This window comes from Pseudomonas sp. WS 5079 (assembly GCF_012985465.1).
Classification (GTDB): domain Bacteria; phylum Pseudomonadota; class Gammaproteobacteria; order Pseudomonadales; family Pseudomonadaceae; genus Aquipseudomonas.
This window is the reverse complement of record NZ_JAAQWN010000012.1, coordinates 1-173,376: the sequence shown is the minus strand read 5'-3', so window position 1 is coordinate 173,376 and position 173,376 is coordinate 1. Positions and strand designations below refer to the sequence as shown.

Here is a 173,376-nt window from a genome sequence, read left to right as displayed (position 1 = left end):
CATGGCCGTGTCGCGGCTACCCCGGCATCCATGCCGGGGTGCCCACTGCGCAATACCTGCCTGCGGCCATCGTGGTTTAACGGGGCGCCTGAGATCAAAAGCCAGATCAAAAACAGAGCAACAGCAAAGCCAGAGCGCGAAGCTGCATTCCCCTGTAGGAGCTGGCTTGCCTGCGATGGCGGTGTATCAGCCAATACATTTATCGACTGATACACCGTCATCGCAGGCAAGCCAGCTCCTACAGAGTCCGCGCACGCTTCGATGATCAGGTCGGCTGTCAGGCCGCCTCGCTTTGCTTTTGATCTTAGGCGCCCCGTTAAACCACGCTGGCCGTCAGGGCGGAACCCCAAGTGGCCATGACCGCAGCAATGGATATGTACACAAACCCAATAAGCTAAAGAGGTGTGTAGATACCTATGCCCCGATGGCGGTATATCAGTCACCGCCTGTATTGCCTGTCCCCCTGCTATCGCGGGCAAGCCCGCTCCCACACACGCTCATCCCACAGTCAGCGGGGGCCTGGGTTCAGGGCTTTTTCCAGGCGCTTGGCCCGGGCGCTGGCGGCGAGGTCCAGCACGGCTTGGTCGCGCTGCCACATGGCGGCCCACGCCCCTTGAGCCATCGCTTGATTGACCTGCGGCTTTAGCGCTTCGAACTGCGCAAACAATCCTCCCAACAACACATGCCCCGCCGCCGATGCGCTGGGCTGGCGAATGACCTCGGCGCAGCCGGCCAGCAGCGCCAATAACTGCAGGCGCAGGGCCTGGGGCCAGTCGCACTCCTGGCCGATGCCATGTAGCCAGGCGGTCATCGCGCTCAGTACATAGCTGTCCTCCAGGGTGCGGAAGGGTTTGACGTAATCGTCCCAACCATCCCCCGGCAAGCGCTCGCAGGCGGCGTGGTCGAGGTGGACGCGGCCGTGGCTGATGTCGGGCATCAAGGCGATCGCGGGCAAGGGTTCTACGCGTACGCCGGGCTCGCCGGCCAGCACCACGGCCAGGGTCAGGCGTGGCTTTTCATCGGCGGCCTCGCAACGGGCGGCGATCAACAGCCAGTCGGCCGCATCGCCGGCGGTGACGAAGTCTTTGCGCCCGCTCAGGCGCAGGTCGTCCAGGCGCGTTTGCATGTCCAGCGGGCGCAGGCTGCGCTGTTCGGTCGCACACAAGGCGCCCAGGCTGTGGGGCGCGCTGGGCCATAACGCGCGCAACGCCGCTTGATAGCCCACCAGGAACGCCAGGCCGGGCGTGGCCATCAGCCGCGCGCCCTGGGTCGCCAACTCAAAGGGCGCTACCTGCCCCAGGCGTTGCAATAAAACGCTGTAGCCCTCGGCCAGGTTGGCGTGGACGGGCAGTCGGTCGGGTCGATCGAGCAAAGCGTGCCAGGGCATGGAGGGCTCCTTGGGGGCTGTCATCTAAGCGTCACCGTAGATTCATGGAGATGACACCGGGGGTACATAGCCTGACTTTGCACAACAAAGTCGACTGGCCGCAACCCTGGCCGGCACCTGGAGACTCGCCATGACTCAGATCGCCCGCATCAGTGACACCGGCAATGAACGCCGTCTGCAAGCCGAACGCCTGATCGGCGCCCAGGCTTTGCAGGAAGCCCAGGCCTTGCGTTTCAGCGTTTTCAGCGGCGAGTTCAATGCCAAGCTCAAAGGCGCAGAACTGGGCTTGGACATGGATGACTATGATGTTCACTGCAGCCACATTGGCGTACGGGACTTGAACACCGGGCGACTGGTTGCCACCACCCGGCTGCTGGATCACCAGGCGGCCAGCACCCTGGGCCGGTTCTACAGCGAAGAAGAATTCAGCCTCCACGGCCTGTTGCATTTGCAGGGGCCGATCCTGGAAATCGGCCGTACCTGTGTCGACCCGGCCTACCGCAACGGCGGCACTATCGCGGTGCTGTGGGGCGAGTTGGCCGAAGTCCTCAACCAGGGCGGCTACAGCTACCTGATGGGCTGCGCGAGCATCCCGATGCATGACGGTGGCATCCAGGCCCACGCAATCATGCAGCGCCTGCGCGAACGCTACCTGTGCAACGAACACCTGCGCGCCGAGCCGAAAAAGCCCCTGCCGAGCCTGGATTTGCCATCCAACGTCATCGCCGAAATGCCGCCGCTGCTCAAGGCCTACATGCGCCTGGGCGCGAAGATCTGCGGCGAGCCGTGCTGGGACGAGGATTTCCAGGTGGCCGACGTGTTCATCCTGCTCAAGCGCGACGAGTTGTGCCCGCGTTATGCCCGTCACTTCAAGGCGGCCATGTGATGGGCCGCCTGCGGGTCTACGGGCGGATCGCCCGCGTGCTGTTGGTGGTGGCGCTGGGCTTGAGCATGGCCGGGGTGTTTGGCCTGTTCGAACGCTTGGGCGTGGCCAATTCCATGGTGCGGCGCCAGCGCTGGTCGCGGTTTTTCATGGCGCGCCTGAGCAATGCCCTGCCCTTTCGCGTGAGCGTGCACGGTGAGTTGCCGCAACAGCCGATGCTGTGGGTCAGCAACCATGTGTCCTGGACCGATATCCCGCTGCTGGGGATGGTGGCGCCGCTGTCGTTCCTGTCCAAGGCCGAAGTGCGCACCTGGCCAGTGGCTGGTTGGTTGGCCGCCAAGGCCGGCAGCCTGTTTATCCGCCGGGGCTCGGGGGACAGCCAATTGATCCGCAAGCAGATGACCCGGCATCTAGAGCAAAAACACCCGCTGCTGATGTTCCCCGAAGGCACCACCACTGATGGCCGCAGCCTGCGCACCTTTCATGGCCGGCTGCTGGCCAGTGCGATTGATGCCGATGTGGCGCTGCAACCAGTGGCGATCCGCTATCTGCGCGATGGGCAGATTGATCCGCTCGCGCCGTTTATTGGTGACGATGATTTGCTCTCGCACCTGATGCGTCTGTTTGGCAACGATCAGGGCGACGTTGAGATTCATCTGCTCAAACCCATTGCCTGCGCCGGGCAGGAGCGTGCGGCGCTGGCGTACCAGGCGCAGCAGGCGGTGCAGAAGGCGTTGTTTGGAGCGGTGCCGCAAAGCGAGCAAGTGCCGGTTCGGCCGGCGTACGCGGCCTGAGGCAAACACGCAAAAAATGTAGGCGCTGGCTTGCCTGCGATAGCAGTGGCGACTGATACACCGCTATCGCAGGCAAGCCAGCTCCCACATTAGATCGGCGTGGATATTTGACTATCTGCATAGGCCTGCAACTGGGGATAGAACACCCGGAAATCCTCGCTCAACGGCTCATACAGCACCCGCAGTTCCTGCATCGCCCGGTCCAGTTCCTGAGGTTGGCTCAGGCGCCGGGCAATCCCCCGCAGTACGTGCTCCATTACCGCGAACTCGCGGTAAGAACCCAGCCAGTCATCGGCCGCCATATACGGTGCAATCTGCGCCAGGCGCCCTGGCAGCTGCGGTTCGGCCGCCAGCACCCGGTACACCTGGGAGGTAAAGCGTTCCAGCGGCTGGTCGGCATACTGTGCCCAATCGCGCGCCAGGCAATGGTCGAAGAACACGTCGAGGACGATCCCCGCATAGCGGCGCCGGGTCAGGGTGAACCGTGACAACGCCTGCCCGACCAACGGGTGGCTGTCGGTGAAACGGTCAATGGAGCGATGCAGCTGGATCGCCGCCTCGATTTGCGGGTGGTACTGGCCCTGCAGGCGGCCTTTGACGAAATCGCCATAGAGGCTGCCCAGCAGTTGTGCAGGAAGTTGGCCGCCGAGGTGTAGATGTGCGAGATAATTCATGACGCGCAGTTTAGCACTGCCGCCAACGTATCGTTATAACCCGATATACCGATTTATCTGGTAACAAGATCAAAATCGTATTGGTATATCGGGATATAGCGATTTAAAGTTCGCCTCATCGCGATATAACGTTTTACCCACACCGAGCCCTGCCATGTCCATTGACCTCGACGAAATAATAAAAGCCCTGGCACACCCAGTACGGCGAGACATTCTCAACTGGCTGAAAGACCCGAAAGTGCAGTTCCCCGAACAAGTGCACAACCACGAGTACGGCATCTGCGCCGGCCAGATCGATCAACGCTGCGGCCTGTCGCAGTCTACCGTCTCGGCGCACCTGGCCACCCTGCAACGGGCGAGCTTGATCAGCAGCCAGAAAGCCGGGCAGTGGCACTTTTTCCGCCGCAATGAAGACGTGATCCAAGCGTTTATCCAAGCCATCACCGAAGAACTCAGCCCACCGCTGTAAAGGACCCCACAATGCCTCTCTCGCTACTCATACTGGCCTTAAGCGCCTTCGCCATCGGTACCACCGAATTCGTCATCATGGGCCTGTTGCCCGATGTGGCGGCCGACCTCGGTGTGTCGATTCCAGGCGCCGGCTGGCTGGTGACCGGCTATGCCCTGGGCGTGGCCATCGGTGCACCTTTCATGGCACTGGCCACCGCCAAGCTGCCGCGCAAGGCTGCCCTGGTAGCGCTGATGGGCATTTTCATCATCGGCAACCTGCTCTGCGCCCTGGCCAGTGACTACAACGTGCTGATGTTTGCCCGTGTAGTGACCGCGCTGTGCCACGGCGCCTTCTTCGGCATCGGCTCGGTGGTGGCCGCCAACCTGGTGCCGGCCAACAAGCGTGCTTCGGCGGTGGCCCTGATGTTTACCGGCCTGACCCTGGCCAATGTGCTCGGCGTGCCCCTGGGCACCGCGCTGGGCCAGGAAGCCGGCTGGCGCTCGACCTTCTGGGCGGTGACGGTGATTGGTGTGATTGCGCTGATCGGCCTGATCCGCTTCCTGCCGGCCAAGCGTGATGAAGAGAAACTCGATATGCGCGCCGAACTGGCGGCCCTCAAGGGTGCCGGGATCTGGTTGTCGCTGAGCATGACCGCGCTGTTTGCCGCGTCGATGTTCACCCTCTTCACCTACGTCGCACCGCTGCTCGGCGATGTCACCGGCATCTCGCCCAAGGGTGTGACCTGGACCCTGCTGCTGATCGGCCTGGGCCTGACCGTGGGCAACATCATCGGTGGCAAGCTGGCGGACAAGCGCCTGGCGGCCACCCTGATCGGCGTGTTCATCAGCATGGCCGTGGTGTCCACCGCACTGACCTGGACCAGCGTCGCCATCATCCCCACCGAAATCACCTTGTTCCTCTGGGCCACCGCGTCGTTTGCCGCCGTGCCGGCATTGCAGATCAACGTGGTGACCTTCGGCAAGGCCGCGCCCAACCTGGTGTCGACCCTCAATATCGGCGCGTTCAACATCGGCAACGCCCTGGGCGCCTGGGTTGGCGGCAGTGTGATTGCCCATGGTTTCGGCCTGACCAGCGTGCCGTTGGCGGCTGCGGCCCTGGCGATCCTGGCGCTGCTGGTCACGCTGATCACGTTCCGCCAGAGCGGCGATGCCGACCTGGCCCCCGCCACTAATTAACCACTTAGAACAGACGAGTGTTTGCGATGACGACTATTTTCGATCCAATCAAACTGGGTGATGTGCAGCTGTCGAACCGCATCATCATGGCGCCGCTGACCCGCTGCCGTGCCGATGCCGGCCGCGTGCCGAATGCGCTGATGGCTGAATACTATGTGCAGCGGGCCTCTGCCGGGCTGATCCTCAGCGAGGCCACCTCGGTGACGCCGATGGGCGTGGGCTACCCGGACACCCCGGGCATCTGGTCCAACGACCAGGTGCGCGGCTGGACCAACATCACCAAGGCCGTGCACGGCGCCGGCGGCAAGATCTTCCTGCAACTGTGGCATGTGGGGCGGATCTCCCACCCGTCGTACCTGAACGGCGAGACCCCGGTAGCACCGAGCGCCATCCAGCCTGCCGGCCACGTCAGCCTGGTGCGCCCGCTGGCCGACTATCCGGCCCCACGCGCCCTGGAAACCGCAGAAATCGCCGATATCGTCGACGCTTACCGCGTGGGTGCCGAGAACGCCAAGGCCGCCGGCTTTGACGGGGTACAAGTGCATGGGGCCAATGGCTACCTGCTCGACCAGTTCCTGCAAAGCAGCACCAACCAGCGCACCGACGAGTACGGCGGCTCTGTGGAAAATCGCGCACGGCTGTTGCTGGAAGTGACCGATGCAGTGATCGAGGTCTGGGGCGCTGGCCGTGTGGGGATGCATTTGTCGCCACGGGCCGACCTCCATGACATGGGCGATGCCAACCTGGCAGAAACCTTTACCTACGTCGCCCGTGAATTGGGCAAGCGTGGCATCGCCTTTATCAGCGCCCGCGAGAAAGACGCCGACGACAGCCTGGGCCCGCACTTGAAAGCTGCGTTCGGTGGCCCGTTTATCGCCAACGAGCGCTTCACCAAGGACAGCGCCAATGCCTGGCTGGCAGCGGGCAAGGCCGATGCGGTAGCCTTCGGCGTTCCGTTTATCGCCAACCCGGACCTGCCGGCGCGCCTCAAAGCCGATACACCGCTGAACGAAGCCATTGCGCAAACCTTCTACACCCCAGGCCCGGTCGGCTATATCGACTACCCGACCCTGGCGCTCTGACCCGCAACAACGCAAAAGCCCCGGCTCACAAGAGCCGGGGCTTTTTATTGGATCTTCAAAACACCGCTGCCCAATGTAGGAGCGGGCTTGCCCGCGATAGCGGTGGGCCAGCCAGCACATCACTTAGAGACAGTTCGCTCCCGCAGGTTCGGTAACATTCCTTCACAGCAATGCAACAATATCGCTACAAAATACTTAGCCGGCTACCTTTCAACCTGGCGCCAGCGCGTATATAAAGTCACCCCACAAATAAGCCGGAAGGACGATTGACCGTCCTTGGGCTTTACTATTGACACAAACAGACGTAATTACGCATTTTGTATCAATTGCGCAGGCTGGGGCTCAAGCGCAGCATGTCCAGCCCAATATCCACCAGGCGCTCGGCCTGCTGATACAGCTCGAAACTGTCAGGCACCAGGAGCCACTGGCCAACAAGCCCGTTGATGTAGGCATGAATGCATACCGCCCCACGAGCGGTGTCGAGGTTTTCCGGAAGTTGCCCGCGGTGGACTGCATTGCGCAACGTCAGGCCGATACGCAGGTTGCACTCAAGGCTATGGGTCTGGCGTTGACGGCGCATGTCGCACATTTCGTCGGTAAATTCGCACTTATGGAACAGGATCTCATTAATGCGCCGAGTCTTCGGGTCCAGGGCCACCTGATGAAAAAGATGGATCAGCAGCTTGCGCATGCAGCCCAGCGGATCTACCTCATCCTCGCTTTCACTGGCCCTGGCCAATTCGTCCAGGGGTTCGTGCAGCGTGTCGAGCAGTGCCTGCAACAGGTCCGACTTGTTGCTGAAGTGCCAATAGATCGCGCCCCGCGTCACACCCGCCCGCGCCGCGATATCCGCCAGCGTAGTGCGCGCAACACCGCGCTCATAAAAGGCTTGCTCGGCGGCTTCAAGTATCTGGCTGCGCGTTTCCTGAGCTTCCTCTTTGGTACGACGAACCATGGCAGTAACACCTCAATCAGGACACGGGCGGTGGTGGATAACCACCTTCTGAATAATTATGGGACGACGCCTTCATGGGCATCGAACGTACTAGAATCGAGGCTTTGGGCATTGCTTTGTAAGGAATCCGCGAAGCCTGTCAAGAGTTTACAAACAACCATGAACGTAAGTATATTGCCTAGCAAGCTACTTATCTACTCACTGTCTGTTTTTTACCCTTCCACACTTCTTGTGCGCATCAAGCGCGCCTGACCCGAGGATCTTCATGCAACTTAAGCCAGCTGTTACCGCTCTGGTCACTGCCGTCGCCCTGGCATCGCTGCTCAGCGGATGTAAAAAGGAAGAAGCGGCGCCGCCCGCTCAAACCCCTCAGGTCGGCGTGGTCACCCTTCAACCTCAAGCCTATACCCTGACCTCCGAATTGCCGGGCCGCACCACTGCGTTCCGCATCGCGGAAGTCCGCCCCCAGGTCAATGGCATCATTCTCAAGCGCCTATTCAAGGAAGGCGGCGACGTCAAGGAAGGCCAGCAGCTCTATCAGATCGATCCGTCGGTGTATGAGGCGACCCTGAAAAGCGCCCAGGCCAACCTGCAACAGACCAAGTCGATTGCCGACCGCTACAAACAACTGGTCAACGAGCAGGCGGTCAGCCGCCAGGAATACGACACCGCCGTATCCAACCGCATGACTTCCGAAGCCAACCTGCAGACGGCTCAGATCAACGTGCGCTACACCAAGGTGTTCGCCCCGATCTCCGGGCGTATCGGGCGTTCCTCGGTCACCGAAGGCGCATTGGTCAGCAATGGCCAGGCAGACGCCATGGCCGTGATCCAGCAACTGGACCCGATCTACGTCGACGTCACGCAATCCTCCGCCGAGATGCTGAAACTGCGTCGCGACCTGGAAAGCGGCCAACTGCAGAAAGCCGGTGAAAACGCGGCCATGGTCAAGCTGACCCTGGAAGACGGCAGCGAATACACCCAGCAAGGCCGCCTGGAATTTTCCGAAGTGTCGGTCGACCAGACCACTGGCTCGGTAACCCTGCGCGCTGTGTTCCCCAACCCTGATCACACCCTGTTGCCGGGCATGTTTGTCCACGCACAATTGCAGGCCGGCGTGAACAGCAAGGCGATCCTCGCCCCACAACAAGGCGTGACCCGCGACATCCGGGGCATCCCGACTGCGCTGGTCGTCACCGCCGACAACAAGGTCGAACAGCGCGTGCTGGTGGCCAACCGTACCGCCGGCGCCTACTGGCTAGTGGAAAAGGGCCTGAATGCCGGTGACCGTGTGATCACCGAAGGCTTGCAGTTCATCAAGCCGGGCATCACGGTTGAAGCGAAGGAAGCCACCAACGCCAAGCCCGCCGGTTCTGCTCCTGCCGCCGCCGCTGGCAAAGGGGAGTAATACATGTCGAAATTTTTTATCGACCGTCCCATTTTCGCCTGGGTAATAGCCCTGGTGATCATGCTGGTCGGGGCACTGTCGATCCTGAAGTTGCCCATCAACCAATACCCGGCCATCGCGCCAACCGCCATTGATATCCAGGTGACCTACCCAGGCGCGTCCGCACAAACCGTGCAGGACACCGTGGTGCAGGTGATCGAGCAGCAGCTCAACGGTATCGACAACCTGCGTTATGTCGCCTCGGACAGTAACTCCGACGGCAGCATGACTATCACCGCGACGTTCAACCAGGGTACCAACCCGGACATCGCCCAGGTTCAGGTACAGAACAAGCTGAACCTGGCGACCCCATTGCTGCCGCAAGAAGTGCAGCAGCAGGGGATCCGCGTAACCAAGTCGGTGAAGAACTTCCTGATGGTGATCGGCCTGGTGTCCGAAGACGGCACCATGAGCAAGGATGACCTGTCCAACTACATCGTTTCCAACATCCAGGACCCGATTTCGCGGACATCTGGGGTGGGTGACTTCCAGGTCTTCGGTTCCCAGTACGCCATGCGTATCTGGCTGGACCCGGCCAAGTTGAACAACTTCCAGATGACCCCGGTGGATGTCAGCAGTGCCATTGCGGCGCAGAACGTCCAGGTGGCCACCGGCCAGTTGGGTGGCCTGCCAGCCCTGCCCGGCACTCAGTTGAACGCCACCATCATCGGCAAGACTCGCCTGCAAAGCGCCGAGCAGTTTGAAAAGATCCTCCTGCGCGTGAACAGCGATGGTTCCCAAGTGCGCCTGGGCGATGTCGCCCGTGTCGAGCTGGGTGGCCAGAACTACAGCATCAGCGCCCAGTTCAACGGCAAGCCGGCTTCCGGCATGGCGATCAAACTGGCATCGGGCGCCAACGCCCTGGACACCGCCAAGGCCATCCGTGCCACGGTCGCGTCCCTGGAGCCGTTCTTCCCGCCAGGCATGAAAGCCGTGGTTCCGTATGACACCACGCCGGTGGTGACCGAATCGATTTCCGGGGTAGTCGATACCCTGGTCGAGGCGATCATCCTGGTGTTCCTGGTGATGTACCTGTTCCTGCAAAACTTCCGCGCCACCATCATCACCACCATGACGGTACCGGTGGTGTTGCTGGGTACGTTCGGCATCCTCGCGGCCTTTGGCTTCACCATCAACACCTTGACCATGTTCGGCATGATCCTGGCCATCGGCTTGCTGGTGGACGATGCGATCGTGGTGGTGGAAAACGTCGAGCGGGTGATGGCCGAGGAGCACCTGTCGCCCAAGGAGGCGACGGTCAAGTCCATGAGCCAGATCCAGGGCGCCCTGGTGGGTATTGCCCTGGTCCTGTCGGCGGTATTGCTGCCGATGGCGTTCTTCGGCGGCTCCACCGGCGTGATCTATAAACAGTTCTCCATCACCATTGTGTCGGCGATGGCCCTGTCGGTACTGGTTGCACTGATCTTCACCCCAGCCTTGTGCGCCACCATGCTCAAGCCGATCGACCCCGAGAAACACGGCCAACCCAAGCGTGGTTTCTTCGGCTGGTTCAACCGCACCTTCGACCGTGGCGTACTGAGCTACGAGCGTGGCGTGGGCAACATGATCAAGCACAAGGCGCCTTCGTTCCTGGTGTACCTGATCATCTTCGCCGGCATGATCTGGCTGTTTACCCGTATTCCAAGCGCGTTCCTGCCCGAGGAAGACCAGGGTGTGATCTTCGCCCAGGTGCAGACACCGGTTGGTTCTTCGGCCGAACGCACCCAGACCGTTATCGACGACATGCGTGCCTTCCTGTTGAACGACAAGGAAGGTGAGCCCGGTGAAGGCAAGGCCGTGCAATCGGTATTTACCGTAAACGGCTTCAACTTTGCCGGTCGTGGCCAAAGCTCGGGCCTGGCATTCGTCATGCTCAAGCCATGGGACCAGCGCGACGCATCGATGTCGGTGTTCGAAGTGGCCAAGCGTGCCCAGGGATACTTCTTCCAGACCTTCAAGGACGCCATGGTGTTTGCCATCGTGCCCCCATCGGTACTGGAGTTGGGTAACGCCACCGGTTTCGACGTGTTCCTGCAGGACCAGGGCGGTGTGGGTCACGATGCCTTGATGAACGCACGTAACCAGTTCCTCGGCATGGCCGCGCAGAGCAAGATCCTGGCCGGCGTACGTCCCAACGGCGTCAACGATGAGCCGCAGTACGAGCTGACCATTGATGACGAGAAGGCCAGTGCCCAGGGCATCAGCCTGTCGAGCATCAACCAGACCCTGGCGATTGCCTTGGGTGGCAGCTACGTCAATGACTTCATCGACCGCGGTCGAGTGAAGAAGGTCTACATCCAGGGTGAGGCCGCTGGCCGGATGTCCCCTGAAGACCTGAACAAATGGTTCGTGCGCGCCAACGACGGGAAGATGGTGCCATTATCAGCAATTGCCTCTGGTAACTGGATCTTCGGCTCGCCGAAACTGTCGCGGTACAACGGCGTAGCGGCGATGGAAGTCCTCGGGACCCCGGCGCCTGGCTACAGCACCGGTGACGCGATGGCGGAAGTCGAGCGCATCGCCAAGCAATTGCCGGCGGGTGTGGGCTATGCCTGGACCGGTCTGTCGTATGAAGAACGCTTGTCCGGCTCCCAGGCGCCTGCGCTGTATGCCCTGTCGTTGCTGGTGGTGTTCCTCTGCCTGGCAGCGCTGTACGAAAGCTGGTCGATCCCGATTGCGGTGGTGTTGGTCGTCCCGCTGGGCGTGATCGGTGCACTGATGGCCACCAGCCTGCGAGGACTGTCCAACGACGTGTTCTTCCAGGTGGGGTTGTTGGTGACCGTGGGCCTGGCCTCGAAGAACGCCATCCTGATCGTGGAATTTGCCAAGGAGCTGCATGAACAGGGCAAGGGCATCGTCGAGGCGGCCATCGAGGCGTCCCGCATGCGTCTGCGTCCGATCATCATGACGTCCATGGCGTTCGTCCTCGGCGTACTGCCGCTGGCGATCTCCTCGGGCGCAGGTTCAGGCAGCCAACACGCAATCGGTACCGGGGTGATTGGCGGTATGATCACTGCCACCGTCCTGGCGATCTTCTGGGTGCCACTGTTCTTCGTGACCGTGTCCGCCATGGGTAGCCGGAAAAAAACTGACAAGTCCGATACACCGAATACTCCTAAAGAGGCTGGCTAATGCGCAAGTCGCTACTCTCCCTGGCAGTCACGGCATTCGTGCTCAGTGGCTGCTCGCTGATCCCTGATTATCAGCAGCCTGAAGCGCCGGTTGCCGCCCAGTTCCCGCAGGGGCCGGCGTACTCGTCGGCCCAGGCGCCGAGCCAGGCCGCTGCCGAGCAAGGCTGGAAGCAGTTTTTCCACGATCCTGCCCTGCAGCAACTGATCCAGGTCGCACTGGTCAACAACCGTGACCTGCGTGTCGCGGCGCTGAACATCGACGCCTTTGCCGCGCAGTACCGCATCCAGCGTGCCGACCTGTTCCCGGCCGTCGGCGCCAATGGCAGCGGCAGCCGCCAGCGCGTTCCGGCACGGGCCTCGCAAACCGGCGAATCGAACATCACCAGTTCCTACTCGGCGACCCTCGGGATCAACGCCTACGAACTGGACCTGTTCGGCCGGGTGCGCAGCCTGAGCGAAGAAGCGTTGCAGAAATACTTCGCCACTGAAGAAGCACGCCGCAGCACGCAGATCAGTCTGGTGGCCAGCGTGGCCAATGCCTACCTGACCTGGCAAGCGGACAAGGAACTGCTCAAGCTGACCCAGGACACCCTGGCCGCCTACGAGCAGAGCTTCAAGCTCACCTCGCGCAGCAACGAAGTCGGCGTGGCCTCGGCCCTGGACTTGAGCCAGGCGCGCACCTCGGTTGAAAGCGCCCGTGTGCAGCTGGCCCGCTACACCCGCCAGGTGGCCCAGGACGAAAACAACCTGACCCTGCTGCTGGGCACCGGCCTGCCGGCGAATCTCGCCACCCAGCCGCTGTCCGACGACCTGTTGAGCGAAGTACCGGCCGGCCTGCCTTCAGACCTGCTGCAACGTCGCCCCGACATCCTGCAGGCCGAGCACAACCTCAAGGCTGCCAACGCCAACATCGGCGCGGCACGGGCTGCGTTCTTCCCGAGCATCAGCCTGACCGCCAATGCCGGGACCTTGAGCCCGGACCTCGGTGGCCTGTTCAAGGGCGGCTCGGGTACCTGGTCGTTCGCGCCGCAGATCAACATCCCGATCTTCAACGCCGGTAGCCTGCGCGCCAGCCTGGACTACTCGAAGATCCAGAAAGAGATCAACGTCGCGACCTACGAGAAGTCGATCCAGACCGCGTTCCAGGAAGTCTCCGACGGCCTGGCGGCACGCGCGACCTACAACCAACAGTTGCAGGCCCAGCGTGATTTCGTCGCGGCCAACCAGGACTACTACCGCCTGGCCGAGCGTCGCTACCGCATTGGGGTTGATAGCAACCTGACCTTCCTCGACGCCCAACGCCAGCTGTTCGCTGCCCAGCAAACGCTGATCACCGACCGCCTGGCCCAACTGACCAGCGAAGTGACCTTGTACAAGGCCCTCGGCGGCGGCTGGAACGAACAGACGGCGAAGAATGAGCCAGTGAAAGAAGAAGCGCCGAAGCTCAAGTTGTTCTGATCGGCGTAGCAACACATGAAGCCCACCCTTTGGTGGGCTTTTTCATGGGCGCACAGTTTCGTGCGATCACCGCCCAAAACCCGCCCTCCCCCAATTGAACCGCCCCACACACGCCCCGCACCATGGCCCGCACCTGAAAACCACCAATAACAACAGGTCCCATGCCATGAGCACCTTGCACCCTCGCCGGCTATTGCTGGCTACCGCTGTCGCCAGCCTTGCCCTCCCAGTTGTTGCCCAGGAACACGGCTTTCTGGAAGATGCCAGCGCCAACCTCAACCTGCGCAATTTCTTCTTCAACCGCAATTTCACCAACCCGACCAAGGCCCAGAGCGGCGCGCAGGAGTGGACGCAGAGTTTCATCCTTGATGCCAAGTCCGGTTTCACCCAGGGCACCGTGGGGTTCGGGGTGGATGTGCTGGGCATGTATTCGCAAAAGCTCGACGGCGGCGGCGGCTCCGGCGGCACCCAATTGCTGCCCCTGGACCACGATGGCAAGCCGGCCGATAACTTCGGGCGCCTGGGGGTGGCGTTCAAGGCACGGGTTTCCCAGACCGAGTTGAAAGTCGGCGAGTGGATGCCGGTACTGCCGATCCTGCGTTCGGACGATGGCCGCTCCCTGCCGCAAACCCTGCGCGGCGGGCAGATCACCTCCAAAGAGATCGCCGGCCTGACCCTGTATGGCGGCCAGTTCCGCGCCAACAGCCCGCGTGACGACAGCAGCATGACGGACATGTCGATGTTCGGGAAAACCGCGTTCACCTCCGATCGCTTCAACTTCCAGGGCGCCGAATACGCGTTCAACGACAAACGTACCCAGGTCGCCGTGTGGAATGCCCAGCTCAAGGACATCTACCGCCAGCAATACCTCAACCTGACCCACAGCCAGCCCCTGGGCGACTGGACCCTGGGGGCCAACCTCGGCTTCTTCTACGGCCAGGACGACGGCAGCGCCCGGGCCGGCAACCTGGACAACAAGACCTGGTCCGGCCTGTTCTCCGCCAGGTACGGTGGCAACACCTTCTACGTCGGCCTGCAAAAACTCAGCGGCAACAGCGCGTGGATGCGAGTCAATGGCACCAGCGGCGGCACCCTGGCCAACGACAGCTTCAATGCCAGCTATGACAACGCCGAGGAAAAATCCTGGCAGGTACGCCATGACTACAACTTCGCCGCCCTGGGCGTGCCCGGCCTGACCTTGATGAACCGCTACATCAGCGGCAGCAACGTGCACACCGCCACTGTCAACGATGGCAAGGAATGGGGCCGGGAAAGCGAAGTGGGCTACACCGTGCAAAGCGGCAGCCTGAAAAATCTTACAATGCGCTGGCGCAATTCCAGCATGCGCCGCGACTACAGCAACAATGAGTTTGATGAGAACCGGTTGATCGTCAGCTATCCAATCAGCTTGTTGTAGTGACAGGGCGAACGGCAAAAAGCCCGCGCCGTCCGACGACTTTTCTGCACCGGGTGCGCCTACTTTATTACGCCCGGTAACAAAGGATCGACGGCGGCGACGGAACACTTTCATTCAATCGCACGACATACCTACCGCCCCTCCCCCCCCCTGGAGGGGCGTTTGCGTTGAACTGAAAGGTACTGACCATGAACACGATCGCGCCACATCACGCCATGCCTGCCCTCCCCCCTCACACGCCGCAGGCCGAGCCCGCCGCCGTGCCAGGCAAAGGCCAACACCAGCCGTTTCCTTCTGCGCGAACCCCTTCACAGGCGCAACCGGAGCTTCCGAATTTCTCCTCGCAGGACAAGCAACTGACGTTGGTCGATGACGGCAACCTCAGAGTCCGCCAGTCCCTGAGCGAAGTACCTCTGGCGCCGGGAAAATCGATCATTGTGAGCGACGCCCTGACATTTGAAACCGGCAACAGCGCCGACACTATTCATCTGAGCAACCACCCTGATGGCCGGCTCAAGGTCGAGGTCAACGGTAAGCCCTACCTGTTTAATGTCAGAGACCCCAAGGACAGTGCGCCCACCAGCCTGCATATCAAAAGCCATGGCGGTGACGACAAGATAAAAATCGACCCCGGCGTCATGCTCCCGGTCAAGGTCGAAGCCGGCGATGGCGACGATGACGTGCAAGCGGGCGGCGGCCCCACCCAGCTGTTTGGCGGCAAGGGCAACGACACCCTGCGCCTGGGCAGCGGCAACGGTTATGTCGAGGGCAACGAAGGTGATGACACGATAGTGGGAGGCACGGGCTCCAACGTCATGTATGGCAATAACGGCAATGACCGGCTGTACGCAGGTGCCGGGGCCGCCCAGAAGCAAAGCTACCTGGATGGCGGCAGCGGTAACGACCAGCTATACGCTGGCGATGGGCATACGGTGATAAACGGCGGCCAAGGTGACGATGTGCTGGTGGGGCACGACCGCACGACCTTCTACAGCGGCAAAGGCCACGACACGATCTGGTCCAACCGGCCGGACAACCGCATCTATGCAAAACCCACTGATCGGCTCTTGGGCGGGTCTGATGCAACGATCACCCCGGTGACGCCAAGCAACGCCGGTAAAGAAGGGTTCCAGGCCCAAGGCACGCAGGCGTTCAAGCAACGGGTCGAAGATGACCTTGAATTGCTGCGCGGCTCGCCCGTGGGCCAGCAAATGCTCGCGGGGATGGACGCCGTGGCTCGACAAAACGGCGCGCCGTTGCCGATTATCGAAGGTTCCAGCAGTCATTTTGACGACCATCTGTCGCCAGAACAGACAAAACAAAGCCATATCAAAGAAGGGGCTGCAGGTCGCCGAATCAACAGCGGCACCCTGCAGTACAATCCGTTCGATATCTACGCCGACCCCAATGTCCCTGCCGCACCCATCGTCACCCTGCAACATGAATCGGCCCATGCCTGGAACGCCGGCACGGGCACCTTTTTCGGCGGCCACACCCAAGAGCAGGTAGGCGCAAACCCTCCAGTGGATACACCCAATGTAGAACGCCAGGCCGTTGGCCTGCCGACTACTGCCGCACCGTTCGACTTTGACAACGACCCACTCACGCCGCCTACTTCAACCAATCCCAAGCCGTTCACCGAGAACGGCTTGCGTGAGGAAATGGGCTATGGCCCGCGTGAGCACTACGCAGACTGACAGTGAACGGGGTACGCGCTTGCTGTATGTTGCCGGCCTCCATACCCCGATCACAAGGATGTGCATCATTGACCCCAGAGCCCCATGAAACTCATTGCCCTCTTGCTTGCCACACTATTGATCAGCCTCAGCGGCTGCATCGGCGCGCCCGTGGCATTGACCCCGCAGACCGCACAACGCCTGCAAAGCCAGGCGCCGATCCGTTTCCTGCTGACGTTCGATGATGGCCCCAGCGCCTCGGGCTACGCCAATCCCAGCCGCTCGGTAATCCAGGACCTGGCTCATAACCCGGTGCTGCCGGGGATCAAGGCAATTTTCTTTTTGCAGACCCAGGCCTGGCGTTCCGGCGGCAGCCCGCGCGGGCGCAAGACCATGGAACGCGAACACGCCGCCGGGCATATCCTGGCCTTCCACACCGCCACCCGCTGGCATAGCAACCATCGCCTGATGAACGACGAAGACCTGGCACAAACCCTGAGCCTGGGCGCCGCAAGCATTGCCTCGATCACTGGCACCGCACCCAGCCTGGTGCGCCCGCCCTTCTGGAACTATGACAAGCGCACCTTCGCCGCCTATCAGCGCCACGGCATGCATATCCTGCTGACCGACTTGAGTGCCAATGACGGCAAGATCTGGGGCTTCAATGCCAGCCCGAGGCGGCGGGCCAACCTGCTGCGGCAACTATCGCTGGTGCGCGAACGCATTGCGCTGGGCGAACTGCCGACCGTGGACGGGGTGATTCCGGTCGTGGTGACCTTTCACGACATCAACCGCTACTCCGCCCGGCACCTGCCGGAATACCTGCAGATCCTGATGGACAGTGCCCAGGCCAATGGCCTGCAGACTGCCGCCGCCCCCTTCTACACCGACCGCGCGACCCTGGAACGCGCAGCCCTGGCGCGCACGGTGAAGGGTACCAACGAGGTGGTGCACTTGCCGGGAGTGTGGAACTGGGTGTGGGACGCCGACGCTCACTGAACGCCACCTTGCTACGGGTCCCGAAAAAACCGGCATTGGTTCCCTTGGGAATCCTTGGCCACCGCTCAGCCACTAGTACTCAACGCACACACTAAAGCGAGAGTACGTAATGGCAATATCAACTGGCTTACAACCGTTAAATCTACCGCCACCAAGCACGCACCCGGTAACACTGGCGGGTAACTCCGTATCGAACCCCATTACGATTCAAAGCCCGCCATTGAAAAAATCACATACGCTCTTTACGCCACATTCAACATTGACAATCGATCAGAACTACGTTGAAAAATATCCCGTCTATACAAACGCATTCGCCCTATTTAGCGACAACACTATAAAAATAACCCATCAAGTCACATGGGAGAAATCCACGGATGATGGATATCTAAACAGAAGCAACGCGCTGCAAGTCGTTACAGGTAATCATTCAGACGTCATAAAGGTTAATCCCGCTTCAGGCGACAACATTCACTTGGAAGTCAATGGCATTCATTACCTATTAAAAATCAACAACCACGAAGATTACCCTGAAGAACTGCACATCAAGTCTAAAGGCGGTGATGATCACATCAGGGTTGATCCTCGCGTCACTATGCCGATTGTCATTGAGGGCGGCAGGGGGCGAGACAGGATTGAAGCCCTTGGCAGTGGTGAAACCCGTGTCTATGGCGGTGCGGGCGATGACGATATCACTCTGGGCAGCGCCAACAGCTACGCCGAAGGCAATAGCGGCAATGACACAATGCGCGGCGGCACAGGCAAGACCGTCATGTATGGCAACAACGGCAATGACCTGATGCTCTCCGGCCCCGGCAGCAAGGGAACGTTCAGTTACATGGATGGTGGCAAGGGCAACGACACCATGATCGGCGCCAGCCCGATTAACCTGATGCATGGCGGCCCCGGTGAAGACGTGATGTACAGCACAAGGCCGACCACCTTCTACACCGGCCGAGGCCGGGACATCGTCCTGGCAAACCATGCAAGCGACCAGATCTACGCCGACGCGGGGGATCGGGTTGCCAGGGTTGCCGGCTCAACCCTAAGACAAGTGCGCATAAGCGACGCCGGGCACAAAGCCTTTAAAGTCGAAGGTTCAGACAAGTTCAAGCAACACACCCAAGACAATCTTGAATTTTTCAGAAACTCGCCGACCGCACAAAATATGCTCTCTGAACTAGACCAGGCAGCCGAACTCAATGGTTCCCCCGTTACTATTCGAGAGACCACCGGCAACACTAGTTATTCATACGGCAACAACTTCACGAGAGAGCATGACACACAACTAAAAGAATATGACGACCTCGCAGAGTCACCCTTGATAGGTTACATCCAAGGTAATACCAAAGGCTCGGTAGCAACTAGCGCAGCAATCAACAGCAACCCTGGTTTTATCTTCCGAGAGCCGCCGGTCGTTGTCCTCTACCATGAAATGGCCCATGCCTATAACGGCGCCCACGGCACCTTCCTCCCAGGCAAAACCGATGGCGAGTCCAATATGGAGCGCCAAGCTGTTGGGTTGCAGACCACTGCTCCCGCCTTTGATTTTGACAACGACCCCACGACGCCCCCCACTCCCACCAACCCCAAGACCTTTACCGAAAATGCGCTGCGTGAAGAAACCGGTTTTCCACGGCGTAACACCTACATTCCAGCGGCTGAAGAGTGACTTGGCATAAGGGCGGGCAAATTGTCGTCAGTCCCGCGACTCCACCCCCAACTCGTCCCACACCGACTCTGCCAGGTGAAACGTCGCATTGGCCGCCGGGATCCCGCAGTAGATCGCACTTTGCATCAGCACTTCCTTGATCTCGGCGCGGGTCACGCCATTGCTGGCGGCGGCGCGCAGGTGCAATTTCAGCTCTTCGCTGCGGTTCATACCGATCAGCATGGCGATGGTGATCAAGCTGCGGGTATGCCTGGGCAAGCCCGGGCGGGTCCAGATATCGCCCCAGGCATGACGGGTGATCATTTCCTGGAACTCGCTGTTGAACTCGGTCAGGGCATTGAGACTGCGATCGACATGGGCATCGCCCAGCACTGCACGCCGCACCTCGAGCCCCTCGGCATAACGTTGTTTCTCGTCCACAAAAACGCCCTCAGCGATCCAGCAGGAAGGTTAGTACCCGGTCGCTGAACGCAGCCCCGGCTTGTACGTTGGACAGATGCGCCGCGTAGAACTCGGCGTATTCGGCGCCCGCTACACGCGCCTGGATAAAGTGCCCGCCCGCCGGGGGTGTGACGGCATCTTCAGTGCCGGCAATCACCAACGTCGGCACCTTGATGGACGCCAGTTGCTCGCGCAGATCCGCATCGCGCACCGCGCCACAGTTGGCGGCATAGCCCTGGGGCGATGTGGCCGCGAGCATGTCGGTGATGCGCTTGGCCTGGTCGGGATGAGCCTGGGCAAAATCGGCAGTGAACCAGCGGGCAATCGATGCATCACGCAAGCCCACCATTGCCGCCTGGCCATCGCGCAGGACCATGTCGATCCGCGGGTTCCAGATTTCAGGGGTGCCGATCCTGGCCGCCGTATTGCACAGCACCAGCTTGAGCAAGCGCTCACCGGCGTTGATGCCCAGCCACTGGCCAATCAACCCGCCCATGGACAGGCCACAGAAATGCGCACGCTGGATATCCAGGGCGTCCAGCAACGCCAGCACGTCACGGCCCAGTTGTTCAATGCTGTAGGGGCCCTCGGTGACCAGGGATTTGCCGTGGCCACGGGTGTCCAGGCGCAGCACCCGAAAATGCTCGGTGAAGGCCGGCATCTGGGTATCCCACATCTGCAGGTCGGTGCCCAATGAGTTGGACAGCACCAGCACCGGTGCGCCTTCAGGGCCTTCCAGTTGGTAGTTCAGTTCGCCATCGGCGAGTCGTACAAATCCCACAGCAGTCTCCTCAGGCAGACAATGCAAAGTGCTCGGCCACGGCGCGGCTGACCCAGGTCTGTGCCAGGCCCAGGTAATGCGCCGGGTCCAGCAGGCGATCCAATTCCAGCGCCGACAGCTCGGCGGTGACTTGCGGCTCATCGGCCAACACTGCGCGCAAATGGCGCTGTTCGGCGACCGCGCGTTTACAGCACTGTTGCAGCAAGTGATGGGCGGTTTCACGGCCCAAACGCTGGGCCAAGACGATGCTTACGGCTTCGGCCAGCACCAGGCCCTGGGTCAGGTCGAGATTGCGCGCCATGCGCTGCGCATCGACTTCCAGGCCTTCGCCCAGCAGCAGCGCCTGATGCAACGCCCCGGACACCAGGCGGCAGATCTCGGGCAGGGTTTCCCATTCGGCATGCCACAGGCCCAGGCTGCGCTCGTGCTCCTGGGGCATGGCGCTGAACATCGTCGCCACCAGGCCCGGCACACGCGTGGCAGCGCTGATCAACACCGCCGCGCCAACCGGGTTGCGCTTGTGCGGCATGGTCGAGGAGCCGCCCTTGCCCGGCGCCGAAGGTTCGAACACTTCCCCCGCTTCGGTCTGCATCAACAGGCTGATATCCCGCCCGAGCTTGCCCAGGCTGCCGGCGATCAGGCCCAGCACGGCGGCAAATTCCACCAAACGGTCACGCTGGGTGTGCCAGGGTTGCTCGGGCAGCGTCAGTTGCAACTCTGCCGCCAGGGCTTGCGCCACCGGCATGGCGTGTTCGCCCAGTGCAGCCAAGGTGCCGGATGCGCCACCAAACTGCAGGACCAGCAAGCGCGGCTTCAACTCCAGCAGCCGTTGGCGATTGCGTGTCACCGCCCCCAGCCAACCGGCGATTTTCATCCCCAGGGTGACCGGCGTTGCGTGCTGCAACCAGGTGCGCCCGGCCAATGGCACATCGGCATAGCGCTGCGCCTGGGCCGCGAGCACCGTGCCCAGGCGGGCCAGGTCCGTATCGAGCAGCTCCAGCGCCCGCCGCAGTTGCAGGACCAGGCCAGTGTCCATCACGTCCTGGCTGGTGGCGCCCAGATGCACATAGCGCTCGGCGCCAGCGTCTTCACTGGCAATCAACTTGCCCAGGGCCTTGACCAGCGGGATCGCCGAATTGCCCGCCGTGGCAATCGCCGCGCCGAGGGCGTCCACGTCGTACAACGAGGCCAGGCACGCCTGGGCAATCGGCGCCACGGCGGCCTGAGGAATCAACCCGACCCCGGCCTGCGCCCGGGCCAATCCGGCTTCGAAATCCAGCATGCCCTGCAAGCGTCCCTGGTCACAGAACACCTCGGCCATGCTGTCGGCGGTGAAGTAAGCGTCGAACAATTGGTTGCTCGTGCGCAGTGTCATAACTCATCCCTTACAGATCGTGGTGCAGGTACTCCGCCTGTTTCGGCAGGCGCAGGCTGAACAGGAACGCGATGGCCATCATGCCGGTCACGTACCAGTAAAAGGTGTTTTCCAGGCCGATGGATTTCAGGCCCAGGGCCACGTATTCCGCCGAACCACCGAAGATCGCGTTGGCCACCGCATAGGCCAGGCCCACACCGAGGGCGCGCACTTGTGGCGGGAACATTTCCGCTTTTACCAGGCCGCTGATGGAGGTGTAGAAACTCACAATCGCCAGCGCCAGGGTAATCAGCACAAAGGCCAGGAACGGGCTGGTCACGGTTTTCAGGGTCAGCAGGATCGGCACCGTGCACAGGGTGCCGAGGGCGCCGAACCAGAGCATCGAGTTACGGCGGCCGATCTTGTCCGAGAGCATGCCGAACAGCGGCTGCATACACATGTAGAGGAACAGCGCGCCGGTCATGATGTAGCTGGCGGTCTTGGCGTGCATGCCAGCGGTGTTCACCAGGTACTTCTGCATGTAGGTGGTAAAGGTGTAGAAAATCAGCGAGCCGCCAGCGGTGTAGCCGAGCACGGTGATAAACGCCGCCTTGTGATCGCGAAACAGCGCGGCAATGCTGCCGGCGTCCTTGTTTTCACGCATTTCCTTGCTGGTGGTTTCTTTCAGGGAGCGGCGCAGCAGCAGCGAAATCACCGCCGCCACGGCCCCGATCACAAACGGAATGCGCCAGCCCCAGGCCCGCAGTTCGTCTTCGGTGAGCAGTTGTTGCAGGATCACCACCACCGACACCGCCAGCAGTTGCCCGCCGATCAAGGTCACGTACTGGAACGAGGCAAAGAAGCCGCGCTGGCCCTTGAGCGCGACTTCGCTCATGTAGGTTGCCGTGGTGCCGTACTCGCCGCCCACCGACAGGCCCTGGAACAGTCGCGCCATCAGCAGCAGGGCCGGGGCCCAGGCGCCGATGTCCTTGTAGGTGGGCAGAAAGGCGATGACCAGGGAGCCGGCACACATCATCAGCACCGAGATCATCATCGAATTCTTGCGCCCATGCTTGTCGGCGACCCGGCCAAACAGCCAGCCGCCGATGGGGCGCATCAAAAAGCCTGCGGCGAACACGCCAGCGGTGTTGAGCAGTTGCACCGTGGGGTCGTCGGAGGGGAAAAACGCCGGGGCGAAGTAGATGGCGCAGAAGGCGTAGACGTAGAAGTCGAACCATTCGACGAGGTTGCCGGAAGAGGCCCCGACAATCGCAAAAATCCGTTTGCTGCGTTCTTCTCCGGTGTAGTGACTGGTATTGGTTGTCATGTTGTTTTCACTCGTGGGGAACGGGTTAGAGTCTAGACATACTTTGCAACAACCTCGTTCCGCAAGCAGACCTTTGGATAGCAGTTGCCTGTGCCGGCCCTATCGCAGGCAAGCCAGCTCCCACAGGTGAACGCATTCCACTGTGGGAGCGGGCTTGCCCGCGATGGCGCCCTTGCAGCCAACTCAGTAATCGAAAAACACCGTTTCTTCATCGGTGCCCTGAAGAATCACATTCCACTGATACACCCCCGACGCATCCGCCTTGGCAACCAAGGTGCGGCGCCGCTCTGCCGGCACACACGCCAGCAACGGGTCATCGCCATTGGCTGCCTCGCCGTCGAAATAGATCCGCGTCAGCAAATGCTTGACCAAACCACGGGCAAACACCAGCACCACCAGATGCGGCGCCTGGGTCGTGCCCTTGAGGCCCGGCACACTGCCCGGCTTGATGGTGCTGAAACGAAAGCGCCCTTGCGCGTCCACCGGCACCCGGCCAAAGCCTTCGAAGTTAGGGTCCAGGGCTTTGTCCTGGTCATCCTCGGGGTGGTCATATTTGCCGGCAGCGTTGGCCTGCCAGACTTCCAGCATCGCATCGTTGACCACCTCGCCATTGCCATCGAGCACTTGCCCGGTGATGGCCACGCGCTCGCCAAGGGTGCCCGCATTCGCCAGGTCTTCGCGGTTCAGCCAGGTCAGGCCGATGTGGTAATACGGTCCGACGGTGTGGGACGTGGTTGCGTTGAGGGTCATGTCATTTCTCCATCGGCGTGGCGTCGCGGCCGCGCAGGACGATGTCCCAGCGGTAGCCGAGGGCGTAATGCGGCACGGTCTTTTCCAGGTCGAAACGGGCGATCAGGCGTTCCTTGGCCGAGGTGTCCGGCACGCAGTTGTAGATCGGGTCGTAGGCCAGCAGCGGGTCGCCGGGAAAGTACATCTGGGTCACCAGGCGCGTCAGCACACTGGGGCCGAACAGCGAAAAGTGGATATGCGCCGGGCGCCACGCGTTGTGGTGGTTGCCCCACGGATAGGCGCCGGGCTTGATGGTCTGGAACTGGTACCAGCCATCGGCATCGGTGACGGTGCGACCGGTGCCGGTGAAGTTCGGGTCCAGGGGCGCGTCGTGCTGGTCGCGCTTGTGGTTGTAGCGCCCGGCGGCGTTGGCCTGCCAGATCTCCACCAGGATGCCCGGCACAGGCAGGCCGTTTTCATCCAGGACCCGACCGTGAATGATGATGCGCTCGCCTTGCGGCTCGCCATCGTGCTGGGCAGTCAGGTCGTTGTCGTGCTCGGCAATGCGCTCGGCGCCGATAGTCGGGCCAGTGATTTCCGACAGCGAATGGGGCAAAAACACCAGCGGCTTGGACGGCGAACGCAGGTTCGTCGACTGGTATGCCGGGTGCAGGTAATCAGGCTGAGTACCCGCTTGCGGGCGCCGGTATCCGGGCTTGTCACTCATGGAGCAATCCTCTTTATTCTTGTAGGTCTCAAACGCGTTCGATCGCCAGCGCCAGGCCTTGGCCGACGCCGACACACATGGTCGCCAGGCCTTTGCTGCCGCCGGTTTTTTCCAGTTGATGCAGTGCGGTCAACACCAGGCGCGCACCGCTCATGCCCAACGGGTGGCCCAAGGCAATGGCGCCACCGTTCGGGTTGACCTGCGGCGCATCGTCCGCCAGGCCCAGTTCACGCAGCACCGCCAAGCCCTGGCTGGCGAAGGCTTCGTTGAGTTCGATCACATCAAAGTCGCTGACCGCCAGGCCCAGGCGCTCCACCAATTTGCGCACCGCAGGCACCGGGCCGATGCCCATCACCCGGGGTTCGACCCCGGCACTGGCCATGCCCAACACCCGGGCGCGGGCGGTCAGGCCGTGTTTTTTCACCGCTTCAGCACTGGCCAAAATCAAGGCGGCCGCACCGTCGTTGACCCCGGAAGCGTTGCCGGCAGTGACGGTCTTGTCCGGGCCGTTGACCGGTTTGAGCTTGGTCAGGGCTTCAAGGGTGGTGTCGGCACGCGGGTGTTCGTCGTGCTCCACCAGGGTCTCGCCTTTTTTATGGGCGACCCGCACCGGTACGATTTCTTCGGCAAAAAAGCCAGCGGCCTGGGCAGCGGCAGTGCGCTGCTGGCTGCGCAAGGCAAAGGCGTCCTGGTCGGCGCGCGAGACGCTGTAGTCATCCGCCACGTTGTCAGCGGTCTGCGGCATGGCATCCACGCCGTACTGCGCCTTCATCAATGGGTTGATAAAGCGCCAGCCGATGGTGGTGTCTTCCAGCTTCATGTTGCGCGAGAACGCCGCATCCGCCTTGCCCATTACGAACGGCGCCCGGGACATCGATTCGACGCCACCGGCAATCGCCAACTCCATTTCGCCACTGGCGATGGCGCGAAAGGCGGTGCCGATGGCGTCCATGCCCGAGGCGCACAAACGGTTGAGCGTGACACCAGGGATGCTCGGCGGCAGGCCGGCCAGCAGCGCGGCCATGCGCGCCACGTTGCGGTTGTCTTCGCCGGCCTGGTTGGCGCAGCCGAGGAACACTTCGTCGACCGCGGTCCAGTCTACCGACGGGTTGCGCGCCATCAGTGCCTTGATCGGCAAGGCCGCCAGGTCGTCGGCGCGCACCGTGGACAGGCCACCGCCAAAGCGGCCGATGGGGGTGCGGATGGCATCACAGATAAACACGTCGCGCATCAGGCTTCTCCTGGGGTTTGGCCATGGGCGGCGGCCGTACGGGCTTCTAGGTCGCGCAAGGCGTTCAGTTCGATGTCGGTGGGTTCGGCGCTGATGCTGAGCTGGTCGGCAAAGCGGATCGCCCAACCAGTGGCCGCGACCACTTGCTCGCGAGTAACGCCGGGATGCAGGGCGGTGACCACGAATTCGTGGGTGCCCTCCTCCGGCTCCATGATGCACAGGTCGGTAATGATTCCTACGGGGCCTGCGCCCGGCAGGCCGAGGCGCTTGCGCGAATCGCCGCCTTCGCCATGACCGACCGAGGTGATGAAGTCCAGTTTGTCGACAAACGAACGGGACGACTGCTTGAGGATGATCAGCACGCTCTTGGCAGAACCGGCGATTTCCGGCGCGCCACCGGCACCCGGCAGGCGCACCTTGGGCTGGTGATAGTCACCGACCACGGTGGTGTTGATATTGCCGAAGCGGTCGACCTGGGCCGCACCGAGAAACCCGACGTCGATGCGCCCGCCTTGCAGCCAGTAGCGAAAAATCTCACCGGTGGGGACTACCGTGTCAGCGGTTTCCGCCAACTCGCCATCACCAATGGACAGCGGCAATACCGAGGGCTTGGCGCCAATCGGACCGGACTCGTAGATCAACACCACATCCGGCGAAGACGTCAGGCGTGCCAGGTTGGCGGCCTTGGACGGCAGGCCAATACCGACGAAGCATACCGAGCCGTTTTTCAGGCGGCGCGCGGCGGCGACGGTCATCATTTCATTGGTCGAGTAAGTCATTACTTGGCCTCCTGCGCGGCCGCCAGCTTGGCCTGGAATTGACTGAAGTCAGCGGTGCCATGGATGTATTCATCGATCCAGGCGGTAAACGTCCCACGGTCCCGAGCGATTGGGTCCCAGGCTTGATAGAAGCGATTGTCACGCTCGGTGTAACCGTGGGCGTAGGACGGATGCGCGCCACCCGGGACATGGCACACCGCGGTCAGGGCCCAGGTCGGCAGCACGCAGGCGTTCATCGGGGCGTTGAGGTCATCGACGATTTCTTCGACGGTGACGATGCAACGCTTGGCCGCCAATGCCGCCTCTTTCTGCACCCCGAGGATCCCCCACAACAGCACGTTGCCCTTGCGGTCGGCCTTTTGCGCATGGATCACGGTGATGTCCGGGCGCACCGACGGCACCGCCGCCAGCACTTCGCCAGTGAAGGGACAGGTCACGGTCTTGATCAGCGGGTTGACCTTGGGCAAGTCGGAACCGGCATACGCCCGCAGCACAGCGAACGGCAGGCCGGATGCGCCGGCCACATAGGCGTTGGCCAGGTCCGCATGGCTGTGCTCTTCGATCTCCAACGGTTGCGGCCATTGCTTCTCGACCGCGTCCCGCAGGCGGTGCAGGGACCCTACGCCAGGGTTGCCGCCCCAGGAGAAAATCAACTTGCGCGCACAGCCGGCCCCGATCAGTTGGTCGTAGATCAGGTCGGGCGTCATGCGTACCAGCGTCAGGTCTTTCTTGCCCTGACGAATGATTTCATGACCTGCCGCTGTAGGGATCAGGTGGGTAAAGCCTTCGAGCGCGACGGTGTCGCCATCATTGACGAACTGCTTTACCGCATCAGCCAGCGAAAGGATTTCAGCCATGGGGTTGGGCTCCCGATGTAGGTCGAAAAAGGCGCTGGAGGCAGCGCCGAAGTGCTTGAAGAGTAAGCCGGGGTCAGGGGCCAAACAATCCGATAATCGACTAACCGTTCGATAATCGAACAGATTGTTGCCTGGCTATCAATCACCTCAAATCCCTGTAGGAGCCGGCTTGCCGGCGATGGCGATCCTGAAATCACTGCAAGGCTCCAAGGCTCCAAGGCCTCATCGCCGGCAAGCCGGCTCCTACATCAGGTGGCGTCGGCGTGGCTGACGAAGCCCTTGATCAGCACCGCCGTGGTGGCCAATGCAGCGGGAATCACCAACGCCGTCAGTACCTGCTCGAAATTCCAACCCAACCCCAACAGCGTGGCGCCCATCCACGCGCCGAGGATCGCGCCAAAACGCCCAATCCCCAGCATCCAGGACACCCCGGTCGCCCGCCCCTGGGTCGGGTAAAACCGCGCAGCCAGCGAAGGCATGGCCGATTGCGCGCCGTTGACACACATCCCGGCGATCAACACCAGGGTGGCCAGGAGAGTGATGTTGCCCAGGCTCTGGCCCACCGCGTAGGCAAACACCCCCGCCAGTAAGTAGAAAGTACCGATGACCTTGTGCGGATTGAACCGATCCATGGCCCAACCCACGCCCACGGCGCTGAGCACGCCACCAAACTGGAACAGCGCTCCGATGAACGCTGCCTGTTCCATGCTGGCGCCGCTGTCGCGCATCAGGGTCGGCAACCAACTGGTCAACAGGTACACAATCACCAGGCCCATGAAGTAAGTCAGCCACAGCAACAGGGTGCCGGCGCTGTAGGTGCCGGAGAAGATCACCGCGAACACATTGCGCGCCTTGACGGTTTTCTGTTCCGGGACACTGAAGCTGGCGGCCTGGGCGACGGTGACCGGATCGATGGGTGCCAGGGCCTTGCGCACCTTGTCCGTGCCACGATTGCGCACCACCAGGTAGCGCGCCGATTCCGGCAACCACAGCACCAGTACGCCTACCAGGATCAATGGCAGGATGCCGCCGAGCAGCAGCAGGCTGTGCCAGCCGAACATCGGGATCAGCTTGGCCGAGATAAACCCGCCACCGGCCATGCCCAGGTTGAAGCCGCAGAACATGCTGGTCACCAGCAACGATTTGTGACGCTCCGGGGTGTATTCGGACAGCAGGGTCGTCGCATTCGGCATACCGGCGCCAAGGCCCAGGCCGGTCAGGAACCGCAACACCAGCAGTTGATCAACGTTGCTGCTGTAGGCCGAAGCCAGGCTGAACGCGCCGAACACCAGCACCGCGCCCACCAGCACCACCTTGCGCCCGAAACGGTCGGCCAAGGGCCCGGAGCCCAGGGCACCAAACACCATGCCGATCAACGCGGCGCTCATCACCGGGCCGAGGCTGGCACGGTCGATGCCCCAATCCTGGGACAGCGCCGGCGCAATAAAGCCCATGGCCGCGGTGTCCAGGCCGTCGAGAAAGACAATCAGGAAACACAGGATCACCACCCGCCATTGATAGCGGGACAGCGGTTGCGCATTGATAAAGGACTGCACGTCCAGACACGTACCAACAGAAGGCGAAGGCTGATTCATTATTTTTATTTCCACACCGATGGCGGGCGGACGACGGTGAGTCGTCATTATTATTGGGGCGAAACCAGAACTGCGGCGGTAGGCGCCGTCGCGGTCAATCACGCTGCCGCGACATTAATAAGCCAGGGCAAACACCGTCAATTCGTCAAACCGGGATCTGTGCGGTCACCGAACAGCTTAAGCAAACAGCTGGGCGCTCAGCTCCTGGCTAGCAGAGAGCATGCTCGGCAGGAAGCGCTGCTCTAGTTCGCTACGGCTGACCCGCCCGGCGTGGGTGCTGACGTTCAGCGCGGCCAGCACCTGGCCAGACGCGTCATACACCGGCACGGCAATGGAACGCAGGCCCTGCTCCAGTTCCTGGTCGACAATGCACCAGCCTTGCTGGCGCACTTGCTGCAGGCATTCAAGCAAGGCTTCGGGGGTGGTCAAGGTGCGGCTGGTCTTGGTTTGCAGGTCGGCATGGTCGAGGTAGTCCTGCAAAGACGCATCATCCAGGGCGGCCAGCAGGATCCGGCCCATGGAGGTGCAATAGGCCGGCAGCCGGCCCCCGACCGACAGATCCACCGAGATCAGGCGCTGGGTCGTGGCGGAACGGGCGATGTAAAGGATGTCGTCACCTTCCAGGGTCGCCATGTTGCAGGCTTCGTGCAGTTGCTCGCTCATGCGGTCCAGGTAAGGCTGGGCCGAAACCGCCAGGGGCGTGGAAGACAGATAGGCATGCCCCAGGGTCAAGACCTTGGGCAATAGGGAATAGGTGCGCCCGTCCGTGGTGGCGTAGCCGAGCTTGATCAAGGTGTGCAGGCAACGTCTGACGGCAGCGCGGGGGATTTCCGTGCGGTGGCTGATCTGCGCGATGGTCAAGTGGCGCTTGCGCTCCTGGAATGCCTGGACCACCGCCAATCCGCGGGCCAGGGAGGTCATGAAGTCCGGATCGCCGGTAAACGCCTGGATGCGCTTGGCCGGAGACGCAACGATCGGCGGCGCCACTGAGGCAAAGGAGTTGCGCAATTGATCGTTCATTTCAGGTCCTTTCTCTTATTTTCGACCGCCATTACAAGCCGGCAGGCAACGGATGTACAAGGCAAGGGCGCCAACATTGGGCGATTATCGGACGGTGATTCGATAATCGCAATTTACAGCCAGGTTGCGCCGGGGATGCCGCTGCACTGAACAATTAATGCCAAGCTTAATTTCAACTGTCACATGCAGGTAATTAAGCAAGTGTGGCGCCAAGTTCTCGACACTATTGGTCTGATGTTTCAAAAGGCAAAGTTGACGATTTTTAACTTGTTGGCGATAGTCTTATCCAAATGCGCCGCTATAATGCACCCTGTGACAATGTAGAGCTGGCCTGACGCGTGATCTTCGATCCCGCCGAACCTGGCCTTTGCCTTGTCCAGGCCTTGGTCGCAAGTACCCAGCCCTGAAAATCAAAACTGTTGCTACGACAGTTGTTCTTCCCCCGGTGCCGTGGCCGCGTGTAATACAGAAGTGGTAGATCGTTGCCCTTTACTGATATCGCGCTTCACCGGAATCAAACTCAACTCAATTAGGTAACAATGTGACGAAAGACGAACTGCGCGCGGAACTTGAGCGCCAGGAACAACGTTACAAGGATGTTTACGGCGGGGAAGTCACCACCTACGCCGCCCAACCAGAGCCGGAGCGCAAACCATGGCGCAAACGAGCCAGCCTGCTCGACCAGGCGTTTGCCCAGGAAATCCAAAAGATCGAAAAGGACCTCAAGACCGAAGAGCCATAAGCCTGTCGGACTGAGCCTTCCTGGCAAGTCATTGCCCTGCCAGCACCTCCTGGCAGGGGCGCCTTGGGCATGCCCTCCAATCGTCAGTTTCGGCGACCTTGCGAAATTTCATACAAGCGTTTCAGACACTTTACCCAAAGTGTCGCACCCCGCTCTGCCCCCTGTATTCTTTACAAATCAATGAGTTGCCAAACCCCCGAAATATCTGGTAGCCGCACCCCGCTGCCAAACTAATTCGTTGAAGAATGTTACCGGCGAGCAGCTAGTGCATAGATTACTGAGGTTTTCTGGCATAATCGCGCCCCCTTACGACCGGGTCATAAAACCTTCATGATCGATTTATTCAGCGGACTGGATGCCTGGGTTCTTGTGAGCCTATTGCTCGCCCTCGCCTTTGTCCTCGCCTTCGAGTTCATCAATGGCTTTCATGACACCGCTAACGCGGTGGCCACAGTCATCTATACCAAAGCGATGCCGCCGCACCTGGCCGTATTCTTTTCCGGGGTGTTCAACTTCCTTGGCGTGTTGCTCGGCGGGGTAGGCGTTGCCTATGCCATCGTGCATCTGCTGCCGGTGGAGTTGCTGATCAATGTCAACACCGGCCATGGCCTGGCCATGGTGTTTTCATTATTAGCCGCGGCCATCACCTGGAATCTCGGCACCTGGTACTTCGGGATCCCGGCATCCAGTTCCCACACCCTGATCGGTTCGATCCTCGGTGTTGGCCTGGCCAATGCCCTGATCAACGACATTCCGCTGGCAGACGGGGTCAACTGGCAGAAAGCCATTGATATCGGTGCCTCGCTGGTGTTCTCGCCCATGGCCGGCTTCCTGGTCGCAGCCCTGGTGTTGATTGGCCTTAAATGGTGGCGTCCGCTGTCCAAGATGCACAAGACTCCGGACCAGCGCCGCAAGCTCGACGACAAGAAACACCCGCCGTTCTGGAACCGCCTGGTACTGGTGATTTCCGCGATGGCCGTGAGTTTCGTGCATGGTTCCAACGACGGTCAGAAAGGTATCGGCCTGATCATGCTGGTGCTGATTGGTATCGTGCCCGCGCAGTTCGTACTCGATCTGGGCAGCACCACTTACCAGATCGAGCGAACCCGCGACGCCACCCTGCACCTCAACCAGTTCTACCAGCGCAACCACGAAACCCTCGGCGAATTCCTTGCCCTGGGCAAAAGTGTCAGAGACGACCTGCCCGGCAAGTTCCGTTGCAACCCGCAACAGACCGAACCGACCATCAACGCCCTTCTTGGCACATTGAAGGGTGTATCCGACTACCACTCCTTGACCTCCGAGCAGCGCATTGAAGTCCGTCGCTACCTGCTGTGCCTGGACGATACCGCGAAGAAAGTCGGCAAGCTGCCAGGCCTTGATTCCCGCGAGAAGTCGGACCTGGAAAAACTGCGTAAAGACCTGACTGCCACCACCGAATACGCCCCGTTCTGGGTGATCCTTGCCGTGGCCCTGGCCCTTGGCCTGGGCACCATGGTGGGCTGGAAGCGGGTGGTACTGACCATCGGCGAGAAAATCGGCAAGCAGGGCATGACCTATGCCCAGGGCATGTCGGCGCAAATCACCACCGCCACCATGATTGGTTTTGCCAATATCTTCGCCCTGCCGGTGTCCACCACCCACGTGCTGTCTTCGGGTGTGGCCGGGACCATGGTCGCGAACAAGAGCGGCCTGCAAGGCGGCACCGTGAAGACCATCCTGATGGCCTGGATCCTGACTCTGCCGGCCACGGTGAGCCTGTCGGCCGGGTTGTTCTGGCTGGCGTCCAAGGCGTTGGGCAGTTAACCGACAACGCAATTAAAAAAGGCGTGACCTGCGAGGGTCGCGCCTTTTTTTGTGCTTCTGTGGGACAGGGAACTAAACACCGGGCAAAAAAAGGGCGACCGAAGTCGCCCAAAATGCCTTGCGTGCTCATGTAACCCGGAAAAACCTATGGTTTTTTACGCTTGTTCGCGTCTTTCCAGATAAAAAATCCAAACCCTACAAAAAACAGCACCATGAGGCCGACAGTCAGCACCCCGGCAAAAACCACATTATCGAAAAACATGACCGGCCTCCTGCTCTTGCCCTGTTGCGATGGGGCTAAGTTAACCAAGAAGTCGGGGGGAGAAATTGACGGGGATCAATGTCGCCCGCAACGGGGCGTAAAGAAGGGAAATAACTGACCTGAATCAACAGATTCAGGGCATTTCAGCGCTTTTTGCCTTTGTTTTTCGACTTTTTCTTCGCCTTGCCCAACGGCATGGCCTGCTCGAACGCCTGGCGCACGTCATTAAGGCGCTTGTCATTGAGGTCATGGACCCGTTTGGCCCGCTCGGCATTCAGGTCGATCAGCTTGTCGTCACTCATGGCATGGCTTACGTGGTGGCTGGAGTGCCTCAATAATGCGGCCTGGCCCGCCCGGGGGTCAAACCTCGACGTCCACCCACAACCCCTGGCGGGGCGCGTCCTCGATCAGCGGCGCGACCGGTACCGTATTGTCGGCGTTGAGTTCATCACCCGGGATGGCCAGGTGCTGCTCGGGATCTTCGTCGGCCTCGCGCCGGCGTTTCTGCTGTTCCTGCTGGCGTCGTTGTTCCTCGCGCAGCATCAGGGTCGATTGCTCGGCGTCGCGGTGCTTGAGGTCGATGGTGCTTTCGTTGGAGCTCGGCTGCGCAGGCACCACCGGCGGGATATCGGGCTTTTGGCGCACGGGGTCGAGTTGTGACGTGACCGGCACAACACTCAAGGGCAAGATCGGTGGCAGCATAATTATTAGTCTCCTGTCAGCAGGCTGTCGGCTGGTGCACTGGCGACTTGAGCCTGGGGCCGCCAACTTGTGACCCAGTCGTCAGTTACCCGTGCCCTGCCACCCGTCGAATCGCCCTCTTTGATCCCTGCAAGCGGGGTAGTTTTTGTCAGAGTCCTTTGGCTGGGGGCCTTGTTCCGTTAGAATAGTCGGCTTTTTCACGGCGGGAGTCAGGCAGCATGGCGCAGCAGTATCAACCGGGGCAACGCTGGATTAGTGACAGCGAAGCAGAGCTGGGGTTAGGCACCGTTCTCGCACAGGACGGCCGCTTGTTGACCGTGCTCTATCCGGCCACTGGCGACACCCGCCAGTATGCGCTACGGAATGCGCCCCTCACTCGCGTGAGGTTTTCGCCGGGTGACACCATCACCCACTTCGAAGGCTGGAAAATGACCGTGCGCGAGGTCGACGATGTCGACGGCCTGCTGGTCTACCACGGCCTCAATGGGCAGAACGAGCAGGTCACCCTGCCGGAAACCCAACTGTCGAATTTCATCCAGTTCCGCCTCGCCAGCGACCGTCTGTTCGCCGGCCAGATCGACCCGCTGGCCTGGTTCTCCCTGCGCTACCACACCCTGGAACACACCAGCCGCCAATTGCAGTCCGCGCTCTGGGGCCTGGGCGGCGTACGTGCGCAGCCGATTGCACACCAATTGCACATTGCCCGCGAAGTCGCTGACCGTATCGCGCCACGGGTGCTGCTGGCCGACGAAGTGGGCCTGGGCAAGACCATCGAAGCCGGCCTGGTGATCCATCGCCAACTGCTGTCCGGGCGCGCCAATCGCGTGCTGATCCTGGTCCCGGAAAACCTGCAGCACCAATGGCTGGTAGAGATGCGCCGGCGTTTCAACCTGCAGGTCGCGCTGTTCGACGAAGAACGTTTTATCGAAAGCGATGCCAGCAACCCGTTCGAAGACACCCAGCTTGCGCTGGTGGCCCTGGAATGGCTGGTGGACGACGAAAAAGCCCAGGACGCGCTGTTCGCCGCCGGCTGGGACTTGATGGTGGTCGACGAAGCGCACCACCTGGTCTGGCACGAAGAAAAAGCCAGCGCTGAATACCAACTGGTCGAGCAACTGGCCGAGACCATTCCCGGCGTGCTGCTGCTGACCGCAACCCCGGAACAACTGGGCCAGGACAGCCACTTCGCCCGTCTGCGCCTGCTGGACCCGAACCGTTTCCACGACGTCAAAGCCTTCCGCGCCGAGAGCGAGAACTATCGCCCGGTGGCCGAAGCGGTCCAGGAATTGATGGACAAGGGCCGCCTCTCGCCGGCCGCGCACAAGACTATCCAGGGCTTCCTCGGCAACGAAGGCGAAGCGCTGCTGGCTGCCGTCAACGATGGCGACACCGAAGCCAGTGCGCGCCTGGTGCGTGAGCTGCTGGATCGTCACGGCACCGGCCGCGTGCTGTTCCGTAACACCCGCGCCGCGGTGCAAGGCTTCCCTGAGCGCAAGCTGCACGCCTACCCGTTGCCGTGCCCGGACGAGTACCTGGAACTGCCGTTGGGCGAGCATGCCGAGCTGTACCCGGAAGTCAGCTTCCAGTCGCAGCCCGATATCGAAGAAGAAAACCGCTGGTGGCGCTTCGATCCGCGCGTCGAGTGGTTGATCGACCAGTTGAAGATGCTCAAGCGCACCAAGGTCCTGGTGATCTGCGCCCACGCCGAAACCGCCATGGACCTGGAAGACGCCCTGCGCGTGCGTTCCGGCATCCCGGCCACGGTGTTCCACGAGGGCATGAACATCCTCGAGCGGGACCGCGCCGCCGCCTACTTCGCCGATGAAGAGTTCGGCGCCCAGGTGCTGATCTGTTCGGAAATCGGCAGTGAAGGCCGCAACTTCCAGTTCGCCCACCACCTGGTGCTGTTCGACCTGCCATCGCACCCGGACTTGCTGGAGCAACGCATCGGGCGTCTGGACCGGATCGGCCAGAAGCATGTGATCGAACTGCACGTGCCGTACCTGGAAACCAGCCCGCAAGAGCGGCTGTTCCAGTGGTACCACGAAGCCCTGAACGCCTTCCTCAATACCTGCCCGACCGGCAACGCCTTGCAGCACCAGTTCGGCCCGCGCCTGCTGCCGCTGCTGGAAAATGCCGACGACGGCGAATGGCAAGCGCTGATCGACGAAGCCCGCGCCGAGCGCGAGCGCCTGGAAGCCGAGCTGCACACTGGTCGCGACCGTTTGCTGGAGCTCAACTCCGGTGGCGCTGGCGAAGGTGACGCACTGGTCGAGGACATCCTGGAGCAAGACGACCAGTTCACCCTGCCGATCTATATGGAAACCCTGTTCGATGCGTTTGGCATCGACAGCGAAGACCATTCGGAAAACGCACTGATCCTCAAGCCCAGCGAAAAAATGCTCGACGCCAGCTTCCCCCTCGGCGACGACGAAGGCGTGACCATCACCTACGACCGCAACCAGGCGCTGTCGCGCGAAGACATGCAGTTCATTACCTGGGAGCACCCGATGGTCCAGGGCGGCATGGATCTGGTGCTGTCCGGCTCCATGGGCAACACCGCCGTGGCGCTGATCAAGAACAAGGCGCTCAAGCCGGGCACCGTGTTGCTGGAGCTGCTCTACGTCAGCGAAGTAGTGGCGCCGCGTTCGCTGCAACTGGGTCGCTACCTGCCGCCGGCAGCATTGCGCTGCCTGCTGGATGCCAATGGCAATGACCTGTCGGGCCGGGTGTCCTTCACCACTCTGAACGACCAGCTGGAAAGCGTGCCCCGGGCCAGCGCCAACAAGTTCGTACAGGCCCAGCGCGACCAACTGACGCCACGGATCAACGCCGGCGAAGAGAAAATCGCCCCGCGCCACGCCGAACGTGTGGCCGAGGCGCAACGCCGCCTGGCAGCGGACACCGACGAAGAGCTGGCGCGCCTGACCGCCCTGCAAGCCGTCAACCCGACCGTGCGCGACAGCGAACTGGTTGCCCTGCGCCAACAGCGCGAGCAAGGCCTGGCCATGCTCGACAAGGCGGCGCTGCGGTTGGAGGCGATTCGGGTGTTGGTCGCCGGTTGATCCGCGCCCTGCCCTGATGAACAAAAAGGCCCGCGCAATGCGGGCCTTTTTTATGGGGTTTTGCGGGCCTCATCGCAGGCAAGCCAGCTCTCACAGTGATCGGTGCGCTAACTGACAACTCGGTTAACTGTGGGAGCTGGCTTGCCTGCGATGGCATCACCTCGGTTTCAAGCTGTAGCCGCCGCTGCCGGCACCTCAACCCTCCCCAACCCATCCTTCATCCGCTTGGCATCGCGCACAAAACACCGTGAAGCCTGGAACAGAAACAGCATGGTCAGGAACAACGCTACCGGAATCAGGTACATAGCGTCATGCAGGCCCACGGCCTTGAACGCCTCGGTCATTTGCTCGGCACCCGCTGCGTACATCGCCGCATGGGCAAAGTGATCAGACAGAGCGCCCACCACCACCGGCCCCATGCCACCGCCCAGCAGATACAGGCCGGCGAAGAACAACGCCATGGCCGTCGCCCGCAGGCGTGGCTCCACCACGTCCTGGATCGCCGTGTACACACAGGTGTAGAAGTTATAGGCGAACAGCCAGCCCACACTGAACACCGCGACAAACACCCCTATCTCGATGCGCCCCGCATGCAGGGCCCAGGCCGTGCATACCGTGGAGATAATCAGGCTGAAGGCGGCAAACAGCAGCCGACCGTTGGCAATGCGCTGGTGAATCTTGTCCGCCACCAGGCCGCCCAGGGTCAGGCCGAACAGGCCCGTCACGCCGACAATCACCCCGGTCGCCACGGCCGCTTCTTGCAGCGGCATCAAAAAGTACCGTTGCAGCATCGGCACCAGGAACGAGTTGCAGGCATAGGTCGCAAAGTTGAAACACAGCCCCGCCAGCACCAGCCACAGGAAGGTGGGTACCGCCAACACGCGGCGGATCGGCCGGTCGACTTTCTCCTGGGAAACCTGCACGGTTTCGGCCGCACCGCGCTTGGGTTCCTTGATGTAAAACATGAACACCGCGAGGATCAGCCCCGGGATGGCCGCAATAAAGAACGGCGCTCGCCAGCTGTCGAACGCCTTGACCATCGCGCCGATGGTGAAGAACGCCAGCAACAGCCCCAGGGGCAGGCCCAGCATGAAAATCCCCATGGCCCGGGCGCGACGGTGGGCCGGGAACAGGTCGCCGATCAGCGAGTTGGCGGCCGGCGCATAACTGGCTTCGCCAATGCCGATGCCCATGCGCACCAGCAGGAAGGTCCAGAAGCTGCCGACCATGCCGTTGACTGCCGTCAACGCGCTCCAACTCGCCAGGCCCCAGCCCATCAGCTTGCTGCGCGAACCGGTATCGGCCAGGCGCCCCAGGGGCAAGCCGGCAATGGCGTAGACGATGGTGAACGCGGTGCCGATGATGCCGAGCTGGAAGTCACTGAGGTGCCATTCCATGCGGATCGGCTCGATGATGATCGCCGGGATCGTGCGATCAAAGAAGTTGAACAGGTTGGCCAGGAACAGCAGGAACAGAATGCGCCAGGCATTCGCCGCTTGGGTCGAGTTCTGCATGGGTCCGTCTCTTTTATTGTTATAGAGGCTCGATGCCGACGCATCCTGCCCGGAACCTGCAATCTAGTCAGGCACGGCGCGGTTGTCTGTAATGATTCGTAAAGCTGATAGGGCGTAATTTCATCCAGGACAGCGGGGTTTTGCCCGGCAAAAAAATAAGCACCCGCCCCCCTTCCCAAGCGCCTTGGCAGGAATAGAATAGCGAGCCTTCCGCAGTTCCCCCCTTACCTCTTATTGATGACGTGCCATGTCCGATGCCAGTCCGTGTCTGAATTGCGGTGCCTGCTGTTCACACTTTCGCGTGTCTTTCTTTTGGGGCGAATGCGCCTCATCAGGCGGCACCGTGCCCGATGAACTGGTGGTACAGATCAACCCCAGCCGGGTGGCGATGATCGGCACCGACCAGAAACCGGCACGCTGTTGCAGCCTGGAGGGCGAAGTGGGTAGCGGCACCCGCTGTTCAATCTATGAGCAGCGTTCCAGCGTGTGCCGGGAGTTCGAGGCGTCGTGGAGCCAGGGTGAAGTCAACGTCGATTGCGACGCCGCACGCGCGGCATTTGGCCTGGCGCCGCTGGAACAGCCGCCTTACGAGTTTGAGCTGCCCATCAGCGCTTAGCACCATTGGCTATGGCCAGCATGCCAAAATCGAAGAAATCAAAATGCCATTACGGCTTGCGATTCCGTTGAGCCTTCTATACTCGATTCCATAGGTCATCGCCGCGCGCAGTGACACGAGATGACTCTGTAACGGGACATGCTATGGAATGGCTGGGTCTGCATTTTTTTACCCCCCTTCCCGAGAGCGGGCATTTATTAATCGATTGCACCCATAACCCCTTCCTGGTGCTACTGGCGTACCTGGTTGCCTGCGCAGCGGGCTTCGGCACCCTGGACATGGCCGAACGGGTCGGCCACGTCGACAACCTGACGGCAAGACGCCGCTGGCGCTGGATCGGCGCCGGTTGCCTGGCTGGCGGGATCTGGTCGACGCACTTCATCAGCATGCTGGCGTTCCAGGCGCCCATCGCCATCCATTACGAACTGTTCATGACCTTTGCTTCGTTGCTGATCGCCATGATCGCGGCGATGTTCGCCATGCAAACCCTCAGTCATGCACAACTGCGCTTTCATCAGTACCTGGTGGCGTCCATCTGGATGGGCCTGGGCATCGCCCTGATGCATTACGTGGGCATGTCCGCCATGCGCTCCGAGGCCCAGGTGTATTTCTCCAGCGGGCTGTTCGGGTTATCGATAGCAATCGCCATTGGCGCCAGCCTCGCGGCCTTGCTGCTGTCCCGTTACCTGCGCAATGGCAGCGGGATGTTCCACCAATTGCTCAAGTACGGTGCCAGCCTGGTGCTGGGCGCCGGCATTATCAGCATGCACTTCACCGGCATGGCCGCCATGCAATTGCTGGTGCCCACCGGGGCCGCGCCGTCGTTGCCGATCGATAACAACCCCATGCAGCTGGGGCTGTCGGTGGCTGTCATTACGTTGCTGGTGATCGGCAGCAGCATCAGCGCGGCCCTCGCCGACAAGAAACTGCAGCACAAGGAGCGCGACCTGCGGCGAGTCAATGCCTTGCTGAGCGAGCTGGACCAGGCGCGGGCGTCCCTGCAGCAAGTGGCCCATTACGACGCCTTGACCAGCCTGCTCAATCGCCGGGGCTTCAACCAGATCTTCGCTGAAAAACTCGCGCAGAAAACCCAGGCTGGGGGCATGCTGGCGGTGATCTTCCTCGACATCGACCACTTCAAGCGGATCAACGACAGCCTGGGCCACGACGCCGGCGACGAACTGCTGACGGTGCTGGCTGGCCATATCAAGAGTTCGGTGCGCAGCCACAATGATGTGGTGGCGCGGTTCGGCGGCGATGAGTTCTGCATCCTGATCAACATCCATCATCGCGATGAAGCGCGGCACATGGCCCAGCGCATCATGCAAAAAATGAAAGAGCCCATCGAACTGGCCGGTCGACGCATGGTGATGACCACCAGCATCGGCATCAGTGTATTTCCCGAGGACGGGACCACCAGCGAGGAACTGCTGAAAACCGCCGACCTGGCGCTGTACCAGTCCAAGGATGGCGGGCGCAACAGCCTCAACTTCTTCAGTTCCAACCTCAAAACCCGGGCCTCTCTTGAACTGCAGTTGGAAGAGGAGCTGCGTAACGCGTTACGCAGCCAAAAAGAACTGGTCCTGCACTACCAACCCATCCTGGACCTGCGTAAAGGCAAGGTCACCCGGCTCGAAGCCCTGGTGCGCTGGCAACATCCCCTGCATGGCTTGCTGGCGCCAGACCGGTTTATCGGCATTGCCGAAAACAACGGCCTGATCGCCGAGCTGGACAACTGGGTACTGCGCCAGGCCTGTGCCGACCTGGGCTGGCTGACGGACCAGGGCCACCCGGACCTGACCATGGCCGTCAACTGTTCGGCCCTGAACCTGGCCCGTGACGAGTTGGCCGATGAGATCGAATACGCCTTGCGCAGCAGTGGCATCGCCGCCAGCCGCCTGGAGCTGGAAGTCACGGAAAATGCCTTGATGGGCAACATCAGCAGCACCCTGGTCCTGCTGCGGCAAATCCGCGCGCTGGGTGTCGCGCTGTCCATCGATGACTTCGGCACCGGCTATTCCTCGCTCTCCTACCTCAAGCGCCTGCCCCTCAATACACTGAAGATCGATCGCTCCTTTATCCAGGACATCCCCAAGTCCACCACCGATATGGAGATTGTCCAGGCGATCATCGGCATGGCCCACACCCTACATTTGCAGGTGATCACCGAAGGCGTGGAAACCCCGCAGCAACTGGAGCTGCTGGTCAAGCATGGCTGCGATTACGTGCAGGGCTACCTGCTCAGCGCGGCGGTGCCGGCCAGTGAAGTCAGCGCGGTGATCACCGCGCTTGACCAGCACAACCCGCTCACACCGCTAAGCCTGGCGGGCGGCAAGGACGCCTCTTCGGTTGTACGTCCCATCCGCTGAAGCGCAGCAGCCTTGGCATTTCGCCATCATTTTGATTAAAGAACGCCGACGAACGGCCGATTCATGAGAGTCCGGCGTCGCTTTTCCCTAGAAACAATAGGGTTAAGACTGATCGCCGAGACCTAAAACGCACTGTAAAAGTCGCGAACTCTCACTCGGTGATGGCTCTTTAATGCTTTCCAGCCATCCGTCCAGGCACATGGCGCACAATGACTTCTAAAAATAACCCTGTTACTGCGGTATCCGACGTGTTGCTCACAGCTCCTGCGGAAAAACCCTCAGGCTCAAAGTCATTGCACAGTCAACGTGCGCTGGGCACCCAGCAATACCTGTACTTCACCGAGACCAACACCGACCGCATCCTCGACAACCTCGACGGCCTGCGCGACATGGTCTTCCCGCGCCCGCCGCACCTTGAGGGTGACAGCGAGTTGCGCAGCGAGCAGGAGTTTCCCTCGGTCTGCCTGATCGGCCTGGGGCGCTGCGGTTCCAACATCGCCCTGGATGTGGCGGAGTTGGTGTACAACGCCCGCAAGTTCTACCTGAACGAGTTCAGCACCGAAGACAAATCCTACGTTGAAAAGGGCTACAGCCCAGCCCAATGGATCCGCAACAACCTGCGCCTGGGCGCCAGCAAGGCCAGCAAGCCGGTGTTCCTGGTAGAACCATTGGTGATGCTCGGCGACCTGGATAAGGACATTGCCGGGCGCATCCGCTTCTCGCGCAAGGGCGAGAAAAGCGGCTTTTTGCGCGACTACAGCAAGATGAAGATCATGGACCTGTCGGAAGTGCATGCCGGCGGCGCCGGTAACGCCCCGATCCTGGGCCAGTACCTGGCCAAGATCATCCTCAATAAGGATACCCAGCGGTTTTCCAGCCCCGACTGGAAGATGATCCACTCGTACCTGATCGACTCCTGCGGGATCAAGGCCAACCAGTCGCGCCTGTATTTCTCGATTTTCAGCGCCGGCGGTGGCACCGGCTCGGGCATGGCCTCGGAGTTTGGCCTGGCCCAGCAACACTCGTACATGAACAAGACCTTCGACACCAAGCCCGCCGACGAGCACGACAGCAAGAGCGGCCATGCCTTCGTGTTCGAGCCGATCTTCACCAGCGGCATCTGTGTGCTGCCGAACATCTCCGATCACCGCAGCGAAATGTCCGAGGCGCTGCATATCAACGCCGGTCGGCTGCTGTGCAAGTACCTGTCGGAGGAATGGGACTTCTCGTACAACTTCGACAATGAAGACAGCAGCGAGGCCAGCGTCAAAGGCCGTATCCGCCCGTGGAACGCGATGATGCTGATCTCCAACGACATCATGCGTTACGCCGAAGAAAGCGACGACGGCAACATCCAGAACATTGACGTCAATGCCATGGAAAAACACGCCAACCAGTACATCTCACAGCAGATCTTCAACATTCTGACGGCCCAGGCGGTGACGACCGACTACGACCAGAACTATTTCCGCCGTGCCGGCATCGATATCGGTGAAACCATTCGCCTGGACGCCAACGACCTGTTCATGAGCCTGGCCGGGCCGGTGGCAATTGCCTATGCCGAGTCGGTCGTGCCGGAAACCCCGGCGCCGAGCAACGACAAGTTCAAGGTGTTTGAAAAAGAACCCCAGCGCCTGAACATCGATGACTTGTTCTTCCGCTCCATCGACCTGCCTCACTTCAATAAGGTCACCCAGGCCATTGAAGGCATCAGCCTGTTGCCGATCGAATCCAAGCGCTACAAGGCGTCCCTGGAGCAATACAAGAATTCCGGCTATGACGCGGCGGCCCTGCATGACCTGCACTTCTTCAAGAACTGCTCGTCGGTGGTGTCTATCGTCTCCCTGCCCAAGGACTACAAGCTGTCCTATATGGACCTGAACCGGCTCAAGACCCACCTCAACAGCCTGTTCCCCAACACCACGCTCAAGCGCTACGCCCTGGTGATCGGCGCTTCGGCCAACCTGTCACTGACCACCCTGATCGCCAAGAGCCCGTGCCTGTCGGATGATTTCCTGACGTTGATCGTGGCCTTTATCAAACGCTGCTTTGCCCGCAACCCGTACCGTTTCGACGAGACGCTGGACAATTCGATCCTGGATTTCATCATCCACGAAGACTTCGACGAGGACCGTATCGACGAGTTGCTCAACGAATTCGAGAACCCGGCGAAAATCCTCGATACCAACTGGTACGCGATCAAGCCGATGTATGAGAAGAAGTACCGCGAGCTGATCAACGACAAGGAGAAGTTTGTCTCGATCAACGACATACGTCTGTCGCGCGATTGCGTGAAGAAGGCGATCAAGTACCTGCGTGAGATTTATCGTCACCGGATTGGCAAGACCAAGGTTATTTCCTTGAATAACCATACGGGCAAGACCGCCTAGACCGCGGCGCGGCCTTCGCGAGCAAGCCCGCTCCCACAGTTGACCGAGGTCTACCCTTGGAATGCGGTCGACTGTGGGAGCGGGCTTGCTCGCGAAAGCGGTCTGCCAGGCGACAATATCCATAACCTTGCCACACCAAGAAACAATTCCCCCGGCCATTCGCGGCCCGCAAAACTGTTCCCATGACGTTTACGTCACCCTCCCTTGTGACCTTTCTTCACGGCCAGTTGCCATCATGGGCAAAGCGGTTACTCCGCTACACACTTTTAAAGGCGCGAAACTCGCACCATTTCGGTGCCTGCGTTTAGTTGGATGCCCTTTCCTGGATCAGAATCCACGGCGAAACCACCACCGCCCACAGGCTCGGATTACGCTCCACCAGGTCCAATGCCCGCGTCGCAGACACTTCGCCAAGGCTCCCCGAGGCCAGCCAGGCAGCCACTTTGTCCCGACTGTCCTCGGCCATCCCCTCGGCCGCTTCGATCAAATCCAGACCGGCGTCGACCCACAATAGGGCACCCTTGGCGAAGAACGGTTCAAGCTCCTTCCAGGAAATTTCCGCGGTTTCGCCGAGCAGCTTGGCATAGAGGGTGCTAGGTTCTTGCGTCATGGGAACTCACCTGAGGAAAAAATCGGCGCAATCATACCGTCGAGGCTTCCCCAGAAAAACCCAGTTGCAATTGAGGCACCGATTGAAAGTGTCAGGAACGCCAAGGATTGCCCGAGACTCTGGCATTCACCCGCCGCAATTCTGTCTTTTTCTTTCATTTAAGCGACATACCCGGGGTTTGCCCCCAGCAGCTAGCTTTTCAAGCGATCAACCGGCGCTCTACACTGTACCGGTACAGTTGCCAGGCCGCTGCCGGGGGGATATCCGAGATATCTGATCCGGTTCTGTAGCCCACAAGGCCGCTAGAACTATAAAAAATACAACAGTAAGAGTGGAGCACTATGAATAAGGCTACTAAGCAGATTTCCAAACTGTTTGCCGCTATGGTCCTGGCTGGGGTTGCCGGCCATTCGTTCGCAGCTGACACCATCAAGATCGGTATTGCCGGCCCTAAAACCGGCCCTGTGACCCAATACGGCGATATGCAATTCATGGGTGCCAAGCAAGCCATCAAGGACATCAACGCCAAGGGCGGTGTCGACGGCAAAATGCTCGAAGCCAAGGAATACGACGACGCTTGCGACCCTAAACAAGCCGTTGCCGTAGCCAACAAAGTGGTCAACGACGGCGTCAAGTTCGTGGTCGGCCACCTCTGCTCCAGCTCCACTCAACCTGCAACCGACATCTACGAAGACGAAGGCGTGATCATGATCACCCCGGCGGCTACCAGCCCGGAAATCACCGCCCGTGGCTACAAGCTGATCTTCCGTACCATCGGCCTGGACAGCGCCCAGGGCCCTGCGGCCGGCAACTACATCGCCGACCACGTCAAGCCGAAGGCCGTCGCAGTCCTGCACGACAAGCAACAATACGGTGAAGGCATCGCCACTGCGGTCAAGCAGACCCTCGAAGGCAAAGGCATCAAGGTTGCCGTGTTCGAAGGCCTGAACGCCGGCGACAAGGACTTCTCCTCGATTATCCAGAAGCTCAAGCAAGCCAACGTCGACTTCGTCTACTACGGCGGCTACCACCCAGAACTGGGCTTGATCCTGCGCCAGGCCCAGGAAAAAGGCCTGAAAGCCAAGTTCATGGGCCCGGAAGGCGTGGGCAACGACTCCATCTCGCAAATCGCCCAGAAAGCCTCCGAAGGCCTGCTGGTCACCCTGCCGAAATCCTTCGACGCCGACCCTGCGAACAAGGCCATCGTCGACGCACTCAAGGCTGACGGCAAAGACCCAAGCGGTCCGTTCGTGTTCCCGGCCTACTCGGCGGTTGAAATCATCGCTGGCGGCATCGCTGCTGCAAAAAGCGAAGACACCACCAAAGTGGCCGAGGCCATCCACGCGGGTACCTTCAAGACCCCGACCGGCGACCTGAGCTTCGATAAGAACGGCGACCTGAAAGACTTCAAGTTCGTGGTCTACGAATGGCACTTCGGCCAACCAAAAACCGAAGTATCCCCTCAGTAAGCCAGGCGTTACTGGACAACAAGCCCACTGTGCAAGCAGTGGGTTTTGTTTTACGAGGTTTATGGGCCACGCACCCGCGATCCGGGCGCTGGCTCACCTGAAAATCTTAAAACCGTCACCAGCGGTTCGCTGGCAAATGCTTTGTGCAAATGTGCTCACAGAACACAGCACCAGGCTGGAAGATGACTCCACCAGTGAAATGCGTATCGGGTTTTTAGGAGCGCTGTAATGCCTGAGATCTATCATTTTTTCCAACAGCTGGTTAATGGCCTGACCATTGGCAGCACCTATGCCTTGATAGCCATTGGCTACACAATGGTTTACGGCATCATTGGAATGATCAACTTCGCCCACGGCGAGGTGTACATGATTGGCTCCTACGTGGCGTTCATCGCCATTGCCGGGCTGGCCATGATGGGTATCCACTCCCTGCCGCTGTTGATGACTGCCGCGTTCCTTGCGTCAATCGTCGTAACCAGTGCCTACGGCTACAGTATCGAACGCGTTGCATACCGCCCCCTGCGTGGCAGCAACCGCCTGATCCCGTTGATTTCCGCCATCGGCATGTCGATTTTCCTGCAGAACACCGTATTGCTGTCCCAGGACTCCAAGGACAAGTCCATTCCCAACCTGATCCCGGGGAGCTTTTCCTTCGGTCCAGGTGGCGCACAAGAAGTGCTGATTTCCTACATGCAGATCCTGGTCTTCGTCGTCACCCTGGTGGCCATGCTGGGCCTGACCCTGTTCATCTCCCGCTCCCGTCTGGGGCGCGCCTGCCGGGCCTGCGCCGAAGACATCAAGATGGCCAACCTGCTGGGCATCAACACCAACAACATCATTGCCCTGACCTTCGTCATCGGCGCCGCACTGGCCGCCGTCGCTGCCGTGTTGCTGAGCATGCAGTATGGCGTGATCAACCCCAACGCCGGCTTCCTGGTGGGGCTCAAAGCCTTCACTGCGGCGGTCCTCGGCGGCATCGGCAGTATTCCGGGCGCGATGCTCGGCGGGCTGGTGCTGGGTGTGGCCGAAGCGTTTGGTGCCGATATCTTCGGCGACCAGTACAAGGACGTGGTGGCCTTCGGTCTATTGGTTCTGGTGCTGTTATTCCGGCCGACCGGCATCCTGGGCCGTCCGGAGGTTGAGAAAGTATGAGCAGATATCTTAAATCGGCGTTTTTCAGCGCCTTGCTGGTATGGGCCGTGGCCTTTCCGGTACTCGGGCTCAAGTTGAGCATTGTCGGGATCAACCTTGAAGTACACGGCACCGGACCGGTGACGCTGACCATCATTGCCCTGTGCTCGGTGCTGATGTTCCTGCGGGTGCTGTTCACCCAGCAGGTCGGGGCGCTGCTCAAGTCCAATCGTGGCCCGCTGGTCTCGCCCAAGGTCAGCCAATTCCTGACCCTGCCGCGCACCCAGCGCTACATCATCATCGGCCTGATCGTGGCCGCGTTGATCTGGCCATTCTTCGGCTCCCGTGGTGCGGTGGATATCGCCACCCTGATCCTGATCTACGTGCTGCTGGGCCTGGGCCTGAACATCGTGGTGGGCCTGGCCGGCCTGCTCGACCTGGGTTATGTGGGTTTCTACGCGGTGGGTGCCTACACCTACGCGCTGCTCTCGCACTACCTGGGCTGGAGCTTCTGGATCTGCCTGCCATTGGCCGGCATGGCAGCGGCGACGTTCGGCTTCCTGCTGGGCTTCCCGGTATTGCGCTTGCGCGGTGACTACCTGGCCATCGTGACCCTGGGTTTTGGTGAGATCATCCGTCTGTTCCTGCGTAACCTCACTGATATCACCGGCGGCCCCAACGGCATCAGCAGCATTCCCAAGCCAACGTTCTTCGGCTTGTCGTTTGATCGCTCCGCTGCCGAGGGCATGCAGACCTTCCACGAGTACTTCGGGATTGCCTACAACCCGGTGAGCAAAGTGGTGTTCCTGTACCTGGTCGCCCTGTTGCTGGCCCTGGCCGCGCTGTTCGTGATCAACCGCCTGCTGCGCATGCCGATCGGGCGTGCCTGGGAAGCGCTGCGTGAAGACGAAATCGCCTGCCGTGCGCTGGGCCTGAACCCGACCATCATCAAGCTCTCCGCCTTCACCCTGGGTGCCGCGTTCGCCGGTTTCGCCGGCAGCTTCTTTGCCGCTCGCCAAGGCCTGGTGACACCGGAGTCGTTCACCTTCATCGAGTCGGCAATCATCCTCGCCATCGTGGTATTGGGTGGCATGGGCTCGCAGTTGGGCGTGATCCTCGCGGCCATCGTGATGATCCTGCTGCCGGAACTGATGCGTGAATTCAGCGAGTACCGCATGTTGATGTTCGGCGCGATGATGGTGCTGATGATGATCTGGCGCCCTCAAGGCCTGCTGCCCATGCAACGTCCACATATGGAGCTGCGCAAATGAGCCGCGAGATCCTGAAAGTCGAAAACCTGAGCATGCGCTTCGGCGGCTTGCTGGCGGTCAATGGCGTCGCCCTGACCGTCAAAGAGAAACAAGTGGTCGCGTTGATCGGCCCCAACGGCGCCGGCAAGACTACGGTGTTCAACTGCCTGACCGGTTTCTACAAGCCGGCCGGTGGCAGCATCCTGCTGGACGGCCAGCCGATCCAGGGCCTGGCCGGTCACCAGATTGCCCGCAAGGGCGTGGTGCGGACCTTCCAGAACGTGCGGTTGTTCAAGGACATGACCGCCGTGGAAAACCTGCTGATCGCCCAGCACCGGCACCTGAACACCAATTTCTTCGCGGGCCTGTTCAAGACCCCGGCGTTTCGCAAGAGCGAGCGCGAGGCCATGGAATACGCCGCGTACTGGCTGGACAAGGTCAACTTGACCGAGTTTGCCAACCGCCCGGCCGGCACCCTGGCCTATGGTCAGCAACGTCGCCTGGAAATCGCCCGCTGCATGATGACCCGCCCGCGGATCCTGATGCTCGACGAACCGGCTGCGGGCCTCAACCCCAAGGAAACCGAAGACCTCAAGGCGTTGATCGGTGTGCTGCGTGAAGAAAACAACGCCACCGTGCTGCTGATCGAACACGACATGAAACTGGTCATGAGCATTTCCGACCATATCGTCGTGATCAACCAGGGCACGCCATTGGCCAACGGGACGCCGGAGCAGATCCGCGACAACCCGCAAGTGATCAAAGCCTATTTGGGGGAAGCGTAAATGCTGCAATTCGAAAACGTTTCCACTTTCTACGGCAAGATCCAGGCCCTGCACGACGTCAACGTGGAAGTGCGCCAGGGCGAAATCGTCACCCTGATCGGCGCCAACGGTGCCGGCAAGTCCACCCTGCTGATGACCCTGTGCGGTTCGCCCCAGGCTCACAGCGGCAGCATCCGCTACATGGGTGAGGAACTGGTGGGCCAGCACTCGGCGGCGATCATGCGCAAGAGCATTGCCGTGGTCCCGGAAGGCCGTCGGGTGTTTGCCCGCCTGACCGTGGAAGAGAACCTGGCCATGGGCGGGTTCTTCACCGATAAGGGCGACTACCAGGAGCAGATGGACAAGGTGCTGCACCTGTTCCCTCGGCTCAAGGAGCGCTTCAGCCAGCGCGGCGGCACCATGTCCGGTGGCGAACAGCAAATGCTTGCCATCGGTCGTGCGCTGATGAGCAAGCCCAAGCTGCTGTTGCTGGACGAGCCCTCCCTGGGCCTGGCGCCGATCATCATCCAGCAGATCTTCGATATCATCGAGCAGCTGCGCAAGGACGGTGTGACGGTGTTCTTGGTGGAGCAGAACGCCAACCAGGCGTTGAAAATTGCCGACCGCGCCTATGTGCTGGAAAACGGCCGGGTGGTGATGCAGGGCAGCGGCGAACAACTGCTGACCGATCCGAAAGTGCGCGAGGCGTACCTGGGCGGCTAAAAACGGTTGCTGGATGAACCGGACCAACATGTGGGAGCGGGCTTGCCCGCGATGGCGGTGTGTCAGTGCTGGATGTATTGGCTGACACGCCTCTATCGCGAGCAAGCCCGCTCCCACATTTGCTTTGTGTGAATCGTAGATTTCGCGCTGTTTTAAAGTTTTCTTCGATCCACCTGTAACGATCCCCTCCCCCCTTTCTCTAGTGGGGTAAGCAAGCACAAACGCTTCCTTACCACCTCACTGCTGGAGAAACACCATGACCGCTACCCCCCGCTCGCTGCCCGTCGCCGCCCTCGCCCTGGCCCTGGGTTCTGCCTTGAGCCTGAGCGCCCTGACCACTGTCGCCCATGCCGACGAGGCGAAAATGGAAAAATGCTTCGGCGTCGCCCTCAAAGGCAAGAACGACTGCGCTGCAGGCGCCGGCACCACCTGTGCGGGCACCTCCAAAACCGACTACCAGGCCAACGCCTGGAAGCTGGTTCCCGAGGGCACCTGCGTGAAGATGGAAAGCAAAACCTCGTCGACCGGTTTTGGTCAACTGGAAGCCTTCAAAGCCAAGTCCTGAACCATTCCCACGCCTGAGTATCGACGATGATTCTTTCATCCTTGCCTGACATCTCCCGGGCTCAGGCACCCGGTCTGCCCCGGCGGGCCGGGCTGGGGCTCAAGAGCGAGCACTTCCAGGAAGTGCTCGCCACCCGGCCCGATATTGGTTTTTTTGAAGTCCACGCCGAAAACTACATGGTGGCCGGTGGGCCTTTTCATCATTACCTGGGATTGATCCGCGAGCAGTACCCGCTGTCGCTGCACGGCGTCGGCCTGTCCATTGGCGGCGAAGGCCCGCTGAGCCAGGAGCACCTTGCACGCCTGGCAGCACTGGTGGCGCGCTATCAACCCCAATCCTTTTCCGAGCACCTGGCCTGGTCAAGCCACGGCCCGGTGTATCTCAACGACTTGCTACCCCTGGCCTATGACGACGCAGCCCTCAAGCGCGTGTGCGCCCACATTGACCAGGTACAAACCGTGCTCAAGCGGCGCATGTTGCTGGAGAACCCGTCGACCTACCTGCTGTTCCAGTGCTCCACCCTGGACGAAACAGACTTCATCAGCGAAGTCATCCGGCGCACCGGCTGCGGCTTGCTGCTGGACGTAAACAATGTGTATGTGTCCTGCGTCAATCATCAGCAGGATCCGTTGGCCTACCTCGATGCTTTGCCTTTGCACACCGTGGGTGAGATTCATCTGGCCGGCTTTGCCGAAGACGCCGACAGCCTGGGTGATCGCCTGCTGATTGACGATCATGGCGCCCCCATCGACAACGCGGTGTGGCAGTTGTATCAGCAAGCCTTACAACGCATCGGACCGGTTGCGACGCTGATTGAGCGCGACAACGATGTGCCAGCCTTCAGTGTGTTGCACGCCGAAGCCCGGCAAGCCGACCAGCATCTACTGACTGCGGCGGTGCACCCATGAACAACCTGCAAAGCCAGTTTGCCCAGGCGCTGCTGGCGCTGTACCAACCATGCCCGAATGGTTTGTTCAGCAGCAATGGCGCCGATCCTGCCAGTCGTTTTGCGGTGTATCGCAACAACGTCCACAGCTCGTTGATCAACGCCCTGGCCGACAGTTATCCCGTGACCCTGCAACTGGTGGGCGATCGATTTTTCCGGGCCATGGCCGGGATGTATGTCCAGGCGTATCCGCCCACCAGCCCGCGGCTCAACGAGTACGGCAGTGACTTGGCCGACTTTATCCAGGGCTTCGCCCCTGCCGCCAGTGTCCCGTACCTGGCTGACGTCGCGCGGCTGGAGCGCTTGCGGATCAACGCCTATCACGCCGCCGACGCACCCGTCGCCGACTCGCAGGCCGTCATAAACCAGCTGCAACAGTTGCCTAGCCTGGGCAACGTGCGCCTGCAATTGCATCCATCCGTTACCACCCTGCAATCGAGCTACGCCGTGGTGGCGTTATGGGCCGCGCATCAAACCAGCGACACCGTCGCCAGACTCGACCCGTGGCACGGGCAATGCGCGCTGATCCTGCGCAATGGCCTGGAGGTGGAGGTGTTTTGCATCGACAGCGGCTGCGTGGCGTTTATCAACAGCCTGAACAACCAATGGCCCCTGGAAATGGCGATGGCGTACGCCCTCGACGCAGCGACTGAATTTGACCTGCACCAATGCCTGGGACTGCTGATCAGCCACCGCGCCATCACCCATATCAAGGTACAATCATGAATACTGCCGCCCCGAGCCTGATGTCCCGCGTCATTCAGGCCTTTGAAAAAATCCCCTACAGCCTGATCGCCCTTGTCGCACGTTTTTCCATTGCGGCGGTGTTCTGGAAGTCCGGCCAGACCAAGGTCGAGGGCTTGGCCATCGACCTGGTCGATGGCACCTTCGAACTTGGTATGCCACACCTGGCAAGCTCCACTGTGCCGTTGTTTCAAAGTGAATATCGGATACCGTTTGTGCCAGCTGAAGCAGCCGCGTACATGGCCACGTTCGCCGAGCACTTTTTTCCGGTCCTGATTCTGCTGGGGCTTGCCACGCGCCTTTCAGCCCTGGCGTTACTGGGCATGACCCTGGTGATCCAGCTGTTTGTCTACCCGGATGCCTACCCGACCCACGGCACCTGGATCGCGTTGCTACTGGTGCTGATGGCCAAGGGGCCAGGACGCGTGTCCATTGATCACTGGATCGCACGGCGCTGGCGTTAAAGCCGGTCCAACGCCTCGCCGTTGCGCTTGAACCAGCCCACCAGGTAATCGGCCAGCACTTGGGTACGGCGTGGCAGCCCGCCCTGATAGGGGTGGACTAGGTACATCGGCATACTGCGGGTCTGATAATCGCGCAGGATCCAGCGTAGTCGGCCGTCAGCCAATTCCATCTGCAACAGGTAGGACGGCAGCCGCGCGACACCCGCGCCAACCAGCGCGGCTTTTTTCAGCAGGTTGTAGTGGTTGGAGGCAAAGGTGCCATCCACCCGCACTCGCAACAATTCGTGTTGCTGGTGATACAGCCACTCCTCGCGACCGCTGTAGTGGCTGTTGAGCAAGCAACGGTGGCCAACCAGATCAGCCGGCACCAGCGGTTCACCATTTTGCTCCAGGTAGGCCGGGCTGGCGCAGGTCATTTCATGCCAGGCCAGCAGAGGCTTGGCGACCAGGCGCTCATCATTGGCAACCTCTGAGCGCACTGCCAGGTCAAACCCATCCCTGGCCAGGTCGCGATAGCTATTGTTGAGGTCCAACTCGATCTGGACTTGTGGATACTGCCTGGAAAAATCCAACAGCAGGCCGTCGAAAAACGTTTCGCCCAAGGACACCGGAACCGTCATACGCACGGGCCCGGCCAAATCATCCTTGAGCCGCGCCAATGCCTGTCGGGCACGCTCGACCTGGACCACCAGCCCCTGGGCCTGGGGCAACAATGCCGCACCCGCCGCCGTCAGGCTGAGGCGGCGGGTGGTGCGGTGCAGCAACACCACCGAGTATTGCGCCTCCAACTGGCTGATGCGTTTGGACAACTGGCCCTTGCTGCATCCCAGTTGCTGGGCGGCCAGGGTAAAGCTGCCGGCCTCGATCAATACCGCAAACGCCGCCAGATCATCCATCTCACTCATGGATTGTTTCCACTTGAAAACCAAAGGTTGCCTATTAGTGCGCTTATCCGCAGAAAAAACCACTCTAGACTCAAGGCTCACCTAAACCCTTGAGGAACCACACCATGAAAATCCTGTTGATAGGCGCCAGCGGCACTGTGGGCTCGGCGGTCAAGGCTGAACTGTCCCAGCGCCATGAAGTGATCAGCATCGGGCGCAAGAGCGGCGACTTTCAGGTCGACATCAGCGACAGCGCCTCGATCCGCCGACTGTTTGTACAAACCGGCCAGTTCGATGCCTTGGTGTGCGCCGCCGGCAGCGTCAACTTCGTGCCCCTGGGGGATATGGAGGCCAGCCATTTCGACCTCGGCCTGCAAGACAAGCTGATGGGTCAGGTCAATCTGTTGCTGATCGGCCGCGAGTTTGCCAACGACGGTGCGTCGTTCACCTTTACCAGCGGCATTCTCAACCGCGACCCAATCCGCACAGGCGCCTCGGCGGCACTGGTCAACGGTGCCATCGATGCGTTCGTCAAAGCGGCGGCGATTGAACTGCCACGGGGCCTGCGGATCAACTCGGTCAGCCCGACCGTGTTGGTGGAAGCCATGGGCAGCTATGCACCTTACTTCAGGGGTTTTAAGCCGGTTCCGGCGACGGAAGTGGCTTTGGCCTACGCCAAGAGTGTGGAAGGTTTACAGACCGGGCAGACCTACATCGTAGGTTGATCACTTGAGGAGCGACGGCATCATCTCCAACAACTGGTTGCGGGGGATGGAGAACCGCAAGCCCGGGCCGTCGATCACGCCCTGGACCGTCGCCGTATTGAGCTGCCGGCCATTGAGGTACAGGGTCATCTGCTTATGCATGGCCGCCTGGGTCAGCGCTTTCGTGCGCTCCCTGGCTTCCGGCGTCAGCGTCACGTCGACCTCGATAAACTCGGGTTGGAGGGCGCCGGCTCTTTTCAGGGTCAAGGTCATATCGGTGAAGTCGGTCTGTGAGGTGTAGAACAGCTTGGCCGGCACCTCGGCCCAGGCCAGGGGTGCCACGCAGGCCAGGGCGAAGAGGGTCCATCGAATGTTCATATGAATGCGCCTTTCGAAAAACTTAAACTTGGCATAATGCTTCCGTAACATCCACGGAAAAGGCTTAATTTCAGGCTCCGTTAAAATGCTGCAACCTAATCGCCCATCACCGGCTTGTGATGCAGCGCCAGCCTGCGTAACGTGGCGGCACTTATCAGGAGACCCGATAATGCTTGCCGCCCGTACCCTTGCTCTGTTTGCCCTGTTGCCCCTGCTCACCGCCTGCCAGTTGTTCGACCGCGATGCGGCCAAGCCGTCCATGACGGGCCTGACTCGCATGCAGGGCGAATTGACCGCAGTGGGCGACAAATTGCTGTTCCAGCCCTGCCATGATCAGCGCAACTATGTGGTCAACGACACCGGCGGCACCAGCATCCTCCAGGAAGCTGCGTCCCTGGCCGGCCAGCAAGGGGCCTTGTTTGCCGACCTGCGCGGCAAGTTCTCCGGAGTCGCCAGCGGCACCCAGGGCCAGGTGGACCTGCAGCAACTGTACCGCGTCGAACGTTCGACCTCGGCCTGCGACGACCCGGACTTCAAGCGCATGATCCTGCGCGCCAATGGCCACAAGCCGGCGTGGGCATTGAACGTCACCAATAAGGGCATGGTCTTGCAACGCGAGGGGCAGCCACCGTTGCCGGTGCCTTATGTCGAAGAACAACTGGGCGACGGCCGCTTCAACCTCACCACCGAAGCCAACGGCCAGCAGATTGAACTGTGGGTCGCGCCCCAACGCTGCATCGATAGCGTCAGTGGCAGCCTGCAGCATATGAGCGCCGAACTTCGGATCAACGGTCAGGTGCAGCGTGGCTGCGCGGCGTTTGGCGGCTCGCGAGACGACTGATTCAGCCCTGCGCTGTTTTAGCATGACGGGAAACCGCCGTTGGGGCTTATAATCGCCGGTTTGCAAAACCGCCGGCCCTACCAAACGCCGCATACCGGATCCTGTCATGCTACGAATCACCGAACTCAAGCTGCCCATCGACCATCCCGAAGAAGACCTGCGGCCTGCCATTGTGCAGCGCCTGGGCATCGCCAGTGATGATCTGCTCGATTTCACCCTGTTCAAACGCAGCTACGATGCGCGCAAGAAGTCGTCGGAGCTGTGTTTCATCTACACCGTCGACCTTGAGGTCAAGGGCGAGGCCGCCCTGCTGCTCAAGTTCGCTGACGACCGCAATATCAATGCCGCCCCCGATGTCAGCTACAAGGTCGTCGGCCAGGCACCGGCCGACCTGAGCGAGCGGCCGATTGTGGTCGGCTTCGGCCCTTGCGGGATCTTTGCCGGGTTGTTGCTGGCGCAAATGGGCTTCAAGCCGATCATCCTCGAGCGCGGCCGCGAAGTGCGCCAGCGCACCAAGGACACCTGGGGCCTGTGGCGCAAAAGCGTACTCAACCCCGAGTCCAACGTGCAGTTCGGCGAGGGCGGTGCCGGGACCTTTTCCGACGGCAAGCTCTACAGCCAGATCAAGGACCCGAAATTTCACGGGCGCAAGGTCCTGCACGAGTTCGTCAAAGCCGGCGCGCCAGACGAGATCCTCTACGTCAGCAAACCGCACATCGGTACCTTCCGCCTGACCGGCGTGGTGGAAAACATGCGCCAGCAGATCATCGCCCTGGGCGGTGAAGTGCGTTTTGAACAGCGGGTCACCGACGTGCTGATCGAAGATGGCCAGTTGAATGGCGTGGTGGTCGCGGGTGGCGAGCAGATCCTTTCCAAGCATGTGATCCTCGCCCTCGGCCACAGCGCCCGCGACACTTTCCGCATGCTCCACGGCCGTGGCGTGTACATGGAAGCCAAGCCGTTTTCGGTGGGTTTCCGTATCGAACATCCGCAGTCGCTGATCGACGCCGCACGCCTGGGCAAATATGCCGGGCACCCGAAACTGGGCGCGGCCGACTACAAGCTGGTGCACCACGCCAAGAACGGCCGCTCGGTGTACAGCTTCTGCATGTGCCCAGGCGGCACGGTGGTGGCAGCCACCTCCGAGCCGAATCGGGTCGTGACCAATGGCATGAGCCAGTATTCGCGTAACGAACGCAATGCCAACTCCGGGATCGTGGTGGGTATCACGCCGGAAGTGGACTACCCGGGCGGCCCGCTGGCCGGGATCGAGTTGCAGGAGCGCCTGGAGTCCCACGCGTTCATCCTCGGCGGCAGCAACTACGAAGCACCGGCGCAACTGGTGGGTGATTTCATCGCCGGCAAGCCGTCCACGGCTATTGGTAGCGTGGAACCTTCCTACAAGCCAGGCGTAGCCCTGGGCGACTTGGCCCTGGCCTTGCCAGACTTCGCCATCGAGGCCATCCGCGAAGCGTTGCCGGCCTTTGAGAAGCAGATCAAGGGTTACTCGTTGCATGACGCGGTATTGACCGGGATCGAGACCCGCACTTCATCGCCGCTGCGGATCACCCGCGACGCGTCGATGCAAAGCTTGAATGTCAAAGGCCTGTTCCCGGCCGGCGAAGGTGCTGGCTATGCAGGTGGGATCCTGTCGGCCGGCGTTGACGGGATTCGGATTGCCGAAGCCGTGGCGCGCAACATCCTCGGGATCGAAGCCTGAGCAAACGCCCTCCACTGTGGGAGCGGGCAAGCCCGGCTCCCACAGTGATCATCGTGCGCCAGACGGTTTAGATATTGGCGCGCAGGATACTGTCCGGCAACGGCTCGCCCCGCTCGACACTGGCGGCAACCGCGTCGATCAACTCTTCCAGTTCATACCCCTGCCCGACCAGCCACGCATCGTCGTAGTAGGTCGTGGCATAGCGCTCGCCACCATCACACAGAATCGCCACGATAGACCCGGACTCCCCTGCCGCCTGCATCTGCTGCGCGGCAACCAGCGCGCCGATCAGGTTGGTGCCGCTGGAACCCCCGACCCGCCGTCCCAAGCGTTGCGCCAGGTAATGCATGGCCGCCAGCGACAGGGCGTCCGGCACCTTGACCATCGCATCAATCACCTTGGGCAGGAACGACGCCTCCACCCGTGGCCGGCCGATGCCCTCGATCCGTGAACCGCAGTCCAGGCGCAAACTGGCGTCACCGCTCTGGTAATACTCGAAGAACACCGAACGCTCGGCATCGGCACACAAGACTCGGGTGCAATGCTGGCGATAACGCACATAGCGCCCCAGGGTCGCCGTGGTCCCGCCGGTACCCGGGCTGGAAATCAGCCAGCTTGGCTCTGGATGGCGCTCGAAGCGCAGCTGCTGGAAGATCGATTCGGCAATGTTGTTATTCGCCCGCCAGTCCGTCGCGCGTTCGGCATAGGTGAACTGATCCATGAAGTGCCCGCCACTTTCCTGCGCCAGGCGCTCGGATTCGGCGTAGATCTGCGTGGGATCCTGCACCAGGTGGCTCTTGCCACCGTAGAAGGCGATCTGCGCAATTTTCTCCTGGGACGTGGTGGCCGGCATCACCGCAATGAACGGCAGGCCCAGCAAACGCGCGAAGTACGCCTCGGAGATCGCCGTCGAGCCACTGGAGGCTTCGATCACTGGCGCGCCGGGCTTGAGCCAACCGTTGCACAGCGCATACAGGAACAGGGAGCGAGCCAGCCGGTGCTTGAGGCTGCCGGTGGGGTGGCTGGACTCATCCTTGAAATACAACTCGATCCCCGGCAAGCCCGGTAAAGGCAGCGGGATCAGGTGGGTGTCGGCGCTACGCTGGAAGTCCGCCTCAATAATGCGGATGGCCTCTCGGGCCCACGGACGATGGTCGCTCATGCTCAAGTTCCATTAGGTTTTCAGGCTGAATGTTAGGGTCTTTCCTACACTGCACACAGATACAGTCATGACTCAATTCGACACACAATTGCTAGTCTTTGACGCAAGCCCTACCACGACGCTTTTATATAACAAAAAAGAATATAACTTTTGTTTTAACAACTAACAGTACGGGTTAGGGTACGCCCCTATTGAACTTTGATTGGAGAGCATCCCTTGCCTCTGCGTAGCACGTTTACCCGTTTCTTCCAGCTTGAAGCGGCCAGCGGCCTGTTACTGATCGCTGCAGCCGCCTTGGCGCTGATCATCAACAACTCGCCGCTGTCCCATCTCTACAACAGCTTTCTTGACGTGCCCGTCGCCGTACAAATCGGCGCCCTGCAAATCGCCAAGCCGTCGCTGCTATGGATCAACGACGGCCTGATGGCCCTGTTCTTCCTGCTGATCGGTCTGGAGGTCAAGCGCGAGTTGCTTGATGGCCACTTGTCCAAGCCTTCCCAGGTCGTGCTGCCAGGCGCTGCAGCCATCGGCGGCATGGTGGTGCCGGCGCTGATCTACTGGGCGCTGAATAAGGATAACCCGGCGGCGCTGGGCGGCTGGGCCATCCCGATGGCCACCGATATCGCCTTTGCCCTTGGCGTGTTGGCCCTGCTGGGCAAGCGTGTACCGGTGTCGCTGAAGCTGTTCCTGATGACCCTGGCGATCATCGATGACCTGGGCGCCATCATCGTCATCGCGATTTTCTATTCCAGCGAACTGTCCACCGCGTCGCTGGCAGGGGCAGGTGCCTGCCTTGTCGCGCTGATAGCCATGAACCGCCTGGGCGTGGTCAAGCTCGGGCCGTACCTGATCATCGGCCTGATCCTGTGGGTCTGCGTGCTCAAGAGTGGGGTTCATGCCACCCTGGCTGGCGTCACCCTGGCGTTCTGCATTCCGCTGCGCACCAAGAACGCCGAACCCTCGCCCCTGCTGGGCCTGGAACACGCGCTGCACCCGTGGGTGGCCTACGGCATCCTGCCGCTGTTCGCGTTTGCCAACGCCGGCGTGTCGTTGGCCGGGGTCAACCTGGAGAGCTTTACCCACCATGTGCCAATGGGTATCGCCGCCGGCCTGCTGGTGGGCAAGACGGTCGGTGTGTTTGGGCTGACCTGGCTCGCGGTGAAAACCGGGCTGGCTGCCCTGCCGACCGGCGCCAATTGGGGCCAGGTCATGGGCGTGGCCATCCTGTGCGGTATCGGCTTCACCATGAGCCTGTTTGTCGGCTCGCTGGCGTTCGTGCCGGGCAGTAGCGAATACGCCGGGATGGACCGGATGGGTATTCTCACCGGCTCGATCCTGGCGGCATTGATTGGTTATGCAGTGACGGCGATGGCCAGTCGCAAGCAGGCGGCTACCAGCGCTTAACGCGCTGGCACGCCCAACTTAGCACCCAATAAAAAACCCCGCCCGGTCACCCGGTCGGGGTTTTTCTTTGACCGCCGGCCCTTAACGGGTAACGCGGCTGGTACCGTCTACAGTCATGATGCGCACACGGTCGCCAATGCGGAAGATCTCGTTTTCCTGCACGGCCTGGACGTAGGCGCGCATGCTGCCGTCGTCTTCGCGCACGGTGATTTCGACGCCCTGGGTGCGGGTCAGGCCTTCTTCAGTGGCCGAGCCCAGCAGGCCGCCGGCCACGGCACCGATAACAGCCGTCACGATGCTGCCACGGCCGCCACCGATGGCGCTACCGCCAACACCGCCGATGACTGCGCCTGCTGCGCCGCCGATTGGGGTCTTGGTGCCTTCGATCTTGACCGGACGCAGGGATTCAATGGTGCCCATGCGCACGCTCTGCACACGACGTGCTTCGTCACGGGAGTACGAGTCGCCGGTCAGACTGGAGGCGCAGCCACCCAGCAGCAACGACATGGTGGTAAAGCAGGCAACCAGCAAAACAGACTTACGCATAGCATCAACTCCATAGGACATATCTTAATTAGACTCCGCTGCTTGACGCCTGTCACGGCAAGGCCCGGAGAAAATTGCTTTCATTCAGCCCCAGTACAGACAGGCTGTACCGCGAAAATCGACGAACGGTAGCAACCGCATCCAGACAAGGAGTTTCATGGACTACTTCATCATTGTAGCTACCACCGCCGCCGGCCTGTATTTCCACTGGTGGCTGTACCGGCGAATCAAGCGCTGGGTGGACCGCGACCTGGCGCTGTCCCTGGCTGGAGACGATCAGCACAAGCGCATCTTTATGCTGCAACAGTTGGACCGCGCCAAGGCTGAGAAGGTCAAGCGTAAGGATTTGCCGCAGTGGCTGCAGGACGCGGCCCGGCAATACACACCACAAGCCCCGGAGTAGAGACCTCGGCAAGAACACCAAGATCAAAGGTGAGAGCTGTCGAGCCCTGGCGAGGCTGCGATAGGGGGTGTATCAGACAACCTGAAGTGGGCAGCGCCGCCATCATCGCAGCCTTGCCCGGGCTCGGGTGCTTAAAGGGCCCTCAGGGCGCCAGTCGCTCGCGGGTCCAGTCGGCACCCTGCAAACGATAGTTCAAGCGATCATGCAAGCGGCTCGCCCGACCCTGCCAGAACTCGATGCGCTCGGGCAGCAGGCGATAACCACCCCAGTGTTGCGGACAATCCGGCTGGGTCTCGCTGAAACGCTGCTCGGTCAGCGTGAGCAAATCCTGCAATTGCTGGCGATCACGGATCACCTGGCTTTGCGGGGAGGCCCAGGCGCCGATGCGGCTACCCAGGGGACGCACCTGATAGTAGGCGTCCGACTCCTCAGGCGTGACCTTGACCACCCGCCCCTCGATACGCACCTGGCGTTCCAGGGTCGGCCAGAAGAAGGTCATGGCAGCAAACGGGCGGGCTGCCAATTGCTGGCCCTTGGCACTCTGGTAGTTGGTGAAGAAGGTAAAGCCCTGGGCATCCAGCCCCTTGAGCAGCAGGACGCGGCAGTGAGGCCGGCCCTCCTGGTCCACGGTCGCCAGGGTCATGGCATTGGCCTCCACCGGTGGCTGCTCGGTCTTGACCGCATCGTTGAACCACTGGTGGAACAAGGCAAACGGCTCGTCCGGGGCCTGGGCCTCGCTCAAACCGTCCCGTGTGTAGTCACGGCGCATATCAGCCAGTGCCTGGGTCATGCGGCTTTATCCTTCTCGCTCAACTACTCAGTTTTTTGCCTGGTCGTTTGCCGCTACTTTTTTCGCTGGCGTTGCATCCTTGGCGGCAGCTGGCTTTTTGGCAGCCGGCTTGGCGGCGGCTTTCTTCGCGGCTGGCTTGGCGGCGGCCTTCTTGGCAGGTGCTTTCTTGGCGGCAACGGCTTTCTTGGCGACCGGTGCTGGGGCAACAACGTCCTGTACCGCAACCAGCTCAGGCTTCGGTGGGTTTGGCGAGTTGTACTTGCTCAGCAGTGCCAGCATGGTAGTGCGCTGGGTGAACATGATCTCCATGCGACGGTTCAAGGCACGGCCCTGGGTGCTGTCGTTGGCGGCGCGGGGCATCAGGTCACCCATGCCACGCAGCATCAGGCGGTCCTGCTTCAGGCCGCTGAGGCTGAAGATCGAGGCAATGGACTGCGCACGCTCCTTGGTCAGGGGCTGGTTCTGCACGGTATCGATGTGACCCAGGACGAGCACGGCAGTCTTCGGATCCTTTTCAACGGCCTTGGCGACACGGGTGAACGGGCCCAGGGTCACTGGCAACAACATTGCAGGGCGTTTCGGGTTGTACGAACCATCGACCGGGGCAATCACCACCAGCACGTTGTCGCGACGTTCCAGTTGCAGGTTGCTGTCCTTGATCGCGGCACGCAGGCGCGGCTCGTAATCGTCCAGCCAGGCCTGGGTGATTTTCGGGTCGGGCATCGGGATGTTGGTCACATCGACTTTGCTCAGCGGTTTTGGCTTGCTTTCAAACGGCCACCACCATTTGGTATCGCTTTCAGTCTTGGCGACCACCGGGGCAGCAGCCGCGGCTGGCGTTGCCGCCTGCAGATCGGCCTTGAGGTCTGCCTTGGCATCAGCCGCCTTGGCATCGGCCTTGGCGGTAACATCCTTGGTCGCCGACTTGTCGAACCCGAATGACCACCAATGCTCGCCAGACGCATCATTTTGTGGAGTTTGTGCACAGCCAGTAATAGTGAGGCAGAGCGCCAGTGCCAAGGACTTGTTCGATAACATGAGATATCCACAAAATGAGAAAACACAGGGGTCTGGATGACCCGTTAAACAGACGCTTCACGAAGTTTAAAGTAACAATACTTTTCAAGCGCCTTTTGTAGGTGCCTTTTTAACAAAAAAACGCCAGACAGCAAGCTATTTACAGACAACCGGCCAATATTCTTACCAACTTTTGCGCGCGCGGGTCCATAAGTACATACGGCCCCAGAGTATTGGTCACGAAACCAAATGCTACATCATGTTCCGGATCAGCAAAGCCCACCGAGCCACCGGCCCCGGGATGCCCAAATGCACGTGGGCCAAGGCCGAAGGTCGCATTGGGCACATCTGGCTGGTCCAACATGCAGCCCAGGCCAAAACGGGTTTGCGTCAATAAGGTTTTATCCGGCCCGATACTGTGCTCGCGGGTCAGTTGTTCAAGCATCTCGGCTTCCAACAAACTTCCATCCAACAAACCACTATAAAACCCGGCCAAACTGCGCGCATTGCCATGCCCATTTGCCGCCGGCTGCTGCATACGACGCCACTCGGGTTTATTAGTGCTGGTTAGTATAGAGGGCGGATTGGTAAACGCCCGGGTAGTCATTGCCGCAGGTTCGCGCAGGGTGACTTGTAATAGCCTCTGGGCTGCCTCATCCCCCATGTTGCCTTTGCTCCGGGCAATGTGGGCGACGCGATAGAACTCTGCGTCGGCCAACCCGACATGGAAGTCCAGGCCCAACGGGCGGGCAACCCGGGCCACAATCGACTCCCCCGGCCCACGCCCATCGGCGCGACGCAGCAGTTCACCGACCAGCCAGCCATAGGTGATGGCGGCGTAGCCATGGCCCTCGCCGGGTGTCCACCAGGGAGCCTCGGCGGCCAGGGCAGCGGTCATCAAGGGCCAGTCATACAGGGCCTCGGCGGGCAAAATTTCACGCAGCGCTGGCAGCCCGGCCTTGTGGCAAAGCAGCTGGCGCAGGGTGATGTTTTCCTTGCCTGCCGCAGCGAACTCCGGCCAGTAGTTGGCAACCGGGGCGTCCAACTGCAATTTGCCTTCGGCAACCAGTTGCAGGGCGGTGACGGCGGTGAAGGTCTTGGTGCAGGAGAACAGGTTGGCAATAGTGTCGCTATGCCAGGCCTCGGCACCGTCCTTGTCTGCGGTGCCGGCCCACAGGTCGAGGACGGTTTCGCCGCCAATCTGCACACACAGCGCCGCACCACGCTCCTGAGGGTCGTCAAACAGTGCGCCGAAGGCTTCACGCACTGCTTCGAATTGAAGCTCGTAATGACCCTGAATCTGCACCTGCATCCCCCTCGGAAAAGACTTGCGTTAAATGGCGCCCATTGTTCCAGTCATTACGGGGTTTGGGAACCCGTTGCCGCGTGGGCGACCTTGGCTTTTTCGGCTTCCCGACCCAATTGCTGGATCGTCGCCAGATTGCTTTTACGCACACTGTCGACGAAGCCCTGGAACGGCACATCGGTGATTCCCACCAGGCCGAAATGGCCATTTTCACCGTCCAGCAAACGCCCGGTCACCGGCTGGTCAAGGTACTGGAACCAGTGCACACCGACAATCGACGGCTCGGCCATGGCCTGCTTGAGGAAGGTCGCATAGGCCGGGCCGCGCGCCTCTTCCCTGGCCAATGGCGTCAAGCCGCCCCAGAACGGGCCACGGTCGGCCGAGCCGACGTTGAACTCGCTGATCAGTACCGGCTTGTCCAGCGCGCGCAGGGCGGCGAAGTCATGACCGTCCTGGGGCTTGAGGGTGTACATGTTGAAGCTCAGCACATCGCAATACTGGGCGCAGGACGCCACGGCTTCCGGCGTGCTGACCGCATAGCGGCCACCCAGCAGCAACTGGTTGGGTGCGTGCCATTTCAGCGCATCGGAGATGGTCTTGAAGTAGGCGTCGGCGAAAGTTTTCTGGAAATACTGGAAATCAGCCTCGATTTCCGGATGTTCGGGGTTGGGAACCGGCGGCTCGAAGCCTGGATCTTCCATCAACTCCCAGCCAGCCAGGTGAATGCCCCAGGCTTTGGACAGGCCGTCTTCGTTGCGATATTTGTCGCGCAGTTGCTTGAGGAACGCACGCTTGGCCGGCACATCGGTAGTCATACGCAGGGTGCCGTAGGCCAGGGCATAACGGGATTTTGCATCATTGCCAGGACCGGCCCACGCCAGTTCGTTATCGGCAAAGAAGCCGATCAACCAGGGATCGTCGCGATGGTCACGGGTGGCAATCGCCACGGCCCGCTCGGTGGCCATGGCAAAGCGCGGGTCGAAGGGATCGGGCATGCCGCCCCACCAGTCGATCCCGGTGCTGATACTGGTGTAGTCGCCAATGATCGACAGCGCCAAGGTGTAAGGCACGCGATCTGCGCCAACCAGCTGCGGGGCGCTCCAGTTGCCGACGGTATTGAAACCCCAGGCCTGCAGGCGGTCCAGGGTGTGGCCGACCCAGCGTGCCTGGTCGAAGCCTTCGGAGCCATATGTGCGTTGCAGATTGGCCCCGTAGAAATCGTACCAGCGCCCCACATTGAAGCCGCGCCCGACATCCGCGCCATTGCCGCCACGGTTATCGCCACTGCCATAATATTTGTCGAAGGGCTCACCCGCCTTGGGCAGTGCGCCAAACATCCACTCGCGCCCGGCGACATAGGTCTGGCTGTTGGCCGGGCTCACGGTGTTGACGCCCAGGGAGTAGAACGGATGCCCCAGCGGAGTCACCAGGTACCAGCGCCCGTCGCGCTTTTCGGTGCGAAAGAAACCGCTGGCGTCAAAGGCCGGGCCCTTGGTCCAGCCGCCAAACTTGTCCAAATCGGCCTTGTCACGCTCCGCGAGCCAGCCCTTGAGCAGTTGCTGCTCCTTGGCGGCCGCAGCCTTGAGTTGCTCGTCGCTGCTGACTTTTTCCGGCCAGCGCGCGCGGGTGGACTGCCCATAGGCATCCACCAGCTCACTGTAGGCGGCCTTGAGCACCGGTTCGCTGTCCTGCACGCCAAAGCGCTCCAGCAGGATGCTTTGCGGGGCGACCGGCTGGATCATCGACAAAGTGACCGAGACCACCTGGCTGCGGTCGATTTCCCCAGCACTGGCGGCCAGCATCACACGCTGCCCGTCCACGGTGATCGGCATCGGCGGCCCGGCCTTCATGCCCTGGCTCAAGGGCGAATTGGCTTGCAGCGGCACCAGCAGGGTTTGCGCAGGCCCCGCCGGCAAATCGATACGACTGACCAGGGTCTTGCCGTCGCTGCTCTGCACCTTGACGTACAAGGTCAGCGCCCAGTCCATCGCACTCTGGATGCGCAGGCTCATGGCAGTCGATTGCGACCAGTCCCACACCCCGCTCTGCGGGCTGAGCACCAGGCTCGGCTGTGCCGCCGGGTTAAAGGTGATGCGGCGCAGCACCTCGCCTTCCGGGGTCTGTTCGGCGTTGTATTGCGGCAAGCTGGCGTCCTGGGTCGCCACCTTGACCACATCGGCCGGCCGGACAAAGTTGAACAGCGTCTGTTGCCCGGCCGGCGCGGCCAGCAATGGCGCGGCGAACAACAAGGCAAAAAGAGCAGGCAGCGTGCGGATCATACGAACAAGGTTCTCCCAATCGGCCGGTGAATGGCCTGATGACATACATGAGATAGACCACGAAGTGGGCGAATTCGCCCACAATGGCTTAAGAAATTTCGCGCCGGAAAGGCGGCAAGGCATTCAGGATAGCCTTGCCATAGCGCTGGGTGACCAGACGGCGGTCGAGCAAGGTGATGGTGCCCCGGTCTTCTTCGGTACGCAGCAAGCGGCCACAAGCCTGGACCAGCTTCAACGAGGCGTCCGGCACCGAGATCTCCATGAACGGATTGCCGCCCCGGGCTTCGATCCATTCGGCCAGCGCCGCCTCGACCGGATCGTCCGGCACCGAGAACGGGATCTTCGCGATCACCACGTGTTCGCAATAGGCGCCGGGCAAGTCGACACCTTCGGCAAAGCTCGCCAGGCCGAACAACACGCTGGAGTCCCCGCCATCGACCCGTGCCTTGTGCTTGTTCAGGGTTTCCTGTTTCGACAGGTTGCCCTGGATAAACACCTGCTTGCGCCAGTCGCGGTCGAGGCCGTCAAACACGTCCTGCATCTGCTTGCGTGACGAAAACAGCACCAGGGTGCCCTTGGAACCTTCCACCAGCGATGGCAGGTCACGAATGATTGCTGCGGTGTGGGCCGGCGCGTCCCGTGGGTCGGCCTTGAGGTCCGGCACCCGCAGCACGCCGGCGTCGGCATGGTGGAACGGGCTGGGGACCACGGCGGTGACGGCTTTTTTCGGCAGGCCGGCGCGCATGCGGAACCGGTCGAAGGTGCCCAGGGCGGTCAGGGTGGCCGAAGTCACCAGGGCGCCGTAGGCCACGTTCCACAGGTTGCGTCGGAGCATTTCTGCGGCGAGGATCGGGCTGGCGTTGACCTCGATATCGAACAGCGCGCCGCTCTCCGACAGCGTCAGCCAGCGGGCCATGGGCGGGTTATCTTCCGGGTCTTCAACGGTGAAGGCGGTCCACAGCTCCCAGTTGCCCTGGGCGCGGGACAGCAGGCTGCCAAACAACGGATACCACTCTTCGGCCTGGTTGCTGGCGATGCCGATATTGACCTCGCCATCCATGCCTTCCTTGAGCAGGTCGGTCAGGCGCGTGAACAGATCGGTGAGGCGTGAGAAGCCCTTCTTCAACTCGACGCCCATCTCGCGCATATGCTCGGGGATCAGCCCGCCGACAAAACGATGGCGCGGCCGTTCACGGCCTTCGACGTCTTCGCCAGGCTTGAAGTCCGCCACCTGCTCGCAGGCGCTGAACATGAACTGTTGCTGGGTCTTGATCTCCCGCGCCAACTCCGGCACCTGTTCGATCAGCTTGCCCAGGTCGCCCGGCAGCGGATGCTGGGCCAGCAGCTTGGTGAGGTTCTTGGCGGTGGTTTCCAGCCAGTCGGCAGTGGAACGCAGGCGCGTGTAGTGGGCAAAGTGGCCGATGGCCTTGTCCGGCAAGTGGTGGCCTTCGTCGAACACATACAGGGTGTCGCGCGGGTCCGGCAGCACAGCGCCGCCGCCCAGGGCCAGGTCGGCGAGGACCATGTCGTGGTTGGTGACGATCACGTCGACCTTGCCCATGCCTTCGCGGGCCTTGTAGAACGCGCACTGGCCGAAGTTGGGGCAATGCCGGTTGGTGCACTGGCTATGATCGGTGGTCAAGCGCGCCCAGTCGGCGTCTTCCAGGGCGTTGGGCCAGCTGTCGCGGTCGCCATCCCACTTATTACCGGCCAGCTTCTCGATCATGCTGGTAAACAGCTTCTGGCTGGCCTCATCGACTTCGATCTTGAAGCCTTCTTCTTCGAACAGCGAGGCCGTGGCGGTTTGCGCGTGGCCTTCCTGCAACAGCACATCCAGCTTGGACAGGCACATATAGCGGCCACGCCCCTTGGCCAGAGCAAAGGTGAAGCTCAGGCCGCTGTTGCGCATCAGGTCCGGCAGGTCTTTGTAGACGATCTGCTCTTGCAGGGCCACGGTGGCGGTGGCAATCACCAGGCGCTTGCCAGCGGCCTTGGCAGTCGGAATCGCCGCCAGGCTGTAGGCCACGGTCTTGCCAGTACCGGTGCCGGCCTCGACGGCCACGACCGCAGGGTCGCCACTGCGCCGGCCTTCATCGTCGGTGTCGATATCCCCGAGGACCTTGGCCACTTCGGCGATCATCAGGCGCTGGCCGTAGCGCGGTTTCAAGCTCTTGGCTTCGAGAAAACGCGAGTAGGCGCCCTGGATCGTGGTTTTGAGTTCAGTGCTGATCATGGATAGTCGGGCGCAAAAAACGCTGGATAAATTTTCAGTGGTTCGGATCGGCCGCTATCATACCCCGCTAATTAATCCCGCGCAGAACGGAGTACCTCAATGACCGTGTTTAGCCTTGCCTACACCCTGCATGTATTGGCCGCCCTGGTCTGGGTCGGTGGTATGTTTTTCGCCTGGATGATCCTGCGCCCAGCCGCTGTGGCGGCGCTTGAGGGGCCGGCGCGACTTAAACTGTGGATGAATGTGTTTCCGCGTTTTTTCGTGTGGGTCTGGGTCGCGGTGCTGATCTTGCCGATCAGTGGCGTTGGATTGTTGCAGTTGCGCTTCAACGGGTTTGAAACCGCACCGCGTTATGTACAGGTGATGATGGGCCTGTATGTGGTGATGACGGCGCTGTTTATCCGCATCCAGGCGTTACAACTGCCTGAACTGCGCACGGCCGTGGCGGCCGAGGACTGGGCGACTGGCGCGCAGGTGCAGGGAAGAATCCGAAAGTTGGTAGGGATCAATCTGATTGTTGGGTTGGTAGTGGTGGGTGTGGCTTCGGCCCGGCCGATGTTCTGAGGGTGTTCCTCAGTGCCTCATCGCGGGCAAGCCCGCTCCCACACTTTGATTTGTGAATACCTTAAAAAGGTGGGAGTGGGCTTGCCCGCGATAGGGCCGGTGCCAATCGCTCAAAGTCGCTGGATGCTCACTGAACCGGCAGGCCCCGCCGGCCCAGCCTGGCCTTCCAACCCCGGCCGGCCTTTCTCGCCGCCGTCGGCGCGATACACCAGGCAGCCCTTGGACACCCCGCCCTTGCCCGGCTTGCCGGCCACACCTGGCAAGCCGCCAGCACCGCCATCGACCCAGACCTTGATCTGCTCGCTCGGATAGTCCTGCGGCAATTCGATACGCACCGCCGCGCCTGCGGCCCCCGGCAGGCCGTCACCGCCGTTGTCACCATTGGCGCCACGCCCGGCCGAGCCCCAGGTGCACCCCGGGTCTTCACCGTTGGCGCCATCCAAGCCGCTATAACCTTGGGCGCCGGTGCCGCCACGGGCATCGACGGACAGTTCCGCCGCGCTCAACTGGTTGATCCGCAAGGTCAGGTCACGCCCAGGCCGGGCCGGTTTTTCATGGGTGCCGGGCGCGCCACGGGAGGTGATCTGGCTGCCATGTTCCAACTGCGCATGCTGCACCTGCAATTGCAAGGCCCGGGCGCTGGGCACGATGGCGATCCGCGCTTCGCGGCCCAGGTGCAATTCGTCGACAGTGACCTGGGTGATATTGGCCGGAATCAGCAAAGTGCCATAGTCGGCCACTTCCAGGCGCTCCAGCTGCAGCACGCTGGTGCTGTTGGGCAAGCGCAGCAACGAGTTGGTCTCGACACTGACGCTTTCGGCCAGGGCGATGGGGCTGACCAATAGGGCCAGGAGTAAAACCTTACGCATGATTGGCATCCTTGTTGTCTTGGTCAGCCGCAGGCGCAGGCAGGCTCTTTATATGGAACATCCCCAGCAACAGGATCAGCAGGCGGTCACGCCAGGGGTGGGCACGATGTTTGACGCTGGCGTTGAACAACACCAACTCCAGAAGATGGACCAGCAACAACAGGCTGCCGACCAGGTTGACCAACAGATGAAATGGATTGGTCAGCGGTTTGAACAGATTGACCAGCACAACCGCCCAGAACAGCAACGCCAGCAATTTCCCCACTCGCAACAACAGCTTCATGCCCTACGCCCCCTGCACATTATTCTTTGGGCGCACAGTAACGAGTTCTACAGGCGATTTGCCAGTGAAGGATTAAAAAACTTGAGAAGGCGGCGACTTGGTGGCCAGATCGCCGAGATTCATCGGACACAGCCGTAAGAAATGCCCCTGGCAACACCCAGGGGCATATCAGAAATGTCTTAGCGGTTGATTTGAATTTCCACGCGGCGATTCAGGGTACGACCGTCGGCGGTTTTGTTGTCGGCCACTGGATGGGTTTCACCGGCGCCCGTCACCGACACAAAGTTGCTACGGGGCACACCGGCGCCGACCAGGTAATCAGTGACCGAATGCGCGCGTTTTTCCGAGAGCCTTTGGTTGTAGGCATCTTTGCCGACGCTGTCGGTATGCCCGCTAACCCGCAGTTGGGCGCTTGGCGCTTCCTGTTTCAGGCGTGTGGCAACCGTGTCGAGCTTGGTTTTGTCAGCGGCCGTCAGCCGAGCCGAATCGAACTCGAAGTGCACATCACGAATCACGATGGTCTCTTCCTTGACCACCACCACTTCTTCGACGACGACCGCCTCAGGTACTGGCGGGCAGCCATTGGCATCGACCTGTATGCCCTTGGGGGTGCCCGGGCACTGATCGCGGCTGTCCGGCACGCCGTCGCCGTCTTCGTCAGCGTCGCCATGGACCCAGCAATAGGCGCCGGCCATGCCGCCGATCAATAACGCGCCACCGCCGGCCCATGAAGAGCTTTCAGTAGCGCCCAGTGCAGCACCCGTCACGCCGCCGAGGGCAGCACAGGTGGGCCAGTCGGTTTTTTGCAAGCCTGCGCAACCTGTCAATACTCCGGTTAGCAGAACCAAAGGTAGAGCTGTCCGCATGATGCTCATTTGATTTCTCCTGAGGGGATCGGCCGCAAGCCGATGGGTGGAGTAAAGACCGCGATTTTCATCTGCGCCAGGCCGCCAACCCCCGTATTCATTGGCCGAAGTGGCGTCTGGCGAACAACAGGCCAGCGTGCGCTCTAGGCCCGCACGCTCAAGCAGGCTAGTCTTCACGGTTCTGATGTGAGGATCTTCGATGACCGCCGGCAATTCTTCCCGTACGCCGCAGCAAGCACTCGCTGCCCTGCTTGATCGCCAAGCCCCCAAACGCCTGCTGGTATTGGGCGCCGGCCACTTCCCTGCGCTGGATGCATTCAAGCAGGCCCACCCAGACACCGTGGTCTGCACCGCAGGGCCTGGACCATTGCCACCCGAGCTGGCCGCCCAGCGATTTGACCTGGCCCTGGTGGTCGACTGCCTGGAGCACCTGTCAAAACGTGCAGGGTTGGAGCTGCTGGGCGGCGTGCGCAACCTCAACGCCAGCCGCATCGCGGTGCTCGCCGACCTGGCGGCCTGCAGCTGGAAGGACACTGATTTTTTCTCCCTGGCCTTGCAGACCAGCGAGCATTTTTGCCGCGACAATCAGGTACTGACGCTGTTTACCTACGATCTGCTTGAATACAAACAAGTGCCGGACTGGCTGAACGCCCGGTTCTGGGCCAACCCGGAAAACTTCGGAAAGTATTGGTGGTAACCATGAGTACATCCATTTGCCCTTGCGGCAGCGGCAACTTGCTGGATGCCTGCTGCGGCCATTACCACACTGGCCACCCCGCGCCCTGCGCCACCGCGTTGATGCGCTCACGCTACAGCGCCTATGTGCTGGGGCTGGTGGATTATCTGGTGGCGACTACGCTACCGGCACAACAGAACGGCCTCGACCGTGATGCCATTGGGGCCTGGAGCGCGCAAAGCACCTGGCTGGGCCTGGAGGTGGAAAGTTCCGAGGTGTTTGGAGGGCAGCCGGAACATGCCTTCGTTACCTTTACCGCGCGCTGGCATGACAGCACCGGCGAACACAGCCACCGGGAACAGTCGTCTTTCGTACAGAACGATGGGCGTTGGTACTTTATTGATCCTACGGTGGAGGTGAAGGCCGGGCGCAATGATGCCTGCCTGTGCGGCAGTGGGCAGAAGTTCAAGAAGTGCTGTTCCAGTTACCTGTAAAAACCACGGACACCGCGCTAAACCACACAACATTCGTCATCGTTGACGACCATCGCCGGCAAGCCGGCTCCTACAAGGGATTGAGCCATGGTCAGCCGATTACGAACCTATAGCTGTTTACTGATACTGACCGTTGGCCTCTCGGGCTGCGCGTCCTGGTTCGCCGATGACACACCGGCGCCACAAATCCACCTGGTCAAGGTCGAGTTGGTGCGCGCCAAGCTGCTGGAGCAGAAGTTCAAGCTGCACTTTCGCGTGGATAACCGTGACGACTCGGACCTCACCGTGCGCGGCCTGATCTACAAAATCAGCCTGGCTGACGTGGAACTGACCGAGGGCGAATCCAACGAGTGGCTGACCATACCGCCCAATGGCCGGGGATTTTTCAAGGTCACGGTGCGCACCAACCTGTGGCCGCAGGTGCGGGAAATCGCCGACCTGTTGAAAAACCCGGACCACCCCATCCCCTATCGCCTGGAAGGTGAGCTGAAAACCGGATTATTCATCGGTAACGACGTGCACGTGATGCGCAATGACGAGATAATCCCCGGCGATTTTATTCCGGAGCGACACCAATGACTCAGCAACCCCATGTCCATGGTCCCGACTGCAACCACGATCACGATCACCACGATCACGATCACGATCACGATCACGACCATGGCCATGTCCACGGCCCGAACTGCGGCCATGCCCATCAGGAACCGGTGCGCAACGCCCTGAAGGACGTTGGCCGCAACGATCCATGCCCATGCGGCAGCGAGAAGAAGTTCAAGAAGTGCCACGGCGCCTGATACGCGTCCCGCAGGAGCCGGCAAGCCGGCTCCTACAGTTCTATCGATAGACGCAAATATTTCATTGAATTTTCGGCAGGTGGACACTACCTATACCTACAGGCATATCAGCGGGCGCCCTGTCCGTTCAAGCATCACCAATCCTGGAGAGCTTCATGATCGACCTGTATTACTGGACCACTCCCAACGGTCACAAGATTTCGTTGTTCCTGGAAGAAGCCGGCCTGCCCTACGAGGTGCACCCGATCAACATCGGCCAGGGCGACCAGTTCAAGCCAGATTTCCTGAAGATAGCTCCCAACAACCGTATTCCCGCCATTGTCGACCGGCAACCGAGCGACGGGGGCGCACCGATTTCCCTGTTTGAATCCGGCGCCATCTTGCTGTACCTCGCGGAAAAAACCGGCCAGTTCCTGCCCAAGGACCTGCGCGGTCGCCAGGAAGCGTTGCAATGGCTGTTCTGGCAAATGGGCGGCCTGGGCCCGATGGCGGGGCAGAACCACCATTTCAGCCAGTTCGCCCCGGAAAAGATCCCTTACGCCATCAAACGCTACGTGGATGAGACCGCACGCCTCTATGGCGTGCTGGACCGGCGCCTGGCCGACCGCAGTTTCGTCGCTGGCGAGGCCTACAGCATTGCCGATATGGCGATCTACCCGTGGATCGTGTCCCACAAATGGCAGAGCCAACGCCTGGAAGACTTCCCCCATCTGCACCGCTGGTTCAACCTGATCAAGGAACGTCCGGCGACGGTGCGGGCCTATGACCTGGTGCAGAAGGTCAACCCGCCGAAATCCTGATCATGCCCTGTAGGAACTGGCTAGCCGGCGAAGATCGTCAACGAAAACGCCGGGTGCCTGGATAAGCGTGGCGCCTGGCAGTTTTTCGCCGGCAAGCCGGTTCCTACAAGGGTTTGTGAGTGTTTGAAAAAATTAGCATCGCCTCCCGCTTGCGTCGGTTCGCCGCGCTCACTAACGTAGCGCCTTTACTGACGCTACCCCCCGCAGGAGCTTTGCCATGGCCTCGCCAGCCCTCTCACGTTTTCTTCCCCGGTTCGGCGTTGCCGCGGCAGTGGCCAGTGCCTTGGGCCTGGCCGGTTGCCAGTCACTGAACAGCCAGGACACCCTGCCCCCCGTTTCCGGCGTGCAGCCGCTCAAGGGCCTGGCGCAGAATGTTTCCGTGCGGCGCAACAGCCAGGGCATGCCGCTGATTGAAAGCAATACCTTTCACGACGCGCTGTTCGCTCTCGGTTACGTGCACGCTAGCGACCGGATCAACCAGATGGTCACCCTACGGCTGCTGGCCCAGGGCCGCCTGGCAGAGATGTCCGGGCCGGACGTGCTGGATGTCGACCGCTTCATGCGCGCCGTCAACCTGAAGAAAAGCGCCAGCGAGCTGTACAACGCCTCCTCGCCGCGTCTCAAGCGCTTCTTTGAAGTGTATGCCCGCGGGGTCAACGCCTACCTGTTCCGCTACCGCGACAAACTGCCGACGGACCTGGCCCAGACCGGCTACAAGCCCGAATACTGGAAACCGGAAGATTCGGCGCTGCTGTTCTGCCTGCTCAATTTCAGCGAGTCGGCCAACTTGCAGGAAGAGTTATCCGCCCTGGTACTGGCGCAAAAAGTCGGCGCCGACAAACTCGCCTGGCTGACCCCAAGCTACCCGGACGAACCGCTGCCTACGGCAGAGTCCGACAAGCTCAAGGGCATCAATCTCGGGCAGATTCCCGGCGTTGCCGCGCTCACCAGCCTCAACGAGCACCTGGCCAGCCTCAACACCCTTGGGGCTTCCACCTCCAGCAACTGGGCCATCGCCCCGCAACGCAGCCGCAGTGGCCGCAGCCTGCTGGCGAACGATCTGTCGACGCCTCTGCAGGCGCCCTCCCTGTGGAATTTCGTACAGATCCGCGCGCCGAAATACCAGGCCGCCGGGGTGTCGATCGCTGGGATTCCTACGCTGCTGTCAGGTTTCAACGGCAAAGTGGCCTGGAGCATGAGCCAGGTGTCCGGCGATACCCAGGACCTGTTCCTGGAGAAGGTCAAGCGCCAGGGCAGCACGCTGTACTACGAGCACAACGGCAAATGGCTACCGGCCATCGTGCGTAACGAAACCTTCTTCGCCAAGGGCCAGCGGCCAATTCGCGAGGCGGTGTACGAAACCCGCCACGGCCCGCTGCTCAACAGCGCCCAGTCGCTGACCAGCGGCTACGGCCTGGCCCTGCAAACCGCCGACTTCAAGGACGACAAGAGCCTGGATGCGTTTTTCGACCTATCCCGGGCGCAGAACGTGGAAAAAGCCTCGGACGCCAGCCGGGAGATTCGTGCGATCCCGCTGAACATGGTGTTTGCCGACGCCAGCAATATCGGCTGGCAGGTCACCGGGCGCTTCCCCAACCGTCGCGAAGGTGAAGGCCTGTTGCCATCCCCAGGTTGGGACGGGCGCTTTGACTGGGACGGCTATGCCGATGCGATGTTGCACCCCTATGACCAGGACCCGCCACAGGGTTGGGTCGGCACGGCCAACCAGCGCAGCGTGCCCCATGGCTATGGCATGCAACTGTCCAACTCCTGGGCCGCGCCGGAGCGCAGCGAGCGCCTGGCGCAGCTGGCCGGCAACGGCAAGCACGACAGCCGTAGCGTGATTGCCATGCAGTACGACCAGACCACGCTGTTCGCCGCCAAACTTAAAAGCATGTTCCAGGCACCGGGCATGGCCCAGCCTCTGAAACAGGCGATCGATGCCCTGCCGGCCGCCGAACGTTCCAAGGCCCAGGAGGCTTTGGGCCGTCTGATGGCGTTCGACGGGCGGCTGGCGGCCACCTCGGCCGACGCGGCGATCTACCAACTGTTCCTGCAGGAAAGCGCCAGGCAGATTTTCCTCGACGAACTGGGCCCGGAATCCAGCGCCACCTGGAAAGCCTTTGTCAGCAACGCCAACCTGTCCTACGCGGCCCAGGCCGACCATCTGCTGGGGCGTGAAGACAGCCCGTTCTGGGATGACCTGCGCACCCCCGGCAAAGAAGACAAACCGGCGATTCTCGCCCGCAGCCTGGCCGCCGCGATCAGCGCCGGCGACAGCCAGTGGGGCGCCGATCACAAGGCCTGGCAGTGGGGCAAACTGCACAGCTACACCTGGAAAAACACCAGCGGCCAGACGATTCGCGGCCCATTGGCAGCAGGTGGCGATCACACCACGTTGAACGCTGCGCCCTACAACTGGGGGCAGGATTTCGCCACCACCCAGGTCCAGGCCCTGCGCATGATCGTGGATTTTGGCCAGGTGGAACCCATGATGGGCCAGGGCGGGATCGGCCAATCCGGCAACCCTGCCAGCCCGTACTATGCCAACGGCATTGATCCGTGGCTCAAGGCGCAGTACCTGAGCTTCCCGATGCAGCCGCAGAACTTTGACAAGGTGTATGGCAAGACCCGATTGACCCTGGTCCCAGGGAAATAACCCCATGTAGGCGCTGGCTTGCCAGCGCCTACAGTTCGTGAGCGGCCCGCACTGCAATGGTGCGCAAGATCTGTAGCGCCCGATATCGGGCGCGCCTCGCGTCGCCCTTCGTGTAATCCCACCAATTAAAAAGACTATTCAGAACTATGGTGCAGAAATTGCTACTTGCGATACGTCTGACACCGTTCAGTAACAGTCCTAATCGCGCCACAAGCGCTTATCTTGGTTCCCAGGGATTACATAATGAAAAAAGCATTGCTGACCCTTTCTGCACTCGCGCTGTGCATGGCCGCCGGTACCGCCTTGGCCAAGGAATACAAAGAATTGCGTTTTGGTGTGGACCCTTCCTACGCGCCGTTTGAATCCAAGGCCGCCGACGGCAGCCTGGTGGGCTTCGATATCGACCTGGGCAATGCCATTTGTGCGGAGCTGAAGGTCACCTGCAAGTGGGTAGAAAGTGACTTTGACGGCATGATCCCCGGCCTCAAGGCCAAGAAGTTCGACGGTGTGATTTCGTCCATGACCGTGACCCCGGCCCGCGAGAAGGTCATCGACTTCTCCAGCGAGCTGTTTTCCGGCCCCACTTCCTACGTGTTCAAGAAAGGCTCCGGCCTGAGCGAAGACATCGCGTCCCTCAAGGGCAAGACGGTCGGCTATGAACAAGGCACCATCCAGGAAGCCTACGCCAAGGCCGTGCTGGACAAAGCCGGGATCAAAACCCAGGCCTACCAGAACCAGGACCAGGTGTACGCCGACCTGACCTCGGGCCGCCTCGATGCCTCGATCCAGGACATGCTGCAGGCCGAACTGGGCTTTTTAAAATCGCCACAAGGTGCCGATTACGAAGTCAGCAAGCCGGTGGACAGCGAAATGCTGCCGTCCAAGACTGCCGTGGGCATCGCAAAAGGTAACAAAGAGCTGAAAGCTCTCTTGGATAAAGGTATCAAAGCGTTACACGATGATGGCACCTACGCCACTATCCAGAAAAAACACTTTGGCGATCTGAACCTCTACAGCGGCAAATAACGCTGCGGCGCCCACCCCCGCACGGGGTGGGCGCACTCTCGATGGCCAAAGGCGTACCCCATGTTTGAAGACCTGTTGCAGACCCTCGGGCTTGGTGCGTTCAGCCTGCAAGGGTTTGGCCCACTGTTGCTGCAAGGCACCTGGATGACCATCAAATTGTCAGTGCTGTCCCTGGCAGTCAGCGTCGTGCTGGGCCTGCTCGGCGCCAGTGCCAAGTTGTCGAGCCTGGCGCTGTTGCGCATTCCCGCGCAGCTCTACACCACCTTGATTCGCGGGGTGCCGGACCTGGTGCTGATGCTGCTGATTTTCTACAGCCTGCAAACCTGGCTGACCAGTTTCACCGACTACATGGAATGGGAATACATCGAGATCAACCCGTTCGGCGCCGGGGTGATTACCCTGGGTTTTATCTACGGTGCGTATTTCACCGAGACTTTTCGCGGTGCGATCCTCGCCGTGCCCCGCGGCCAGTTGGAAGCCGCCACGGCCTATGGCCTCACGCGCGGGCAGCGCTTTCGCTACGTGACCTTCCCGCAAATGATGCGCTTCGCCCTGCCGGGCATCGGCAATAACTGGATGGTGATGCTCAAGGCCACGGCGCTGGTGTCGATCATCGGCCTGGCTGATGTGGTCAAGGCCGCCCAGGATGCCGGCAAAAGTACCTACCAACTGTTCTTTTTCCTGGTGGTCGCGGCCTTGATCTACCTGGCCATCACCAGCGCGTCGAACTTCGTCCTGCGCAGGCTCGAAGCCCGTTACGCCGCAGGCTCACGGGAGGCAGTGCGATGATTGAATTGTTGCAGGAATACTGGCGGCCCTTCCTCTACAGCGATGGCAACCACATGACTGGGCTGGCCATGACGATGTGGCTGCTCACGGCCTCGATCTGCATCGGCTTCGTGGTGTCGATCCCACTGTCCATCGCCCGCGTCTCGCGAAACCGCTGGGTGCGCTGGCCGGTGCAGTTCTATACCTACCTGTTTCGCGGCACACCGCTGTATATCCAACTACTGATCTGCTACACCGGCATCTACAGCCTCGCCGCCGTTCGCGCACAACCGGTGCTGGATGGTTTTTTTCGCGACGCAATGAACTGCACGCTCCTCGCATTTGCCCTCAACACCTGCGCCTACACCACGGAGATTTTCGCCGGGGCCATCCGCAGCATGGCCCACGGCGAGGTCGAGGCGGCGAAAGCCTATGGCCTGAGCGGCTGGAAACTTTACGCCTACGTGATCATGCCCTCGGCCCTACGCCGCTCGTTGCCGTACTACAGTAATGAAGTGATCCTGATGCTGCACTCGACGACGGTAGCCTTTACCGCGACGATCCCGGACATCCTCAAAGTGGCCCGGGACGCAAACTCGGCCACCTTCCTCACTTTCCAGTCGTTTGGTATCGCTGCGCTGATCTACCTGACCGTGACCTTTGCCCTGGTCGGTCTGTTTCGTCTGGCGGAGCGTCGCTGGCTGGCCTTTCTCGGGCCGAGCCATTAAGGAGCCCCTATGCGGCAACAGATTCATCCCCTTCTCGCACCGGTGCCAGGCACGGCACGGCAGATCCACAGTTTCCACTTCGGGCCAGAGCAGGCCGAAGGCAAAATCTACATCCAATCCTCGCTACACGCCGACGAACTGCCCGGCATGCTGGTGGCCTGGCACTTGAAGGGACGCTTGGCGGAACTGGCCGCGGCCGGCCGCCTGCGCAGCGAAATCGTGCTGGTGCCAGTGGCCAACCCGGCGGGCCTTGAGCAAGTGCTGATGGACATGCCCCTGGGCCGCTACGAGCTGGAGAGCGGGCAGAACTTCAATCGCCTGTTCTTCGATCTCAGCGAAGAAGTCGGCAATCAGGTCGAGGGCCTGTTGGGGGATGATCCCAGACGCAACGTCGCACTGATCCGCGACAGTCTGCGCCAGGCCCTCGACCGCCATGTACCAGCCACACAACTGCAATCCCAGCGCCTGGTGCTGCAACGCCTGGCCTGTGACGCCGATATGGTGCTGGACCTGCATTGCGACTTCGAAGCCGTGGCCCACCTTTACACCACCCCCGAGGCCTGGCCGCAGGTCGAGCCGCTGGCCCGTTATATCGGCGCCGAAGCCAGCCTGTTGGCCACCGATTCGGGCGGACAATCCTTCGATGAGTGTTTCACCCTGCTCTGGTGGCAGTTGCAGCAACGTTTTGGCGAGCGTTTCCAGATCCCCCTGGGCAGCTTTTCCGTGACCCTGGAGTTGCGCGGCCAGGGCGATGTCAATCACGGCCTGGCCAGCCTCGATTGCCAGGCGATCATCGACTACCTGATCCAATTTGGCGCGATCAGCGGCGATCCTGCGCCCCTGCCCGACTTGCCCTACCCCGCTACGCCGCTGGCCGCCGTCGAACCAGTGGCGACCCCGGCGGGCGGCTTGCTGGTGTTCCACGCGTTGCCAGGGCAATACCTGGAGGCCGGGGAACTGGTGGCCGAGATCATCGACCCCATTCACGACCACATCACGCCCATCCACTGCCGCCATGCCGGCCTGATGTATGCCCGTTCGCTGCGGCGCATGGCCACGGCGGGCATGGTGATTGCCCATGTCGCCGGCCTTACGCCCTATCGCAGCGGCTATTTACTATCGCCTTGAGGATGCACGCCCCATGTACAAACTGACCGTTGAAGGCCTGCATAAAAGCTATGGCGACCATGAGGTGCTCAAAGGGGTTTCGCTCAAGGCCAAAAGCGGGGATGTGATCAGCCTGATCGGCGCCAGCGGCTCTGGCAAAAGCACGTTCCTGCGTTGTATCAACTTCCTTGAACAACCCAATGACGGCGCCATGAGCCTTGATGGCCAGCCGATCCGCATGGTCAGCGACCGCCACGGCATGCGCGTGGCCGACGAAGCCGAGCTACAACGCCTGCGCACCCGCCTGGCGATGGTGTTCCAGCACTTCAACTTGTGGAGCCATATGAGCGTGCTGGAGAACATCACCATGGCCCCACGCCGGGTCTTGGGTTGCAGCAAGAAGGACGCGGAGGACCGTGCCCGGCGCTATCTGGACAAGGTTGGGCTGCCCGCACGGGTGGCGGAGCAGTATCCGGCGTTCCTGTCGGGTGGCCAGCAGCAACGGGTGGCCATCGCCCGTGCCCTGGCGATGGAGCCGGAGGTGATGCTGTTCGACGAGCCCACATCGGCCCTGGACCCGGAGCTGGTGGGCGAAGTGCTGAAGGTGATCCAGGGGTTGGCCGAAGAGGGGCGGACCATGATCATGGTGACCCACGAGATGAGTTTTGCGCGCAAAGTGTCCAGCCAGGTGCTGTTCTTGCACCAAGGCCTGGTGGAGGAGGAAGGCACGCCGGAAGACGTGCTGGGCCACCCGAAAAGCGAGCGGCTGCAACAGTTCCTGCGCGGCAACCTGTAGGAGCCGGCTTGCCGGCGATAACGGAGTCTCAGGTACCGATGCTGTAAAAACTTAGACCGCATCGCCGGCAAGCCGGCTCCTACAAAGGGCGAGGCGTCAGGCCACTGGCGCGGGTGGTGGCTCGTCCGGCAGGGTGGGTACGCCAGGCTCGGTAGGTTGTTCCGGGGTATCGGGGTCAGGCTGGCCTGGGATGCCGCCGGCGGCGGGGTCGGCCATCAGGGACCAGGCCAGAACACCAATCTGATTGGGTTCCAGCCGAGCAAGTTCGGCGCTGATTCGCGGGTCGATCTTCATAGGGTACTCCTCAAGCGTGGCTCGACGCGCTGTGCACGCGCCGAGGCAGTACACCCAATAGAGTGCCTGCCCGCTGACAAATTCCCTTGAGCTGTAAGACGTTTCTATCAGGTGCGTGGCAGAGTGACGCCGCGCTGGCCCTGGTACTTGCCGCCACGGTCCTTATAGGACACTTCGCACTCTTCGTCGGATTCGAAGAACAGCATCTGCGCCACGCCTTCATTGGCGTAGATCTTGGCCGGCAAGGTGGTGGTGTTGGAGAACTCCAGGGTCACGTGGCCTTCCCACTCAGGCTCAAGCGGCGTCACGTTGACGATAATGCCGCAGCGCGCGTAGGTGCTCTTGCCCAGGCAGATGGTCAGGACGTTGCGCGGGATCCGGAAGAACTCGACGGTGCGCGCCAGGGCGAAGGAGTTTGGTGGGATGATGCACACGTCGCTCTTCACATCGACGAAGCTCTTTTCATCGAAGTTTTTCGGATCGACGGTGGCCGAGTTGATATTGGTGAAGACCTTGAACTCATCGGCGCAACGTACATCGTAGCCGTAGCTGGAAACCCCGAATGAAATCAGGCGTTCGGCGCCTTCACCGCGCATCTGGCGCTCGACGAAGGGTTCGATCATGCCGTGCTCTTGCGCCATGCGGCGAATCCACTTGTCCGATTTGATGCTCATGGCGGGTGTCCTGAATAGCGAGGTGGAAAATTCTGTTGGGCATCTTACCGGGGCTGGCCTCGCGGTTCAAAGGACGCGGGGGTTTTTCTTGATTAAGTTGCGCCGGGCAACTGTCAGCCGTACGGGGCGGGCCTTGGCCCTGAATTTAAGGGCCGCAGGCCTGTAAAAGGCACCGCCAGTCACGAAAATAGAGAAACCTTCGGAAATACCATTGGCACGTTCCGGAAAAAGGGTTAAGGTGGCGCCACTGTGCTGCTTGTGTCACTGAGAATCTCTACACGATATGTTGAATTTCGATCCAACCATCTCCAAGAATTTTTCCTGCTCTTTGCACTCAGTCTCGGCCAGGGCTTTTCCTGAGTCGCAGTTAACTTTGTCCAAGGAGATACACCATGTCTAATCGCCAAACTGGTACCGTTAAGTGGTTCAACGATGAAAAAGGCTTCGGCTTCATCACTCCACAATCCGGTGACGACCTGTTCGTTCACTTCAAAGCTATCCAATCCGACGGCTTCAAAAGCCTGAAAGAAGGCCAACAGGTTTCTTTCATCGCTACCCGCGGTCAGAAAGGCATGCAAGCTGAAGAAGTTCAAGTTATCTAACTTGTACTGACTTAGTCGAAAGAACCCCGCCCTTAAAAGCGGGGTTTTTTTATGCCTGGGATTTGATACTGACCTTGCCAGCGAGGGCCGCCCTCAAGGTCGCCATCGCCGGCAAGCCGGGCTCCCGCAAGGGGATTGGCACAACGCAAAACGCCCGGTGCATTCCCATGCACCGGGCGTTCTCATAGCTACCTTACAAGCCGCTACTGAAACAACGACTCACTCGACAAGCCATTTTTCTCCAGGATCTCCCGCAAGCGCTTGAGACCCTCTACCTGGATCTGCCGCACCCGCTCACGGGTCAAGCCGATCTCCAGGCCAACATCTTCCAGGGTGCTGCTTTCATGGCCACGCAGGCCAAAGCGGCGAATCACCACCTCGCGCTGCTTGTCCGTCAGCTCTGAAAGCCATTGATCGATACTTTGCGACAAGTCATCGTCCTGCAACAGTTCACACGGATCCGTGGGTCGGTCATCCGTAAGGGTGTCCAGCAAGGTTTTATCCGAATCCGGACCCAGCGAGACATCGACCGAAGACACACGCTCGTTAAGCCCGAGCATGCGCTTGACCTCTCCCACTGGTTTTTCCAGCAGGTTGGCGATCTCTTCAGGCGAAGGTTCATGATCAAGTTTCTGGGTAAGCTCGCGTGCCGCCCGCAGGTACACGTTAAGCTCCTTGACGACATGAATCGGCAACCGGATGGTCCGGGTCTGATTCATGATTGCGCGCTCAATGGTCTGGCGAATCCACCACGTCGCGTAGGTCGAAAAGCGAAAACCCCGCTCGGGGTCAAACTTCTCTACCGCCCGGATCAAGCCGAGGTTGCCCTCTTCGATCAGGTCCAACAGGGAAAGCCCACGATTGACGTAGCGTCGGGCGATTTTCACCACCAGGCGCAGGTTGCTTTCAATCATGCGCTTGCGCCCAGCCGGATCTCCCTTTTGCGACAATCGCGCAAAATGGACTTCTTCTTCGGGAGTGAGCAAGGGGGAAAAGCCGATTTCATTGAGGTACAACTGGGTCGCATCGAGCGCCCGGGTGTAATCAATATACTTATGCTGTTTTAACGCTGTGGAGTTTTTGGACTTGGTACGAACTGAAGGTACAGCGGGTCCCTCATTCGACATCGATTCCGTACCGATGCCGGTCTCCATAAGGAGAACCTCATCGTCGATGTCAAACTCCGGCGCTTCTTTACTGAGAGCCATTGTTATAGTCCTTTGGTGAGTTCGACCTCAAGCTCAAGCGACGCCTTTATCCTTGGCAACGCTGGAGCCTGCTCCTTCTACGTGAGGGAACAGGCTGACAACACATCAACGCCGGGGTAGGAATTGCAGTGGATCTACAGGTTTACCTTGGCGGCGAATCTCAAAGTGCAGTTTCACCCGGTCTGTACCAGTCGACCCCATTTCGGCAATTGTCTGTCCGACTTTGACCTGCTGCCCCTCCCGAACCAACAACCTGCGGTTATGACCGTAGGCACTGACGTAGGTATCGCTGTGTTTGATGATGACTAATTCGCCGTAGCCCCGTAGACCACTCCCGGCGTATACAACAGTCCCATCAGACGCAGCTAAAACAGGCTGTCCCAAATCTCCGGCGATATCAATGCCTTTATTCAAACTACCGTTTGAAGAGAATTTTCCAATAAGAATGCCATTTGAGGGCCATCCCCAACCGGTCGGTGCCGGTCCCGCAGGTGGCAACGGCGCGGGTGCCGGCTTGCTCGCAACCTTAGGCGCAACGGTGCCTGCAGGCCGGGTGAAGACCGTCGTCTTGCTGGAAGAAGAGGCCGATGAACCGGATTTTGTCACAACTGCCGTGGGCGCCGAACCCGTGCGCCCATCGAAACGGATGGTTTGCCCCGGATGTATCGTATAAGGCACAGGAATGTTGTTACGCGCGGCCAGCGCCTTGTAGTCCCAGCCATAACGGAAGGCGATCGAGAACATGGTATCGCCCTTACGCACCACGTATTGCCCGGTGGTCACCGTCGGCCGTTGCGGTGCCGCATTATTGCGGTCAACCACGCGCGCGCCGCTGCCTGTGCTGGAGCAGGCAGCCAGCAAGGAACTCAAGACAAGGCCAATCACCAGTCGCTGAAAGCTAGTTTTACTCATACGCTGCGCAATGACTGTGAGACTCACCCGCCGCTCCCTTTGTGGTGGCTGAAACATGAACGCCTGTATCAGGCTTGAAATATGTCGCAAGTATAACTGGCTGCCAGACTTTAACCGGCAACAAGGTAGAAACGAAAAATTCATCTCGTTTAATAACTACCCAACTTGATGTTGACTCGATGAACCCCGCTGTAAGACACATACCCAGCAATAGAATTCACTACACCGTGACAATTGTTCAGGCCAGCGGCCCATTAAGTAACGGAACGAAACGCACTGCCCCCAGGACATGCCGGGAAAAACCCTCTTCTTCGCGCACGATCAACATCAACTGTTGCACTTCGCCCGATCCCACCGGAATCACCAGGCGCCCGCCCGGAGCCAATTGGTCCAGAAGTGCCTGAGGTACATCGGTGGCCACCGCAGTCACGATGATGCCGTTGTAGGGCGCCAAGGCCGGCCAGCCTTCCCAGCCATCACCCCAACGAAACACTACGTTGCGCAGGTTCAGCTCCACCAGGCGCTCCTTGGCCCGGTCCTGCAGGACCTTGATCCGCTCGACGGAAAACACCCGCTCCACGAGTTGCGAGAGCACGGCAGTCTGGTAGCCGGAGCCGGTGCCAATCTCCAGCACTTTGTCCAAGGGACCCGCCGCCAACAACAGCTCACTCATCCGCGCCACCATATAGGGCTGGGAGATGGTTTGGTTGTGGCCAATCGGTAGCGCGGTGTCTTCGTAGGCGCGATGGGCCAGGGCCTCATCGACAAACAGATGGCGCGGGGTACGGCGGATGACTTCCAGCACCTGGGCGTTGGACAGTCCCTCTTCATAGAGTCGCTGGATCAAACGCTCACGGGTGCGTTGGGAGGTCATGCCGATGCCCCGGCGCAACAGGTCGTCCTGTTCACGAGCCATCAGCGCAGCCCCTCCAGCCAGGGATCGAGACCACCGAAGGCATCATTGAAGGTGCGATCGAGTTGCAGCGGGGTAATCGAAACATAACCTTGCATCACCGCATGAAAGTCCGTGCCCGGCCCGCCATCCTCGGCGTCGCCCGCTGCGGCAATCCAGTAGCCTTCCCTGCCACGGGGATCCACCACTTTCAGCGGTGCCGCAGCGCGGGCGCGGTGGCCCAGGCGGGTCAATTGGATGCCGCGAATATGGTCCAGGGGCAGATTGGGAATATTGACGTTGAGCACCGTACGCGGTGGCAGCACCAGGGTGCCGTGGGCCTCAACCAGCTTGCGCGCAAAATAAGCGGCGGTCGCCAGGTTATCCACCTGCCGCGACGCCAGCGAAAAGGCAAAGGCCGTCCGCCCCAGGAAGCGCCCTTCCAGGGCCGCCGCCACGGTGCCGGAATACAGCACGTCATCGCCCAGGTTGGCGCCCAGGTTGATCCCGGAAACCACCAGGTCCGGCTCATCGGCCAGCAAGCTGTTGATGGCCAGGTGCACGCAATCGGTCGGCGTGCCATTAACGCTGATAAAGCCGTTGGCCAGGGTCTGCGGGTGCAAGGGACGGTCGAGCGTCAGCGAACTGCTGGCGCCACTTTTGTCCTGGTCCGGGGCAACCACCACGCACTCGGCATAATCTGCCAGCGCAGCATGAAGCGCGGCAAGGCCGGGTGCGGTGACCCCGTCGTCGTTAGATATCAGAATACGCATGGGCTGTCCGTCTGCCCCACCGGCACCAGATCAACAAGCTCGCGCACCAAGACAGTGGCGAAGCATCCGGCCGGCAGGACGAATTCCAATTGCAGAATGTCAGTCTCGGGATAATGCCACGTCAACCCGCCAATGGGCAGTCGCAGAATGCGCCGTTCCTGGCTCATGCCGGCTTTGGCCAGCCACTCGCACAGGTGCGCCTCGCTCGCGGCGACAGCTTGCTCCAGCTCATGGGTTGCGCCAGCGGCGGGCGAATCGCCTTCACCCCACTGTGGGCCGGTGGGATGCAGGTCGAGGATGGCCAGGCGCGGATCGCTGCACTCCGCCTCCCCCGCCGGGAAAAAGCTGCGGCTGTCGGTGAACGCCAGCAGGTCACCGACCTGGGCGCGCTGCCATGATCCATCGGCAACCCGCGCCGCCAACACCTTATTGAACACAAAGCTGCGCGCGGTCGATAGCAGGCGCGAACGTACGTTGCGCTGTTCCGGCAACACCTTGCGGGCCGCCCAGTCGCGGGCATCGACGACGTTACCGCCATCATGGCCAAAACGCTGGGCGCCGAAATAGTTGGGGATACCGTGCTTGGCGATCAATTGCAGGCGCGCATCAATCGCGCCGTGGTCGCCGGCCAGTTGGGTCAGGCGCAGGGTAAAACCGTTGGCCGCATGGGCGCCACGCTGCAACTTGCGTTTATGACGGGCGGCCTTGAGGATTTTCAGGGTGTCGTTTTCCGCCGCACTCAGGTCTGGGTCGGCCTTGCCCGGCAGTTGCACGCTGAACCACTGGCGCGTCAGCGCCTGGCGATCCTTGAGGCCGGCATAGCTCACCGTGCGCAAGGGCACGCCGGCAGCCTTGGCAATACGTCGCGCAGCCTCTTCAGTGTTCAGGCCGCGCTTTTCCACCCACAACCACAGGTGCTCACCCTCGCCGGTCAGCGGGATATCCAGCACTTCATCCACTTGGAAATCTTCGGCAGTCGCCTTGAGCACCGCGCTGCCCAGTGCCTCGCCATAGGCCCGCGGGCCCAACAGTTGCAGTTCGTTCATGCGCGCAGCAACAAGGCGACAGAGTGCACCGCAATGCCCTCTTCACGACCGGTAAACCCGAGTTTTTCGGTGGTGGTGGCTTTCACGTTGACTTGATCCAGTTCTATTTGCAGATCGGCGGCAATCACTGCGCGCATCGATTCGATATGCGGGGCCATTTTGGGTGCCTGGGCAACGATGGTGTTATCGACATTGCCGACCTTCCAGCCCTTGGCATGGATCAGGCCGACCACATGCCGCAGCAGCACGCGACTGTCCGCGCCCTTGAAAGTGGGATCGGTGTCCGGAAAGTGTTTACCGATATCTCCCAATGCAGCCGCGCCGAGCAAGGCATCGCTCAAGGCATGCAGCACAACGTCGCCGTCGGAATGAGCCAGCAACCCATGGTGGTGCGCAATGCGCACGCCGCCCAGGGTGATGAAGTCGCCTTCGGCGAAACGGTGCACATCATAGCCGTGGCCAATACGCATAAAAAAACGCCCCGAGTTAATTCAGGGCGTGATTCTACCTACTTTTGCCAGACATTAACCGAGCAAAGCACGTCCATGATGACGCAAGTGGTCCTCGATGAAGCTGGCGATAAAGAAGTAGCTGTGGTCGTAGCCCGGTTGCAGGCGCAACTCCAGCGGATGGCCGGCGGCCTTGGCGGCTTGTTGCAAGGCTTCGGGCTTGAGTTGAGTGGCGAGGAAGTCGTCGCGATCACCCTGGTCCACCAGCAGTGGCAGTTTTTCCGAGGCTTCGCTGATCAGCACGCAGGCATCCCATTCGCGCCACTTGGAGCGCTCTTCCCCCAGGTAGCGGGAAAACGCTTTCTGCCCCCAAGGGCAATCCATCGGATTGTTGATCGGCGAAAACGCCGACACCGACTGGTAGTGCCCCGGATTGCGCAAGGCGCATACCAGCGCACCGTGGCCGCCCATTGAATGCCCGCTGATGCCGCGCTTGTCGGACGCCGGGAAATGCGCTTCAACCAACGCCGGCAATTCCTGCACGACATAGTCATGCATCCGATAGTGCTTGCTCCACGGTTGCTGCGTGGCATTCAAGTAAAACCCGGCACCCAGGCCAAAGTCCCAGGCATTGTCCCGGTCGCCCGGCACACCCGGCCCACGGGGGCTGGTGTCCGGGGCGACGATGATCAACCCCAGCTCAGCCGCCATACGCTGCGCGCCGGCCTTTTGCATGAAGTTCTCATCGGTGCAGGTCAAGCCCGACAGCCAGTACAGCACCGGCAACTTGCCGCCTTGCTCCGCCTGCGGTGGCAGGTAGACGGCGAAGGTCATGTCGCAATCGAGTACATCGGAATGATGCTTATAGCGTTTGTGCCAGCCGCCGAAGCTCTTCTGGCATGACAGGTTTTCCAGACTCATGGCCGACCTCAGAAATGGATGACGGTACGAATGCTCTTGCCTTCATGCATCAGGTCGAATGCCTTATTGATATCTTCCAGGCCCATGGTGTGGGTGATGAAGGTATCCAACGGGATTTCGCCGGTCTGGGCCATTTCCACGTAGCTTGGCAACTCGCTGCGGCCACGCACGCCACCGAAGGCCGAACCGCGCCAGACACGACCGGTCACCAGTTGGAATGGACGGGTGGATATTTCCTGGCCAGCCCCGGCGACCCCAATGATTACCGACTCGCCCCAGCCTTTGTGACAGCACTCTAGGGCCGCACGCATCAGCTGGACATTGCCGATGCACTCGAAGGAAAAGTCCACACCGCCGTCGGTCAAATCGACAATCACATCCTGGATCGGCCGGTCGTAGTCTTTCGGGTTGATACAGTCGGTGGCACCCAACTGCTTGGCGATCTCGAACTTGGCCGGGTTGATGTCGATGGCGATGATACGACCGGCCTTGGCTTTAACTGCACCGATCACGGCCGACAAACCAATCCCGCCCAGGCCGAAAATGGCCACGGTGTCACCCGGCTTGACCTTGGCGGTGTTAATCACGGCACCGATACCAGTGGTGACGCCACAGCCCAGCAGGCAGACTTTTTCCAGCGGCGCTTCTTTGGGAATCTTGGCCACGGAGATTTCCGGCAACACTGTGTATTCGGAAAAAGTCGAAGTCCCCATGTAGTGGAAGATCGGCTGCCCTTTGTAGGAAAAACGCGTAGTACCGTCTGGCATCAGGCCTTTGCCCTGGGTCGCGCGGATGGCTTGGCACAGGTTGGTCTTGCCCGACAGGCAGAACTTGCACTTGCCACATTCCGGGGTGTACAGCGGGATCACGTGGTCGCCCACCGCCACCGAAGTCACACCCTCGCCAATCGCTTCGACCACCGCGCCGCCTTCGTGGCCCAGGATCGATGGGAAGATGCCTTCCGGATCGGCGCCCGACAGGGTGTAGGCGTCAGTGTGGCAAACCCCGGAAGCGACCACGCGCAACAGGACTTCACCGGCCTTGGGCATGGCCACATCCACTTCCACGATCTCCAGTGGTTTCTTGGCTTCAAAGGCGACAGCGGCGCGTGACTTGATCATCCGGGTTTCTCCTGGGGCTTAAAAGTAAGACGAACAGTGTAAAACACGGTCCATTGATTAATAATCCAGGCAAAAGCAAAACATTATTGCTGTACTGGGATAATCACCATGCTGGAAAACCGCTGGGAAGGCATCGATGAGTTCGTCGCCGTCGCCGAATGCAGCCAATTTACTGCGGCTGCCGAACGCCTGGGCGTGTCCTCGTCCCATATCAGCCGCCAGGTCGCACGCCTGGAAGAACGCCTGCAAACCCGCCTGCTGTATCGCAGTACCCGGCGCGTTACGCTGACCGAGGCCGGGCAAACCTTCCTGCAACATTGCCAACGCCTGCAGGATGGGCGCGAAGAGGCCCTGCGCGCCGTAGGCGACCTGACCAGCGAACCCAAGGGCATGTTGCGCATGACCTGCGCCGTGGCTTATGGCGAACGCTTTATCGTGCCGCTGGTCACGCGCTTCATGGGGCTGTATCCGCAATTGCGCGTGGATATAGAGCTGAGCAACCGCCCCCTCGACCTGGTGCATGAAGGCCTGGACCTGGCGATTCGCCTGGGCCGCCTGCAAGACTCGCGAATGGTCGCCAGCCGCCTGGCACCCCGGCGCATGTATCTCTGTGCGTCGCCGTCCTACCTGGAACGGTATGGGCGCCCCCATAGCTTGTCGGAATTGAGCCGGCATAACTGCCTGGTCGGCAGCTCGGATATTTGGCAATTGGCCCAGGATGGGCGCGAATTTTCCCAAAGGGTGCAGGGAAACTGGCGCTGCAACAGTGGGCAGGCGGTGCTGGATGCGGCGCTGCAAGGGGTGGGGTTATGCCAGTTGCCGGATTATTACGTGCTGGAGCACTTGCACAGCGGCGCGCTGGTTTCACTACTTGAGTCCCACCAACCGCCGAATACTGCAGTGTGGGCGCTGTATCCGCAGCAGCGGCATTTGTCGCCGAAGGTGCGCAAGTTGGTGGACTACCTGAAGGAAGGGCTGGCTGGGCGGCCGGAGTATGGCGGGTGATCTGGGGTGTCAGGCCTGGCCTCATCGCAGGCAAGCCAGCTCCCACACCTGACCGCGTATCCCTGTTGGAATGTGGTCAGGTGTGGGAGCTGGCTTGCCTGCGATGAAGTCACCTCGGTCCAGCAGCCTACCGGCGATTAGCCCACCGCAACCTGAGCCACTCCAGATCCTCCGGCCGGGTCACCTTGATATTGTCCGCGCGCCCTTCCACCAGGCGTGGCGCCTGGCCGGACCATTCCATGGCCGAGGCTTCGTCAGTGATGACCGCGTCGGCCACCAGGCTATCGGCCAAGGCGCGGTGCAAGGCCCCCAGGCGGAACATTTGCGGGGTATAGGCTTGCCAGATCAGGCTGCGATCAATGGTTTCCACCACCCGCCCCTGCTTGTCGACACGCTTGAGGGTGTCGCGCGCCGGTACGGCCAGCAAGCCGCCCACCGGGTCATCCGCCAGCTGCGCCAACAACGTGTCGAGATCCTCGCGGCTCAGGTTCGGCCGTGCGGCATCGTGCACCAGCACCCAGTCGTCATCGCTGGCGCCCAGGGCATTGAGTTGCAGCAGTGCATTGAGCACCGAGCCTGAGCGCTCCGCCCCGCCGTCCGCGCGCTGGATACGCGGGTCGCCGGCACACGCCAGGTTGGGCCAGTAAGGATCATCGACAGCCAGACTGACCACCAGCCCCTTGAGGCTCGGATGATCGAGGAAACAGCCAAGGCTGTGTTCGAGAATAGTGCGCCCGCCCAACTGCAGATACTGCTTGGGACGGTCCGCGGCCATGCGGGCACCGACGCCCGCGGCAGGAATCACGGCCCAGAAGGCCGGCAAACAGGCGTTCATTGGGCCAACTGGTAGAGGGTTTCGCCCTCCTTGACCATGCCCAATTCATGACGAGCCCGCTCTTCAACGGTCTCCATGCCTTTTTTCAACTCAAGCACTTCGGCATCGAGCACACGGTTGCGCTCCAGCAACACCTCGTTCTCGGCGTGCTGCGCGGCAATTTGCTGGGTCAGGTCGGTCACCTGCGCCAGGCTGCCATTGCCCACCCAAAGGCGGTACTGCAGGCCAGCCAGCAGCAAGAGCAAGACGAGGAACAACCAATTGGGACTGCGCATCGAATATCGGGTATCCAGTGAAAAAAGACAGCCATGCAAAACTTTTGAAGCAACTGATAGCACGAAGCCTGGAAGACCCAGGCTTGTGCTTGATAGGCATCAGATTAGTGCGCAAATTCACTCTACAGCGAGTTTTCCGACACAATCCGTTGTCTTTTTACCATCAACTACTCAGCCGCGAAACTCACCACGGCCGTTGTATTTGGCTTTACCGCCCAATTGCTCTTCGATACGCAGCAGTTGGTTGTACTTGGAAACGCGGTCGGAGCGGCACAGGGAACCGGTTTTGATCTGGCCCGCCGAGGTGCCCACGGCCAGGTCGGCAATGGTCGAATCTTCGGTTTCGCCGGAGCGGTGCGAGATCACGGCAGTGTAGCCCGCAGCCTTGGCCATCTGGATCGCTTCCAGGGTTTCGGTCAGGGTGCCGATCTGGTTGAACTTGATCAGGATCGAGTTGGCGATCTTCTTGTCGATGCCTTCTTTCAGGATCTTGGTGTTGGTCACGAACAGGTCGTCGCCCACCAGTTGGATTTTCTCGCCGATCTTGTCGGTGAGGATTTTCCAGCCGTCCCAGTCGGACTCGTCCAGGCCGTCTTCGATCGAAATGATCGGGTAACGCTGGGTCAGGCCCTTGAGGTATTCAGCAAAACCTTCGGAGTTGAACACCTGGCCTTCGCCGGACAGGTTGTACTTGCCGTCTTCAAAGAACTCGCTGGCCGCGCAGTCCAGGGCCAGGGTCACATCGGTGCCCAGCTTGTAGCCAGCGTTGGCCACAGCTTCGGAGATCACTTTCAGTGCATCTTCGTTGGACGCAAGGTTCGGTGCGAAACCACCTTCGTCACCCACCGCAGTGCTCAGGCCACGGGCCTTCAGCACAGCTTTGAGGTGGTGGAAAATCTCGGTGCCCATGCGCAGGCCTTCGGAGAAGGTCTTGGCGCCCACTGGCTGCACCATGAATTCCTGGATATCGACGTTGTTGTCTGCGTGTTCGCCACCGTTGATGATGTTCATCATTGGCACCGGCATCGAGTAGACGCCTGGGGTACCGTTAAGGTTGGCAATGTGCGCGTACAGCGGCAGGTCCTGGTCCTGAGCAGCGGCCTTGGCAGCAGCCAGGGATACAGCGAGGATCGCATTGGCGCCGAGGCTGCCTTTGTTTTCAGTGCCATCGAGCTTGATCATCGCGTGATCGAGGGCTTTCTGGTCCAGCGGGTCCTTGCCCAGCAACAGGTCGCGGATCGGACCGTTGATGTTGGCTACTGCCTTGAGGACACCCTTGCCCAGGTAACGGCTCTTGTCGCCATCACGCAGTTCCAGCGCTTCGCGCGAACCTGTGGAAGCACCGGACGGCGCGCAGGCGCTGCCGATGATGCCGTTATCGAGAAGCACGTCGGCTTCGACGGTGGGGTTGCCACGGGAGTCGAGAACTTCACGACCTTTGATGTCGACGATTTTTGCCATTGTTGTAAACACTCCAAAGTTGACGAAAACGACGCAGCTGAAGGAAATCTTTTGACCGACCGCAAGGGTGGAACAACGGGGCAGGCTTGCAGACGACAAAACTCAGGCCCGAGGGCCTGAGCATAAAGCGCGGAAAGTTTACCGGAGAAACGCGGGTTACGCGGTCTCTACCGTCGGAAAACTCTTGACCAGTTCGTCCAACTGCTTGAGCTGGGCCAGGAATGGCTCCAACTTGTCCAGGCGCAGGGCACAAGGACCGTCGCACTTGGCGTTGTCCGGATCCGGGTGGGCTTCCAGGAACAGGCCAGCCAGGGACTGGCTGATACCGGCCTTGGCCAGGTCCAGTACCTGGGCACGTCGGCCACCGGCGGAGTCGGCGCGGCCACCCGGCATTTGCAGCGCATGGGTCACGTCGAAGAACACCGGGTATTCGAACTGTTTCATGATGCCGAAACCGAGCATGTCCACCACGAGGTTGTTGTAGCCGAAGCTCGAACCACGCTCGCAGAGGATCAACTGGTCATTACCCGCTTCCACGCACTTGTTCAGGATGTGTTTCATTTCCTGGGGCGCGAGGAACTGGGCTTTCTTGATATTGATCACAGCGCCGGTCTTGGCCATCGCGACGACCAGGTCGGTCTGGCGCGACAGGAAGGCCGGCAACTGGATGATGTCGCATACCTCGGCGACCACTGCGGCCTGCTCGGGCTCGTGGACGTCGGTGATGATCGGCACGCCGAAGGCTTGCTTGATGTCCTGGAAGATCCGCATGCCTTCTTCAAGGCCCGGGCCGCGATAGGAGGTCACGGACGAACGGTTGGCCTTGTCGAAGCTGGCCTTGAACACATAAGGGATACCCAGTTTCTCGGTAACCTTTACGTACTCTTCACAGACCTGCATCGCCATGTCACGGCTTTCCAGCACGTTCATGCCGCCAAACAGCACCATGGGCTTGTCGTTGGCAATTTCGATATCGCCTACGCGAATGATCTTCTGGGCCATCAGGTTTACGCCTTCTTCTGATGTTGCGTCAGTGCAGCCTTAACGAAACCGCTGAACAACGGGTGACCGTCGCGCGGAGTCGAGGTGAACTCAGGGTGGAACTGGCAAGCGACGAACCATGGATGATCCGGGGCTTCGACCACTTCAACCAGCTTGCCATCACCGGAGCGACCGGAGACTTTCAGGCCGGCTTCTTTGATCTGCGGCAGCAGGTTGTTGTTCACTTCGTAACGATGACGGTGACGCTCGACGATCACGTCCTTGCCATAGCAGTCGTGTACCAGCGAGCCGGACTCCAGCAGGCAATCCTGTGCGCCAAGGCGCATGGTGCCGCCCAGGTCGGAGCTTTCGGTACGGGTTTCGACAGCGCCAGTGGCATCTTCCCACTCGGTGATCAGGCCCACGACCGGGTGGCCGCTGGTGTGATCGAACTCGGTGGAGTTGGCGTCTTTCCAGCCCAGCACGTTACGAGCGAACTCGATAACGGCCACTTGCATGCCCAGGCAGATACCCAGGTACGGCACCTTGTTCTCACGAGCGTACTGCACCGCAGTGATCTTGCCTTCCACGCCACGCAGGCCGAAACCGCCTGGCACGAGGATCGCATCGACGCCTTCGAGCAGCGCGGTTCCCTGGTTTTCGATGTCTTCGGAGTCGATGTAACGCAGGTTGACCTTGGTACGGTTGCTGATACCGGCGTGACTCATCGCTTCGATCAACGACTTGTACGCGTCCAGCAGCTCCATGTACTTGCCGACCATGGCGATGGTGACTTCGTGCTCAGGATTGAGCTTGGCGTCAACCACCGCTTCCCACTCGGACAGGTCCGCGCCATTGCACTGCAGGCCGAAACGCTCGACCACAAAATCATCCAGGCCCTGGGAATGCAGAATGCCCGGGATCTTGTAGATGGTGTCGGCGTCTTCCAGGGCAATCACCGCACGTTCTTCAACGTTGGTGAACTGGGCGATCTTGCGACGCGAGGAAATGTCGATCGGGTGATCGGAACGGCACACCAGCACATCCGGCTGCAGGCCGATGGAACGCAGTTCCTTGACCGAGTGCTGGGTAGGCTTGGTTTTGGTCTCGCCAGCGGTGGCGATGTACGGCACCAGTGTCAGGTGCATCAGCATCGCGCGCTTGGCGCCGACTTCAAAACGCAACTGGCGGATGGCTTCGAGGAACGGTTGGGATTCGATGTCACCCACGGTGCCACCGATCTCGACCATCGCCACGTCGGCATCGCATGCACCCTTGATGATGCGGCGCTTGATTTCGTCGGTGATGTGCGGGATCACCTGGATGGTTGCACCCAGGTAGTCACCACGGCGCTCCTTGCGCAGCACGTGCTCGTAGACACGGCCGGTGGTGAAGTTGTTGTTCTGGGTCATGGTCGTGCGGATGAACCGCTCGTAGTGGCCCAGGTCCAGGTCGGTCTCGGCGCCGTCGTGGGTGACGAACACTTCACCGTGCTGGAACGGGCTCATGGTGCCCGGGTCGACGTTGATGTACGGGTCCAGCTTGAGCATGGTGACCTTAAGTCCCCGCGCCTCCAGGATGGCCGCCAACGAAGCGGAGGCAATGCCTTTCCCCAATGAAGAAACAACACCGCCCGTGACGAATATGTAGCGCGTCATGAAAAACCCTAGAAGTCTGCGTTAAAGCGGTCGGAGCCGCCGGGGAAAGCGAAGGAAGGCCGAAGCCCCCGATCACCTGCATTAATCACAGTGCACCTTTCAAAAAAACCGCCGCGTTGTGACAGACCAGCAATGGAACACCGGTACGTTGATCGCTACACATTTTTTGGAATCGCCCAGCAAAGACTGCTTGGTAATCGGCAACGACTGTGTTTCAGGAGAATCCACAGAAGTTGTATCAAGAAGGGAGCGTAGTCTACCGGAAAGGCGCTATCAGCTCAAACCTTGATCGCAGGTTGGTGGCGCCCAATGTAATTGCCAGTCATCCCCCTGCCCTGTCGAGGCCCTTGCCAGGTTGGCCACGGCCACCAGACGGGTGCCTTGGTACAGCAGCGGCAATCTGCCACGGATAAAGCCTGGCACAGCACTTTCGTTGAGCAAACGCTTGAGGTCACGCCGGCCACGACCTGGCACTTCCATGACTTCACCACCCTGGCGGTAACGGATGCTCAAAGGGCCTTCAGGGGCATGCCCGCTGAAATACAACTGGCCGTTGCCCGGTAACTGTAGTGGGTTTTGCGGGTGCGACCAGCTTAGCGGCGTATCAGAAATTTCCGACCAATCGGCAGGCATCCACCAGATGCGATCGTTGCAACGGTGCAATTGGCCATCGGCCAAACGCCACACGGGCTGTGCGTCCAGATTGGCATCGCGCAAGGTGTGCCAGCCAATCCAGTGCTCGCTGTCGGGCAACAACGTCAGCGGCGCCAGCCAGTACCGTAGGGCGTTGCGCTGCCGAGCGTCGGAAAGATCTCGCAGCGGCGCAAGTGCCAATGATGGCAACGGTAGCCAGGCAAGCGCCGATGGCCGCTGCGCAGCCTGCACATCCAATTGCGCCAATTCATCGAGCAGCTCTTGGGCCTGCGCCAGATGCCCAGCGGTTCGCGCCAGGGTATTCGCGGCCTGGGGCCAGCGGGCGGTGAGCAGTGGGAATACTTGATGACGCAGGTAATTGCGGGAGAAACGTGAGTCGCCGTTGGAGGGGTCCTCGATCCAATTCAACTGCTGTTCGCGGGCGTAGGCTTCCAGCTCGGCTCGCGACATGTCCAGCAGCGGCCGCACCAGGTGCCCTTTACCCAAGGGACGCAGGGCTGGCATGCCGATGAGGCCCCGCAGCCCAGCACCCCGCAGCAGGCGAAACAGCAGGGTTTCTGCCTGATCGTCACGGTGCTGGCCGGTGAGTAGCAGTTCACTTGGGCCGATTATCTCGGCGAACGCCTGGTACCGCGCGTCACGGGCCGCACGTTCAAGGCTTGCACCTGACTGCACTTGCACATGCATAACCCGCAGCGGCACACCTGCGGCATCACAAACCGCCTGGCAATGGGCTGGCCAGCCGTCAGCCGCAGCCTGGAGACCGTGATGGACATGGATAGCCTGCAGAGGTGGCAGGGATTGGTTTTTTGCCAGATCAGCGAGTAAGTGCAGGAGGACGGTGGAGTCGAGTCCGCCAGAGAAAGCGATGTGCCAGGCCGAGGCTTTGCGCCACGGGGCCAGGGCTTGCAGGAGTTCGGCGGTTAGAGTTGGTTTCATCGCACGTTACCGCCGCAAAACTGGAATACGTTAGCCAAGCATACACAACGCAAATGTGGGAGCGGGCCTGCCCGCGATAGCGGTGTACCAGTCAACCAATCTGGCACTGACACATTGCTATCGCGGGCAAGCCCGCTCCCACATGGGTAATGCCGTGGCTTAGAGGCCGTAGCTCATCAGGCGCTCGTAACGACGGGCCAGCAGCGCTTCGTTGTCGAACTTTTTGAGCATATCCAACTGTGCGCAGAGTTCGGCGCGGATGGTCGCCGATGCGGCAGCCGGGTCGCGGTGTGCGCCGCCCAGGGGCTCGGCGATCACTTTGTCGACGATGCCCAGGCCTTTCAGGCGATCAGCGGTGATCCCCATGGCTTCGGCAGCATCCGGGGCCTTTTCTGCGGTTTTCCACAGGATCGAGGCGCAACCTTCCGGCGAGATCACAGCGTAAGTCGAATACTGCAGCATGTTCAGTTGGTCGCAGACGCCAATGGCCAGCGCACCGCCAGAACCGCCTTCACCGATCACGGTCGCGATAATCGGGGTTTTCAGGCGTGCCATCACTCGCAGGTTCCAGGCAATCGCTTCGCTCTGGTTGCGCTCTTCAGCGTCGATGCCTGGGTAGGCGCCCGGGGTGTCGATAAAGGTCAGGATCGGCATCTTGAAACGTTCAGCCATTTCCATCAGGCGGCAGGCCTTGCGGTAGCCTTCCGGGCGCGGCATGCCGAAGTTGCGACGCACTTTCTCGCGCACTTCACGGCCTTTCTGGTGACCAATCACCATCACCGGCTGGTCGTCCAGGCGAGCAATACCGCCGACAATCGCCGCGTCATCGGAGAAGTGACGGTCGCCATGCAACTCGTCGAACTCGGTGAAGATGTGATCGATGTAGTCCAGGGTGTACGGACGGCGCGGGTGGCGGGCCAGGCGCGCGATCTGCCAGCTGGTCAGCTTGCCGAAGATGTCTTCGGTGAGCGTCTTGCTCTTGTCTTGCAGGCGGGAGATTTCATCGCCGATATTCAGCGAATTGTCATTGCCGACCAGGCGCAGCTCTTCGATCTTGGCTTGCAGGTCAGCGATCGGCTGTTCGAAATCAAGAAAATTCGGGTTCATAAGCGTCCGTCTTGGGTCGACGGCCAGGGAGTGCCTGGCCAGCCGGTTGTCTATTCGCGCCCTACCTTAAGGGAGAGGCGCGTCAAGGTCGAGATTAAATGTCGAGTCGAGGTCAGGGGTACAAGGGCAGCCCTGACCGTCAACGGTATTGGAGGAAGACGTTGTCACGCCCGAACTGGTCACGCAATGCTTGAATCAAGCCATCGGCCGGGTCAATTCGCCACGTCTCACCGAACTGCAACATCGCCTTGGCATCGCTGCCGGTATACTCCATGGTCACCGGGCACGCGCCACGGTGACGCTTGAGCAAGTCCCCCAGCCAGCGTAGCTGATCGCCCTTGAGCGCTTCGGTTTTCACCTTCAGGCGCAGGCTTTCGGCCAGGTTGGTGCGGGCATCTTCCATGCTCATAACGCGTTTGATCCGCAGGCGCAGACCGCCGGAGAAGTCATCGTTGCTGACCTCCCCTTCCACCACCACCATCGCGTCGGTCTGCAACAGCGACTGCGCAGAATGAAACGCGTCGGCAAACAGCGACGCCTCGATACGCCCGGAGCGGTCATCAAGGGTGATGAACCCCATCTTGTCGCCCTTTTTGTTCTTCATCACCCGCAGGGCAATGATCATCCCGGCGACAGTCTGGGTATCGCGCGCCGGCTTCAGGTCGATGATGCGCTGGCGGGCAAAACGACGGATCTCGCCTTCATATTCGTCAATCGGGTGACCGGTGAGGTACAGGCCCAGGGTGTCTTTTTCACCCTTGAGGCGTTCCTTGAGGGTCAGCTCCTTGGCCTTGCGGTGGTTAGCGTACACATCGGCATCTTCTTCGACGAACAGCCCGCCAAACAGGTCGGCATGCCCGCTGTCGTGGGTGCGGGCGGTCTGCTCGGCGGCCTTGATCGCTTCTTCCATGGCGGTCAGCAGCACCGCGCGGTTGCGGTCGATATTGGCCTGGTAGGCCTTCGGCTCGTCATGGAAATACGGACCGAGACGATCGAGTGCACCGCTGCGGATCAGGCCATCGAGGGTACGCTTGTTGATGCGCTTGAGGTCGACCCGGGCGCAGAAGTCGAACAGGTCCTTGAACGGACCATCCTGGCGCGCCTCGGTGATTGCCTCGACCGGGCCTTCGCCCACCCCCTTGATCGCGCCCAGGCCATAGATGATGCGGCCTTCGTCGTTCACGGTGAACTTGAACTCCGAGGCGTTCACATCCGGCGCGTCGAGGCGCAACTTCATGGTCCGCACTTCTTCGATCAAGGTCACGACCTTGTCGGTGTTGTGCATATCCGCCGACAGCACCGCCGCCATGAACGGCGCCGGGTAGTGGGCCTTCAGCCACGCAGTCTGGTACGACACCAGGCCGTAGGCGGCGGAGTGGGATTTGTTGAAGCCATAACCGGCGAATTTTTCCACCAGGTCAAAGATGTTACCGGCCAGGTCAGCGTCGATGTTGTTGGTGGCGCAACCTTCAATGAAACCGCCGCGCTGCTTGGCCATTTCCTCGGGCTTTTTCTTACCCATGGCCCGGCGCAGCATGTCCGCGCCGCCTAGGGTGTAGCCGGCCATGACCTGGGCGATCTGCATCACCTGTTCCTGATACAGGATGATGCCGTAGGTCGGTGCCAGTACCGGCTTGAGGCCTTCGTACTGGTAGTCGGAGTGCGGGTAAGCCAGCTCGGCGCGCCCGTGCTTACGGTTGATAAAGTCATCAACCATGCCCGATTGCAGTGGGCCCGGACGGAACAGGGCCACCAGTGCGATCAAGTCTTCCAGGCAGTCGGGCTTGAGCTTTTTGATCAGCTCCTTCATGCCGCGGGATTCAAGCTGGAACACCGCAGTGGTTTCAGCTTTTTGCAGCAGCGCGTAGGTCGGCTTGTCGTCCAGCGGGATAAAGGCGATATCCAGCGGCGCCTCATCGACCTTGGCACGCTCGCGGTTGATGGTCTTGAGCGCCCAGTCGATGATCGTCAGGGTCCGTAGGCCGAGGAAGTCGAACTTCACCAGGCCGGCCGCCTCCACGTCGTCCTTGTCGAACTGGGTTACCAGGCCATCGCCTTCTTCGTCGCAATAGATCGGCGAAAAGTCTGTCAACTTGGTCGGAGCGATTACCACGCCACCGGCGTGCTTACCGACGTTACGCACCACGCCTTCGAGCTTGCGGGCCATGTCCCAGATTTCGGCGGCTTCTTCATCGACCTTGATGAAGTCACGCAGGATCTCTTCCTGCTCGTAGGCCTTTTCCAGGGTCATGCCGACTTCAAAGGGGATCATCTTCGACAGACGATCCGCCAGGCCGTAGGACTTGCCCTGCACCCGCGCCACGTCGCGGATTACCGCCTTGGCCGCCATGGAGCCGAAGGTGATGATCTGGCTTACCGCGTTACGGCCGTATTTCTCGGCCACATATTCGATTACCCGGTCACGACCATCCATGCAGAAGTCGACGTCGAAGTCGGGCATCGATACCCGTTCCGGGTTCAGGAACCGTTCGAACAGCAGGTCATATTCCAGCGGGTCAAGGTCAGTGATCTTCTGCACATAAGCTACCAGCGAGCCAGCACCCGACCCCCGGCCAGGCCCCACCGGCACGCCGTTGCTTTTGGCCCACTGGATAAAGTCCATTACGATCAGGAAGTAACCAGGGAACCCCATCTGGATGATGATATCCAGCTCGAAATTCAGCCGGTCGACATACACCTGGCGCTTGGCTTCGTAGTCTTCGGTTGTGTCCTTGGGCAGCAGGACGGCAAGGCGCTCCTCCAGGCCATCGAAGGACACCTTGCGAAAGTATTCATCGATGGTCATGCCATCGGGAATCGGGAAGTTGGGCAAAAAGTGCTTGCCCAGCTTCACTTCGATATTGCAGCGCTTGGCAATTTCGACGGAGTTTTCCAGGGCCTCGGGCAAATCGCTGAACAGCTCAGCCATTTCCTCGGCACTTTTGAGGTACTGCTCTTCGCTGTAGTTCTTCGAGCGCCGTGGATCGTCCAGCGCCCGGCCTTCGCCGATGCACACGCGGGTTTCGTGGGCTTCGAAGTCTTCCTTCTTGATAAAACGGACATCGTTGGTGGCTACCAGCGGCGCACCCAGCTTTTCGGCCAGGGCCACGGCAGCGTGCAGATGTTCTTCATCGTTGGGGCGATTGGTGCGCTGGACCTCCAGGTAGAAGCGGTCGGGAAAGACTTGCATCCACTCACTGGCCAGCACCTCGGCCTCGTGCGGGTTACCGCCCAGCAACGCGATCCCGATCTCGCCCTCTTTGGCGGCCGACAGCATGATCAGCCCTTCGCTGGCCTCGGCCACCCATTCGCGCTCGATGATGATCGAGCCATTGCGCTGGCCGTCGATAAAACCACGGGAAATCAGTTCGGTCAGGTTGCGATAGCCCACGCCGTTCATCGCCAGCAGGCTGATGCGGCTCAAGGCGTTATCCGGATCTTTGTTGGACAGCCACAAGTCGGCGCCGCAGATCGGCTTGATGCCGGCGCCCATGGCGCTCTTGTAGAACTTGACCAGGGAACACATGTTGTTCTGATCGGTCACCGCAACGGCCGGCATGTTCATGCCCACCAGGGTTTTGACCAGTGGTTTGATCCGTACCAGGCCGTCGACCAGGGAGTATTCAGTGTGCAGGCGCAGGTGAACGAATGAAGCCGGCATAGTGATCCTGTCTAGATACGTGTGAAAACAACAAGGCCCGGATTGTACCGGGCCTTGAGTAAAACATCAGCCTGCGCCTAAATCTCGGCCAGGCTTTCGCGCACCTCGTAAGCCTGGCGTACCGGGGCAAACGAGCGGCGGTGGATCGGCGTCGGGCCCAATCGGGCGAGGGCTTCCAGATGAACGGGCGTCGGGTAGCCTTTATGACCACCGATGCCATAGCCTGGGTAGATCAACTCGAACGCCGCCATTTCACGGTCGCGGCTGACCTTGGCGAGAATCGAGGCAGCGGCAATCGCCGGAACCTTGCTATCACCCTTGACCACCGCTTCGGCCGGCATCGCCAGCTTCGGGCAGCGATTCCCGTCGATCATCGCCAGTTTCGGGGTGATATGCAGGCCCTCGACGGCGCGCTGCATGGCCAGCATCGTGGCATGCAGGATGTTCAACTCGTCGATTTCCTCGACCTCTGCCCTGGCGATATGCCAGCTGAGGGCCTTTTCGCAAATTTCGTCAAAAAGTTTTTCACGACGGGCTTCGGTGAGTTTCTTCGAGTCGTTGAGGCCGAGAATCGGGCGATTCGGGTCAAGGATCACCGCCGCCGTGACCACCGCACCGCACAGCGGACCACGCCCGACTTCATCGACACCGGCAACCAGTTCGTGGGTTTGGGCGACCAGGCTGAAATCCAGGCCTATTTGCGTCTTCATAGGGTTTCCTGCTGGCGGCCGATCAAGGTCAATACGGCATCTGCGGCCTGGTTCGACGCATCACGGCGCAAGGTACGGTGAATTTCGTCGAACCCACGGGTCTGCTCTTCACCACCGTCGATCAACGGCAGAATGGTCTGGGCCAATGCTTCGGGGGTTGCAGCGTCCTGCAGCAACTCCGGCACCAACAGGCGCTGGGCAAGCAGGTTGGGCAAAGAGATGTAAGGACTTTTGACCATGCGCTTGAGAATCCAGTAGGTCAGCGGCGCCAAACGATAGGCCACGACCATCGGGCGTTTGTAGAGCAAGGCCTCCAGCGTGGCGGTACCAGAGGCGATCAACACCGCGTCACAGGCGGCCAGAGCCAGGTGCGAACCACCATCGAGCAGCGTCAACGGCAAGTCGCGCCCCACCAGCAAGGCTTCGATCTGTGCACGGCGCTGCGGGCTGGCGCACGGCAGTACAAATCGCACTCCTGGCTTCAACGCCTGCAGGCGCTGGGCCGCATCGAAAAACAGTGCGCCCAGGCGACCGACCTCACCGCCACGGCTGCCGGGCATCAACGCCACCAGCGGCCCGTCGGGCAGGCCCAACTCGGCGCGCGCAGCGGCGCGATCCGCCTGTAGCGGGATGGTGTCGGCCAGGGTATGGCCGACAAACCTTACCGGCACGCCCTTCTCTTCATAGAACCGCGCCTCGAAAGGCAGTAGGGTCAGCATCAGGTCGCAGCCTTCGCGGATCTTCAGCACGCGCTTCTGCCGCCACGCCCACACGGACGGGCTGACGTAATGCACGGTCTTGATTCCGGCTTGACGCAGCTTGAGTTCGATATTGAGGGTGAAGTCCGGTGCGTCGATACCGATAAAGACGTCCGGTTTTTCGGCAATCAGGGTCTGGATCAGCAGTTTGCGCCGAGCCAGCAGCTCGCGAAGGCGCCCCAGCACTTCCACCAGCCCCATGACCGACAAACGCTCCATGGGAAAGTAGGAAGTCAGGCCTTCGGCCTGCATCAGCGGGCCGCCGACCCCAATAAACTCAACAGCTGGATGCTGCGCCTTGATGGCGCGCATCAGGCCAGCGCCGAGGATATCGCCGGAAGCTTCTCCGGCCACCAATGCAATACGCAGCGTGGCCATGATCAGCGGGTGATGCCGCGAGTCGATGCCTGGATCGAATCACGGAAGATGGCAACCTCTGGAAACAGCGCCGCTGGCTCGGCCAGTTCGGCCAATGCCTGCTCAACCGTCAGGCCCTGGCGATACACCACCTTATAGGCGCGACGCAGGGCGTGAATGGCCTCTTCGCTGAAACCCCGGCGGCGCATGCCTTCGAAGTTCATGCTGCGGGCTTCGGCAGGGTTGCCAAATACCGTGACGAACGCCGGCACATCCTTGCCAATAGCAGTGCCCATGCCGGAAAAGCTGTGGGCGCCGATATGGCAGTACTGATGCACCAGGGTAAAACCAGACAGGATCGCCCAGTCGTCAACATGCACATGGCCGGCCAGTGCAGTGTTGTTGACCAGGATGCAGTGGTTGCCAATAACGCTGTCGTGTCCGATATGCGCGTAGGCCATCACCAGATTGTGATCACCCAGGGTAGTTTCTGCCCGGTCCTGCACAGTGCCACGATGAATGGTCACGCCTTCACGAATGATGTTGTGATCACCGATTACCAGGCGGGTTTCTTCACCCTTGTACTTCATGTCCGGCGTATCTTCACCTACCGAGGAAAACTGGTAGATGCGGTTGTGTTTGCCAATGCGGGTCGGCCCCTTGAGGATCACGTGCGGCCCGATGACTGTTCCCTCGCCGATTTCCACACCAGCGCCGATGATCGACCAAGGGCCGACCTCAACGTCGGCGGCCAGCACGGCCGTCGGATCGATGATTGCGCGAGGGTCAATCAAACTCATAGTTTGCGTTCCGCACAGATGATTTCGGCGGAACACACAGGCTTGCCGTCAACGGACGCCTGGCATTCGAATTTCCAGATCTGGCGCTTGCAGCTCACGAACTTGGCTTCCAGGATCAACTGGTCGCCTGGGGTGACCGGGTTGCGAAAGCGCAGCTTGTCGGAGCCCACGAAATAGTAAAGCGTGCCGTCGGCAGGCTTCAGGTCGAGCATTTTAAAACCCAGGATACCAGCGGCCTGCGCCATCGCTTCGATGATCAACACGCCCGGCATGATTGGATGCGCGGGGAAATGACCATTGAAGAATGGTTCGTTGATGCTGACATTCTTGTAGGCACGAATGCGCTTTTCCTCAACATTCAGTTCCACTACACGGTCCACCAGTAGGAACGGGTAACGGTGAGGCAGGTATTCGCGAATCTCGTTGATGTCCATCATTTCGGGGGGAAGCCTGTAATAAAGATTGGGAGCGCGCGGACTAAGGCACGCCCCTCTAGCAAATCAAGAAGGCAGTCTAGCTGCTGTGCACACTTGATATGGAAATGGTATCAGCCATCTGATGAAACATTACTGCCAGGGGTCACGTCCCCAACACGCTTTTCCAGATGTTTCAGGCGCCGCGCCATGTCGTCGAGCTGCCTTAAACGGGCCGCGCTCTTGCGCCACTCGGCCGCGGGTTGCATCGCTGTACCGGAAGAGTAGGCCCCTGGCTCGGTAATCGAGTGGGTCACCATCGTCATGCCGGTAATGAATACGTTGTCACAGATTTCAATATGGCCCACCAAGCCGACACCGCCGGCCAGCATGCAATGCTTGCCGATCTTGGTGCTGCCGGAGATGCCGACGCACGCGGCCATGGCCGTGTGATCGCCAATCTGTACGTTGTGGGCGATCTGGATCTGGTTATCCAACTTCACACCATTGCCAATCACCGTATCGGCCAAGGCCCCGCGATCGACAGCAGTGTTGACACCGATCTCCACATCGTGACCGATCAGCACACCGCCGACCTGGGCGATCTTCTGCCAGATGCCCTTCTCATTGGCAAAGCCGAAGCCTTCGCCGCCGATCACGGCACCCGACTGAATCACTACCCGCTGCCCGATACGCACATCGTGGTACAGGGTCACGCGCGGCGCGAGCCAGCCGCCTGCACCGATTTCGCTGCGAGCACCGATAAAGCAATGGGCACCAACAGTCACGCCGGCACCAATGCGCGCACCACTTTCGATAACCGCAAAAGCACCGATGCTGGCCGCAGGATCCACCAGTGCATCATTGGCAATGACCGCAGAAGGATGGATACCAGGGGCAGCCTTGGGTTTCGGGTCGAACAAGTGGGAAACCCGCGCGTATGCGGCATAAGGGTCGGCCACCACCAGCGCATCCCCGGCAAACGTCTCGGCGTCAGCGGCCTTCAGCAACACGGCTGCGGCCTGGCTGTCGCCCAGGTATTTACGGTATTGGGGATTTGCGAGGAAGCTCAACTGAGCTGGGCCAGCCTCCTGCAAGGTGGCTAGCCCAGTGATTTCCTTCTCCTTGGAGCCACGCAAGGTAGCCCCCAGGAACTCGGCCAATTGACCGAGTTTGATAGTCGCGGTCATGGCTTACTTCAGCTGGTTCATGCGCTCGATCACCTGGCGGGTGATGTCGTATTGAGGCTTGACGTCAATCACGGCGCCACGCTCGAAGACCAGGTCAAAGGCACCTTTCTTGATGACCTCTTCCACGGCGCTGTCGAGTTTAGGCTTCAGTTGCTTGAGCATTTCACGGTCAGCAACAGCCTTGGCTTCGTTCAGCTCCTTGGATTGGAACTGATAGTCACGGGCCTTTTGCTTGAACTCAAGCTCCAGACGCTCGCGCTCGCCTTGCTGCATTTTATCGCCACCGGCGACCAGGCGGTCCTGGATGCCCTTGGCACTGCTTTCCAGGGTCTTGAGCTTGGTCAGTTGCGGACCAAATTTTTTCTCGGCATCCACGGCGTACTTCTTGGCCGCATCGGATTCCAGCAGGGCCATCTGATAGTTCAGGACGGCGATTTTCATTTCGGCAAACGCCGGGGTTGCGACCAGCACGGTTGCCAGAAGAACCAATTGAGTCAACTTACGCACGATGCACTCCTACAGAATCCGTTGTCGTTATCTTGGGTCGGACGCTTAGAACGTCTGGCCGAGGGAAAATTGGAAAATCTGGGTTTCAGCGTTATCCGGTTTCTTGACTGGCATCGCCAAGGCGAAGCTCAACGGGCCCAGGGCGGTAATCCAGGTCACACCCACACCCACGGAACTGGCCAGATTGCTCAGGCTTACGTCGTTGCACTGGGTGTTGGACTTCAAGCCGCTAGGGTTACGGATCTGCTCGCACTTGGAGTCGAATACGTTACCCACATCCCAGAAGACCGAGGTCCGCAGGGAGCGCTGGTCCTTGACGAACGGCAGCGGGAACAGAATTTCCGCACCACCTTGGATCAGCACGTTACCACCGAACGGCAGCGGATCATTGTCTGAGTCACGTACGGTGCCGACGTTACCAGTTTCAGCAACACCACGGCTTGGCGTACCACGTGGACCCAGGGTGCTGTCCTTGAAGCCACGTACCGAGTTGAAGCCACCGGCATAGTAGTTCTCGTAGAACGGCAAGCCATCGGTCGAACCGTAGCCATCACCATAGCCCAATTCCGTGTGCAGGCGCATGGTGTAGTTATCGCTCAACGGCGTGAACAACTGGCCACGGTAGTCGAGCTTGAAGAACGACAGGTCGCTACCTGGTGTGGTGGCTTCCAGGGTCAGGCTCTGGGAGTGACCACGGGTGGCCAGCACGCCTTTGTTCAGGGTGGACTCGGACCAACCGGCCGAGGCCTTGAAGTTGAGGAACTTGTCACCTTCGCGGCGGGTGAAGTCGAAGATCTCATCCACGGTGTAGACACCGGTCTTGATCTCATCCTGCTGCGCGGTCAGGCCGAAGGTCAGACGCGAGGTCTCACTGATCGGGTAGCCCACGTTCACACCGGCACCCAGGCTGTCGATCGCATAGCTTGCAACGTCGACGTCGAGGTCTTTGTAGTCGGTGGTGCGGTAGAAGGCGTTGTAGCCCAGGCTCACACCGTCAGCAGTCCAGTAGGGGTCCACATAACCGAAGTTGTAGCGGCTCTGGTATTCGCTGCGGGTCAGGCCGATGGATACTTTGTTACCGGTACCCAGGAAGTTGTTCTGGGTGATCGAACCACCGAGGATCAGGCCGGCACTCTGTGCAAAACCGACGCTGGCGGTGATCGAACCGGAAGCTTGCTCTTCCACTGCGTAGTTCACGTCGACCTGGTCATCCACACCCGGTACGGCCGGGGTTTCGACGTTGACTTCCTTGAAGAAGCCCAGGCGCTCAAGACGGGTCTTGGACTGGTCGATCAGGTAGGTCGAAGCCCAGCCACCTTCCATCTGGCGCATTTCACGACGCAGCACTTCGTCCTCGGACTTGGTGTTGCCACGGAAGTTGATGCGGTTGACGTAGGCACGCTTGCCCGGATCGACGACAAAAGTGATGTCCACGGTGTGGTCATCATCATGTGGGGTCGGCACGCCGTTGACGTTGGCGAAGGTATAGCCTTCGTTACCCAGGCGACGGGTGATCAGTTCGGAAGTGGTGGTCATCAGCTTGCGCGAGAACACCTGGTCTTTTTGGACCAACAGCAGGGACTTGACCTGGTCTTCAGGCACTTTCAAGTCGCCGCTGAGCTTCACGTCACGAACGCGGTACTTCTCGCCTTCGTTGACGTTGACGGTGATGTACACGTGCTTCTTATCCGGGGTGATGGACACCTGGGTCGAAGCGATATCCATGTTGATATAGCCACGGTCCAGGTAATAGGAGCGCAAGCGCTCCAGGTCACCGGAGAGTTTTTCACGGGCGTACTTGTCATCGTTCTTGAAGAACGACAGCCAGTTGGTGGTCTTGAGCTCGAACAGGTCGATCAGGTCTTCGTCGGCGAACTTGGTGTTACCCACCACGTTGATGTGCTGGATCGCCGCCACGGTGCCTTCGTTGATGTTGACCTTCAGGCCAACACGGTTGCGCGGCTGCGGCACCACTTCGGTTTCCACGGAAGCCGAGTAGCGGCCTTGGGCAACGTACTGACGTTGCAGCTCGTTACGCACGCCTTCGAGGGTGGCGCGCTGGAAGATCTCGCCTTCGGCCAGGCCGGATTGCTTGAGACCTTTCATCAAGTCTTCAGTGGAGATCGCCTTGTTGCCTTCGATCTCGATACTGGCGACAGAAGGTCGCTCGACGACAGTGATGACCAGGACGTTGCCTTCACGACCCAGTTGGATGTCTTGAAAGAAGCCGGTTTTGAACAGCGCACGAGTGGATTCCACCAGGCGACGGTCGTCAGCCTGTTCCCCAACGTTCAACGGCAAGGCGCCAAAGACGCTACCCGCGGAAACCCGCTGGAGGCCGTTGACGCGAATATCGGAGATGGTGAAGGACTCGGCGTGAACTTCGGCGATCATCAATACGGTGAGAACCGCAGTTAGCAGCAGACGTTTCATGAAGTCCTTTCTTATTCCAACTGGCAATAAACAAACTGCCGCAAAATGCGGCAGATTCGCAATTCAGCGAAGCGTTACAGACGTCCCAGATCGTTGACCAGGGCTAACAACATCACCCCAACCACCAAACTGATACCGATCTGTATCCCCCAACCCTGCACCCGATCCGACAAGGGGCGACCACGCACCCACTCGACGAGATAAAACAACAGATGCCCCCCATCCAGTACTGGAATGGGCAACAAATTCAGAACCCCAAGGCTAATACTCAGATAAGCCAGGAAATTCAGGAAATCAGCAACACCCGACTGGGCAGAAGCGCCCGCCACTTTAGCAATGGTTATCGGTCCACTCAAGTTTTTTACCGAGAGCTCGCCGAACAACATTTTCTTCAGCGAATCGAGGGTCAGTACGCTCATGGTCCAAGTGCGTCGTGCACCCTCGCCAATTGCCGCCAACGGCCCGAAGCTGACCTCGCGCACCATCGATGGCGGCCATTCGACACCTTTGACCCCCGCCCCCAGATACCCGCCGGCCGCCTTGGCCTCTCCGCGCACCGCAAGGGTAACAGGGACGTCGATTTGAGCACCGTCGCGCTCAACTTTCAGCACAATTTTCGTATCAGGACGTACACGAACCAGATCAACCACTTGCTGCCAGTCGCCCAGCGCCTGACCATCAAGGGCCAGCAAACGATCACCGGTCTTCAGGCCGGCAGCCTGGGCCGGCCCCTTGGGATCGAGCTCCGCCAGTACCGGCGGCAGCGCCGGACGCCATGGGCGAATCCCCAGGGATTTGATCGGGTCAGGCTCGTCAGCGCCCTTGAGCCACTTGTCCAGTACCAGCTCGCGCGGCGTCTCGGCCGTGGAGTCCTGCTCGCGCACCACCAGCTGTACGGTGCCACTCTCACCCAGGCGGCGAACCAACTGCAGATTGACCGCCCCCCAGCCTGTAGTCGGTTCACCATCAATAGCAACAATTTCCTGCCCGGCGCTCAAACCAGCCTTGGCTGCAATGCTGCCCGCCTCCACCGCACCGATAACCGGGCGCACCTGCTGGCTGCCCAGCATTGCCAGGACCCAGAAAAACACCATGGCCAACAGGAAGTTGGCGATCGGGCCAGCCGCCACGATGGCAATACGCTGACGAACGGTCTTGCGATTGAAAGATTGGTCCAGTTGATCAGCCGGCACTTCGCCTTCGCGCTCGTCGAGCATCTTGACGTAGCCACCCAGGGGAATGGCGGCGATCACGAATTCGGTGCCCTTGCGGTCGTGCCAGCGCAGCAGCGGCATGCCAAAACCCACGGAAAAACGCAGGACCTTGACGCCACAACGGCGCGCCACCCAGAAATGACCAAATTCGTGAAAAGTGACCAGCACACCCAGAGCAACCAGGGTGCCGACAATCATGTAGAGCGCACTCATCTAATCTCTCCGCATTCCAATCCCGCGCCTGCCGACTAACCTGCGTGGCGTTTCAACCATTGCTCGGCCAAGACCCGGGCCTTGGCATCCGCCTCGAATACGGCGCCCAAATCATTTACGGCAACCACCGGCTCGAGACTCAAAATTTCCTCGATGATACTCGCGATCTGTGGAAAGCGGATGCGCCGATCAAGAAACGCAGCAACCGCGACCTCGTTGGCCGCATTCAACATAGCCGGAGCGCTGTTGCCCGCCTCTGCCGCCTCACGCGCCAGGCGCAGGCAGGGGAAGCGCTGGTCATCCGGCGCTTCGAAATCCAGGCGTGCGATGGCGAACAGGTCCAGGGGTGCAACCCCCGAATCGATCCGCTCGGGCCAGGCCAGGGCATTGGCGATTGGCGTACGCATGTCCGGGTTGCCCAACTGGGCCAACACCGAACCATCCACATAGTCGACCAGGGAATGAATCACGCTTTGCGGATGAATCACCACCTCGACCTGCTCGGCCCGAGCATCAAACAGCCAACAGGCTTCGATCAGCTCGAGCCCCTTGTTCATCATGCTCGCCGAATCCACCGAGATCTTGCGCCCCATCGACCAATTGGGATGGGCGCAGGCCTGATCGGGAGAAACGTGCTCCAACTCGGCCAATGGGGTCTGGCGGAACGGGCCACCGGAGGCGGTCAGCAAGATACGCCGTACGCCCACCTGGCTCAGGCCGCGGGCAAAATCGCCCGGCATGCACTGGAAAATCGCATTGTGTTCGCTGTCCAGCGGCAACAGCACCGCGCCGCTCTTGCGCACAGCCTGCATAAACAGCGCACCGGACATCACCAGCGCTTCTTTATTGGCCAACAGGATTTTTTTGCCCGCATCAACCGCTGCGAGGGTTGGACGCAAGCCAGCAGCGCCGACGATGGCGGCGACCACAGTATCCACTTCAGAGGCGGCGGACACCTGACACAAGCCCCCCTCGCCGACCAATACCTCGGTCGACAGGCCCGCAGCCCGCAGGTCGTCCTGCAAACCACGGGCGGCAGTTGCATCCGGCACCACCGCGAACTGCGGCACATGCCGCACGCACAACGCCAACAGCTCGCTCAAGCGGCTGAAGCCGGTCAGGGCGAATACCTGATAGCGCTCAGGGTGACGGGCAATCACATCCAGCGTGCTCAACCCGACCGAGCCGGTTGCTCCCAGCACGGTCACTTGCTGTAGGCGGCTCACGAAGCGGCCATCCACAACAGCACGGCAAACACCGGGATCGCCGCCGTCAGGCTGTCGATGCGGTCCAGCACGCCGCCATGGCCCGGCAGCAGGTTACTGCTGTCCTTGATGCCTGCCTGGCGCTTGAACATGCTTTCGGTCAGATCGCCAACCACCGAGATCAGCACCACCACCGCCGCACCGACCAGGGCCAGGAGGATTTGCTTGGCATCCCACTCGCGCACAACGCCAACAACCAGGGTGATCAGCAACGTCAACGCCAGCCCGCCGTACACCCCTTCCCAGCTCTTGCCGGGACTGACCGCCGGGGCCAGCTTGCGCTTGCCAAAGGCACGGCCGGAGAAGTACGCACCGATGTCCGCGCCCCAGACCAGTACCATCACCGCCATGATCAACCAGTTGCCCAGGGCCATGTGCTTGATATAGACCAGGCCCTGCCAGGCCGGCAGCAGGATCAGCAGGCCGATCACCAGCTTGCAGGCGACGCTGGACCATTGGCTGCTGGTACGCGGGTAGGTCAACACCAGGAATGTCGCCAACGCCCACCACAGCACCGCAGCCCCGAGCACCCAGGGTGCGACATCCGGCAGGATGTACATCAGGAACAGCAACAACGCGACAACGGCGGCGTACACCACCCGCGGCAGTTGCTCGGCGAACCCTGCCAGGCGCGCCCATTCCCAGGCGCCCAGGGTCACGACCAGGCCAATGAACAGTGCAAAACCTGCGCCTTCGAGCAGGAAAAACCCGCACAGAGCGATCGGCAGCAGGATCAGTGCCGTGATGATTCGTTGTTTAAGCATTAAACCCGGGCTCCAGCTTCGATCTGCTCGCTCGTTTTACCGAAGCGACGCTGACGGGAAGCGAAATCGGCCAGCGCATTGCGCATGGCATCGTGTTTGAAGTCCGGCCAGAACAGGTCGGAGAAGTACAGCTCGGTATAGGCCAACTGCCACAACAGGAAGTTGCTGATGCGGTGCTCGCCACCGGTACGGATGCACAGGTCCGGCAACGGCAGGTCGCCAGTCACCAGGCAGGTTTGCAACAACTCGGGCGTGATGTCTTCCGGGCGCAGATGGCCGGCCTGCACTTCACGCGCCAGGCGCTGCGCAGCCTGGGCGATATCCCATTGCCCGCCATAATTGGCGGCGATTTGCAGGACGAAGCGGTTGCTGCCAGCGGTGATCGCCTCGGCTTCACGCATGGCCGCCTGCAGCTCCGGATGGAACCGCGAGCGATCGCCGATGATGCGCAAGCTGATGTTGTTGTCGTTCAGGCGCTTGGCCTCACGACGCAGGGCCTTGAAGAACAGGTCCATCAAGGCGCTGACTTCGTCGGCCGGGCGCTGCCAGTTTTCACTGGAGAAGGCAAACAAGGTCAATACCTCGACCTTGGCCTCGGCACACACCTCGATCACGGCCCGTACCGCATCGACACCCGCTTTATGCCCGGCGACACCTGGCATAAAGCGTTTTTTCGCCCAGCGATTATTCCCATCCATGATGATCGCGACATGGCGCGGCACCGCGGAGGGCACAGTCTGCTTGGTCTTTTCCATGAAAGCGTCCTGACCCCTTATACGGCCATCAGGTCCTTTTCTTTCTCTTCCGTGGCCTTGGTGATCATGGCCTCGGATTCCTTGGTCAGCTTATCGATATCGGCAATGGCACGACGCTCTTCGTCTTCGCTGATTTCCTTGTCCTTGACCAGTTTCTTCAGGTCACCCAAGGCATCACGACGGATGTTACGCACCGCAACACGGGCATCTTCCGCTGCGCTGCGCGCCTGCTTGGTGAAGCCCTTGCGGGTTTCTTCGGTCAGGGCCGGCATGGAGATCAGCAGCAGCTCACCCAGGTTCGTTGGGTTGAGGTTCAGGCCAGCACTCTGGATAGCCTTGTCGACGGCAGCGAGCATGTTGCGCTCGAAGGCCACGACCTGCAGGGTGCGCGAGTCTTTCACAGTCACGTTGGCCACGCCGCTCAGCGGAGTGTCGGAACCGTAGTAAGGCACCATCACGCTGCCCAGGATGCTTGGGTGAGCCTTGCCGGTACGAATCTGGCCGAATGCGTGGCTCAGAGACTCCAGGGATTTCTGCATACGCGCTTGGGCGTCTTTCTTGATTTCGTTGATCATTGTTGGCCTTCCTCGATCAGAGTCCCTTCTGCGCCGCCGTGTACGATATTCAGCAGGGCGCCGGGCTTGTTCATGTTAAATACGCGCAGCGGCATCTTGTGGTCGCGGCACAGGCAGATTGCCGTCAGGTCCATCACACCCAGCTTGCGATCCAGCACTTCATCATAAGTCAGATGATCGAACTTCTCGGCATGCGGGTCTTTGAATGGATCGGCAGTGTAGACACCATCGACCTTGGTAGCCTTGAGCACTACGTCAGCATCGATTTCGATGGCACGCAGGCAGGCAGCCGAGTCAGTGGTGAAGAACGGGTTGCCGGTACCGGCGGCAAAGATCACCACCTCTTTGGCATTCAGGTGGCGCATGGCTTTGCGGCGATCATAGTGATCGGTCACGCCAACCATGGAGATGGCCGACATCACGATGGCCGAGATATTGGCACGCTCCAGGGCGTCGCGCATGGCCAGGGCGTTCATCACAGTGGCCAGCATGCCCATGTGGTCGCCAGTGACCCGATCCATGCCAGCAGCACTGAGTGCCGCGCCACGGAACAGGTTGCCACCACCGATCACCAGGCCGACCTGGACGCCGATACCGACCAGTTGGCCGACTTCCAGCGCCATGCGGTCAAGCACCTTGGGATCGATCCCGAACTCTTCCGAGCCCATCAGGGCCTCGCCGCTAAGCTTGAGTAGAATGCGTTTATAGCGAGCCTGATAACCACTGCCCTGCTGAGCCATTGCGAATCTCTCCTGCGGCGTATTTTTAAAAAATTCTTGGCGAGCCGTTTACGGCTTGCGTTCACTCTAGCTGGACGCTGTCACAGCGCCATCGGAACACGGCTTTGTAAGCCAGTTCCAAAGGGAAGCCAAATAAAATTGAGCCTCCCATTTGAAAAGAGGCTGCGCGCGTGAGCGGGCAGCCTCTCTTGGGCGACAGTTGAAAACTGTCTTATTGCTTGGCGGCAGCCAGCTGGGCAGCAACTTCTTCAGCGAAGTTGTCGACCGGCTTCTCGATGCCGTCGCCTACTTTGAAGTAGGTGAAGGAAACGATTTCAGCACCGGCTTTCTTGGCCAGTTCGCCAACCTTGATTTCAGGGTTCTTGACGAACGCCTGCTCAACCAGGCTTGCTTCGGCCAGGAACTTGCTGATACGGCCTTTGACCATGTTCTCAACAATGTTTTCTGGCTTGCCTTTGATTTTTTCTTCGTTCAGCTGCAGGAACACAGCTTTTTCGCGCTCGATCGCTTCAGCAGAAACTTCCGAAGGCAGCAGGAACTCTGGGTTGCTGGCCGCTACGTGCATAGCGATGTCTTTGGCCAGTTCAACGTTGCCGCCCTTGAGGACAACTGCAACACCGATCTTGTTGCCGTGCAGGTAACCACCAACCACGTCACCTTCAACACGCACCAGGCGACGGATGTTGACGTTTTCGCCAACCTTGCCGACCAGTACCAGACGATCAGCTTCTTGGGCTGCGATCAGCGGAGCGGCGTCAGTCAGTTTGTCGGCGAACGCTTTTTCAACGCTGGCAGCAACAAATGCCTTGAAGTCGTCTTGCAGGGCCAGGAAGTCGGTCTGCGAGTTCACTTCCAGCAGAACGGCGGATTTGCCGTCTTCTTTCAGAGCGATCGCGCCTTCAGCAGCTACGTTGCCTGCTTTCTTGGCAGCCTTGATCGCGCCCGAAGCACGCATGTCATCAATGGCTTTTTCGATGTCGCCGTCAGCCTTTTCCAGGGCTTTCTTGCAATCCATCATGCCTTCGCCAGTACGCTCACGCAGTTCTTTAACCAACGCTGCAGTAATTGCTGCCATTTTCAAATTCCTCTTGGATAGGTTTTCAACCATTCCACCCGACTTGTACGGGCGTTCAATTCTTCCCGAACCACCCTTGTTAACCGCTGCACGTTACAGATGCTGTAGCTGTGCCGCTCACAAATGGTTTTCGAGGTGGCAAAAAGGGGGCCAAGCCCCCTTTTTGCTTACTGAGTCAACGCCAGGGCGTCAATTACTCAGCTGCAGCGACCGGTGCTTCTTCAGCAGCGAACTCTACGGTGCCGCCGCCAACATTGTTGCGGCCACGGATTACAGCGTCAGCCATCGAACCCATGTACAGCTGGATAGCGCGGATTGCGTCATCGTTGCCTGGGATGATGTAGTCAACGCCTTCCGGGCTGCTGTTGGTATCGACTACGCCGATAACCGGGATACCCAGCTTGTTGGCTTCGGTGATCGCGATGCGCTCGTGATCAACGTCGATAACGAACAGTGCGTCAGGCAGACCGCCCATGTCCTTGATACCACCCAGGGAACGATCGAGCTTTTCCAGGTCACGGGAGCGCATCAGCGCTTCTTTCTTGGTCAGCTTGGCGAAAGTACCGTCTTCGGCTTGCACTTCAAGGTCACGCAGACGCTTGATGGAAGCACGGATGGTTTTGAAGTTGGTCAGCATGCCGCCCAACCAGCGGTGATCGACGTACGGCGAACCGCAACGTGCTGCTTCTTCAGCAACGATCTTGCCAGCGGAACGCTTGGTGCCGACGAACAGAATCTTGTTTTTGCCCTGGGCCAGGCGCTCTACGAAAGTCAGAGCTTCGTTGAACATTGGCAGGGTTTTTTCAAGGTTGATGATGTGGATCTTGTTACGCGCGCCGAAAATGTATTTACCCATTTTCGGGTTCCAGTAACGGGTCTGGTGACCGAAGTGCACACCGGCCTTCAGCATATCGCGCATGTTGACTTGGGACATGATAGTTCCTTAATAAGTCGGGTTTGGCCTCCACGTATCCCAATGACCAACCAGCGGCTTCAAGGCCTCCGGCACCCAGGTCATCGTGTCGACACGTGTGTGGATTTAAGCTTTGCGGGGTATCCCCGGAAAGCGGCGCATTTTATACCACAGCAACGACAAAAACGAAACCCGCAATCGCATTTGCTTGCCGCCACCGCCACCCAAGCCATTGAATCGGGTGAAAATACCCACACCTTATAGAGAGAAGCGATAGCCAGACACTCATGGTTTGTACCTTGCGTCTGTTAGAATCGCGTTTTTTGGGCTTGTGCGAACGCTGCACCTTTTTGTCGCACGCCCGTAAACCGTATTGATTTCAGCGCGTCGCGCTAGAGAGAGCCTGTATGACCGTTACCCTGAAAACCGCCGAAGACATCGCAGGCATGCGCGTTGCCGGCAAACTGGCGGCCGACGTGCTGGAAATGATTGCCGAACACGTCAAGCCTGGCGTCACCACTGAAGCCCTGGACCGCATCTGCCACGACTATATTGTCGACGTGCAGAAAGCCATCCCCGCGCCGCTGAACTACAAAGGCTTCCCCAAGTCGATCTGCACCTCGATCAACCACGTGGTCTGCCACGGCATCCCGGGCGACAAGCCGCTCAAGGACGGCGATACCCTGAACATCGATGTCACGGTGATCAAGGACGGCTACCACGGCGACACCAGCCGCATGTTCCACGTCGGCAACGTCCCGGTGTGGGCCGAGCGCCTGTCCCAGGTCACCCAGGAATGCATGTACAAGGCCATCGAGCTGGTCAAGCCGGGCTGCCGCCTGGGTGATATCGGCGAAGTGATCCAGAAGCACGCAGAAAAGAACGGTTTCTCGGTGGTCCGCGAATTCTGTGGCCACGGCATCGGCAAAGTGTTCCACGAAGAGCCGCAGATCCTGCACTACGGCCGCGCCGGCACCGGCATGGAGCTCAAGGCGGGCATGACCTTTACCATCGAGCCGATGATCAACCAGGGCAAGGCCGACACCAAGGTGCTGGGCGACGGCTGGACCGCCATCACCAAGGACCGCAAGCTCTCGGCGCAGTGGGAGCACACCCTGCTGGTCACCGAGACGGGCTATGAGATCTTCACCCTGCGCGCCGATGACACGATCCCTCGCGTTTCGGCCTGATGCTTGCAGCGGGCTTTCCAGATAGCGACGTTGTGACCTACACCTAGATAGAAAGGAAAGCCGATCGATGCCCCAGGTGGATCCCGAACTCTTCGACCGAGGCCAGTTCCAGGCGGAACTGGCGCTGAAGGCAAGCCCGATTGCCGCCTTCAAAAAGGCCATCCGCCAGGCCCGCGAGGTGCTCGACGGGCGTTTTCGCAGCGGCCGGGAGATTCGCCGACTGATCGAGGATCGCGCCTGGTTCGTCGATAACATCCTGCAAAAGGCCTGGGAACAGTTCGACTGGAGCGAAGACGCCGACATTGCCCTGGTGGCCGTCGGCGGCTATGGCCGGGGCGAACTGCACCCCTACTCCGATATCGACCTGCTGATCCTGCTGGACAGTGCCGACCATGAGATCTTTCGTGATTCCATCGAGCGTTTTCTGACGCTGCTGTGGGACATCGGCCTGGAAGTCGGCCAGAGCGTGCGCTCGGTGGCGGAATGCGCCGAAGAGGCGCGCGCCGACCTGACCGTGGTCACCAACCTGATGGAAAGCCGTACCATCTGCGGCCCCGAGCGCCTGCGCCAGCGCATGCTGGAAGTCACCAGCACCGCACACATGTGGCCGAGCAAGGAGTTCTTCCTGGCCAAGCGTGCCGAGCAGAAAGCCCGGCATCACAAGTACAACGACACCGAATACAACCTGGAACCCAACGTCAAGGGCTCGCCCGGCGGGCTGCGGGATATCCAGACCATCTTGTGGGTAGCCCGTCGCCAGTATGGCACCCTGAACCTGCGTGCCCTGGCCGGCGAAGGCTTTTTGGTCGAGAGCGAAAACGCCCTGCTGGCCTCGTCCCAGGAGTTTTTGTGGAAGGTGCGCTACGCCCTGCACATGCTGGCCGGACGCTCCGAAGACCGCCTGCTGTTCGACCACCAACGCTCCATCGCCGCCCTGCTGGGCTTCGAGGGCGAAGACGCGAAGACCAGTATCGAAAGCTTCATGCAGCAGTACTACCGGGTGGTCATGAGCATCGCCCAGCTCAGCGACCTGATCATCCAGCACTTTGAAGAAGTGATCCTGGCCCCGGAAGACGAAGCGCCGCCGCAACCGATCAACGCGCGCTTCCAACTGCACGATGGCTATATCGAGGCGCGCAACGACAACGTGTTCAAGCGCACGCCATTTGCCATGCTGGAAATTTTCGTGCTGATGGCCCAGCAACCGGAAATCAAGGGCGTACGCGCCGACACCATCCGTTTGCTGCGGGAAAACCGTCACCTGATCGATGACGAATTTCGCCACGACATCCGCAATACCAGCCTGTTTATCGAGCTGTTCAAGTGCAAGATCGGCATCCACCGCAACCTGCGGCGCATGAACCGCTACGGCATCCTTGGGCGCTACCTGCCGGAGTTCGGCTTTATTGTCGGGCAGATGCAGCACGACCTGTTCCACATCTACACGGTCGACGCCCACACCCTGAACCTGATCAAACACCTGCGTAAGTTGCAATACACCCAGGTGTCAGAGAAATTCCCGCTGGCCAGTAAGCTGATGGCCAGGCTGCCCAAGCCTGAGCTGATCTACCTCGCCGGCCTTTATCACGATATCGGCAAGGGCCGGCACGGCGACCATTCGGAAATCGGCGCGGTGGATGCGCAAGCCTTCTGCCAGCGTCACCAGTTACCGCAGTGGGACAGCCGCCTGATCGTCTGGCTGGTACAGAACCACCTGGTGATGTCCACCACAGCCCAGCGCAAGGACTTGTCCGACCCGCAGGTGATCCATGATTTTGCGCAGATCGTCGGCGACGAAACCCGCCTCGACTACCTGTACGTACTGACCGTCTCCGACATTAACGCCACCAACCCGACCCTCTGGAATTCGTGGCGCGCCAGCCTGTTGCGCCAGCTGTATACCGAGACCAAGCGCGCCTTGCGCCGGGGCCTGGAAAACCCGGTGGACCGCGAAGAACAGATCCGCCGCACCCAGAACGCGGCCCTGGATATCCTGGTGCGTGGCGGCAACGACCCGGACGATGTGGAGCAACTCTGGTCGCAGTTGGGCGACGACTATTTCCTGCGCCACACTGCAGGCGATGTGGCCTGGCACACCGACGCGATCCTCCAGCAGCCGGCCGACGGTGGCCCGCTGGTGCTGATCAAGGAAACCACCCAGCGTGAATTCGAAGGCGGCACGCAGATATTCATCTACGCCCCGGACCAGCACGACTTCTTCGCCGTGACCGTGGCTGCGATGGACCAGCTCAATCTGAACATTCACGACGCCCGGGTCATTACGTCCAGCAGCCAGTTCACCCTCGACACCTACATCGTGCTCGACACCGAAGGCGAGTCCATCGGCGACAACCCCGAGCGGGTGAAAAAGATCCGCGCAGGCCTGACCGAAGCCCTGCGCAACCCCGACGACTACCCAACCATCATCCAGCGCCGGGTGCCGCGCCAGCTCAAGCATTTTGCCTTTGCGCCCCAGGTGACGATCCACAACGATGCCCAGCGCCCGGTGACCGTACTGGAACTCAGCGCGCCGGATCGCCCTGGCCTGCTGGCGCGGATCGGCGGGATTTTCCTGGAGTTTGACCTGTCGTTGCAAAACGCCAAGATTGCCACCCTGGGCGAGCGGGTCGAGGACGTGTTCTTTATCACCGATGCCGATAACCAGCCGCTGTCCGACCCTGAACTATGCCGCCGCTTGCAGGACGCCATCGTTGCGCAATTGAGCGTGAACCAGGAGCCTGGCGCGGAGTTATCCAGAATAACCATTTGAGTTGAATTTAATTTCCCTGGGGGTGCGGACCTTGTAGGAGCTGGCTTGCCTGCGATGCGGGCGGCGCGGTGTATCTGGTACACCGAGGCGATGCTATCGCAGGCAAGCCAGCTCCCACAGGGCCGTGCTCAACGATAGAGGCCCCGATGAACAACGCCCTGAACCAACTGCAGCCCTACCCGTTCGAGAAACTGCGAGCCCTGCTGGGCAGCGTCACGCCGAACCCGGACAAACGCCCGATTGCCCTGTCCATCGGCGAACCCAAGCACAAATCCCCGGATTTCGTCGCCCAGGCCCTGGCCAACAACCTTGACCAGATGGCGGTGTACCCCACCACCCTGGGCATCCCCGCCTTGCGCGAGGCGATTGGCACGTGGTGCGAACGGCGCTTCAACGTGCCCAAGGGCTGGCTCGACCCGGCGCGCAATATCCTGCCGGTCAATGGCACTCGTGAAGCGCTGTTCGCCTTCACCCAGACCGTGGTCAACCGCGGCGACGATGCCCTGGTGGTCAGCCCGAACCCGTTCTACCAGATCTACGAAGGCGCAGCGTTCCTCGCCGGGGCCAAGCCGCATTACTTGCCGTGCCTGGATGAAAACGGCTTCAACCCGGATTTCGATGCGGTCTCGCCTGACATCTGGAAGCGTTGCCAGATCCTGTTCCTGTGCTCTCCCGGCAACCCGACCGGCGCACTGATCCCGGTCGACACCCTGAAAAAACTGATTGCCCTGGCCGACCAATACGACTTCGTGATCGCCGCCGACGAGTGCTACAGCGAGCTGTACTTCGACGAGCAAACCCCGCCACCGGGCCTGCTCAGCGCCTGTGTCGAACTGGGTCGCCAGGACTTCAAGCGCTGCGTGGTGTTCCACAGCCTGTCCAAGCGTTCCAACTTGCCGGGCCTGCGTTCCGGGTTTGTGGCCGGGGATGCCGAGATCCTCAAGGCCTTCCTGCTGTACCGCACCTACCACGGCTGCGCGATGCCGGTGCAAACCCAACTGGCGAGCATCGCCGCGTGGCAGGACGAAGCCCATGTACAGGCCAATCGCGACCTGTACCGGCAGAAATTCGACGCCGTGCTGGCGATCCTCAAACCGGTACTGGACGTACAGAACCCGGACGGGGGCTTCTACCTGTGGCCCAACGTTGAGGGCGATGATGCCGCGTTCTGCCGCGACCTGTTCGTGGAGGAACATGTGACCGTGGTGCCGGGCTCGTACCTGTCGCGGGAAGTGGAGGGTTTCAATCCAGGAGCTGGACGGGTGCGTCTGGCCTTGGTTGCGCCGTTGGCCGAATGCGTCGAGGCGGCCGAACGAATTCGCGACTTTATCCAGCGCCGTCGTTGAAACACGGGGCCGCTCCCACCTCGGGGGCGGCCAACATTCGCCCACCTTTGGTAATTAGTTGCACTCCAGGCCCACCTCGACTCATACGCAGAAATAATTACTGCGGAACTACTCCGGCTAAATTCCCACTTTGTAGAGGCAACAAACTTTACAAAGAGCCTTCGCCTTTCTTACGTTGGCGCCGGAGTGCCTATGATCGCAAACCCAAGTTCAACCCCTTTCCCACTTCCTAGCCTGAGCACAAACGATACCGCCCCAAGCAATTCTTCAATAACAACAACCCATCCCGACAGCCCGTTAAAGTACGACCCCGCCCCTATTATTATCGAGCTTAATAACTTTGGAAAAAATGAGCTTTTTACAAAGTTAAGCGCCAGCAACTCAATCAAACTAACGCCCTACGATAAGAACTCCGTCACGCACGACCATCTCCCCGCAAAACATATGGCGGACGGAATAACCAACAGCGAACACTACGAACTTTCATCCAGCGAAAAGTATCTGGCAGACAGCCTCTTCCCGTCCAAAAATAGTTCCTTGCGCCAGATACTCCTCATCACTGACCAACGTGGTTCGTTCTCAACTTACGAATGGGCCCTTGCCGCCCCGCAATCGTCGGCGCCGCAAGAACAATCGGAGTAGGTGCTTGAAGCCCTTTTCATCTCATCACTATCTGACAACCGCCCCATGAGTAGAGTCCATGAGCCAAGTAACCCCGTTATTCCCCAACGTCCCTATCCAACAATTCGCACCCTCCAGCGAAAACTCGCCGGCCGACCGTACAGCACGCAACAAAAGAGGTGTCGCAGACAGCTCAAAACGCTGGTCGCCCGGCGTTATCACGGTGAGCCTGGACCTGGCAAACAAGAAAAGCCAAGCCCTGGTCATCGATGCACTCAAGGAGTGGGCCCATCACACGCCCGGCCTGCAGTTTGAAATCGTCGAGGGCAAACGCGGCGATATTCGTGTCTCCGACGACGAGGGTTTTACCGGCAGTTGGTCGGTCATCGGTACCGACGCCTTGCTGGTCGATGAAGACCAGCCCACCCTGCACCTGGACCGAACCGATAACTCCAAGCAGTTACGCACTCATGCCTTGCACGAATTCGGCCATGCCCTGGGCTTACTGCATGAACACCAGCACCCGCAAAGCACCTTGGATTGGGACGAGCAGGCGGTGCGTGACTATTTCGTCAGTGAGCGTTTCCCCGCAGAACTGGTCCAGGAACAAATACTCGACCCACTCACAGGTCCCGACGTGCAGAGCACAGCCTACGATCCACAGTCTGTGATGCATTACCCCTTTCCCGCACACTTGAGCCGCAAGGGGCATGGCACCTCGGAAAACTTCTTTCTGTCGCCGGGTGACCAGGAGGCCATCAGGAGGCTATACCGGCCGAATATCCCCGGGGTGAGCTGACGGCACCGCACAGGCCTACTTCTGCGTGCCCAGGTTGGCTTCGCTCATATCCAGGTCCGCCAGCACTTCGCGCAGCACGTCATCACCAATCTGGTGGTGACGGCTCAGGCTATACAATTCCAGGCGTTGCGCGCGCAGGGCCTTTAGCCGCAGCTTGCGCTCCAGTTGATCCATCTGCAGCGCCAGCGCCTGGGCTTCGGCCGAGTCATTGAACACCTCCAGTTGATGGCGATATTCCGACATGATCCGCGCCTTGAGCTCCGCTGCCAGCGCAGCCTGGGCCGCGTCCAGGGGCGCCTCTGCCGCCTCCTCCACCTCAAGGGCATGAATCGCGGCCTCGGCGGTTTTCCTCCAGGCATCGCGCACCTCGCCGCGGCGCTTGTCATCCGGACTCTTCTCGATGCCCCGCAGCAACAGGGGCAAGGCAATACAGGCGGCCACCAACGACAACAGGATGACCCCGGCGGCAATGAAAATCAGCAGGTCGCGCTCTGGAAATGCCTGGCCGGGGGCGAACAGCAACGGCACCGACATCACACCGGCCAGGGTCACCGCCCCGCGCACCCCGCCGACGGTCAATAGCCAGCAGGATCGGGCCGTTGGCACCAGGGTCAGCTCGCTTTTGCCGCGCAGGCGGCGTAGAAGGCCGGACAGGCGCCAGATGCTCTGCACCCAGATAAACCGCAGCACCAGCAGCACCAGGAAGATCGCGATCACGTCCAGGCAGCGATAGAACAAGGTCGGCCACAGCATGCTCTCGTGGCTGGTCACCGCCTTGATGATGTCGGGCAATTGCAGGCCCAGCAGCAGGAAGATCAGCCCGTTGAAGGCAAACTCCAGCAGTGACCAGACACTGCGATTGAGCAAGCGCGTACTGGTCTGGCGTGGCAGCAGGTCGAGCCAGCTCTGCATCATGCCCGCCGCCACCGCCGACAAAATCCCCGACGCCCCCAGGCGCTCAGCCAGCACATAGGCGGCAAACGGCAGCAGCAACATAAACACCACGTGGGTCGCCGGGTCATCCCAACCCCGGGCAATCATCCAGGCCCGCAAGCGCCCCACCAGCCAGCTCAGGGCCACACCGATGGCCAGGCCACCGAGCGCCACCAGCACAAACGTAAGGCTGGCATCGGTCAGGGAAAACACTCCGGTCAACGCCGCCACCAGGGCGAACTTGAAGGTCACCAGGCCCGACGCATCGTTCATCAGGGCTTCGCCCTGGAGCATATGCATCAAGGGCGTGGGCAGGCGGTTCTGGGAAATTGCCGACACCGCCACCGCGTCTGTCGGCGATAAAACGGCCGCCAGGGCGAAGGCCACCGGCAGCGGAATACTCGGCAGCAACCAATGGATAAAGTAACCGGCGCCCACCACGGTAAACAGCACCAGCCCCACCGCCAACGTCAGGATCGGCCCGCGCAGGCGCCACAATTCACGCTTGGGCATGCGCCAGCCGTCGGAGAACAGCAGCGGCGGCAGGAACAGGAAAAGAAACAACTCCGGGTCCAGTGCCACGTGCAGTCCCAGGGTTGGCCACGCCAGCAAGGCACCAGCGGCAATCTGCACCAAGGGCAACGGCAATGGGATAACACGCCCGACCAGACGCGAAACGCTGACCAGCATCAGCAGGATAAGAACGGTGTAGGCGGTTTGCATAAAGCGGGGTTCCTGGACAATCGACTTGCAATGACACACTTGAGGCAACAACGCGCCTTTGAAGTGCCATATTAGCTGCCTATGCTGCTGGATGACCGTTGCACATAAGTCGCAGCCAGGGCCTAGACCAATGGATAGCGGACCGCAGAGCGACACATTGAAAAATGCACCATTTTAGGTACACTCCAGCACATGAGTAAAAACTCACTCACTTTACATGTGAGCTTTTTTCGCACTGACGCAGGTAACGAGCCGGTACGTGAATGGCTGATAGATCTGCCCCGTGAACACCGGCGAATCATTGGGATAGAAATAAAAACCGTGCAACTGGGATGGCCAATCGGCATGCCCGTAGTGCGAAAGCTCGATTCAGGGCTATGGGAGGTCAGGGTTGAACTGGAGGGCACCATCGCCCGCATTATCTTCACGGTGATCGGCAGCAACATGGTGCTACTCCACGGTTTCATCAAGAAAAGCCAAAAGACACCGGCGTACGACATGGCAACCGCCAAGCAGCGTAAGGCAAGGTTATGAGGTACCACACATGAACAAGCATATCGGTTCTGACTTCGATGATTTCCTCGCCGAGCAAGGGCTCGGCGAAGAAGTCTGCGCGGCGGCCCTCAAGCGTGTCATCGCCTGGCAGATCGCGCAGGCGATGAAGCACCAACGAGTCAGCAAAAAAGCGCTGGCAGAGCGGATGCACACCAGCAGAACCGCCGTGGACCGTGCCCTTGATCAAAATGACTCGGGTATGACCCTCGCCACTTTGGCCAGCGCTGCCAGGGCCCTGGGGCAACGCGTGGAAATCCGCCTGGTTCCAGAGGATCAAGCAGCCCACGCATGACCTGCCCACCTTTGGACCAGGTAGCCTGCGCGCAGTGGCTCTACGTGGCATAATCCTTGGCTGAATTTTTGCGACCCTATTGGGGAGATTTTTAGGAATGAAATATGCCCAATAAAAACAATCAGTTACAGATTTTCGGCATCAAAGCCTGCGACACCATGAAAAAGGCTCGTACCTGGCTCGATGAAAATGCCATCAGCTATGAGTTTCATGACTACAAGACGGCCGGTATCGACCGCGAACACTTGACCCAATGGTGCAACGAGCACGGTTGGCAGGTGGTTTTGAACCGTGCAGGCACGACCTTTCGCAAACTCGAAGACGAACGCAAAGCCGATCTCGACCAGGCGAAAGCCATTGAACTGATGCTCGCACAACCCTCGATGATCAAGCGTCCAGTGCTCGATCTCGGTGACAGAACCCTGATTGGCTTCAAGCCAGAAAGTTATTCGGCGGCCCTCAAGTAGGCCAGCCACTTCATTTTTGTAGAGGTAACAGCATGTCCAATTCCCTGTTCAGCCTGGGCTTCGGCGTCGGCACCCAGAACCGCCAAGGTGCTTGGCTGGAAGTGTTTTACGCGCAGCCATTGCTCAACCCTTCGGCCGAAATCGTCGCCGCCATCGCGCCGATCCTTGGCTACACCGAAGGCAACCGGGCGATCACCTTCACCATTGCCCAAGCCTCGCAACTGGCTGACGCACTGAAAAATGTAGATGCCACCCAGGCCGCCCTGCTGACCCGCCTGGCCGAAAGCCACAAGCCGCTGGTCGCCACGCTGTTGGCTGAAGACGCCGCACTGACCTCCACGCCAGAGGCCTACCTCAAGCTGCACCTGCTGTCCCATCGCCTGGTCAAGCCCCATGGCCTGAGCCTGGCCGGTGTGTTCCCGCAACTGCCGAACGTAGCCTGGACCAGCCAGGGTGCGATCGACATCGGCGAACTGGCCGAACGCCAGCTGGAAGCACGCCTGCGTGGCGAGCTGCTGGAAGTGTTCTCGGTGGACAAATTCCCGAAAATGACCGACTACGTGGTCCCCGCCGGTGTGCGGATCGCCGATGCCGCGCGTCTGCGCCTGGGCGCCTATGTGGGCGAAGGCACCACCGTGATGCATGAAGGCTTCATCAACTTCAACGCAGGCACCGAAGGCCCGGGCATGATCGAAGGCCGTGTATCGGCTGGCGTATTCGTCGGCAAGGGTTCGGACCTGGGCGGCGGTTGCTCCACCATGGGCACCCTGTCGGGCGGCGGCAACATCGTGATCAAGGTCGGCGAAGGCTGTCTGATCGGCGCCAACGCCGGTATCGGTATCCCATTGGGCGACCGCAACACCGTGGAATCGGGCTTGTACGTGACTGCCGGCACTAAAGTGGCGCTGCTCGATGAGCAGAACCAACTGGTCAAGGTGGTCAAGGCCCGTGAATTGGCTGGCCAGCCGGACCTGCTGTTCCGCCGTAACTCCGAGACCGGTGCCGTGGAGTGCAAAACCCACAAGTCGGCCATCGAACTGAACGCAGCGCTGCACGCTCACAACTAAGCAGCGACTCGATGCCACCGGAGCCGGCCGTGCCTTGCAGCACGGCCGGTTCATATGAGTCTTCAATCCCATGCTTGTGCCCTCGCCCTGGCGCGCCGATTTCCCGGCCATCGCTACCTTGCAACGGCAAGACCAGACCTACCTGGACAACGCCGCCACCACGCAAAAACCTCAAGCCCTGTTGGACGCCCTTGGCCATTACTACGCCAATGGCGCAGCCAATGTGCACCGTGCCCAGCATTTGCCGGGCGCCCATGCGACCCAGGCGTTCGAGGACAGTCGCAGCAAAGTGGCGCAATGGCTCAACGCAGGTGACAGCGGGCAGATCATCTTTACCCACGGCGCGACGTCTGCGCTGAACCTCCTGGCCTATGGCCTTGAGCACCTCTTTAATCCGGGCGATGAAATTGTCATCAGCGCCCTGGAACATCACGCCAACCTGTTGCCCTGGCAGCAGTTGGCCAAACGCCGTGAACTCACGCTGGTGGTGCTGCCCCTCGACGACGAGGGCTTGATCGACCTGCAAGCCGCCGCCGCGCTGATCGGGCCTCGCACCCGGCTACTGGCGGTGAGCCAGCTGTCCAACGTGCTGGGCGCCTGGCAGCCCCTCGCACAGTTGCTGGCACTGGCCCAGGCACACGACGCCTTGACCGTGGTGGACGGCGCCCAGGGTATCGTCCACGGGCGCCATGACGTGCAGGCCCTGGGCTGTGACTTCTATGTGTTTTCCAGCCACAAGCTCTACGGCCCGGACGGCGTCGGCGTGCTTTATGGCCGCACCGAAGCCCTGCATCGGCTGCGCCACTGGCAGTTTGGCGGCGAGATGGTGCAACAGGCCGACTACCACAGCGCCAGCTTCCGCCCCGCGCCCCTGGGTTTCGAAGCAGGCACGCCGCCGATTGCCGGGGTGATTGGCCTGGGGGCGACCCTGGATTACCTCAACTCCCTGGATCAACAGGCGGTGCTCGCCCACGAAGCGGCGCTGCATGACTACCTATTGCGTGGCTTGCAGGCGCGCAATGGCGTGCGCCTGCTGGGCGCGCCGCAGGTGGCCCTGGCCAGCTTTGTGGTGGACGGCGTACACAACGCCGACCTCGCCCACCTGCTGACCGAGCAGGGCATCGCGGTCCGCGCTGGCCATCACTGTGCAATGCCCCTGCTCAAGAGCCTGCATTTATCTGGCGCGATCCGGGTTTCTTTGGCGCTGTACAACGACTCCGATGACCTGGAGCGTTTTTTTGAAGCGCTGGACCAGGCACTGGACATGCTGCGATGAGCCTGCCAGTGGATGCGCAGGCCGCACTGCTGGCCTTTCAGGCCGTCGGCAGCTGGGAGCAACGCGCCCGCCTGCTGATGCAATGGGGCGAACGGCTGCCGGCGTTGGCGGATGAAGGCAAGGTCGACGCCAACCTGGTGCAGGGCTGTGAAAGCCTGGTGTGGCTGGTAGGGCGACTGCAGGACGGCCATTGGCAGTTTGCCGCCAGCAGCGATGCGCGCATGATTCGTGGGCTGGTGGCCTTGTTGCTGGCGCGGGTCAATGGGCTCTCGGCGGCCGAGTTACAGGCAGTCGACTTGCCTGACTGGTTCAACCAACTGGGGCTCTCCCGCCAGCTGTCGCCGTCGCGCAGCAATGGCCTGAATGCAGTCCTGCAGCGCATGCGCGACTTGAGCCATACGCAAAACTAACTGTGGGAGCGGGCTTGCTCGCGATTGCGGTGGGTCAGCCAATCGATGTACCGACTGATCTGCCGCTATCGCGAGCAAGCCCGCTCCCACATTTTTGATTGATGCAGGGCAGTGATATTTATGCAGGCTTGACCCGCTCCGAAGGCCTGCGCACTCCGGCCACGATCTTGTCCACCGCCTTGGTCGCCGCCACCATGCCAAAGGTCGCCGTCACCATCATCACTGCGCCAAACCCACCCGCGCAGTCCAGCTTCACCCCATCGCCCACAAAACTCTTCTGCAAACAGATGCTGCCGTCAGGCTTGGGATAACGCAGCTGTTCGGTGGAAAACACACAAGGCACGCTGTAGTGACGGGTCACGGTGCGCGAGAAGCCGTAGTCGCGGCGCAAGGTGGAGCGCACTTTCGAGGCCAGCGGGTCGTTGAACGTGCGGTTCAGGTCGCACACCTGGATCAGCGTCGGGTCAATCTGCCCGCCAGCGCCACCGGTGGTGATGATCTGGATCTTGCGGCGCTTGCACCAGGCGATCAGCGCTGCCTTGGCGTTGACCGCGTCGATGCAGTCGATCACGCAGTCGATAGTCGGCGTGATGTACTCGGCCATGGTGTCGCGGGTCACGAAATCCGCCACCGCGTGCACGGTGCAATCGGGGTTGATCGCGCGCAGGCGCCCAGCCATCACCTCGACCTTGGGCTTGCCCACGGTGCTGTCCAGGGCATGCAACTGGCGATTGCTGTTGCTGACGCACACGTCGTCCAGGTCAAACAGCGAAATCTCGCCCACCCCGCAACGGGCCATGGCTTCTGCCGCCCACGAGCCAACACCGCCCACGCCGACGATGGCCACATGGGCCGCTTTCAAGCGTTCCAGACCTTCAATGCCATATAGGCGGGCGACACCGGCAAACCGTGGATCTTCTGTGCTCATGACCATTACCCCAAAAACCGGCGCGCATTATAGGGCTACGCAGCGATAAGTTCTAAGCTACAAGCTATAAGTAAAGAACTTACCAGCGCTTTCGCTGCCCAATGCCCGGTTTTTCCTGGCTTGCTGTACGCTCAGGGAAGGGCCGGTGTAGGATGCGCGCCGTTCGACACCTCCATTCGTTCCACACCCTTTGGAACCCGAAACAGCTATGTCATCGCGTAAATTTGGACTCAACCTGGTGGTGGTGCTGGCAATTGCCGCGCTGTTCACTGGTTTCTGGGCGCTGATCAACCGCCCGGTCACTACTCCCAACTGGCCCCAGCAGATTTCCGGCTTTTCCTACTCGCCGTTCCAGCAGGGCCAGTACCCGCAGAAAGACCAGTATCCGAGCGACGAGCAGATGCGTCAGGACCTGGCGATCATGAGCAAGCTGACGGACAACATTCGGACCTATTCGGTCGACGGCACCCTGGGGGATATTCCCAAGCTGGCGGAAGAGTTCGGCCTGCGCGTGACCCTGGGGATCTGGATCAGCCCGGACCTGGAGCGCAACGAGCGCGAAATCCAGCGGGCCATCGAGATCGCCAACACCTCGCGCAGCGTAGTGCGCGTGGTGGTCGGCAACGAGGCGATCTTCCGCAAGGAAATCACCCCCGAGGAGCTGATTGTCCTGCTGGACCGGGTGCGCGCTGCCGTCAAAGTGCCGGTGACCACCTCCGAGCAGTGGCACATCTGGGAGCACAACCCGCAGTTGGGCAAGCATGTCGACCTGATCGCCGCGCACGTCCTGCCGTACTGGGAACATGTGCCGATGGCCCAGGCCGGGCAATTCGTCCTCGACCGGGCCAAGGATCTGAAGAAGACCTTCCCGAAAAAACCACTGCTGCTGTCGGAAGTGGGCTGGCCGAGCAACGGTCGCATGCGCGGTGGCGCGGACGCCTCCCCGGCCGACCAGGCCATTTACCTGCGTACCCTGGTGAACAAGCTGAACCGCCAGGGCTACAACTACTTCGTGATCGAAGCCTTCGACCAACCCTGGAAAGCCAGTGACGAAGGCTCGGTCGGCGCCTACTGGGGTGTGTTCAACGCCGCGCGCCAGCAGAAATTCAACTTTGAAGGCCCGGTAGTGGCGATCCCGCAGTGGCGAGTGCTGGCCATCGGCTCGGTGGTGCTGGCGCTGCTGTCGCTGACCCTGCTGATGATCGACGGCTCGGCCCTGCGCCAGCGTGGCCGCACCTTCCTGACCTTTATCGCGTTCCTGTGCGGGTCGGTGCTGGTATGGATCGGCTACGACTACAGTCAGCAATACAGCACCTGGTTCAGCCTGACGGTGGGTTTCCTGCTGGCACTCGGTGCGCTCGGGGTGTTTATCGTGCTGCTGACCGAGGCCCATGAGCTGGCGGAAGCGGTCTGGACTCACAAGCGCCGGCGCGAATTCCTACCGGTTGAAGGCGATTCGGACTACCGCCCGAAAGTGTCTATCCATGTGCCGTGCTACAACGAGCCACCGGAGATGGTCAAACAGACCCTCGACGCCCTGGCCGCCCTCGATTACCCGGACTACGAAGTCCTGATCATCGACAACAACACCAAGGACCCGGCCGTGTGGGAACCGGTGCGCGACTACTGTGAGACGCTGGGCCCGCGCTTCAAGTTCTTCCACGTCGCGCCCCTGGCCGGTTTCAAGGGCGGCGCACTGAACTACCTGATCCCGCATACCGCCAAGGATGCCGAAGTGATCGCGGTGATCGATTCGGACTACTGCGTGTCGCCCAACTGGCTCAAGCACATGGTGCCGCACTTCGCCGATCCGAAAATCGCCGTGGTGCAGTCTCCCCAGGATTACCGCGACCAGAACGAAAGCACCTTCAAGAAGCTCTGCTACGCCGAATACAAAGGCTTCTTCCATATTGGCATGGTCACCCGCAACGACCGCGACGCGATCATCCAGCATGGCACCATGACCATGACCCGTCGTTCGGTACTCGAAGAGCTGGGCTGGGCCGACTGGTGCATCTGTGAGGACGCCGAACTGGGCCTACGGGTATTCGAGAAAGGTCTGTCGGCTGCGTACTACCACACCAGCTACGGCAAGGGCCTGATGCCCGATACCTTTATCGACTTCAAGAAACAGCGGTTCCGCTGGGCCTATGGCGCGATCCAGATCATCAAGCGCCACACCGCCAGCCTGTTGCGCGGCAAGGACACCGAACTGACCCGTGGCCAGCGCTACCACTTCCTCGCGGGCTGGTTGCCGTGGGTGGCAGATGGCATGAACATCTTCTTCACCGTCGGCGCCCTGTTGTGGTCGGCGGCGATGATCATTGTGCCGACCCGGGTCGACCCGCCGCTGCTGATCTTCGCAATCCCGCCGTTGGCGCTGTTTGTGTTCAAGGTCGGCAAGATCATCTTCCTCTACCGCCGCGCCGTTGGCGTAAACCTCAAGGATGCGTTCTGCGCGGCCCTGGCCGGGCTGGCGTTGTCCCACACCATCGCCAAAGCGGTGCTGTATGGTTTCTTCACCACCAGTATTCCGTTCTTTCGCACACCGAAAAACGCGGATAACCACGGCTTCTGGGTAGCAATTTCCGAAGCTCGGGAAGAGATGTTCATCATGTTGCTGCTGTGGGGCGCGGCGCTGGGGATCTACCTGGTGCAGGGCCTGCCGAGCAACGACATGCGCTTCTGGGTGGTGATGTTGCTGGTGCAATCGCTGCCGTATGTAGCGGCGCTGATCATGGCGTTCCTGTCGTCACTGCCGAAACCGGCAGCGGTGGCGGAGCCTGCAACCGCTGAGTAAAAACTTGCGCAATGCACTAAACGGCGGCCTCTGGTCGCCGTTTTGCTATAAGATAACGGCCCTTTTGCAGAGCTGGCTCAGGCCATGCTCTATGTGGGAGCGGGCTTGCTCGCGATAGCGGTGAACCAGCCAGTGCACTTGTAACTGACAGACCGCTATCGCGAGCAAGCCCGCTCCCACATTGGATTTGCGCCGCTGTTCAAATTCGTCCTGCGCCCATAACACGCTTTCGGAGCTCCCCCATGACGGCCCACGCCGACCTTTCGCCGACCCTCCAACTCGCTATCGACTTGATCCGCCGCCCGTCGGTGACGCCGATCGACGCCGACTGCCAGAAGCTGATGATGCAGCGCCTGGGCGACGCCGGCTTTGCGCTTGAGCCGATGCGCATCGAAGATGTGGATAACTTCTGGGCCACCCACGGCAAGCATGCAGGCCCGGTACTGTGCTTCGCCGGCCATACCGACGTGGTCCCGACCGGCCCGGTGCAGGCCTGGCAGAATGACCCGTTCGACGCATTGATCGACGAACACGGCATGTTGTGCGGGCGTGGCGCGGCCGACATGAAAGGCAGCCTGGCCGCGATGCTGGTGGCCTCCGAGCGCTTTGTGAAGGACTATCCGGACCACAAGGGTTCGGTCGCCTTCCTGATCACCAGCGACGAAGAAGGCCCGGCGCACCACGGCACCAAGGCCGTGATCGAGCGCCTGGCGGCACGCAAGGAGCGCCTGGACTGGTGCATCGTCGGCGAACCGTCGAGCACCACCCTGGTGGGCGACGTGGTGAAGAATGGTCGTCGTGGCTCCCTCGGCGCGACCCTGACCGTGCGCGGTGTGCAGGGCCATGTGGCCTACCCGCACCTGGCGAAAAACCCGATCCACCTCGCCGCCCCGGCCCTGGCCGAATTGGCCGCCGAGCATTGGGATGATGGCAACACCTTCTTCCCGCCGACCAGTTTCCAGATTTCCAACCTCAATTCCGGCACTGGCGCCACCAATGTGATCCCCGGTGACCTGACGGCGGTGTTCAACTTCCGCTTCTCCACCGAGTCCACCGTCGAAGGCCTGCAGCAGCGGGTCGCGGCGATTCTCGACAAGCATGGCCTGGACTGGCATGTGGAGTGGGCGTTGTCGGGCCTGCCGTTCCTCACCGAGCCGGGCGCGCTGCTCGATGCGGTGTCTGCCAGCATCAAGGCCATCACCGGCCGCGAGACCCAGGCCTCCACCAGCGGCGGCACGTCCGACGGGCGCTTTATCGCGACCCTCGGCACCCAAGTGGTGGAACTGGGCCCGGTCAACGCGACGATCCATCAGGTCAACGAACGTATCCTGGCCAGCGACCTCGATGTGTTGACCGAAATCTACTACCAGACCCTGATCAAGTTGCTCGCCTGATGCTCGCCTGCCCCATTTGCAGCGCCCCCCTCAATGAGGTGGACCATGGCGTGGTATGCCCGGCCGGGCACCGGTTCGACCGGGCCCGCCAGGGTTACCTGAACCTGTTGCCGGTGCAGCACAAGAACAGCCGCGATCCGGGCGATAACCTGGCCATGGTGCAAGCGCGCCGCGACTTCCTCAACGCCGGGCACTACGCGCCAGTGGCCAAGCGCCTGGCGGCACTGGCGGCGGAACGCAAACCCCAGCGCTGGCTGGATATTGGCTGCGGCGAAGGCTATTACACTGCACAAATCGCCGATGCCCTGCTGCGCGCTGATGGCTATGCCCTGGATATTTCCAAGGAAGCGGTCAAGCGTGCGTGCAAGCGCAACCCGACGCTGACCTGGCTGATCGCCAGCATGGCCCGGGTGCCGTTGGCCGACGGCAGTTGCCAGTTCCTCGCCAGCGTGTTCAGCCCGCTGGACTGGCAGGAAGCCAAGCGCCTGCTCAGCCCTGGCGGCGGCCTGATGAAGGTTGGCCCGACCAGCGGCCACCTGATGGAGCTGCGCGAACGCCTGTACGACGAAGTGCGCGATTACACCGACGATAAGCACCTGGCCCTGGTACCGGACGGCATGAGCCTGCAACACAGCGAAGTGCTGGAGTTCAAGCTCAGCCTGGCCGACCCCAAGGACCGCGCTAATCTGCTGGCGATGACACCCCACGGCTGGCGCGCCAGCGCCGAGCGCCGCGCCCAGGTGATCGAGCAGGCCGAACCGCTGCGGGTCACCGTTTCGATGCGCTACGACTATTTCGTGCTTCAATAACCGACTTTTCCGGGCGTTCGCGCCCACCCTGAATCCGCGAATGGATTTTCGAATCCCGCAACGAGGAACATCCATGCGCCAACCCGATATCGAGATTTACCTCAAGGACGCCGACGTCGACCACAAGGCCATCGCCGCCTGGCTGGGCGCCGCCCTGGGTCCGTGTACCGACTGGGTACAAAAGGGCCAGACCTACAAGTGCAAGGCCGGCAATGTGCCAGTGACCTGGCTGCCCAAGGCCGTGGGCAAGTGGAACAGCCTGTACCTGGAAAGCGACCAGACCCCGTGGGAAGACGACATCGCCTGCGCCCGTGCGGCGTTTGCCGCGCTGAACGTTGAAGTGCGCTGCGCGCCGGGAACGTGGGTCGAGGAAGAGGGCGAAGAAAGCGCCGACACCTGGATTCGGATCAGCACCGATGGTGAAGAACAGATCACCTGGAAAACTGCCTGACCCAACCTGGTCAGTGTGGGGGCTGGTTTGTGTGGGAGCTGGTTTGTGTGGGAGCTGGTTTGTGTGGGAGCTGGCTTGTGTGGGAGCTGGCTTGTGTGGGAGCTGGCTTGTGTGGGAGCTGGCTTGCCTGCGATAGCATCACCGTGGTCTGACAGAGAGACCGAGGTGCCTGTATCGCAGGCAAGCCAGCTCCCACACAAGCCAGCTCCCACATGGGTTCAGCGGCGTTGCAGAAATCTGCCTTAAAGACCGACCACATCCTCCGCCTGCAAGCCCTTCTCGCCGGTCACCACGGCGTATTCCACCTGCTGGCCCTCGGCCAGGGAGCGGTGGCCTTCACCACGGATGGCGCGGTAGTGCACAAACACATCCTTGCCGTCTTCCCGCTGGATAAAGCCATAGCCCTTGGCGTCGTTGAACCACTTCACATTGCCGGTTTCGCGCGTTGTCATCTGTTTGCTCCCACTGGTTTTTATTGTTGAGTCAGTCGCATTGAACTGCCGAGTATAAGACAGGCTCAAAAACGATCAACTCAACTTTACTTCGCTGCTTTTTTGCCGATTTTCGGCGAATACGGCACACTACCCGCCCGAGCGCCTGCTCGGTTTTTTCCACTCAAAGCAGCACGCCTATGACCCGCTCCCCGTTCCGCCGTCTGGTATTTGGCACCTTGCGCCGACTGTTGTACCTCTGGGTTCGCTCGGAGACGATCAACCAGTCGTCCCTCACCCTTAACCTGGACCGCAGCCGGCCGGTGTTCTACGTTCTGCAATCACCCTCCCTGACCGAACTGGCCGTGGTGGATGCCGAGTGCACCAAGGCCGGCCTGCCGCGCCCGGTGCTGCCAGTGGCCGTTGGCCCGTTGATGGAGCCGGCGGCGTTCTTTTACCTGACCCCCGACCCGGACTGGCTCGGCCGCCAGGACAAGCGCGGCGCGCCGCCGACCCTGACGCGCCTGGTCAACACCCTGACCGAGCACGCCGAAGAAAACGCGCAGATCATCCCGGTCAGCGTGTTCTGGGGCCAATCGCCGGCCAGCGAGTCGAGCCCCTGGAAACTGCTGTTCGCCGACAGCTGGGCAGTCACCGGGCGCCTGCGCCGGCTGTTGAGCATCCTGATCCTGGGGCGCAAGACCCGGGTGCAATTCTCTGCGCCAATCAACCTGCGTGAATTGATCGAGCACAATAAAGGTCACGAACGTACGGTGCGCATGGCCCAACGGATCCTGCGGGTACACTTTCGCAACCTGAAGACCGCGGTGATCGGCCCCGACCTGTCCCACCGGCGCAACCTGGTCAAGGGCCTGGTGAACATGCCACTGGTGCGCCAGGCGATCCTCGACGAGGCCGAGCGGGAAAAAATCACCCCGGAAAAAGCCAAGGCCCAGGCCCTGCGCTATGGCAATGAGATCGCCTCGGACTACACCTACACCGCCATCCGCTTCCTCGAAGTGGTGCTGAGCTGGTTCTGGAACAAAATCTACGACGGGATCAAGGTCAACAATATCGAAGGTGTGCAAAAGGTCGCCCAGGGCTACGAAGTGATCTACGTGCCTTGCCACCGCAGCCACATCGACTACCTGCTGCTGTCCTACCTTCTATTCAAGAACGGCCTGACCCCGCCGCACATCGCCGCCGGGATCAACCTCAATATGCCGGTGATCGGCAGCCTGCTGCGCCGGGGCGGGGCGTTTTTCATGCGTCGCACGTTCAAGGGCAACCCGCTGTACACCTCGGTGTTCAACGAATACCTGCACACCCTGTTTACCAAAGGCTTCCCGGTGGAGTACTTCGTCGAGGGCGGCCGCTCACGGACCGGGCGCATGTTGCAGCCCAAGACCGGGATGCTGGCGATTACCCTGCGCAGTTTCCTGCGTTCCTCGCGCATGCCAATCGTGTTTGTGCCGGTGTATATCGGCTACGAGCGGGTGCTGGAAGGTCGCACCTACCTGGGCGAATTGCGCGGGGCGACGAAAAAGAAAGAGTCGATCTTCGATATCTTCAAGGTCATTGGCGCGCTCAAGCAGCGCTTTGGCCAGGTGGCGGTCAACTTCGGCGAGCCGATCAAGCTGGCGGAGTTCCTCGACCACGAGCAACCGGACTGGCGTACCCAGGAGCTGGCGCCCAACTACAAGCCCGCCTGGCTCAACGAGACCACCAACCGCCTCGGCGAGCGCGTGGCCCAGCACCTCAACGAGGCCGCCGCGATCAACCCGGTGAACCTGGTGGCGTTGGCGCTACTGTCCACCAGCCGCCTGGCCCTGGACGACCAGGCCATGGCCCGGGTGCTGGACCTGTACCTGGCGCTGCTGCGCCGGGTGCCCTACTCGCCCCATACCACGTTGCCCGAGGGTGACGGCCAGGCCTTGATCAAGCACGTCAAGGACATGCACCTGCTGTCCGAACAGAGTGATGCCCTGGGCAAAATCCTCTATCTGGACGAGCAAAACGCGGTCCTGATGACCTATTACCGCAACAACGTGCTGCATATCTTCGCCCTGCCGGCGTTGTTGGCCAGCTTCTTCCAGAGCAGTTCGCGCATGAGCCGCGAACAGATCCTGCGCTATACCCGCGCGCTGTATCCGTACCTGCAATCGGAGTTGTTTATCCGCTGGTCCCTGGACGAGCTCGACGCGGTGGTCGACCAGTGGCTCGAAGCCTTGGTAGAACAAGGCCTGCTGCGCTTTGAAAACAACATCTACCTGCGCCCGGCGCCCAGCTCGCGCAACTTTGTGCTGCTGACCCTGCTGTCCAAGAGCATTGCCCAGACCCTGCAACGCTTCTACATGGCCATTTCCCTGCTGCTCAACAGCGGCCAGAACAGCATCAGCGCCGAAGAGCTGGAAGACCTGTGCACGGTCATGGCCCAGCGCCTGTCGATCCTGCATGGCCTGAATGCCCCGGAGTTCTTCGACAAGAGCCTTTTCCGACATTTTATTCAGACGTTGCTCGAGCAAGATGTGCTGCGCCGCGATGAAGCCGGCAAGTTGAGTTACCACGACCTGCTCGGCGAATTGGCCGAAGGCGCCGCCAAACGGGTGTTGCCCGCAGAGATTCGCCTGTCGATCCGCCAGGTGGCGCTGCACCGCAACGACGAAGCGCCCGCGCCGGACGTCGAGCCGGACGAAACCCGCTAGATTTACCAGGGCGCCAGGGTGTTTCTGGCGCCGTCGACAAGGAGCTGTACCATGAAAAAGATCATTCTCCTGGGCCTGACCGCCCTGCTGGGAGCCTGTCACTCGATGAATCCTGCGCCCAAAGCCAGCCTTGATGGCGAAGTGTTCTACCTGCAGCGCATCGCCCTGCCACCGGCCGCCACCTTGAGCGTCAGCCTTCTGGACGTGTCCCTGGCCGATGCGCCCGCCGTGACCCTGGCCGAGCAGAAAGGCCCGGTCAACGGCCAGGTGCCGCTGCCTTTCCACCTGAGCTACGACCCGGCCCAGGTCAAGCCTGGCCACAGCTATTCGGTCAGCGCTCGCATCGAGCTGGATGGCAAGCTAATGTTTATTACCACCGAGCGTCATTCGGTGCAGTTGAACGGCCAGGATCCCCAGCCGCTTCGCCTGCGCGTTGATGCCGTTGCCCACTGATCCAGTCGATTAAAAGGAAGCGCCCATGCTCCGTAACTCTCTTCGCCTCAGCGCCCTGTGCGCCGGCCTGCTGCTCGGTGCCAACGCCATGGCTCTGTCCCTCGGTGACCTGTCCCAGGGCGACGCCACGGGTGGCCTGAAGGACGCCCTGACCCAAGGCGCACAGATTGCCGTCAAGCAACTGGGGGCTCCCGGTGGTTTCAGCAACAACCCCGAGGTCAAGATCGGTTTGCCGGGCAAGCTTGAAAAAGCCGCCGGCGCCCTGAAAATGCTCGGCATGGGCGATCAGATCACCCAGCTTGAAGCCAGCATGAACAAGGCTGCCGAATCCGCCGTGACCCAGGCCCAGCCGATTCTGGTGAACGCCGTGAAAAACATGAGCGTGAGCGACGCCAAGGGCATCCTCAGCGGCGGCCAGGATTCGGCGACCCAGTATCTGGACAAAAGCAGCCGCGAGCAGATCCGCGCCAAGTTCCTGCCGATCGTCAAGCAATCCACGGACAAGGTCGGTGTAGCCCAGCAGTACAACGCGCTGGCCAAAAAAGCGCCCATGGGCTTGCTGGGTGGCAAGAGTGACAGCGTCGAAAACTACGTGACTGAACAAGCGCTGGACGGCCTGTTCAAGATGATTGCCCAACAGGAAGAAAGCATCCGCCAGAACCCGGCAGCCGCCGCGACCAGCCTGGCGAAGAAAGTGTTCGGCGCGCTGTAGATCCATCGCCGGCAACAAATACAAACGCCCCGAAAAATCGGGGCGTTTGTGTTACTGCACCAGGGGCGTCATCAGCCGTAGGTGATTTTACCTTCGAACTTGACGTTACTCGCGCAAGGCCGCGGCAGCGTCGGCTGCCATGGCGTAGGCTTGCAGGGGGGCTTGCACTTGTTGCGCTTTTTGCCCATTTTGAACGCCATCATCGGCATCACGCCGATACCAATACCTATACCACCCATCGCAAACAAGCCCATAGGTCATTCCTCACGTCTAATTAAACCTCTTCCTGTAGCAACTTCGTTGTCAGAAAAAGGCACCTGCAACCCAGGTAACCCCTGAGTGGCAGGCACGCAAGAAACAGTTCCTGAACCGTGTAGCCGCTTTACGCAGGTTTATGCCGACTTAGGCTGGACCCGGAACCACGCCGCATACAACGCCGGCAAAAACAGCAAGGTCAGGGCCGTGGCCACGATCAAGCCGCCCATGATCGCCACCGCCATTGGCCCGAAGAACACGCTGCGCGACAGCGGGATCATCGCCAGCACTGCCGCCAGCGCCGTCAGCACAATCGGGCGGAAGCGCCGTACGGTGGCTTCGATAATCGCCTGCCACGGCTCCAGGCCCGCCTTGATGTCCTGCTCGATCTGATCCACCAGGATCACCGAGTTACGCATGATCATCCCCGACAACGCGATGGTCCCAAGCATGGCCACAAAGCCAAACGGCTGGCGGAACACCAGCAGGAACAGCGTCACGCCAATCAGCCCCAGGGGCGCGGTAAGAAACACCATGGCCGTGCGCGAGAAGCTGCGCAGTTGCAGCATCAGCAAGGTCAGCACCACCACGATGAACAGCGGCACGCCGGCCTTCACCGAGTTCTGGCCACGGGCGGAGTCTTCGACGGTACCTCCCACGTCCAACAGGTAACCGTCCGGCAGTTCGGCCCGCACCTGGGCCAGGGTCGGCAGGATCTGCTGGACCAGGGTCGCCGGTTGCTCCTTGCCGTAGATATCGGCGCGTACGGTCACCGTGGGCAGGCGGTTGCGATGCCAGATAATGCCTTCCTCGAAGCCATACTCCAGGGTGGCGATCTGCGACAGCGCCACGCTGGTGCCGTTGTCGGTCGGCACCGCCAGGCTCGGCAGCAGCGACAACTCGGTGCGCTCATGCACGGTGCCGCGCAGGAGGATTTCGATCAACTCGTTGTCCTCCCGGTACTGGCTGACGCTGGAACCGGTCAGGGAGCTCTGGAGAAATTTCGACAGGTTGGCCGTGCTCACCCCCAAGGCGCGGGCGCGGTCCTGGTCGACATTGAGGTAGACGATCTTGCTCGGTTCTTCCCAGTCCAGATGCACATTCACCACGTGGGGGTTTTCCCGCACCTTGGCCGCGACCTTGCGCGCCAGGGCCCGCACTTCTTCGATGTGCTCGCCAGTCACGCGAAACTGCACCGGGTAGCCAACCGGCGGGCCGTTCTCCAGGCGGGTGACCCGCGAACGCAGGTCGGGGAATTGCTCGTTGAGGGTTTCGATCAACCAGGTGCGCAGGGTTTCGCGCTCCTCGATGGTCTTGGCCAGCACCACGAACTGGGCAAAGCTGGCCGCCGGCAACTGCTGGTCCAACGGCAAGTAGAAGCGCGGTGAACCGGTGCCGACATAGGCCACGTAGTTTTCGATCCCCGCATGCGCCTTGAGCAAGCCTTCGAGACGCTTGACCTGATCGGCGGTGTTGCTCAGCGAGGCGCCTTCCGCCAGTTTCAGGTCGACCATCAGCTCCAGGCGCCCGGACGCCGGGAAGAACTGTTGCGGGACAAAGCGGAACAGCGCCACCGAGCCGATAAACAGCAGCACGGTCAGTACAATCACGGTTTTGCGCCGGCGCACGCACCATTCCACCCAGCGCCTTACGCGCTGATAGAACGGCGTGCCGTAAGGATCCGGGCCATCAGTGCCGTGCTTGGCCGCATGAATCTTCGCCAGGTCCGGCAGGAGTTTTTCCCCCAGGTATGGCACAAACACCACGGCGGCAACCCACGAGGCCAGCAGCGCGATGGTCACCACCTGGAAGATCGAGCGGGTGTACTCACCGGTACTCGATTGCGCGGTGGCAATCGGCAAGAAGCCGGCTGCGGTGATCAACGTACCGGTAAGCATCGGAAACGCCGTACTGGTCCAGGCGAAACTGGCGGCCTTGAGACGGTCGTAGCCCTGCTCCATTTTGATCGCCATCATTTCCACGGCGATGATCGCGTCGTCCACCAGCAGGCCCAAAGCCAATACCAAGGCACCCAGGGAGATCTTGTGCAGGCCGATCCCCAGGTAATACATGCAGGCAAAGGTCATGGCCAACACCAGCGGAATCGCGAGGGCCACCACCATGCCGGTACGCACGCCGAGGGAGAAGAAACTCACCAGCAATACAATCGCCAATGCTTCGGCCAGCACCTGGACGAATTCGCCCACGCTGGTCTTCACCGCAGCGGGCTGGTCCGACACCTTGCGCAGCTCCATGCCTGCCGGGAGGTTCTTCTGCAAGCGTGCGAATTCGCCCTCAAGGGCCTTGCCCAGTACCAGGATGTCCCCGCCATCGCGCATGGCCACGGCCAGGCCGATCGCATCGTCACCCATGTAGCGCATACGCGGCGCGGGCGGGTCGTTGAAGCCACGGTGGATCTCGGCCACGTCACCAATGCGGAAGGTGCGGCCGCCCACGCGGATCGGGAAATCGCGGATTTCCTCCACCGCCTTGAAGTTACCCGACACCCGCAGTTGCACGCGCTCGCTCGGGGTTTCAAAGAAGCCGGCGGTGGACACCGCGTTCTGCTCCTGCAACGCCTGTTGCACCGCCGCCAGGGGCAGGCCGAGGGTGGCGAGCTTGAGGTTGGACAGCTCGATCCAGATCTTCTCGTCCTGCAACCCCAGCAGCTCGACCTTGCCCACATCCGGCACCCGTTGCAGCTGGATCTGGATGCGGTCGGCGTAGTCCTTGAGCACGGCGTAGTCAAAACCCTCGCCGGTCAGGGCGTAGATATTGCCAAAGGTGGTGCCGAATTCATCGTTGAAGAACGGGCCCTGGATATCCGGGGGCAGGGTCTGGCGGATATCGCTGATCTTCTTGCGCACCTGGTACCACAGGTCGGGAATCTGCGCCGAGTGCATCGAGTCCCGCGCCATAAACGTGACCTGGGATTCGCCCGGGCGGGAGAACGAGACGATGCGCTCGTACTCGCCGGTTTCCATCAGTTTCTTTTCAATACGCTCGGTGACCTGGCGCGAGACTTCCTGGGCCGTGGCGCCTGGCCAGTTAGTCTTGATCACCATGGCTTTGAAGGTGAACGGCGGGTCTTCACTTTGCCCCAGCTTGGTGTAGGACAACGTACCGACAACGGCCAGCAGCAGCATCAGGAACAGTACGATCTGGCGATTACGCAACGCCCATTCGGAAAGATTGAAACCCATCGGGGACTACTCCTTGTTGGCCGCCAGATTCACCACCCGGTTGGAGCGATCCACCGGGCGTACTTGCTGGCCCTCATGGAGCACATGCACACCGGCGGCAATCACCCAGTCGGAGGGGGTCAGGCCTTCGAGCACCGGCACGCTTTTTTCGCCGAAGGCGCCGATGCGCACCGCTGTGCGCTTGAGGGTGTTATCCGGCTTGACCAACCAGACGTAGGACGCACCGTTCTCTGCGCTGAGAGCAGACAGCGGCACCGACAACGGAACCACGCCGTCAGCCTGGATGAAAACCCGCGCACTCTGCCCCAGCTCGGCCGGGACTTTGCCGGCGTTGAAGGCGACGCGGGCGGCGAAGGTGCGTGACTTGGGATCGGCTGCCGGCGACAGCTCGCGAATACGCCCCTCGAAACGCTGGTCGGGCTGGCTCCACAGTTCCACGGAGACCGGCTGGCCGACCTTGAAGCGGCCGAAGCTTTGCTCCGGGAAGCTGATCAACACTTCACGCTCGCCATCGGTAGCCAGGGTGAACACGGTCTGCCCCGCAGACACCACTTGCCCGACTTCCACCGCACGCTTGGCCACCACCCCGTCCTGGGGCGCGCGCAGCACGGCATAGCCGGCCTGGTTGTTGGCCACGTCGAATTCTGCCTTGATCTGCTGCAAGCGGGCGACGCCTGCGCGGTAGAGGTTTTCGGAATTGTCGTACTGGGAGCGGCTGACCATCTGACGGTCCATCAGGGTCTTGTAGCGATCACGCTCGGCCCGCACCAGGCTCAGGTTGGCCTCGGCCGCCGTGACTTGGGCACGGGTCGCCTGCAGTTGCAGGCGCACATCCTGGGGATCGAGCTCCGCCAGCGGCTGGTTGGCCTTGACGCGCTCGCCCTCCTCCACCAGGCGGCGGCTGACTTTGCCGCCGATGCGAAAGGCCAGGTCCGGTTCATACCGGGCACGCACCTCGCCTGGATAACTGTCCATTGCCAACGCAGAGGGTTGTGGCTGCACCACCATGGCCGGGCGGACGGTGGTTTGGGCCGCTTCTTCATGGCCGCAGGCAGCCAGTAAAAGAGCAAGGCTGGCAGGCAACGCGAGGTGCAGGAAGATGCTGCGCATGCTGAAGGACCTTTCGCAAATGGTGCTTGGAATAATTATACTGGCCGGTATGTTATTAATACCAAACTCACCAGTCCAGTATTAAAGTGAAAATGTCCGACAATCCTGTAAACACCAATAGCCCCGGGCGCCCCAAGGACATGGCAAAACGCCAGGCAATCCTCGACGCGGCGAAAATCCTGTTTTTGAGCAACGGTTATGCGAGTACCAGCATGGATGCCGTGGCCCTTGAGGCTGGCGTGTCGAAACTGACGGTCTACAGCCACTTCACCGACAAAGAAACGCTATTCACCGCCGCCGTCGAGGCCAAGTGCGAAGCGCAACTGCCGGTCATGTATTTCGAGCTGCCCGACGGTGTGCCGGTGGAGAAGGTGCTGCTCAACATCGCCCGGGGCTTTCACCTGCTGATCAACAGTGAGGAGTCGGTGAACCTGCACCGTTTGATGATGACGTCGGGCAATCAGGATCCGAAGCTGTCGCAGATTTTCTTCGAAGCCGGCCCCATGCGGATGCTGCAGGGGATGGAGCGCTTGCTGGGCAAGATCAATCAGAGCGGTGCGCTGAGCATCGACAAGCCGTTTACCGCAGCCGAACACTTCTTTTGCCTGCTCAAGGGCACGGCGAACTTCTGCTTGCTGTATGGCTGCGGCGACCGCTTGAGCGAAGCGGCCGCCGAAGAGCATGTGCAGGAAGTGGTGGGGTTGTTTATGCGGGCGTATCGACCTTGAACAGTCGTTGATCGATCTGACGCCATCGTCGGCAAGCCGGCTCCTACAGGTGATTGCGTTTATTGTAGGAGCCGGCTTGCCGGCGACGGGGCCCTCAGGCCTTGAGCGCTTTTTTAGGGTAAATATCGTACCGGCTGGATTTGCCGTCCAGCGCGTGGCTCGGCTTGGGCCCGTCAATGCACGGCGCCTTGCGCGGGCGCTTGACCACCACCCGGTGGCTGGCCAGGGCCAAGGCCGCCGCGAGCAACGCCGGGGCATCCGGATCGTCGCCCACCAGCGGGCGGAACAGGCGCATTTCCTTCTTCACCAGGGCGGTTTTCTCACGATGAGGAAACATCGGGTCCAGGTAGATCACCTGCGGCGGCTCACCTTCCCAGTTACGCATCAGCTCGATGGAGTTGCCCTTGAGCAGGGTCATCCGCCCAACGATGGGCGCCACTTCAAAATCATCGGCCCCACGCGCCAGACCATCTTCGAGCAAGGCACCAATCAACGGTTGCCGCTCGATCAGGCTCATCTCACAGCCCAGGCTGGCCAGCACGAACGCATCCTTGCCCAGGCCCGCCGTGGCATCCAGCACCCCGGGGCGCACACCTTGAGACACGCCTACGGCCTTGGCGATCATCTGCCCGCTGCCACCACCGTAAAGCCGGCGATGGGCCGCGCCGCCCTCGACAAAATCCACCCGCACCGGCCCAGGCGCATCGGCGCCCAGCTGTTGCAGTTGCAGGCCGTGCTCACCCACTTGCAGGGCAAAATCGGCATCCGCCAGCTGCAACGGCAGGCCGAGCTGCTCGGCCCAGTACTGGGCACGGGCCTGGAAACCTTCGGCCAAGGCCTCGACCCGAATGCGGCTGGCCGCGGGTTGTTCGCTCATCGTTTACTACGCTCAAAAATATTAAGGATCGGCAAAAAGCGGCCGATAAAAAAGGATCAGGCATTTTGCCAGACCCTGAGCGTCGACCGAGAGAAATGTCAGACATTCATTCCCTATTCACCGGTGTCCTGCCGACCCACAACCACTTCGGCCTGCGCAATACCCAAGCGCTGGCCGGCGTCAGTCATGTGTGGCAGGACTTCTTCGCCCGGGCGTTGGCCGAGCAACTTGGCCAGGAGCCAGGTGCGCAGCTGGCCGCAGATCCGGTGCCGGTGGATACCTCGATCGAACCCAGCGCCGGCAGCGACCTGCTGACCCAAATCGTTACCCAACGTCATTGCGACGTCCAGGACACCGAGGTCGCCCCGCCTGAACCGCTGTTCCTGCCGATTGCCGAATTCGAGCTGGACCTGCTGCCACCCGCGGCCGTGCCGTTCCCGGATGATGAAATCGTCGCCCAGCAACGCCAGCAGAACTTCGAGAGCGGCTGGGTACGCCCGATCGTCCTGACCGCTGGGCAGCCACTGCCCGAGCCAGGCCCGGCGCCACAACCCAAGCCGCTGTTCCTGCCGATTGCCGAGTTCGAACTGGACCTGCTGCCAGCGGCGGCCGAACCGTATCCGAATGAAGAACTGGTGCAGCAGCAAAAGGCCCTGGACTTCGATTGCGGCTGGGCCCGCCCACTGATCCTCAACAACCTGCGCCTGGCGGCCTGACCCTTAGCGGCACACCCACCAACGCCCCATGTCCAGATGGAAATGGTTGCGATGGGCAGCGTTGTAGTCCGGGCTCAAGACCACGTTGAAATCGTTGCACGCACGGTCGCGCACCTGACGCAAAAAGCGCGCGTTGGCGCCCTCTCCAGGCCAATCCTTCAGCACGTTGATACTGCGCCCATCCGCCAGGCGAAACCCGGCGATATCCAGGGCATTGGCCGAGGCGTGCTGGCTGAGCCGCCCTTCGGCACGCCCATACATATTGCGGCAGGCAAAACTGCCCAGGTGATCGACCCGCGTCACCGCCTGGCCAAACACCGCCTGGGCGGCCGGCTGCAAGCTGTGGCGCTCGAACAGGGCAAACGCCACCGCCAAGGGGCAACTGGCGAGAAAGCTGCTACTCAAACCCACCTGCGCGCCCTGCACCCGCAGGGTATTGCGCAGTGGGCAAGCCGCATCAGCGGGACTGTCCGCCTGATGGCTGACCCGCAGCCCGGAGGTTTTCAGCACCTGGTCGCACAGTGCCGGATCATCCTGCAACCGTCCGAGTTTGAACCGCGTCAGCAGGTTGGGCACGGCGCGCACATCCAAGGGCGCCCAGGGGTTCCATTCGGCGGGCAACGGCACCCAGCCGCGCCAGATGCCTACGAGTAGGCCGCCCGCGAGTAGCAGCAACACCCCCAACACTTTGAAAAAAGCCACGACTCAACCTTTGAACAACTGATTTGCCTGGCTGAACGGCATCGAGCGCTCGGTAAAGGTGAAGGTTCCCAGTTCCTGAACCTCCCGCGCGGCCCTGAAGAACTCCCCGTAGGCCGCCAGGGCCATGGCCGAGCCAACGCTGATGCGCTTGACGCCCATCTCGCTCAGTTGCGCCACCGAGAGCTTGAGACCACCTGACATCAGCACATTCACCGGTTTTGGCGCCACCGCCCGCACCACCGCCAATACTTCCTCAGCACTGCGCAGGCCCGGTGCATACAACACGTCGGCGCCCGCTTCGGCGTAGGCCTGCAAACGGCGAATAGTGTCGGGAAAATCCAGGCGACCATGTAGGAGGTTTTCCGCACGGGCCGTCAGCATGAAGGGGAATGGCAAGCTGCGCGCCGCAGCGACGGCAGCCTCGATGCGTTCAACAGACAGATCAAAGGGGTAGATCGGGTCGACCGCAATCCCCGTAGCGTCTTCGATAGAACCGCCGACGATGCCGGTAGCGGCGGCCCGCAACAGGCTCTGGGCACAACCTTGAGGCGTATCGCTGAAGCCGTTTTCCAGGTCCGCCGCCACCGGCAGCGCGGTGGCCTGAACGATCATCCCGGCGTTGCCCAAAGTGTCCTCCAGCGACAGCGCACCTTCGGCATCCGGACGCCCCAGACTGAAGGCAAAACCCGCGCTGGTAGTGGCCAGGGCTTCAAAGCCGAGGCTGGCGAGCATCTTGGCGGAACCGGCGTCCCACGGATTGGGCATCACGAATGCACGGTCACGCTCGTGCAGGGCTCGAAAGGATTCGGCGCGAAGGGTTTGGGCATCCATGACTGACTCCAGGCATAAAAGAACCCTAGAGTAACCCCAGTTGCTCCACAGCGGGCTCCCGATGCAACTGCGCCAACGCCGGCAACCCAGGCAATCGCACCATCAATTGCTGATGAAAACGCATGGCCAATTGGGCCGCCAGGCGGTTGTCCGAGGTGTGCAGGAACACATAGGGTGTGCGGCCCTCCTCGATCCAGCCAGCGACCTTTTCAACCCACGGCACCAGGAACGGATCGTTGGCTTCCAGGTCCGGGTGGCCGATAAAACGCACCTGGGGAAACTGGGTCAACGCCGCAGGCCGGGGCGGTACCTTGGGCTTTTTCGATTGGGCGTGGAGTACCGCCGCCGAGGTGGACGTGCAACTGAACAGCGCCCGAGGATCCAGGCAGATCCGCTCGACACCACGGTCACGCAGCAGGCGGTTGAGGCTGCGCTCGGCATCGCCTTTGGCGAAGAACTCGCGGTGACGCACCTCCACCGCCAATGGCCGCTCCAGGCCGTCGATAAACCCTGCCAGTTCCCCCAGCCGCTGCGGGGTGAAGCTGGCCGGTAGTTGCAGCCACAGTGGCGAAACCCGCTCGCCCAGCGGGCTCATCAAACCGAGGAAGCTTTCGGCGGCGGGCAACTGTTCGCGCAGGTCAGCGCTGTGGCTGATATCACCGGGAAACTTGGCGGTAAAGCGAAAGTGCGCGGGCATGATCTCGGCCCAGCGCTGCACAGTCGCGACGGAGGGCCGCGCATAGAACGTGGTGTTGCCTTCGCAGGCATTGAACACCTGGCAATACAGCCCGAGAAAATCTGTGGTGCGGGCGTCTTGCGGATACAGGTACTCGCGCCAGGCGTTTTCACTCCAGGACGGGCAACCGAGGAAATAAGGCAGCAACATCAGATGTGGATATCGAGACCCAGCACTTCCATATCCCAATCGACAAAGCCTGCTGTGGTCAGGTAGCTGGCCAGGGCCGTGGCGACGTTCTTGCTCATGGAGCGCGGGAAGACCATGTCTTGCTGGCGGGCCGGAACGCCGCCGATACGCGCACCGCTGGCACCTTGGGCACGGGCGGAAACCGCTGCGCCCTGGGAGGTTTCGGGCTGGATTTCAATAAAATCGGGGGATTCTTCGACGGACTCGTCTACCTTCACGTTCGCCTTGCGTGGCTTGCGCTTGAGGGGGTAGGACTGGGAGGAAAAGCCGTCTATACGCATGCATGCAGATCCGTGATCAATGATGGCAATTTAGCGGCACTTTCCTTGGCGCGCAAATGCTCTGGTGATAACTAGAACACATAAACGGGCAAAGGTTTAAAACCGGGGGCAAATTCTGACGATTGGCGCCAATTGCCGGCGATCAACGGTGGAAGCTGTCGAGCCCCAGCGAGGCTGCGATGGCGGCGACACTGCCACTATTCATGGCACCTGACACACCGCTATAGCAGCCTCGCTGGGGCTCGACAGCTCCCACATTAGAGGCTAACCGCAATAAGCCTAGAGCCCGCGCTCGGCCTTGGTCTGCGCCACTTTATCGCGCAGGTACACCGGGGCGGCCTGGTCGGCGGGAATCGCCTCGCCGCGTTCCCAGGCAAAACGCGCCAGGGCCAGCAGGTCTTCGGCATGGGGCAGCATCGTGGCATCCTGGCCCATCGTGGGCACGGCGATCCGCTGGCCATATCCCCAACCGGTACCGGCACCAAACCAGTCACCACTGGCATCGGCCGGCAACGCGGCGGCCTCGGGCGGCTGCACGGCTTCAACGCCGACCAGGCGCATTTCGCCTGCGGTCTCGCGGTAGCAACCCCAGTAGACCTCATCCATCCGCGCATCGATGGCTGCCGCGACCTGGGCCGCGCCGTGCTCACGCAGGGCGCGCTGGGCCAGCACGGCCAGGTTGGACACCGGCAATACTGGCCGTTCCAGGGCAAACGCCAGGCCCTGCACCACCCCGATGGCGATGCGCACGCCGGTGAACGCGCCCGGGCCACGGCCAAAGGCGATGGCGTCCACCGCCGACAAGGTGGTGCCGGCATCGAGCAATAACTGCTTGATCATCGGCAGCAGCTTTTGCGCGTGCAGGCGCGGGATCACCTCATAGTGGCTCGTGACCTTGCCGTTATGCAGCAGGGCAACGGAGCAAGCTTCAGTCGCGGTGTCCAGGGCCAGCAGGGTGCTCATCGGTGTGGGTGTCCAAATCGAAAAAAAGTGCGCCAGTATAAACAACAACGGCCCGCAAGCGGGCCGTTGAACATCACGCCGATCGTCAGATCAGTTCAGCGCTTCCAGCACCTTGGCGGTGATGGCTTCCACCGAGCCAACGCCCGGGATGTGGCTGTATTTCGGTTTGCCCTGGGCAACCGACAGCTTCTGGTAGAAGTCCACCAGCGGCTTGGTCTGGGAGTGGTAGACCGACAGGCGATGACGCACGGTTTCTTCGGTATCGTCCTTGCGCTGCACCAGGTCGTCACCGGTTACATCATCCTTGCCAGCCACTTTTGGCGGGTTGTAGACGATGTGGTAGACGCGGCCCGAGGCTTCGTGAACGCGGCGACCGGCGATACGCTGGACGATCTCTTCGTCTTCAACGGCGATTTCGACCACGGCATCCAACTCGACGCCGGCCTTCACCAGGGCTTCGGCCTGGGGAATGGTGCGTGGGAAACCGTCGAACAGGAAACCGTTCTTGCAGTCTTCCTGGCTGATGCGTTCCTTGACCAGGTTGATGATCAGGTCGTCGGAGACCAGGCCACCGCTGTCCATCACGCTCTTGGCGATCAGGCCCAGCTCGGTACCGGCCTTGACGGCGGCGCGCAGCATGTCGCCAGTGGAGATTTGTGGAATGCCGAACTTTTCAGTGATGAACTTTGCCTGAGTACCTTTACCGGCCCCGGGAGCTCCCAGCAGAATGACGCGCATCGATGTGCTCCTCAATTTTTTATAGAGATGACGCTCGGATTCGCCGCGTGGGGCCAATCTCGTAGAATATGCTCGTAAAAATACGAATCCAGGCCGCCCAAACGGCCAAAGGCTGATCAAGATACACAGCGAGCCCTAACCACACAAGCCGCCAAAAGTCGGAAGAACCCGCACCACACAAGCCTTTTGGTCGCGGTATCCCTTGGTGCAACCCAAACCCAAAACCGCCGGCAGAGCCCTTTCGGGTCAACCGGCGGTTTTGCGTGCAAGCCCTTGAGAACACGCGACAAATGTCAGCCGGTATTACGCAGCCCGGCGGCAATACCGGCCACGGACACCAGCAGCGCCTGTTCCAGAGGGCTGTCCTGTGTCGCTTCCTGCTGGCGGGACCGCGCCAACAGCTCGGCCTGCAGCAGGTGCAATGGGTCAAGATAGGTGTTGCGCAGGCGGATGAACTCCAGGGTGTCGGGACTGTGGGCCAGCAGTTGCGACTGCCCGGTCAGGCCAAGCACCACGGCACACGCCTGCGACAATAGGTCGCGTAAATGCGCACCCAATGGCAGCAGGTCCGGCTGCACCAGACGCTCGTCATACAGGCGGGCGATATCGGCGTCGGCCTTGGCCAGGACCATTTCCAGCATGTCGATGCGCGTACGGAAGAACGGCCATTGCTCACGCATCTGCCCCAGCAACTCGCCTTCGCCCCGCTCCAGGGCCTTGCTCAATGCCGCTTCCCAGCCCAGCCAGGCCGGCAACATCAGGCGCGTCTGGGTCCAGCCGAAAATCCACGGGATCGCACGCAGGCTTTCGATGCCCCCGGCACGGCGTTTGGCCGGGCGACTGCCCAGGGGCAAGCGGCCCAGTTCCTGCTCGGGCGTGGACTGGCGGAAGTACTCGACGAACTGCGGATTTTCCCGCACTACCGCGCGATAGGCGCTGACGCCATCGGCGGCCAATTCGTCCATCAAATGCCGCCAGGCCGGCTCCGGGGGCGGCGGTGGCAATAAGGTCGCCTCCAGCACTGCGGCCAGATACAGATTGAGGTTCTGCTCGGCGATATCCGGCAAGCCGAACTTGAAGCGAATCATCTCGCCCTGCTCGGTGGTGCGAAAACGCCCGGCTACCGAGCCCGGTGGCTGCGACAGGATCGCCGCGTGGGCCGGGCCACCGCCACGGCCAACGGTGCCGCCACGACCATGGAACAACAACAGTTCCACCTGCTGCTCGCGGCAGATATCCACCAGCCGCTCCTGGGCCCGGTACTGCGCCCAGGCCGCAGCGGTAGTGCCGGCGTCCTTGGCCGAGTCCGAATAGCCGATCATCACTTCCTGCGGGCCTTGCAGGCGCGCGCGATAGCCCGGTAGCAGCAACAGGCGCTCGATCACCGGGCCGGCGTTGTCCAGGTCGGCCAGGGTCTCGAACAGCGGCACCACACGCATCGGCCGCTGCACCCCGGACTCCTTGAGCAGCAGCTGCACCGCCAGCACATCGGATGCCGCACCCGCCATGGAGATGACGTAGGAACCGAGGGATGCAGCTGGCGCGGCGGCAATTTCCTTACAGGTATTGAGCACTTCGGCGGTGTCGGCCGACGGCTTGAAATAGCCTGGCAACAATGGGCGACGGTTGACCAACTCCTTCATCAGGAAGGTGATGCGCGCGTCTTCGTCCCAATCCTCATAGCGGCCCAGGCCCAGGTAGTCGGTGATCTCGGTCATCGCCGCCGAGTGACGGCTGGAGTCCTGGCGCACATCCAGGCGCACCAGGAACAGGCCGAACGTTACCGCACGGCGTAGGCAATCGAGCAGCGGGCCGTCGGCAATCACGCCCATGCCGCAGGCGTGCAGGGACTGGTAGCACAGCTCCAGCGGCTCCAGCAGGTCGCGATTGTTTTGCAGCACATCAGCCGGCGCCGGGAGGCTGGCGGTCAACGCCGCGTGCGCCCAATTGCGGGTGGCGCGCAGGCGTTCGCGCAGTTGCTTGAGCAAGGCCCGATAAGGTTCGACGCTCTCGCCGACCTTGGCCTGCAACTCGGGGCTGGCCTGCTGCATCGACAGCTCGGATGCCAGGTGATCGATATCACGCAGATACAGGTCTGCAGCCATCCAGCGCGCCAGCAGCAATACTTCGCGGGTCACGGGCGCCGTCACGTTGGGGTTGCCATCACGGTCACCGCCCATCCATGAGGCAAAGCGGATCGGTGCCGCCTCCAGGGGCAGGCGCAGGCCGGTCGCGGCGTGCAAGGCGTGATCGGCCTTGCGCAGGTAGTTGGGGATGGCGTGCCACAGCGAATGCTCGATCACCGCAAAGCCCCACTTGGCCTCGTCCACCGGGGTGGGCCGGGTGCGGCGGATTTCTTCGGTGTGCCAGGCTTCGGCGATCAGCCGTTGCAAGCGCTGGCGAATCTGCTCGCGCTCGGCGCTGGTCAAGTCACGGTGATCCTGCAACGCCAGTTGGGCGGCGATGGCGTCATATTTCTGGATCAGGGTGCGGCGCGCAACTTCGGTGGGGTGGGCGGTGAGCACCAGTTCGATCTCCAGCCGCGCCAACTGCCGGGCCAGGGATTCGCTGCTATGGCCCTCACTCTGCAGGCGCGCCAGCAGCTCGGGCAGTACCCGCGATTCGAACGGGGCGGGCTGGGATTCATCGCGCCGGTGAATCAGTTGGTACTGCTCGGCGATATTGGCCAGGTTGAGGAACTGGTTGAACGCACGTGCCACCGGCAACAGCTCGTCTTCCTGCAACTGGTTGAGGCTGGCGCTGAGCTCTTCGCCAGCTGCCGCCTCGGTTGCCCCGCCCCGGCGATCGGCCTTGGCGCCCTTGCGGATCTGCTCGATCTTGGCGAGGAACTCATCACCGTACTGTTCTCGAATCGTGTTGCCCAACAGTTCACCCAGCAGGTGAACATCTTCACGCAAACGTGCATCGATATCGCTCATCAGCCAATCTCCAGCCAGGAATCCGGGACGCTTTGATCTTTAAGAGTGCCGATCAAGCCTTGCTCTTACAAGGTACTTTAAACCTTGGCGGTTGCAGCTAGTCTCAAGGATACGTCGTCGCGTTATCCACGCCGCGACCGGTCACTCATCACCGCCCGCTACCCTGGGCATCACTGAGGTTGCCATGAAAATCCGAGAACTGGCCCAGCAATGGGAAGAAACCGCCAAGGGTCGCCTGACCAAGACCGAATATGCCATCCACCTGGATGTCGAGGCCGCCGCACGGCTGGCGGCCATCCGCGAGATGTACCCCAAGCGCAGCACCGAGGAATTGCTCGGCGAGTTGATCGGCGCCGCCCTGGAAGAGCTGGAAGCCAGCTTTCCCTATATCCGGGGCCAGCATGTGGTTGCCACTGATGAAGAGGGTGACCCGTTGTATGAAGACGTCGGCCCCACACCGCGCTTCCTGTCGTTGTCACGGCGCTACCTGCACGATATGTCAGCCACGCCTGACGATCAGAAACACTGATAAACATCCGCTGAAAAAAACCATTCCCCAGCGTACCGGGCCTTTCATAGGCCCGGCATACCGCTGTGGATGGCAAAAGTTCCGATTTTTAAACACTGACCACTCAGTCAGATTTGTTCAGATGTTTTTTCGGGCAAATCGCCATCTTTGGCTGAACTATTCAAAAAAGCCTCGGGTCACAGCCAGTAAGCCATCACTTGGAACAGGCGTTTGAAAAGGCACACTGAGCTTCACCGCCAAAACGCAGACGCTGAACACCGTAGATGGATTTGATGTTTTTCTGGAGTTATCCAATGGAGTTGAAGACGATGAAGACCAGCACTGCCAAATCCTCGTTTAACCACCTGCGCGGGCTCAAATTGGCCGCGTTGGCAATCGGCACCAGCTTCGTCCTCGCGGGCTGCGCCGGCAACCCGCCGACCGAGCAGTACGCGGTGACCCAATCGGCCGTGAACAGCGCTGTAAGCGCTGGCGGTACCGAATACGCTGCCGTGGAAATGAAAGCTGCCCAGGACAAGCTCAAGCAAGCCGAGCTGGCCATGCACGACAAGAAGTACGACGAAGCCCGTCGTCTGGCCGAACAGGCTGAGTGGGACGCTCGCGTTGCAGAGCGCAAGGCCCAGGCTGCCAAGGCCGACCTGGCGCTGAAGGATTCCCAGAAGGCTGTTCAGGAGCTGCGTAACGAAGGCATGCGTCCTGCTGTGATCCAGCAGAAGTAAGCAGCGCCCTTGTTTGCATCGCACCCGAAATCGAATTGAAAGGACGACACCACTATGCGTAAACAATTGATGATCCCTGCCCTGCTGGCGATGAGCGTTGCATTGGCGGCTTGCTCCACCCCGCCTAACGCGAACCTGGAAAACGCACGGACCAACTTCTCGGCCCTGCAAGCCAACCCACAAGCGACCAAAATCGCCGCCCTGGAAACCAAGGACGCCAGCGAATGGCTGGACAAGGCCGACAAGGCGTACCGCGACAAGGAAGACGAGAAGAAGGTCGACCAACTGGCCTACCTGACCAACCAGCGCGTTGAAGTGGCCAAGGACACCATCGCCCTGCGCGAATCCGAAGCCAAGCTGAAAAACGCCGGCGACGAACGTGCCCGCGCCCTGCTCGAAGCCCGCGACGCGCAGATCAAGCAGCTGCAAAACAGCTTGAACGCCAAACAGACTGAACGCGGGACCCTGGTGACCTTCGGTGATGTGCTGTTCGCCACCAACAAGGCCGACCTGAAATCCAGCGGCCTGGTGAACATCAACAAACTGGCGCAATTCCTCCAGGAAAACCCAGATCGTAAAGTCATTATCGAAGGCTACACCGACAGCACCGGCAGCGATGCCTACAACCAGACCTTGTCCGAGCGCCGTGCTACTTCGGTGCAGGTTGCACTGATCAAGATGGGCGTTAACCCAAGCCGCATCGTGACTGCTGGCTACGGCAAGGCATACCCGGTTGCCGATAACGCAAGCGTTTCGGGCCGCGCCATGAACCGTCGCGTTGAAGTGACCATCTCCAACGACAACCAGCCGGTCAAGCCACGTTCTTCGGTTCAGTAACCGACTGACGTACACCGCTAAAAAAGCCCTGCCTGGATTCCAGGCAGGGCTTTTTTTGTAGAAGAACTGCGGCAGATGGCTTTGGATCAGCCGAAGTTGACTGAGTTGGTGTTCTCTTGGGGCATCTGCATGCCTTGCTGGCCGTCGCGATCCATCTGCTTGCGCAGAGGATCTTGCTCATCCTCGCCACCACCACTTGCGCCACTGCCCTGGGAGCCGCCTGCACCGCCTGCGCCGCCCAACAGTTGCGCCAGGAGTTTCTTCAGCGCTTCCGGGTCTGCACCACCCTGCTGCTGGCCCCCTTCGACGCCCTTGCCGACCATATTGCCGGAATCGCCCATGCCGGCGCCGCCGAAGTTACCGAACCCGCTACCACCACCTACTCCACCAATACTCATAGCGATACTCCACATAATTAAGGGGGTTGCTCGTCAGCGCTGCTGACAACCCAATCAGTGGCTTCACACAAAATATGGTTCCAAAAACTACCAGCGTGCTTACTCCTGCAATTGCGGGGTTTCCTGGCCCATGCAACGCACCGCCTGCTTCTTGTTATTCACCAGTACACCGGTCAACCCTTTCTGCTCGGTATCAAACAGCACCAGCACACCGTCGACGCACTGCGCCACCTGGGGAGCCGGGGTCAGGGAGACTTTATAGTCCTCGCCGGGCACCGTCTTGAGCATGGTGAAATCACTGAGCAGCAACGCGTCCTCGGGCTTGGCGAAGTGCAGGTAGCCGTAGTACCACAGACAGCCAACGGTGCCGATGATGGTGCCGATACCGGTGAGGATCAGGGGGATCATGTTGCGTTCTTCGCTCATTGCGGGCTCTCTGATGATTCAACTTTAGGAGTGGCGGCCGCCGGGTAATTGGGGATTTCCCCCAGGCGGCGCAGGCCATTGAAATGCTGCGGGTCGTCAAGATAACGCAGCATCACGGTTTGCCAGGTCATGTCGGCAAAAGTCTGCACATGCCCACCGCGGGTCAATTGCAGCACCCTTGGCGGCGGCGCAGCTTGATACAGACGGATGCCGTTGGAAAGCGGCACGATCGGATCATCCAGACTGTGGAACAGCAGTTTCGGCACGCCGGTCAGCTGCGGCATGCCGTGGATCGCGCTGTCGGCGTCCGGCACCAGCCACGACAACGGCACCTGAAACGGCCATGTTAGCCAGGAAGTGCTCAGGGCGAATTGCCCTACATCACGATAACTGGCGGGCACGCCATCCAACACCAGCGCCTTGAGCCGGGGCTGGCGCTCGGGATGTGCCGCCAGGTAATGCACTGCCAATGCCCCGCCCAGGCTCTGGCCGAGCACCACTAGCGGCTGGCCCTGGGTCTCGGGGGCCTGGTCAAGCCACTGGAAAGCCGCATCCAGGTCCTGGTAGATGGCCGGCAGCGAAGGTTTGCCTTCGGACACGCCATAGCCGCGATAGTCCAGCATCAGCACTTGATAACCCTGGGCCGGCAGCCACCAACTTCCCCCCAGGTGCCCGGACAGGTTGCCCCCGTTGCCGTGCAAATGCAGCACCGTGCCCTTGAGCGGCACACCGGCCTTGGCCGGCAGCCACCAGGCGCGCAGCTTGAGGCCATCGGCGGTGGTCAGGGTGACGTCACGGTATTCCAGGCGCGCCTGTTGCGGGGTAAATGGCAGCCCAGGCTCGGGGTAGAACAGCAGCGAGCTGCAGCCGTTGAGGGTCAGGAGCAGGCATAGAATGCCGAGCAGTCTCATCCGTTGAAACCTCGTAAATGGGTGGGGACACAACCCTGATAATCAATGAAGACTAACTGTGGGAGCTGGCTGTCAGTTACTCCACCGGTGGCTGACAGACCGCGATCGCAGGCAAGCCAGCTCCTACAGTTGATGGGATTTGGTCAGAGGATATTGGAGTAGTCCGCCTCGATCCGGTCCAGGCTCAGGTGATTGAGGAAGTTGGAGAAGCACATCCACGCCGACAACGCGTTCATATCGCGAAACTGCTCCGGCAAGTACTTGGGCGGCACCACCAGGCCTTCGTCCACCAATTGGCGCAAGGTGCGCATGTCTTCCAGGGTGGTCTTGCCGCAGAACAACAGCGGCACCTGCTCCAGCTTGCCCTTGCGCACGGCCAGCTGGATGTAGTTGTAGACCATGATAAAGCCCTTGAGGTAGGACAGATCCTTGGTAAACGGCAGGCCCGTCGGCGTCGAGCCGCGAAACACGCGGCTGGCGTTGCCGTAGCTCTCGGCCATTTCAAAGCCCTGCTCGCGGAAGAACTCGAACACCTGCAGGAAATCGGCGCCCTCTTCCACCATATGGATCGCGCGGGTGCGGTTGGTCAGTTTGCGCAGGCGGCTGGGGTAGGAGGCGAAGGTGATGATCTCCATCAGGATCGCCAGGCCCTCCTGGGTCACGGTCGACGACGGTGGGCCCTTGGACAGGAAGGTGCAGATCGGCTGGTTCTGGCCGTTGAGGGTGGTGCCCACATGGACCAGCCCTTCGTGGACTTCCAGGGCCCGCACATCGCGCTCGTTGAACATCGCATCGGTGCGGATCTTGATGTAGTCGGCACCCGCCGCCGCGTCGGCGACGATGCCATCGGACTCAAATACGCGGATGGTTTCCTCGGCCTCGCCAAACACCTTGTTCAGGCGGCTTTGCAGCAGGCTGACGGCGTCCTTGGCAGTCAGGGTCTTGGCTTCGTCCTTGAGATCGCCACGGCCGTCGATATTGTTCAGGTAATCGGAGAGCATCAGGCCCAGGTCGGCCAGGGTCGGGTCGCCGGCATGGAATGCATCGGAGGCCGCGCCGTAGAGTTCCTGGGAAATCAGGCCGAAATCCTCGGTGCCACGGGCTTCGAGCATGCGCACCACCATGCGGTATTCCTTGCACATACGCCGCATGATCTGCCCGACCGGGTTGAACTGGCCCAATTGGCGAGTGATATCACGCTCAATGTTCTGGAACTCCAGCTTCACCTTGCTGGAATCGAACGACAATGGCCGGTTCAGGTAATAGTCGCGGTCCACGGCCGGCATGTGCTTGCCCTTGCCCTGGAGGAAGCCCTTGCGAATGTTGTCGTCCCACTTCACGGCGTCGAGGACGCGAATCGGTGTTTGCGCCAGCACAATGCGATCGGACAAGGTGCGTATCGTCTGCTGGTAATCGTCCACCCGGTGCTTCCTCTTTAAACGTTATTTGCCCACATGTTTATAGCGTACGGCTTCGACAAACACATCGGCGTTGGCCGGATCATCCAGGTAAGCCAAGACCTGGCTCATGGGGCTGTCGATCAATGTCCCGTCCCCTTCGACGGTCTCGACACTGCTGCCACTCAGGGTTTTGTGCGTGATGGCCTGGTTGATCGCCTCGGGATCGAGGTTGTAGACCACCAGTTCGCGGGCCTCATTCAATTCAAACCCGGCGAGGATAAAGTGCCCGCCCAGCTTGTTTGGCAGCGGCGCCGACAGGTACCAGCGGTTGCCGTGGCGGGACACACTGAACAAATACTCGTCGCGCTTGATCGGCTGGGTCTGCGAGGTGCTCACTGCCTTGTAGCGATGCTGGCCCACCCGGCTGATCTGCAGGTCGAGCGGTTCGCCCCAGGCGTTCCTGCTGGCCCACTTGCCCAGCAGCGCGTCAGGTGCGGCCTCGCTGGCCGGCAGGGGCTCCTTGAAGGTCACCAGGCAGCCGCTCAGGAGCAGCGACACCATCGCGGTCACTAACACACGCCAGGTTTTCATCCATCACTCCACAGCTGTTTTGGGCAGCCTGGCCTCCACATGACTAGACCGAGGCCAGTACCAGGTGCATGTAACGCTTGAGAATCTCGAGCATTTCTTCGCCAGTCAGGGCCTCGGGCTCGAACAGCAGGCCCTGATATTCCATCCGACTGATAATCGCCGTCAACACTTTGGCATCCTGTTGCGGCTCGCGGGAGCCCAGCACCTGGAAAAACTGGCAAGTGCCCTGCAACAAAATCTGCTGGTGAGAACGTACCAGTTCGCCCAGGCGCGGGTTCAACAAGGCTTCCTGGCGAAAGGCCTGTTCGGCCATCAGGTACTCACGCCGGTTGAGCAGTTGGCGCAGGACGTAATCGGCAGTCAGCCGCGCAATATCATCGGCCAGTTGCGAGCGCGACTCGGCACTGCCATCACCGTAGGCCACCATCTCGCGCAGCAAACCTTCGTTACGCACCCACAACTTGCCCATGAACGCCGCACTGCGCTCCACATACTGGGCAAAGGTGTCGGTGAGCAGGTCGTCGATATCCTTGAAATAGTAGGTGGTGGCCGACAGCGGCACACCGGCCTCCGCCGCCACCGCCCGATGGCGCACCGCCCGCACGCCATCGCGCACGACAATGCGCATGGCCGCGTCGAGAATATCCTGGCGACGCTGTTCGCTGCCCTGGCGACTGGCCTTGCGGCCCTGGTACTGAACACTTTCAGCCACGGCGGCAGCGATGCCAGCGGCGCCTTCTTGAGCCATTACGCGCTTCACGAAAGATCGTCCTCTCACTCAACAAAAGTCTGGCGCCGTACGCTTGACGTTAGTACAGGCCACACAAAAAAGCCGCCTTATAAAAGGCGGCTTCGGGATTCGCTAAGGTTACGCTTGCGGCCGCATGTGCGGGAACAAGATGACATCGCGGATCGACGGTGAGTTGGTCAACAACATCACTAGGCGGTCGATACCGATACCTTCACCGGCCGTTGGCGGCATGCCGTACTCCAGCGCCCGCACAAAGTCGGCGTCGTAGTGCATGGCTTCGTCGTCACCGGCGTCCTTGTCGGCCACCTGGGCCATGAAACGCTCGGCCTGGTCTTCCGCGTCGTTAAGCTCGGAGTAGGCGTTGGCGATTTCGCGACCACCGATAAACAGCTCGAAACGGTCGGTGACGTTCGGGTTGTCGTCGTTGCGACGGGCCAGCGGCGACACTTCGAACGGGTACTGGGTAATGAAGTGCGGCTGTTCCAGCTTGTGCTCCACCAGTTCTTCGAAAATCATCACCTGCAGCTTGCCCAGGCCTTCGAAGCCCAGGACCTTGGCCCCGGCTTTCTTGGCAATGGCGCGAGCCTTGTCGATGTCGTTCAGGTCGTCAGCGGTCAGCTCGGGGTTGTACTTGAGGATCGAATCGAACACCGACAGGCGCACGAACGGCTCGCCGAAGTGGAACACCTTGTCGCCGTACGGCACGTCGGTAGTCCCGAGAACCAGTTGCGCCAGCTCGCGGAACAGTTCTTCGGTCAGGTCCATGTTGTCTTCGTAGTCGGCGTAGGCCTGGTAGAACTCCAACATGGTGAATTCTGGGTTGTGACGGGTCGAGACACCTTCGTTACGGAAGTTGCGGTTGATCTCGAACACCTTTTCAAAACCACCGACCACCAGGCGCTTGAGGTACAGCTCTGGCGCGATACGCAGGAACATTTCCATGTCCAGGGCATTGTGGTGGGTTTCGAACGGCTTGGCTGCCGCGCCGCCCGGAATGGTCTGCAGCATCGGCGTCTCGACTTCGAGGAAGTCACGGGCCATCAGGAAGCTGCGGATGTGGGCGATCACTTGCGAGCGCACGCGGAACGTCTGGCGCACTTCTTCGTTGACGATCAGGTCGACGTAGCGCTGGCGATAGCGCTGCTCGGTGTCGGTCAGGCCGTGGTGCTTGTCTGGCAGCGGGCGCAGCGACTTGGTCAGCAGGCGCACGTTGGTCATTTCGACGTACAGGTCGCCCTTGCCGGAACGGGCCAGGGTGCCTTCGGCGGCAATGATGTCGCCCATGTCCCAGGTTTTCACCGAGGCCAGGGTTTCTTCCGAGAGGGTCTTGCGGTTGACGTAGACCTGGATGCGCCCGGTCATGTCCTGGATCACCATGAACGAGCCACGGTTGAGCATGATGCGACCTGCCACCTTGACCGGGATCGCAGCTTCTGCCAGCTCTTCCTTGGTCTTGTCCGCGTATTGCTTCTGCAAGGCATCGCAGTAGTTTTCGCGGCGGAAGTCGTTGGGGAAGGCGTTACCCTTGGCACGCTCGGCAGCAAGCTTTTCCTTGCGCAGGGCGATCAAGGAGTTTTCTTCCTGTTGCAGGGCCTGATCGAGTTGTTGGTCGCTCATGTCTTTAAATATTCCATCTGGTTCGTTGTCCCCAGCCTGCGGCTGGGGATCGCGGGCAAGCCCGCTCCCACAGGGATCGAGGAGTGTCAGCCAATCCCGCGTTGCATGTATTACAGGCCTGATTTCAGGCTGGCTTCCAGATATTCGTCGATATCGCCGTCGAGTACCTTGTCGCAGTCGCTGCGTTCGATGTTAGTGCGCAGATCCTTGATCCGCGACGCATCAAGCACATACGAACGGATCTGGTGGCCCCAGCCGATATCCGACTTGGTGTCTTCCAGTGCCTGGGAAGCGGCGTTGCGCTTCTGCATTTCCTGCTCGTACAACTTGGCCCGCAGCATTTTCATGGCGGTGTCCTTGTTCGCGTGCTGGGAACGTTCGTTCTGGCAACTGACCACGGTGTTGGTCGGTACGTGGGTGATACGTACGGCCGAGTCGGTGGTGTTTACGTGCTGGCCACCGGCACCGGAGGAGCGGTAGGTGTCGATGCGCAGGTCGGCCGGGTTGATCTCGATTTCCACCTTGTCGTCGATCTCGGGGGAGACGAAAACCGCAGAGAACGAAGTGTGGCGACGGTTGCCGGAGTCGAACGGGCTCTTGCGCACCAGGCGGTGTACGCCGATCTCGGTACGCAACCAGCCAAAGGCGTATTCACCCTTGATATGCACGGTCGCGCCCTTGATACCGGCAACTTCACCGGCGGACAGTTCCATGATGGTTGCTTCGAAACCGCGTTTGTCAGCCCAGCGCAGGTACATGCGCAGCAGGATGTTGGCCCAGTCCTGGGCTTCGGTGCCGCCGGAACCGGCCTGGATATCCAGGTAGGCGTTGTTCGGGTCCATCTCGTGGCTGAACATGCGGCGGAATTCGAGTTTGGCGAGGTTGTCCTCGAGACGGGCCAGCTCGGCGACGACATCGCCCACTGCGCCTTCGTCGTTTTCTTCGACGGCCATGTCCAGCAGGTCGCGGCAGTCGCCCAGACCGGTGTTCAATTCGTCGAGGGTGTCGACGATCTGCGCCAGCGCAGCGCGCTCGCGGCCCAGTTCCTGGGCGTATTCAGGTTTGTTCCAGACAGCCGGATCTTCAAGCTCGCGATTGACTTCGGTCAGACGCTCATGCTTTTGATCGTAGTCAAAGATACCCCCGAATAGTTTCGGAGCGCTCGGACAGGTCCTTGATGGTGTTCAGGATCGGGTTGATTTCCATGGCGGGCAGCACTCGTTGGCGAACTTTTGAAAGCCGGCGAGTATAACGGCAAAAGGCTGGAAACGGCAGTCCGCTTGGCCGAAAAGGCTGGGTTTGTGTGATATCTACAGCCCGATAAAGATCAAATGTAGGAGCTGGCTTGCCTGCGATACAGACGACTAGGTGTATCAAGTAGACCGAGGAGACGCCATCGCAGGCAAGCCAGCTCCTACATTGGGTTGGCGGTGTTCGCAGGCTATTCGATCCCCACCTGGTTGCGCCCATTGTGCTTGGCCAGGTACAACCCCTTGTCCGCTGCCGAGATCAATTGCCGGCAATCGGTCCCCAGCAGTGGCGTCATGGTCGCAAGACCAATGCTGATGGTCAGGCTCGCCCCTTCAGAGGGTGCGATGTGCGGGATTTTCAGCGCGGCAACGGCCTGCCGCAGTTTCTCGGCCACCAGCCGCGCACCACCCGGCGAGGTATTGGGCAGCACCAGGGCAAACTCTTCGCCCCCGTAGCGCGCCGGCAGGTCCGAAGGACGGCTGCTGGCGTCGCGAATGCTCGCCGCCACCTTGCGCAATGCTTCGTCCCCTTCCAGGTGGCCAAAGCTGTCGTTGTAGGTCTTGAAGAAGTCCACGTCGATCATCAGCAACGACAACTGGGTCTGGTCACGCATGGCGCGTCGCCATTCCAGCTCCAGGTATTCGTCGAAGTGCCGGCGGTTGGACAACCCGGTCAAGCCGTCGGAATTCATCAGGCGTTGCAGCACCAGGTTGGTGTCCAGCAGTTGTTGCTGGCTGACCCGCAGCGCACGGTAGGCCGCGTCCCGCTGCAGCAGGGTCATGTAGGAGCGCGAGTGGTAGCGGATCCGCGCCACCAGCTCGATGTTGTCCGGCAGTTTCACCAGGTAGTCATTGGCCCCGGCGGCAAACGCGGCGCTCTTGATCAGCGGGTCTTCCTTGGTCGAAAGCACAATGATCGGGATGTTCTGGGTCGCCGGATGGTTACGGTATTCACGCACCAGGGTCAGGCCGTCCAGCCCGGGCATGACCAGGTCCTGGAGAATCACCGTCGGCTTGATGCGGATCGCCTGGGAGATGGCCTGGTGGGGGTCGGCACAGAAGTGGAAGTCGATATTGTCCTCATGGGCCAGACCGCGCCGCACGGCTTCGCCGATCATCGCCTGGTCGTCCACCAGCAACACCATGGCGGCGTTTTCGTCGGTCTTGAAGTCGTCGAGCTGTAAATCATTCATTTGCGGTCACCTGAATTACTACGTGCAGGCCAGGACAGCGAGTTATATCGGTCATTTTGCGAATACCTCCAGCAATCGTGGCGCAATTCTGTCCAATGGGCGAATCTCAACAGCGGCATCAATCGCCGCTGCCGCTTTGGGCATGCCGTAAACCGCACAGCTCTGCTGATCCTGAGCGATGGTCAGATAGCCCTGCTGACGCATCAATTTGAGTCCCTGGGCTCCGTCGCGTCCCATGCCGGTCAGCAAGACGCCGACGGCATCGCCGTTCCAATGGCTGGCGACGCTCTCGAAAAACACGTCGATGGACGGCCGATAAATCTCGTTCACGGGCTCCGCCGTGTAGGCCAGCGTGCCGTTTTTCAGCAGCCGGATATGATGATTGGTGCCGGCCAGCAACACCACGCCGCTTTGCGGCGGCTCCCCTTCACGCGCCAGGCGCACCGGCAGGCCCGAGGCGCTGCTCAGCCACTCGGCCATGCCGGCGGCGAACACCTGGTCCACATGCTGCACCAGCACAATGGCTGCGGCAAAGTCCCGAGGCAAGCCCTTGAGCAGGGTTTCCAGCGCCGCCGGGCCACCGGCCGAAGAGCCGATCGCCACCAGGCTCTGGCGCTTGCCCGTCCCTCGCGGATGCACAGGTTCAGCGCGCACCCGGCTGCCGCGCTGGCCGATCAGCCAGCCGATATTGAGGATCTTGCGCAACAGGGGCGCGGCCGCCTCCTTGGCATCGCCAACCCCCAGGGCCGGGGTGTCCACCACGTCCAGGGCGCCATGGCCCATGGCTTCGAACACGCGGCTGACATTCTGCTGGCGATCCACGGTGACGATAACGATAGCGCATGGCGTCTCGGCCATGATCTGCCGGGTCGCCTCGACGCCATCCATCACCGGCATGATCAAGTCCATCAGGATCAGGTCCGGCGTCAGCTCGGCGCAGCGCTGCACCGCTTCCAGGCCATTGGTGGCCACCCACACCACTTCGTGGGCCGGCTCGAAGCTCAAGGCCCGGCGCAAGGCCTCGACCGCCAGGGGCATGTCATTGACGATGGCGATCTTCATGCCCGGGCGCCTCCAATCAGTTCTACCACTGCATCGAGCAGGGCATCGTCATGGAAACTGGCCTTGGCCAGGTAATAGTCGGCGCCGGCATCCAGGCCGCGACGCCGGTCTTCTTCGCGATCCTTGTAGGACACCACCATCACCGGCAGCGACTGCAGGCGAGTGTCTCGGCGCAAAAGTGTGACCAATTCAATACCGTCCATGCGAGGCATATCAATGTCAGTGATCAGCAGGTCGAAGTCTTCGGAACGCAGAGCATTCCAGCCATCCATGCCATCGACGGCGACCGCCACGTCATATCCACGATTAAGTAATAGCTTGCGCTGCAGTTCGCGCACGGTCAGTGAGTCGTCCACCACCAGAATGCGCTTGCGTGCAGCCTCCACGGTTTGCTGCGCGCGGCGGGCAATGCGCTCCAGGCGACCGGTATTGAGCAGCTTGTCCACCGAACGCAGCATGTCCTCGACATCGACGATCAGCACCACCGAGCCGTCGTCCAGCAGCGCGCCGGCAGAAATATCCTGCACCTTGCCCAGGCGATCATCCAGCGGCAACACCACCAGGGTGCGTTCGCCGATAAAGCGCTCCACGGCAATCCCGTACACCGCATCGCGCTCGCGGATCACCACGACCTTGAGGGTGTCCTGGTTGGCCTGCCCGGGCGGGCGCTGCAATAGCTGGCTGGCCGCGACCAGGCCGACATGCCGGCCTTCGTGCCAGAAATGCTGGCGGCCTTCCAACTGTACGATTTCGTCAGGTTCCAGGTCGCACATGCGTTCGATGTGGGCCAGGGGAAAGGCATAGGCTTCTTCGCCAACTTCCACCACCAGGCTGCGCACCACCGACAAGGTCAGCGGCACTTCCAGATGGAAGCGGCTGCCCTGCCCCGCCGTCTGTTCCAGCACCACCGCACCACGCAGTTGGCGGACCATGTGCTGCACCGCATCCAGGCCGACGCCGCGCCCGGAGACTTCGGTCACCTTGTCGCGCAGGCTGAAGCCCGGCAGGAACAGGAAGGTCAGCAATTCCTCTTCGCTCAGGCGCAAGGCGGTTTCCAGCGGCGACAGATTGCGCTCGACAATACTGCCGCGCAGGCGCTCCAGATCGACGCCGTTGCCGTCATCGCTCAACTCCAGCACCAGCAGGCCAGCCTGGTGCGAAGCGCGCAGGCGGATCAGGCCCTCGGCCGGCTTGCCCGCCAGCAGGCGCTGCTCGGGCATTTCGATGCCGTGATCGACGGCATTGCGCAACAAATGGGTCAGCGGCGCCTCGAGTTTTTCCAGCACATCGCGGTCGACCTGGGTCTTCTCGCCTTCGATTTCCAGGCGTACCTGCTTGCCCAGGCTGCGGCCCAGGTCACGCACCATGCGCGCCTGCCCCGCCAGCACATCGGCAAACGGGCGCATGCGGCACGCCAGCGCCGTGTCATATAGCACCTGGGCACGTTGCCCGGCCTGCCAGCCGAACTCATCGAGCTCGGCGGTCTTTTCCGCCAGCAGCAACTGCGCTTCGCTCAACAGGCGGCGGGCATCGGCCAGGGCTTCCTGGGCTTCGAGGTTCAGGTCGACCGTCTTGAGCTGGCCGTCGAGGTTGTCCAGGGCCCGGGCGCCGTTGCTCTGGATGCGCTTGAGGCGTTGCAGGCTGGACAGGTACGGCTTGAGCCGCTGGGTTTCCACCAGGGATTTGCTGGACAGGTCCAACAGGCTGTTCAAGCGCTCGGCCGTGACCCGCAACACGCGATCGCCGCCTTCGGTCATGCGTTTGTTCTGGCGCGGCGTATCACTGCTGACGGGCGGCGCGGCCTCCGGTTCCGGGGGCAATAGCAGCGACTCTTCAAGGGGCGGCAACGGCTGCGCAGGCGGCGCAGTCACAGGCGGCGGTGCAACCACTTTGGCCGTGGGTTGCGACGGATCCAGCAAGCGCTCCATCAGCGCCACATACGCCTGGATATCGGCCGGGCCCACGCTGTTGCCCGGTGTGGCGATGCGCATCAGCAGGTCGGTGCCCTGCAACAACGCGTCGATATGTTCGGGTTGCAGGTACAACCGGCTTTCCTGGGCGCTGACCAGGCAGTCTTCCATCACGTGGGCCACGCTGACGCCAGCGTCGACCCCGACAATCCGCGCCGCGCCCTTGAGCGAATGCGCCGCGCGCATGCAGGCTTCGAGCTGGTCGGCCTGGGTCGGGTTGCGCTCCAGGGCCAGCAAGCCGGCACTCAGGACCTGGGTCTGGGCATCGGCTTCCAGGCTGAACAGTTCCAGCAGCGAGGCGTCGCGCATCTGGTCGGGGGTCATGACAGGCTCCGGGTCACGGCAGACAGCAATTGCGCCTCGTCCAGCCAGCGCAGGCTGCGGCCCTTGAACTGCAACACACCCTGGGTGTAGCGCGCACTGGCCTGGGTGCCGGACGCAGACGCCGCTTTGAGGGTGCGCTCATCGATGGCATGAATGCCATCCACTTCATCCACCGGCACCACCACCGGGCCGTCCTGCGCGGCGATGATCAACATGCGCGGCATGATCCGCCCGCCGCTGGGGCCGCCGCCCGTGCTGTCGAGCCCGAGCAGTTCCACCAGGGACAGGCAGGCCACCAGCGCGCCGCGCACATTGGCGACCCCGAGCAGCGCCCGCGAGCGCTGGTGGGGCAAGGAATGGATCGGCTGCAGCGGCGCCACTTCCACCAGGCAACGGGTGGCGATGCCCATCCACTCCTCGCCCAGGCGGAACATCAGCAACGACCGGGTGGCCACCTCATCGTCCGCCTGCGCGGCGGCGGCATGCCGATGGTCTTCCTGCTGCAAGGCATAACGATCAAGCAGGCGGGTGGCGGCAGCGGAATACACTGCACAGTTGCGGCAGTGGATGTGCTCGGCCAGCAACGGGCAGGATTTATCGCCATGGATCCCGATGCGGTTCCAGCAATCGTCGATGGCCTGGGTATCGGCCACCGTCAGGTCCAGGTCGGTGTCCGGGAGTGCGGAGCTACTCATCGTTTAGGCTCACTGTCGGCGGCTCGCTCGCTACGGGCAGCACGGGCTTGCAAGCGCCGCGCCCCCGCCGTATCGCCCTGGGATTCCAGCAGCGCGGCCAGGTGCATCAAGGCCTGCGGATGCTGGGGCTCCAGGTACAAGGCTTTTCGATAATACCCCTGGGCTTCCAGGGCGCTACCCGCTACATCGCTGAGCAGGCCCAGCCAATAGAACACCTGGGCCGCCGGTGGATGGTTTTGCAGGTAGCGCTCGCAGGCCGCACGGGCCTCAAGGCTTTTGCCTTCATTGGCCAGGGTTGCGATCTGCCCGAGCAGCTGCGCCGCATCCGAGTGCACGGGTGCCGGCTTGGTCGGCAGCACCGGCGTGGCGAATGCACTGAATGGCCGGGGTTTACTCGCAATCGGCGCTGCGCTGCGCTGGGGCACCGGAGGCGGTGTCGGGGCGAAGACCGGTTCGGGTGTGGTTTGGGCATGACGACTGAAGGCAAACGACTGCGGCACTCCAATCGAACGCATGCCCAGGCGCCCCAGCAGGCTGCCTTCGGCCGGGCCGATAAACAGCACACCGTCGATATGGGTCAGGCCCTTGAGCACTTCAAACACTTGCTTCTGGGTCGGCTGGTCGAAATAGATCAACAGGTTGCGGCAAAACACAAAGTCATAGGTCGGCTCGTTGGCCAGCAACTGCGGGTCCAGCAGGTTGCCCACTTGCAGGCGCACCTGTTCACGCACCCGATCAGCGACGCGGTAGCCGTCATCTTCGGCGCTGAAATGCCGCTCACGAAACTCGATGTCCTGGCCACGAAAGGAATTCTTGCCATACACCCCACGCCGCGCCCGTTCCACCGACAGCGGGCTGACGTCCATACCCTGCACCTTGAACTGGTGGGGCGAAAGGCCCGCATCGAGCAGGGCCATGGCGATGGAATAGGGCTCCTCGCCAGTGGAGCACGGCAGGCTGAGGATACGCAGGGCGCGCATGTGCTTGATCTCGCCCAGTCGCGTGACGGCCAGCCGCGCCAGGGTGGCGAAGGATTCGGGGTAACGGAAAAACCAGGTCTCGGGGACGATGACCGCTTCGATCAACGCCTGTTGTTCTTCGCTGCTGGTTTGCAGGCGCTGCCAGTATTGATCGGCGCTCAGCCCCTGCAATGCCTGGCTGCGCTGGCGCACGGCGCGCTCGATAATCGCTTCGCCCACCGAGGCGACATCCAGGCCGATACGCTCCTTGAGGAAGTCGAAAAAGCGTTGGTCACTGCTCATCCCGCCTCCCCAACAGTCAGGTCGGGGGCAAACAGCAAGGCGCGGACCTCGGCGGTGAGCAGGTCGGCGACGCCAATCCACTGTGTCAGGCCCCGTTCGTCTTCGCGCACCGGGCCCAGATACGGCGCCTGGCGATTGTCCAGGCCGTAGGGTTGGAAATCCGCCGGATCGCAGCGCAGGGTGTCAGTCGCCTGTTCGAGGATCAGCCCCAGCCAGCGCGGCTCCAGCCACGCCTCTGGGCGATAGTTGACCAGTACCAGCCGCGTGCTGGTACGGGCTTGGGCCGGTGTACCAAAGGTCAGGGCACTGAGGTCGATCACCGGCACCATGTTGGCGCGATGGGCGAAAATCCCGGCGACCCACACCGGCGCATGGGCGATGGGCTTGAGCGGCAGGCGCGGCAACACCTCAGCCACTTCCGTGGCCTTGAGGGCGTAGCGCTCGCTGCCGATATGAAATACCAGGAACAAGGCTTTTCTGGCTGCCGTCACCGCGCCGCGTTTAGCCGCTGGATCACTCATCAGACTTTAAAACGCGACACGCCGCTGCGCAGACCCACCGCAACCTGGCTCAATTCATCAATGGCAAAGCTGGCCTGGCGCAGGGACTCCACGGTCTGGCTGCTGGCATCGCCCAACTGCACCAAGGCATGGTTGATCTGCTCGGCACCGGTGGCCTGGGCCTGCATGCCCTCGTTGACCATCAGCACGCGCGGCGCCAGGGCCTGCACCTGATGGATGATCTGCGACAGTTGCTCGCCCACTTGCTGCACTTCGAACATGCCGCGCCGGACCTCTTCGGAGAACTTGTCCATGCCCATCACACCGGCCGATACCGCCGATTGGATCTCGCGCACCATCTGCTCGATATCGTAGGTGGCCACGGCAGTCTGGTCGGCCAGGCGCCGCACTTCAGTGGCGACCACGGCAAAGCCGCGCCCGTATTCACCGGCCTTCTCGGCCTCGATGGCGGCGTTGAGGGACAGCAGGTTGGTCTGGTCGGCCACCTTGACGATGGTCACCACCACTTGGTTGATGTTGCCGGCCTTTTCGTTGAGGATCGCCAGCTTGGCGTTGACCAGGTCCGCGGCGCCCATCACCGAGTGCATGGTTTCTTCCATGCGGGCCAGGCCCTGCTGGCCGGAACCGGCGGCCACCGAGGCCTGGTCGGCGGCGGTGGACACTTCGGTCATGGTGCGCACCAGGTCCTTGGACGTGGCGGCAATTTCCCGCGAGGTCGCACCGATTTCGGTGGTGGTGGCCGCCGTTTCGGTGGCAGTGGCCTGTTGCTGCTTGGAGGTGGCGGCAATCTCGGTCACCGAGGTGGTGACCTGCACCGACGAACGCTGGGCCTGGGAGACCAGGGCGGTCAGCTCGGTCATCATGTCGTTGAAGCCGGTCTCGACGGCGCCGAACTCGTCCTTGCGCTCCAGGTTCAGGCGCTTGCTCAAATCACCGGTGCGCATGGTTTCGAGGATGTCGACGATGCGTTTCATCGGCGCCATGATCGCGCGCATCAGCAGCAGCCCGCACAGGCCGGCGGCAAGGATCGCGAGGAGCAGCGACACGCCCATACTGATTTTCGCGGCAGCTACGGCGTCATCGATGGCCGCAGTGGCTTTATCGGCCACCTGCTTGTTCTCGTTGATGATGTCATTGAGCTTCATGCGCCCTGCGGTCCAGGCCGGGGTCAGTTGCTCGTCGAACATTTTGACTGCCTCGGCTTCCTTGTTGGCCTGGTGCAGTTCCAGGACCTGGGCCAGCACCTGGTTGTACTTCTGGTGCAGGGCTTCGAAGGTGTCGAACTCGGTACGATCCTGGTCGATATTGATCGTATTGGCGTAACTGGCCATATGCTGCTCCAGCCGCGCCTCGAATGCCTTGTAATCCTGCTTATCGGCGTCGGAAATGCCCTGGTGCTCACGCAGCCCGATCAGTTCCTGGGTCTGCAGGTAGCTGTCGACCCAGGCGCTGCGGATCATCGAGCTGAAAAACACCCCCGGTACGGCGTCGTCGCGTACCGAGTTTTCGCTCGTTTCGATCTTCAGCAACCGTGAGTACGAGACCACAACCATCAGCAGCATGATGGCGATAATGACCGCAAAGCTCGCCAATATGCGTTGGCGCAAGGTCCAGTTCTTCACAGTATTTCCTCGAGGGCCGATCAAATGCCGGGGAGTATAGCTGAGGCCGTGCCATCATTTATCAATGGGTTGTGGGCCAAGTCTCAAGGAATACAAAAACACCCCGCAACCTGGATGGCGGCGGGGTGTTTTTCTGTACCGGGCGGGTCAGAGCGTGGCTTGGCGCACCTGTTTTTCCAGCTCGGTCTTCAGGCCCGGCTCCAGCTTGAGCTGGCGGGCCAGTTCGTCGAGGTAGGACTTCTCCATGAAGTTTTCCTCGTCCACCAGCATGACGCTGGCGATGTACATTTCGGCGGCCATTTCCGGGGTGCTGGCGGCGCGCGCTACATCGCTGGGGTCCAGGGGTTTGTTGAGCTCGGCATGCAGCCAGTGTTGCAGCTCCTGGTCGTTGTCCAGCTTGACGAACTCGCCTTCGATCAAGGCGCGCTCGCGCTCATCGACATGGCCATCGGCCTTGGCGGCGGCTACCAACGCCTTGAGAATGGCCTGGCTATGCAGTTCGACCTGGGCCGGTGGCAGGCGGTCGAGGGTCTGCGGCTCGCCTTTGGGCGCACCGGCCTGTTGTGCCTGCCAGTTGCCGTAGGCCTTGTAGGCGATCACGCCGAGCGCTGCGAGGCCGCCATAAGTGAGGGCTTTACCGCCAAAGTTGCGGGCTTTTTTGTTGCCCAGCAGCAGGCCCATGGCCCCGGCCGCCAACGCCCCACCACCTGCGCCGCCCAGCAGGCTGCCGAGCCCGCCACCGCCGAGCAGGCCGCCCAGGGCGCCTTTGTCATCACCTTTACGTTGACCGCCAGCCTTGTTTTGCAACATGTCCTGGCCGGACTTGAGCAACTGATCAAGCAATCCACGGGTATTCATTCATAGCCTCCAGAGACTTGGGTTCATAGGTTTAATAGGCCGTCAGCGTAAAACTAAGTGCCAATATTCCTGGATATAGAGTGCTTCCAGATGTAACTCAACTGCGATGGTTTTGGGTCGGTGTGTATATCCATTGCTGCGGTCTGGGCCGCTATTGGTTCCGCTCTTACAGCGGGTCACTTTTGGAAAAGAGCCCCAAAAGTAACCAAAAGGGCTCCTGCCCCACCACTCGGCACCTCGCCCAGGCTCGGTGTGCCCGTCATCCGACATTGATTTGGGGGGCCGCCTCAGATCTAAAGCAAAGCGAGGCGGCCTGACAGCCGACCTGGTTATCGAAGCGTGCGCGTACCCCTGTAGGAGCGGGCTTGCCCGCGATGACGGCAGGTCTGCCAACAGATTCATCGACTGATACACCGCCATCGCGGGCAAGCCCGCTCCTACAGGGGAATGCAGCTTCGCGCTCTATCTCTGCTGTTGCTGTTGCTCTGTTTTTGATCTGGCTTTTGATCTCAGGCGCCCCGTTAAACCACGATGGCCGCAGGCAGGTATTGCGCAGTGGGCACCCCGGCATGGATGCCGGGGTAGCCGCGACACGGCCATG

The 173,376-nt window shown here is 60.9% G+C and carries 165 protein-coding genes; 69 read left to right on the top strand and 96 right to left on the bottom strand.

Going from position 1 to position 173,376, the window contains the following annotated elements; all coding sequences use genetic code 11:
* Together HBO05_RS29115 and HBO05_RS26035 are read right to left on the bottom strand one after the other, a co-directional pair.
* Window positions 1-230: hypothetical protein (locus tag HBO05_RS29115; RefSeq protein ID WP_222932573.1), on the bottom strand; the 230-nt coding region annotated here is incomplete at its 3' end.
* A gap of 278 nt (window positions 231-508) precedes the next feature.
* On the bottom strand, window positions 509-1,387 hold the full coding sequence (locus HBO05_RS26035; RefSeq protein ID WP_172314590.1) for an acyl-CoA dehydrogenase family protein: 879 nt from the start codon (window positions 1,385-1,387) through the stop codon (window positions 509-511).
* A 130-nt stretch (window positions 1,388-1,517) separates the two neighbouring features.
* Here HBO05_RS26035 and olsB point away from each other — a divergent pair, with 130 nt between their 5' ends.
* Together olsB and HBO05_RS26025 are read left to right on the top strand one after the other, a co-directional pair.
* Entirely contained in the window at window positions 1,518-2,273 is a 756-nt protein-coding gene (gene olsB / locus HBO05_RS26030) for an L-ornithine N(alpha)-acyltransferase (protein ID WP_057439788.1), read from the top strand.
* A complete protein-coding gene (locus HBO05_RS26025) occupies window positions 2,273-3,064 on the top strand; it encodes a lysophospholipid acyltransferase family protein (protein WP_170042891.1) in 792 nt (263 codons plus the stop codon). Before olsB ends, HBO05_RS26025 begins: the two co-directional genes overlap by 1 nt.
* An 89-nt stretch (window positions 3,065-3,153) precedes the next feature.
* Here the strand turns inward: HBO05_RS26025 and HBO05_RS26020 are convergent, their stop codons facing one another.
* Window positions 3,154-3,738, bottom strand: a complete 585-nt coding sequence (locus tag HBO05_RS26020; RefSeq protein ID WP_169955530.1) for an ACP phosphodiesterase — start codon at window positions 3,736-3,738, stop codon at window positions 3,154-3,156.
* A gap of 154 nt (window positions 3,739-3,892) precedes the next feature.
* Here HBO05_RS26020 and HBO05_RS26015 point away from each other — a divergent pair, with 154 nt between their 5' ends.
* From HBO05_RS26015 to HBO05_RS26005, 3 genes are read left to right on the top strand one after another with little or no spacing between them, the layout of a single operon-like run.
* Complete coding sequence (locus HBO05_RS26015; RefSeq protein WP_172314588.1) at window positions 3,893-4,207, top strand: helix-turn-helix transcriptional regulator; 315 nt, start codon at window positions 3,893-3,895, stop codon at window positions 4,205-4,207.
* An 11-nt stretch (window positions 4,208-4,218) separates the two neighbouring features.
* Window positions 4,219-5,385, top strand: coding sequence for an MFS transporter (locus HBO05_RS26010; RefSeq protein WP_169955529.1), 1,167 nt, complete (start codon window positions 4,219-4,221; stop codon window positions 5,383-5,385).
* Between the two features lie 26 nt (window positions 5,386-5,411).
* Window positions 5,412-6,467, top strand: a complete 1,056-nt coding sequence (locus tag HBO05_RS26005) for an alkene reductase (protein WP_172314586.1) — start codon at window positions 5,412-5,414, stop codon at window positions 6,465-6,467.
* A 322-nt stretch (window positions 6,468-6,789) separates the two neighbouring features.
* On the opposite strand, the gene HBO05_RS26000 is transcribed toward HBO05_RS26005, so the two are convergent.
* Window positions 6,790-7,422: a TetR family transcriptional regulator gene (locus HBO05_RS26000; protein ID WP_032858025.1), complete on the bottom strand. Its 633-nt coding sequence runs from the start codon at window positions 7,420-7,422 to the stop codon at window positions 6,790-6,792.
* 265 nt (window positions 7,423-7,687) lie between these two features.
* Between HBO05_RS26000 and HBO05_RS25995 the strand changes: the two genes are divergently transcribed.
* The 7 genes from HBO05_RS25995 (at window position 7,688) to HBO05_RS25965 (ending at window position 19,219) form a co-directional block, all read left to right on the top strand.
* On the top strand, window positions 7,688-8,830 hold the full coding sequence (locus HBO05_RS25995; protein ID WP_169955527.1) for an efflux RND transporter periplasmic adaptor subunit: 1,143 nt from the start codon (window positions 7,688-7,690) through the stop codon (window positions 8,828-8,830).
* Between the two features lie 3 nt (window positions 8,831-8,833).
* Window positions 8,834-12,001 carry an efflux RND transporter permease subunit gene (locus HBO05_RS25990; RefSeq protein WP_169955526.1) on the top strand — a complete coding sequence of 1,056 codons (3,168 nt, stop codon included), beginning with the start codon at window positions 8,834-8,836 and terminating at the stop codon, window positions 11,999-12,001.
* Window positions 12,001-13,458, top strand: coding sequence for an AdeC/AdeK/OprM family multidrug efflux complex outer membrane factor (gene adeC, locus HBO05_RS25985; protein ID WP_170042893.1), 1,458 nt, complete (start codon window positions 12,001-12,003; stop codon window positions 13,456-13,458). The genes HBO05_RS25990 and adeC overlap by 1 nt, the downstream gene beginning before the upstream one ends.
* 166 nt (window positions 13,459-13,624) lie before the next feature.
* Window positions 13,625-14,875 carry an OprD family porin gene (locus tag HBO05_RS25980; RefSeq protein ID WP_172314584.1) on the top strand — a complete coding sequence of 417 codons (1,251 nt, stop codon included), beginning with the start codon at window positions 13,625-13,627 and terminating at the stop codon, window positions 14,873-14,875.
* Window positions 14,876-15,063: 188 nt separating this feature from the next.
* Window positions 15,064-16,572 (top strand): M91 family zinc metallopeptidase, encoded by a 1,509-nt coding sequence (locus HBO05_RS25975; protein ID WP_262381464.1) that lies wholly within the window; start codon window positions 15,064-15,066, stop codon window positions 16,570-16,572.
* An 84-nt stretch (window positions 16,573-16,656) separates the two neighbouring features.
* On the top strand, window positions 16,657-17,550 hold the full coding sequence (locus HBO05_RS25970) for a polysaccharide deacetylase family protein (RefSeq protein WP_172314582.1): 894 nt from the start codon (window positions 16,657-16,659) through the stop codon (window positions 17,548-17,550).
* Between the two features lie 109 nt (window positions 17,551-17,659).
* Entirely contained in the window at window positions 17,660-19,219 is a 1,560-nt protein-coding gene (locus HBO05_RS25965) for a M91 family zinc metallopeptidase (RefSeq protein WP_172314580.1), read from the top strand.
* A gap of 27 nt (window positions 19,220-19,246) precedes the next feature.
* Here the strand turns inward: HBO05_RS25965 and pcaC are convergent, their stop codons facing one another.
* The 11 genes from pcaC to pcaR form a co-directional block, all read right to left on the bottom strand.
* Complete coding sequence (gene pcaC / locus HBO05_RS25960) at window positions 19,247-19,639, bottom strand: 4-carboxymuconolactone decarboxylase (protein WP_169955521.1); 393 nt, start codon at window positions 19,637-19,639, stop codon at window positions 19,247-19,249.
* Between the two features lie 10 nt (window positions 19,640-19,649).
* Window positions 19,650-20,441: a 3-oxoadipate enol-lactonase gene (gene pcaD / locus HBO05_RS25955; RefSeq protein ID WP_172314578.1), complete on the bottom strand. Its 792-nt coding sequence runs from the start codon at window positions 20,439-20,441 to the stop codon at window positions 19,650-19,652.
* A 10-nt stretch (window positions 20,442-20,451) separates the two neighbouring features.
* Window positions 20,452-21,816: a 3-carboxy-cis,cis-muconate cycloisomerase gene (locus HBO05_RS25950; RefSeq protein WP_170058356.1), complete on the bottom strand. Its 1,365-nt coding sequence runs from the start codon at window positions 21,814-21,816 to the stop codon at window positions 20,452-20,454.
* 10 nt (window positions 21,817-21,826) lie between these two features.
* The gene (locus tag HBO05_RS25945) at window positions 21,827-23,122 is read right to left on the bottom strand and encodes an MFS family transporter (protein ID WP_169955518.1); all 1,296 of its coding nucleotides are present in this window, start codon (window positions 23,120-23,122) and stop codon (window positions 21,827-21,829) included.
* A gap of 183 nt (window positions 23,123-23,305) precedes the next feature.
* Entirely contained in the window at window positions 23,306-23,872 is a 567-nt protein-coding gene (pcaG, locus tag HBO05_RS25940) for a protocatechuate 3,4-dioxygenase subunit alpha (protein ID WP_169955517.1), read from the bottom strand.
* Between the two features lies 1 nt (window position 23,873).
* The gene (gene pcaH, locus HBO05_RS25935) at window positions 23,874-24,578 is read right to left on the bottom strand and encodes a protocatechuate 3,4-dioxygenase subunit beta (protein WP_169955516.1); all 705 of its coding nucleotides are present in this window, start codon (window positions 24,576-24,578) and stop codon (window positions 23,874-23,876) included.
* 28 nt (window positions 24,579-24,606) lie between these two features.
* Window positions 24,607-25,812: a 3-oxoadipyl-CoA thiolase gene (gene pcaF, locus HBO05_RS25930; RefSeq protein ID WP_170043064.1), complete on the bottom strand. Its 1,206-nt coding sequence runs from the start codon at window positions 25,810-25,812 to the stop codon at window positions 24,607-24,609.
* Window positions 25,809-26,588: a CoA-transferase subunit beta gene (locus tag HBO05_RS25925; protein WP_169955515.1), complete on the bottom strand. Its 780-nt coding sequence runs from the start codon at window positions 26,586-26,588 to the stop codon at window positions 25,809-25,811. Before HBO05_RS25925 ends, pcaF begins: the two co-directional genes overlap by 4 nt.
* Complete coding sequence (locus HBO05_RS25920; RefSeq protein WP_029297076.1) at window positions 26,588-27,445, bottom strand: CoA transferase subunit A; 858 nt, start codon at window positions 27,443-27,445, stop codon at window positions 26,588-26,590. Before HBO05_RS25920 ends, HBO05_RS25925 begins: the two co-directional genes overlap by 1 nt.
* Window positions 27,446-27,693: 248 nt before the next feature.
* The gene (locus HBO05_RS25915) at window positions 27,694-29,040 is read right to left on the bottom strand and encodes an MFS transporter (RefSeq protein ID WP_170042899.1); all 1,347 of its coding nucleotides are present in this window, start codon (window positions 29,038-29,040) and stop codon (window positions 27,694-27,696) included.
* A 177-nt stretch (window positions 29,041-29,217) separates the two neighbouring features.
* Entirely contained in the window at window positions 29,218-30,060 is an 843-nt protein-coding gene (gene pcaR / locus HBO05_RS25910; protein WP_029297080.1) for a pca regulon transcriptional regulator PcaR, read from the bottom strand.
* Between the two features lie 541 nt (window positions 30,061-30,601).
* Here pcaR and HBO05_RS25905 point away from each other — a divergent pair.
* Both HBO05_RS25905 and HBO05_RS25900 read left to right on the top strand, forming a co-directional pair.
* On the top strand, window positions 30,602-30,802 hold the full coding sequence (locus HBO05_RS25905; RefSeq protein WP_169955512.1) for a hypothetical protein: 201 nt from the start codon (window positions 30,602-30,604) through the stop codon (window positions 30,800-30,802).
* Window positions 30,803-31,132: 330 nt separating this feature from the next.
* Window positions 31,133-32,608 (top strand): inorganic phosphate transporter, encoded by a 1,476-nt coding sequence (locus HBO05_RS25900; protein WP_115127556.1) that lies wholly within the window; start codon window positions 31,133-31,135, stop codon window positions 32,606-32,608.
* Between the two features lie 145 nt (window positions 32,609-32,753).
* On the opposite strand, the gene ccoM is transcribed toward HBO05_RS25900, so the two are convergent.
* From ccoM to HBO05_RS25890, 3 genes are all read right to left on the bottom strand, one after another.
* The gene (ccoM, locus tag HBO05_RS29450; protein WP_029297086.1) at window positions 32,754-32,870 is read right to left on the bottom strand and encodes a cytochrome c oxidase subunit CcoM; all 117 of its coding nucleotides are present in this window, start codon (window positions 32,868-32,870) and stop codon (window positions 32,754-32,756) included.
* Window positions 32,871-33,013: 143 nt separating this feature from the next.
* The gene (locus HBO05_RS25895; protein ID WP_170058354.1) at window positions 33,014-33,172 is read right to left on the bottom strand and encodes a hypothetical protein; all 159 of its coding nucleotides are present in this window, start codon (window positions 33,170-33,172) and stop codon (window positions 33,014-33,016) included.
* 58 nt (window positions 33,173-33,230) lie between these two features.
* Window positions 33,231-33,572: an aspartate-semialdehyde dehydrogenase gene (locus HBO05_RS25890; protein WP_172314576.1), complete on the bottom strand. Its 342-nt coding sequence runs from the start codon at window positions 33,570-33,572 to the stop codon at window positions 33,231-33,233.
* Window positions 33,573-33,790: 218 nt separating this feature from the next.
* Here HBO05_RS25890 and rapA point away from each other — a divergent pair, with 218 nt between their 5' ends.
* Window positions 33,791-36,637: an RNA polymerase-associated protein RapA gene (gene rapA, locus HBO05_RS25885; protein ID WP_169955510.1), complete on the top strand. Its 2,847-nt coding sequence runs from the start codon at window positions 33,791-33,793 to the stop codon at window positions 36,635-36,637.
* 167 nt (window positions 36,638-36,804) lie between these two features.
* Here rapA and HBO05_RS25880 read toward each other — a convergent pair whose 3' ends face one another.
* The gene (locus HBO05_RS25880; RefSeq protein ID WP_115127555.1) at window positions 36,805-38,151 is read right to left on the bottom strand and encodes an MFS transporter; all 1,347 of its coding nucleotides are present in this window, start codon (window positions 38,149-38,151) and stop codon (window positions 36,805-36,807) included.
* A 247-nt stretch (window positions 38,152-38,398) separates the two neighbouring features.
* Between HBO05_RS25880 and HBO05_RS25875 the strand changes: the two genes are divergently transcribed.
* The 3 genes from HBO05_RS25875 to HBO05_RS25865 all read left to right on the top strand — a co-directional run bounded on the left by HBO05_RS25875 (window position 38,399) and on the right by HBO05_RS25865 (window position 43,526).
* Window positions 38,399-38,767 (top strand): YkgJ family cysteine cluster protein, encoded by a 369-nt coding sequence (locus HBO05_RS25875; RefSeq protein WP_057439824.1) that lies wholly within the window; start codon window positions 38,399-38,401, stop codon window positions 38,765-38,767.
* A gap of 143 nt (window positions 38,768-38,910) precedes the next feature.
* Entirely contained in the window at window positions 38,911-41,136 is a 2,226-nt protein-coding gene (locus HBO05_RS25870) for a bifunctional diguanylate cyclase/phosphodiesterase (protein ID WP_172314574.1), read from the top strand.
* Between the two features lie 209 nt (window positions 41,137-41,345).
* Complete coding sequence (locus HBO05_RS25865) at window positions 41,346-43,526, top strand: hypothetical protein (protein ID WP_169955506.1); 2,181 nt, start codon at window positions 41,346-41,348, stop codon at window positions 43,524-43,526.
* A 304-nt stretch (window positions 43,527-43,830) separates the two neighbouring features.
* Here the strand turns inward: HBO05_RS25865 and HBO05_RS25860 are convergent, their stop codons facing one another.
* On the bottom strand, window positions 43,831-44,136 hold the full coding sequence (locus HBO05_RS25860) for a DUF2288 domain-containing protein (RefSeq protein WP_170042903.1): 306 nt from the start codon (window positions 44,134-44,136) through the stop codon (window positions 43,831-43,833).
* Window positions 44,133-44,294, bottom strand: a complete 162-nt coding sequence (locus HBO05_RS25855; protein ID WP_169955504.1) for a hypothetical protein — start codon at window positions 44,292-44,294, stop codon at window positions 44,133-44,135. The genes HBO05_RS25860 and HBO05_RS25855 overlap by 4 nt, the downstream gene beginning before the upstream one ends.
* Before the next feature lie 183 nt (window positions 44,295-44,477).
* On the opposite strand from HBO05_RS25855, the gene HBO05_RS25850 reads away from it, so the two are divergent.
* The 9 genes from HBO05_RS25850 (at window position 44,478) to HBO05_RS25810 (ending at window position 52,192) form a co-directional block, all read left to right on the top strand.
* Window positions 44,478-45,605 (top strand): branched-chain amino acid ABC transporter substrate-binding protein, encoded by a 1,128-nt coding sequence (locus tag HBO05_RS25850; RefSeq protein ID WP_169955503.1) that lies wholly within the window; start codon window positions 44,478-44,480, stop codon window positions 45,603-45,605.
* A gap of 228 nt (window positions 45,606-45,833) precedes the next feature.
* The gene (gene livH / locus HBO05_RS25845; protein WP_169955502.1) at window positions 45,834-46,757 is read left to right on the top strand and encodes a high-affinity branched-chain amino acid ABC transporter permease LivH; all 924 of its coding nucleotides are present in this window, start codon (window positions 45,834-45,836) and stop codon (window positions 46,755-46,757) included.
* Window positions 46,754-48,007: a high-affinity branched-chain amino acid ABC transporter permease LivM gene (locus HBO05_RS25840; protein WP_029297111.1), complete on the top strand. Its 1,254-nt coding sequence runs from the start codon at window positions 46,754-46,756 to the stop codon at window positions 48,005-48,007. The genes livH and HBO05_RS25840 overlap by 4 nt, the downstream gene beginning before the upstream one ends.
* The gene (gene livG / locus HBO05_RS25835; protein WP_169955501.1) at window positions 48,004-48,771 is read left to right on the top strand and encodes a high-affinity branched-chain amino acid ABC transporter ATP-binding protein LivG; all 768 of its coding nucleotides are present in this window, start codon (window positions 48,004-48,006) and stop codon (window positions 48,769-48,771) included. The genes HBO05_RS25840 and livG overlap by 4 nt, the downstream gene beginning before the upstream one ends.
* Window positions 48,772-49,473, top strand: coding sequence for an ABC transporter ATP-binding protein (locus HBO05_RS25830; protein WP_029297115.1), 702 nt, complete (start codon window positions 48,772-48,774; stop codon window positions 49,471-49,473).
* A gap of 256 nt (window positions 49,474-49,729) precedes the next feature.
* Window positions 49,730-50,038 (top strand): DUF2282 domain-containing protein, encoded by a 309-nt coding sequence (locus HBO05_RS25825; protein WP_169955500.1) that lies wholly within the window; start codon window positions 49,730-49,732, stop codon window positions 50,036-50,038.
* 26 nt (window positions 50,039-50,064) lie between these two features.
* Complete coding sequence (locus HBO05_RS25820) at window positions 50,065-50,946, top strand: DUF692 domain-containing protein (protein WP_172314572.1); 882 nt, start codon at window positions 50,065-50,067, stop codon at window positions 50,944-50,946.
* Window positions 50,943-51,710 carry a DNA-binding domain-containing protein gene (locus HBO05_RS25815; protein ID WP_172314570.1) on the top strand — a complete coding sequence of 256 codons (768 nt, stop codon included), beginning with the start codon at window positions 50,943-50,945 and terminating at the stop codon, window positions 51,708-51,710. Before HBO05_RS25820 ends, HBO05_RS25815 begins: the two co-directional genes overlap by 4 nt.
* A complete protein-coding gene (locus HBO05_RS25810; RefSeq protein ID WP_172314568.1) occupies window positions 51,707-52,192 on the top strand; it encodes a DoxX family protein in 486 nt (161 codons plus the stop codon). The genes HBO05_RS25815 and HBO05_RS25810 overlap by 4 nt, the downstream gene beginning before the upstream one ends.
* Here the strand turns inward: HBO05_RS25810 and HBO05_RS25805 are convergent.
* A complete protein-coding gene (locus HBO05_RS25805) occupies window positions 52,189-53,097 on the bottom strand; it encodes a LysR family transcriptional regulator (RefSeq protein WP_169955496.1) in 909 nt (302 codons plus the stop codon). The two genes, HBO05_RS25810 and HBO05_RS25805, sit on opposite strands and share 4 nt — an antisense overlap.
* Window positions 53,098-53,201: 104 nt before the next feature.
* Here HBO05_RS25805 and HBO05_RS25800 point away from each other — a divergent pair, with 104 nt between their 5' ends.
* Window positions 53,202-53,801: a short chain dehydrogenase gene (locus tag HBO05_RS25800; protein WP_169955495.1), complete on the top strand. Its 600-nt coding sequence runs from the start codon at window positions 53,202-53,204 to the stop codon at window positions 53,799-53,801.
* Here the strand turns inward: HBO05_RS25800 and HBO05_RS25795 are convergent, their stop codons facing one another.
* Entirely contained in the window at window positions 53,802-54,158 is a 357-nt protein-coding gene (locus HBO05_RS25795) for a hypothetical protein (protein WP_172314566.1), read from the bottom strand.
* Window positions 54,159-54,327: 169 nt separating this feature from the next.
* On the opposite strand from HBO05_RS25795, the gene HBO05_RS25790 reads away from it, so the two are divergent.
* Window positions 54,328-54,999, top strand: coding sequence for a hypothetical protein (locus HBO05_RS25790; protein WP_169955493.1), 672 nt, complete (start codon window positions 54,328-54,330; stop codon window positions 54,997-54,999).
* A 106-nt stretch (window positions 55,000-55,105) separates the two neighbouring features.
* Entirely contained in the window at window positions 55,106-56,719 is a 1,614-nt protein-coding gene (locus HBO05_RS25785) for an NAD(P)/FAD-dependent oxidoreductase (protein ID WP_169955492.1), read from the top strand.
* Between the two features lie 67 nt (window positions 56,720-56,786).
* On the opposite strand, the gene HBO05_RS25780 is transcribed toward HBO05_RS25785, so the two are convergent.
* On the bottom strand, window positions 56,787-57,881 hold the full coding sequence (locus tag HBO05_RS25780) for a PLP-dependent cysteine synthase family protein (protein ID WP_169955491.1): 1,095 nt from the start codon (window positions 57,879-57,881) through the stop codon (window positions 56,787-56,789).
* Between the two features lie 216 nt (window positions 57,882-58,097).
* Here HBO05_RS25780 and nhaA point away from each other — a divergent pair, with 216 nt between their 5' ends.
* Window positions 58,098-59,285 (top strand): Na+/H+ antiporter NhaA, encoded by a 1,188-nt coding sequence (gene nhaA, locus HBO05_RS25775; RefSeq protein ID WP_169955490.1) that lies wholly within the window; start codon window positions 58,098-58,100, stop codon window positions 59,283-59,285.
* Between the two features lie 81 nt (window positions 59,286-59,366).
* On the opposite strand, the gene HBO05_RS25770 is transcribed toward nhaA, so the two are convergent.
* A complete protein-coding gene (locus tag HBO05_RS25770) occupies window positions 59,367-59,831 on the bottom strand; it encodes a glycine zipper 2TM domain-containing protein (protein WP_029297142.1) in 465 nt (154 codons plus the stop codon).
* A 157-nt stretch (window positions 59,832-59,988) separates the two neighbouring features.
* On the opposite strand from HBO05_RS25770, the gene HBO05_RS25765 reads away from it, so the two are divergent.
* Window positions 59,989-60,234, top strand: a complete 246-nt coding sequence (locus HBO05_RS25765; RefSeq protein WP_169955489.1) for a hypothetical protein — start codon at window positions 59,989-59,991, stop codon at window positions 60,232-60,234.
* Between the two features lie 142 nt (window positions 60,235-60,376).
* On the opposite strand, the gene pdxH is transcribed toward HBO05_RS25765, so the two are convergent.
* The 5 genes from pdxH to dinG all read right to left on the bottom strand — a co-directional run bounded on the left by pdxH (window position 60,377) and on the right by dinG (window position 67,859).
* The gene (gene pdxH / locus HBO05_RS25760) at window positions 60,377-61,024 is read right to left on the bottom strand and encodes a pyridoxamine 5'-phosphate oxidase (RefSeq protein ID WP_169955488.1); all 648 of its coding nucleotides are present in this window, start codon (window positions 61,022-61,024) and stop codon (window positions 60,377-60,379) included.
* A gap of 27 nt (window positions 61,025-61,051) precedes the next feature.
* Window positions 61,052-62,062: an OmpA family protein gene (locus tag HBO05_RS25755; protein ID WP_169955487.1), complete on the bottom strand. Its 1,011-nt coding sequence runs from the start codon at window positions 62,060-62,062 to the stop codon at window positions 61,052-61,054.
* Window positions 62,063-62,201: 139 nt separating this feature from the next.
* Complete coding sequence (locus tag HBO05_RS25750) at window positions 62,202-63,347, bottom strand: serine hydrolase domain-containing protein (RefSeq protein WP_170042910.1); 1,146 nt, start codon at window positions 63,345-63,347, stop codon at window positions 62,202-62,204.
* Between the two features lie 53 nt (window positions 63,348-63,400).
* The gene (locus HBO05_RS25745; RefSeq protein ID WP_172314564.1) at window positions 63,401-65,626 is read right to left on the bottom strand and encodes a beta-galactosidase; all 2,226 of its coding nucleotides are present in this window, start codon (window positions 65,624-65,626) and stop codon (window positions 63,401-63,403) included.
* An 88-nt stretch (window positions 65,627-65,714) separates the two neighbouring features.
* Window positions 65,715-67,859, bottom strand: a complete 2,145-nt coding sequence (gene dinG / locus HBO05_RS25740; protein WP_032858113.1) for an ATP-dependent DNA helicase DinG — start codon at window positions 67,857-67,859, stop codon at window positions 65,715-65,717.
* Between the two features lie 99 nt (window positions 67,860-67,958).
* On the opposite strand from dinG, the gene HBO05_RS25735 reads away from it, so the two are divergent.
* Window positions 67,959-68,423, top strand: a complete 465-nt coding sequence (locus tag HBO05_RS25735) for a CopD family protein (RefSeq protein ID WP_172314562.1) — start codon at window positions 67,959-67,961, stop codon at window positions 68,421-68,423.
* Between the two features lie 110 nt (window positions 68,424-68,533).
* Here HBO05_RS25735 and HBO05_RS25730 read toward each other — a convergent pair whose 3' ends face one another.
* The 3 genes from HBO05_RS25730 to HBO05_RS25720 form a co-directional block, all read right to left on the bottom strand.
* Window positions 68,534-69,292 (bottom strand): collagen-like protein, encoded by a 759-nt coding sequence (locus HBO05_RS25730; protein ID WP_169955482.1) that lies wholly within the window; start codon window positions 69,290-69,292, stop codon window positions 68,534-68,536.
* The gene (locus HBO05_RS25725) at window positions 69,285-69,575 is read right to left on the bottom strand and encodes a DUF1145 domain-containing protein (protein ID WP_170058341.1); all 291 of its coding nucleotides are present in this window, start codon (window positions 69,573-69,575) and stop codon (window positions 69,285-69,287) included. Before HBO05_RS25725 ends, HBO05_RS25730 begins: the two co-directional genes overlap by 8 nt.
* 179 nt (window positions 69,576-69,754) lie before the next feature.
* Window positions 69,755-70,450, bottom strand: coding sequence for an OmpA family protein (locus HBO05_RS25720; RefSeq protein ID WP_170058340.1), 696 nt, complete (start codon window positions 70,448-70,450; stop codon window positions 69,755-69,757).
* Window positions 70,451-70,640: 190 nt separating this feature from the next.
* Between HBO05_RS25720 and HBO05_RS25715 the strand changes: the two genes are divergently transcribed.
* From HBO05_RS25715 to HBO05_RS25665, 11 genes are all read left to right on the top strand, one after another.
* On the top strand, window positions 70,641-71,138 hold the full coding sequence (locus HBO05_RS25715; protein WP_169955479.1) for a DUF6231 family protein: 498 nt from the start codon (window positions 70,641-70,643) through the stop codon (window positions 71,136-71,138).
* A 2-nt stretch (window positions 71,139-71,140) separates the two neighbouring features.
* Complete coding sequence (locus tag HBO05_RS25710; protein ID WP_057439866.1) at window positions 71,141-71,611, top strand: YchJ family protein; 471 nt, start codon at window positions 71,141-71,143, stop codon at window positions 71,609-71,611.
* Between the two features lie 87 nt (window positions 71,612-71,698).
* A complete protein-coding gene (locus HBO05_RS25705; RefSeq protein WP_172314560.1) occupies window positions 71,699-72,190 on the top strand; it encodes an LEA type 2 family protein in 492 nt (163 codons plus the stop codon).
* Entirely contained in the window at window positions 72,187-72,405 is a 219-nt protein-coding gene (locus tag HBO05_RS25700; RefSeq protein WP_172314558.1) for an SEC-C metal-binding domain-containing protein, read from the top strand. The genes HBO05_RS25705 and HBO05_RS25700 overlap by 4 nt, the downstream gene beginning before the upstream one ends.
* Before the next feature lie 155 nt (window positions 72,406-72,560).
* Window positions 72,561-73,205 carry a glutathione binding-like protein gene (locus HBO05_RS25695; RefSeq protein WP_169955477.1) on the top strand — a complete coding sequence of 215 codons (645 nt, stop codon included), beginning with the start codon at window positions 72,561-72,563 and terminating at the stop codon, window positions 73,203-73,205.
* Between the two features lie 217 nt (window positions 73,206-73,422).
* Window positions 73,423-75,864 (top strand): penicillin acylase family protein, encoded by a 2,442-nt coding sequence (locus HBO05_RS25690; RefSeq protein WP_172314556.1) that lies wholly within the window; start codon window positions 73,423-73,425, stop codon window positions 75,862-75,864.
* A 243-nt stretch (window positions 75,865-76,107) separates the two neighbouring features.
* On the top strand, window positions 76,108-76,890 hold the full coding sequence (locus HBO05_RS25685; protein WP_169955475.1) for a transporter substrate-binding domain-containing protein: 783 nt from the start codon (window positions 76,108-76,110) through the stop codon (window positions 76,888-76,890).
* 60 nt (window positions 76,891-76,950) lie between these two features.
* Window positions 76,951-77,679 (top strand): ABC transporter permease, encoded by a 729-nt coding sequence (locus HBO05_RS25680; RefSeq protein WP_172314554.1) that lies wholly within the window; start codon window positions 76,951-76,953, stop codon window positions 77,677-77,679.
* Window positions 77,676-78,386, top strand: coding sequence for an ABC transporter permease (locus HBO05_RS25675; RefSeq protein ID WP_169955473.1), 711 nt, complete (start codon window positions 77,676-77,678; stop codon window positions 78,384-78,386). Before HBO05_RS25680 ends, HBO05_RS25675 begins: the two co-directional genes overlap by 4 nt.
* A 9-nt stretch (window positions 78,387-78,395) precedes the next feature.
* The gene (locus HBO05_RS25670; protein WP_172314552.1) at window positions 78,396-79,514 is read left to right on the top strand and encodes a succinylglutamate desuccinylase/aspartoacylase family protein; all 1,119 of its coding nucleotides are present in this window, start codon (window positions 78,396-78,398) and stop codon (window positions 79,512-79,514) included.
* 13 nt (window positions 79,515-79,527) lie between these two features.
* The gene (locus HBO05_RS25665) at window positions 79,528-80,289 is read left to right on the top strand and encodes an ATP-binding cassette domain-containing protein (RefSeq protein WP_170058334.1); all 762 of its coding nucleotides are present in this window, start codon (window positions 79,528-79,530) and stop codon (window positions 80,287-80,289) included.
* Window positions 80,290-80,385: 96 nt separating this feature from the next.
* Here HBO05_RS25665 and HBO05_RS25660 read toward each other — a convergent pair whose 3' ends face one another.
* Window positions 80,386-80,583: a hypothetical protein gene (locus tag HBO05_RS25660; RefSeq protein WP_029297182.1), complete on the bottom strand. Its 198-nt coding sequence runs from the start codon at window positions 80,581-80,583 to the stop codon at window positions 80,386-80,388.
* Window positions 80,584-80,690: 107 nt separating this feature from the next.
* Window positions 80,691-81,257, bottom strand: a complete 567-nt coding sequence (dcd, locus tag HBO05_RS25655; protein WP_003219273.1) for a dCTP deaminase — start codon at window positions 81,255-81,257, stop codon at window positions 80,691-80,693.
* Window positions 81,258-81,649: 392 nt separating this feature from the next.
* Between dcd and HBO05_RS25650 the strand changes: the two genes are divergently transcribed.
* The gene (locus tag HBO05_RS25650) at window positions 81,650-81,859 is read left to right on the top strand and encodes a cold-shock protein (protein WP_002554837.1); all 210 of its coding nucleotides are present in this window, start codon (window positions 81,650-81,652) and stop codon (window positions 81,857-81,859) included.
* 203 nt (window positions 81,860-82,062) lie between these two features.
* Here the strand turns inward: HBO05_RS25650 and rpoS are convergent, their stop codons facing one another.
* From rpoS to HBO05_RS25610, 8 genes are all read right to left on the bottom strand, one after another.
* On the bottom strand, window positions 82,063-83,067 hold the full coding sequence (gene rpoS / locus HBO05_RS25645; protein ID WP_038446486.1) for an RNA polymerase sigma factor RpoS: 1,005 nt from the start codon (window positions 83,065-83,067) through the stop codon (window positions 82,063-82,065).
* A gap of 105 nt (window positions 83,068-83,172) precedes the next feature.
* A complete protein-coding gene (locus HBO05_RS25640) occupies window positions 83,173-84,006 on the bottom strand; it encodes a peptidoglycan DD-metalloendopeptidase family protein (RefSeq protein WP_169955470.1) in 834 nt (277 codons plus the stop codon).
* A 211-nt stretch (window positions 84,007-84,217) separates the two neighbouring features.
* Window positions 84,218-84,853, bottom strand: coding sequence for a protein-L-isoaspartate(D-aspartate) O-methyltransferase (locus tag HBO05_RS25635; protein WP_169865481.1), 636 nt, complete (start codon window positions 84,851-84,853; stop codon window positions 84,218-84,220).
* A 41-nt stretch (window positions 84,854-84,894) separates the two neighbouring features.
* Window positions 84,895-85,644: a 5'/3'-nucleotidase SurE gene (surE, locus tag HBO05_RS25630; RefSeq protein ID WP_029297237.1), complete on the bottom strand. Its 750-nt coding sequence runs from the start codon at window positions 85,642-85,644 to the stop codon at window positions 84,895-84,897.
* Window positions 85,632-86,690 (bottom strand): tRNA pseudouridine(13) synthase TruD, encoded by a 1,059-nt coding sequence (truD, locus tag HBO05_RS25625; protein ID WP_170042918.1) that lies wholly within the window; start codon window positions 86,688-86,690, stop codon window positions 85,632-85,634. The genes surE and truD overlap by 13 nt, the downstream gene beginning before the upstream one ends.
* Complete coding sequence (gene ispF / locus HBO05_RS25620) at window positions 86,687-87,160, bottom strand: 2-C-methyl-D-erythritol 2,4-cyclodiphosphate synthase (RefSeq protein WP_029297241.1); 474 nt, start codon at window positions 87,158-87,160, stop codon at window positions 86,687-86,689. The genes truD and ispF overlap by 4 nt, the downstream gene beginning before the upstream one ends.
* 54 nt (window positions 87,161-87,214) lie before the next feature.
* Window positions 87,215-88,060: an S-formylglutathione hydrolase gene (gene fghA / locus HBO05_RS25615; RefSeq protein WP_172314550.1), complete on the bottom strand. Its 846-nt coding sequence runs from the start codon at window positions 88,058-88,060 to the stop codon at window positions 87,215-87,217.
* A gap of 8 nt (window positions 88,061-88,068) precedes the next feature.
* Window positions 88,069-89,181 (bottom strand): S-(hydroxymethyl)glutathione dehydrogenase/class III alcohol dehydrogenase, encoded by a 1,113-nt coding sequence (locus HBO05_RS25610; protein ID WP_169955467.1) that lies wholly within the window; start codon window positions 89,179-89,181, stop codon window positions 88,069-88,071.
* A gap of 108 nt (window positions 89,182-89,289) precedes the next feature.
* On the opposite strand from HBO05_RS25610, the gene HBO05_RS25605 reads away from it, so the two are divergent.
* Window positions 89,290-90,186, top strand: coding sequence for a LysR substrate-binding domain-containing protein (locus HBO05_RS25605; protein WP_169955466.1), 897 nt, complete (start codon window positions 89,290-89,292; stop codon window positions 90,184-90,186).
* A gap of 127 nt (window positions 90,187-90,313) precedes the next feature.
* Here HBO05_RS25605 and ispD read toward each other — a convergent pair whose 3' ends face one another.
* The 23 genes from ispD to rpsB all read right to left on the bottom strand — a co-directional run bounded on the left by ispD (window position 90,314) and on the right by rpsB (window position 116,460).
* Window positions 90,314-91,021 carry a 2-C-methyl-D-erythritol 4-phosphate cytidylyltransferase gene (gene ispD, locus HBO05_RS25600; RefSeq protein WP_169955465.1) on the bottom strand — a complete coding sequence of 236 codons (708 nt, stop codon included), beginning with the start codon at window positions 91,019-91,021 and terminating at the stop codon, window positions 90,314-90,316.
* Window positions 91,018-91,296, bottom strand: a complete 279-nt coding sequence (gene ftsB, locus HBO05_RS25595) for a cell division protein FtsB (RefSeq protein WP_029297251.1) — start codon at window positions 91,294-91,296, stop codon at window positions 91,018-91,020. The genes ispD and ftsB overlap by 4 nt, the downstream gene beginning before the upstream one ends.
* A 171-nt stretch (window positions 91,297-91,467) precedes the next feature.
* Complete coding sequence (eno, locus tag HBO05_RS25590; protein ID WP_169955464.1) at window positions 91,468-92,757, bottom strand: phosphopyruvate hydratase; 1,290 nt, start codon at window positions 92,755-92,757, stop codon at window positions 91,468-91,470.
* A gap of 156 nt (window positions 92,758-92,913) precedes the next feature.
* Complete coding sequence (gene kdsA, locus HBO05_RS25585) at window positions 92,914-93,759, bottom strand: 3-deoxy-8-phosphooctulonate synthase (RefSeq protein ID WP_010212442.1); 846 nt, start codon at window positions 93,757-93,759, stop codon at window positions 92,914-92,916.
* Window positions 93,760-93,764: 5 nt separating this feature from the next.
* A complete protein-coding gene (locus tag HBO05_RS25580) occupies window positions 93,765-95,396 on the bottom strand; it encodes a CTP synthase (protein ID WP_172314548.1) in 1,632 nt (543 codons plus the stop codon).
* Window positions 95,397-95,669: 273 nt separating this feature from the next.
* Entirely contained in the window at window positions 95,670-96,989 is a 1,320-nt protein-coding gene (tilS, locus tag HBO05_RS25575; protein ID WP_172314547.1) for a tRNA lysidine(34) synthetase TilS, read from the bottom strand.
* 159 nt (window positions 96,990-97,148) lie between these two features.
* Window positions 97,149-98,096 carry an acetyl-CoA carboxylase carboxyltransferase subunit alpha gene (locus tag HBO05_RS25570; protein ID WP_029297260.1) on the bottom strand — a complete coding sequence of 316 codons (948 nt, stop codon included), beginning with the start codon at window positions 98,094-98,096 and terminating at the stop codon, window positions 97,149-97,151.
* 139 nt (window positions 98,097-98,235) lie between these two features.
* On the bottom strand, window positions 98,236-101,757 hold the full coding sequence (gene dnaE, locus HBO05_RS25565; RefSeq protein ID WP_169955461.1) for a DNA polymerase III subunit alpha: 3,522 nt from the start codon (window positions 101,755-101,757) through the stop codon (window positions 98,236-98,238).
* Window positions 101,758-101,834: 77 nt separating this feature from the next.
* The gene (gene rnhB / locus HBO05_RS25560; RefSeq protein ID WP_169955460.1) at window positions 101,835-102,467 is read right to left on the bottom strand and encodes a ribonuclease HII; all 633 of its coding nucleotides are present in this window, start codon (window positions 102,465-102,467) and stop codon (window positions 101,835-101,837) included.
* A complete protein-coding gene (gene lpxB / locus HBO05_RS25555; RefSeq protein ID WP_170042923.1) occupies window positions 102,464-103,603 on the bottom strand; it encodes a lipid-A-disaccharide synthase in 1,140 nt (379 codons plus the stop codon). The genes rnhB and lpxB overlap by 4 nt, the downstream gene beginning before the upstream one ends.
* Window positions 103,604-103,605: 2 nt before the next feature.
* Window positions 103,606-104,382: an acyl-ACP--UDP-N-acetylglucosamine O-acyltransferase gene (gene lpxA, locus HBO05_RS25550; RefSeq protein ID WP_169955458.1), complete on the bottom strand. Its 777-nt coding sequence runs from the start codon at window positions 104,380-104,382 to the stop codon at window positions 103,606-103,608.
* Complete coding sequence (gene fabZ / locus HBO05_RS25545) at window positions 104,379-104,819, bottom strand: 3-hydroxyacyl-ACP dehydratase FabZ (RefSeq protein WP_029297270.1); 441 nt, start codon at window positions 104,817-104,819, stop codon at window positions 104,379-104,381. Before fabZ ends, lpxA begins: the two co-directional genes overlap by 4 nt.
* Window positions 104,820-104,929: 110 nt before the next feature.
* Window positions 104,930-105,985 carry a UDP-3-O-(3-hydroxymyristoyl)glucosamine N-acyltransferase gene (gene lpxD, locus HBO05_RS25540; RefSeq protein ID WP_172314546.1) on the bottom strand — a complete coding sequence of 352 codons (1,056 nt, stop codon included), beginning with the start codon at window positions 105,983-105,985 and terminating at the stop codon, window positions 104,930-104,932.
* A 3-nt stretch (window positions 105,986-105,988) separates the two neighbouring features.
* Complete coding sequence (locus tag HBO05_RS25535) at window positions 105,989-106,492, bottom strand: OmpH family outer membrane protein (protein ID WP_003219314.1); 504 nt, start codon at window positions 106,490-106,492, stop codon at window positions 105,989-105,991.
* A 45-nt stretch (window positions 106,493-106,537) separates the two neighbouring features.
* The gene (gene bamA, locus HBO05_RS25530) at window positions 106,538-108,925 is read right to left on the bottom strand and encodes an outer membrane protein assembly factor BamA (RefSeq protein WP_169955456.1); all 2,388 of its coding nucleotides are present in this window, start codon (window positions 108,923-108,925) and stop codon (window positions 106,538-106,540) included.
* A 74-nt stretch (window positions 108,926-108,999) separates the two neighbouring features.
* Entirely contained in the window at window positions 109,000-110,352 is a 1,353-nt protein-coding gene (gene rseP, locus HBO05_RS25525; protein WP_169955455.1) for a sigma E protease regulator RseP, read from the bottom strand.
* Window positions 110,353-110,387: 35 nt separating this feature from the next.
* Window positions 110,388-111,578, bottom strand: coding sequence for a 1-deoxy-D-xylulose-5-phosphate reductoisomerase (gene ispC / locus HBO05_RS25520; protein WP_170058331.1), 1,191 nt, complete (start codon window positions 111,576-111,578; stop codon window positions 110,388-110,390).
* Window positions 111,575-112,381: a phosphatidate cytidylyltransferase gene (locus HBO05_RS25515; RefSeq protein WP_169955740.1), complete on the bottom strand. Its 807-nt coding sequence runs from the start codon at window positions 112,379-112,381 to the stop codon at window positions 111,575-111,577. The genes ispC and HBO05_RS25515 overlap by 4 nt, the downstream gene beginning before the upstream one ends.
* Window positions 112,381-113,136, bottom strand: coding sequence for a polyprenyl diphosphate synthase (gene uppS / locus HBO05_RS25510; protein WP_169955739.1), 756 nt, complete (start codon window positions 113,134-113,136; stop codon window positions 112,381-112,383). The genes HBO05_RS25515 and uppS overlap by 1 nt, the downstream gene beginning before the upstream one ends.
* 17 nt (window positions 113,137-113,153) lie before the next feature.
* On the bottom strand, window positions 113,154-113,711 hold the full coding sequence (frr, locus tag HBO05_RS25505) for a ribosome recycling factor (RefSeq protein ID WP_169955738.1): 558 nt from the start codon (window positions 113,709-113,711) through the stop codon (window positions 113,154-113,156).
* Entirely contained in the window at window positions 113,708-114,451 is a 744-nt protein-coding gene (gene pyrH / locus HBO05_RS25500) for a UMP kinase (protein WP_003172271.1), read from the bottom strand. Before pyrH ends, frr begins: the two co-directional genes overlap by 4 nt.
* A gap of 211 nt (window positions 114,452-114,662) precedes the next feature.
* On the bottom strand, window positions 114,663-115,526 hold the full coding sequence (tsf, locus tag HBO05_RS25495; RefSeq protein ID WP_003172264.1) for a translation elongation factor Ts: 864 nt from the start codon (window positions 115,524-115,526) through the stop codon (window positions 114,663-114,665).
* A 193-nt stretch (window positions 115,527-115,719) separates the two neighbouring features.
* Window positions 115,720-116,460, bottom strand: coding sequence for a 30S ribosomal protein S2 (gene rpsB / locus HBO05_RS25490; protein ID WP_029297291.1), 741 nt, complete (start codon window positions 116,458-116,460; stop codon window positions 115,720-115,722).
* Window positions 116,461-116,846: 386 nt separating this feature from the next.
* On the opposite strand from rpsB, the gene map reads away from it, so the two are divergent.
* The 5 genes from map to HBO05_RS25465 all read left to right on the top strand — a co-directional run bounded on the left by map (window position 116,847) and on the right by HBO05_RS25465 (window position 123,165).
* Window positions 116,847-117,629 (top strand): type I methionyl aminopeptidase, encoded by a 783-nt coding sequence (gene map / locus HBO05_RS25485; RefSeq protein WP_032858167.1) that lies wholly within the window; start codon window positions 116,847-116,849, stop codon window positions 117,627-117,629.
* A gap of 67 nt (window positions 117,630-117,696) precedes the next feature.
* The gene (locus HBO05_RS25480) at window positions 117,697-120,399 is read left to right on the top strand and encodes a [protein-PII] uridylyltransferase (protein WP_169955737.1); all 2,703 of its coding nucleotides are present in this window, start codon (window positions 117,697-117,699) and stop codon (window positions 120,397-120,399) included.
* A 146-nt stretch (window positions 120,400-120,545) separates the two neighbouring features.
* Window positions 120,546-121,745 carry a succinyldiaminopimelate transaminase gene (gene dapC, locus HBO05_RS25475; RefSeq protein WP_170042926.1) on the top strand — a complete coding sequence of 400 codons (1,200 nt, stop codon included), beginning with the start codon at window positions 120,546-120,548 and terminating at the stop codon, window positions 121,743-121,745.
* Between the two features lie 192 nt (window positions 121,746-121,937).
* Entirely contained in the window at window positions 121,938-122,387 is a 450-nt protein-coding gene (locus HBO05_RS25470) for a hypothetical protein (protein ID WP_172314545.1), read from the top strand.
* Window positions 122,388-122,445: 58 nt separating this feature from the next.
* Window positions 122,446-123,165 carry a matrixin family metalloprotease gene (locus HBO05_RS25465; RefSeq protein ID WP_172314544.1) on the top strand — a complete coding sequence of 240 codons (720 nt, stop codon included), beginning with the start codon at window positions 122,446-122,448 and terminating at the stop codon, window positions 123,163-123,165.
* A 15-nt stretch (window positions 123,166-123,180) separates the two neighbouring features.
* On the opposite strand, the gene HBO05_RS25460 is transcribed toward HBO05_RS25465, so the two are convergent.
* Window positions 123,181-124,821, bottom strand: coding sequence for a Na+/H+ antiporter (locus HBO05_RS25460; RefSeq protein WP_172314543.1), 1,641 nt, complete (start codon window positions 124,819-124,821; stop codon window positions 123,181-123,183).
* 192 nt (window positions 124,822-125,013) lie between these two features.
* On the opposite strand from HBO05_RS25460, the gene HBO05_RS25455 reads away from it, so the two are divergent.
* The 6 genes from HBO05_RS25455 to HBO05_RS25430 all read left to right on the top strand — a co-directional run bounded on the left by HBO05_RS25455 (window position 125,014) and on the right by HBO05_RS25430 (window position 128,888).
* A complete protein-coding gene (locus HBO05_RS25455; RefSeq protein WP_169955732.1) occupies window positions 125,014-125,355 on the top strand; it encodes a type II toxin-antitoxin system RelE/ParE family toxin in 342 nt (113 codons plus the stop codon).
* Between the two features lie 10 nt (window positions 125,356-125,365).
* Window positions 125,366-125,668 (top strand): XRE family transcriptional regulator, encoded by a 303-nt coding sequence (locus HBO05_RS25450; protein WP_070995736.1) that lies wholly within the window; start codon window positions 125,366-125,368, stop codon window positions 125,666-125,668.
* Window positions 125,669-125,772: 104 nt separating this feature from the next.
* Complete coding sequence (locus HBO05_RS25445) at window positions 125,773-126,135, top strand: ArsC family reductase (RefSeq protein WP_169955731.1); 363 nt, start codon at window positions 125,773-125,775, stop codon at window positions 126,133-126,135.
* 32 nt (window positions 126,136-126,167) lie between these two features.
* Window positions 126,168-127,202 carry a 2,3,4,5-tetrahydropyridine-2,6-dicarboxylate N-succinyltransferase gene (dapD, locus tag HBO05_RS25440; RefSeq protein ID WP_169955730.1) on the top strand — a complete coding sequence of 345 codons (1,035 nt, stop codon included), beginning with the start codon at window positions 126,168-126,170 and terminating at the stop codon, window positions 127,200-127,202.
* Window positions 127,203-127,272: 70 nt separating this feature from the next.
* A complete protein-coding gene (locus HBO05_RS25435) occupies window positions 127,273-128,478 on the top strand; it encodes a cysteine desulfurase (protein WP_172314542.1) in 1,206 nt (401 codons plus the stop codon).
* Window positions 128,475-128,888, top strand: a complete 414-nt coding sequence (locus HBO05_RS25430) for a SufE family protein (protein ID WP_169955728.1) — start codon at window positions 128,475-128,477, stop codon at window positions 128,886-128,888. The genes HBO05_RS25435 and HBO05_RS25430 overlap by 4 nt, the downstream gene beginning before the upstream one ends.
* A 118-nt stretch (window positions 128,889-129,006) precedes the next feature.
* Here the strand turns inward: HBO05_RS25430 and tcdA are convergent, their stop codons facing one another.
* Window positions 129,007-129,822, bottom strand: coding sequence for a tRNA cyclic N6-threonylcarbamoyladenosine(37) synthase TcdA (gene tcdA, locus HBO05_RS25425; RefSeq protein ID WP_172314541.1), 816 nt, complete (start codon window positions 129,820-129,822; stop codon window positions 129,007-129,009).
* A 202-nt stretch (window positions 129,823-130,024) separates the two neighbouring features.
* Here tcdA and HBO05_RS25420 point away from each other — a divergent pair, with 202 nt between their 5' ends.
* From HBO05_RS25420 to HBO05_RS25405, 4 genes are all read left to right on the top strand, one after another.
* Window positions 130,025-132,616, top strand: coding sequence for a glycosyltransferase (locus HBO05_RS25420; protein ID WP_172314540.1), 2,592 nt, complete (start codon window positions 130,025-130,027; stop codon window positions 132,614-132,616).
* Window positions 132,617-132,858: 242 nt separating this feature from the next.
* The gene (gene dapE / locus HBO05_RS25415; RefSeq protein ID WP_169955725.1) at window positions 132,859-134,010 is read left to right on the top strand and encodes a succinyl-diaminopimelate desuccinylase; all 1,152 of its coding nucleotides are present in this window, start codon (window positions 132,859-132,861) and stop codon (window positions 134,008-134,010) included.
* A complete protein-coding gene (locus HBO05_RS25410; RefSeq protein ID WP_172314539.1) occupies window positions 134,010-134,819 on the top strand; it encodes a putative RNA methyltransferase in 810 nt (269 codons plus the stop codon). Before dapE ends, HBO05_RS25410 begins: the two co-directional genes overlap by 1 nt.
* A gap of 73 nt (window positions 134,820-134,892) precedes the next feature.
* Window positions 134,893-135,270, top strand: coding sequence for a hypothetical protein (locus HBO05_RS25405; protein ID WP_029300131.1), 378 nt, complete (start codon window positions 134,893-134,895; stop codon window positions 135,268-135,270).
* 242 nt (window positions 135,271-135,512) lie between these two features.
* Here HBO05_RS25405 and HBO05_RS25400 read toward each other — a convergent pair whose 3' ends face one another.
* A complete protein-coding gene (locus HBO05_RS25400; RefSeq protein ID WP_003189131.1) occupies window positions 135,513-135,722 on the bottom strand; it encodes a cold-shock protein in 210 nt (69 codons plus the stop codon).
* A 179-nt stretch (window positions 135,723-135,901) separates the two neighbouring features.
* Between HBO05_RS25400 and plsB the strand changes: the two genes are divergently transcribed.
* From plsB to HBO05_RS25385, 3 genes are read left to right on the top strand one after another with little or no spacing between them, the layout of a single operon-like run.
* Complete coding sequence (gene plsB / locus HBO05_RS25395) at window positions 135,902-138,406, top strand: glycerol-3-phosphate 1-O-acyltransferase PlsB (RefSeq protein WP_169955723.1); 2,505 nt, start codon at window positions 135,902-135,904, stop codon at window positions 138,404-138,406.
* Between the two features lie 51 nt (window positions 138,407-138,457).
* Window positions 138,458-138,859 (top strand): YbaY family lipoprotein, encoded by a 402-nt coding sequence (locus tag HBO05_RS25390; RefSeq protein ID WP_169955722.1) that lies wholly within the window; start codon window positions 138,458-138,460, stop codon window positions 138,857-138,859.
* A gap of 25 nt (window positions 138,860-138,884) precedes the next feature.
* Entirely contained in the window at window positions 138,885-139,571 is a 687-nt protein-coding gene (locus HBO05_RS25385; protein WP_169955721.1) for a DUF4197 domain-containing protein, read from the top strand.
* Window positions 139,572-139,642: 71 nt separating this feature from the next.
* Here the strand turns inward: HBO05_RS25385 and HBO05_RS25380 are convergent, their stop codons facing one another.
* From HBO05_RS25380 to HBO05_RS25370, 3 genes are all read right to left on the bottom strand, one after another.
* The gene (locus tag HBO05_RS25380) at window positions 139,643-139,825 is read right to left on the bottom strand and encodes a hypothetical protein (RefSeq protein WP_169955720.1); all 183 of its coding nucleotides are present in this window, start codon (window positions 139,823-139,825) and stop codon (window positions 139,643-139,645) included.
* A 138-nt stretch (window positions 139,826-139,963) separates the two neighbouring features.
* The gene (locus HBO05_RS25375; protein ID WP_172314538.1) at window positions 139,964-143,029 is read right to left on the bottom strand and encodes an efflux RND transporter permease subunit; all 3,066 of its coding nucleotides are present in this window, start codon (window positions 143,027-143,029) and stop codon (window positions 139,964-139,966) included.
* A 6-nt stretch (window positions 143,030-143,035) separates the two neighbouring features.
* The gene (locus tag HBO05_RS25370; protein ID WP_170042934.1) at window positions 143,036-144,139 is read right to left on the bottom strand and encodes an efflux RND transporter periplasmic adaptor subunit; all 1,104 of its coding nucleotides are present in this window, start codon (window positions 144,137-144,139) and stop codon (window positions 143,036-143,038) included.
* Window positions 144,140-144,231: 92 nt separating this feature from the next.
* Between HBO05_RS25370 and HBO05_RS25365 the strand changes: the two genes are divergently transcribed.
* The gene (locus HBO05_RS25365; protein ID WP_169955717.1) at window positions 144,232-144,867 is read left to right on the top strand and encodes a TetR/AcrR family transcriptional regulator; all 636 of its coding nucleotides are present in this window, start codon (window positions 144,232-144,234) and stop codon (window positions 144,865-144,867) included.
* A 94-nt stretch (window positions 144,868-144,961) separates the two neighbouring features.
* Here the strand turns inward: HBO05_RS25365 and HBO05_RS25360 are convergent, their stop codons facing one another.
* Window positions 144,962-145,744, bottom strand: a complete 783-nt coding sequence (locus tag HBO05_RS25360; protein WP_172314537.1) for a class I SAM-dependent methyltransferase — start codon at window positions 145,742-145,744, stop codon at window positions 144,962-144,964.
* A gap of 95 nt (window positions 145,745-145,839) precedes the next feature.
* Between HBO05_RS25360 and HBO05_RS25355 the strand changes: the two genes are divergently transcribed.
* Window positions 145,840-146,460, top strand: a complete 621-nt coding sequence (locus HBO05_RS25355) for an energy transducer TonB (RefSeq protein ID WP_169955715.1) — start codon at window positions 145,840-145,842, stop codon at window positions 146,458-146,460.
* 3 nt (window positions 146,461-146,463) lie between these two features.
* Here HBO05_RS25355 and HBO05_RS25350 read toward each other — a convergent pair whose 3' ends face one another.
* The 7 genes from HBO05_RS25350 to ppc all read right to left on the bottom strand — a co-directional run bounded on the left by HBO05_RS25350 (window position 146,464) and on the right by ppc (window position 153,839).
* A complete protein-coding gene (locus HBO05_RS25350; protein ID WP_170042936.1) occupies window positions 146,464-147,162 on the bottom strand; it encodes an extensin family protein in 699 nt (232 codons plus the stop codon).
* A 3-nt stretch (window positions 147,163-147,165) separates the two neighbouring features.
* Entirely contained in the window at window positions 147,166-147,993 is an 828-nt protein-coding gene (locus HBO05_RS25345) for an isocitrate lyase/phosphoenolpyruvate mutase family protein (protein WP_170042937.1), read from the bottom strand.
* 25 nt (window positions 147,994-148,018) lie between these two features.
* Entirely contained in the window at window positions 148,019-148,879 is an 861-nt protein-coding gene (locus HBO05_RS25340) for a DUF72 domain-containing protein (protein ID WP_169955712.1), read from the bottom strand.
* Complete coding sequence (locus HBO05_RS25335) at window positions 148,879-149,199, bottom strand: hypothetical protein (RefSeq protein ID WP_169955711.1); 321 nt, start codon at window positions 149,197-149,199, stop codon at window positions 148,879-148,881. Before HBO05_RS25335 ends, HBO05_RS25340 begins: the two co-directional genes overlap by 1 nt.
* Before the next feature lie 279 nt (window positions 149,200-149,478).
* Complete coding sequence (gene tsaB, locus HBO05_RS25330) at window positions 149,479-150,162, bottom strand: tRNA (adenosine(37)-N6)-threonylcarbamoyltransferase complex dimerization subunit type 1 TsaB (RefSeq protein ID WP_169955710.1); 684 nt, start codon at window positions 150,160-150,162, stop codon at window positions 149,479-149,481.
* 90 nt (window positions 150,163-150,252) lie between these two features.
* The gene (gene adk, locus HBO05_RS25325; RefSeq protein ID WP_172314536.1) at window positions 150,253-150,900 is read right to left on the bottom strand and encodes an adenylate kinase; all 648 of its coding nucleotides are present in this window, start codon (window positions 150,898-150,900) and stop codon (window positions 150,253-150,255) included.
* 293 nt (window positions 150,901-151,193) lie between these two features.
* A complete protein-coding gene (ppc, locus tag HBO05_RS25320) occupies window positions 151,194-153,839 on the bottom strand; it encodes a phosphoenolpyruvate carboxylase (protein WP_172314535.1) in 2,646 nt (881 codons plus the stop codon).
* A gap of 184 nt (window positions 153,840-154,023) precedes the next feature.
* Between ppc and HBO05_RS25315 the strand changes: the two genes are divergently transcribed.
* From HBO05_RS25315 to HBO05_RS25305, 3 genes are all read left to right on the top strand, one after another.
* Window positions 154,024-154,368 carry a hypothetical protein gene (locus tag HBO05_RS25315; protein ID WP_057441782.1) on the top strand — a complete coding sequence of 115 codons (345 nt, stop codon included), beginning with the start codon at window positions 154,024-154,026 and terminating at the stop codon, window positions 154,366-154,368.
* Between the two features lie 293 nt (window positions 154,369-154,661).
* Entirely contained in the window at window positions 154,662-155,087 is a 426-nt protein-coding gene (locus HBO05_RS25310) for a DUF4398 domain-containing protein (RefSeq protein WP_029300159.1), read from the top strand.
* 54 nt (window positions 155,088-155,141) lie between these two features.
* Complete coding sequence (locus tag HBO05_RS25305) at window positions 155,142-155,924, top strand: OmpA family protein (RefSeq protein ID WP_169955707.1); 783 nt, start codon at window positions 155,142-155,144, stop codon at window positions 155,922-155,924.
* Window positions 155,925-156,010: 86 nt separating this feature from the next.
* Here the strand turns inward: HBO05_RS25305 and HBO05_RS25300 are convergent, their stop codons facing one another.
* From HBO05_RS25300 to HBO05_RS25225, 16 genes are all read right to left on the bottom strand, one after another.
* Window positions 156,011-156,322 (bottom strand): hypothetical protein, encoded by a 312-nt coding sequence (locus tag HBO05_RS25300; protein WP_170058319.1) that lies wholly within the window; start codon window positions 156,320-156,322, stop codon window positions 156,011-156,013.
* A 99-nt stretch (window positions 156,323-156,421) separates the two neighbouring features.
* Window positions 156,422-156,748 carry a hypothetical protein gene (locus tag HBO05_RS25295; protein ID WP_032858203.1) on the bottom strand — a complete coding sequence of 109 codons (327 nt, stop codon included), beginning with the start codon at window positions 156,746-156,748 and terminating at the stop codon, window positions 156,422-156,424.
* A complete protein-coding gene (locus HBO05_RS25290) occupies window positions 156,745-157,659 on the bottom strand; it encodes an alpha/beta hydrolase (RefSeq protein ID WP_172314534.1) in 915 nt (304 codons plus the stop codon). Before HBO05_RS25290 ends, HBO05_RS25295 begins: the two co-directional genes overlap by 4 nt.
* A gap of 143 nt (window positions 157,660-157,802) precedes the next feature.
* Window positions 157,803-159,080: a flavohemoglobin expression-modulating QEGLA motif protein gene (locus HBO05_RS25285; protein ID WP_169955704.1), complete on the bottom strand. Its 1,278-nt coding sequence runs from the start codon at window positions 159,078-159,080 to the stop codon at window positions 157,803-157,805.
* A gap of 21 nt (window positions 159,081-159,101) precedes the next feature.
* Window positions 159,102-159,650, bottom strand: a complete 549-nt coding sequence (locus HBO05_RS25280) for a hypothetical protein (RefSeq protein ID WP_170042943.1) — start codon at window positions 159,648-159,650, stop codon at window positions 159,102-159,104.
* A gap of 43 nt (window positions 159,651-159,693) precedes the next feature.
* A complete protein-coding gene (locus tag HBO05_RS25275; protein ID WP_029300174.1) occupies window positions 159,694-160,410 on the bottom strand; it encodes a TetR family transcriptional regulator in 717 nt (238 codons plus the stop codon).
* 108 nt (window positions 160,411-160,518) lie between these two features.
* Window positions 160,519-162,018 carry a lysine--tRNA ligase gene (gene lysS, locus HBO05_RS25270; protein WP_170042944.1) on the bottom strand — a complete coding sequence of 500 codons (1,500 nt, stop codon included), beginning with the start codon at window positions 162,016-162,018 and terminating at the stop codon, window positions 160,519-160,521.
* Window positions 162,019-162,128: 110 nt separating this feature from the next.
* Window positions 162,129-163,224 (bottom strand): peptide chain release factor 2 gene (gene prfB, locus HBO05_RS25265; protein WP_104911704.1). Its coding sequence is split into 2 segments (ribosomal slippage): window positions 162,129-163,151 and window positions 163,153-163,224, totalling 1,095 coding nucleotides; the frame shifts between segments, so codons are not numbered across the junction.
* 235 nt (window positions 163,225-163,459) lie between these two features.
* Window positions 163,460-164,461: a diguanylate cyclase gene (locus HBO05_RS25260; RefSeq protein WP_169865341.1), complete on the bottom strand. Its 1,002-nt coding sequence runs from the start codon at window positions 164,459-164,461 to the stop codon at window positions 163,460-163,462.
* 51 nt (window positions 164,462-164,512) lie between these two features.
* Entirely contained in the window at window positions 164,513-165,523 is a 1,011-nt protein-coding gene (locus tag HBO05_RS25255) for a chemotaxis response regulator protein-glutamate methylesterase (RefSeq protein WP_169955701.1), read from the bottom strand.
* Entirely contained in the window at window positions 165,520-167,817 is a 2,298-nt protein-coding gene (locus tag HBO05_RS25250; protein ID WP_172314533.1) for a hybrid sensor histidine kinase/response regulator, read from the bottom strand. Before HBO05_RS25250 ends, HBO05_RS25255 begins: the two co-directional genes overlap by 4 nt.
* Window positions 167,814-168,512, bottom strand: coding sequence for a chemotaxis protein CheW (locus HBO05_RS25245; RefSeq protein ID WP_169955699.1), 699 nt, complete (start codon window positions 168,510-168,512; stop codon window positions 167,814-167,816). Before HBO05_RS25245 ends, HBO05_RS25250 begins: the two co-directional genes overlap by 4 nt.
* A complete protein-coding gene (locus tag HBO05_RS25240; protein WP_172314532.1) occupies window positions 168,509-169,774 on the bottom strand; it encodes a CheR family methyltransferase in 1,266 nt (421 codons plus the stop codon). Before HBO05_RS25240 ends, HBO05_RS25245 begins: the two co-directional genes overlap by 4 nt.
* On the bottom strand, window positions 169,771-170,295 hold the full coding sequence (locus HBO05_RS25235) for a chemotaxis protein CheW (protein ID WP_170042948.1): 525 nt from the start codon (window positions 170,293-170,295) through the stop codon (window positions 169,771-169,773). The genes HBO05_RS25240 and HBO05_RS25235 overlap by 4 nt, the downstream gene beginning before the upstream one ends.
* Window positions 170,295-171,917 (bottom strand): methyl-accepting chemotaxis protein, encoded by a 1,623-nt coding sequence (locus HBO05_RS25230; RefSeq protein ID WP_172314531.1) that lies wholly within the window; start codon window positions 171,915-171,917, stop codon window positions 170,295-170,297. The genes HBO05_RS25235 and HBO05_RS25230 overlap by 1 nt, the downstream gene beginning before the upstream one ends.
* 147 nt (window positions 171,918-172,064) lie before the next feature.
* Window positions 172,065-172,775 (bottom strand): tellurite resistance TerB family protein, encoded by a 711-nt coding sequence (locus tag HBO05_RS25225; RefSeq protein ID WP_169955695.1) that lies wholly within the window; start codon window positions 172,773-172,775, stop codon window positions 172,065-172,067.
* Window positions 172,776-173,376: the final 601 nt, after the last annotated feature.

Excerpts from the sequence above, each read along its gene's own strand:
- HBO05_RS26035 (WP_172314590.1), bottom strand. The coding sequence starts at position 1,387 with ATGCCCTGGCACGCTTTGCTCGATCGACCCGACCGACTGCCCGTCCAC.
- olsB (WP_057439788.1), top strand. The coding sequence starts at position 1,518 with ATGACTCAGATCGCCCGCATCAGTGACACCGGCAATGAACGCCGTCTG.
- HBO05_RS26025 (WP_170042891.1), top strand. The coding sequence starts at position 2,273 with ATGGGCCGCCTGCGGGTCTACGGGCGGATCGCCCGCGTGCTGTTGGTG.
- HBO05_RS26020 (WP_169955530.1), bottom strand. The coding sequence starts at position 3,738 with ATGAATTATCTCGCACATCTACACCTCGGCGGCCAACTTCCTGCACAA.
- HBO05_RS26015 (WP_172314588.1), top strand. The coding sequence starts at position 3,893 with ATGTCCATTGACCTCGACGAAATAATAAAAGCCCTGGCACACCCAGTA.
- HBO05_RS26010 (WP_169955529.1), top strand. The coding sequence starts at position 4,219 with ATGCCTCTCTCGCTACTCATACTGGCCTTAAGCGCCTTCGCCATCGGT.
- HBO05_RS26005 (WP_172314586.1), top strand. The coding sequence starts at position 5,412 with ATGACGACTATTTTCGATCCAATCAAACTGGGTGATGTGCAGCTGTCG.
- HBO05_RS26000 (WP_032858025.1), bottom strand. The coding sequence starts at position 7,422 with ATGGTTCGTCGTACCAAAGAGGAAGCTCAGGAAACGCGCAGCCAGATA.
- HBO05_RS25995 (WP_169955527.1), top strand. The coding sequence starts at position 7,688 with ATGCAACTTAAGCCAGCTGTTACCGCTCTGGTCACTGCCGTCGCCCTG.
- HBO05_RS25990 (WP_169955526.1), top strand. The coding sequence starts at position 8,834 with ATGTCGAAATTTTTTATCGACCGTCCCATTTTCGCCTGGGTAATAGCC.
- adeC (WP_170042893.1), top strand. The coding sequence starts at position 12,001 with ATGCGCAAGTCGCTACTCTCCCTGGCAGTCACGGCATTCGTGCTCAGT.
- HBO05_RS25980 (WP_172314584.1), top strand. The coding sequence starts at position 13,625 with ATGAGCACCTTGCACCCTCGCCGGCTATTGCTGGCTACCGCTGTCGCC.
- HBO05_RS25975 (WP_262381464.1), top strand. The coding sequence starts at position 15,064 with ATGAACACGATCGCGCCACATCACGCCATGCCTGCCCTCCCCCCTCAC.
- HBO05_RS25970 (WP_172314582.1), top strand. The coding sequence starts at position 16,657 with ATGAAACTCATTGCCCTCTTGCTTGCCACACTATTGATCAGCCTCAGC.
- HBO05_RS25965 (WP_172314580.1), top strand. The coding sequence starts at position 17,660 with ATGGCAATATCAACTGGCTTACAACCGTTAAATCTACCGCCACCAAGC.
- HBO05_RS25950 (WP_170058356.1), bottom strand. The coding sequence starts at position 21,816 with ATGACACTGCGCACGAGCAACCAATTGTTCGACGCTTACTTCACCGCC.
- HBO05_RS25945 (WP_169955518.1), bottom strand. The coding sequence starts at position 23,122 with ATGACAACCAATACCAGTCACTACACCGGAGAAGAACGCAGCAAACGG.
- pcaG (WP_169955517.1), bottom strand. The coding sequence starts at position 23,872 with ATGACCCTCAACGCAACCACGTCCCACACCGTCGGACCGTATTACCAC.
- pcaH (WP_169955516.1), bottom strand. The coding sequence starts at position 24,578 with ATGAGTGACAAGCCCGGATACCGGCGCCCGCAAGCGGGTACTCAGCCT.
- HBO05_RS25925 (WP_169955515.1), bottom strand. The coding sequence starts at position 26,588 with ATGACTTACTCGACCAATGAAATGATGACCGTCGCCGCCGCGCGCCGC.
- HBO05_RS25920 (WP_029297076.1), bottom strand. The coding sequence starts at position 27,445 with ATGGCTGAAATCCTTTCGCTGGCTGATGCGGTAAAGCAGTTCGTCAAT.
- HBO05_RS25915 (WP_170042899.1), bottom strand. The coding sequence starts at position 29,040 with ATGAATCAGCCTTCGCCTTCTGTTGGTACGTGTCTGGACGTGCAGTCC.
- pcaR (WP_029297080.1), bottom strand. The coding sequence starts at position 30,060 with ATGAACGATCAATTGCGCAACTCCTTTGCCTCAGTGGCGCCGCCGATC.
- HBO05_RS25900 (WP_115127556.1), top strand. The coding sequence starts at position 31,133 with ATGATCGATTTATTCAGCGGACTGGATGCCTGGGTTCTTGTGAGCCTA.
- ccoM (WP_029297086.1), bottom strand. The coding sequence starts at position 32,870 with ATGTTTTTCGATAATGTGGTTTTTGCCGGGGTGCTGACTGTCGGCCTC.
- HBO05_RS25895 (WP_170058354.1), bottom strand. The coding sequence starts at position 33,172 with ATGAGTGACGACAAGCTGATCGACCTGAATGCCGAGCGGGCCAAACGG.
- HBO05_RS25890 (WP_172314576.1), bottom strand. The coding sequence starts at position 33,572 with ATGCTGCCACCGATCTTGCCCTTGAGTGTTGTGCCGGTCACGTCACAA.
- rapA (WP_169955510.1), top strand. The coding sequence starts at position 33,791 with ATGGCGCAGCAGTATCAACCGGGGCAACGCTGGATTAGTGACAGCGAA.
- HBO05_RS25880 (WP_115127555.1), bottom strand. The coding sequence starts at position 38,151 with ATGCAGAACTCGACCCAAGCGGCGAATGCCTGGCGCATTCTGTTCCTG.
- HBO05_RS25875 (WP_057439824.1), top strand. The coding sequence starts at position 38,399 with ATGTCCGATGCCAGTCCGTGTCTGAATTGCGGTGCCTGCTGTTCACAC.
- HBO05_RS25870 (WP_172314574.1), top strand. The coding sequence starts at position 38,911 with ATGGAATGGCTGGGTCTGCATTTTTTTACCCCCCTTCCCGAGAGCGGG.
- HBO05_RS25865 (WP_169955506.1), top strand. The coding sequence starts at position 41,346 with ATGACTTCTAAAAATAACCCTGTTACTGCGGTATCCGACGTGTTGCTC.
- HBO05_RS25860 (WP_170042903.1), bottom strand. The coding sequence starts at position 44,136 with ATGACGCAAGAACCTAGCACCCTCTATGCCAAGCTGCTCGGCGAAACC.
- HBO05_RS25855 (WP_169955504.1), bottom strand. The coding sequence starts at position 44,294 with ATGAAAGAAAAAGACAGAATTGCGGCGGGTGAATGCCAGAGTCTCGGG.
- HBO05_RS25850 (WP_169955503.1), top strand. The coding sequence starts at position 44,478 with ATGAATAAGGCTACTAAGCAGATTTCCAAACTGTTTGCCGCTATGGTC.
- livH (WP_169955502.1), top strand. The coding sequence starts at position 45,834 with ATGCCTGAGATCTATCATTTTTTCCAACAGCTGGTTAATGGCCTGACC.
- HBO05_RS25840 (WP_029297111.1), top strand. The coding sequence starts at position 46,754 with ATGAGCAGATATCTTAAATCGGCGTTTTTCAGCGCCTTGCTGGTATGG.
- livG (WP_169955501.1), top strand. The coding sequence starts at position 48,004 with ATGAGCCGCGAGATCCTGAAAGTCGAAAACCTGAGCATGCGCTTCGGC.
- HBO05_RS25830 (WP_029297115.1), top strand. The coding sequence starts at position 48,772 with ATGCTGCAATTCGAAAACGTTTCCACTTTCTACGGCAAGATCCAGGCC.
- HBO05_RS25825 (WP_169955500.1), top strand. The coding sequence starts at position 49,730 with ATGACCGCTACCCCCCGCTCGCTGCCCGTCGCCGCCCTCGCCCTGGCC.
- HBO05_RS25820 (WP_172314572.1), top strand. The coding sequence starts at position 50,065 with ATGATTCTTTCATCCTTGCCTGACATCTCCCGGGCTCAGGCACCCGGT.
- HBO05_RS25815 (WP_172314570.1), top strand. The coding sequence starts at position 50,943 with ATGAACAACCTGCAAAGCCAGTTTGCCCAGGCGCTGCTGGCGCTGTAC.
- HBO05_RS25810 (WP_172314568.1), top strand. The coding sequence starts at position 51,707 with ATGAATACTGCCGCCCCGAGCCTGATGTCCCGCGTCATTCAGGCCTTT.
- HBO05_RS25805 (WP_169955496.1), bottom strand. The coding sequence starts at position 53,097 with ATGAGTGAGATGGATGATCTGGCGGCGTTTGCGGTATTGATCGAGGCC.
- HBO05_RS25800 (WP_169955495.1), top strand. The coding sequence starts at position 53,202 with ATGAAAATCCTGTTGATAGGCGCCAGCGGCACTGTGGGCTCGGCGGTC.
- HBO05_RS25795 (WP_172314566.1), bottom strand. The coding sequence starts at position 54,158 with ATGAACATTCGATGGACCCTCTTCGCCCTGGCCTGCGTGGCACCCCTG.
- HBO05_RS25790 (WP_169955493.1), top strand. The coding sequence starts at position 54,328 with ATGCTTGCCGCCCGTACCCTTGCTCTGTTTGCCCTGTTGCCCCTGCTC.
- HBO05_RS25785 (WP_169955492.1), top strand. The coding sequence starts at position 55,106 with ATGCTACGAATCACCGAACTCAAGCTGCCCATCGACCATCCCGAAGAA.
- HBO05_RS25780 (WP_169955491.1), bottom strand. The coding sequence starts at position 57,881 with ATGAGCGACCATCGTCCGTGGGCCCGAGAGGCCATCCGCATTATTGAG.
- HBO05_RS25770 (WP_029297142.1), bottom strand. The coding sequence starts at position 59,831 with ATGCGTAAGTCTGTTTTGCTGGTTGCCTGCTTTACCACCATGTCGTTG.
- HBO05_RS25765 (WP_169955489.1), top strand. The coding sequence starts at position 59,989 with ATGGACTACTTCATCATTGTAGCTACCACCGCCGCCGGCCTGTATTTC.
- pdxH (WP_169955488.1), bottom strand. The coding sequence starts at position 61,024 with ATGACCCAGGCACTGGCTGATATGCGCCGTGACTACACACGGGACGGT.
- HBO05_RS25755 (WP_169955487.1), bottom strand. The coding sequence starts at position 62,062 with ATGTTATCGAACAAGTCCTTGGCACTGGCGCTCTGCCTCACTATTACT.
- HBO05_RS25745 (WP_172314564.1), bottom strand. The coding sequence starts at position 65,626 with ATGATCCGCACGCTGCCTGCTCTTTTTGCCTTGTTGTTCGCCGCGCCA.
- dinG (WP_032858113.1), bottom strand. The coding sequence starts at position 67,859 with ATGATCAGCACTGAACTCAAAACCACGATCCAGGGCGCCTACTCGCGT.
- HBO05_RS25735 (WP_172314562.1), top strand. The coding sequence starts at position 67,959 with ATGACCGTGTTTAGCCTTGCCTACACCCTGCATGTATTGGCCGCCCTG.
- HBO05_RS25730 (WP_169955482.1), bottom strand. The coding sequence starts at position 69,292 with ATGCGTAAGGTTTTACTCCTGGCCCTATTGGTCAGCCCCATCGCCCTG.
- HBO05_RS25725 (WP_170058341.1), bottom strand. The coding sequence starts at position 69,575 with ATGAAGCTGTTGTTGCGAGTGGGGAAATTGCTGGCGTTGCTGTTCTGG.
- HBO05_RS25720 (WP_170058340.1), bottom strand. The coding sequence starts at position 70,450 with ATGAGCATCATGCGGACAGCTCTACCTTTGGTTCTGCTAACCGGAGTA.
- HBO05_RS25715 (WP_169955479.1), top strand. The coding sequence starts at position 70,641 with ATGACCGCCGGCAATTCTTCCCGTACGCCGCAGCAAGCACTCGCTGCC.
- HBO05_RS25710 (WP_057439866.1), top strand. The coding sequence starts at position 71,141 with ATGAGTACATCCATTTGCCCTTGCGGCAGCGGCAACTTGCTGGATGCC.
- HBO05_RS25705 (WP_172314560.1), top strand. The coding sequence starts at position 71,699 with ATGGTCAGCCGATTACGAACCTATAGCTGTTTACTGATACTGACCGTT.
- HBO05_RS25700 (WP_172314558.1), top strand. The coding sequence starts at position 72,187 with ATGACTCAGCAACCCCATGTCCATGGTCCCGACTGCAACCACGATCAC.
- HBO05_RS25695 (WP_169955477.1), top strand. The coding sequence starts at position 72,561 with ATGATCGACCTGTATTACTGGACCACTCCCAACGGTCACAAGATTTCG.
- HBO05_RS25690 (WP_172314556.1), top strand. The coding sequence starts at position 73,423 with ATGGCCTCGCCAGCCCTCTCACGTTTTCTTCCCCGGTTCGGCGTTGCC.
- HBO05_RS25685 (WP_169955475.1), top strand. The coding sequence starts at position 76,108 with ATGAAAAAAGCATTGCTGACCCTTTCTGCACTCGCGCTGTGCATGGCC.
- HBO05_RS25680 (WP_172314554.1), top strand. The coding sequence starts at position 76,951 with ATGTTTGAAGACCTGTTGCAGACCCTCGGGCTTGGTGCGTTCAGCCTG.
- HBO05_RS25675 (WP_169955473.1), top strand. The coding sequence starts at position 77,676 with ATGATTGAATTGTTGCAGGAATACTGGCGGCCCTTCCTCTACAGCGAT.
- HBO05_RS25670 (WP_172314552.1), top strand. The coding sequence starts at position 78,396 with ATGCGGCAACAGATTCATCCCCTTCTCGCACCGGTGCCAGGCACGGCA.
- HBO05_RS25665 (WP_170058334.1), top strand. The coding sequence starts at position 79,528 with ATGTACAAACTGACCGTTGAAGGCCTGCATAAAAGCTATGGCGACCAT.
- HBO05_RS25660 (WP_029297182.1), bottom strand. The coding sequence starts at position 80,583 with ATGAAGATCGACCCGCGAATCAGCGCCGAACTTGCTCGGCTGGAACCC.
- dcd (WP_003219273.1), bottom strand. The coding sequence starts at position 81,257 with ATGAGCATCAAATCGGACAAGTGGATTCGCCGCATGGCGCAAGAGCAC.
- HBO05_RS25650 (WP_002554837.1), top strand. The coding sequence starts at position 81,650 with ATGTCTAATCGCCAAACTGGTACCGTTAAGTGGTTCAACGATGAAAAA.
- rpoS (WP_038446486.1), bottom strand. The coding sequence starts at position 83,067 with ATGGCTCTCAGTAAAGAAGCGCCGGAGTTTGACATCGACGATGAGGTT.
- HBO05_RS25635 (WP_169865481.1), bottom strand. The coding sequence starts at position 84,853 with ATGACCTCCCAACGCACCCGTGAGCGTTTGATCCAGCGACTCTATGAA.
- surE (WP_029297237.1), bottom strand. The coding sequence starts at position 85,644 with ATGCGTATTCTGATATCTAACGACGACGGGGTCACCGCACCCGGCCTT.
- truD (WP_170042918.1), bottom strand. The coding sequence starts at position 86,690 with ATGAACGAACTGCAACTGTTGGGCCCGCGGGCCTATGGCGAGGCACTG.
- ispF (WP_029297241.1), bottom strand. The coding sequence starts at position 87,160 with ATGCGTATTGGCCACGGCTATGATGTGCACCGTTTCGCCGAAGGCGAC.
- fghA (WP_172314550.1), bottom strand. The coding sequence starts at position 88,060 with ATGAGTCTGGAAAACCTGTCATGCCAGAAGAGCTTCGGCGGCTGGCAC.
- HBO05_RS25610 (WP_169955467.1), bottom strand. The coding sequence starts at position 89,181 with ATGATCAAGTCACGCGCCGCTGTCGCCTTTGAAGCCAAGAAACCACTG.
- HBO05_RS25605 (WP_169955466.1), top strand. The coding sequence starts at position 89,290 with ATGCTGGAAAACCGCTGGGAAGGCATCGATGAGTTCGTCGCCGTCGCC.
- ispD (WP_169955465.1), bottom strand. The coding sequence starts at position 91,021 with ATGAACGCCTGTTTGCCGGCCTTCTGGGCCGTGATTCCTGCCGCGGGC.
- ftsB (WP_029297251.1), bottom strand. The coding sequence starts at position 91,296 with ATGCGCAGTCCCAATTGGTTGTTCCTCGTCTTGCTCTTGCTGCTGGCT.
- eno (WP_169955464.1), bottom strand. The coding sequence starts at position 92,757 with ATGGCAAAAATCGTCGACATCAAAGGTCGTGAAGTTCTCGACTCCCGT.
- kdsA (WP_010212442.1), bottom strand. The coding sequence starts at position 93,759 with ATGGCCCAGAAGATCATTCGCGTAGGCGATATCGAAATTGCCAACGAC.
- HBO05_RS25580 (WP_172314548.1), bottom strand. The coding sequence starts at position 95,396 with ATGACGCGCTACATATTCGTCACGGGCGGTGTTGTTTCTTCATTGGGG.
- tilS (WP_172314547.1), bottom strand. The coding sequence starts at position 96,989 with ATGAAACCAACTCTAACCGCCGAACTCCTGCAAGCCCTGGCCCCGTGG.
- HBO05_RS25570 (WP_029297260.1), bottom strand. The coding sequence starts at position 98,096 with ATGAACCCGAATTTTCTTGATTTCGAACAGCCGATCGCTGACCTGCAA.
- dnaE (WP_169955461.1), bottom strand. The coding sequence starts at position 101,757 with ATGCCGGCTTCATTCGTTCACCTGCGCCTGCACACTGAATACTCCCTG.
- rnhB (WP_169955460.1), bottom strand. The coding sequence starts at position 102,467 with ATGAAGACGCAAATAGGCCTGGATTTCAGCCTGGTCGCCCAAACCCAC.
- lpxB (WP_170042923.1), bottom strand. The coding sequence starts at position 103,603 with ATGGCCACGCTGCGTATTGCATTGGTGGCCGGAGAAGCTTCCGGCGAT.
- lpxA (WP_169955458.1), bottom strand. The coding sequence starts at position 104,382 with ATGAGTTTGATTGACCCTCGCGCAATCATCGATCCGACGGCCGTGCTG.
- fabZ (WP_029297270.1), bottom strand. The coding sequence starts at position 104,819 with ATGATGGACATCAACGAGATTCGCGAATACCTGCCTCACCGTTACCCG.
- lpxD (WP_172314546.1), bottom strand. The coding sequence starts at position 105,985 with ATGACCGCGACTATCAAACTCGGTCAATTGGCCGAGTTCCTGGGGGCT.
- bamA (WP_169955456.1), bottom strand. The coding sequence starts at position 108,925 with ATGAAACGTCTGCTGCTAACTGCGGTTCTCACCGTATTGATGATCGCC.
- rseP (WP_169955455.1), bottom strand. The coding sequence starts at position 110,352 with ATGAGTGCGCTCTACATGATTGTCGGCACCCTGGTTGCTCTGGGTGTG.
- HBO05_RS25515 (WP_169955740.1), bottom strand. The coding sequence starts at position 112,381 with ATGCTTAAACAACGAATCATCACGGCACTGATCCTGCTGCCGATCGCT.
- uppS (WP_169955739.1), bottom strand. The coding sequence starts at position 113,136 with ATGGAAAAGACCAAGCAGACTGTGCCCTCCGCGGTGCCGCGCCATGTC.
- frr (WP_169955738.1), bottom strand. The coding sequence starts at position 113,711 with ATGATCAACGAAATCAAGAAAGACGCCCAAGCGCGTATGCAGAAATCC.
- pyrH (WP_003172271.1), bottom strand. The coding sequence starts at position 114,451 with ATGGCTCAGCAGGGCAGTGGTTATCAGGCTCGCTATAAACGCATTCTA.
- tsf (WP_003172264.1), bottom strand. The coding sequence starts at position 115,526 with ATGGCAGCAATTACTGCAGCGTTGGTTAAAGAACTGCGTGAGCGTACT.
- rpsB (WP_029297291.1), bottom strand. The coding sequence starts at position 116,460 with ATGTCCCAAGTCAACATGCGCGATATGCTGAAGGCCGGTGTGCACTTC.
- map (WP_032858167.1), top strand. The coding sequence starts at position 116,847 with ATGACCGTTACCCTGAAAACCGCCGAAGACATCGCAGGCATGCGCGTT.
- HBO05_RS25480 (WP_169955737.1), top strand. The coding sequence starts at position 117,697 with ATGCCCCAGGTGGATCCCGAACTCTTCGACCGAGGCCAGTTCCAGGCG.
- dapC (WP_170042926.1), top strand. The coding sequence starts at position 120,546 with ATGAACAACGCCCTGAACCAACTGCAGCCCTACCCGTTCGAGAAACTG.
- HBO05_RS25470 (WP_172314545.1), top strand. The coding sequence starts at position 121,938 with ATGATCGCAAACCCAAGTTCAACCCCTTTCCCACTTCCTAGCCTGAGC.
- HBO05_RS25465 (WP_172314544.1), top strand. The coding sequence starts at position 122,446 with ATGAGCCAAGTAACCCCGTTATTCCCCAACGTCCCTATCCAACAATTC.
- HBO05_RS25460 (WP_172314543.1), bottom strand. The coding sequence starts at position 124,821 with ATGCAAACCGCCTACACCGTTCTTATCCTGCTGATGCTGGTCAGCGTT.
- HBO05_RS25455 (WP_169955732.1), top strand. The coding sequence starts at position 125,014 with ATGAGTAAAAACTCACTCACTTTACATGTGAGCTTTTTTCGCACTGAC.
- HBO05_RS25450 (WP_070995736.1), top strand. The coding sequence starts at position 125,366 with ATGAACAAGCATATCGGTTCTGACTTCGATGATTTCCTCGCCGAGCAA.
- HBO05_RS25445 (WP_169955731.1), top strand. The coding sequence starts at position 125,773 with ATGCCCAATAAAAACAATCAGTTACAGATTTTCGGCATCAAAGCCTGC.
- dapD (WP_169955730.1), top strand. The coding sequence starts at position 126,168 with ATGTCCAATTCCCTGTTCAGCCTGGGCTTCGGCGTCGGCACCCAGAAC.
- HBO05_RS25435 (WP_172314542.1), top strand. The coding sequence starts at position 127,273 with ATGCTTGTGCCCTCGCCCTGGCGCGCCGATTTCCCGGCCATCGCTACC.
- HBO05_RS25430 (WP_169955728.1), top strand. The coding sequence starts at position 128,475 with ATGAGCCTGCCAGTGGATGCGCAGGCCGCACTGCTGGCCTTTCAGGCC.
- tcdA (WP_172314541.1), bottom strand. The coding sequence starts at position 129,822 with ATGGTCATGAGCACAGAAGATCCACGGTTTGCCGGTGTCGCCCGCCTA.
- HBO05_RS25420 (WP_172314540.1), top strand. The coding sequence starts at position 130,025 with ATGTCATCGCGTAAATTTGGACTCAACCTGGTGGTGGTGCTGGCAATT.
- dapE (WP_169955725.1), top strand. The coding sequence starts at position 132,859 with ATGACGGCCCACGCCGACCTTTCGCCGACCCTCCAACTCGCTATCGAC.
- HBO05_RS25410 (WP_172314539.1), top strand. The coding sequence starts at position 134,010 with ATGCTCGCCTGCCCCATTTGCAGCGCCCCCCTCAATGAGGTGGACCAT.
- HBO05_RS25405 (WP_029300131.1), top strand. The coding sequence starts at position 134,893 with ATGCGCCAACCCGATATCGAGATTTACCTCAAGGACGCCGACGTCGAC.
- HBO05_RS25400 (WP_003189131.1), bottom strand. The coding sequence starts at position 135,722 with ATGACAACGCGCGAAACCGGCAATGTGAAGTGGTTCAACGACGCCAAG.
- plsB (WP_169955723.1), top strand. The coding sequence starts at position 135,902 with ATGACCCGCTCCCCGTTCCGCCGTCTGGTATTTGGCACCTTGCGCCGA.
- HBO05_RS25390 (WP_169955722.1), top strand. The coding sequence starts at position 138,458 with ATGAAAAAGATCATTCTCCTGGGCCTGACCGCCCTGCTGGGAGCCTGT.
- HBO05_RS25385 (WP_169955721.1), top strand. The coding sequence starts at position 138,885 with ATGCTCCGTAACTCTCTTCGCCTCAGCGCCCTGTGCGCCGGCCTGCTG.
- HBO05_RS25380 (WP_169955720.1), bottom strand. The coding sequence starts at position 139,825 with ATGGGCTTGTTTGCGATGGGTGGTATAGGTATTGGTATCGGCGTGATG.
- HBO05_RS25375 (WP_172314538.1), bottom strand. The coding sequence starts at position 143,029 with ATGGGTTTCAATCTTTCCGAATGGGCGTTGCGTAATCGCCAGATCGTA.
- HBO05_RS25370 (WP_170042934.1), bottom strand. The coding sequence starts at position 144,139 with ATGCGCAGCATCTTCCTGCACCTCGCGTTGCCTGCCAGCCTTGCTCTT.
- HBO05_RS25365 (WP_169955717.1), top strand. The coding sequence starts at position 144,232 with ATGTCCGACAATCCTGTAAACACCAATAGCCCCGGGCGCCCCAAGGAC.
- HBO05_RS25360 (WP_172314537.1), bottom strand. The coding sequence starts at position 145,744 with ATGAGCGAACAACCCGCGGCCAGCCGCATTCGGGTCGAGGCCTTGGCC.
- HBO05_RS25355 (WP_169955715.1), top strand. The coding sequence starts at position 145,840 with ATGTCAGACATTCATTCCCTATTCACCGGTGTCCTGCCGACCCACAAC.
- HBO05_RS25345 (WP_170042937.1), bottom strand. The coding sequence starts at position 147,993 with ATGGATGCCCAAACCCTTCGCGCCGAATCCTTTCGAGCCCTGCACGAG.
- HBO05_RS25340 (WP_169955712.1), bottom strand. The coding sequence starts at position 148,879 with ATGTTGCTGCCTTATTTCCTCGGTTGCCCGTCCTGGAGTGAAAACGCC.
- HBO05_RS25335 (WP_169955711.1), bottom strand. The coding sequence starts at position 149,199 with ATGCGTATAGACGGCTTTTCCTCCCAGTCCTACCCCCTCAAGCGCAAG.
- tsaB (WP_169955710.1), bottom strand. The coding sequence starts at position 150,162 with ATGAGCACCCTGCTGGCCCTGGACACCGCGACTGAAGCTTGCTCCGTT.
- adk (WP_172314536.1), bottom strand. The coding sequence starts at position 150,900 with ATGCGCGTCATTCTGCTGGGAGCTCCCGGGGCCGGTAAAGGTACTCAG.
- ppc (WP_172314535.1), bottom strand. The coding sequence starts at position 153,839 with ATGAGCGATATCGATGCACGTTTGCGTGAAGATGTTCACCTGCTGGGT.
- HBO05_RS25315 (WP_057441782.1), top strand. The coding sequence starts at position 154,024 with ATGAAAATCCGAGAACTGGCCCAGCAATGGGAAGAAACCGCCAAGGGT.
- HBO05_RS25310 (WP_029300159.1), top strand. The coding sequence starts at position 154,662 with ATGGAGTTGAAGACGATGAAGACCAGCACTGCCAAATCCTCGTTTAAC.
- HBO05_RS25305 (WP_169955707.1), top strand. The coding sequence starts at position 155,142 with ATGCGTAAACAATTGATGATCCCTGCCCTGCTGGCGATGAGCGTTGCA.
- HBO05_RS25300 (WP_170058319.1), bottom strand. The coding sequence starts at position 156,322 with ATGAGTATTGGTGGAGTAGGTGGTGGTAGCGGGTTCGGTAACTTCGGC.
- HBO05_RS25295 (WP_032858203.1), bottom strand. The coding sequence starts at position 156,748 with ATGAGCGAAGAACGCAACATGATCCCCCTGATCCTCACCGGTATCGGC.
- HBO05_RS25290 (WP_172314534.1), bottom strand. The coding sequence starts at position 157,659 with ATGAGACTGCTCGGCATTCTATGCCTGCTCCTGACCCTCAACGGCTGC.
- HBO05_RS25280 (WP_170042943.1), bottom strand. The coding sequence starts at position 159,650 with ATGAAAACCTGGCGTGTGTTAGTGACCGCGATGGTGTCGCTGCTCCTG.
- lysS (WP_170042944.1), bottom strand. The coding sequence starts at position 162,018 with ATGAGCGACCAACAACTCGATCAGGCCCTGCAACAGGAAGAAAACTCC.
- HBO05_RS25260 (WP_169865341.1), bottom strand. The coding sequence starts at position 164,461 with ATGAATGATTTACAGCTCGACGACTTCAAGACCGACGAAAACGCCGCC.
- HBO05_RS25255 (WP_169955701.1), bottom strand. The coding sequence starts at position 165,523 with ATGAAGATCGCCATCGTCAATGACATGCCCCTGGCGGTCGAGGCCTTG.
- HBO05_RS25250 (WP_172314533.1), bottom strand. The coding sequence starts at position 167,817 with ATGACCCCCGACCAGATGCGCGACGCCTCGCTGCTGGAACTGTTCAGC.
- HBO05_RS25245 (WP_169955699.1), bottom strand. The coding sequence starts at position 168,512 with ATGAGTAGCTCCGCACTCCCGGACACCGACCTGGACCTGACGGTGGCC.
- HBO05_RS25240 (WP_172314532.1), bottom strand. The coding sequence starts at position 169,774 with ATGAGCAGTGACCAACGCTTTTTCGACTTCCTCAAGGAGCGTATCGGC.
- HBO05_RS25235 (WP_170042948.1), bottom strand. The coding sequence starts at position 170,295 with ATGAGTGATCCAGCGGCTAAACGCGGCGCGGTGACGGCAGCCAGAAAA.
- HBO05_RS25225 (WP_169955695.1), bottom strand. The coding sequence starts at position 172,775 with ATGAATACCCGTGGATTGCTTGATCAGTTGCTCAAGTCCGGCCAGGAC.